Here is a 165,305-nt window from a genome sequence, read left to right as displayed (position 1 = left end):
AATCCCCCGACTAGTTACCTAGTCGGGGGATTTTCTTTGCGTGCGGTTTGGTGACAGATCTACTGATTTCAGTCTAATTTATTCTAGCAAGCGTATTTCAGTATTGATTATAGAAAAACTTGACTGTATTAAAGACAAAGCCATCATTAGACTAATAAGGAAGTATGCGTGTCAATTTGGTTGCTAGTTCTAATATCGTTTTTGCATATTACTATTGGCGGTGCTTTTACCACTGGGTTTCTTTTTTATATTTGTGCAGAAAATAGCCCAAGCTTAACCAAAATTGAGAATAATGTTCTCTTTACCTTGCTGATTGGATATGCAGCTTCGCTTGTAATCAGTGTTGGAATGGCTATTTATTTTTATGTATTTACTACTAGCGATTTATATTATTGGTGCTTTGCCATACCGTGGGGACTACTGATTCTACTATTAGGTTATTGGGCATATATTTTAGCCAAATTTAATGCATTCTGAGGATGCTGTTAGCATGTCTGATCTCGTTAATTACTTCTTAAAACAACTCACCTATCTCAAAGTCTTCCTCAAAATCAAATCCTAGCTGCTCGTTTTTACGCAGCCGCATGAGCTCGATACGCAGCTTACGTCCAGCGATAAGCCTTAGCACCTCACGTTGCTGCTCTGTTGTCATATGATGCCATCGTTGGCGCTCGGCTCGACTGCGCAGGCAACCAAAGCAATAGCCTTTTTTATTGCTTTGACAGACACCGATACAAGGGTTGTCAATGTCGAACAGCTCAAACTGTTGATTCATGGCGACTCCATTGCTATTACCGTCATTCCTTTGACTGGCACAAAACGATTATGACCATATTATTATGTCGCAAATACCGACTAATAGTGTGCCGTTTTATTGTTATTATTTTTGTGTAGCGGGTGCTATGCTTAGCGTCACTGGCCTATATAAGACAATCATAACAAAATTAATAAGTGAGATGATACGTGAACCTGATTTATATCCATGGACTGGACAGTGATGCGAACTCGACCAAAGGTGTGTTGTTAGAAAAATACTGCCAGCATCATCATCCTGATATCACTGTGCTGCGTCCTGATTTGAATAAATCCCCTGCGCAAGTGCGTGAGCAGCTGTTGTCATTGGTAAAAGGGTTAAACAATAGTAAAGACGAGCAGACAGGATCGTCCAACACGGTATTGGTCGGTAGCTCATTGGGTGGGTATTTTTCCACCTTAATTAGTAATCAAATAGGTTGCCCTGCATTGCTGCTAAATCCTAGTATTCAACCTCATGTTACTCTACAGCGCTTTTCTGATAACTCAGTATCAAATCAAGATAGTAGTGATGAGTCATCGGATAATAAAATCTTGCATACGACGGCGGGTGGCTGGCGTATTATGCCCTCAGATTTGCAATGGTTTGCAGATCATCAGATCTCCCAAGTCATTTATCCTAATAAAATTGCTGTACTGCTCAAAGAAGGGGATGAGCTATTAAATTCTGAACTGTCTCAAGCTTTTTATGAAGGGCAGGGCGCAGCGGTAACGGTACAGGCGGGTGGCGATCATCGCTTTAGTGATTTTGGTGAGCAGCTACCAATGGTGATAGAAATGCTACAAGAGTTAGTAAAGTCTTAGATAGACGACATTATATGACGTGAACGATGGACTATTAACGTTAACGTCGCTATTTTTCGTTATAATGGTTTAATAGAATTAAACGCAAGCGAACAGTTAAGGATGCATTTGTGAGTCAATATAATGCGCAATCGTTAGAAGTTTTAGAAGGTCTTGAGCCAGTCCGTCGTCGTCCGGGTATGTATACCGATACCACGCGCCCGAACCATTTGGCGCAAGAGGTTATTGATAACTCAGTAGATGAAGCGTTGGCTGGTTATGCTAAAACCATCAAGGTGCAATTGCATAGTGATGGATCGTTGTCTGTCGAAGATGACGGGCGCGGTATGCCAACTGATATCCATCCTGAGTTTGGTCAATCTGGTATTGAGCTGATATTAACTCGCTTGCATGCAGGTGGAAAGTTTTCGACCTCTAATTATGAAGTGTCAGGTGGTCTACATGGCGTGGGTATCTCTGTCGTCAATGCGCTATCAACTCGCGTTGAGGTTACGGTATGGCGTGACAGTACGCAGTTTGATATGGCATTTGAAAATGGTGCACCAGTTACGCCATTGACTGAAGCAGTCAGCTCAAATAAGCGTAAACGTGGCACTAGGGTGCACTTTTGGGCGGATGGTAGTTTCTTTGATACGCCCAAATTTAATGTAAAACAGCTCAAGCATAATTTAAAAGCAAAGGCTGTTTTGGCCGCTGGACTGACGATTGAGTTCACTGATGATATCAATGACGAAAAGGTCGTTTGGCAGTTTACGGATGGGGTAGTCGAGTATCTAAGCGAACAATTAGATGGTTTGGAAACATTGCCTGAAGCACCGTTTTATTATAATTATGATGCGAAAGCAGGTGAACGAGCGGCTATTACCTTTGCCTTGTCTTGGTTGCCTGATGGTGGCACACCGATTCAAGAAAGCTATGTGAACCTGATTCCCACAGCTCAGGGCGGTACGCACGTCAACGGACTACGCACGGGTATCTTAGAAGCTCTGCGTGAGTTCTGTGATATTCATAATTTGCTACCACGTAGTGTGAAACTAACCGCGGAAGACGTCTGGGATGGGGTGAACTATATCCTGTCTCTGAAGTTTTCTGAGCCGCAGTTTTCTGGACAGACCAAAGAGCGTTTATCTAGCCGTGAAGCGGCGGGCGCTGTACAGACATTGGCAAAAGATGCTTTTAGCCTATGGTTAAACCAGCATGCGGAAATGGGCACGCAAATCGCTGAATTGGCAATTAATAAAGCAGGTCGTCGTCTGAAATCTGCCAAAAAAGTTGCTCGTAAGAAAATTACTCAGGGACCCGCATTGCCTGGTAAATTGGCAGACTGCCGTGGTGATTTACGTGATGGCGCTGAGCTGTTCTTGGTGGAGGGTGATTCTGCGGGTGGTAGTGCTAAGCAAGCAAGAGATCGTCATTATCAGGCGATATTACCTCTGCGTGGCAAAATCTTAAATACGTGGGAAGTATCCTCAGATACGGTGCTATCAAGCCAAGAGATTCATGATATTGCCATTGCTATCGGTGTTGATCCTGCCTCTGATGATTTGTCCGAGCTACGTTACGACAAGATATGTATCTTAGCGGATGCTGACTCTGATGGACTGCATATCGCGACATTGATCTGCGCTTTGTTTGTGAAGCATTTCCCTGCACTAGTGGATGCGGGTCATTTATTTGTGGCCATGCCGCCATTGTACCGAGTAGATGTGGGTAAAGAAGTTCACTACGCGTTAGACGAGCCGGAGCTTGCACATATTTTAGCCAATGTGCCGGGTAATAAAAAAGCTCAGATTACACGTTTTAAAGGACTTGGTGAAATGAGTGCTGAGCAACTACGTGAGACGACGATGAGCCGTGATACACGCCGCTTAGTACAGTTAGATATGGATGACATGGTACTGACCAATAGCGTGATGGATATGCTACTGGCTAAGAAACGTGCCTCTGATCGCAAGTCATGGCTTGAGAGCAAAGGTGATTTGGCCGATATTTCTTAATACTTAGCAATAAGTTTAAAGAAATATGTGTGCAAAATATCGAAAATAGGTCATTACTTATATTTATGGCTAAACGATTTATCACATAATAAAAGCACGCAAAATTTAGCCTAGCCACAAAGGCTTAATGGTATTATGTCAGTACCTTTCATTATATTGTGCTGTCATGATACCGAAGATTTTTAACCGTTCTAAGTCTGTTGTTTCTAAACCTGCGCGCTCCAAAGTACTCCCAAAACTTAGCAAAAAGCATTTGGGAGACAAGGTTCCAAAGCGTGGCAATAAGTTTGCGCCTGTTATTGCATCCGCGCTGTTAAAGGCATCAGGTTGGCGTACGGTAGGCGAGATTCCAAATATCTCACAAGCTGTAGTGCTTGCTCTACCACATACTTCTAATGTGGATGGTATCTATGCGATTCCAAGTCTGTTTGCATTAGATATCAAAATCAGCATTATGGGCAAGCACACGCTATTTAAAGTACCTGTATTTGCGCAATTATTAAATTGGATAGGGGTTATTCCTATCGATCGTGGCAACAAAGGCTCTGTACTTCAAGCCAGTATTGATAAGTTCAAAACTGGTGAACCATTATTTTTGGGATTATCGCCAGAGGGTACACGGCAATATACTGAGTCGTGGAAGACAGGTTTTTATTATTTAGCGGTGGGTGCTGGTGTACCGATTTTGCCAGTAGCGATGGACTACAATACTAAAGAAATACGGTTTATGTCGCTGGTTTATCCTACAGGTGATATCGAAGCAGATTTACCAAAAATATATTCTCAGTATAAAGGGGTGTTGCCAAGACACCTTGCGCGTTTGTCGCAGCCACTACAAGATATGAATAATGCAGCTGAATAAGCTAGATAGTATTAATAATAGTTCAATTAGTTAAGTTAAAATTACTGGTTGTATGACAGGTATGAAAACTTAAAGCTGTCTACAACTAAGTTCCAATAATTCATATTTAAAAAGCCCCTGATATGATGATATCGGGGGCTTTTTTTTGAGTAATATTTAGATACCTATCAGCTTAACAATTTAGAACTGTGGTTGGCCGTTAGAAGCGCTAACACCGCCGTCAACAGGTAGATTAACACCAGTAATCATAGAGGCATCATCGCTTGCTAAAAAGGTAATAGCAGCGGCGATATCCTCTGGAGTTGCCAAACGTCCAAGCGGACAGCGAGCTAAGAACTTATCCGTTTTAGACTCATTGTCTTGGATAGCCGTAGTCATATCAGTTTTGGTGACACTTGGATTAACCGCATTAACACGAACACCATCCGAACCATGATCTAATGCCAATGTGCGGGTTAAATTAGTCACACCCGCTTTAGCAGCATTGTAAGCAGCCATATTCCAGTCACCACCCACACCTGAAAGCGATGAAATATTGACGATATTACCCTTTGATGCAATTAAGTGAGGCATAGCAGCTTGAGAGACATAGAAGGTCCCGTTTAGATTTACATCGATAGCAGAGCGCCAATCATCAGCAGATAGCTCTGTAATTTTACCTTGAGTTGCTTTGCCAGCATTGTTTACCAAGATATCAATTTTGCCGAATTTGTCGATAGCGCGCTCAACCATCTCTTGTACTTGGCTTTGAACGCTAATGTCGCATGTAATAATGAGGTAATTGTCAGTATGAATCCAAGTACGATCTTGCGGCAACTCTTTGGCAGTTTCTTCTAATGTTGCTGCCGTACGTCCTACTAGAACCACGCTAGCGCCTTCCTCGGCAAAGCGAATAGCAGTTGCACGGCCAATACCAGAGCCTGCACCCGTTACAACGACGGTCTTTTCTTTAAAACGCTTCATAATGTTTAATCCCTATTATTATATAATAGTCATTAAAGTTTCGATGATTAAAATTTCAATGACTACGGTTTCGATAAATACAACTAAGTACAGTTTGTCATCCATAAACTTGCACGCAAGCAATACTGCTTTGATATCATCATAACAAGTGATCGCTTTGAAAGCGACTGTCTCTGATAGTGCTTATGTAGCATAATTTTGCATCATTCAGATATTTATAATACGCGATAATGATGTTGTTATTATTACGAGCTGGCATGTGCGATATTCACCATACGATAATAGAAGGTTGGAACTTGTGTCCCATTCGATTACTACCATGCCCGACTGGGGCTACCTGACGACCGAGCTAGTCAGTTATTTACAAACAGATGCTATGGCAGTGACTTTAGCAGGCATGCATACAATTGAGCATGAATACAATGCTCAGTATATCGCTCGTCACTATCAATATCAGTTGCCACTTGGCAAGCTACAGCTGTTGGAGCTAACACTGTATTTACCCTATGATACAGAGTCAGTTGATATTGAGGCTGTACGCATGACTGCGGTAAAGTCAGCACTTACATGGTATAAATCATTATCGTCTCAAAATGAAGAAAATGCCTTAGCTGGTTATGAAGCTATGATTTTTGATATTCAGCTTGTCGGAGGAAGTAGCAGTCTTAATCAAGATGATAACAATGACAGTGCAAACAATTCAAACAGTGCTCTACAGCGACTTAAACACAATTTTGGGGTTCGTTACTTTTTAGAAGACTTAGTTGTCGACATGAGTGAAAGCATGCAGCAGCTGCAAGTCTTTAGTTGGGACGACTGGTACTCGATAGCAGCAGCGGTACGAACCCCATGTGAGTTATGGCGTTTCTTAGCTTATCATCTGGAGCAGCTGCAGCAATCGGCTGTAAATCATATTCCAAGTTTCGAGTCAGAAGACGCTTTGGTTGAGCGCTTCTTGCAAAGCCCAGATTTATTTGCCCCTGCCATTGTAGTCGACAATGCGCTCATCAAAAATGAAGTACAAGACGAACCTAACTCAGCATTGGTAGCCATCACGCTTGCCTACAAGAACCAAAGTTCAACTGCTCAGATGTACCATCAGCATATGATACAAGCAGCCACGATATGGTCTCAGCTAAGTATGCAGATGATAGATACGTATGGTAAAAAGCACGTAGCTAATAACGACGAACAGTTAGCCATACCACTCGCTCACTGGCAACAGCAACTGCTAGATGAGTCTTTATTTTCACGCCACGAGCTTATCCGTACGCTATATAGACATCCTAAACAGAGCGCAACGCTGCAAAAAGATGGCTATGTCGTACATCAACATTCTTATGAAAGTTTGGGACGACATTATGTACTGGTGTTTTATGGTCACGAGTCTAAAGGGCCTAATAGCAAAGCCGCTGTCCAACCAAAGCTAGCGAAGATCGCACAGGACGTTGCCACACGTTTGCCAATTATTGAACTACATCATGTAGTCGTGCTTGGTATCGACTTTATCACTGAGAATAATGAGAATTTTTTCGATATTGATTTATGGATTCAGCCAGTCGATGCGATGACTCAAAGGGAGCGCCAACTTACTAAGCAAATGCAAAAGCTAAAGCAACAGGAGTTAGATAAGCAAAATATGCCACCTGCTAGTAGCGTGGAAGATGGTAAACCTGCGAAGGCGCAAAAAGAAAAATTACCTCAAGTACAGATGAGCTTGACGATTCCAGCGCGAAAAGATAAGTAGTAGATAGACGTAGTTAGCTTTCTACCCGTTTCTTAATAATAAGAACGACAAATTTATTAATATATTTACTGACATAAAAAAAGACAGCCTAGGCTGTCTTTTTCGTATCTAAACTAAACAATCAAAAAATACTTATTTATTGAGGTCGTCATTGAGACCGCTATCAGGAAGTACGTCATCACTGTTGTAGATGTCATTAGTATCAACACGTGGTGTATCAATTACATCGGTACGTAAGTCAGTGGTAGGTGTGCTAGCAGCAGATGGTGTGTTTTCACGAACTGAATCAGCAACTTTTTCTTGAGTTGATGAACTTGGCTGTAGCGCAGATTTTGCTTTCGCTTCAGTGCGTTCATGATCCATCTTATCCTGCATTTTACGTAGGAAGCGAGCTGCAGCTTCTTGACCACCAAGACCAAATGATAGGGCAAAGGCAACGGCTACCGCGCCTAGTGTCAGACCAAATGCTAGATTAACGATCGAATCGGCAATACCCATCGCTTTTAGACCCATTGCTAATACTAGGCCCATAATCAATACGCGTACGATGTTTGCTAGGAATTGTGAACCTTGCTCAGAACGTTCAACCACACCTGCAATGATATTGGCAAGCCAGAATCCGATGAATAGGATAATTGCGCCTAGGATGATGTTTGCACCGAATGCGATAAACATTGTGATAATAGCTGAGATAGGCTCGAAACCTAACAAGTCAGCTGCTGCAATAGCCGCAAATAGCATAGCGAAGAAGATAATTGCATAACCAACTAGGTCAGAGACTCTCTTATCACCCATAGCCTCTTGTAAACCAACCTTCGCAGGAAGTTGATTAATCTGAGTGTTTTCAATTAGGCCCTTGATGATGTTGGCAACCATACGTACAACATAAAAAGTTACTACTAGGATAGCGACTGCCATAAAGATGTTTGGCAATGCTTCCATAATTTTGTTAAGCATATTGGTCGCAGGGCGAGCAATCACTTCGATTTTTAGTGCATTTAGAGCAGCAATAATGGTTGGAATAATAACCACTAAAAATGCTAATGAACCTGCAATATTAGGTAAGCTGTTTTGCTCACTTAAACCTGCTTTTGACGCCAATTCTTGTACATTAAAAGTAGAAACAAGATTGGTTACGATGCCGCGTACGACTTTGGCAATGATATAACCAACGACGAAGACTACACCAGCAATCAAGATATTAGGAATGAAGCTAAAGATTTTGTCGACCATATTAGTTAGTGGAGCGAACAAACCATCAAGCTCTAATTGACCAAGTACCATAGTCAACACAACCAATAAGATGAACCAGTAAACCATATCAGCAATCGTACTGCTCATTGGTTTTACGCCAGCTTGTGCACTTAAACGCTCATCCATAGAGGTTTTTGCGAGTGCAGCGTTGATCGCTGTGCGTGCAACAGTAGCCACGACCCAACCGATCACACCAAGTGCGATAGCGCCGATAAGATTAGGGATAAATGCCAATACTTGATTAACCATATTTGCGAATGGTGCTGAGATAGAGTTTAAGTTTAATTGGCTAAGTGCGCCTGAGATAGCAATGATGAAAATAAACCAGAAAACAATTTTGGAAATGATCCCTTCAAGGTCGTAAGTTTTACCTGTTGAAGAGTTCATACGCTGATTAAGATTAACTTTAGAGAGTACGCCGCGTACCAGTGCTGCGATACCAAGGGCTATTAGCCAACCAATAACGAATATCAAAATAGCACCAATGATGGAACCGATAGGTCCACCGAGATAGCCGTTAAAAGATGTGTACATTGGGTTCATCTTATCCTCCTTGAAGCATCTTATATAACTCGCCAAAAACAATGTTCATACAGCGATTAATGAGCAAGACATACAGATGGTTGTCATAAATAGTATTTTTAGAATCAGTTATATAGAGATATTATCGTTTTTGAGCATAAATTATTATCAGCAGTATCTCTTATTTATATTACAGTGACTTCGCTATCGATATCTGCTTATTTTTGATAAAAATTAACGCTCGGTTACTTATCTCCTTAGTTGATTCAGCTTAGCTGATGTATTGATGGATTTAAAGACAGAAAGCTTTACCTGTTACTATATTTGTGTGATAACTTGTTATTATGATAGAAGATATTAACATAGACTATACATTGACCCGATAATTTCGTGCAAAGCGTGGTTCCCAAAACTAAGATTTGTTATTATAGAGGAATGTGACATCTCGCCACTATTCTTACAATTAGAGAGTACTTTATGAAAAAAATCACTACTTTAGGCGTTAGTGCACTTGCTAGCGCTATGTTGTTAGTAACAGGCTGTAGCACCAACAATGGCAATCAAGAAACAGCCGCTCAAAGCGTTTCCATTACTGAACAAAGCTCAGCTAGTGAAAAAGTAGGTTATAGCTTAGGTTTCATGATGGCAGAAGGTAATAAAGACGCTGTCAAAGATCTAGACCTAAATACTTTTGAAAAAGGCTTCCGTGATGGCTACGAAGGCAATGAATCAGCATTGACCCAAGAGCAGATGCAACAAGTATTGATGGATTATCAAAAAGAGCAAGAAGAGCAGTTTGTTAAAGACATGGAAACCAAAGCGACAGAAAATAAAGCCGCTGGTACTGCGTTCTTAGCAGAAAACGCTAAAAAAGAAGGCGTGAAGCAAACAGAGTCTGGTTTACAGTATAAAGTTATCAAAGCAGGTACTGGTAAATCACCAAAAGCAACTGACGTGGTTGAAGTAAACTACGAAGGTAAATTGCTTGATGGCACGGTATTTGACAGCTCTTATGAGCGCGGTGAGCCAATCGAGTTCCCACTAAACCAAGTAATCGCTGGCTGGACTGAAGGTCTACAGTTGATGAAAGAAGGCGGAAAATACGAGTTCTATATCCCATCAGACATCGCTTATGGCGAAGCGGGTAACGCTGGTATTGAGCCTAACAGCACGCTTATTTTTACTGTTGAGCTATTAAAAGTAAAATAAGTATCTAAAGCAAATATTGTTTAGGTACTTAACCTAAAAAAGCCTTCATATAATTATGAAGGCTTTTTTTGTGATTAAACGTCTTATTTCAGACTGATATCGAGCTTATAAAGCAAATATCAAGTTGGCGATAAACTATAGATTCTTTTGAAAGACTTTAGAGTTACGGCCATTATGGTATTTCTCTAAACGTGCTTCAGGCAAAGCGCTGGCTTCAACTTCAGCAAAGCCTTGCTCAACGAACCAGTGCGCGGTACGAGTAGTCAAAACAAACAGCTTGTACAAACCATGGCTACGCGCTTGCTGCTCTAGAAACGCTAGTAAATCTGCACCGCGGCTACCACTACGATATTCAGGACGTACGGCAACACAGGCGACTTCCGCTGACTCTGAGTCTAGCGTATGCAATGCTGCACAGCCCAAAATCATACCATCACGCTCAATCACACTATAGTTATCAATCTCTTGCTCCAAGCGCTCGCGTGAACGACTGACTAAGATACCTTGCTCTTCTAGAGGTGACAGCAGCTCAATCAGACCAACCACGTCATCGATATTGGCACGGCGAATTTCTTCATAAGGGTCATGGCTAATGAGCGTGCCAGAACCATCACGTGTGAATAGTTCTTCTAGTAATGCGCCGTTTTTAGCGTACGAGATAATATGCGTGCGATGCACACCTTGACGACAGGCTAAGCTTGCACAATTCAAGAAATAATTAATTTCACAATTTAGATCACGGTCACGTAAGAAGCGATCTACTTCATTAGGAATCATTTCACGTAATAAACGATCGTCGTCGTTGATACCCGCTTCTTCGCCTAAGAATATAAGCTTGTCAGCACCCAGTGCTACAGCAGCGCTTAGAGCCACATCTTCCGCTAATAAGTTAAATACTTCGCCAGTCGCAGAGTAGCCCATCGAGCCTAGTACAACGATATGGTCATGAAGTAGATTGTTTTTAATGGCTTCCACATCGATAGAACGCACTTCACCCGTCATCTGGTAATCAATACCCTCACGGATACCGTATGGGCGCGCTGTCACGAAGTTACCCGATATCGCATCGATACGCGAACCATACATCGGAGAGTTGGCCAGTCCCATTGATAGCTGAGCTTCAATCTGTAAACGAATAGCACCAACGGCTTGTAAGATAGATGGCATCGCTGCACGTGGCGTAATACGGATGTCTTGATGTAGCGGCGATTCAATGTTAGCGTCTTTTAAGTTCTTTTCAATCTGCGGTCGTGCCCCGTGTACCAGTACCAGCTTGATACCCAAGCTATGCAACAAGGCAAAATCATGAATAAGTGTGCTGAAGTTCGCATGATTGACCGCTTCACCACCAAACATGATCACGAAAGTTTTGCCGCGATGGGTATTAATGTAGGGTGCAGAGTTACGGAACCAATGGACGTATTCAGGGTTAATCTGGGGCATGGAGCTAGTAGTCATAATGGGAGCAGTAGTCGTTAGAATAAGAAAAGGGGCGCAGCAAAAAAATGCCTAACGCTAAAGATTTACCATAGCAAAAAACGCGGTTATGAGCTATCTTTTATTTCAGCTGTATTAAAGCATTCTGATTGCCAATCGCTGATATACACAACCTCAACACTGGGTTAATGTACGTACAAATGCTTTTTGTTATGCTAAGCGCTATTGCTTTACAGATGCTGAGCGAAGATAATCAGGTTAGATAAATGAGTTCAGGTTTTTGATAGATTGTATGAACTATTTCACAGCGATATCTTATGTACATCGTAATGCTTTTTATCTGTTGAACAAATTATAAAAATAACTTAAGTTGCACCATCTGTGTTTTACCGATATATCAACCAGGGATAATGAAAATCATGAAAAAAAGTAACCAGTTTGCGAGCCCGTTCAGTGCTTGGAGCGGCCACCGCTTATTTCACGTTGTTGCCGGTACGCTCATCGGTGCAATGGTAGTCACACAAGCCTCAGCGATGTTACCAACACCAGAGCAAGCGGTTGATAGCTCAATGGCTATTCAAGCAAATGCCAACAAGAACAGCAACTCAAGTGCTCAAGCCGTTAACAGCAGAATTACAGCGTCGTTGGTCAGCGTTGATGCCAATGGTCAAGAAGTACTCGTCCCTGTAGATACCAATACTCGTTTGCAGTCAGGCAATGTATTGGAATATCAAGGTTACTTTACCAATACTAATGCAGATCGCGTCCGTAAAATGACCGTTACGATGAGCATCCCAGAGCAGGTAGAGCTGCTGAAGACAGTTGCTCCTGAATTTCCGTACGGCAGTGTAGATGGCAATAACTTTGCTCGTATGCCATTACGTACCAAAGTAGATAATCAGCTACAAGATGTCGCGCTTAAATACTATAAAGCGGTACGTTGGGACCTAGAAGGCGTAGGTCTAAATGATACTGTCGCTGTAAAATATCGTGCGCGCGTTAAATAGTTCTGAATTTTTGGATTAGAACTTAGCCAGCATTGATGTAGTTAGCACTGAAAACTATCCATTTAGTATTGAAAGCTATCAATAAAAAAGCACCACAGTTTATAGCTGCGGTGCTTTTTTACTGTATGTCAGGACGTTTGATAATTTTGCTGATAAGTAAGTAAAAATACTGAGCTACAGCGTGGCATATTTGCTATTAGATTTCTCTTGGATAAGTTGTTTAATTACATTGATTTGCGGCGTTGTAGCTTGAGCACCTGCTTGTATCAGACTGCGTCGCTGACTAGTATCTATTGAACTGTTACGACCGACATTGGGAGTAATAACAATATCTGCTCGATCCCGCTCGGTCTGTTTTGACGCGGAGCGATTAGCAGTCAGGTTAGTAGCCATAATATTGGTCTCGAGAAAGCCCCAAAAGTCACTCAATGAGTTCATAGTCGGTATTTGATTATTAGTACTATCACTGCCTTGAGCTCCCGTCACATCTACAGCAATGACAATATCAGCACCTAAGTCATAGGCGCTATCTACTGGTACTAAACTGACCACACCGCCATCGACATATTTTTTACCAACCTTTTCAGGAATGCGTGGGGCAATAAAAATATTGGGTACGCTACAGGATGCTTGTACGGCAAGCCCAGCGTCGCCAGTGGTAAAGACTGTTTTCTTTAGTGTGTGTTTTTCTGCTGCGATTGCCGCAAAAGCAATAGGGAAATCCTCTATAGCACGCGCATTCACTTTGCTATTGATAAAGTTTTTTAACTTAATACCTTCGATAAATCCTTGATTGGACAAGGTAAAGTCTGTGAGCTGGCTATCAGTAGTAGTCAATGCCAATTGCTCAAGCTGGGCAGGCGTGTAACCACTGGCGTACAAGCTGCCAATCAAACTCCCCACACTTGTACCGACCACCAATGTTGGTTTGATACCGTTTTCCTCTAGAGCTTTGATGACGCCCACATGGGCAAACCCTTTTGCACCGCCGCCACCCAACACCAGTGCGACAGTAGGGGCCTTAATAACAGGCTCTGGTGTGGCAGGAGTAGTCGATGGCAACGTGCTACAGGCATTAATATACAAACCGAGAACGGTTATTAAGCCCAACCTCAGTAGTTTTAGATTATGACGAATTAGGTTGTGACGAAACTGATGAGGCAAAATAGAAACAAGCATAGAAAAACACCTTATGAAATTGCCATCATTCAAAAAATCAGACATCAGTTATTGGTATGATGAGAAGAAGCGGTTTATCTATAGTAGATGGACTTTATAGATGCTATTTTACTAAATAGCCTAGCATAAGCAATTGTATTGTCAGCTATAATGAAATGAGTCGATGTTTTTATACGTACTATCGTTATCGCTATTTTATGGCATAAGCCATTATATGCGGTCTATTAAAAATGCTCGATTTAGCATACAAAAATTAAAAATAATATTGTTAGGATCTTTAATGCCAATATCGGAGAGTCATGCCTCAGCCAACTCGTCAGATCACTTTAGATCTGACATACCGTTGTCAGCACTAGATATGCCAGTGTCTGCGCTAGCAGGTGTAGGGGTAAAAGTCGCAGAGCAGTTGGCGCAGTTAAATATCAAGCGGATATTCGATTTGCTATTACATTTGCCTCGTGATTATGAAGATCGTAGTCGACTGGTATCAATCGCCGATGTAGAGCATGGACAATCAGCGCTAATTACTGGTCATATCGTTCATGTCGATACCAAGCGCAGTGGGATGACTGTGACGGTGGACGATGATACGGGTACGATATCGTTACGGTTTTTTAAGGTCTATCGTGGTCTGGTACAGACCATGAATTTGGGAACGCGCTTACAGCTATTTGGTGAGGTCAAAGTCAGCCGCTACGGTAAGCAGATACATCACCCTGAATATCAAGTTATCACTGACAATACCGTCATGACCGATATGGGATTGCAGCCTATTTATCCTACTGTCAAAGGTTTACATCAAAACAAGCTGCGCACTTTAATTAAACTGGCATTGCAAACGGTTCGGAGCCAAGGTCTGCCTATGACATTGTTTACGGCTGAAGATTTTGCAGTTGTATCCGATTTGCCATTAGTGCCTTTTGAGCCATCTAAATCAACAGTATCAGAGGCCGAATATACCGAAGATATTTTCTCGACATTAGCACGCAGCGTGCCTGACAATGTGACTAGCAATGCGATTGGCAATAGCGTATATAAACCCAACCCTTCTACCTATCAGGCAGATAATGATATACATAACGTCGCTGCCAGTATTGCTCAGCACAATGTCTATAACTTAACGATATTTGAAGCATTGGTACTGCTGCATACGCCGCCTACTTATACCAGCGCATCTCAGCAATACAAACTATGCACCCAACTCAGTGCCCGTACGCATGCTGCCTGCCAGCGCTTGATTATTGAAGAGTTGACTGCGCATCAGCTCAGTCTGCTATATCGTCGCCAGCAGCTACATCAGCATAAAGCGCCCAAATGCACTATCAACAGTCCTCTTGCTGATAAGCTGTTTTCTGCATTGCCTTTTGATTTAACGGGTGCGCAAAAAAGAGTGATGAAAGACATCACTGCGGATATGGCGACCTCAATTCCGATGCTACGACTGGTACAGGGTGATGTGGGTGCTGGCAAGACGTTGGTGGCAGCAGGGGCGGCAGGCTATGCGCTCGATAGTGGCTGGCAGGTCGCGGTAATGGCACCGACTGAGATTTTGGCAGAGCAGCATCTACTGAATTTTAAGCAATGGTTTGAGCCATTAGGTATTGGTGTCGGTTGGCTTGCCGGTAAGCAAACGGCCAAACAGCGCCGTGAAGCTTTGGAAGCGGTTGCAGAAAATACCGTGCAAGTGGTGGTCGGTACTCATGCACTGTTTCAGGAGCAAGTTCAGTTCGCTAAATTAGGCTTGGTTATCATTGATGAGCAGCATCGATTCGGTGTTGAGCAGCGTATGGCATTGACCAATAAAGGCGTGGCTAACAGTACCCCACACCAGCTAATCATGACCGCAACACCGATTCCAAGAACCTTAGCGATGAGCGTTTATGGCGATATGGATACCTCAATTATTGATGAATTGCCACCGGGGCGCACGCCAATTACGACGGTAACTATCGATCGCAATCGACGCGACGAGGTTATAGAACGTATTGCGATTAATTGCGAAGCGGGCAGGCAAGCGTACTGGGTATGCTCACTGGTAGAGGCATCTAGCGTATTGGATGCGCAGGCAGCCGAAGCTACTTATGAGGACTTAAATGAACGTCTAGATATTCGTATTGGACTGGTACATGGCAAGATGAAGTCTGCTGATAAGCAAGCCATCATGCAGGAGTTCAAAGCAGGTAATTTAGACTTGTTGATTGCGACAACTGTCATCGAGGTAGGGGTCGATGTGCCCAATGCGTCGCTGATGGTTATCGAAAATGCGGAGCGTTTGGGGTTATCGCAATTGCATCAGCTGCGCGGGCGAGTCGGACGTGGTTCGACCAAAAGCTTCTGTGTACTGTTATATCAAAAGCCGCTATCGGAGACAGGTACTGAGCGACTAAATGTCCTACGCGATAGTACTGATGGATTTGTCATTGCTCAAAAAGACTTAGAGCTACGTGGGCCAGGAGAGCTGTTAGGCAAACGTCAAACGGGTAATGTTGGCTACTATTTGGCTGATCTGATCCGTGATGAGCAATTATTTGCCATTGCTCAACGGTTAGCGAAGCATTTGATAGCAGACCCTGCGCGAAAAGCAGATGTCAGTCAATTGATTCATCGCTGGATGCCTGAGGCAAGTCGCTATACCAATGCCTAGTGTTTAGCGTTCATTGTCTAGTAATAAGTGCTTAGTATCGGTATCGGCAAGTGGGTTCAGTGCGTCATTGAACCTAGCTCTGGATATAATCAAATAGTATGGCCGCAACGTTAACACTCTTGATAGACGTTATCCATCCATAGTCAGTCGTTGAATACATCAAAGATTCAACGACTGACTATACGCGCTCTTATTTCTTTAAATCGGTCGATATGCCTTGAACGTTGCACAGATATTCGGTCTAAGTTTCAATTAAATTTATGAACGCTAGACACTATATATAAAAATAAGATGATGACTAAATATATGCTATTCTCGATAATTTGATGAACTATTATAATAATAAACAGTGCTTTAGAGAACATCGTAATACTCTCTGTAAGTAACGCTCATAGCTATATATCAGGCTGTCCAAACATTGCTTCGATTGCGTGCCACTTTTTATTATTGCTGTGAATGATTGATATTTTTAGTCATTCCATATCGAGTATTTCAATATTGACTGTACCTACAGAGAGTTATCATGAGCGATTTTGAAGAAACCCATTCTAAGCCGGCAGCTGAATCAGAGTTGCCGCCATATCGTCAACCTGACACTGTATCTCAAAGGCCATCTGCAAAACCACCATCATGGTTATGGCCCGTATTAGCAGCCGTGCTAGTGATAGGGGTGCTGCTTGGCAAGTATTGGGGCAATGATAGTAATGCAGCTGCAGATGAGTCAGCAAATTCTAATTCTGTCGCAAACGATCAGGCAACTGGTAGCGATGCCAGTATTGAGCAATCAGTACTCTCAGTAGAAACAGTCAGTCCAAGCCAAGATGATATCGGTAGCACGCTCAGTGCCGATGGAACCATCAATGCTAAGGATACTGCGAATGTCAGTGCAAAAGTCAATGGTGTGGCTATCGAGCGTATTTTGGTTGAAGAAGGTGACCGGGTTAGAGCGGGTCAGGTCTTAGCCGTGTTTGATACGGATGCTATGGAGCAGCAAGTGCTACAGGCGCAAGCAGATGTCGCAGAAGCGGAAGCCACCCTTGCCAATGCTAGCGCTGATGCTGCACGTGTGTTGCCATTGATCGATATTGATGCCATCAGCAAACAAGAAGCCGATCGCTACCGTACCTCGGAAGTACGTGCCAGAGCTTCTTTGCAAGCGTCTAAAGCCCGTTTGAGCAATCAGCGTTTGACGTTAGAGAACGCAAAAGTCGTCGCTCCTGTCAGCGGTATTATCAGTGAAAGAATGGTAGAAGTTGGTCAAGTGGCAGGCGGGGATCCACTATTTACGATTATCAAAGGCGGCGTTTTGGAATGGCGGGCAGATATAGATCCTAAGCTTATCGGGGATATCAACGTTGGTACGCCTGTACAAGTCAGTCTGCCGGGTGGTGATACAGTGATGGGGCAAGTAAACCGCATCGCACCAACCGCAGATAACAACCGTCAGATTACGATTTATGCCAGCCTAGCTGCCAACTCAAAGATACGTGCAGGCATGTATCAAACAGGTGAATTCCTATTAGGAAGTACCAGTACGCAAACGATTCCTAATAGCGCCGTGGTCAGCAATGATGGTTATGATTATGTGATGCTCGTTACCGAATCGACTACTCGAGATGATCGATCCATGGGGCGTATCAAGCAGCAGCGAGTCACGTTAGGTGAGCGATTGGGCGAGAGCGTAGCAGTGCTAGAGCCTTTGCCAAGTGACAGTCGTATCGTAAAACAGGGCGGCAGCTTCTTAAATGATGGTGACCTAGTACGTGTTGTTGATGGCGTATCTCAAACCAGTAAGCCAGTGCAGGCACAGCCATGAGCTTAAACGTCTCCGCTTATTCGATAAAGAACCCGCTCGTCGCTATCTTGCTATTTGTGCTGCTGACGTTGGGCGGCATTTACGGTTTCATGAAAATGAAAGTCCAGCAGTTTCCGGACATAGATTTGCCAGCGGTGGTAGTGACAGTCACGCTACCCGGTGCTGCGCCTTCACAGCTCGAAAACGATATTGCAAAGAAGATTGAAAATAAACTGACCAGTATCGAGGGCGTGAGTCATATTCGCACCACGCTACAGACGGGTGCGGCGACCATTGCCACTGAATTTACCTTAGAAAAAGATATTCAAGAAGCGGTAGACGATGTGCGGTCAGCAGTCGGCGAAGTACGCGGTGATCTACCAGCTGCCGCTAACGATCCTATCATTACCAAAGTATCTACCGCTGGGTTTCCAGTAGTTACGTACTCTGTCGCTGCTGAGAATATGAGTGTGGAGGATCTATCGTGGTTTGTCGATGATACTGTTACTAAGCGACTATCAGACATACCAGGCGTTAGTACCGTGAGCCGTGTTGGCGGGTTGCAGCGTGAAATCACAGTTGCTGCTGACCCGATTGCGTTAAGTGGTCTAAAGTTTTCTATTTCGCAATTATCGCAGCAAATCGCTGGTATCCAGCAAGACAGTTCTGGCGGGGAGGCGGAAGTTGGCAATAATACTACTCAGACCATCCGTGTTCTCGGTGCTGTTGAGCGAGCAAATGAGCTAAACGATTTGCAAGTGGCTGTCCCTACAGGAGGCACACAAGCTTTAGGGCGGATGGCAGAAATCACTGACGGCGCAGCAGATCCAAGCTCGATTGCTAAGCTGGACGGTCAAACCGTGGTGGCATTTAACATCACTCGCTCGCGTGGGGCCAGTGAAGTCGATGTGATGGAGTTGGTTGATGAGGAGCTTGCCAAGCTGACTGCTGATGTCGGTAATATCAGTATTGAAAAAGTCTATGACCGAGCGACACCCATTGCAGAAGACTATGAAGCCTCGTTGAGAATGCTCATTGAAGGTGGGCTGTTGGCTGTAGTGGTAGTTTTCCTGTTTTTGCGCAATATTCGAGCGACTATCGTCGCTGCAGTCGCTTTACCGCTATCAGTCATTCCTACCTTTTTGGGTATGTATCTGTTTGGCTTTAGTCTGAATATCATCTCACTACTGGCATTATCATTAGTCATTGGGGTGCTGGTCGATGATGCAATTGTTGAAGTCGAAAACATCATACGCCATTTACGCATGGGTAAAACACCTTATGAAGCGGCGATGGAAGCCGCTGATGAAATCGGTCTGGCCGTTGTCGCGACTACTTTTACTTTGATTGCAGTGTTTTTACCAACGGCCTTTATGGGCGGTATCGTTGGACAGTTTTTCCGTCAGTTTGGTTGGACGGCTGCCTTATCAATTTTTGCCTCGCTGATGGTGGCGCGCCTGATTACCCCTATGATGGCAGCTTATATCTTACGACCTGAGAAAAAGCACGTCGAAAAACAAAGCGCGATGATGAAGTACTATCTTAAGATTGTGTCTTGGACCCTACATCATCGCTGGATAACCATGGGTGCAACGCTTGTTTTATTTGTGGCATCGCTAGCTCTGGTTAAGCTGTTACCGACGTCATTTATCCCTGATAATGATATCGATCAGACTCGAGTAGCTATTGAGCTGACACCTGACGTGTCGTTGGCAGATACTGAGCGCGTGGCAGCGCTAGCGAGTGCTCGTATTTTGGCCATGCCTGAGGTGACCAATATCTTTACTTCAGTGGGAGAGGCTCAGGCGTCGATGGGTGCGTCGGATGGTGGTGGCGGTAAGGCTGAAAATATCGCAGGTTTGGATATCGTACTTGCTCCGCGTGCAGAACGAGGCACCAAGCAAGAGATAGAGCGCAAAATTAGTAAGCTGATGACAGAAGTGCCAGGAGCACGGTTTACAGTCGGTCTATCGAGTGGTGGTGAGAGCGGTTATAACTTTTCATTAACCAGTACCAATCCGCAATTGCTTGAACAAACTGCACAAAAAATCATGTCTGAGATTCGAGGACTACCAAGTGCAGGCACTGTGACGAGTGATCGCAGCCTACCACGCCAAGAGCTAACGGTAACACCAGATAGATTGGCAATGGCTGATAAAGGGGTGACCACGCAAGATATCGCTACGACTCTACGTGTGGCGACTGTAGGCGACTACGAGCAGCAATTGTCCAAGCTTAATCTTGATACGCGCCAAGTACCAATCGTTGTACGTCTGCCGGATGTGGCTAAGCAAAATGTTAGCCAACTAGAAGGTTTGTACGTGCCGAGTACCATGCCTGCCGGTCAAGGCGTGCGCGTCGGTGAGGTTGCTACGCTAGACTTTGGCACTGGGCCTGCGCAGATTAGTAGATTGGATCGAGAGCGTGCCATTAGTATCACGGTACAACCTGCGAGTGGCGAGCTTGGCGATTTGGTACAAGCAGTCAAAGCAGTGCCGACTATGCAGCAACTGCCGCCTTCGATTACCATCATCGATCAAGGTCAAGCCGAAAACATGGCAGACCTCTTTAGTGGCTTTATCATTGCGATGTCCGTCGGTGTGGTTTGTATTTTAGGCGTACTTATTCTACTATTTGGTCGTTTGTTGCAGCCTTTTACCATTCTAATGGCGCTACCTCTATCGATCGGTGGTGCGTTTGTTGGCTTGGTTATTACCAGTAGCAGCTTATCGATGCCTTCGATGATTGGCTTTATTATGCTCATGGGTATTGCGACCAAAAACTCTATTCTATTGGTCGATTATGCGTTGATTGCCCAGCGCCGAGGGCTGGCGCGCTTTGAGGCCATTATGGATGCCTGTCGTAAGCGTGCGCGGCCTATCATCATGACGACCATTGCGATGGGTGCAGGTATGTTGCCTCTAGTATTTGGTTGGGGCGATGCAGATCCTACTTTTAGGCGACCGATGGCAGCAGCGGTACTGGGTGGTCTGGTAACCTCTACGCTATTGAGCTTGGTTGTTATTCCTGTCGTCTATACCTTAATGGATGATCTATCGGGATGGTTTGCTAAATGGCTGGCTCCACATGGTAAGCCTAGAGACCTCTGATAGTCACTTCTCATAGAGAGCCAAATAGCTAACCAAATAATGAGCTAAGACACGACACAATAATAGCAATGTGGAAAATGCTGAATGATTAACACGCTCTCAATTAGGTCATATACTCGTCAGACTAGAGGGCATTCTCATGACTTTCATCAGATTGTTTTGCCCTTGCGAGGTGCAATAAATATCGAAGTTGGGAGCTATACTGGAAAAGTTATCCCAAGCGAATGTGTTGTGGTTAAGACAAATGAAAAGCACTACTTTAGCGCTGAGGAGAATGCAAAGTTTATCGTTGTGGATACGGATTTATTGCCAGAAAATGTGCTTCATTCATCACAAATTGTCTTTTCTATCAGTTCGCCATTGTTGGCGTTTTTGGAGTTTTCAGAAAGTCAGTTAAGGTATCAAATCAATCCTGAAGTCGAGAGACTGATGTTTGATACCTTTTATAAGCTCCTAGAACAACAAAATCTATTTGTGCAATATGACGCTCGAATTAGAGAAGTCGTCGCGTATATTCACCACAATTTTGCTAAGAACCTTTCTGTCGAAGTGTTGGCGGATATCTCTTGTCTCAGTGCCACACAGTTTAAAAAGAACTTCAAATCGCAAACAAACCAAACCGTCACTGAGTACATCACAAAGATCAGAATGCAAAAGGCACAAGCTTTGTTACTACATACTGATTCACCTATCGCTATCATAGCCGAACTGGTTGGTTATACGGATGTTAGTGCTTTTAGCCGCCGCTTTTCTAAATATTTTGGTATTGCCCCTTCCAAATTAAAACACGTCTAACCAGACATGCAAACCGTCTAATCTGCACAAATAGTAGTCTATAACCCTCTATAATAATGTTATTCATTATAACGTTAGAGGTAGCTACTATGCTGCAGACTAAATCTAGTCTAAGTGCTATTTTATGTGTGATAGCTGCCAGTGTCCTTTGGGGAACGACAGGTACAGCCTCTGCTTTTATACCTGACGTTAGTCCATTAGCCGTTGGTGCGTTTTCGATGGGGATAGGCGGTGTATTGCTAGTACTGAATGCTAAGAATAATTTATTGAGCGATAGACAGAAACTACTTTCTAAACCCAGTCTCTTATTCATTGGTAGCCTATGCGTTGCTATCTATCCTTTGGCTTTTTATTCCTCCATGAGATTGGCAGGTGTCGCTATTGGTACAGTGATCTCAATTGCCAGTGCACCATTTTTCACTGTTATCATGGAGCGTCTGATTAGCAATAAAATAGTCACTAGTCGATGGGTGATAAGTTTTATATTTGGTGTGGTTGGCGTTATTTTGCTGACTTTAGGGAAAACCCAATATTTAGATATAAACACACAAGCAAATAATCGAATACTAGGCGTGTTGTTAGGATTAGTTGCAGGATTGACCTATGCCACATACTCATGGACAGCACGTCAAATGATAGAGAACGGGGTAAACTCGAAATCAGCGATGGCCAGTATGTTTGGTCTGTCGTCGATTTTATTGTTGCCATCATTATTATTAACAGGGGAAAACCTGTTTTTGGATGCAAAACATATAAGCGTTGCCCTATATCTTGCAATTGCGCCAATGTTTTTTGGATATTTACTTTTTGGTCAAGCGTTGAGAGTGATTGAGGCGAGCAAAGCGACACTTATCACATTGTTAGAACCTATCGTGGCCACTATATTGGCTATCATTATAATCGGTGAAACATTCTCTCCTATCGGCTGGCTAGGAATGTCACTAATGGTAATCTGTCTTTTATTGCAGGTATTGAAGACGCCAAAACTGACAGGTTATCGAAGAAGACATGCACTGTATAAGTAATCAAACAACATAAGTAACCAAGCAATATTTCTGACGATAAGCAGTCTTTTGATGAGTTATTGCCTGCTAAGTATGACTCTTTGTATGACGTTAGTCTAAAACTGGTAAGTTGAATGGATTAGTTGGGTCAGTCTTTGCTATAGTCTGTCCAATCAAATTTATTGAAGAAATTGTTTACCTCTTATAGCACTATTTTAATTTTACTAATAGATTGATAGCTGCTAGAGCGATAAACCAATCACTATAAATTAATCTCTAAAAAAACTAGAAAATAAGGAACAACTATGATTAACGCATACGCAGCAAAAGAGAAAGGTGGCAAGTTTGAGCCTTATGAATACGATCCAGGTGCTCTAGGCGATCACGAAGTAGAAATCGAAGTATAGTCAAGTCTATATAAATCCGCTACAGCGTCATCCTCGCTAAGCATACTAATGTATAACTTGCACTCGGTTTCCTTGTATCGAAATTATATTGAACTGACAATACATAGCTGCGGTATCTGCCATAGTGATTTATCGATGTGGCGAAACGAATGGGGTATGACTCAATATCCGTTTGTCGGTGGACATGAAGTTGCAGGTAAAGTTCTCAATAAAGGCAAGCACGTCAAGCATCTAGAGTTGGGCGATAAAGTCGGACTTGGCTGGCATAAAGGGTACTGCAATGTCTGCGATCTATGCATCGATGGAGACCACAACCTATGCCCTGAGCAAGAAGGTACGATAATTGGTAATCATGGCGGCTTTGCAGATAAAGTACGCGCAAAAGATACTAGCGTCATCAAGATACCTGAAGGGCTTGATTTTAACGCGGTAGGACCACTGTTATGTGGCGGTGTCACAGTGTTTAACCCACTTATGCAGTACGACATCAAACCAACTTCTAAAGTGGCTGTAATTGGCATTGGTGGTTTGGGTCATTTGGCATTGCAGTTTGCCAATGCGTGGGGCTGTGAAGTGACGGCATTTACCAGTGAATCAAAAATGGAAGAAGCAAAAGAGATGGGCGCTCATCATTCACTAAACTCAAGAGATGATAGCGAAATTGAAAAAGCCGCAGGTTCTTTCGATCTAATCATCTCAACAGTGAACGTTGATATGAACTGGGATGTCGTGATCAAGACGCTAAGACCAAAAGGTAAGCTGCATTTTGTTGGACTGCTAGAAGCGCCATTAGAGATATCGGCTGCACCAATGATTATGGCTCAGAACAGTCTATCAGGCTCGCCAGTTGGCTCACCAGCGACGCTACGTAAAATGCTAGATTTTGCTGCTCGACATAATATTCAGCCAGTCACTGAAACGTATAAAATGTCTGAGATTAATGAAGCATTTGAGCGACTAGAGAGTGGTAATGCTCGCTATAGAGTGGTGCTAGAGAGAGACTAAACGTCGTTATAGGCAACTAAATGTAGCCACCAAATAAGCACAATAATAGTGATACTCTAATTAATAGATAGAGTGTCACTATTTTTTTGTATCGAAATTCTGCTTTTCACCAGTTTTTAAAATATGAGGATTATTTGGAGCTGGATATAAGTATCTTTATTTAATTTTTGCTCAGGCAATTATTACGACTTTTTTAAACTGCTAGTAGGTCGTTTTAAAATCATAAAAAACCCCTGCTACTGAGTTCACAATAGCAGGGGTAAATACTTGTCTTTTCAGATCTTACGTAGAGTAGTTTTTCTTATTCTACCGTGACTGATTTTGCCAAATTGCGCGGTTGATCGACGTCTGTGCCACGCATTACTGCTACATGGTATGACAACAACTGCACAGGCACGCTGTAGACAATAGGGGCAAGCGTCTCGCAAACATCAGGCACATATACTAAATGTAGTCTATCTTCTGCGACCATTTGACTGGCTTCGCTAGCGAACACAAATAGCTCACCATGACGCGCATGCACTTCTTGCATGTTGGCCTTTAATTTATCAAACATACTGTCTTTAGGGGCGAGTACGACGATGGGCATGTCTTTGTCGACCAATGCCAATGGGCCGTGTTTGAGTTCACCTGCCGCATAACCTTCTGCATGAATGTAAGAGATTTCTTTTAGCTTTAACGCACCTTCTAGCGCAATCGGGAACTGTAGCCCGCGACCTAAAAATAGACAGCTTTTCTTATCTTCAAAGCTTTCACTCATGGTCTTAATAGGACCATCAAGGTTTAAGCTGGCGTAGAGTTGTCCTGGTAATTGATGTAACTCACTTAATAACGTATTTAGGTGTTCGTCAGTCATGCGCTTTTGCGTGACACCAACTTTTAATATCAATAGTATCAAGGCCACAAGCTGAGTGGTAAATGCTTTGGTAGAGGCGACGCCAATCTCAGGCCCTGCTAACGTTGGTAAGAAGATGTCTGTTTCACGTACCAACGATGACGTCGGTACATTACATAGTGCCAAGCTGACTAAGCCTGCTGGTGTTTGCTTCTGGATATCACGTAATGCTGATAAGGTGTCAGCCGTTTCACCAGATTGAGAAATACAGATGACCAAAGTATTATCGACGACGACAGGATTGCGATAGCGGAATTCGCTGGCAACCTCGACGGAACAAGGTATACGGATAAGGTTCTCAAACCAGTATTTTGCGACCATACCGGCATGATAACTGGTACCACAGGCAATCACTTGCACATGACGAATACCTGACAACAGTGTCTCATGACGCTGTAAAAAATCGTCGCGTAGTTTAGTCGTTTCACCATTGTCCAAAGCCATCTCTATCGTACGAGCGACGGCATCTGGCTGCTCGTAAATCTCTTTGAGCATATAATGTTTGAACTCGCCTTTATCGGCATTGTGCTGGGTTGCATCAATTTCATGTATCTGACGTTGGACTTCAACACCATCTGCATAAACCTGAATGCTATTGCGAGTTAATTTGGCGATATCGCCTTCTTCTAGATACATGAAGCGGTTAGTCACCGGCAGCAAAGCCAACTGATCTGATGCGATAAAATTCTCACCGATACCGACACCAATAACCAAAGGTGAGCCTAGACGTACAGTAATGAGCTCATCAGGGCAATCTACGTGGACGATACCCAATGCAAAAGCACCGTGCAGTAGCGGGATAATGGTGCGTACTGCTTCTAACAAGTCAGGTGTCTTTTTGTAGATATCATGGATCAGATGCGCTACAACTTCAGTATCTGTCTGTGAAGTAAACACATAGCCTTTGGCTATTAACTCTTCTTTTAGTTCAGCGTAGTTTTCGACGATACCATTATGAACGACCGCAATCTTACCTGACACGTGTGGATGCGCGTTACGTTGTGCTGGCTCGCCATGGGTTGCCCAGCGCGTATGAGCAATACCAATATGACCATCAAAAAACTCTGGGTTGATAGCAACGGCATTAACCAGTGCCTGTACTTTACCCACTTGGCGCTCACGGTGTAGTTCACCATCACGAATAACCGTCAGGCCAGCTGAGTCATAGCCGCGATATTCTAAACGCTTTAGGCCTTCAAGTAAGATATTAGCGATATTTCGCTCAGCAACGGCGCCTACAATTCCACACATGGCTATTCCTTAGATTCAATTTTTAGTAGTTCAATATATAATGGTGCAAGATCAAAAAATTTGGTTGGTCATTAATGATGAATCATCAAACGACAAATATAGTGAAGCAGTACCACAAAAATTGCCGCACTGCTTAAATTGGTTCAAGAATGACTGTAGCCGACTAAAATACCAATGAGCAATTATTTTTTAATGGGTCTTTGAAAGTCATTTTTTTGTACTTGACGCGCACGACCAAACGCTAAGGCACTACGATCAACGTCTTTGGTAATCACAGAACCAGCGGCAACGGTAGCAGTATCGCCAATCGTCACTGGCGCGACTAAGCTAGCATTAGAGCCGATAAACGCATTGTCTTCAATGATGGTTTGCGATTTATTAGCACCGTCATAGTTACAAGTAATGACACCAGCGCCGATATTAACGCCTGTACCGACAGTCGCATCGCCGACATAGCTTAAGTGATTTACTTTACTGCCTTTGCCGATAGTCGATTTCTTAATTTCGACAAAGTTACCAACTTTGCTATTATCAGATAGTACGGTATCAGGACGCAAGTGCGCAAAAGGCCCGATATCAACACCAGCACCGATATCAGCGCGATCGATCACGCAATACGGTTTGATGTAGCAGGCATTACCAATCTTGGCATTTTTGATGACACAGCCCGCTTCGATATAGACGTTGTCACCCAAGGTACAGTCACCTTCAAATACCACATTAACGTCAATAAATACGTCTTGACCAGCGGTCAACGTACCACGAATATCGACACGAGTAGGGTCGGCGAACTGTACGCCAGTTTCTTGTAAGTCAGCAACTAGCTTACGTTGCCAAGTGCGTTCTAGACTAGCAAGCTGTTGACGATTATTAACCCCTTCAATCTCAAACGTATGCTCAGGCTCAATCGCTGCGATAGTAATACCATCGGCAACTGCCATTTTGACGATATCCGTCAGATAATATTCTTGCTGTGCATTATCGTTAGAGAGCTCAGGTAAATATTTGTGCAGTAGCGCATTGTCGACACAGTAAATACCGCTATTAATTTCTCTAATGCTTTGCTCTTCAGTATCAGCATCTTTTTGTTCAACGATGGCTTCAATATTACCCGCTTGGTCACGCTTAATCCGACCCAATCCAAACGGATTATCGACCGTCAGCGTCAGCATCGACATACCATTAGTATTGGCAGTTTTTAATGCCGTTAGTGTTTGACAGCTGACCAATGGTACATCACCGTAAAGAATAAGACTTTGTCCTGACTTGGGTAAATCAGACAGTGTCACCTTGACCGCATGGCCGGTTCCCAATTGCTCAGTTTGAGCAACCCAAGTAATCGATGCTTGTGTATATTGATTGGTAATTTCTGACTTTACTTGATCACCACCAAAGCCATGAACAATGATGGTTTCATCAACAGTTAGCTGATGGCAAGTATCTAGCACATGACCTAATAAAGACTTCCCAGCCAATGTCTGCAATACCTTTGGCTTTGCCGATTGCATACGTGTGCCTTTACCGGCAGCTAAAATAATTACAGAAAGAGGAGATGTCATAATAGGCTCACAAATGTAACAAAATATAATATTGGATTATAGCGCAAATGTTCATTTATAAAAATGCTGTGATGTGCAGGCTTTGTAATACAACCTGCTAACAGTAGATCAATCATCTATGCAAGAGAGTAGCGTTCAAATTGATAACGTTGCTAGGATTAGCGGTTGTAGAGTAGCCAATTCAGCATCGTAGTAGTTAGGGTAGCTTATAACAGCACACCAAACATAACCACTACCCATACTACTGCTGCCATGATACCGGCGATGATGTCATCAAGCATAATGCCTAACCCACCAGCAACTCTTTTGTCAGCCCATCCAATCGGTGGCGGCTTAACGATATCAAAAAATCGAAATAGGATAAAGGCGGTCGGTAGCCAGCCCCAAAACATAGGCATCGTCATTAACGACAATGTGTTTTCAGGCTTAGGAAATAAATAAGACAAAATGTAAGATAACGGTAATAAGGTAATCCACATGCCTGCCCATTCATCCCACACAATATGTGGATCATCGTGCACCTGCATTAACTCAGAAGTACGCCCACAGATCCAGACACCAACCAAACAAGATAAAATAGTCAGCAGTAAAAAAGGAATAAAACCTAGACTCATGAGGGGCACGCCCACAATCAGCCCACCAACGGTACCCCAAGTGCCAGGTGCACGGCGTGGTAAACCACTACCTAAACCTAGCCCAAGCCAATAGACTGCACGGTCAAGCATACTGGCACCGACCGGTAAGGGTGGGCAGTTATTTGCTTTACGGATGTCAGGCTTAGATAAGTCGTGATCAGTCATGGATTAGCCTGTAAAGTGTTGGTAGCCAGTAAGGTTGGGCCATATTGAAAACGGTGCGGGCTGAGTAGGCGCCACTGGCTGATTTTTATAAAACAGTTCAAGACGTGAGTTATCAGAAGACTTGGTATCTATCGCTATCAGATCTGCTAGTGCAATTACCTCACCGATACAAGTGACAGGTGTGTTGCCAGTAGGCGGTTTGATATGTGCAGGCAAAGTAAATGCCAATTCATAATCATCGCCGCCCGCTAGCTGACCTAACAAGCGATCAGACAAATCGATAGTAGATAATGACTCGCTACTCGGTAGCTTGTCTAAATGGATGCGCATGCCGACAGAGCTTTGTTGACAGATATGGCCAAGATCTTGATAAAGGCCGTCGGAGATGTCTATCATCGCTGTTGCACCGATCTTTGCCAATGCTGCACCTAGCGCAATACGCGGCGTTGGCATATGTAGACGATGTGCCAAATCAATACCTTGTGCGCTGTCAGGATACTTTAAGGCGAAAGCGGCATCACCAAGGGTGCCTGAGACATAAACCTTATCACCCACTTGCGCACCTGAGCGATAAATGGCTGGTGTATCTGCGGCGAGCAACCCTTGCGCGCTGATGCTAAGTACTAAACGCTCACTGCGTGTCGTATCACCACCTATCAGCGTCACGCTAAACAGCTGGCACGCATGAAACAGCCCTTTGGCAAATTCAGTGAGCCATTCGTGATTTGCTAAACGTTCAGGTAGTGCCAACGCTAGCATAATGCTATGCGGTGTCGCACCCATAGCTGCAATGTCTGAGACATTAACAGCCACGGCTTTATAGCCAATCGCAAATGCTAGTTCATCAACTCTTTGCCAATCAGCATAAAAGTGACGACCTTGAACCAGTGTATCAATACAGCTAACCAAGCGTGATCCTGCTGGCAATGCTATCACCGCCGCATCGTCACCGATACCTTTTTCGATACCAGTTGATGGTGCATGCGTGGCCTGCATCTGTGAGAATATACGCTCAATCAGCTCAAACTCGTTCATGGCTAGTCTTAGTCTTTGGTATCGTTAGCGTTTTTCTTACTCGCCTTAAAGTCACTGATATTTGCACTGGCTTTACTGGCACTACTGCGTTTAACGTTAGCTTTGTTAGCACTGATACGCGGCTTATTTGATGCAGTCGGCTCATCGACGATCGTGCTTTCTGTTTCAGTAGCCGCTTCGATATTGTCAGCTACCGTTACTTCAGCCGAACTCGCTTCAGATTGTTTAGCCGCTTTTTGTGATGTACGTAGATTGGCATTGGTGTCTGCTTGTACCTCTAAAGCACGCAGCTCACCAGCCATTTTATCCAGTACCGCATTGATCAGTTTATGAGCGTCAGTCGCGCCAAAGTGATTATTTAGCTTCATTGCTTCGTCAAGCACAACCTTATATGGAATCTCCATACGGTTTTGTAGCTCATACGCGCCAATCAACAAGATAGCGTGCTCAACAGTATCTAGCTTATCAACCTCACGATCGAGATGCTGACTGATAAGCGCATCGAGTGCTTCAATTTGCTCTGGAATGTCGCGCATCATTTCATGATAATAACCGATATGGACGGTATGCATGGCATTGGTTGCACGCGTGCGAGCAGCAATATCGTGCGGAGCATTGGCTTTCCAGCCAAGCTTACCATCTACATCAAAGCGGCGATCAGTGACGAGCCATTCGTATAGGCCTTGCATCGCAAAGCGACGTGCCTTACGGATAGCAGTGTGACTGGTCTTATAAGAAGACTCACTCATATCGAATGTTTGATCACCCGCACTACTGCTCGCTATACGGGTAGCTTCAGCTTGTCCATCATTGGCTTGTGCGGTTTTCGCAGCGCTAATAGCGCGCTTGAGTTGGTCAGTCATAGGGGGTCTGTACCTAAATTTTTGAGATGATACCCAGTCAAAATATAAATTAGCAAAGTAGCTTTTTAACTTTGCTGATTCAAAGCTTTAAAGGATATAGAAATACGGCGAAAATTCAAAAAGTAGCCAATTGTTTTGATAGCTGGCTAGTGCTATGAGGTGCTGTTATTACTAAATAGCAGCACCAGTTAAACTAATAAATTTGAGCTTTAAAGCTTACGCTTCATCGATATCATCAATATCTAGCTGTGACAAAACAGCGATCATTTCTAGTACAACCATCGCAGCTTCAGAGCCTTTGTTGCCCGCTTTAGTACCAGAGCGCTCGATAGCTTGCTCGATGCTATCAGTAGTGATGATACCGTTAGCAACAGGGATATTATAATCCATTGCCACAGCGCTCAAACCTTTGGCCGACTCGCTAGCTACAATATCAAAATGCGGCGTGCTGCCACGGATGATTGCACCCAGTGCCACAATCGCGTCAAAACGATCTGATTCAGCAGCACGTTGGGCCACAAGTGGTAGCTCAAATGCGCCAGGTACACGAATAACAGTAATGTTGCTACCCAATACACCATGACGGAGTAGGGCATCGATTGCACCATCAACCAATGACTCAACGACAAAACCGTTAAAACGACCAACAACGATACCAATGCGAGCATCAGCGTTTTGATGTAGGTTACCATCTATATGAGTCACGTCGTTGCGCTGCTGTTGTAAATTCGACATAAAAAATCCTTTGCTTAATAAGCGTTCAATTGAAATATAGGCGTCAATAAATAGCTAAATAGTCTGATGCGTTCAATCGACTCGGTCGCCTATTGTTTTGGCGTTGCCCCAGTTAATTGAACGAAAATAAATGGTTAGCGCTATGATAGCATTTTTTTAGGTTTTATTTGTATATTACGAGCGTGCTAAAGACGCATCTGTATTCCTTGCGCTGCCATATACTTTTTGGCCTCCAGTACCGTGTACTCACCGAAGTGAAAAATACTGGCGGCAAGTACGGCATCTACGCCGCCTTCTAGTACGCCTTCTGCTAAATGTTGCAGGTTACCGACGCCGCCTGAAGCGATAACTGGTACATTAACGCGGCTCGTAATTTGCTGCATGAGCGCCAAGTCGTAGCCTTTTTTGGTACCGTCACCGTCCATCGAGGTGACCAGTAGTTCACCAGCGCCCAACTCTGCCATTTTGCTCGCCCAAGCAACGGCATCGATACCGGTTGGTTTACGACCACCATGAGTGAAAATCTCCCAACGTGGTACGACGATACCATCGACGTTGATATCAGCGACGCGTTTGGCATCGATAGCAACGACGATACACTGGTTACCAAATTTCTGCGCGGCTTCACCAACGAACTCCGGTGTAAATACGGCTGCTGAGTTAATCGCCACTTTATCCGCGCCAGCATTGAGTAAATTGCGGATATCAGCGATTTTACGCACGCCGCCGCCAACAGTCAGCGGAACGAATACCGTTTCTGCCATGCGTTCAACAGTATGATAAGTGGTATCGCGCTCATCATTAGTCGCAGTAATATCCAAAAAAGTAATCTCATCAGCGCCCTGTTCGTTGTAGCGTTTGGCTACTTCGACAGGATCGCCTGCGTCTTTGATATCGACAAATTGCACGCCTTTGACCACGCGGCCATTGTCAACGTCCAAGCAAGGAATGATACGCTTTGCTAACATAGGGTCTTTCACCTTATAATCAATTCATAGGCGCTAGTCTAGCAAAATCACTGCTATTTCAGGCAGGTTTTCGCAAGATTATTACGCTTTTCACCATAGTTTTATCATGCGCGGTACAATTGCTGTCATTACCGCATAAATTTATCCTATTTAACTTCTTATCCAATTGCTATAAGTGAGATGTCATGTCCGTCTATACCCAGTTAACCGATGATCAGTTTGCCGCCTTTTGCCAAAGCTTTGGTGTGTCGTTTGCCCGTGCGATTCCGATCACTCAAGGTATTAAAAACTCAAACTGGTTTATTCAAACGACTGACGATGTAGATGGCACATACTCTTATGTATTCACTTTATTTGAAGAGCGTCCGCCTGCTGATATCGAAAAAATGGCCGTTATCCTCAATCAATTAAATGGCAAATTACCAGTTGCCGCGCCATTGGCAGTTATTGACGCAAACGACTCTCAGACTGAAAATGATACCAACAATAAGCGCTATGTCATCCATTATGAAGACAAAGCGATTACTTTAGTGCCGTGTTTAGCAGGCTCACATCCTGATCAAACCACGCAAGCGATGTGTCATGACATTGGCGCGGCATTAGCGATGCTGCATGAAACGCTACAAGCACTACAACCAAGTGAGCAATATGGCGTGCCTCTGTACCCATGGGCAGATGTGCGCGACCGTGAAATGCAGTTTATGCCAGGTGACGAAGCCAAGCTGATGAGCGATATCTGGCGCTCTTATTCAGAATTACCATTGGCAACCTTGCCAAAAGGTCTATGCCATTTAGATATGTTCGCTGACAACACCCTATGGAATCTGCAAAAAGGGGAAGAGCGTCTCACTGGTTTATTAGACTTTACCGAAGTCAGTGTTGAGCATTACGTGATGGATATTGCCATTACCATTAATGACTTTTGTACTACGTGGGGCGTTGCCGAACAAGGCGAATCGGTGAATTTTGACCGCAGTAAAATGTCGGCATTCTTACAAGGCTATGAGTCCAAACGTACACTTAACAACGATGAAAAACGCGCACTACCTGTTATGCTGGCAAAAGCGGCAGTGATTTTTTGGTTGTTACGCCTAAACGTGATTCACTACAACCGTACCGAAGGTCGTACGGGTGATAACATCATGGTCAAAAACCCTGACTTGATGAAACGTTTGGCCGCTTATCATTGGGCGCATGTTGAAAAATCGCAAAACACCGTATTTGTGCTTTCTGGTACGGCATCAGACAATCAAATAATCGGTGTGTTTAGCAGCATCACGCAAGCTGAGCAAGCCCGTGAAAAATTGAGCAATAGTAGTGAGTTCGCAATCAAAGAATATACGCTCGATCAATTGTCGTAAGCATTGCTTATTCATTTATTCTGGTACCAAAACTATAAGGCGATCCCATGACCGATCAAGTTGATAACTGGCACAAACTGGCACGCTACGACACCAATATGCAAGGCGAGCTGCATGCCAATCTGCTGAAAAATAACGGCATTACCGTGTCTTTACAGCCGCTAAGTGCTATCCCTGGTATGAACTCTGGTATCGTTCTTTGGGTAGAGGATACGGATTTGGCAGAAGCTCAGCGTATCTTAGCGACCATTCCAACCGATGGCGCGGCCTTGCTGGATGAGATGAGTGATGCTGACTTTGATGCGCTATCTGCCGCTCAAAGCAACTCTACTCAAAGCAACCCGATAATAAATGATGATTCGCTTAACAATAACAATGGCGGTGATGTTTAAATGTGTCAACTCTTAGGAATGAACTGCAACACCCCAACCGATATTGGTTTTAGCTTTGCAGGATTTCGCAAGCGCGGCGGTATGACGGACAGCCATGAAGACGGCTTTGGCATTGCGTTTTTTGAACGCAGCGAATGCGCCAATAATGACAAAATTAATGATGAAACGGCAAATGACTCAACGGGTCTGCGTTTGTTTCATGACAATCGCCCAAGCCATCTGTCACCAGTCGCTGATTTGGTCAATAACTACCCAATCAAAGCCATGAATGTCATTGCGCATATTCGCAAGGCTACTCAAGGGCAAAACTGCTTGGCCAATACGCATCCGTTTGTCCGTGAAGTATGGGGCGAGCAGTGGGTGTTTGCGCACAATGGACAGATGAATAGCGAATTTATCAAACGCTGTCAGCGCTTACAAGACAATGGCAATGCCTCACACTGTCAGCCAGTTGGTTCAACTGATTCTGAGATGGCATTTTGCTATCTGGTCAATCGTCTAAAAAGTAGCTTTAAATCGCGTCCTGACGACAAGACGCTGTTTAATTTTTTGACTACGCAATGTCGTTATCTATCTGCCAATGGGTTATTTAATTGCTTAATATCGAATGGCAGGTGGCAACTGGCTTATGCGGGTAGCTTACTGTTTTATCTCACGCGTAAAGCGCCATTTGGTGAAGCGAAACTCGCTGATGATGATATGGCGATTAACTTTGGTGATGTGACCACAGACACGGATAAAGTTACTATTCTAGTCACCGTGCCACTGACTGAAAATGAGAAATGGCAACAGTTAGCGGTAAATGAATGCTTAATCTTTCAAGATGGTGACGTCATTTATAAAGACAGCCCAAGCCAGCGCAAGTTTTTGACAGTGGACGAAGGCATTGCGATTGCACGAGCCGTTGGGGCGAGTGTTTAGGGTAATTGACTTGTATTTCTAAACTCGCTGTTTCATTATCAAACTAATAGTTTAATAAAAATTAGGTGTAGCCATGTTAGGCAATGACATTCAAATAAAACAGCTAGTAGGTGTCGGTGATGTGCACCTGAGCTTTCAGCCTGAGCAGCGCGTGTATTGTATGATTGGTGAGAATGGCATCGGCAAGACGAAGTGTTTAGAGGCTTTGTTTATTTCATACCTAGTACACAATAATGACTTCTTATCTGGTGATTACGCCGTTTTTCCTGAAAGACATTTCCCATTTACAAGATACATATCTAATTTATCTAGCAAAGCTCTTAAACCAGCTACAGGTAACTACTACGACTTTGAAAAAGTTTTTTTTGGGACAAATTATCATAATCTCCCTATAAACTTTGTAGGCGCACAAAGTAGAGGTTATATAAGAGATGGTTCTGAGTATAATAGTTCGATTTCTCGCGATAATTTTGATGGTATTGGCGTAAAAGAAGAAAGGAAATCTAGCTACTTAGATAGGTTAATAACAGGAGTCGAAAGTACGGGTCTAAAAGATTTAAATATGGATACAGATATTGAAAAATGGATTATTCAACGTGCTCGATCTGCGAATCCGTATCAGTCTGTAGAAGATAATCGAGAAATAGAGATTAAAACTTTATTTGACTTACTTAGTAAAATTGACAAACGCATTGATGCAAGCTTTCTTGAAATCTCAGGCAACAATCGCGTATTCATTAAAGTTGCAGATAAAAAAACTGAATTATCCGAGCTTTCTAGCGGCTTTGCTTCAATACTTAAAATCATGCAATCCATAATCGCAGGTTATAGCTATTTCACTAATGAAACCAACATCGCCCATGTCAAAGGCGTGGTATTTATCGATGAAATTGAAAGCCATCTGCATACCAAGTGGCAAGCGACTATTATTCCAACCTTGAAGCGTCTGTTTCCCAATACAACATTTTATATTACCACGCACTCCGCTATTGTTTTGAGCCAATTGCAACATGGCGAAGCTTATGAGTTATATCGTGATGAAGACGATGGTATCGTCAAAACTGAACTAATAGAACATCCTAATAATGCGGCGTTTGTGGACTTATTAAAAGACGCCTTTGATATTGATATTAACAAGCTTAAGCTGGCGCGTGATAATGCGCCGCAGCAAAAAAACGCCAAAAAAATGTTGTCTGCACTGCTAGAAAAGCGGATTAATGAGCTTAAAGAGGGAACGCAATAATCATGGATACAGAAATTGCGAAGTTACTGGACTCAAATTTTTTGACTTACCTATTAGAAGGTAAAAATATTGATGAAAATGATACCGATCTTATTGAGCGGTTGACGGATTTGTTGGCACTCATCAATGATGATAATATCGAATTAGTCATTACACCGTTACTAAGATATGAGTTTTTAAGAAAATTTGGTCAAAATGAGAGCGAAGATTTTGATAAGTTTAGAGCGGCTGTTGAAGAGTTTACTTGGTTAGATATCAGTAAAGACGTGACGGACTTAGCGACTGATTTATATCGCTTAGACAAGCATGAAGCGGACAGCCAAGGTATCAATAAGAATGTAGACAAGCGCAAATTTGATGTCTTTCACTTTGCAACTGCTAAAATAAACGGTATCGAGTTATTGTCTAACGACAAACATATAGGCCAAATGGAAGATTTGTACGAGCGTTATCAAGCACTTTAGCTTCATAAATATCCCCCACAACACCGCTTAAATTTCTCTCCAGACCCACAAATGCACGGTTGCTTTTGGCTGACAGTCATCGCAACCGTAGGGTCTAAGAAATACCAATGTGCATCTTGATTAGCTTTGTCTTTTACCTTTATGAATGTGGACAGCTCATGATGGGCTTGTACTTTTACTGCTAAACCACCAGTTGTTTTCTCAGGACTTCTAAAATAAGCTTTGAACTCGACTTGTGCATGTCTTTTACCCAGTTTTGGCGTGTGCTCTACAATCTCTAATCCTGCCCAATCTGTCTCTTTAGCCCAACTTTCAATCGCTACAACATCAAGTAATGCTTGCTGCGCAGGTACTGTGGTCTTGACGATATACTCTGGTTTCACCAATGCAAAGGCACTATAGCGCGTACGCATCAACCGTTCGGCTGTCTCCGCTTTTATACCACCTGCTTTGTCAACCTCATCATTATAAAAAGCACCATTATAAAAAGCATCATGATAAGGCTGGCAGCAGTCTTGATAGGATAGTGGAGCGTCTGTCGTCTCTGCTGTTGGATTGATTTGGCAAGGGCAGGTATCTGGGTAAGATTGCATGTTTTACTCTAATTTTTGTTGGGGCTTATTCGTTTAGGCTTAATGGTCTTTTGATAACTTTATTGCAGCATGCTTTTTATTAATTCTGGCAATATGCCGACTTTGAGCTGAGCCCATGCAGAAGGGTCGCTCAATCGTGACCAAAACATCTCAAAAGGTGGGGCGGCGTATACCAGTAGCGCAAGAATAGTATATAAGAGCAAATACCACCATTTGTCTTTTGGCTGATAAAACTTCATCGCCGTGCCCGATGAACGTTTCATTTTCATATTGGACAGATTGACGCTATACAGCTCGTCCAATGATAAGTGCACCATCGCGCCCCCAAATAAAAACAGACCATAAAACCAGCTAGTCGTCAGTGGTAGGTGCAAGCCATAATAACTTAGGCACGTCAGACCCAATCCCAGTATCGCCATATACGGCACAGAGTGGATGACGCCGCGATGCACCGTCATAGTAGTAAAAATATGAAAAACCACGTAGCGCATGAAACCGTAGCCTGCTAGCCACAATACTATCAATGCCAGTAAGCTCAAGTCACTACGCCAATGCATGACCAGACCAAAAGCAAATATGAACGAGGTGATATTAAAACCGAGCTTAATCGGTGTTGAATTATCAGAATCCAAGTCTGGCAGCAATCCACCGATAGTACCAAGCGCTACGCACACCAAAAACCCTGAATCATCAATCAATCCAGCTTTATAAACCGTCAAACTCAGTGTGCCGCTGACCATAAAGGCGACATTTAAGTGGGTATTAAAATTTGCCATAAAACTTATTCATCCGTAGCGCTCAAAAAGTCCTTTCGAGCGGCGTATCTAGCAGTAAAAAAGCGCACCATGATACCATAGACCATCCATACGTCTAATAGAGATAGCCTGTAAGAGAGAGCTTCTATGTCTGCCAGTGATTTACCCGCCACACATAACTCCGTTACTCATACTAAGCAGCTGCCTATAGTAGAAGGTCAGCTTGATAACAGCTTTGCTGCTATTGATTGGCAAGTGCCTTGGTTATCGCATATTACTCAATTGATTTATATCAGCAACACGATTGAGCGGCTTAGTCGCTCGAAATCACAGAGAAATAGCTTGGATAATTTGGGTGATTTGGGTGATTCAGAAAGTTTGGATAATGTGAAAAGCATAGATGAGTACGATATAAATGCTTCTGACATCAATACGCCTGACACGATTGCCAAGGTCTTAAAAACGGCGATAACGCAGCAGGCTGATCACTTGCAACAGCCTTTACCACATACCAAACCTGCTCATGACCACAAATCTCAGACGCTACAATTCGTCTCTCAAGATGCATTGCCTGAAGGGGAAGCCTATGAACAATTTATCGGCACAACTGGCAATATCCCGACGCGTGATAACTTACATGACTTGTTTAATGGCAGTATTTGGCTGACTTTTCCAAAGACTAAAGCTATGCTCAATTACTACCATATGCTAGAAATCGCAAAGCAGGGCATTAGTGAGCGTCGAGGGCGTGTGCGCGACACTATTACTGTCTTTGATGAAAATGGGGCAGTGCTAGTGACTTCTGATGCTAGTATCGGTAAGGCATTGGTTGATTTTGACTGGCAGACAAGTTTGGTGAAGCCGCGTGCTAAATGGGACAACCCAACACAACCAAGTTCTAGCGCTCAAGCCGCAGTTTATATCTTTGGGCATGCCCTGCTTGAGCAGTTGGTACACCCACGCAAACCTCTATGCGCTCACAGCATTGTCATTCACGTTGCACCAGAATTCTTTACCTTATCCTTAGCTGAACGTATGCGCTATTTGGATGACAGAGTTGCCGAATACATGGACACATTATTATCAAATGATGACGTCAAACCGCGCCAGCTTGCGCCGTTACCGATTTTAGGAGTGCCACATTTTTGGGCAGAGAATGCAGATACTGACTTTTATGAAGACAGCTACGTGTTCCGCAGTGGGCGACGTAAAAAAGATAAAAATTGAGTAGGAATAAGTCATTTAACAATAGCTCGCTAAACCGTTGTTACGTTTACGATTGTGCCACGATTCGACAACGTCCAGACGTTAACAAAGCCTTATATGTTTGTTATGGTAAAAGGGAGTTTCTGTTAATCACTACAGATATGATTATCTCTTTTGTTAACAAAAATTTATATCAGACAGTTTTGCGAAACTGCGATATTGATTCAAGACAGATCAATCATTTATTGAGCCACCAGTCATACATAAACTTATAATAATTTATGTCCAGGATTTATAACAACGATAAGGAAGCTATCATGAGTGATATTTTTGATGTAAAAGACACCCTTTCGGTTGCTGGCAAGGAACATGCCTACTACAGCCTGCCAAAGCTGACCGAAACTTATGAGCATATCAAGACACTACCATTTTGCATGAAAGTGGTATTAGAAAACCTATTGCGTAACGAGGACGGCGGCCAGTCAGTTGGTAAAAACCATATCGAAGCGGTTGCCAACTGGGATGCAGGGGCTGAGGCGTCAAAAGAAATCGCCTTTATGCCAGCGCGTGTGGTATTACAGGATTTCACTGGTGTACCTTCAGTAGTCGATTTGGCTGCGATGCGTGATGCAGTGGTCGAGCTTGGCGGTAAGGCTGAGCAGATCAATCCGTTTATCCCTAGTGAGCTGGTCGTCGACCACTCTGTACAGGTTGATGCTTATGGCCGCGAAGATGCGCTAGATTTGAATGAGAAGATTGAATTTAAGCGTAATAATGAGCGCTATGAATTTTTGCATTGGGGCAAGCAAGCCTTTGAAAACTTCGTCGTGGTACCACCAGCGACAGGTATCGTGCATCAGGTTAACCTTGAATATTTAGCCCGTGTGGTGATGGCAGCAGACGTCGATGGTGAGCTGACAGCTTATCCAGATACAGTATTTGGTACAGATAGCCATACCACGATGATTAATGGTATTGGCGTGCTTGGTTGGGGTGTGGGCGGTATCGAAGCTGAAGCTGCGATGCTAGGCCAACCGTCTTCGATGCTGATTCCACAAGTGGTCGGGTTTGAGTTAAAAGGCAAGCTAACCGAAGGCGTCACCGCAACCGATTTGGTATTACGTGTCGTTGAGATGTTGCGTGCACATGGTGTGGTAGGTAAGTTCGTCGAATTCTACGGTCAAGGCCTGCACAGCATGCCGCTAGCGGACCGCGCTACCATTGCCAATATGTCACCAGAGTATGGTGCGACTTGTGGTATTTTCCCAATTGACCAAATGGCGATTGATTACCTGCGTCTATCAGGCCGTGATGAAGAGCAGATTGAGTTGGTTGAAAAGTATGCTAAGGCGCAAGGCTTATGGCACGATGCCGATACACCTGCGGCGACTTATTCAAGCAAATTAGAACTAGATCTGTCGTCAGTACAGCCAGCACTTGCTGGTCCGAACTTGCCACAGCAGCGTATCAATTTGTCTGATATGCATGAGAAGTTTGGCGAAACGCTAGAAAAAATGACCAAAGATCGCAAGTCAGAAGTAGAAGGCAAAGTACGCTTTGATCAAGAAGGCGGCGAGCAAGAGCAAGCTGAACACTTAGCGGCTGAACCGAATATCGAAGTTGATACCAGTGATGACAATGCAGGTTACGCGCCAGCAAATAATGTCTTCTCAAATGTCAGCATCGATGACAAACAACACAAACTACGAGACGGGTCGGTAGTTATTGCTGCCATTACTTCTTGTACCAATACTTCCAATCCAGCGGTAATGATTGGTGCAGGTCTAGTGGCTAAGAAAGCTGCTGCCAAAGGTCTTAAAGCCAAGCCTTGGGTGAAGACATCGCTCGCACCGGGTTCTAAAGTGGTCACCGACTATTTAGAAAAAACCCATCTGATGGATGAGCTAGAAAAAACAGGCTTCTATCTAGTCGGTTATGGGTGTACCACGTGTATCGGTAATTCAGGACCATTATCAGAAGAGATCGAAAAAGGCATTGAGGAAAATGATTTGGTCGCAGCAGCGGTACTGTCTGGTAACCGTAACTTTGAAGGTCGTATTCACTCGCATGTCAAAGCCAGTTATTTAGCATCACCACCGTTAGTCGTTGCCTACGCGTTAGCAGGTACAGTAGATATCGATCTGACCACTCATCCGCTAGGACAGGATCAAGATGGCAATGATGTATTTCTAAAAGATATCTGGCCGACCTCGGAAGAAATTAACGAGTTAATTGCCAACAATATCGATGCCGATATGTTCCGAAAAAACTATGGCGAAGTATTTGACGGCAGTGCAGCATGGAACGCAATTAGTTCAGCGGATAGCCAATTGTATCCATGGGATGAAGGGTCAACGTACATCAAAAACCCACCGTTCTTTGATGGTATGACCATGGAGCCAGAAGGTATCCCTGATATCGAAGGCGCGCGTATCCTAGGTCTGTTCGGTGATTCAATCACCACCGATCATATCTCACCAGCAGGTAATATCGATCCAGACTCACCAGCAGGTAAGTACTTGCAAGAGCGCGGTGTGATGGAAGCAGACTTCAACAGCTATGGCTCACGCCGTGGTAACGATGCAGTCATGACTCGTGGTACCTTTGCCAACATCCGTATCAAAAACACCATGATGGGCGGTAAAGAAGGCGGTTATACCTACTACTTCAAAGATGACAGCGCTACGCTACAAGATGGCGAAGAGATGCCTATCTATAACGCAGCGATGAAGTATAAAGAAGACAAGCGTCCGCTAGTCGTGCTTGGTGGGTCAGAATATGGTTCTGGTTCGAGCCGTGATTGGGCAGCCAAAGGTACCATCCTGCTAGGCGTAAAAGCGGTGTTGACCAGCTCGTTTGAGCGTATTCACCGTTCAAACCTAGTCGGTATGGGTGTGCTGCCATTGACGTTCAAAGACGGTCAAAACGCAGAAACCTACAAACTAGATGGTTCTGAATTGCTCAGCATCACAGGTCTGGACAATGGCGAGAGTAAAACGGCCACGGTTACGGCTACACGTGCTGATGGTTCGGCAGAAACCTTTGAAGTAAATGTCGGTTTACAAACGCCAAAAGAGCGCGAATATGTGCGTCATGGTGGCGTATTGCACTATGTACTACGTCAATTGGCTGCTGAGAGCAAAGAAGCTGGCTAGTAGTTAGTTAAGCTTTATATGACAAAAAGCCCAATCTCCGTCAAAGTAGGGGATTGGGCTTTTTTATGGAAGACGTTTTTTCTTCTTGTTACTTTACTCTTCAAGCCTTCTCAGTCAACAGCTTAATTCCTAGCCCCATAAATACGACACCACTTATTTTATTCATTATGGATTCAATTTTTGGATTCTCTCTTAGTTTTTTGCTGAACTTTGACGCCAACATCGCCAAACTCAAGCACCATATAAAGCCTGTGGTGGCAAAAGTCAGCCCCAACATCAAAAATGACAGCATGCCATAAGCATAACTAGCGTCGATAAACTGAGGGAAGAACGCCAAGAAGAATAAAGCGACTTTTGGATTAAAAGTATTGGTCAACACACCTTGCTTATATATTTGCCAACCATCTACAGCTTTTTGGCTAGTCACGTCCTGATCTTTGGATAAATGGTTCGTTACTGAGTTCGAGTTTTTGCTTAGCAGCATTTTTAGACCCAAATAGCACAAATAGCTGGCCCCAATATATTTAACAATCATAAAAGCGGTAGGGGAATTGGCAAGCAATACCGACAATCCTAGCGCCGCCAATAATGTATGTACCAAAATACCCGAAGTAATGCCAAGAACAGAATAAACCCCTGCTGTTTGCCCCTGTGAGACACTACGGGTGATGATGTACATGCTATCTGTACCTGGCGTTAGGTTTAATAAAATAGCCGCTAAAATAAACCCCAGATAATTCTCGATACCAAACATCGCAATCACTTCCCTTTAATTACGCTAAGCCCATCATTTATAGTATGTGGCTGCACTTTATAAATATGCTTATCAGGTCGATATTAACGAGTATTAGATAGGTTGGCAATAGTGCTATCAACAGTAAGCTAGCAGCGATTAATAATAAGCTAACGACAATAGAATAGAGGATGTTGAGAAATGACAGACATAAAAAAGCCCAGTCACCATATGATGACTGGGCTTTTTTATTGTTCGCTTATTAGTCTAACCTGATGCTAAGCAAAAGTGCTAATAAGTGACGCCGAATAGTGGCGTCCCCAGGGGGATTCGAACCCCCGTTACCGCCGTGAAAGGGCGGTGTCCTAGGCCTCTAGACGATGGGGACGCATAGAGTGTTATAACCAGTGGTTACAACGGTACTTCACAATATCAGATAGCTTAGTAAATAAGCATTGCCTAGGTGCTGATATCGTCCTACTAGCGAGTATTTATTATTACGTTTCAGTAATACTGAGCGTTGCTATAAATAAGTATGGTGGAGCTAAACGGAGTCGAACCGTTGACCCCTTGCATGCCATGCAAGTGCTCTACCAACTGAGCTATAGCCCCTCGCTAAGAGTGTGCGTATTTTATGTAAGAGCGGCAGTCTTGTCAACAACTATTTTAAAAATAATGCATAAATATGCAAAAAAAAGCGATTTCGCCTATTTTAAAGGCTCAATAAGCCCAAATTAGCGTGGATTTTGCTTAAGTGCAATCTCTTTGATGGCTTTATCGGTATAAAACTCTGCTTCGCTGCCATCAGAAAAAATAATCGCACAGCATTCCGTTGGCACATATTGACCGCCTTTCTCTCGGATCGTTCTGATACCTTTGACGCCAATGATGTCATATTCGCCCAATTTATCTAGATTATGTTTGGTATAACCGCAGTAAGTGCTGTATATCCATTTTAAATCTTCAAAATCCTGGCCCTTGGTCAGGGTCAAAGTTGCATTAAACAGCTCCTTTACGATGGCATCATAGTATTTCTGTGCTTCTTTTAGGGTGTTAAAGACATAATCTTTGCTTTCTATTGTGACGGTTTTGGCGGACATGTTTATTTCCAGTTCATAAGAAGGTTTAGCGAGCTATAAAATATATAGTCCAACTATTTTATAGGTTCTTATCTAGAACTTGTGAGTTTTATAAAAATACCATTCGAAATAGACTATTAGATAGCATTACCACCAGCACTATTCCATGCTTTAGTAAAACCTGTTACTGGGAAGCTTATCGTGTCATTATCATACATAATATCGATAGGTAAGATAGCAACTTTAAATAAGTTTATGACATAGTGATCACCACGTTCTGTTGCTGGAGTTAGCTCTAAATAATAACGATCTGTATCTGAGAATTTCTTACACCAACTCAACATCTTAACAGCCTGTCCACTGAATATCATAGTCGTATTTTTAGGTAGGGAGCTTTCATAACTACATGTATTCATATCTTCTACATAATAATTTCGGAAGTAGATCCCCTGCTGTCCAGATCTCGAATGACCTATTTCTGATTCAAAATATTTAGGATCATTATCGTAGTCACTTGTATATATGACTGCAGCGCTTCCGTTTTCACGCTCTGCCCAAGAGAAGGGCATTTGAAAACCTGTTGCATGACTTGATAAGCTGAAAAAAATGCTCACGAATAGTGGTATAAATATCTTTGCAATATTCAAGTCCCTATCTCCAATTTAGTCGAATTAGATTAATAATCATATAGTATACAATAGTTTGTTTTTTAGAGAATTTAACTTCTAAAAAAAAGGCGTGGATTCTGTAATAACAGAGTCCACGCCTTTACATTATTGACACTAGTCTATCTCGATAAACTATTCAGCAGCTAAGAAGTCTGGCAATTCTGCTGCTTGTTTCTCAAGTTTTTTCAATTTCTTTTTACCGAGACCACCCAGTACATCAACGGCGTGACGTAAGCGAGTCAAGGTCATATCAGCACCGATAATCGCCATAGAGTTCATAACGGGCGTCGATGAAGTGCTACCAGCGATAGCGATAAAGAACGGCGCCATAAAGTCACGCATCTTAATATCAAGGTGAGCGGCTAGGCCTTTTAGCGTGGCGTAGATATTTTCTTCTGACCACGTTGGTAGGGTCTCAAGCTGCCAAAGCGCTAATTGCAGCATTTCGATAATTTGCTCAGGGGTGAGCGATTTATGAGTGAAGCTTTCAGCTGTGATATCAGGTAGATTTTGGAAGTAGAAACCACCCCAATTCACCGCATCAGACAATAGCTCGATACGTGGCTGAATCGCCGCTGCAATAGCAGTTAGCTTGTCACTGTTGCTGGCCCATTCAAGGATTTTGTTCTTCAATTCTTCAGGAGTAAGCGCACGTAGCCATTCTGCATTAAGCCAGTTTAGCTTTTCGATATCGAAGATAGGGCCGCCAAGCGACACACGCTGAATATCAAAGCTGGCAATCATCTCTTCTAGTGTGAACTGCTCAGCATCATTAGGCATTGAGTAGCCCATACGACCGAGATAGTTTAGCAATGCTTCAGGTAGCACGCCTGCATCACGATAGTAGGTGATAGAGGTTGGGTTTTTACGCTTAGACAGTTTTGACTTATCAGGGTTACGCAGTAGCGGCATGTGGCAAAGGGTCGGCATTTCCCAACCAAAATAATCATATAGCAGTTGATGCTTAGGCGCAGAGTTCAGCCACTCTTCACCGCGCATCACATGAGTGATTTCCATCAAGTGATCATCAACGACGTTGGCTAAATGATAGGTTGGCATGCCGTCTGTTTTTAGCAGTACTTGCATATCGACTTGAGTCCAAGGGAACTCAACGGTGCCACGTAGCATGTCTTGTACCTGACAAGTGCCTTCGGCCGGTACACGCATACGAATCACGTGCGGCTTGCCCTCGCTTACCAGTTGCTCAGTTTTTTCTGGAGCAAGATGAGCACAGCGACCATCATAACGAGGGGTCTCGCCATTGGCCATTTGCTCAGCACGCATAGCATCTAACTCTTCAGGGGTACAAAAACAGCGGAACGCATGGTCTTTTTCTATGAGTATCTCGGCGTGTTTTTTGTAGATATCGCTGCGCTCGCTCTGACGATAAGGGGCGTGTGGGCCGCCAATATCTGGGCCCTCGCTCCAATCCAGACCAACCCAGCGTAGAGCATCCAAAATCATTTGTTCTGATTGCTCAGTCGAGCGAGTCTGGTCGGTGTCTTCGATACGTAAGATGAATTCGCCGCCGTGAGCTTTGGCAAAAGCCAAGTTAAACAGGGCAATATAGGCAGTACCTACGTGCGGGAAGCCAGTTGGTGATGGGGCGATACGCGTACGTACAGGGCGCGTGCTGTCAGTAGATGTTTGCATGATAAAATTCTCAAAGTTTGCTATCGATATAAGCTATCAGTATAAATAGCGATGAAAGATATGAAGTCGATGTGAAGAAATAGCGTAAAATATAGCGCTAGTATAACAGAGACATGTGATATTTTTAATGAAAAGCCCTTCTAGAGCTTGACTACAGGTGTATCCTTGCGATAATAATGCTAAGCAAGTCATAACTTGTTTATTTTCATCTAATTACTGGCCAGTATGGTCGTCATCTATTGAGTTGTTTGTGTCCCTATCAAAGTCTAAGCCAAAATCGAAAGCCAGTCCTTCTGCCGCCGCTGATCTCTCTGAGTCAGTGCCTAATCCTTCTGTTGTAAAGGATGCGTCTACGCAAGATGTCGATCTGGATGTTACTCACGCCCGTCATGAGGGCGATATCACGTCTGATGTATTAAGTTTTATCCATGATGCGGTACTGTTGCAAGAGACTGTCGCTGCAGTACTCGGCGTAAAATCCTTGCCCAAGCAAACAGGCAATGATACTCAAAGCAATAACGACCAAAATGGCTTAAATATAAGCGGTATCTACGTTGATGCGACCTTTGGTCGTGGCGGTCATAGCAGGTTACTATTAAGTCAGCTTGCCGATGACGCCACACTGATTGTCTTTGACAAAGATCCGACAGCCATTAGCGTGGCGCAAGAGTTGGCAAGTAAAGACAGCCGTGTGCGTGTGGTTCATGACAGCTTTGCAACGTTGACTGATAGTTTAGCTGCTATGGGTATTACGCAAGTGGACGGCTTGATGGCGGATTTGGGTATTTCATCACCGCAGATTGATGATGGTAGCCGCGGTTTTAGCTTTATGCGCGATGGGGCAGTAGACATGCGCATGGATACCAGCCGTGGCCAGTCAGTTGCCGAATGGCTTGAGCAGGTCGATGACGAAACGTTGGCCAATGTGCTTTATGAATTTGGTGAAGAGCGTCACAGTCGCCGTATTGCGCGCGCTATCAAACAAATGGAGAGCTACGAGTCTACACTTGAGCTGGCAGAGGTAATTAAAGAGGCGCATCCCAATTGGCAGCGCGGCAAACATCCAGCCACACAAAGCTTTCAGGCCATGCGTATTTTTATTAATAATGAGCTGGGCGATGTTGACGACTTTTTAGCGCAAAGCATTCCTATCTTAAAGTCAGGTGGACAGCTAGCGGTCATTAGTTTTCACTCATTAGAAGATCGCCGTATCAAGCAGTTCTTGCAGCGACATAGCAAAGGGCAATATCCAGAAGACGAAAACCTGCCAATGCCGCCGAATCGCCCACGCTATTTTAGCAAGCCAAAACGTGTTGGCCCAAGCAAAGCTGAAACCAGTCAGAATCCGCGCGCGCGTAGTGCATGGCTGCGTATGGCAACTCGCACCGACACAGCTTATGAGCAGACAACACAGCTATAGAAGAACATCATGATGCCACAAGTCATAGTCGAATAAGGTTGGTGAGTTGTCAAAGATTGCTAATGTTTGTCTAAATGATGCGCAAATGTCCTAATGGCTACGCCACTGTTAAAAATCTGTAAATATTGTCTGTTAGGCTCAGCAGTTGGTTTTTATCTGCATGATAGTTGAATGGCTTTATATGTAGTACAGCCATGCAACGTGTTTGGTTTTGGTATGACCTATTGATAGCCATGAGTTGTGATGACTTATGGCTCCTGAATATATTAGCTATTGAATGTGTTTTTTACATTCGGTTTTTTGAGTTTAGTTTTTACATTTATAAGTGTCTTTGGTTTTATATTTATCGATGGTATGACCGAATAATGACACGTTCATCTTTCGCAATCCGTTATCTACTCTACCGTTTACGTTCACCTTTTTGAGATCGTCATGGCAATATCTGACAAACCTGCGAATCGCCGCACTGCTACACCTTATAATACCGATGTCGGCGAGCTGTTCGTGCGCCGGTTTAATGTGGTGAGCATTTATGTGGTCGTGCTACTGCTATTGGCAGCCACGATTGTATGGAGTGGTATCAAAACTGCCGAAGAAGTTCAGCAATATCATCAGGACTACAAAACCTTGCAAGACATGAAAAAACAAGAACGTAAGCTACAAGTAGAGCATCAGCGTCTATTAATTGAGCAACAAACCTTTAGCGCCACGCCGCAGATTGCCAGTCGAGCGGTTGCTGAATTGGGTATGTATTCGCCAACATTAAAGGATAAGCTGATTATCCAACCTGGCGTCGCAACTGCATTGGTGCCAGTGGTTACAGAAGACTCAGATGAGGATGCATCTGACGTCATCGGGCCACGTGTCTCTACCGATATTTCTCCTGAAGAACCAGCGACGGAGGCAGGACAATGAGTGAGAAAAAGCCTAAATCCACCGCAAAAAACACCAGCAAAAAACCAGCCAGCGGCAAGGTAACCAAACCTCTCCGCCGAGCCAGTGCGGCTAAATCTGGTCAGACGAGCAGCAAGCCCGATAAAGCTGCAAGCAATCGTAAGGCAAAATTGTTTGGACGCATCAAAAAAAGCGACACCCAAGGCGCTTATACCAGTGTAAAAAACCGCAAAAGCAAAATGGTTTTTTCGAGCAAAGCGTCAGGTGCTTCTGCTCTCGGTGGTTTCGAACAAGACAAGAACCGTTTTCGTATGGTCTGGGGTCTAGCGCTGGTCATATTAGCGCTACTCATTAGCCGCGCTTATTATATTCAGGTTGCTAATGCACAGTTTTATCAAGACAAAGGTAATGAGCTCATTACCAGTGAGCGCACCCAAAAATCTTATCGCGGTATGATTACCGATCGTAATAATCTACCGCTTGCGGTCAGCGCGCCGCTCGCGACGGTTTCGTTTAGTCCGCATGATTATTCGCGTGAATATTACGAGCTAAAGCGCATTATCATCACCAACCCTAGCAGTCCCCAATTACAGGCGCGTATGCAAAAGCGTCTAGATAATATGGATCTGACAAAGCTAGCCGCTGCTGCCAATATCTCGGTCGATGAGTTGAAAAAAGTCACGGCTATTGATGACAGTATCGATGTGACCGATGAGAAAGCGGTAAAAGCTGCTTTGCCATCTGGCGCAGGATCGCACTATTTGCCATTGCTTAACAAAGTCACACCTGAGATTGCCCAAAGCGTCAGCTCACTTGATTTCCCTGGCGTCTATGAAAAGAATTTCTTTCAGCGTTATTATCCACAGCCACAATCTAATGCGCAGTTGCTGGGCTTTATGGGTCAAAATGCCAAAGATCCTGAAGGCGGTTACGAAGGTCGTGCTGGTATTGAGCGTCAATATGAAAAAGATCTGGCGGGTGATGACGGAAAAGTACTGGTTCTAAAAGACGCCAAACAAAACAGCCTAAAAGAAATCAAACAGATCGAGCCAGAAGTACCTGGCAAAGATGTGGCATTAACGATTGATTCGCGCTTGCAGTATTTGCTATATAAAGAGCTAGAAAAGGCTGGGCGTTTGCAAAAAGCACGTTGGTCAACGGGTATGATCGTTGATGTGCAGACTGGTGAAGTGCTGGCACTATCAACATGGCCGTCGTTTAACTCGAACAACCTTAATGAGATGACGGGTGAAAATCAGCGTAACCGCGCACTGTTAGATGTGTTCGAGCCAGGTTCGGTGATGAAACCGTTTACCGTGGCGGCAGCGCTAGACTCGGGCAAATATACGCCAACGACTTTGATTGATACCAATCCTGGTTCGATTCGCGTACGTGGCTATACCATTCGAGATCATAATAATTTAGGTATGATTAACATGGCCACGCTATTACAGAAATCCAGTAACGTGGCCTCCACCAAGATTGCGCTATCACTGCCAGCCGATGCTATTAGTAATATGCAACGACAGTTTGGCTTTGGCTCAAAAACACCTTTGCAGTTCCCAGGTGAGGGCAGCGGTTTGATCGTCACGCCAAAAGAAAAAGAAACCTCGCGCCGTGCGACGGTTAGTTATGGTTATGGTCTACAAGTGACATTAGCACAGGTTGCACAGGCGTACTCAGCCCTAGCAGCAGGTGGGGTCATGCATCCATTAACTTTAATTAAAGATGATAAGTCGCAGCCAAGCAAACGTATTATGGCGCATGAGCAGGCAATGTCGATTGTACAGATGCTTGAGAGCGTGACTGAGCCTGGTGGTACGGCGAAAGCCGCTGCCATTGATGGATATCGCGTGGCAGGTAAGACGGGTACGTCACGACGTATCAATCCAGACGGTGGTTATTATACCGACCAGTATCGTAACGTCTTTGCTGGTATGGCACCTGCATCCAATCCAAAGCTGGTAGGCGTAATGCTTATCGAAGACCCGCGCGGTCAGATTTATGCTGGTCTAACGGTCGCCCCGGTCTTCCATAATGTGATGAAAGAAGCATTGCGATTGTATAATGTGCCTTTGGATAAGCCACTAAAAACGGAAGCGCAGTAAGCGTTCAATTATTTTAAATGTCCAGTTCTACTGAGCTGACACGTTTTAACTGTTTAGGATTTATCTATGACTATATCATCGCTAGATAGCGCTACTGTTACTTTACAACAGCTTATAGATGCCAATAAAAGCCAGCAGCAAAAACTGGCTGAGCAGCTTATAGCGATGATAGCAGCATCGATTCAGAAAGCATCTAATCAGGTAGGTTCAGATCAATCCCAGTCTATTGCCCATATTCCGTTTCAACAGTTTCGCTTGGACAATCGCCAATTGGAAGCGAATGACGTATTTGTCCTGTTAAAAAGTCAAACAGCCAATTCTGAAAAAAGTCGCGACTATTTACTGCAGGCCGCTGAGCAAGCTGCGTTTATTCTCTCAGAAATTGACCCTAGTGTTTTGCTTAGCGAAGCAAATAATCCCTCAAATACCAGTAGTGAACCGCAGATAGATATTATTGCTAATGCACCTCAGCAACTAGCAGCATTACCATGCCCTGTATTGTACGTTCCTAATATTCGCGACTTTTTAGGTAGCTTAATTCAAGCGCGCCTCCAATATCAGCAGCCAGTGACTCTACCGACTGTGGTTGCGGTGACTGGTACAAATGGCAAAACAACCATCAGTCAATTAGTGGCACAGCTTACCCAGTTGATGGGTCAGAGTAGCGCAGTGATGGGTACGGCAGGTAATGGTAGGCTTGGCGCTCTAGTACAAGCCAGTCATACCACGGGCGATGCTTTAGCTGTCCAACAGTTCCTATATCAAATGGGAACAGAGCAAGCAGAAATATTGACATTAGAGGCCAGTTCTCACGGGTTAGACCAGCAACGTCTACAAGGTATGCCAGTCACTGTAGCGATTTATACCAATTTGAGTCGTGACCATTTAGACTATCATGCTGATATGGCAGAATATGCCGCTGCCAAAGCCAAGCTGTTTGATAAAGCCCATTTCCCAAATTTGACCCATGCCATTATCAACATCGATGATGAGCACGCTCAGGTTATGTTAGATATGGCAAATGCCAGCGGTTTGACGGTATGGACATACAGTTTGGATTCATCAAAAGCGGCTACTTTTGTTGCCGCTGATATTACGCCGAGTCTGCAAGGCGTCCAAATCAATCTGCGTATTGAGTTTGGTAATGAGAGAACTGACAACATAGAGATTGTCAGTCCATTATTAGGTCGCTTCAATGTAGCCAATTTGCTCGCAGCGATAGCAACTGTCGTAGCACTTGATACTGACTTGGCCATGAATATTGAGCGTATTGCGCCTGCTGTTGCACAGTTGCAAGGTGCAGTTGGGCGTATGCAGCGTGTACCGTCAAATGATGGCTGCTTTATCGTTGATTATGCGCATACTCCAGACGCTCTAAGCCAAGTGCTGGCAAGCTTAAAAACCCACTGTAAAGGTCAGCTTTGGGCAGTATTTGGTTGCGGCGGAGATCGCGATGCAGGCAAGCGACCGTTGATGGCGCAAGCAGGTCTGGCATGTGCTGATCAAGTTGTTTTGACTGCGGATAATCCACGTACCGAAGATCCCAATATGATTTTGCAAGATATGCAGGCTGGTATGACCGCTGAGCAATATCAACGAACCCATATCGAGCCTGCCCGCCAAACCGCTATTGAATATGCAGTTAGTCACTCAGGTGTAGATGATATCGTTGTCATCGCAGGCAAAGGTCACGAAACCTATCAAGAGATTAATAACGTCCGCTATGATTTCGATGACAGTGTTGTTTTGCAGCAGGCATTGAATCAGACGGGACGTGTGTAATTGGTTGGCTCGCGTTACATGCATTAGTAAAAATTGATCATTAAATATAAAAATTAAGTAATCATCATATAAGGTAATCATTATGACAGCCGACACCGATAATACTGCCCAGTCGCAAGGGCTCTATGTCTGGCAAATGGACAATCTGCTCGCAGCGACCACGTCGCTCGATGGGCAGTGGCAACTACCACAAGGCCATGCAGCAGAGCAGACGGCCTTGTCCAGTAAACGTATAGCCACCGATACCCGCACGATAACGCCAGGTGATATATTTTTGGCGCTAAGCGGCGATAATTTCGATGGTCACGATTATATCGAGACAGCAATATCAAAAGGCGCAGTTGCCGCTGTTGTCTCGCGTCCTACCTCGTTGTCCGGCCCAAATGCTATTCCACAATTGGTAGTCAGCGATACTCGTTTGGCACTAGGTCAATTGGCAGCGTATCGTCGTCAGCAGCATACAGATTTAACCGTGATTGCTATTACGGGTTCTAGCGGCAAGACCACTTGCAAAGAAATGCTAGGCAGTATTTTTGGTAGATTGGCACCGACCTTAATCACTCGTGGTAACCTCAATAACGATTTGGGTGTACCAATGATGCTGCTTGAGCTATCAGATCATCATCGCTATGCTATTTTAGAGTTGGGTGCAAACCATATTGGCGAGATTGCTTATACGACTGAAATCGTTCAGCCTGACGTGGCCTGTATCTTAAACATCGGTACAGCGCATTTGGGTGAATTTGGTAGCCGTGAAGGTATCTGCCAAACCAAGGCTGAGATTTACCATACGTTGACGGACGCGCAGTTTGCGATTGTTCCTGATAAGGATGATTTTACCAATCAGTTGCGTCGTATCGCTGAAAAGCACACCTCACATGTGATTGGCTTTGGTAATACGGATGTAAGCGCAAGCCATCTAGACGTAGAGCCTGAACGTAGCGAATTTAAGCTACATATTGGTAACCAAGTCCATGATATCAATTTGCCATTGGCAGGTGAACACAATGTCAATAATGCCTTGGCCGCTGCTGCCTGTGCGCATGCGCTAAATATTGAGGTAAGCGACATCGTCATCGGGCTCGAAAATGCACGCCCTGCTAAAGGTCGTCTAAATAGCCGGATACTTGGTATGCATCGTCTCATTGATGATACTTATAATGCCAACCCTCATTCGGTACGTGCTGCGGCCAAAGTATTGGCTGCGCAAACAGGTACGCAAGTGATGGTATTGGGCGATATCGGTGAGTTAGGAGAGGCGGCTATCAGTGAGCATCAAAGCTTGGGCCGTACTATCGCAACCACAGGTATCAACGTGCTGCTTTGTGTTGGCGAATATGCCCCTTATACCGTTGCGGGTGCGCAAGAGGTGTCTGATATCAGTGCTCATGCCTTTGTAGACAAAGACAGTTTATTACAATATTTACAGCCGTATTTGCAAGCGCAACAAGCTAAGCCTTGTACTGTGTTGTTCAAAGGCTCTCGTTCCATGGGAATGGAAACACTTATTCATGCGCTAGTAGAGGAGTAGGCGGTGTTAGTTTGGTTGTTCGGCTGGCTTGGCCAGTATTATACGCCGTTTTCTGCGGTTTCTTCGTTAACGCTGCGAGCATTGCTTGCCGTTGTTACGGCCCTTGTATTTAGCATGATGTTTGGTGGCCGCGTCATTCGGCACTTGCGATCGCTCAAATATGGTCAGGCCATTCGTAATGATGGGCCTCAATCGCATTTGGCCAAGACGGGTACGCCAACCATGGGCGGGGTATTGATCCTCAGTGCGATTGGCATATCGACTCTACTGTGGGCACGACTAAACAATCCTTATGTTTGGATTTTGCTCGTGGTTATGGTTATCTTCGGTGCCGTCGGTTGGGCTGATGATTGGCTAAAAATTAAGTACAAAGATCCAAAAGGCTTAATCGCTCGCAAAAAGTATTTTTGGCTATCTATGGGGGCACTGTTTGTCGGTGTGTCTTTGTACTATATCGCCACATTACAACCCGATATCAACACCACGCGTGAGATGCAGGATCTGCTATTGCCAGTATTCAAGGACTGGATGATTCCATTTTCAGCAGTGCCATTTGGTATTGGCTTTATCATCTTTACTTACTTTGTGATTAACGGTGCTTCTAACGCAGTCAATCTAACCGATGGTTTGGATGGTTTGGCGATTTTGCCAGTCGTTCTCGTCGCTGCAGGTTTGGGCGCGATGGCCTATGTATCAGGCGATGTACGCTTTGCTGATTACTTGCATGTGCCTTATATTCCTTATAACTCTGAGGTCATCATCGTTTGTGGCTCAATGGTCGGAGCAGGTCTTGGTTTCCTATGGTTCAACGCACATCCAGCACAAGTATTTATGGGTGATGTTGGCGCACTAGCACTAGGTGCAATGCTAGGTACTATCGCCGTTATGACCCGCCAAGAGATTGCCTTTGCGATTATGGGTGGTTTGTTTGTCGCAGAAGCGCTATCAGTTATGTTGCAGGTTGGCTCGTACAAACTGCGCAAAAAACGCGTCTTTCGTATGGCACCGCTGCATCATCATTTTGAGGAAATTGGCTGGAAAGAAACGCAAGTGGTGGCGAGATTTTGGATTATTGCCATTATCCTTGTCATCCTCGGGTTAATGACGCTAAAGCTACGTTAAGCTATAACCGCCGAATATCTATATAGATATCAATTTGCAAAACTCCAAAAAGCCGTTTCAATCATGATTGAGACGGCTTTTTATCGCTCAAGATAGATGAATTTTGTTAGAATGCGAAGCATATTGCTATCACTTTGAGATGCCCGTGTCGTTATTTATTTGTCCACTTTGTCAGTCACCACTACAGCCTGCCGCCGATACTTGGCGCTGTGATGGCAGTTTGAATTCCAAACAGACTTCACATCCCTTTGATGTAGCGCGTCAAGGCTATGTCAACCTGCTGCCAGTACAACAGAAAAAGTCCAAAGCACCTGGTGATAGCCAAGAATCTATCGATGCACGTAAGCGGTTTTTAAATCATGGTCACTACGCACCACTCCAAAACCTAATTAGTCAAAAAATGACAGAGTTGCTGTCTAACGATGAGTTAATAGATAAGCAAGATAGCAAACCGGTCAATTGGCTTGATATTGGCTGCGGAGAAGGCTACTACACGCAGGCAATGGCACAAATGGGAACGGATGTTATAGACACGTTGATAGCCGCTGACATCAGTAAGCCTGCAGTGGTTGAGTTGGCTAAAGTAAGCAAGGCGATAGGTCGTCTCTGGTATCAGCCGCGCCAAGAAGATACTGCCAAAACGACAGCAGTCTATCCATTAGTGACCAGTGCTGCACATTTACCATTACGCCCGCACAGTATGACGGGCATTAGCAGTATTTTTAGCCCTATTTTGCCCGAGGCGTTTGATAATGTATTGATGGATGGTGGCTATTTAATTATTGCCAAACCTGATATCGGGCATTTGGCAACGATGCGTGATGCGTTATTTGATGATGTGCGTGAGCATGATTCTGATAAATTCTTGCAAGAATTGGCACCGTATTTTACGTTGGTTGAGACCTGCCGTGTCAGTACAGAGCTGACGTTATCCGCAGAGAATTTGGCTGATTTGATGACGATGACACCTTATGCGTACCGTGCCCGCAGCGAAAAAAGGCAAGCACTACTGGCAGCAGTAGAGAAAGAAGCATTTAGCACAGAGGCGAAGTTTGTGGTTTATATTTTGCAGAAAACGTCTGTTTAGCACATTTAGAGCATAGCAGTATGAAGTATTGCTATGCTCGTGTTAAACATTAGCCAACAACTTCACAGTGTCCGTATTTGCATTCGTTATCAACTAGCTAGTCATTCGCGTTTCTATAAATATCCTGTTTACGATGCTTACCGATAAAGCGTAAATGCGCTGTCATTTAACCAAACATTACGCCAATACCTAACATGCCTTTGATTGTGCATGCCCTCGTAACAATCGCAACCTTTCTTCAAGTTTCATAAATCTACTTAATACTAGAATCATTTATCATTCTCTTTGTCGATAGAGTAAAGCTTTATCACGATAGTTCATTTAACACTAAGTGAATTATCTATAACGACTCTAAATATGAATTCAAAGGAATAAAATGATGAAAAAGATACTAGTTAGCTCGATTCTAGCCGTTACTGCTTGTTTGTCGATGGTGGGTCAAGCCAATGCCGCGCCTAATTTTGATAAGCATCATACAGCTCAGGTACAGCATCAAAAACACAGCAGCAATAAAGAGAGTAATAACTATAAGCATGCCAAAGCTAAGGCAGCAAAATCACATTACAAAGCGAATGTAGTGGCTGCTAAACACAAAGCAATAGCCAAAAATGCTCATGCTAAAAACAGCAATGCTAAAAACAGCAATGCTAAAAACAGCAATGCTAAAAACAGCCACGACAGAAACAACCATGATCGTCGCTCATAAAAATACAATCCTAGCATCCAAAAATAGCGCCTTAATGAGGCGCTATTTTTTTGTTCTCATATGACGCAATTGAGCGTTACTAGTTGAGCAAATGCTACTGACTGATAAATGTCATTGATTTGGATGTACCGCTTTTATTAGGCTGAGTGAGTGTGACTTTGCTACTCAAAACATCGCCTTTGGCATTGATTTTATAGCATTCTGAAGACGTACCTGCAGCACCAGAAGTCAAAAGTAGATTGCCTGAGGTTTCTATACAGAGCCACGCCGTGTTATTTGTATCTTGTGTGAGCGACCAGTCCTGCTTATAGGTGGCGGTTTTCTGACGCATACTGCTGTCAGCATATACGTTTTCAGTGATAAGCTGACTTGAGTCGCCCACCGTAGATATCTTAGGTATACTCGTCGTTTGGTTGGCGATTGAATACTCACCCGTACTATCCGTAAAACCGTGGAACACCAATGGATTTAGCGTAAAGTAATTGATAGCGACTGACTGATCCGTGATCTGCTGATTCACTGTGTTGATTGTGCTGACTTCTGCGCCTTGTACCATTTTATTATTAAAACGCATGCTACCTTTAGGGGTGATTTGAATATCTGCGGCTACGCTTTGTCCGCCGACAGTAGCGACCAGTTTTTCACTACGTTGTTTGGTATAGATATTGAGTAAGGCAGTCTCAACTGGATATTGAGTGACTACTTTATCAGAGCTGTTATTTTGATTGGTATTACCTGTTGCCATGCCGCCCATGCCAGTAGCGCAAGCACTCAATCCGAGTCCTGCTACGATACACATTCCTAGTGTTTTCATCGTTGTATCCTTTAGTTTATTTAAATAAATATTACCAATATCTACTATAATCCAATTTTTTGACAATGGCATCTGCCGAGTATCAGTGACCCTACTGTTATTACATTTTTGTACGGAATAGCAATATTGACTAGCATTGATATAAAACTAGATTGAGCGCCACAGAAAAACTCAAAGCCTTTTCGTATAAGGGTCTAGGGATAAAATTAAGCTGATAATAAAACGAATCGTAATAGAATATCGAATCATTTTATGAGTCACTCTCAGTCCATGATACGAGTTTTTTAGCTTGGTCAATCAATGTGCTATTAGATATATATTTATTTATTAGATTCATACAACACACGGAATTAATGCTAAACAGAAATTTTTCAGACAGCAGTAGAGGATGAGTATAGACTGAAAGTCTTACTATTAAACTGTCAAAAAATATTTAGAGAAGGGTAGAACAAGATAGAAAAACTGAGGCTTTGCTTACGCAAAATAAGATTGGCGGTGAAGGAGGGATTCGAACCCTCGATACGCTATGAACGTATACACACTTTCCAGGCGTGCGGTTTCAGCCACTCACCCACTTCACCGTTTTTTGAACGCCTAAGTATAGCGGATACCATTTAAAATGTCACGACTTGCGCGCTATCTTTCTTTATTGGCAAGCGCCTGCTAGGATAGCAAGTATGTAACGGCAAGTATAAATGGTTGAAAGTTGAATGATAAGTTTTAGTAGGCTTAAGTACGGATGTAAGAATAGTGCGCTGATGGCAGTATTACTTGTCGCGACGGGTATTACCCAAGCACACGCTGATGATTTGACCCAGTGTAGCCAGTCTTTTTATGGGGGTGTTTATCCTGAATTTACCAATACCAAGCTAAAAAAAGACACACAAGCGCTATGCATGGATGGCTTTGCGGTCATGTACTCGGGGGTATCGCGTACACCGCTTTGGTCAGCAGAGCATCTCGATCGCACACGTCTACAACAAGCTAAGCAGATCGATCGTGAAGATAGCTTTCACGAAGAGAGTAAACTGCCAAAGTCAGCACGAGCCTCATTATCCGATTATTCAGGCTCTGGCTATGATCGAGGTCATTTGGCACCCAATGCCAATATGGCCAATCGCAGCCAGCAGTATGATAGCTTTAGTTTAGCCAATATTGCTCCGCAGTCACCACGTAACAATCGCTACATTTGGCGTAATATTGAATCTGCCACTCGGTATTTAACGCAGCAATACGGTGAGGTGTATACCATCACGGGTGTGGCATTTACTGATAAAAAAACCAAGCAGCTCGCTAACCGTGTCCTTGTGCCTAGTCACTTCTTCAAAGCTGTATATATCCCAGCAACCAATCAAGCAGGCGTGTATTACGCCCCAAATGATGAGTCAGAACGCATCGACGTAATTAGTATCGATGAGCTGACTACTGAGATTGGTATCGATGTATTACCTATGCTAGATAGTCAGTCCAAATCTCAAGCGTTTGATTTACCATTGAAGGCGGGTGAGAGCTCAGATACCCCTGAGGCGCCTGTGGAGGAGCCTGAGTGGATGCTGTTTGTCTGGGCTATTTTAGAGTGGTTAATTGCACAATTGCAGGCTTAAGCTGAAAGTAAGCCCCTAAAATATCCACATTTCGAAAAATATAAAATGTTACTGATAATAAGGATAATCAAATGATTGAGCCATTCGCCAACGACCATCAAAGCATGCAGATTGGTGATCTTGTCATTGAAAATCAAAAAGACAAGATTATTATATATGGTGATATTGATCTCACTTTTGACGAATTAGGATACGACCAAGCCCAACAGCTACATGAGCTGTCGGGGAAAATCGTACAAGCATTTGCAGATAAAAATCTATATAGTAAGAATGATGCTAAGTCAAAGGAAAATGATGACCAATTAGATAAAGATATCGACAATCCTTTCCTATAAGTCTTTGATATGGTTTTATTTTTACAGAAATAAGAAACTGTAAAAAAATTACTAGGCAAAACCTAAAAATTGCTTATAATGAGTTAAGACATCGCTTGTATCGCTCGAATCTTTAACCAAAAGCTTATAAGTTGTAATGGTAACTATCATTTAAAAAGGTCGAAACCGTAAAGCTCGTAATGAAAGGTTCTAGCAAAGGATAAGCATAGGACAACAGAAACATAACGTTTCGAGTAATCATTGTATGAAGGGAGTCAATCTATGAAATTATTTACAAAGACCACTTTAGCAGTTGCTGGTATTGGTATTGCTAGCATGGCATTCGCCGCTGACCCATTAGCCAACACTACTTGGCAGACATATGATGAAGGCAAGCCAAAAGGTACGGTAAAGATCACTGAGTCAAATGGTGTGTTGACCGGTACTCTTATTGCTACTAACTCAGCTAAAGGCAAAAAGCACGTTGGTACGACCATTATTAAAGGTCTAAAAGCTGACGGTGGTGGTAAATATAGTGGTGGTACGATTACTGACCCTGAAAAAGGCAAAGACTATCGTATGACTGCAAGCTTAAGCGGCAACACATTGAAGCTAAAAGGCTATATCGGACCATTCTCTCGTAGCCAAGAGTGGAAAAAGAAATAAACTAAAAAATTAGTTTTAGCGTAATACATAAAAATCCCGCGTTACCGAAAGGTCTCGCGGGATTTTTTACGTTTTAGATTTAAGCTTATGGCTTCAACAGGGGAGAACTTTAAACACTAAAATTATAAACGCCGATACTACAGTGGGTAGTATCAGCGCATTTAACATCAATCTTTAGCTTACTTGAAAGGAGCTTATCTTATAAATTCTGGGTAAGCTTCCATACCACATTCTGCAATATCAGCACCTTCGTATTCGTCTTCTTCAGAGATACGTAGACCGATAACTAGCTTGATGATAGACCAAACCACTAGGCTGGCAATGAATACCCAAGCAAAGATGGTTGCAGCACCCACAATCTGACCGATAAAGGTAGATGCTGGGTTAGTAATAGGTACGATTAGTAGACCGAATAGACCGACCACACCGTGAACTGAGATTGCACCAACTGGATCATCAATTTTAATTTTGTCTAAGGCTAAGATTGATAACACTACAATGATACCGGCAATAACACCGAAGATAGTAGCTTGTAATGCAGAAGGAGTTGAAGGCTCAGCAGTAATGGCAACTAGACCTGCTAGTACACCGTTTAGAAGCATGGTTAGATCCGCTTTACCAAAGATGATGCGGGCTAAGATTAAGGCACCGACAGCACCGCCAGCAGCAGCAGCATTAGTGTTCAAGAATACCATTGCAACAGCATTAGCACTAGCGATGTCGCCTAATTTAAGCACTGAACCACCGTTGAAACCGAACCAACCCATCCACAAGATTAGTGTACCGAGTGCCGCTAATGGTAGGTTGGCACCAGGAATAGCACGTATCTCGCCATTAGGGCCATATTTACCTTTACGTGAGCCTAAGAGCAATACACCTGCTAGAGCTGCTGCAGCACCGGCCATATGTACAATACCAGAGCCTGCAAAGTCAGAGAAGCCCATGTCGCCTAGGTTGAATAGACCAAAGACATCGTTGCCGCCCCATGTCCAGCTACCTTCTAGTGGGTAGATAACACCAGTCATGACCACAGCGAATAATAAGAATGACCACAGTTTCATGCGCTCAGCAACCGCACCTGATACGATTGACATACAGGTCGCTACAAAGACTACTTGGAAGAAAAAATCTGATGCGGCAGAGTAGACAGAGTCGCCACCGAAGCCGTTTTCAGCAGAGGCTGCTAGGGCGTCTTCTACTAACGTATCACCGCCTGCAATTCCGCTTAAGAATAGATCGCCACCATACATAATCGCATAGCCACATACCATATACATGATACTAGCCGTTGCAAATAGGGCAATGTTTTTGGTTAAGATTTCGACTGTGTTTTTTGATCGGACCAGTCCGGCCTCTAACATAGTGAAGCCTGCTGCCATCCACATGACCAACGCACCACATATCAAAAAGTAAAACGTATCGAGCGCATATTGGAGCTCAAAGATTTGACTTTCCATTTAAATTCCCCCTTGAATTTATAATATAGATATCGGCATTACCGATAGATAAAAATACTGTAAGAGTCTGTACCTATAAGTTTATGCCCGTAGGTAGGTCTTCAAATTTAGATAGCGTCAGGTCCCGTTTCACCCGTACGGATGCGGATAACTTGCTCAAGTGCAGTGACGAAAATCTTGCCATCACCAATCTTACCAGTGCTAGCGATACGAGTGATTGCCTCGATAGCAGGCTCAACCATCTCGTCGATCACAGCGACTTCGACTTTTACTTTAGGTAAAAAGTCCACCACGTATTCTGCGCCGCGATAGAGCTCCGTATGACCTTTTTGACGACCGAAACCTTTGACTTCAGTGACAGTGACACCTTTAACACCGATGTCGGAAAGCGCTTCACGCACGTCGTCGAGCTTAAACGGTTTTAAGATCGCAGTGATTAGCTTCATAAAAAATTCCTTATTTGTGTGATGCCGCAGATTGATAGAAGTACTATGGTGCATCATCATATCTCTGCCTTGCTTACTGTAAGTTATTCAAGAACTGTGCCAACCTACTCAAGGGGGGAGGTAGAATTGGCGTTGTTCATTAAAAAGTAATAACAGTAGTAACATAGAGTATGGGCTACGATGCAACGATTAGAGCCATCGCTACAAGCATAATAAAGGTGAATCAATCTTTAGCGTTTGGTTAACGAAAACTTTATTATAACCAACTTTTTGAGTGCTTGGGGAGGCTATCCCTTTATTTCATGTGACGATTTGCTAACTTGAGTTTGGTCGTTAGCTTGGCCTTTTCATGCAAGCGTATCAAAGATGAATGGCGGGAAGGTAGAGAGAAAATAGAGATAAGCGGCAGAGCCTAACATAGTAGTCAGGCCCCTGAGCCTAGGTAGATAAAGGACTAAGGCGTATTTATATATACGTCGTTATGCTTTAGGAAATAGTAGATAAGGGGTTTTTGTGCTGACCAATAGCTTTTTAGTGTCGCTACCTTGTAGTAATTCGCGTAGACGAGATTGGCCAAAAGCCCCAGTCATAAGTAAACCGATATCATGTTGGTTTTGATAGTAGTTCAAAGCCGCAGCTACATCACGGCAGTCAAGCAATGTCTTTTTGGATTTGATACCCGCCTGTTTGAGCTTGGCGTAGGCTTCACGCAACGCATCACAGTTATCAGAAGTTTCCTTACCAACCATCACAATATGAACCGTTAGTGCACGCACCAGTGGCGTTTTACACAGCCAATTTAGTAGTTTATGGCACGTTGGACTGTTATCAAACGCAAATAAAGCAGTAGTAGGGGGCAAAAATGGTGCATGTGTCACCAAAATGGGGCAATGACTGACTCGAATGAGTTGGCTCAGCGTTGATTTGCAGGTGACGTGATGGCCTATAACGATCAGTTGTGCTTGGTCATCGACGTAATCAATGCTCTGATTGAGGTTCTCATGACGATGTAGTGTATATGTCTTTAACTTATGACGTTGCTGCTCACAATACGAGGTCGCTTGAGATAATAGCAGTCGGCCCTGCGCTTTTAGCTCACAGTTGCTCAGATGCTCTTTGGATGTGAACTGTTCGAGCAAAGCGTTTTCGTCATCAATATTGAGGCAACCAGAATAATTGATAGCGGCTTTTTGCTGCAAGCTTGGCATCGAGTGCAATAAGCCAACAGGCGCGCGCAGGCGAATAGAAGCCCACATACTAGCTTCTAGTACCGCTTGAACATGATCAGGACAGTCCAAGCAAGCAATCACACTATCTGGTTTTAAATTACTCATAAAACGACCACATCATTTTAATAATAAAAATCGGCTATCTCAGTTTATGGTTGGCGTATGCAAAATACATCCAACCCTTTTACTAATATAACTGTCTATTAATATCCGATACATCAGCCATGGACTAATAATACAGCCATATGGCAACCGCGTAGATTCGCTTAACAGTTTCGCTTAGTCTAACAAGCCAATGTCTCGGCGGTCATGAACAGAGAAGCGATCAATCAGTGTTCGACTCGCATTGTTGAGTCCTACCACTTTGACATCAATACCTTCACGTTGCAAGCGCATCACTAGTTTGTCCAAGGTATCAACAGCGCTAACATCCCAAAAATGTGCTTGGCTTACATCAATCTGAATACTATCTACAGCCTCTTTGGTATCAAAACTATGTAAGAACTGGGTAGTAGAGGCAAAGAATACCTGTCCTTGAACATAATAGTAGCGAGTGTTGCTGCTGTCATCATATTCACTAAAGATGGTTAGGAACTGACCAATTTTATTGGCAAATGCCAAAGCAGATAGTAAGACACCTACGCCGACACCGTAAGCTAAGTTGTGAGTAAAGACGGTAGTCAATACAGTCGCTAGCATGACGATATTGAACGACATTGGGTGTGTCTTAAATTCGCGAATAGATTGCCAGTTAAACGTACCAATCGATACCATAATCATGACTGCAACCAAGGCTGCCATTGGAATTTGACTGACCCACTCGCTCAAAAACACGACCATAATCAGAAGGACTACACCGGCCATCAAAGTAGACAAACGCGTACGACCACCCGATTTGACGTTGATCATTGACTGGCCAATCATCGCACAGCCTGCCATACCACCAAAGAAACCCGACACGACATTAGCCATACCTTGACCACGACACTCTTTGTTTTTATCACTTGGGGTATCGGTCAATTCATCGACGATTGTCGCTGTCATCATAGACTCTAAAAGACCAACGATGGCAAGCGCGATAGAGTATGGCGCAATAATCAGCAAGGTATTTAGGTTTAACGGAATGTCAGGTAACAAGAATACTGGCAATGAATCTGGCAAATCACCCATGCTGCCAACATTGCGAATATCGAGATTCATATACATTGCAACAGCGGTCAAACCTACAATACAAATAAGCGGTGAAGGAACGATGCGACCGATTTTAGGGATAAGTGGAAACAGATAAATAATCGCCAAACCAGCTGCCGTCATGATATAAACAGTCATGCCAACACGTTCAGTCATCGGGTTCAATTCTGGTAATTGCGCAGCAAAAATCAATATTGCTAAAGCATTGACGAAACCGATAACCACTGAGCGAGAAACAAAGCGCATCAGATTACCAAGTTTTAGAATGCCCATCACGACCTGAATAGCACCACAAAGCAAAGTTGCGGCAAGCAAATATTGCAGACCGTGGTCAGCAACCAAATCGACCATGACCAATGCCATCGCGCCAGTTGCTGCCGAAATCATACCTGGACGACCACCGACAAAACTGATCACTACCGCGATACAAAATGAGGCATATAAGCCAACCTTTGGATCAACACCAGCGATAATAGAAAAGGCAATGGCTTCTGGAATAAGGGCTAGGGCTACAACCAAACCCGATAAAACGTCACCGCGAACATTGGAAAACCACTCGTCACGCAAGTTATCAATAAAAGATGTCATAAGTAAACTACATAGGGTTAGAGGCAAAAAAAGTAATCATTACTCATTTATAAAATGATCGCGTCGCTAATAATAGCTATTCATTTTTCTTTTACTTCAACATGCACTAGGTCATGTTGCTGTGTTGGATTGTGAGAAATTAATAACCAAAATATCTAACTAATAACCAAAGTATCTAACTAATAACCAAGATATCTACTGATTTTTTTGGTATCAAAAATACGCTCATCAATAATCAATACGATGATAAGGGCAGTAAATTACCTAAAAATATTTTTTAAAAGATTGCTTAAAATAGGCAACTAGATAAATGTACCTACAATAATATATAGAGTCAGCAATCACTTGCTGTAGTAGAAGGTGATATATCACTCGTCAAATTATCAAAATTGTCTGATACACCCTTATTACAACAAGAATCGTTGATGAAGAGGCGTGACAATAGCGCGATAAATGTGACAACATGCTAAACTAAAATGCTTGAGCAATGTGCTCAGCAAAATACTGATAAATATTAGTCAAGCTGACTATTATAGCATTAGCCACTTAATATAAAAACAGGCGAATAATAGCATAAACTCATAAAAAATCAGTACCGAAATCTGAACGATGGCGTTAAGATGCTGCATGTCTTAGCAGCGCCGATTAGAGTCGCTATACAGCAGACTTATTTGATACAACTTTTCTCGTTTATATAGAAGGAATAGATATGACCACTAATACAGCAACAGAAGCCTTACTTCATAAGGGTAGTGGTCTACAAGTCGTGGTCGGTTTGGGGCAGTCTGGATTGTCAGTCGCGCATTATCTGGCCAAGCAAGGCTATCAAGTCGCAGTCACTGATGCTCAAGTTACCCCTAAATTGGCCGAGCAGTTGCCAGCCGAGATAGAGATTCGTCAGTTTGGTGCGATAGATGCCGATTTATTGCAGCAAGCGGCTCGTATTATTATTAGCCCAGGTATTTCTCTCGAAACTGCCGCTGTAGCTGCTGCTCGGCAAGCCAATATTCCTGTAGTTAGCGATATTCAACTGTTCTGTGAAGCGTGTACCGTACCAATCGTAGCGATTACAGGTTCTAATGCTAAAAGTACGGTCACTACGTTAGTCGGCCAAATGGCAGCAGATGCTGGCGTTAACGTAGGTGTCGGCGGCAATATAGGTGTACCAGCTTTAACATTGCTAGCGAATCCTGATATGGAGCTTGCGGTGCTTGAGCTGTCTAGTTTCCAATTAGAAACCGTCACTAACTTGGGCGCAAAAGTAGCAACTGTGCTCAATATGTCGCCTGATCATTTAGATCGTCATGGAGATATGCTTGGCTACCATCAAGCCAAACATCGTATTTTCCAAGGTGCCAAGTCGGTGATGATTAACCGTGAAGATGCACTCACTCGTCCATTGGTCGCAGACAACCTACCGAGAATTAGTACGGGTATTCATGCCCCTGATAAAGGTCAGTATGGTCTGATTACCGACACAGAAGGCCAAACTTATCTTGCTCGTGGTACAGAAAGATTACTGTCGGCAGACAAACTGTTGATTAAAGGTCGTCATAATCTATTGAATGCTCAAGCGGCTCTGGCGCTTGGCGAGCTTGCAGGGTTACCGCTAGAGAGTATGCTGACCACTTTACAGCAGTTTACAGGTCTTGAGCACCGCTGCCAATATGTGGCTAACGCTGCTGGTATTGATTATTTCAACGATTCTAAAGGCACAAATATTGGTTCGACCATGGCCGCTATCGAAGGCTTGGGTGCAGTCTATGCGCCGAAAGACGGTAAGCTACTATTGATCTTAGGCGGGCAAGGCAAAGGGCAACAGTTCGGTGAATTAACGCCTTTTATCAATCAATACGTGAGCCAAGTCTTGTTCATTGGTGAAGATGGTCAGAAGATTGAACAACATCTAAGAGCTGCGAAACTGAGTGATGATGTTGCACTACATCAGTGTCAGACATTAGAGAATGCATTTGCGACTATCCAACAAGTCACTACCAGTAGTTTATCGCAAGTACAGGCTGTATTGCTGTCACCTGCCTGCGCCAGCTTTGACCAATATAGTGGTTATGCGGCTCGCGGTGAACACTTTAGCCAACTGGTCAAGCAATTAGACACCGCACAATTAGAAGCTTGATAGGTAGTCGAATATATTAAGCAGCTATATAGGTTGGCATAGCAGATGTCTATTCTCTAGCAACAGCCAGTATTTTCTGGATAAATGATTGTTTTGCTTATAGATTGCTGCTACTGTCAAGCATATAATCTTGATTACTGAAATAGGTGCTAGCTAAGGCGTTTGCCGAGGGTTAAAGATTTTTTATTACCATCTATTTAGTACGATTTATTTTATGATTTTTTAAACGGTGGCGTTTCATAGACGCCGTGTTTTTTCGTTTGTTAGTGTATATAAAATTATGGCGCTCTCTTCTTTTTTTCGTTCCTCGCCCCAAACCAAGCAAGCCTCTGGCTCAGACGGGGTTCTGTCTATGCCGTCAGCGCGTGCAATTTTATTATCAAGCGTCGGCTGTATGATGGTGCTTAGTCTGCTGATGGTTGCTTCTGCTTCTATCCCTTTTGCGCTCAGCCGCGGTATGACAGAGCTGTATTTTTTCAAAAATCAGCTGTTGTATATGACGATTGGCTTAATTGTTGCGGTCATTCCTTATTATGGCGTGTCTTTACGCACCCTATATAAGACCGAGACCCAGTTTGCTTTGTTAGGCATCACAGGGCTATTACTTGTTGCCACACTGTTTAGCACACCAATTAATGGTTCTAAGCGCTGGCTTACGGTAGGCGGTTTTAACTTTCAGGTAGCTGAGTTAGCCAAATTGGTCATGATTGTGTTTGTATCTGACTTTGTGGTGCGTCGATCTTTTGAGGTTCGTAATGGCCTAGATGGTTTCTTACGAATTATGTTGGTAGTGGCGCTGATCACGATACTGCTATTGTCGCAGCCAGACTTTGGTTCTTTTGTCGTCATTATTGGTACGCTGTTCGCGATTTTTTATATCGCTGGGGCACCTTACAAGCACTTCTTAGCCTTGGGTGCTGCTGCTGTTGGCGGTGCAGTGTTGATGGTGACTACGGCAGAGTACCGATTGGTGCGTGTGATGTCGTTTATGGATCCATTTGATGATGTGCAAGATACTGATTATCAGTTGGCACGTAGTTTGATCGCCTTTGGTCGTGGCCAGTTCACAGGTGTCGGCTATGGCGAAAGTGTACAGAAACTGTCGCATTTGCCTGAGGCGCATACGGATTTTTTATTAGCCATTACGGGTGAAGAGTTAGGGTTCGTCGGTGTCAGCATGGTACTGATACTTGAAGCGTTGATCATCGGTAGTGCGATGCGCATCAGTTACAACGCGCTAAAACGTCGTCAAATGCGTATGAGCTATACCGCTTTCGGAATCGGTGTAGTATTTATTGCCCAGACGATTATTAACGCTGCGATGAATATGGGCGCTATTCCAACCAAAGGTCTCACTATGCCGTTCTTTAGTTATGGCGGATCGTCTATGTTGATTAGCTTGGTTATGGTCGCGCTATTATTGAAGATATATAAAGAAAGCCCTGAAATTGAGAAAAGCCAATGCCGTTATTACTAATAGGCTCTATATATAATAGTCTCTGCATAGCTTCAGATTTTCGGTAATAAATAGTGTTTAGCATTATTGCAATAAAAGCGTCACAAATGGTGGCGCTTTTTATTGTCTATTTATAGCTTTTGAACTCTTATTAATAGGTAAGGTTTAACTGTTGCTTGCCTTGTAGTGGGGTGTTATCCCATTGAGCAATAGCTTGTTTAAGCATATTTTCTGGGGTATCGATATCGACCTTTGGTTGCTGCAGTAGCGATAGAGCTTCAGCAATAAGTTGACTCGAATCTGATGTGTCGATTGGTTGAGCAAGGTTTTGCTTAGAGAGCTTTTGGCCATCAGCATTATTAATCAATGGCAGATGATACCATTGGTCAATAGTGGGTAGGCGCGCGGCTTGCATGATACCGATTTGCGCCGTCGTCATAGGTAGAATATCAAGGCCACGCATGATATGAGTAACCTGCTGTAGACCATCATCGAGACTGGCTGCCAATATGTAATTAATCATACCATCTTGGCGGCGAGCGACCATATCGCCTAACGTCTGCTGCGGGTTATCCCACTGCAATCCCTGAATACCGTCATTGAAGCCAATCCGATAGTCTGGTAGCTGAATACGTAGCTTATGCTGCTGTCTATCAAGGTCAGCTGCCACACAGCGCCGCGGATAGCGCTGCCTATTTGGTTGTACTTGGCCAATTGATGAAACTTGTTCGTCTAACGATGTCTGGTCGGTCAGCGCAGCTAAGCTGGCAAGACTATGGTTTCTACTTATCTCTTCTTGCGCCCAGTACTGTTCTAAGTCTTTACGGGAACATTGGCAGCCATAGGTCAACGGCCCTAGGTATGATGATAGATAATCGTTATAGATATCAATGCGCTCAGACTGATAAATAACATCACCATCCCAATGTAGCTCAAGTGCCTCCAGATCCATCAAAATTTGCTCAGTGAACTGCCGATCACAGCGTTCAGTATCGGTATCTTCCATACGCAGCAGCCATTTACCACCGATTGATTTGATATGGCAAAAGCTAGCAAGCGCAGTGGTTAGAGAGCCAAGATGTAACTCACCCGTTGGTGAAGGCGCAAAGCGACCAATGGGCTGTGATGGTGGCGTTTGAGTCGGCATGGCTGTAGGCATTGTTTTCAAAATAAATGGCTGTCTATAAGAGGTAATAAAGATAGAATAATAAATATAAGTATCAAAAGATATTCATTAAATGAGATTATTTTGTTAGTCATGTCATTATTCAAGCGATTGTGTTTTTCAGAGCAAAATTAGTAATGCAGCAAAATAGTGACAGTCTAAAATACAAAAAGCGACCTATTATAAGGTCGCTTCTGCTTACATTTATATCTGTAATATCTGATCTAAGCGCCTTGGTTTTGACGTTCTTTGATTTCAGATAAGGTTTTGCAGTCGATACATTGAGTTGCGGTTGGACGTGCTTCAAGGCGACGTAATCCAATCTCTACACCACAAGTCTCACAAAATCCATAGTCATCATTTTCGATTTCTAACATAGATTTGTCGATTTTGCGGATAAGTTTGCGCTCACGGTCGCGAGTACGTAATGCCAATGCAAACTCTTCTTCTTGAGTGGCACGGTCATTGATGTCTGGCATGGCGCTTGACTCATCTTGGATGTAGTTTTTGGTACGATCCGCTTCGCCAATCAGTTGGTTTTTCCAATCCAATAAAATAGCCTTAAAGTGCTCCAACTGCGCATCAGACATATACTCTTCGTCTTTGGCCGGCACATAAGGAGTAAATTTAACTTCACTCGGATTCGTGGTCAGGGTGCTCATATGGGTATCCTACTTTTTCAAATTAATTCAATAAAACGACGTATCAAAAGACAAGACGTTATTAATGCTACAAACGCTACAATTTGTCCTTTTATCAAACGTTTCACCACTTGGTAATACAAGTAACACAGCTGATCAAATAATATCGTAGACTTTATATCTTGACAGTTATATACCGATTGTTAGATAGATTGTTATATAAACTTCGGTTTTAATAATACTGTCTAAAGCATGCCGTAGGTCATTGATTGTGAAAACTGAGCTTGTGGTTAATGGGCCATCCTAGCTATCGTGCAGTGGCTTCATATTAGATATTGGGCCACCCTTGCTTTATTTCATAAGTTGTATCATTGTTTGTAATAATAATGAAGTGATTTTTTATATTGAATGCATATTTTATTTGTTCATCACTGTATTTTTTATTAGGAATTATTGACGAAAGCTATAAGTATAAAGGGCTAAGGCTTATACCAGTGCCAATAATTCTGGGCATCAAGTATCTAGTCTTTCAACCCAGCTTTCAACTGTTCCATTGTTGGCTAATTGCAACCAGCGATATCCTGGTAATGCATGCTCATCATAAGAAAAATCATCTTCATAGGGTTTGAACTGATAGCAGGTAGATGGCGTGCTATACACCGTGACGCCTTGGCGCAGTCGAACTTGCTCTTGGTGAGTATGCCCACTGATCACCACTTGTAGCTGTTCAAATGGTGCCATATGCTCCCAAAAGCTCTCAGTGTTTTCTGCCATATGGGTATCAATCCAGTCAGAGTCAACTGGAACAATATGATGGTGTAGGGCGATTAATGCAGGCTTATTACAGGTACTGAGTCTCTCACATAACCAATTAATATCAGTAGGCGTAATCTCGCCTGCGACCTTACCAGAAATGGATGAGTCTAATAACAACAGCTGCCAGAAGTCAGTCTCAATGACATGACGACTTAACAAACGTGAGTCAGCAGGTTGAGCGACAAGCTCTCGCTGAAAAAATGGCAAGTCTTTACCATTCTCGTCCGTCACATCATGATTACCAGCAATACAAGCAAAAGGAATCTGAGTCGCCTGTAATACAGTAAAGATATGATCGTAAATTGAAGACTTTACTCGATTGACCAAGTCACCTGTCACAATAATTAAATCACAGCGAATATCTTCACTAAGCGCCTGCTGAAGCACTGCTTCAAAGCTACGCTGACAAGTCACGTCATCATTATAGGTATTATTCTCATCAACAAAGACAGGCGTCGATAAGTGCAAATCAGTAATCTGTAAGATATTTATCGTTTGGTCAGAGGTGCTTAACTTATTGGCAGGATAGTTTGGCATTGGTTCAGTCCCTTATCGAATCACAACAATAAGTATTGTTAGCGCGAGTATGGATAAATGAGCTACTATTTTTCACTGGGTATTTATAATTATTATTAATCTACTATAAAAGAGCACAGCGTTTGCCTTGAGCTTACTTTAACTCTAATCAACAATATTTATACTATCAACTAGTAATAGCAAATTTAAAGTCTAGAGCCACCTTATAGTATTATTGAGCTAAAGTATTCATTATATTAATAAAATAAAGTCGAACAAAAAGATAGCGAAAAACAGTCGTAATTTATTCATTATAACGTATTTACAGCGACGCTAACTAAAGTTTTATCTTTATTAACTTCGAAAAAATGAGTGCAGTAAAAAATAAAGCAGCTAATATCAAGACGATAGAAAGACCTGTTTGAATATCTAGCCAAATACTGCCCCACACACCAAGTGTCACACCCAGTTGAGCGATTATCAACGCTATAATCACCATTTGTTTTGGCGATGCTGACCATAGACGTGCGGTCAGTGCAGGTAGCACTAATAACCCGCTAATTAATAGACTACCAACCGCTTGTAGTGCAATCGCACAAAACCCTGCCAGTACACCCATAAAAAACAGCCGTTGCCGTGTTGGGTTGATACCTTGAATACGTGCCAATGCTTCATGCGTTGCAAGCTTGATTTGCGCAGGCCAAATATAGATAAGCAGTCCCAAGCCAGCTAATACGCTACCAGCAAGCAAAGGCAAATCTGCCCAATCAAGATCTAATAAGTTGCCGAACAAAAACCCGAGCACATTGGCCTGTTGGTCAGTCAATTGGGTCAAAGCCAGCAATCCTAGGCACAAGAGCGACACTGACACGACTGCCAATACAGCATCCACTGGCAGACGCTCATCATCAATCAAGACCAATCCCAGTACGACCATGACACTGACTAATGCAATGCCGATACCCATTGGTAATTGCCACCACACCGCTAAAGCCACACCTAACAACGTGCCATGGGCTAAGGCATCGGCGAAAAACGCCATACGCCGCCATAATACTAAGCAACCTAACGGCGCTGATAATAACGCTAATATACTGCCAGCGATCCAAGCAGGCGCAATGATGGCTAACCAAGCAGTCATAATGAATGTCCGTAAAAATTTTATAAATAGAGTAAAGCCGTATTATTTATATGTTCAATATTTTTGGCTTTAATGAGCTGGATTTTGGCGATTTTGAGCCTTGATTACTAACGCTATAACTCGCTTGGCGCATGGTGTTCACAGGCATGAGGCTGATGCACGTATGGCTGCTCATAATGATGACCAAATAGCTTTTGAAATTCAGTACTAATGGCCAGCTCGCTTGGTTGTCCTTCACAGCAAATATGCTTATTCAAACAAATGACGCGGCGGCTGCCTTTCATGACCCAGTGCAAATCATGAGACACCACTAGCATGGCGCAACGTAAGAAATCAGGCAGCTCATCAATAAACTGATATAGCCAAACTTCAGTATCGGGATCGAGACCTTGCATCGGCTCATCTAAAATAAGCAAGTTAGGTTTGTCTAGTAGCGCTCTAGCTAGCAACACGCGCTGCGTCTCACCACCTGATAAATGCAACATCTGCCGTGACAGTAGATGGGTTAATGATAAGTTATCAAAGATAAACTGCCGCTGCTCAGGGGTTAAACGTTTCTTATCTGCTTGCCCCAACAAGTCGCAGACACGTAGCGGCAATATCGGTGGCACAGCAAATCGCTGCGGTACGTAGCCAAGCTGTAGCGGATGATGTGCTGTCATAGAGCCATCAGTTGACTCAATCAAACCTAAGATAAGTTTGACTAGCGTTGACTTACCAGCGCCATTGGGACCGATAAGGCTGACCGTTTCATTAACAGCAATGTCGATATCTATGTGAGAGAGCAGGCGTTGAGGCCCGATATGATAACTGATATTGGTTAAGCTCAATAATTTGTCAGCATTACTCACAGTACTGCTATTCGCAACGGTAGTATTTGACTGATTAGAAGGTAGGGTAGAGGTATTCATAATATGACAACGCATAGGTAAATAGACAATCGACGAATCATGCTTAAAACGTTTACACAAACTATAGTAGCTTTAATTTTACTGGCAAGCTTGGCAACGACCGCTAAGCTCAATGACACTACGCTCAACCACAAACCCCACATCTTGCTCGGCGAAGCTCATCATTTCCTGAACGGGCAGGCTGCTGCATTCTTGAACCCGTTGACACTGATCGCAGATCAAAAAGGCGGCTGTATGCTGGGCACGAGGATGACAGCAGGGAACATAAGCATTAATAGAGGTTAACTGATGAATCAACCCTTCACTTAGCAAAAATTCTAAACTGCGATAAACCGTCGGTGGCGCGACATTTTTCGGCGCGCTTTTTTTAGTTGTCTTAGTTTCTACCGAAAGTGTTGGTGAGCTCGCTGCTTCTTGAGTATCACTGTCATCAGGTATAGACAGTCGCATTTGCTGCAACTGCGTGATTAGGTCATAAGCGCCAACGGGCTGATCCGCCTCTAAGACCAATTGGTATATCTGCTGACGCAAAGGCGTAAATCGCGCGCCATTTAGACGGCAATGCTCTTTAGCTGCTGCTAAGCGTTCATGAACATCATGCGGAGTCAGATCTTGCACATCATGCAAATGTTCGCAGATCGATGAAGTAATAGACATGGTACAAGCTCCTAAAAATAGCATGGTAATCGCATGACGTTTTTTATGATAGCGTTTTTTATTGTTATAGTATAACATACTAAAATAAGAAATGAGTTAATTGTCTTATAGTAGTCTTGTATATCTACCCTTTTTACAGGAGTGGGGCAAGACACTATTACTCATACGTTCGTTATCCAACAATGCTATCTAACAATAAAAGAGCTTACTATGAACGCTGTTTTTACTTACTCCGTACGTTCGCTTATCACATTACAGCGCTTGCTAATGACAGGACTGATAGTTCTAGGAACTTTCACACTGAATGCACAAGCTGCAACGGTCAGTGTCAGTAATTATCCGCTATTCTTGTTAAGTGAAGCAGTAACAGAAGGCGCGCCATCAGCCAATCGACTATTGCAAGCGGGGGAGGTGGGTCATCATGGTAGTATCAGCCCAGGTGATATCAAAGCAATCAAAGACAGCAAGTTTGTGGTATGGTTCGGTGAGCCGTTAGAAAACAATCTAGCAGCGAGCCTGAAAACAGCCCCAAATGCCATTGCTTTATTTGAGTTTGATGCATTCAATCGACATCCATTACGTGATGTAAAGGGCGACGCTATCGCGGGTACACTAGATCCACATATTTGGTTAGACCCTGAAAATGCCAAAGCCATTACCCGTGCATTGGCTGTGATTCATGGCCATGCCAATCCACAATATAAGGACTTGTATCAAGCCAATGCGAAAAAATTTGCACAGCAACTAGACAAAGAAGTTACTGCATTTGAGCAAACCTCTATTAAAAGTGCCTCAAAAACACGACCTTATTGGGCTTATCACGATGCTTATCAGTATATCGAAGACAGCTTACACTTAACGCTCGTTGGCAGCCTTAGCGTAGATCATCATCTCTCACCCAAAGCAAGCCAACTCCGTTGGTTAAATGAGCAGCGCCCAGCCAAGCAAATGTGTTTAGTCAGTCCAAGTGAGCCAGCAAAAGGCTTACTTGCGAAGTTACAACCAGTGACGAGTACGGTACAGCCAGAAGATATGAGTAGTAGCGATGACTTTATCAGCGGTTGGCAAAATATGGCCAAACAGATATATCAATGTATCTCGTAATGTAGCCAAAAACAGCAATTTGCTAGGATTGTTTAAGTTGGTTGTATAGCTTCGCTTCAAGCATTTATTACAGACTAAATAATATAATAATCTTAGCAAAATGCGTTAGGTGACTGATAAAAGTCATATTTTACTTGCTTAATAGTTACGCTCTACCTATAATAAGTAGCGTTTTATTTTGGCCGAAAGGTAATGCCTGTAGAGTAAGTCATTCACGGATAAAATTATCATAAGTATGATATATTGTCCCAATGCTGTAAGGGCTATAGGAATACCGATGACCAAGCCTGCCAAACGCACGCAAAAAGACAAGATTGGCATCTATATTAAACGACAAGCATGGATACTATTTATCCTTATTATCATTGCTTGGTTAGTAGATACTATTTGGTTACATAGTGAGCTTACGATAGCAAAAAGCACTGCAATTGGTGCGCTACTAAGTTTTATCACTCAAGCAGTATTTGCGTTTTTTATTTTTTGGTACACCGGATATCGCGCGCGCCAACACATCGTTAGCCAGCTATATCGGGGTCAAATGTCAAAATGGTTATTGACCGTATTTGGTTTTGCACTAATTTTTATTACCGTACAACCCCTATCTGCGCCAGCGCTGTTTATCGGTTTTATGGTAATGCAAATTAGTCACAGTTGGATGTTGTGGCATATACGCTAGCGCTAATAAATGATCGCTAAACAGATGGTTTATTAATAGTACTGGCAAGTCACCCTGCCGTCCAGCTTCTCTATGACTAGTTCGAAAAGTCGAAGCACAACGCTGTCTTAGGATAGCACCAGTGATTATAAAGACCGCACTATGAGTCTCAATGTTAGACGTAGTATGCAGTGAGAGGGTAGGGGTTATTCAACTATCTGTATCGCTGATAATTAGATTACTGATATCTAATTATGGTTAGTGGTTATATTAGCAAGTAAAACTGGTGGCTAACTTATTCATACAGTGGATAAAAAAATCACAATTGACTTTACACGAATACAACGCTGCATTAATATAGGCGGCTAAATATTTTGCTTATAAGCGCTACATTAAGCGCCGATCGTAAAAAACGGTCAGTGGGCAAGCACATATATAATAATTTTGCGTATAAAAATGCAAGGGCTATTACTGAGTTATCATAAGCCCTTTTTTGATAGCTAAAATTTATCTCACGCTATCAAATATTGCATATTAGTAATAGAACTATGGGTTGGATGTTGTTGGTTACATGAGTGATTTAGTACGGTTTATTTATTTGTTTAATAGCAAGATAGATATAAATACTACACCTCATCAGATGACAACCATATTTTTGGTAGTTGATTAAATCGTTGATTAATAAGAAGCTTACATTATGGCATCCGAGCAAACATCATCAGAATATATCTCTCACCACTTAACGAATTGGACGTATGGCTATTTGCCGGGCGAAGGTTGGAAAGTTGCTCATACTGCTGAAGAAGCAGGGGCAATGGGCTTTAATGCTATCCATCTTGATTCTATGCTATGGTCGATTGGTCTAGGTATCTTATTTTGCGCCGTCTTTTGGATGGTTGCCAAAAAAGTCACTTCAGGCGTGCCAGGAAAAACTCAGGCCGCAGTTGAGATGATCGTTGAGTTTGTTGATAACAACGTTCGTGATTCATACAGTGGTACATCAAAACTGATTGCGCCATTGGCGTTGACCATTTTTGTTTGGATCTTTTTGATGAACTTGATGGATTTAATACCTGTTGATTTCATTCCAGGTATTGCTGGACAAATCGGTGCCGCTATGGGCCATGATCCACATCATGTTTTCTTTAAGATTGTTCCAACGACTGATCCTAACATCACGCTTGGCATGTCGTTCTCTGTCTTTGCACTGATTATCTTTTATAGCATTAAAGAAAAAGGTTTGGGCGGCTTTATCGGTGAGTTAACACTACATCCGTTTGGCGCCAAGAACCCAATCGTACAAGCGATTTTGATTCCCATCAACTTCATCCTAGAAGCAGTTACTCTAATAGCCAAACCTGTATCACTTGGTTTGCGTCTGTTCGGCAACATGTATGCTGGGGAATTGATTTTCATACTGATTGCTCTAATGCCGTTTTGGATTCAATGGGCGTTATCGGTACCGTGGGCTATCTTCCACATCTTAGTTATTACACTTCAAGCGTTCGTATTCATGATGCTGACGATAGTTTATATGTCGCTTGCATCATCAACTGAACATTAATTAGACATTCAATAGGTAAATGAGGATACATCAATGGATCCAGTATTAGGTGGTTACACAGTTATCGCAGTAGCACTACTTATCGGTCTTGGCGCACTTGGCACAGGTATTGGTTTTGCTATTCTAGGTGGAAAATTCTTAGAAGGCGTTGCGCGTCAACCAGAGCTTGGCTCACAATTGCAAACTCGTATGTTCATCGTAGCAGGTCTTCTTGATGCTATTCCGATGATCGGTGTTGGTATTGCTATGCTATTGTTGTTCGCTAACCCTCTAGCAGGTTAATCCGAAAGCTCAGTTGTAAATGTTTGGTATTCGGAGAATTTCTATCAAATATAGTCAAGATTTGACTACCAAACATGATCAATGAAACTGATTTTTCATTAACAAAGAGGTGATCACGTGAATATCAATTTTACCCTCGTCGGTCAAGCCATTGCTTTTGCAATATTTGTGATTTTTTGCATGAAATTCGTGTGGCCACCACTTATCGGTGCCATCAATGAGCGTCAGCGTAAAATTGCTGAAGGTCTGAATGCCGCAGAAAAAGCAAAAGCAGATTTGGCGACCGCGGAGCAAAATGTCCAGCAGGAACTTGATCTTGCAAAGACCAAGGCTGCCGCTCTAATCGAGCAAGCGAACAAGAGTGCCAATCAGCTCGTCGAAGATGCAAAATCGCAAGCCCAAGCGGAAGGCGAGCGCATTCGTCAACAAGCGCAAGCATCTATCGATCAAGAAATCAATCAAGCGCGTGAATCATTACGTGCCCAAGTTGCTGAACTGGCTGTACTTGGTGCAGAGAAGATTTTGCAAGACAAAGTCGATGTGCAAAAACATGCCAGTATGTTAGACCAACTGGCGGCGAAGCTGTAATTGTGAGGATATAATGGCTGACTTATCAACCTTAGCACGACCGTACGCTAAAGCCGCGTTTGACTATGCCAACGAAAACGGCGCAGTCAACGAGTGGGAAAACTTCTTACTTGTTGCTAGCACTGTTGTCAATGACAAGTCGTTCAGTACTTGGCTAGACAATCCAGCTGTTTCTGCTGAGCATAAGTCAGCTGCTTTGGTCGATCTTTATGATACGCAAGTAGCTAGCGCTAATGATTCTGCTTTTAAGCAGTTATTAAGCGAAGCTCAAGGGACTAGCCTTGACAGTAACGTAAGCTATCCAAAAGTATCAGTAGCACTTAGTAACTTCGTTAAACAGTTATCAGAACAAGAGCGTCTGGCGCTGCTTCCTGAAGTTTATGAGCATTATCGCCGTCACAAGGCAATAAGCTTAAAGCAGCTTGACGCATATGTGACCTCTGCCTACCCATTGACTGATGAACAGCGTCAAACGCTACAAACGCGTCTTGCTGCCTCGCTAAATGCTAGTGTAGTGATTCACGAATCAGTTGATCCAAGTCTATTGGCAGGCGCTACAATCAAAGTCGGTGACAAAGTCATTGATGATTCGATGCGCGGCAAGTTACAACAGTTAAAAACACAGCTAACTGCCTAATGCCAATCATCAATACAGTCAAATATTGACTGTATGATTATAAGAGCAATTAAGTCAGTGGGCGGGTTATCATAAATTAAAGGAAACAAGGCAATGCAACAATTGAATCCAGCGGAAATCAGTAACCTGATTAAGCAGCGTATTCAAGACCTTGATGCGGGTGCAACTGCAAAGAATGAAGGCACGATTGTCAAAGTATCTGACGGTATCGTGCAGATTCATGGTCTTGAAGATGCCATGTACGGCGAAATGATTGAGTTTGAAGGCGAAATCTACGGAATGGCTCTAAACTTAGAGCGTGATTCTGTTGGCGCGGTAGTACTTGGTGATTACCTAAAGCTGCAAGAAGGTCAAAAAGCCTATTGTACTGGTCGTATTCTTGAAGTACCAGTAGGTCCTGAGCTGTTAGGCCGTGTTGTTGATGCTTTGGGTAATCCTATTGATGGCAAAGGTCCTATCGATGCCAAGATGACTGATAAAGTCGAAAAGATCGCTCCAGGCGTTATCGACCGTCAATCAGTAGATCAACCAGTAATGACTGGTTATAAAGCCGTTGATACCATGATCCCAATCGGTCGTGGTCAGCGTGAGCTTATCATTGGTGACCGTCAGACTGGTAAAACAGCGATGGCTATCGATGCGATCATCGCACAGAAAGCGTCAGGCATTAAATGTGTATACGTGGCTATCGGACAGAAACGTTCGACTATCGCTAACGTAGTACGTAAGCTTGAGCAAACTGGTGCACTAGAATATACCACTGTTGTGGTTGCTTCAGCATCAGAGCCTGCAGCACTTCAGTATATCGCACCGTACTCAGGTTGTACGATGGGTGAATACTTCCGTGACCGCGGCGAAGATGCACTGATTGTATTTGATGACTTATCAAAGCAAGCAGTTGCTTATCGTCAGATTTCACTACTATTACGTCGTCCGCCAGGTCGTGAAGCTTATCCTGGTGACGTATTCTATTTACACTCACGCCTACTTGAGCGTGCATCACGTGTAAATGCTGATTATGTAGAAAAGTTCACTAACGGTGAAGTGAAAGGTAAAACTGGTTCTCTAACCGCACTACCAATCATTGAAACACAAGCTGGTGACGTATCTGCATTCGTACCAACCAACGTTATTTCGATCACTGATGGTCAGATCTTCCTAGAGTCTAGCTTATTCGCCTCAGGTATCCGTCCAGCAGTAAACGCTGGTATCTCGGTATCTCGTGTGGGCGGGGCCGCTCAGACTAAGATCATCAAAAAGCTATCTGGTGGTATTCGTACCGCTCTAGCTCAGTATCGTGAACTAGCAGCATTCGCTCAGTTCGCATCAGATCTTGATGATGCAACTCGCGAGCAGCTTGATCATGGTGAGCGTGTGACTGAATTGATGAAGCAGAAGCAGTATCAGCCGATGTCAATCTCTGAGCAAGCAGCCGTTATCTATGCTTCAAACGAAGGCTTCTTAGCTGACGTACCTGTCGAAAAGATTGGTTCTTTCGAAGAAGCGTACCTACGTTATATGCATGATGAGCAAAGTGAATTGATGCGTGAGATTGATGACACTGCGAACTACAATGATGATATCGCAGGTCGTTTAAAGTCATCTCTAGAGACCTTTAAACAAAATCACAGTTATTAATTTAACGGGTTAAGCCGAATTGGTTATAACTGTAGCTTAGAGCTGATAAAGTGGCGCGTTGTCTGACCAGATATTTGCGCCACTGTTTTAACCATTACCGGTATTAGATCGCGTAATGCCACAAGATATAAAATGTTATTCTGTAGGATTGATGTTGTATATCAAACGATTGTCGCATGCGCCAATGCTTTTTAACCCTCTTATATTGGAATCATTATGGCAAGCTTAAAAGAGATACGTGCCAAAGTCACCAGTATTAAAAGCACCCAGAAAATTACTCGTGCTATGCAAATGGTAGCGGCAAGTAAAATGCGCCGTGCACAAGAGCGCATGGACGTGGGTCGCCCGTATGCTGATAGTATGCGCCGGGTTATTTCACATTTGGTGCATGCCTCATCAGACTACAAACATCCGTATATGGTATCGCGTCCAGTCAATAAGGTTGGCTATATTGTCATTACCTCTGACCGTGGCCTAGCGGGTGGTTTGAATATTAACTTATTCAAAGCCCTAACTAAAAGTATCCAAGATTATCAAGATCAGTCTGTACAAGCTGAGTTTGCAGTCATCGGTGCCAAAGGTGTGAGTTTTTTCAAAAACTTTGGTGGTAAAGTTACATCGGCTGTGACCGATTATGGCGATAAACCAACGTTTGAACAATTGAATGCACCGGTTCAAGCGATGCTTGAAGACTATAGCAACGGCAATATTGACCGTATCTATGTGGTCTACAACCAATTCGTCAATGCGATGACTCAAAAACCAACAGTTAATCAGTTGGTTCCTCTACCAGAGCAGTCATTTGATGATGAAGACAGTGGTCTACAGACAGAACTTAGCTGGGATTATATCTACGAGCCTGACATCAAGACGTTAATTGATGAATTGCTTGGTCGCTATATTGAGTCGATTGTTTATCAAGCGGTAATGGAAAATATTGCCTCTGAGCAGTCTTCACGTATGGTTGCGATGAAAGCGGCAACAGATAATGCTGGTGACCTTATTAACGATTTACAGTTGGTTTATAACAAGCTGCGTCAAGCGGCGATTACCCGAGAAATCTCGGAAATCGTTGGCGGTGCTGCTGCTGTTTCATAATTGACTACACCTATATATAGAAGTTCAAGGAGAACGCAATGAGTAGCGGTCGTATTGTACAGATTATTGGCGCGGTTCTTGACGTTGAGTTCAACCGTAATGAAGTTCCTCAAATTTTTGATGCCTTGCAAGTAGACGGTACCGAAACTACCCTAGAAGTACAGCAACAGCTGGGTGACGGTATTGTACGTACTATTGCAATGGGTTCAACCGAAGGTTTAAAGCGTAACCTACCTGTTACTAATACTGGCGCACCTATCTCTGTGCCTGTAGGTACTGGTACGCTAGGTCGCATCATGGATGTTCTTGGTCGTCCTATCGATGAAGAAGGTCCTGTTGTTGCTGACGAAAAATGGTCTATCCACCGTGAAGCGCCAAGCTACGCGGATCAGTCGAACAGTACTGAGCTACTAGAGACTGGTATTAAAGTTATCGATCTACTTTGCCCGTTTGCTAAAGGTGGTAAAGTTGGTCTGTTTGGTGGTGCTGGTGTTGGTAAAACCGTTAACATGATGGAGCTGATTAACAACATCGCTCTAAAACATGAAGGTTTGTCAGTATTTGCTGGTGTTGGTGAGCGTACTCGTGAAGGTAACGATTTCTATCACGAAATGCAGGAAGCTGGCGTTGTAAACACTGAAGACTTCAGTAAGTCTAAAGTAGCAATGGTGTATGGCCAGATGAATGAGCCACCGGGTAACCGTTTACGTGTTGCACTGTCTGGTTTGACTATGGCTGAGTACTTCCGTGATACCAAAGATCCTGTTACTGGCAAAGGTCGTGACGTCCTATTGTTTGTTGATAACATCTACCGTTATACACTAGCGGGTACAGAAGTATCAGCACTACTTGGTCGTATGCCATCAGCGGTTGGTTATCAGCCAACACTAGCTGAAGAGATGGGTTTACTACAAGAACGTATTACGTCAACTCAGTCAGGCTCTATCACTTCAGTTCAGGCGGTATACGTACCTGCGGATGATTTGACCGATCCATCACCTGCTACAACGTTTGCTCACTTGGATGCAACAGTTGTACTAAGCCGTGATATCGCATCACAAGGTATCTATCCTGCGGTTGATCCATTGGATTCAACATCACGTCAGCTAGATCCACAAGTAATCGGCGAAGATCATTATAATGTTGCTCGTGGTGTTCAGGAAGTTCTACAGCGTTATAAAGAGCTTAAAGACATCATCGCTATCTTGGGTATGGATGAGTTATCAGAAGAAGATAAACTGGTTGTTTATCGTGCTCGTAAGATTCAGCGCTTCTTGTCTCAGCCATTCCACGTAGCCGAAGTCTTCACTGGTGCACCTGGTAAATACGTACCACTACGCGATACCATTGCTAGCTTTAAAGCAATCATCGCTGGTGAATACGATGACCTACCAGAGCAAGCGTTCTACATGGCTGGTAGCATCGATGAAGTAGTCGCTAAAGCTGAAAAAATGAAGTCTAAGTCAGCGTAAGTTGTATGAGCATAAGCTAACGAGTAGATATAATATAAACCTTGTATCTACTCTTCAGTAACGCATCGCAGTTTTACTGTTTTTTGATCGCGCTTTGATGGTAAGGAATTAAGTATGGCAACGTTACAATGTCGCGTCGTAAGTGCTCGTGAAGAGTTGTATTCAGGCGAAATTAGCATGTTAATAGCTACTGGTACCGAAGGCGAGATTGGTGTATTGCCAGGTCACACACCGCTTATTACTTTGCTAAAGCCAGGTGCAATGCGAGTGCAAACACCAAACGGTGAAGAAGAAGTAATTTACGTCTCAGGTGGTGTACTAGAGGTACAGCCTAAGATGGTTACGGTATTAGCTGATACAGCCATGCGTGCACACAATCTTGACGAAAGCAAAATCGTCGAAGCACGTAAAAAAGCTGAGCAAATGCTAGTTAACCAGTCTGATACGCTACAAACCAATGCGGCTTTGGCCTCACTTGCAGAGTCAGTAGGACAATTACAGACTATTCGTAAGTACAAAAACCGAGCGTAATTTATTACTGATAGCTCTAGCTAATCATTTAGAGTTATCGCTAGAAGTAATGATAAAAAGACAGTCCATTATATGGGCTGTTTTTTTATGTCTATTCATTATGAAATTAACGGTTCTGCGGTAAATACACACGGTTATTACTTGGATAGTATTTGTGGCAGTCCAATCTATTTTCAGGAAAAATCTTTTATTATCAATGAATCATCGTCCATTGGAATTTTCTTAAAAAGACACTGGCGACAACGGTAATATATGGTTATATTAGACATAACGTATTATAAGTAACGAGCAGTAACTGTACGCGATAACGTTGGCTCGATGGTTTGGGTAATTAGCAAACGATAGATAATACAAATTGCGATGTACTAACGAAGTAATTGACGTAATTTCTGGACGCAAACTAAAGTTTTGATAGGGGTAGTTTATAGGTTTTGTTACCGACTATCAGCTATAGTATAGGAAGCTGATAATTTAATAGTATACTGTGCTACCAAGTTTGTAACAGCTATACGAACATCAATTGTGCCACTATATGGTGCTATTAATTTTACCGCTCTTACTTTTACTGCTTTTAAATTAGATGTATTAGAGGATATAACAATGACAACGAATGAAGAAGACAACACCCCCCGAATCTTGATTGTTGAAGATGATGAGCGTCTGGCCATGTTGACTCAAGATTACTTGGTCAAAAATGGTTTAGAAGTGGCAATTGAAACTGATGGTAATCGTGCTATTCGCCGTATCGTCAATGAGCAGCCAGATATGGTTGTACTTGATGTTATGCTACCTGGTAGCGATGGTTTGACCGTATGCCGTGAAGTACGCCCGCATTATCAAAATCCAATTTTGATGTTGACTGCACGTACTGAAGACATGGATCAGGTATTGGGTCTTGAGATGGGTGCTGACGACTATGTTGCCAAGCCTGCTCAGCCACGTGTATTGCTTGCCCGTATTCGTGCGCTACTGCGCCGCTCAGAAAATGCACCATCAGAAGATGTGCCACAACGTCTGGAGTTTGGCGAGTTAGTAATTGATAACGGCGGTCGTTCAGTTAACCTAGGTGATGAGTTGGTTGATTTCACCAGTGCTGAATATGATCTACTATGGTTACTTGCTTCTAATGCAGGTCGTATTCTATCTCGTGAGGATATCTTTGAGCGTCTACGCGGTATTGAGTATGATGGTCAAGATCGTTCAATTGACGTACGTATCTCACGTATTCGTCCAAAAATCGGTGATGATCCAGAAAATCCAAAACGTATTAAGACCGTACGTAGTAAAGGCTATCTATTCGTAAAAGAAGGCAACTAATATTGTTGCTTCTATAGGTTGATTAATTATTAATCATTATTCTAAAAAACCAGCAACGATGCTGGTTTTTTTGTGGCTAAATTCTAATTTTTAAACTTAAATGCAGTGTTATGTGGTTTAATTAACTCATTATTATAGACGCTGACTAAATATATGTCATACATATAAGTCTTTGGATGATTGCTGCATATGAATTAAAATGCGGTAATTAAAAGTCTATCTCTATTCGATCATGCTCGATATCATCAAACACATAGCACTATCTATATGTTTGATGATATTAGCAATCTCTATTTATTAAGTTGGTCACGGCACGTATGTCATTAGTCTCTTCTTTAAAACACAGTATTTTTGTTCGTATCTATGCTGGGCTACTTATAGTCTGCTTATGTGTGGCACTGTTTGCGCAGTTATTGATGGATACCATTAATAAGGAGCGTGTGCAGTCCTATCGTGAAAATATGGCAATGGGGGCGTTCCATTTGGTGAGTGAAGGAATCTCTCACCAAAATAGCGAAGAAGAGCGCGAATATTGGTTATCAGATGCGAGTAGTTTGTTTGGTACTACTTTTAAAGTCTTGCCTATTGACGAAGTAGATTTTAGCGCCAGTGAGCTACGCCGTTTTAAAAATGATAATACCGTTGTACGTTATTTCAACCAGCCTGTATATGCAGATGTTTATTACCGCTTGCCGGATAATAAGAGTGTGTTAACAGCAAGAATCTCTCAAGTTACCGAGCAGCAAGTACGGGCAATCGCGGTCTTTTTATTAGATGACTTGTCTTATCACATGACATTATCGGACAAGCGTGCACGTTTGGCTGAATTGGAGAAAAAGTTTTCTTTTCCTTTAGCGTTCAAAGCAGTGAATACGCTTGAGTTAGATTCAGATCAGATGGCTCGTCTGCGTCGTGACGAAGTTGTTATATCGCTGCAAGATACTAACAGTAGTACGAGTAACTCTGCGATTAGGGTAATAGTACCCTCTGAAATCAATGATATGGCAATTTTGATTGGGCCTATACCGTTATTTAATTGGTTCCCGCTGAACTTAATTATTAGTATGATTCTTATCAGCATGTTCCTAATTAGCTTAGGTGTATATGCGCTCATCTTCCCGCTTGAACGTAAGTTACAATTGATTCAGGTAGGTGTGAATGAAGTCAGCCAAGGTAATCTTGATATTCAAGTACAGGTTATTGGTCAAGATGAAATAGCGCGTTTGTCAGCGACTTTTAATGCCATGACCTCGCATATTAAGCGTTTGATTGAGTCACAGCGAGAGCTTACCCGAGCGGTCTCACATGAGCTTCGTACGCCAGTGGCTCGTATTCGATTTGCCGTAGATATGCTTGCTGATACAGATGACGAAGACTCACGTTTTATGCAGCGTGATTATATTGATGAAGATATTGAATCGCTTAATGGTTTGATTGATGAGATCTTGACCTATGCTAAGCTTGAGGAAGGGTCACCAAAGTTAGATTTAGAACCAGTAAACTTAAGAGAGCTGTTAGAGCAGATCGAGCGCGAAACCAATGCGCTAGGTAAACCTATCAAAATAGTAACCAGTTTACCAAATGCAAAAGTAACAGCAGTGGCAGATAGACGCTACTTACACCGTGTGATTCAAAATCTTGCAGGTAATGCGTTACGCTATGCAGAAACAACCATTATCATTAGTGCAGGTGTCAAAAAAGGCAATGCCTTCGTTAGTGTCGAAGATGATGGACATGGTATTCCTGAAGCAGATCGCGAAAAAGTATTTATTCCATTCTCACGCTTAGATGACAGCCGTACACGCGCGTCAGGTGGCTATGGCCTAGGCTTGTCTATTGTATCGCGTATTGCCTTTTGGTTTAATGGTAGTATGAAGGTGGATGAGAGTCGTGAGTTAGGCGGTGCAAGGTTTGTGATGACATGGCCTATTAAACCATTGACGCAAATTCTTGCTGCTGATGAGTTAACGCAAGAGAAAAGCGAGCGCGACTTCGATACTAAGTTGTCAGATTAGACCAAGTTATAGGGCTCAGCTATAAGAGCAAGCTATCAGGCTAAATCATCAGACTAGGCCTTAAATGTTAGTCATAATACTAAAGACAATCAGCGTCATTTTAATGGTATAACAGGATACAGCCTTATAGCTGGGTGACGCGCTCTTCGCTATTTTTTAAGACAGTTGGACAATGTCATAGGAGGCATAGGATGCCATATTTATTTGGTGGCTTGGTAGTGTTGAATGCGATTACGCTAGGCTATTATCTATTCTTAAAACAGCCGTCAACGACCCAAACACTACAAACAGCTCAGGCTGAAATTACCCAGCCACTAGCTTTCACTAACAGTGCTGAGTATATTCCGCCGGCTATTGGTAGCAAAGACTAGCGTTGACCTCTTTACTTATTCGAATTAAAGTCTTATCGCTATTTTGAATTTGGTACTGTTGTGCTGTCTACCTCAGATACTTCGTCTACGTCAGCCGCTAACGTAGTATCTCCAGCGACTTTAGAGAGTAGGGGAATGCGTACGCATACTTGTAGTCCACCTTCAGGGTGGTTGATGGCTTCAACAGTACCATGATGTAATCGTGCAATACGATCAACAATCGCAAGACCTAGTCCGCTACCTTGAGTAGTCCGCGCCGTCTCTCCACGTTCAAATGGTTGCATAATCCGCTCTAATTGATCGTCAGCGACGCCATCACCGCAATCTCGTACACAAATCACTAACTGTTCTTGAGCTTCTTTGTTCACCACATTTTCGCTGACCACATCGGTATCTTCGTCTTCGACAGTTTCTATAAATGTCGGTACAACCGTTGCCGATAAATAAATTGGTGGTTTTCCATAACGATTGGCATTATTGACTAAGTTGATAATCAGACGCTTGATGGATAATGGACGTACGGGAACGACCTTGTCGCATTCTGACTCATATACAAACTTCATTGGCGCAAACTGCACCATGACTTCATTAAATATAGTGTCTAGGTTGGTCAAGCTGACTGGCTCATCAGAACCGTCTTTCATAAATGAGATGAACTGCTCCAAAATAGCATCCATATCCTCAATATCGTAAATCAGCCCTTCACGGAAAAAATCATCTGGTAGCATCTCTGCAGTTAAGCGCATACGTGTCAACGGCGTCCGCAAATCATGTGAGATACCGGCAAGCATTATTGTTCGCTCTTTTTGTGCCTGATTCAAGGTCGTGAACAGTCGGTTAAACGCCATATTAACTTGACGTATTTCTGTGGGGCCTTTCTGAGTTGGCAGTGTGGTTGCATGACCGAGACGAATATAATTAGTAGCTGCCCGCTGTAGGTAGCGTAGCGGGCGATTTAATTGACGGGCTAATAGAATAATCGTTAGTAGCGATAGGATAGGCAGTCCGATCAAAAATAGCACCAGTAACGTCGGGCTATATTGTGAATAGTAAACCACAGGCTCACGCACCCAAAAACTGTCATCACGGCTATCTTGTACCCATAGCTGCGGTGTGGGCTTAAATTTAAAATAAACCTCTACAGGGCGACCAAGCTGCGCACCGATTTCACGTTGTAGTACGTCAGTAAAAAAGCTCACGAATGGCTTGTCAGCGACTTCTGGAAAGTCGCTCGGATTGTTTACCACGACGACATGAGAGTGCTGGTAAATCCATTGGCGTACTTCGGGACGACCTTGCCAGTCTTTATTAACGCTATTAATCAGCTGCAACTCACTCGTTAAATAGCGTGCATGGTTTTTTAACTCTGGCAGATACAGACTGCGCCAAAAGAACAAAATTGACAAGCTCACACTGATAAGCACGATAAAGGCAACCATCAAGGTCGTTAGCCAAGTGTTGGAATAAGAGCGTGGCAGCCAACCTTTACGACGCGGCTTTGGGTTCGGAGAGATCATATGTGTCCAACAGAGTAAAAGAAAAGTTAGCGTGATATAGCGTGTAGCTCTTTAATTGCGATTGCCTTAAAGCTAGTCCGTGCATCAATCTATAGCGGTATATCATAGAATAGCATAATCAATAAATAGTACTGATACAGTATGCAATCGACGAGCGAGCCAAACAGTTATTGGAATAGATATAAAGTTAAGCTTAAGGATAAATGTATTTAGCAATCATCTATTTTTCAGAGAGAGCGACAGTAATCTATAGAATCTAAAGAAAAACTTTAAAAATAAGCCATTATTATCAGTTATATTTTACTTAGGTCGACATTTAAGCTATTGTTAATAAATAATTAAATATGCACAGTTTATGTTTTCAACAAATAAAGACTGTGATATAATTATGCCCTTTTTGGTATACCTGCGAAAGAGAGAATTCACATGGTTGTTATTCGTTTAGCACGGGGCGGTGCCAAGAAACGCCCATTTTATCAAGTAGTTGTTGCTGATCAACGCCGCGCGCGTGACGGTCGCTATATTGAAAACATCGGCTTTTTTAACCCACTCGCTAAAGAGTCTGAAGAAGCAGTACGCCTAAACATGGAAGCGTACAATGCGTGGATCGCAAAAGGTGCACAACCTTCAGATCGCGTTGCTTCATTAGCAAAAGCTTACAACAAGTCTGCAGCTCAAACTGAAGCAACTGCTTAAGTTTTGGTTGTTACTGAGACGTTCATAGCAAAACTATGACATGACTCAGTAGACTTTAGAATACATAGCGTAACTGGTCTGACCAGGGTGCGCCATTAACTGTTTATCGCTTTTGACGCAATTGTTTTTGCAATTGCTGTTTTAATCATTGTTAGGTTAGCTGCTATGTCATCTGTTCCAAACGCTAGTGCCCTTATGAAAATTGGTCAGCTTAAGAAGCCTTACGGCATTAAAGGCTGGCTTTGGGTATTCAGTGATACGGATGACCGTACAGCAATATTCGACATGAAGCCGTGGTGGATGAAAACTGCCACTGGCATGAAACCTTTGACTGTGAAAGCTTGGCGTGAGCAAGGAACAGGAATTGTGGCTCAATTTGAGCAGATTCCTGATCGTAATGTTGCTGAGACTATGAACGGTGTTACCGTTTGGGTCGAACAAAACGTCCTGCCTGAAACAGCTGAAGACGAATATTATTGGTCGGATTTGGTCAGTCTGCGCGTGATGAACGAGCAGGATGAGTATCTAGGTAATATCACTGAAATGTTTGAAACCGGTGCCCATGACATCATGCGTGTAACGGCAAATTCAGACAGTTTAGACAATGAAGAACGCCTGATTCCATGGCATAAGCAAACTGTGATAGAAGTCAATATGACTGAAAAAACAGTGCTTGTGGCATGGCCGAGTGATTACTAATAGCGTTTCTGGCTTTTTAGTCAGACGTTATTATTACTTACACCGATTGTTTTAGCCTTAACGCAAGTAGACATCAGATGTATTTTGCCGTAATTAGTATTTTTCCTGAGATGTTTGCCACGATTCGTGAATTTGGAATCACGGGCCGAGCAGTGACTCAAGAGCAAGTTACGATTGAATGCATTAATCCACGTGATTATACCACCGATAACTATCGCCGTATTGATGAGCGCCCTTATGGGGGTGGTCCTGGGATGGTGATGATGGCTGAGCCATTATCGAAAGCCATTGAGGATGCACGATTGCGTGCCAGTCAACATGGTTGCCGTGTCGATAGTGAGCACTGTCCGGTGATTTATATGTCACCGCAAGGACAGACGCTTAGTGAGAGTAGCGTAGTCAATATGACTGATTACGATGGCATGATTTTATTATGCGGTCGTTATGAAGGTATTGACGAGCGTTTACTATCACAATATGTCGATATGGAAGTATCGTTAGGTGATTACGTGTTGACTGGTGGCGAGTTGCCAGCAATGGTGCTGATGGATAGTGTGATACGTCGTCTGCCCGATATCATGGGTGATGACAAGTCAGCGGAGCAAGACTCTTTTGTCGATGGCTTGCTTGACTGTCCACACTATACTAAGCCGCATGAGTTTGCGGGTATGGCGGTTCCTGAGGTATTACTTTCAGGTCACCATGCCAATATCGCTAAGTGGCGTTTTAGTCAGCAAGTCAGTCGTACGCAAACGCGTCGTCCAGACTTATGGCAAGCGTTTACTCCAACCGTAGAGCAAGCGAAGTGGTTGAAAGCATTGGCCAAAGCAGATAAAAAGTAGATTTTTAAAATCTGACTTTATTGTTACTAGGTTTGATAAACAGTTAAGAAACAGAATTTTGAGCAATAATAAAACGAGTCATCACATAGTGGCCGTTGGTTATAACCCATTTACGTTGTGTCTCACTATAAAGAGATGCGATTAATTATTACAAACAGGTGATATGCGTTAAGCCTCTATTATCTAATGTGAGGAGATAACTCTCATGAGCAACAAGCATCCATTGGTTCAGGTCATCGAAAACGCTCAATTGCTTGAGCGCCCAAACTTTGCACCCGGCGATACCGTTGTGGTACAAGTAAAAGTACGTGAAGGTGAGCGTGAGCGTTTACAGGCTTTTGAAGGCGTTGTAATTGCTAAGCGTAACCGCGGTCTAAACTCAGCGTTTACCGTACGTAAAATCTCAAGCGGCGTTGGTGTTGAGCGTGCATTCCAATTGCATTCACCAATCATCGATAGTATTGAAGTGAAACGCCGCGGTGCTGTTCGCCGTGCGAAACTGTACTACTTACGTGAGCGTTCTGGTAAATCAGCACGTATCCGCGAAAAACTTGCGCCACGTCCAGCTCAGAAAAAAACTGACGCTGGTGTACCTGATGCAGTTGATACTGCACCTGGTATCTAAGCACAAGTTTGCCGTTTTGAATTAGTCCTATAATTTTAGGATTGGCTCAAGACAAGGTAATAGTAGATACAAGCCCTTATTCATAGGTTTATTTATAAATAAGCGGGCCATACCAAAAAAGACGAAACCCCAATCTATGCGAAAGCTAGATTGGGGTTTTTGTATGTATAGCATTAATAATTTGAGTTTTATCAGCTCTGATAGTGCCAGTTATAAGCTAAAGTTTATTGAGCATCAAATGTATCGATGCGGTTGACTTGCTCTTTGGACTTACTGTATTTGCGCAGTCTAATGTATAAAGTCTTGGTAACGGTTGCAATGAGCTTTTGCTGCTCATCAACGATATCGACTTTATATTCACGGAATACCGCTTCGCCTTCTTTTGCTAGATCTTGAATAGTAATAATTTCAGAGCTAGGTATTTTCATGCGTGCAGTGACTTTGCTATTGCCAGGCGCAATGAAATCAATATGTGAGCTTTTGTCCCACACCACGTAATTACTACCCAGTTGATGCATCAGCATAAGCATATAAAAAGGGTCAACCATTGAATATAAGCTACCACCGAACTGAGTACCGACGATATTTTTGTTCAGAGTGTTTAGTCCCATGCTGACTACGCACAAACCCTGATCGAGACTAATATGATCGATTTTGATACCTGCGCCAATGTATGGTGCATAAGTATTAAGGCGTAGCTTTAATAAATGCGGTGTCAGCAATGGCATGATGCTTTGCTTGGCCCGACGTTTCAAAGTCTCAAGGTTGGTAGGTAATACGCTCATAAACTTGTCCTGTCGCCTTTTCTCAATTTTTTGATTGTATCAATAATGCGGTTTTACACAGTATCACTGGGAAATAAATCGATAAAAAGTATTTATCATAATTAAAAAGTACTCAGCCCGCTAGCTCTAAAGCGTAACCGAAATGACATATTTATGCCCACTTACAGGTAACGATCGTTATTTATTATAACTATCTTTGCTATTCATCTATGTGATAAAAATCCACCTAGATGTAAATTATTATCAATAAAACGGTCGTTTATCCTAATTCAAAGTCTATAACAGAGAGATTTTTTCCTCATGGTTTTCTATTAAGGTCAATTTTGTCTTAAATGAAAACTTTAGTTTATATATTATAATGAGATACATAGTATCTTTAAATGGTTTTAGGTTCGCATTTCATCAAGTCTTGGCATACAATAGTTCGCAGTTTGTAATAGGCGCTTTGGTCTATGACATTAGAGCAGAGCGTGTGCAGTCAATCAAAGACGTAATCGACACAAGGAAATGTGATGAGTAACCCTCAGACCCCCTCTTCAGGGTCTAATCCGCCGACCTCGAACGTAAACCACGACAGTCAAGTACAAGGCAGTTATGTAGATTTGCATAAGCCCAGTTCTAGTTTTGACAGTCGTGATGCTTACTTAAACCATGAATTACAAATCATGCAGCCGAAACGCTGGCGTCCTAATTTACCATTCCGTGATTACCGTTTTGAATACGAAGATACTATTCCAGCAATGGCCGCGACCATCGGTAAAGTTGTTATGGTGGGCGCCATTGCAGCAACCTTTGCAGGTCCACTCGGCTTAGGTGATGCGTTTGTTCTAGAAAACGTACGCTACGAGCTATTGATCGTCTCCTTCTTTATTATCTTATTTTCGGGCTTTTTATTGCCGACGGCTAACCTTGCTGGTACTCACGGTCCACTTATTCCTTTGATTCCTATTGTGGTAGCAGCTGGTGGGCACCCGATGGCCTTTGGTTTGCTTATCGGTGCTTTTGGTCTGCTCCTCGCGATTAGTAAAGGGGGGAGTCTACTAGCCAACTTAACCAGTAAAGGTGTGTGCGGTGGCCTATTGATTTACTTGGGCTTTATCGGAACCACATCACAGGTCAAAAATCTCTTTGCTTGGGCAGAAGGGATTGGCATGTCGCACATTGCTTTCTTTATTATTCTAGCGACTATCCTGCTATATGCATTGCTTGAGCATTGGCAAAAACGCTGGCTCGCGGTTCCGCTAAGCTGTGTGTTAGGTGGAGGTCTTGCATTTGCATTGGGCGCACCTTTTGAGTTCAAAACAGCGCCAGGTCTACCAAACATGAATCCAATGTATTGGTGGGGCGAAAACACAGGTTGGATGTTAGGTCTGCCGACGATTGAAAGCTTCATTGTAGTACTGCCGTTTGCTATTTTGGCCGTGGCAATGTGGTCGCCAGATTTCTTGGGCCATCAGGTGTTCCAAAAAATCAGCTATCCTAAGCGTACTGAAAAAGTGCTTATGGATATTGATGACACCATGACCAGTGCTTCATTTCGTCAGGTAGTCGGCTCTGTATTGGGCGGCGCCAACTTTGCGTCATCTTGGGGAACGTATATTGTTCCTGCGGCGATTGCTAAACGTCCAATTCCTGCCGGTGCTTTATTGACGGCATTGTTTTGTATTATCGCAGGGGTTTGGGGCTATCCGATGGATTTGGCCATTTGGCAGCCAGTGATGTGTGTGGCCTTGATCGTTGGGGTGTTTATTCCATTACTAGAAGCTGGTATGGAGATGACGCGTGAAGGTAAAACCACGCAATCTGCTGCTATCGTGGTATTTGCGTCGGCATTAGTTAACCCAGCCTTTGGTTGGTCGCTCACGTTGTTGCTTGATAACTTGGGCTTGATCGGCTCTAAAGAGCGTAGTGCTAATTTGACTAAGATGAGCCGCTGGATTATACCAGGTATTATGTTTGTGGTACTGACAGGCGTCATGGCTATCGTCGGTATGCTGCCAGGTATCCCAGCATTGATGGCTAACTTCCGTCATTAGTAGTATGTGATTGGATAAACGATAATAGAACAAACTAAGCCGGCGAAAGCTGGCTTTTTTATGGGTAGCACTGCGATAATAATTAGCTTGTAAAACAATGACTCCCGCCCCATAACTAGCAGTATTACTAAGATTTTTAAGAGCAATAAATTCTATGGTTAATGTCTCAGAATCGAGTCCTGTCGATGATAAAAAAGCCCGTCTTAAGCATCTGATTAAACGCCTTCCTAACTTGCCAGGAGTGTATAAGATGCTGGGTAAGAACGGCGATATATTATACGTTGGTAAAGCTAAGTCGCTAAAAAGTCGGGTAAATAGCTATTTTGCCAAGACGATTGACCATCCAAAGACACGGGCGCTAGTGGCGCGGATTCATAATATTGAGACTATTATTACGCGTAGTGAGACCGAAGCGCTGTTGCTTGAACAGAATCTAATCAAGGAGCATCGTCCGCCCTATAACGTGCTGCTGCGTGATGATAAATCCTATCTTTATGTGTTTATCTCAGCCGATAAGCCTTATCCACGTTTGGCCTACGGTCGCGGCAAAGGCAATCATCAAAAGGGTCGATTCTTTGGCCCGTTTCCCTCTGCACATGCGGCAAAAGAAACGTTGGTATTGATGCAAAAGATGTTTCAAATGCGTCAATGTACCAACACCTTTTTTAAGCAGCGTCAGCGTCCTTGCCTTGAGTATCAGATTAAACGTTGCCGTGCGCCCTGTGTCGGTTTGGTATCGCCAGAAGAGTATGCAGAAGATGTGAATAATACCATCCGTTTTTTAAAGGGCGACTCTAGCGACATCCATAGTACGCTGATTGAAAAGATGGAAGCGTCAGCTGAAGCGTTAGATTTCGAAAAGGCGGTATTTTATCGCGATCAGTTGTCCATGTTACGCGAAGTACAAGCAAGGCAAGCGGTCTATACCGTACAAGGTGAGGCAGATGTGATTGCCATTGCCAGTCAGGCTGGCATGACCTGCGTGAACGTGCTGACGGTACGTGGCGGCCGTGTATTGGGCGGGAAAAATTATTTCCCAGATGTGGATAGTAGTGAGTCGTTAGCAGACAATTTATCAGCTTTTATTACTTCGTTTTACTTTCAAGTGACCGATGATTTACCAGCTGAAATCATATTGAGCCATCAGATACCAGATCAGGTAGCAGTGAGTGAAGCATTGGCAATGCACTTTGGCAATAAAGTAGTCATCAAGACCAATGTACGCGAGCATCGATCAGAGTGGCTAGACTTAGCAACACTAAATACCAGTAATGCATTAAAAACTAAGCTTGGCGATTATTTAGAGTTGCACGCACGATTTGGCGCACTAAAAGACGTATTGGCGACTGTCACTGATCGGACGATTGATCGTATTGAATGTTTTGATATTTCACATACGATGGGTGAGGCGACCATTGGTAGCTGCGTGGTGTTTGACCAAGGTGGCTCGCGCCGTCGAGACTACCGTCAGTATGCTATCCATGATATCCAAGGTGGCGATGACTATGCAGCGATGAAACAAGTGCTGACTCGGCGTTACAAGAAACAACCATTGCCGGACTTACTATTGGTTGATGGTGGTAAAGGTCAGCTTGGCATTGCCAAAGAAGTATTGACTGAATTGGGTATCCTTGGCGACACCTTGCTCATCAGTGTGGCAAAAGGGGAAGGGCGCAAGGCTGGGCTTGAGGTATTGCACTTTATCGATCACGAACCGTTAGACCTACCGATGGATAGCAAAGCATTGCACTTGCTGATGCATATTCGTGATGAGGCGCATCGTTTTGCGATTACTGCTCACCGTAAAAAACGCGATAAGCGTCGCTCATCATCAGTGCTAGAGGTAATACCGGGACTGGGTGAGAAACGTCGTCGTGACTTGCTCAATCACTTTGGTGGTATGCAGCAGCTGTTAGGCGCTTCACAGCAGGAGTTGGCAGGCGTACAAGGTATCGGACCAGTACTCGCAAAGACGGTTTATAAAGTATTGCACGAGTAATGGATTAGATGTTATCAAGCATCAGTTTTTATTAGTTGTCTATAAATACGACTGTGTGGAGATTAAAAAAAAAGGGGCAGTCTTGGATAATTTGACTTATCCAAGACTGCCCCTTTTTTTTAATAGGCTTTTACTACTTATCAGTTTCTACTTTATAAGTGGTAAATTTAAAGCTTAAATCGCTCTTTTCATCATGCATCTGCTCAGATTCGTCTGCTACTTTAAAGCGTTCTGGCAACTCAGGGTAAAAGGCATCGCCGTCAGCAATGTCAGTATCTACATGAGTCAGCTCAATACGGTCCGTATACATCAGAGCGTCACTAAATACTCGCTCGCCGCCAATCACCCAAATCGTATCGAGATGCGCGCCATGTGCTAGGCTAGCTGCTTGTGTCAGAGCATCGTCTAGATTGTGTACCACATAAGCATTGTTGCTATCTGCGAGACCTTTTATCTCAGCATAATCCATCTGTGTCGTGACAATGAAGCTCACACGCTTAGGTAATGGTTTACTACCCATTGACTCAAATGTCTTACGACCCATGATCACGATACCTTGAATCTTGCTATCGTTTTCTTTGGTCGTCATGCTTTTGAAATGTTGCAAATCTGCTGAGATATGCCACGGTAGCTCATTGTTTTTGCCGATACAGCGATTGCTACTAATAGCAGCGATTTGGGCAACTTCGGTATGGGCATAGCTCATAATATATCCTTTTTATTATATTCTTAAGTTTTGCTTTTATTTAGCGTAGTTAATCAAACTAACTTTATACGGCAACTTTGGCTTTGATAGCAGGGTGCGACTCATAGTCATTGACGCTAATGTCTTCGTACTCAAACGCAAATATGTCTTTCACTTTAGGGTTCAAAGACAATGTCGGCAGTTTATATAGCGAGCGAGTCAACTGTAGCTCAGCCTGTTCACGGTGGTTTTGATAGATGTGACAATCACCACCTGTCCAAACAAACTCTCCAACTTCTAGACCACACACCTGCGCGATCATATGAGTCAATAGCGCATAGCTCGCAATGTTAAAAGGCACGCCTAAAAATAAGTCAGCCGAACGCTGATACAGCTGGCATGACAGCTTATTGTCTGCGACAAAGAACTGAAATAACGTATGACATGGTGGTAGGGCTACTTGCTCTGCCTCACCTGGATTCCAGCCTGACACAATCAAGCGGCGCGAGTTGGGGTTTGTTTTGATTTGCTCAACGACCTGTGCGATTTGATCGACGCCATCAGCGTTATAACTGGCATCTTCATTTTTGGTCGCGCCGTAGTTACGCCATTGATGACCATAGATAGGACCCAAATCACCAGCAGGTCTGTTGAAGCGTGCTGTCTGTTCTGCTGTCGCCCACTCATTCCAGATACGAACGTTATTCTGTTGTAGATAGTCAACATGAGTGCTGCCACTCAAAAACCATAATAGCTCATAAGCGATAGATTTAAAGTGAACCTTTTTGGTCGTTAGCAGTGGAAAGCCTTCTGCTAAGTCAAAGCGTAGCTGCGCGCCAAAATGGCTAAGCGTACCCGTACCAGTACGATCACCTTTTTCGGTGCCATTGTCGAGAACGTGGCGTAGCAAATCTAAATAGCCTTGCTCGTTATTACTTTGGATGCCATTGATCATAAAATGCTCTTTAGTTACTGCTGACAGCACATACAGGCTAGATGGGTAGTCGATATATACACTGTCATTGTTGAAAGTATTACTAGAGTAGGTGTTTTGACAGCTTACCCTATTTTAAGTCCTCAACCTTTATCACGAAAGGGTAGGCTTAATAAGCAGCTTGCTTACCCCAGTCGTAGATGCCGCGTTTGTAAGCGTAACCGATCAAGAACAGACCGATAATTATCATTGGGGCGCTTAGTATCTGACCTTTGGTCATCCAACCTAGCAAGATGAATCCTTGGTCGATGTCTGGCTGGCGGAAGAACTCAATGATGAAACGGCTAAAGCCATAACCAAGCATAAAGACACCGGTCACTGCCATACGAGGACGGGGCTTTGATGAGTACCACCACAAGAATAGAAACAACAGTAGACCTTCTGCAAGGGCTTCATACAGTTGCGACGGGTGACGAGGCAACAGGTACTGACCATTGACTTCAGTCATCAGGTCTTGTAGCGCAGGATTGGCTTGTAGCTGCTGCATATCAACGCTAGCGGCCTGCGGGAAGTAGGTCAACCAGTTATAGCCACCATCAGAGACGCGGCCCCATAGCTCGGCATTGATATAGTTACCAATACGTCCGAACAATAGACCAGTTGGCACACAGGGAACGACAAAATCGAGCACTTGGAAAGGTGTCTTTTTATATTTGCGGGCAAAATACAGCATACCCAACATGACACCAATCAGGCCACCATGGAATGACATACCGCCTTCCCAGACTTTAAACAGATAGGCAGGGTTTTGAAGCAGCTCGCCGAACTGATAAAACAATACATAGCCGACACGGCCACCTAATATCACACCAAGTGCGCCAAAGAACACCAAGTCTGAAACCATATCTGTCGTCCAGCCTTCACGTTTGGTACTGCGATACCACGCCAGTCCGTAGGCGGCGGCAAATGCCAACAAATACATCAGCCCATACCAATGGACTTCGACAGGTCCAACTGCTAATGCTACAGGATCGTACTGAGGATGAATCATCATAAAGGCATCATAATATTGATAATAAAATGCTGACTATAATAGCAAATTTCGTTCGCTGGGCATACATAATTGCTCTAGTGCCAATCAGAGTGTATGAGTAATTTGATTCTTTGAGATGATACAGAATGTATAGGCTAAGCGTCAAAAAAGATAAGAAGTGAGGTGAAAAAAATGACTTTAATTAAGGAGTGTTTTCGTGATGATATGTAATCTTGGTAGCTATTAGCTTGAGATGAAAGTGCTATTTTTAGCATTATCGAGCGTTCACTACCAATTTGTATTATTACATCTATTATTAAAAGAAATTAGATGGCGACCAGATCTTGTACTTTGTTTTCGACCATCGTATCGCCTGCGCCTTGTGAGACTACCTTGCCGCGTGATAGTACCGTGTAATTGTCAGCAAGCTCTTCGGCAAACTCATAGAATTGCTCAACCAGTACAATGGCCATGTCACCTTTATCCGCTAGGTCACGCAGGACTCGGCCAATGTCTTTAATGATAGAGGGCTGAATACCTTCAGTTGGCTCGTCCAAAATTAACACAGTCGGTTCGGAGGCTAAGGCGCGTGCAATGGCAAGTTGCTGCTGCTGACCACCAGACAAATCACCACCGCGCCGATGCTTCATCTCATCGAGTACGGGGAAAATATCGTATAAATGCTTGGGTACATGTTTGGCCTTACTGCGTGAAAACTTTGCCATACCAATTAATATGTTCTCTTCTACCGTCAGTGTCGAAAAAATATCGCGTCCTTGTGGTACATAAGCTAAACCTGCTCGTACCCGTTGCTCTGGAGACATCTTGCTGATGTCTTTATCATTAAGCAAAATCTCTCCTGATTTAATCGGTAGTATCCCCATCAGGCACTTAAGTAGCGTAGTTTTGCCCACGCCATTACGTCCAAGTACCACGCTGCAAGCGCCTACAGGCGCTGTAAACGAGACGTCTCGTAAAATATGACTGCCGCCGTAATACTGGTTGATATCGTTCACTTGTAACATGGCTGTCTCCTAAACTCTAAAACTTTTCTAATATTTCAAAGGGAATATTCGTTTGGCTCGTCCAGACAATTTGTTCAGCTATCGACCTAAGTAGGACTCAATCACTGCTTCATTGGCTTGCACTTCAGCTAACGTACCTTCGGCCAAAATAGCCCCTTGTGCCAATACCGTGACTTTTTCACTGATGGCATCGATAAAGGTCATGTCATGTTCGACCACTACTAAGGTATGGTTCTTTTTAAGGCGTAGACACAGCTCGGCGGTATGTTCTGTTTCAGCATCGGTCATACCTGCTACAGGCTCATCAAGCAAAATTAGCTTGGGGCTTTGCATCAACAGCATGCCAATCTCTAACCACTGTTTTTGCCCATGTGAGAGCAAACCAGCAGGTTTGTTGATTTTGTCAGTCAGGCGAATTTGCTGTAGGGTCCCGTCGAGGGTATCGCGAGTATCGGCATTGAGTTTGTTAAATAAGCTTTTAACCACACGTTTGTCTTTTGGCGCAGCAAGTAACAGATTATCCATGACGGTAAAATTTTCAAAGACAGTAGGTTTTTGAAACTTACGGCCGATACCCGCTTCAGCGATTTGTTCGGTAGATAAGCTGGCAAGGTTATGAGTCTGACCAAAAAACACGCTGCCTTCCGTAGGACGGGTTTTACCTGTAATGACATCCATTAGTGTGGTTTTGCCAGCGCCGTTGGGGCCGATGATACAGCGTAGCTCACCTTCTTCGATATATAGAGACAGGTTGTTGAGTGCGCGAAACGAATCGAACCAGACACTCACATCTTCTAAGTACAGAGCAATACCATGGCTAAAGTCGACGCCTGATGTTTTGGGATGACTGAGGCCGTCACGTCCATCAGTATGATCATATTCAGAAAGCGCTTTGGTCGATTGCTCAGTCGTTGACGGTTTATCATTTAGCATTATTTTTTCTCCTTTTTGAAGCGATCGAACAAGCCCATAATGCCATTGGGTAAAAACAACGTCACGACGACGAATAGTCCGCCTAATATCAATAGCCAAAACTCAGGGTAGGCTACCGTAAAGTAGGTTTTTACAGCGTTCACCACACCAGTACCTAAAATCGCGCCAATTAAGCTTCCTCTACCACCAGTCGCTACCCAGACGGCTATCTCAATTGAGTTCACTGGGTTCATCTCACTCGGATTGATAATACCTACTTGTGGCACGTATAGCGCACCTGCGACACCAGCGATGACAGCGGATAATACCCAAGCGGATAGCTTGTACCATAGCGTACGGTAGCCCAAATACTGCAGGCGGTTTTCGCTATCACGAATCGCACCAAGTACTCGCCCATAAGGTTGGTTCATTAAATGACGCAGACCCATATAAGAGACTAACAATGCTAAGGCCGTGACAAAACACAGCATTGAACGAGTAGAGGCAGCGGTAATGTCGTAGCCGAGTAAGGTGGTAAAACCAGTAAAGCCATTGTTACCGCCGAAGCCTGTCTCATTACGGAAGAACAGCAAGGCTGCTGCATAGACCATGGCTTGAGTAATGATAGAAAAATAAACGCCTTTAATTTTTGAGCGAAAGGCAAAGAAACCAAAGAGAAAAGCAACCAAACCAGGCGCTAATACAACCAGTACGACTGCCCACCAAAAATGCTGCGTGCCAGCCCAATACCATGGCATCTCAGTCCAGCTCAAAAATCGCATAAAATCAGGAAGCGCGTCGCCAGCAGTCTCACGTGTTAGGTACATGCCAAACGCATAACCACCCAAAGCAAAGTACAGGCCATGTCCCAAGCTCAAAATGCCGGCATAGCCCCAGACGAGATCTAGTGCCAAAGCCACCATGGCTAAAGCCATAACTTTGCCAATCAGGGTAATCCAGTAGGCTGAAAGGTGAAAGGCTGAGGTCTCTGGCATCAGATGTAGCCAAGGAAGTATGAGTAGTACGGCAAAACATACCCCAATTAAAACAGCACTACGCGGCGTATCAGACAGTAATTTGGTCAGTATCATAGAAGTCTCCTTATTCGACAAAGCGGCCTTTGAGTGCAAATAAACCTTGTGGCCGTTTCTGAATAAACAGAATCACAAGAACCAACAACAAAATCTTTGCCAATACCGCACCGATACCAATCTCAAGTACCGTGCCACTCACACCAAGTCCTAAGGCGGCCAATACTGCGCCCCATACTTGTCCGACACCGCCAACGACGACGACCAAAAACGTATCAATGATATAGGTTTGACCCAGATCAGGACCCACGTTGCCGACTTGGGCAAGGGCGCAGCCAGCCATACCAGCTAGCCCAGAGCCCAAACCAAATGCCATCATATCGATACGTGCAGAAGGAATACCGACAGCACGTGCCATTTGGCGATTTTGGGTAACGGCTCGTATAAACAAACCAAAGCGGGTTTTGTTAAGTAAGTAAACCAAGAGTGCCACGACGATGACGGTAAAACCAATAATGGCAATACGGTTGTAAGGCAGTACCAAACTTGATGACACCTGATATGCGCCGCTGAGCCACGCCACGTTACTGACTTCAACGTTTTGCGCACCAAAAATCATCCGTACTAATTGCATCAAAATCAGACTGACGCCAAAGGTTGCCAGTAAGGTCTCTAGCTCGCGACCATATAATGGGCGAATCACGATACGTTCAATAATCATACCGATGATAGCACTGACTAAAAACGCAGCTGGAATAGCAGCAAGCAAATACCAACCTGCCATATCTGGCATATAAGCCTGAAAGAAGTTTTGCACCATATAAGTGGTATAAGCGCCAATCATGATTAGCTCACCGTGCGCCATATTAATAACGCCAAGCAGACCAAAGGTAATCGCGAGACCAAGTGCGGCGAGCAGTAAAATACTGGCGGTACTCATACCAGTGAAGATATGACCCGTCCATGTGCTGATTTCAATACGACGTGACACGCTAGATTCAGCATCGATAAGTGCAGCTTTGAGCGAGGCATCTAAGCCATCAGCCGCGAGGGCAGACTCGATATCGACCAAAACTTGTGGGTTATCACTATCTGCAAGTAGATTGACCGCTGCAATCTGAGTGGGCAGGTCACCGTTTTTGAAATCAATACGAGCTTGTAGTGCCGTTAGTGCTTTTTTAACTTTAGCATTGTCTTCGTTTGCTGCTGCGGTCGTGATAATGGCTGGATCTACTTGGTCAATATTGTCGGCCAAAATATCAACTGCTTGTAGTCGCTGTGCAGGTTTTTCAGATGCTAGCTTGACCTTAGCTTGTCCAAAAATGAGCGCCGAGCGCAGCGCATTGGTCAAGGTGATTTGTGATAAATCACTTGGCCAATCGTCAGTCTCTTTTTTATCAGGATAAGTAAACAGCTGATCTTCTTTATTCAATAAATACGTTTGCCCACCGTTGCCTTGATATAGCTCATCATTGGCAATAAATTCAACCAAACTATCTAAACTCTCAACGGATCCTGGCCAATCACTTAGCATAGCTTGACGCTTACTAAAATCACCTGCCACGAATTGTTGAATGGCATCACCTGAGCTTGTAGTTGCTGTTGAAATATTTGAGGTGCTGGCTTGAGTAGAAGTGGCTACGTTGACAGGTGTGAGCAAAGATTGCTCACTATGAGCGGTATCCGTATCGTGGTCATGTATCTGACCATTATGATCCGCATACGCTGTGGTGGTGAAAGTTGTTATGCATAATGCCATCAATGTAAGTAATCGCAGAGGCGCATAAATTGAAAAACGAGCCGCATGCTGCATGACTTCACTGGCTGATGCTTGTGGGTTATTTCCATTTTTGGACGATGTTTGCCCTACAAACGGGCGTAAAGTATGGTGCTGCATGTGCGGCTCCCTGTTTTTCACAGACAACAAACCCTTAGCCACTACTGCTTAGCGTACTAAGCGATAGAAGTATTGATAAGGTTTGGCGTTATTTAAAAGTTAAGAATAAGTGTTGAAAACAACTGTGAAAAATAGGCGTTAGGAATATTGTTGGTGTCGTTTATCCATCCGCCTACTATTCAATTACTATCCACGTGCTTTTCAGTACCGCTTTATTTGTAGAACGAGTTATTTAGGAATGTACTCGCTCCATGGCTGGGCTTGGATAACTTCTGGCGTTTTGAAAATCGTATCAAACTGTCCGTCGGCACGAATTTGACCAATCATGACAGGCTTCCATAGGTGATGGTTTTCTTCATCCATTTTTAGCGTGTAGCCAGAAGGTGCGTCGAACGTTTGTCCCGCCATGCTAATACGTACTTTATCGACATCAGTCGTACCGGCTTTTTCGACAGCTTGCTTCCACATGTTGATACCGACATAAGTCGCTTCCATTGGATCATTGGTCACGACTTTTTCAGCATTCGGTAGTTTTTGGTCCAATGCATACTGCTTATAGCGTTTGGTGAAGGCACTGTTGGTTGGGTTTTTGATCGACATAAAGTAGTTCCACGCCGCCAAATGCCCTTGTAGCAGACTGGTATCGATACCGCGTAGCTCTTCTTCACCGACAGAGAATGCCATGACTGGAATGTCTGACGCTTTGATACCTTGGTTCGCTAGTTCACGATAGAACGGAACGTTTGAATCGCCATTGATGGTCGAGATAACCGCGGTCTTTTTGCCCGTTGAGAACTTTTTAACGTTAGATACGATGGTTTGGTAGTTGCTAAAACCAAATGGCGTGTACTCTTCCATGATGTCTGCATCAGCCACGCCTTTTGATTTCAAAAATGCCTTTAAAATCTGGTTGGTGGTGCGTGGATAAACGTAATCAGTACCTAACAACACAAAGCGCTCTGCACCGCCGCCTTCTTCACTCATCAAGTACTCTACTGCCGGAATAGCTTGCTGATTTGGTGCCGCACCAGTATAAAAGATGTTTTCTGACTGCTCTTGTCCTTCGTACTGTACTGGATAGAACATCAACCCGTTCAACTCTTCAACCACTGGCAACACGGATTTGCGTGATACCGATGTCCAACCACCAAAGATGACATCTACTTTGTCTTGAGTGAGCAGCTGACGGGCTTTTTCGGCAAACAATGGCCAATCAGAAGCAGGGTCGACGACTACTGGTTCTAGTTGCTTACCGAGTACACCGCCATTGGCATTGATCTCATCAATGGTCATGAGTGCCGTGTCTTTTAGAGAAGTTTCAGAGATGGCCATGGTGCCAGATAGCGAATGTAAGATGCCCACTTTGATCGTGTCGCCATCAGCGGCAGGGGTAGTCGTTGTCTCTGTATTTGTTTCGGCTGTTGTCTCTGTGGCTGTCGCGGTTTCGGCAGGCTTTTGACAGCCAGCGAGACTCAAGCTACCAACGACAGCAATCGCTAATAATGAGAAGCGTGATTTGATTTTGCCGTGCATATGAGTCTCAACAAATTGAGGATTGGCTAAAGTTGGTAACGAAAACATGGACATCTCCTAAATAAACACAAAAGATAAAATATGGCTCCTGAACACTTATTAAGAGTTCAAGTTCCGTGCCAAGTTAAAAAAGCCAATAATCGAGTAATAATTGAGCAATAATTAGGTTCTGATTAATATATTCATTAATTTAGTGCAGGATGGCTAATAAACTGCACCATAAAGGGGAGATGAACAAAAAAATGGTGCAATACAGAAAACCAAATTTTTAAAATTGAAGAGCTACCATATTAAGAGATTTATCGATAAGGCGATTTTTACTAAAAATGCTGTCTGCCAAAAGCATTTATTGCTAAAGACCTGTAAAACGGCTACGGTAATATCTCTAAGATAGTTGCTATTTTGCGCGTTGAGCCAATGCGTGACTGCCATGAGGGATTTTACTGCTAAGGAATGATGTATGAACGCACAATTAACAGAGTCATCTGTCTCAACAGGCCATGGCAGCGTATTGCCGCCGCTTAATCAAATGACTAGATTTGCTATCCTGCCATTTGTACTTAGTAGTAGTGCCATTTTGGGATTGTCTTCGGCACAAGCGGCCACCAGTAGTGTTGAGCAAGTGACTATTTATCAAGGGCTTGCCAGCGTGACACGGGCGTTGCCGATTACAGGTAGCGGTGAGCAAACCGTTGTATTTTCGTGCTTGTCACCACAAATGGACAAAGAAAGCCTGAGCGTACAGGCGACAGGTAGTGTCAACGTTGGGGAAGTCAGTATCGAAGAGCTGACAGGTGAGCAGGCAGTCCAGTGCCAATATCAAGGTGATGCCAAGGTACAGACGCAGCAAAATACCCTAGCCAATATCAATGCTGAATTAGAGGCGGCACGGTTAGCAAAAGCTTATTTGCAGAATTTGACCAAAGCCACGCAAGTCAATACGGATAGTACGATTGCCAATAATGCGCGTGATATAGAGTCTCAAGCGACCAGTATTAACCAAAGAATTTTAGAGATTCAACAGCGGCAAGCGCGTGCGCAAGACGCACTGAATCAACTGATGGCAGGCAGCGCGACATCGACCTTTAACAAGGTGACACAGGTGAGTGTACGTACGGCAAGCCGCTCGCCAAGTAGCGTTAAGTTGCATTATCAAGTGCAAGGTGCAGGTTGGGAACCTGCGTATCAAGCTCGCCTAAACACAAACAGTGAGCAGTTAAGTATCACAGCTTCTGCGATTATTGCTCAGCAAACTGGCGAGAACTGGACAAACGTACCACTGACACTCAGCACCGTGAACCCCAATCAAAGTACGACAGGGCAACTGCCATATGTACAGCGTCTGTCATTGTATGAAGAGAGCGAAGATGCTCGAGTAAGACGTGAGCTACCTATGATGGATACTTCTCCTGTTATGATGGAAGAGCCTGCTTATAACAAAGGAGCAGGGGCAGCTATGGCACCGTTACCTAATTTCACGGTCAGTAGCCAAAATAAAAATGGCATTATCGAGTATCGTTTACCGCAGTTGGTCAGTATTCCAAGTGACGGGAGACGGGTACGCACAGTGATTGGGGAGCAGGCAGGTAATAGTAAGCTCTGGATTCGCAGTACGCCAAGTGTTAAGACTGCTGCCTACTGGTATGCGTCAGCGCCGTTTTTGACGCCGGACTGGGTTGATGGTTCGCTACAGTTGTACCGTGATGACAACTATGTAGGTCAGTCACGTTATAATTATCAAATGCTAAAAGAGCAGGGGATTGGATTTGGTCGTGATTCAAATATGTTCGTAAAAGAGCTGACCAATGAAGATAAGCAAGGTGAAAAAGGTGTGCTAAACCGTACGCAAACACTGACGACCACCAAGGCCTATCAATTTACCAATCAGCACAATCGCAACGTACGCTTGCAAGTACTGGGCAGTGAACCTATCAGTCGTGACGATAGTTTAAAAGTTGCGGTGACGCATACGCCGCCTGTAACTGAGCGAGATTGGAATGACAATCAAGGCATGGTAGCGTGGGAATTTAACTTACCAAGTAAGCAATCACAAGTAATACGTTCAACCTCCCAGATTAGTTATCCTGCCAATAAATTACTGACTGGCAATTAATAATTACTATCTATAAAAGCTACCTTATCAATAGGTAAAGTCTGAAATAATATCTTTGCCTCTATTAAGAATTACCCGCATAACGAAAATTATTATAAAAGGAAAGCTATGTGTATTGTCGCTATTGCTTGGCAATTATTTGATGAGTTACCACTGGTACTACTGTCTAATCGTGATGAGTTTTTGCAGCGCCCAACTGAGCCGCTCCACCAGTGGTCTGACCAACCTATCTATGCTGGACGCGATAAACAAAGCGGTGGTACGTGGTTAGGCATTCATCAGCAAGTGTCACCAGCGCAGAGTCCAGAGTATTATGAACAAAATGGGCGTTGGGCTGCGGTATTGAACTTTCGTGACGGTGTACAGGCAAGCAGTGATGAGCGCTCACGTGGCGCGCTGGTCACTGAATTCTTGACAGGGACTCTAAGTCCGATGGATTTTGCACGGCAGATTGATTTGCAAGATTATGCGGGCTTTAACCTGATCATTGGTGACGCTGCGCAAGCTGTGATCGTTAATAATCGTGGCCATGCACCCACGCCATTATACTCAGGTCTGTATGTTATCTCTAATGGACAACCAGAGGACAGCTGGTTTAAGACAGAGTGGTTGCGCGGGCGACTACGTCAAGAAGTGCTGCCATTGATTGCAGAGGATAGCTCACCTGCGTACTGGCAAGAGGCGGCTTTCAATGTCTTGTCAGATAGTACCAAAGCACCAGAAGACAAACTGCCTGTTACTGGCGTGGCATTTGAAGTAGAGCAGATGTTATCGTCTGTTTATATTGAACCCGTCGCTTTTGGCGATACTGAAACTAGCAAACCTACTTATGGTACCCGCACTCAAAGCCTCTTAACGTTGCGCAAAGAAAGAGATACGGGTGCAAACTACACGGCTAATATTATTAGCCGAGAGTTTGATAGTCATTCAAAGTGACCGTTAATAGATAATAAAAAAAACACCCACGGTAATTGCTAACATTCTAGCTATTATCGTGGGTGTTTTGCATTGTACTATTGAGTGACTCATTACATAAGCAGATGATTATTTTGCTCAGGAATGATCAGCTCTTGCTTCAGAGGGAGTTCGCGTACCAATTCTTGCAAGGCACGACGATAAACGCCTCGTTTAAAGTGGATTACTTGTCCGAGTGGATACCAGTAGCTGACCCATTGCCAATGGTCAAATTCAGGTTTCCCTTCATCAAAGCGGATATGTTGAGTATTTGGCTCATCTAAGCGTAGCAAAAACCATTTTTGTTTTTGCCCAATACATAAGGGATGCTGACCATGACGTACATAACGTTTTGGCAAACGATAGCGCAACCAGTCTTGCGTGACTGCCAATAAGTCTACGTGACGCGGATGTAAGCCGACCTCTTCCCAGAGCTCGCGATACATTGCATCCATCGGCGTCTCCCCGCGGTCGATACCACCCTGCGGAAATTGCCAAGCGTTGTGACCAATACGTTTTGCCCACAGAACCTGCCCTTGTGTATTTGCCAAGATGATGCCGACGTTGGCGCGAAAGCCGTCTGCATCTATCATGACTAAACCTTTTAATTTGTTTAAAAATAGCTTGTTTTGACTTGAAACCGTGACAGCAATCGTAATTATTATAAGGTGATTGTTATCGATATTCGCTCAAAACAAGATTCATTACCGTTATTAAACCAAGAAACAAGCAAAATGTGTAACAGTATTTTGCTATAAAATGTTTCACGAGTTTTACCTTTTAAAATCAACTATTTATAAGCAAACTTTTGTAGGTTTTTATACAGTATTTTTAGGCAAGTGTCGAAGAGTAGTAATAGGCGGATGGACATACGATTATTCAGTAAACTATCGAACTCCACTATTCCGATATGTATAAAGTGATAAAAGTACAGATTTCACTGGTGAGTTAGCAGCAAAACAATGAGCCTATAAAATCTTGCTTTGGCTTATGCTACACTAGCTGGGCAATATATTATTCACACAATAATAATAGGCAATACGCCATTTAAAATAAGGAACATCTACAATGTCAGAATCAAAAGCAAGCGTCATATGGCAAGAGAAAAAAGCTTTTATGGGTGTGTCACCATCAGGACATAATGTACAAATCGATGCTGATAAAGAGAAAGGCTCAAGCCCAATGGAGCTGATTTTGCTAGGACTAGGTGGTTGCGCCAGTTATGATGTCGTAGAGATTTTACAAAAATCACGCCAAGCAGTGACGGATGTACGTTGTGAGCTAACCGCCCAGCGCGCTGAAACCGTACCAGCGGTCTATACCGATATTCATATGCATTTCGTTGTCACTGGTCAAGATGTCAAAGAAAAACAAGTCGAAAAAGCTATCCAGTTATCAGCAGAAAAATACTGTTCTGCCAGCCGTATGCTAGTAGCAGGTGGGGTCAATATCACCCATGATTTCGAAGTGGTTGCAGGCTAGGGACTTATATAATGATAAGTGCATTCTTTGAGTTGGTAACTGATAAAGTGGCGTCTGCCATTTTGGCCATGGTGGTAGCAAGCCTACTACCATGGGCGGTGTCAATCGTTGCAAAAGTATCTGGTGGCTTTAGAATCAGAAATAATGCACATCCTCGCGAATTTTTTCAAAATGCGACAGGCATGGCAGCACGTGCTAATGCAGCACAACAAAACAGTTATGAAACCTTGCCAGTGTTTTTGGCGGCGGTGATAGTTGCTATGCTGTTCTTTGTACCGCAGTCGATTATCAACGTATTGGCTTGGCTGTATGTGATGATACGAATTGGTTTTTGTGTGGCATATATTACTAACTTGGCAATGTTCCGCTCTATCCTCTGGGTATTATCAATAGCCTGCTGTCTGATGCTATTTTATTTAGCGATACGAGTCAGCGTCTAGGGCATGCCCTCAATTCAAATGACAGTTATTTAAACGGATTAAAAATGGCTAAATTTTGCCAAACAGCGTCAAATCGCTTGCTAGTATCTCGATATTATCTACGCTATTTTTCTCGTTTAACGGCAATTTATCTCATTTTTATCTCCATTTTTGAAATGAGGACACACCCTAGTAAAAATACCCGTAACTGCCAAAACGCTCAAATACAAGCAGGTGATTAATCTCGTACACTTGCTTGTAGGGCGCTAATAATCACCGCTTTATTTTTTTCTCGTTTGATACTTTCCCATACTGTTTGCGCCTCAGCATAGCCTTTGGTGAGCATCCCTAACCACTGTTTATAACGCCCAACCAATACCACATCGTTCTTTGCCTCACCTTCCAAAAACTTAATTTGATGGGCGATCAAATCTTGCCATAACAATGTAGCCGTATTCTCTACGCTATCAGTACTGTTTTTAGTATCATTATCAACCTGTGCCACTAAATCAGGACGCGTTACTGCGCCGCGACCTAACATCAAATGCGGTGTACCTGCTTGTGTCATACAGTTCTGCGCATGTTCAATGTTCCAAATTTCTCCATTGGCAATGACTGGAATATCGAGCGCATTAAAACTCTGAATTTTATCCCAATAGGCAGGCGGCTTATAGCCTTGGGTTTTAGTGCGTGCATGGATGGTGAGCCAATCAGCGCCACTGTCGTTAATCGCTCCACGAATATCATCCATTCGACTGGTGTCGGTATAGCCCAGACGAATCTTAGCTGATACTGGTATATGGGCGGGAACGGCTTGGCGTACGGCACTGATAATCTGATACATGGTTTCAGGTTCATCTAACAATACAGAACCACCGCGATGGCTATTGACCGTTTTTGCAGGACAGCCAAAGTTGATATCGATAGCAGGCGCACCAAGCTCACAAGCGTACGCGGCGTTTTCGGCCATAAGCTGTGCTTCGCTACCCAAAATCTGTACATGAATGGGCGTACCAGAGGCTGTTTTGGCATCATGATGTAGCTCAGGCACATATTTATAAAACACATGTGCAGGCAAGACGTGCTGAGTGATACGGATAAATTCGCTAACCGACCAATCATAAGGACGATCCAAGTCAGACGCAATTTGGGTTAAGATTTGGCGCATTAATGGATCGGTCAAGCCTTCCATAGGCGCGAGCAAACGCACGGGAGTCGCAAATAACTGATTAATGGTATTTTGACGCGTTTGAAGTTGTTGGTTATTATTCATGCTGGTGATTCACTGCTAAAGGGTCACTATGAGAGATTGAATAAAACTTGAGGCTGACAAAGGTGGAGGGTAATTAAGTATTACCAAAAATCACTTTTTTGCCCGTCTGTAATCCTGATATCAAGTCTTTAATATTGTGAATATCCAAATTGCTTTGCGCACGCGTGCAAGCAACATAAAGCAAACGCAGCTCTTCTGGACTGATCTTGACTGCATTGGTTGTCACATCGTAGTAAAAATCATCATCTAGTTGTACTTTTCCCCATTCAAGCCCTTTGGCTTTATGAGCAGTAGAGATGACATAGTCAGCGTTTTCAATGCTAGTCAGACTATTGACCGCTTGGCTTAGTACATTAGTACCATGGTCATCGACCAGTTTGACCAGTGTTTTGAGGTCGCTACCCTCATTGGTTTCGGCGTACTCTTGCACATCACCCCAATTATAAAAATAAGCCAGCTCAGGTACACCGTAAGCCGATTTACCATTTTTTAAGTTTTCGGCTGCCTGACAGAATTTGAGCATACGGTCGGTATCCGCTTGTAGCGCCACGCGATGCCCGTGTTTTAATCCTGTCAACAGTTGCGACATGGCAGCAGCATTGGTACGGCACAAAATAGCATCTTTCTTACTGTGTACCATGCCCTTATCGGTAGAGGATTGCTTGTTTGGATTACCCTTTAGCGGTACGTCTTCTTGTAGCGCTTTTAATAAGGTATTGGCCACTTCTGCAATCGGCTCGCCAAAGCGAAAAGACTGTGTCAATAATGTCTGCGGTAGCGGCAGTTTTTTCATCGCATTGACCGCACCGCGCCATTCATAAATCTGCTGGTGTGCATCGCCCACATAGATGACTTGTCTCGACTGCTGAGTCAAGATACCCATCATCAAGGGATCGGCATCTTGGGCTTCATCAAATAAGATAAAGTCCGCTGGAATACTGGGCTTAGACAACGCCCAAAGCTTGAGATAAATATCATGGCCAATACCAGCAGGGTGACGCGCATCAATCGACTGTAACCAGCGCTGCTCAACAGCGGGGTAGAGCATCTCGCGCAGCTGCTCTGCATCTGAGTCATCGAGCCAACTTGGGAAGAGTATGTGCCTTGGCGCAGGGTAGCTGGCATGCGTGCTGCAAAAATTACTTACCGCATCGCTGACGAACCGAGACAATCGTGCGGGTGTCAGCGTAATGTATTTATTAACCCCATCCATTTGTCGACGTACTTGTACAGGCTGTAGTCCTAAATCATCACCGAGACGCTTAGGTGAAAATCGTGGCAAAGATAGCTTGGCGGTAATATCACGAGCAACATGACGATAAGCTAATGAGTGAAAAGTACGACACTCTACATGCGGCGGAAACTTTGAACGAGCATCATTGGCAATCGCTTTGTTAAAAGCCAGATATAGTCCGCGTCCACGTAAGCGCTCACCGATTAGCTTGAGCGTCGTTGTCTTACCGGCGCCCGCATAAGCGACCACTTTAAACGACTTGTGATCCATCGCCATATTCAGCGCGCTCAGCTGCTCGTCAGTGGGATCGCTCATATAAGCTGGCATAGATGCGGACATAATAAAGCTACCTAAATACAAAAATTGATTAAAAACAAAAGGGGCAAAAAAAGCCACTGGGTAAACAATGGCTTATAGATGATGGTGATGCTAAAACGTGATAATAAGCAATCAGCTTACTAATGAGGCAAGAATAAAACGGTGTAATGGTAGTTTAACGCATAGCTATATGTAATCAATAACTTTATTTTAGTCCAGATTAGACTGATAAGTGTTTTATTCTTTGTCTGTCGATACGAGAGTAGGACTGGGCTCTTCTTTGATTAGAATCTTCGCCAAAAACAAACCAAGCTCAAACAATAACCACATCGGAATCGCCAACATGAGCATCGATACGCCATCTGGCGGCGTGACAACGGCAGCCACAGCAAAACAGCCCACAATGATATAACGACGTTTTTCTTCTAAGCTCTGAATGGAGACAATACCTGCCAATATCAATAGCAAAGTAACGACTGGAATCTCAAACGTTAAGCCAAATACCATAAATAGTTTTAAGGCAAAACTGAGATAGCTATCGATATCCGTCATGGGTAGTACGTTTTGCGGGGCAAACATAATGAAGAACTTTAAGACCCCTTTGAGCACAATAAAGTAAGAAAAAGCCACGCCAGCATAAAACAAAAATATAGAGGATAGCAGCACTGGAATAGCGATTTTCTTTTCTTTTTTATACAGACCGGGCGCTACAAATGACCAAATTTGATAAAGAATGTAGGGCATCGCCAAAAACGCGGCTACGAATACGGTCAGACGTATCGGTGCCATAAAGTTTGACGTGATATCGGTGGCAATCATGGTCGAATTGGCAGGTAACTGTGCAACTAATGGGTCAGACAATAAGTTATATAGCTCGCGCGAATAACCGACCAAACCTAAAAATATTATCAGTACTGCCACACATATTTTGATCAAATGCCGACGCAGCTCAATCAAATGCTCGGTAATAGGCATATCAGCCAAAGGGCTTAACACATCATCTGATTTTTTATCTTGAGTGGTACTGGTTTTTGTTCCAGTATCTTTATTAAAGGCATCTTGATCGATGACATTTGGGTCAGTAACGGCAGAAACAGCGATTTTCTCTTGACGACTTTTTTTGCGCTTGAATAATGACATCAATCAGTCTCCTGCTTATGGTCAGAAGTCTGCATGTTGGCAGGACTGTTGAGTAGAGCGTCCGCTTTATAGTTTGGCACATATGGCGGCATTGGGAGCCGACGTGCTTTGTCATAAGCACCAAGTCGAAACCACATGTTTTCCCATGGACGGGTAGTGATGGTCTGAACAACTGGCGCTGCCTTGGCGTTGTCACCTATATTTGCATCACCTACATTTGCATCATCCACATCGTCACCGCTGTGACCGCGCTTCGATAAGTGACCATTTTCTAATGTATCTGGCTGCTCTTCAGTGGCATAAGCATAGTCGAATGCTTTTGGCGTGGCTGGTTGCTGCTTTTGTGTGCGGTTATTTTTATGAGCTTCGTCACCCTTACTATTTTCAGCATTCGTAGATGCTTCAGAAGCTATCGAAGCAGGACTATGTGAGCTTTCAAAAGCTTTCATATTGCCGCGCATTTCAGCCATTTCACGCCTCATTTCGGCTTCAGTCTGGCGAATTTTGGCGAGCTCTTTCTGCATTTGCTGACGTGTCTCAGCCAAGTCAAGCTCAGCCTCTATTTCAGACTGCAATGTTGAGACTGTACGGCGAATTTTGGCATACCATTGCCCAGCCGTGCGTGCTGCCTGTGGCAGTTTTTCTGGGCCCAGTACGATTAGGGCGATAACGCCAAAGAGGAGTAGTTCAGAAAACCCGATATCAAACATAATGGTCCGATGTCACTGTTTAGATGCTATACGTTATGCTTATCATCAACCTTGGTGGTTGAGCGCTCTTCAGTGTGTGCCGTTGCATCGTGGTCAAGAACCGCGTGTTTTTTGGCATGCTCTGTATTTTCATCTTTAACAGCTTCTTTAAAGCCTTTGACAGCACCGCCCAAATCTTTACCAGCATTTCTGAGTTTTGAGGTGCCAAACACGACAACGACAACGACCAATAGTATCAGCCAATGTGTAATAGAAAAACTACCCATAATGGTATCCTTGTGACTTGGTTTTGTGACCTGATTTTGTGACTTGGTTTTCAGTCTTTATACGCCTGCTTTTAGTTTGCAAAAGGGTCTATCTAGCAAACAAAAAGCATCGACATATAATGCGAGATAAAACAGAGCTATATTATAACCTGCACTTATTACAAATAGGTGAAAGCAACAATAATCCAATAAAATAGACGTTTATTTTTTATTTAGGCTTATCTAGCGGCTTTTTCATCGATACCTGATAACCCAAAACGTCTGCCTAGCTCATTTAACACGGCATCCGACTCTATATCAAACCATGCCAGTCCAACCAAGGTATGGAACCAGACATCGGCGACTTCATAGATCAGCTCATGACGCGCTTCATCGTAGCTTGCTTTGTCTGTACTCTCATCGCAGTTAGCAAAATCTTTGGCAGCGATGATACTCTCTGTGCTCTCTTCACCGACTTTTTCTAATATCTTATTTAATCCTTTAGCATACAGACTGGCCACATAAGAGCTGTCGGCATCGGCTTGTTTGCGCTCTGCTAATACGCTATCAAGCTGCTGCAATACAGAGGCTTTATCGACTTGCGCTTGAGCAATATCAGATTGTGATTGAGACATATCAGTAGAGTCAGTATTCGCGCCCGTGTTTTCCGTTTCATAAGTGTCGTTAGTAGATTTATGAGAATGATAAATATCTGCAGGGTCTTTTAGCACTTTATCGACGGTCTGCCATTCAGGCGTTTGACCTGATAAATCCAACCGTTGATAAAAGCAAGACTCACGTCCTGTATGGCAAGCAATGCCGCCAGCCTGAGTGACACTAAGCACAATCACATCTGCATCACAGTCTAGACGAATATCATGTACGGTTTGCGTATGGCCTGATGACTCACCTTTATGCCACAGCTTGGCTCGCGAGCGCGAAAAATAAACCGCTGTCTGTGTTTGTGCAGTGAGCTGTAATGCTTCTGCATTCATCCACGCCATCATCAAAATACGACCTGTTTGATGATCTTGAGCAATTGCAGGAATCAAACCATCATCATTAAAAGTTACGGCAGTCAGCCAAGCAGGTAAAGTCATAATGTATTTGTCGTCTTATAGGTAGAAAGTGAAAAAGAGTGATAAGCAATTATACTACTTATGATTAAAGCGGGGAGATTATCTGAAATGCTCTGCAATATGCTGACAGCTAGCAACATCATGTCAACTAAATGCGCCATAGAGTGCAATTATGCTAAATGAACAGCATACTATTTATAACAAGCGATTCTACAGTCTAAATAAATGCGGATATAGCGCTTCTTTGATTGAGTTATCAAGCTTAGTCACTTTGTTGAGGTTAAAGTCGTAACCTAGAAAATGCTGGCGCGCTTTTGCTACTATCTCGCCCGTGTGCATCCGCGCGACTTTTAGGATTATATTACCGCCATTATCATATATAGGCTCGACACCCACTTCAAATAATAGCTCTTCTCGTACGCGGATACGGCTCACAATATCTAGCTGCAATTTATCAATAATCAAGCCTTGATGGTCTGCGTTGATTTCTTTGATACCTCTAGCGTATAGAAATCTTAGCCGTGCTTCGGACAATAGCGCTGTCAGAGATTCTACCGTCATATGCTGTCCTGCGTCGGCTTCCGTATGACGTACACGCATCACTGTCTCAAAAACAAACAAGTCGTCGTCGAATACTAACTCTTGTTTTGACACACTATCTCCTAGAGTGATGGCCAAAGATTGTTCTATTTATCATGCCGTAGGTTATCAGCACTGTTATTGTTATCGTCGTTATGACTGTGCATTCTAGCTTAAATATTCATGGTAAATAAGGTGGTTTTAATAGTGTTGATATGAAGATATAGCTCAGTCTCTACTTAAGCACAGCTTAGGCTGACATTCAATCTATTTGGATAAAAATCAGCCATTTTATTGGTGCTTTTAGGAGAGCTGCTATCGCTTATCTGATGCTGATTACTTGTCTATATTGTCTACTAAAACCTCGCCAAAACTTTACTTGGCAAAACAAGGCACTATCTGCTAAAATAGCGCCTCCCACCTCGAGGCAAATAGAGGTTTAGTGGTTATTTATATAACGATTATTCAGTGTGACTATTTGACGACCAGGTTCTAAAACAGAAAAAGAGGCAAATCATCATGAAAGTTAAGATGAAAACCAGAAGCGGCGCAGCTAAACGCTTCAAAAAAACAGCGAATGGCTTCAAGCGTAAGCAAGCATTCAAAAGCCATATTTTGACCAAGAAATCAGCTAAGCGTATTCGCCAATTGCGTGGTCTTAAGTTGGTGCACAAGTCTGACGAAGCAGCAGTTCGTCGTATGTGCCCATACATTTAATAGCCTACCGTCATCTATCTTTGATTGAAAATATTTGACTTTGCAATCTGACAATGATGTTTGTTATTTGACAGCATCATCACTCGCTTAACAGTGATTAAAAAATCTTGGAGTAAATTATGGCCCGTGTAAAACGTGGTGTACAGGCAAATCGCCGTCACAAAAAAATCTTAAAGCGCGCAAAAGGCTACTACGGTGCCCGTTCACGTGTTTACCGCGTAGCGGTACAGGCAGTGACCAAAGCTGGTCAATATGCTTATCGTGACCGTCGCAACAAGAAACGTACTTTCCGTCGTCTTTGGATCGCACGTATCAATGCTGGTGCACGCTTAAACGGCTTAAGCTATAGCCGCTTCATCAATGGCATGAAAAAAGCAAACATCGCAATCGATCGTCGCGTTCTAGCAGACATCGCTATGCATGATGCAGCGACTTTCACAGCATTGGTCGAAAAAGCAAAAGCGGAATTGGCCTAAATATTAACCGTCCTTTAGGTATGATGCTTTTAAATAATTATTTATAAGCAATTGTCTAAATGGATAGGACTAATATTGATTAATAGTATGATATTAATAAAAGCTACCGCTGGTCGGTGGCTTTTTTTATATTAAATTATTTTAAGCGTGCTCTATATTGAACTTTGTAGAGTAAAAATACGCTTATCATCGTCTAAATATTCAAGCCATTCTTATAACCAGCCTTTATATTAATCTTTTATATAAACATAGCTGGATAAATGGTTTGCAATATCTGGTCAAATCCCTACAATTAATAGTCCGTTCAAATCAGGAATAATGCGTCTTATGACTAACCCTGCTGCCACCAACGACTTGTCGGCGCTACCGACCTTGTCTTCAGAGCTCAATGAGCTTAACGAAGCTCAGCTTACCGAATTTGCGAGTGCTGCTGAAGCTCTAATCCTACAAGTAACTGATGCGCGTACACTGCAAGATTTACGTGTGCAATTGACTGGTAAAAAGAGTCCGTTAACGGGCTGGTCAAAGCAAATGGGCAAGCTCGATGCTGATGATAAAAAAACTTATGGCGGCTGGTTGCATCAAGTGCGTAGTCGCATTCAGCAAGCATTAACCGATCAACAGCAACAACTAGAAGTCGCAGCGCTCAATGCCAAGTTGGAGGCCGAGAGTATTGATATTACTTTGCCTGCTCGCGGTGGTCAAAAAGGTCATCTGCATCCAGTAACTATGATTACTCAGCGTATGCAGCAGTACTTTATTCAAGCGGGTTTCAATGTCGCAACCGGTCCTGAAGTCGAGAGCGACTACTATAATTTTGAAGCGTTGAATATCCCGTCGCACCATCCTGCGCGCGCGATGCACGATACCTTTTATTTTGATGCGCATTATCTACTGCGTACGCATACCAGTCCTGTCCAGATTCGTACCATGGAAAAGAACGAACCGCCGATTCGCATCATTTGCCCAGGCCGTGTTTATCGTAATGATTCAGACCAAACTCATTCGCCGATGTTCCATCAGCTAGAAGGCCTTATGGTCACCGAGTCGAGCACTTTTGCTGAGCTAAAAGGTTTAATCAGTGAGTTTCTAGAAGCGTTCTTTGCCAAAGAGCTGACCGTACGTTTCCGTCCTTCGTTTTTCCCATTTACTGAGCCTTCTGCGGAAGTGGATATCTTAGACGATAACGGCAAATGGCTTGAAGTGATGGGCTGCGGCATGGTGCATCCACAAGTATTGACCAATTGCGGTATCGATAGCGACAAATACACAGGCTTTGCTTTTGGTATGGGTATCGAGCGCTTTGCAATGTTGTATTACGGTATTGATGACTTGCGCTTATTTTTCCAAAATGACGTGCGCTTCTTAAAGCAATTTGGCTAGAGTTTTCCTTATACCTATATAGTCAGTTTAAGTTATTTTAGATGCAAGGAAGGCGAGTGAAAGTGCTACAAATCGTAGACTGAGCGAGCCTGACGCTGTATCTAATTTATATAAGATTGACTATAGCAAGTGAATTCGCCAAGCTTCACTCCAACATCTTTATTATAAAATTCTGATCCGAGATATTTATGAAAATTAGCGAACAGTGGCTACGTCAGTGGGTAAACCCTACAAATACTAGCGAACAGTTAGCCGAACAGTTGACTATGGCAGGTCTTGAGATTGATGATCGCTATGCGGTTGCCCGTGCTTTTAGCGGTGTGGTTGTCGGTGAAGTCATCAGCGTTGAGCAGCATCCTGATGCAGATAAATTGCGTGTTACTCAGGTAAATATCGGTGACGCTGAGCCATTACAAATTGTCTGCGGCGCGCCTAATGTGACCGTCGGTATGAAAGCACCGGTAGCTACCGTTGGTGCGGTATTGCCAAGCGATGATAAGAAAGGGTTTAAAATCAAAAAGAGTAAGCTACGCGGTGTGGCCTCAAATGGCATGCTATGTGGCGCTTCTGAAATTGATTTAGTCGATGATATAGATGGTTTGCTTGAGCTGCCTGAAGATGCACCAGTTGGTACAGATATTCGTGAATATCTAGGTTTAGATAATCAAATATTGGATATCTCAATCACCCCAAACCGTGGTGATTGCTTTAGCGTACGTGGTATCGCTCGTGAAATATCTGTCATCAACGACTTACCTGTACAAACGCCAGAAATCTCGGCCAATACCGCTGGCACTGCCGCAACACCAGCTGTGACAGTCGATGCAAAGGAAGCGTGCCCTCGCTATCTGTTGCAGTCGATTCGCAATATTGATCGTAGCATCGATACTCCGAAATGGATGCAAGATGCGCTGGTACAATCAGGACTACGTTCACATAACTTCTTGGTCGATGTGACCAACTATGTATTGATGGAATTGGGTCAACCGTTACATGCGTTTGACGCAGACACGATCGAAGGTGATATCGTTGTACGTTTGGCACAGCCTGATGAAACCATCACTTTGTTAAATGAGCAAACCGTTACCTTGACCGGTGATGAACTTGTGATTGCTGATGACAAAGGTGTCTTGGCACTGGCTGGTATTATGGGTGGTCAGCGTAGCAGTGTCACTGATAGCACTACCAATATCGTTGTAGAAAGTGCTTTCTTTAATCAGCTAGCCATTGCTGCACGCGCACGTCGTTTTGGGTTACATACGGACGCATCACAGCGTTTTGAGCGTGGCGTCGACTTTGAATTGCCAGCATTGGCGTTGGCACGAGCTTGTGATTTAATCACCAGTATCACTGGCGGGGAAGCAGGTCAAATAGTCACGGCCGAAAACCTTGAGCATTTGCCAGCACGCGCACCGATTACATTGCCAATCGCGAAAGTTCGTGATGTCATTGGGATTGATATTGAACCAACTGAGATGGTACGTATCTTGACCCAATTGGGTTTTGACGTAGAGCAGCAGAGCGATTCACTGATTTGCAAGCCGCCATCTTATCGTTTTGATATGAGTATCCGCGAGGATTTAATCGAAGAGATTGCTCGTATCTATGGCTATGACAATATTCCAAGCGTCCTGCCACATTTGCAAGTCAGCATGGATTATGATGATACTGCAGATTTGACCCATGAGATGAAGCTCGCATTGGTCGACAACGGCTATATGGAAGCGATTAGCTTTAGCTTTAGTGATGCAAAACTAGAAGCATTGCTTGACGACGAAGCGCTAGGAGAGGTGTTGGCACTGGCAAACCCTATCTCTAGTGATTTAGCCGTTATGCGTCGTACCTTGCTATCGAGCCTATTGCCTTGCGTGCAATATAACTTGAATCGTCAGCAGCCACGTGTACGCTTCTTTGAGACAGGTCTTAGCTTTGTTGGACAAAGCATTAGTGACTTAGTACAAACGCCAAGTATCGCTTTAGTCGCAGTTGGTGATATATGGAGCGAGCAAGCTTATCAAAACCGCGCTTTAGATTTTTATGACCTAAAGCATGATATTGAGCAGCTATTACCAGCTCAAACAGATAGCGCACGTATCCGCTACGAGCGTAGTACGCTGAGCTTCCTGCATCCAGGACAAAGCGCTGAGTTATATATCGATGATATATATGTTGGTTGGTTGGGTCAGTTGCACCCAAATACTGCTAAGCAATTAGATCTGCCTACTACATGGGTCGCTCAATTGTCACTGGCACCGCTATTGACGACTGCACGTGAGCAGCATGCTATCACGACACCAAGCAAGTTCCCACAAGTACGCCGTGATATTGCTATCTTGGTAGACAGTGACATCAGTTTGCAGACACTAGAGACAACGGTGAGAACTGCGGCAGGCAATATGCTGACTGACCTTTGGTTATTTGATGTTTATCAAGGTGACAAAGTACCAGAAGGTCAGCGCTCACTAGCGTTTGCACTAATATGGCAAGATAGTACGCAAACGTTGTCTGACGAGGCCGTCAAGACTGCCACAGATAAAGTGGTACAAGCGCTAACTGACCAGCATTCTGTACAGCTGCGCGACAGCTAACATTTAGTAAGTATTATACCCAATGCTCTGTAGTCTTTTTACCACGAGGCTACGGAGCATTGCTATTCATAGAATAAGTTAAGTGGTTATTAATAAAGGATTTTAATGAAGACTTTGTTAAAAAACGGTCAAAAAACCTTTATAATAGCTAGCCTTAACCCTCATACCGCTAAACCATGATATTCGACATCACGACATAGCATAGGAGTCGTACTGTGAGCACCTTAACCAAATCTGACATGATTGAGCATTTGATGAGTCACCTAAACCTAACACGCCAAGAAGGTCGCTGTCTGGTGGAGAACTTTTTTGATGAGCTGTCAGAGAGTTTGATTGATGGCAAAGAGGTCAAGCTTTCAGGCTTTGGCAACTTTGAGCTTAAAGATAAAAACAGCCGTCCAGGCCGTAACCCGAAAACAGGGGAGCCTGTTGCAGTATCCGCGCGCCGTGTGGTTACTTTTAAGACAGGGCAGAAATTTCGTCAGAAGGTTGACGAGCGTTTGTTTGATAGCTAATACCTAGTTTGGCACTGCGCTGAACGATAGTGTGTCTGTTTTATCGTGAGTTTATAAGAATGCTAGTGCGTATTTGCACTTAGTTATTTTTGCGTACATCTATATATTTCGATATTGCAGCACGCGTCGTATATTAGAGTTATCTATAAAGTAGAAACCTACTAAAATCATAAATGATAGACATAAAAAAAGAGAGCATAGGCTCTCTTTTTTTTACTACAGTTTATCTATTGTATGAACAATAAATTACTGAGCTTCTTCAACTACTACTTCGTCAGAAGCTTCAACAGCAGCAGTATCAGTTTCGCTAGCTACGTCTACGCTAGTGGTGTCGCCGTCTACAGGAACTTCAGCGTCCATTTCGTCAGTAGCAGTTGCAGCTTGTGCATCAGCGATGTCAGCTTCAGCGCCAGCAACAGCAGCGTCAGCATCAGCAGTCATTTCGCCTTCAGCAGCAGCTTCGTTTAGCTCTTCAGAAGCGTCTTGCACTTCTTCTTGCGCGTCAGATAAATCTTCAGCAGCGTTTTCTTTGCTGCTATCACAGGCAGTAAGGCCCATAGTTGCAGTCATGATACCAGCTAGAGCAAGTAATTTAAGTTTCATATGGTTTTCTCCGGAAAAATGAAATGAGCAGTAGCAGCAACAAAGGTCGAAATCCGAGATTTCTCAGAATTCAACTAGTCTTAGTCACAGCTACTCAGCTTCCACGCATTCTATAGGTTTTCCAAGTAAATAGAAATAGCCTGTACAATTAAGTAACAATAAAGTTTAAAATAATATTTTACTTTGTCTGTTCGATATACTTTTTAATACAAGAATCTAGATTAATCGACGTATAATCAATGACATCAGAGGGATTGAGCGCTTTTCTGCTCTTGTCTTTTAACTCGAATTGTCGATATTAATCCCGTTTTTATGGATAAGAATTGAATTAAATAGTCCGATTATCGTCCTATATTACATAATTCCTAGTTAATTTAGCAATTTTATAGGTTTCTACTTGCTTTTAGGATAGTAGACTAGGTTATAGCGTAAATTAACTGGCCAAATAATATATAACATAAGTAATGATTAATGATTAATAGAAGTAGTGGTTAATAGAAATAATGAATCAATCTATATTTGAGGAATAGAATTATGAAATGGCAAGGTAGACGAGGCAGCTCGAATGTGCGTTCTAGCACAGGTGGCGGTAAGATGATCGGCGGTGGTATTGGCGGTATTATCATCGCAGGTATTTTATGGTTGGTATTTGGGGTAAACCCAATGACCGCATTACAGACAGGACAAGCGGTCACAGGCGGTGGTAGTGAGTCATCTACCGAGCTTGCAACCAGCACAGACCGAGACACGCAGTTTGTGAAAGTTGTACTAGCAGATACAGAAGAAGTCTGGCATCAAATCTTTAATGAAGCTGGTAGTACTTATCAAGAGCCGTCATTGATTTTGTTTAATGGTCAGGTTAGCTCGGCATGTGGTAGTGCTAGCTCTGCAACTGGTCCATTTTATTGTCCAGGGGATCAGACTGTTTATTTGGATACGTCATTCTTCGTAGAGATGCGTCAGAATCTTGGTATTTCAGGCGATCAGCAAGGCTCTGGTGGTGAAGAGAACCAAGGTAAGGCTGGCGATTTCGCACAGGCCTACGTGATAGCACATGAGGTAGGTCATCATGTTCAGACGTTATTGGGCATCAGCCAACAAGTCAATGAAGCTCGTCAGCAAGTGACCCAAGCACAGTCCAATAAGCTATCAGTATTGCAAGAGTTGCAAGCGGATTGTTTTGCTGGTGTATGGGCCCAGCGCAATCAAGAGCGCGTACAGTTTTTAGAAGCTGGTGACCTTGATGAAGCGGTGAATGCAGCTAGTCAAATCGGTGATGATCGTCTAGCAAAAGCGAGTGGTGGTGCAGTAGTGCCTGACAACTTTACTCATGGTACCAGTCAACAACGTGTCGAATGGTTCACCCGTGGTCTAGAAAGCGGTAATGTACAATCTTGCGATACGTTCAGTGGTGCACTTTAATGGCCATATATATTAATAGTCACGTATTTGACTAACGATGTATTTCTAATACTGATGTTTTTGATTATGAGTCTAGCGAATGGACTTATAATCAAAATTAAAACATAAAAAATCCTGCAACGAATTGCAGGATTTTTATTATCTTTTATCTGATATTACTCAATCAATTGTCAAATAATATCAGCGTAGAAAGATTTAGTTGTTGTCAAGAACATAACCACCAGCACCGCCAATCGCTGCACCAGCCAATGCGCCACGAGCGATATCTTTGCTGTCGCCTTTGCTTCTAATAAGAGCACCAGCTGCTGCGCCAGCGGTAGCACCTTTAGCTGTGTTGCTCATACCGCTATAAGAGTTACAACCAGTCATGATTAGGGCTGAGCTAGTAATTGCAGTCATTGCGATCGTTTTAGCAAATTTCATATTATCACCTATTAAGTCATCAAGTTTAAAATACAATACCTTTAAAATACTGTGTCCATGATATTTTCAAGTATATTCCTACTGTCTGTCATAATAGTCGGTTACTAATAATATAGTCGTAGTAAAAACGCTAAACTTTGCAAACGAGATGTAAGCGATGTTGCCGTACTGTATCATCACCAATAGCTGTAAACGACAGAAGAAATTACGTTTTAATGGGTTTAACTATTAATATTTTGATGCTGTCATAAAAAAGACTACCTATAGGTAGTCTTAATTTCAAATCAAAGCTGAATATGTTTAACAAGTTAACTAAGAATTAGTTTTGTGATTTACGCTTCATTTGCTCAAAGAATTCATCATTGGTTTTCGCTTCTTTTAGGCGATCCAATAAGAACTCAGTGGCTTGTACGCCATCCATCGGTTGAAGTAGTTTACGTAAGATCCATACTTTACGCAGTTTGTCTTCGTCCAATAGACGCTCTTCGCGGCGTGTGCCCGATTTTTTGATATTAATCGCAGGGAATACACGTTTTTCAGCCAAGTCACGCTCAAGCGTAATCTCTTGGTTACCCGTTCCCTTAAATTCTTCAAAAATAACGCTATCCATCTTACTACCAGTATCAATCAATGCACTGGCAATAATAGTCAAACTACCACCTTCTTCCACGTTACGCGCAGCACCAAAGAAACGTTTTGGACGCTCAAGCGCATTGGCATCCAGACCACCCGTCAATACTTTGCCTGATGATGGGATGACTGTATTGTAAGCACGTGCTAGACGCGTAATTGAATCAAGTAAAATCACCACGTCTTGCTTGTGTTCAACCAAACGTTTAGCCTTTTCGATGACCATTTCAGCGACTTGTACGTGACGCTGTGGCGGCTCATCAAAAGTAGAAGCAACCACTTCACCGCGTACTGTACGCACCATCTCGGTGACTTCTTCTGGACGCTCATCAATCAATAGTACGATCAAATAGCATTCAGGATTATTACGAGTGATTGATTGTGCGATGGTCTGTAGCAACATCGTTTTACCCGCTTTTGGCGGTGCAACGATGATAGAACGCTGACCTTTACCAATCGGAGCGATTAGATCGATGATACGACCAGTCAAATCTTCAGTGGTTCCGTTACCAAGCTCAAGTTTTAAATGCTCAGTTGGGAATAGGGGTGTCAGGTTCTCAAAGATAAGCTTATGACGTGAGCGATCTGGCGTATCAAAGTTAATCTCGCCGACTTTCAATAATGCAAAATAACGCTCAGAATCTTTTGGTGGACGAATCGTACCAGCGATACTGTCACCAGTTTTTAGACTGAAACGGCGAATTTGGCTAGGGCTGACATAAATATCATCAGGACCGGCTAAATATGAGCCTTCTGATGAGCGCAAAAATCCAAAACCATCAGGAAGAACCTCAAGTACGCCGTCACCATAAATGGCTTCACCGTTACGCGCATGGGTTTTTAGAATAGCAAAGATAATGTCCTGTTTACGGCTACGAGCCATATTATCAAGACCCATTTCTTTGGCGATAGCCAATAGCTCAGCGATTGATTTTTTCTTTAATTCAGTAAGATTCATAGATAGGTCATTAGCAATTGATCAGATGAGAGATGCCATTAGCAGCACAAGTCACGACAGTGATTAAAATAACGGTAATATGATGATATGGGTGTGTGCACAGCGCTGTAGTTTATGTAGTTTTGGTTTTATATGTCTGCTTATGTACGCATTGCCATCATTGGAGGCAAGGTAATAAGAAATAAGGATAAAAAAGGCTACATAAGAGTCTGCGTCAAAAACTCAATATCAGTAATTGCGTTTAGTCATTTTGTTCAGCAATGGTGTTTATAATGACGATTGTGTTTTTGTTGATAAACACGAGGAGAATAGCGACAAGATACTTAGGAAAACAGTTGGTTTTCTCTTGTCAGCAGACTATACGGTCTTCACAATAGCGTTGTCAATAAATTTTGCCAAAAAAGTCATATTATCGAGTTTTTTGCACAAAAAACAAGCAAAAAAGCCACTATCTTGGTCAGATAATGGCTTTCTCGGTTATTCTATTTTACCCGCTCAAGGTAACCTAGAGCTGGCAAATGTAACTTATAAATGCTTGTCTAGTACTTTAGCCAATTCAGCTTTTGGTTGTAGGCCCATTACTGAGTCAACTTTTTCGCCGTCTTTGAACACAAATAGCGTTGGGATGTTACGAATACCAAAACGGCTGGCCGCTTGTGGGTTGTTGTCTACGTCTACTTTCACGATTTTAACTTTACCTTGGTACTCAGTCGCTAGATCTTCTAAAATAGGAGCGATGGCTTTACAAGGACCACACCATGGCGCCCAGAAGTCTACTAATACAGGTACGTCTGATTGTAGTACGTCTTGATCAAAGTCTGTGTCGGTAGTATGTACAATAAGGTCTGACATAATTTTATCTCTCTTGTTTTATTACTTCTATCACCACTCATCAACCTATATATTGGTTTAATAATAAATCAGTTGGTGGTCAAAGAATTGTTTAGAAGGGGTGAAAATGTGCCATTATATTAACATGTTTGCCCTAATTTGACAGATACAGGCTGGTTAAATTGTTTAACAACTAGTATTAGCACAATAAATCGAAACGGTGCAGCACAAGAGTGTCTAATCTGTTATTTAATACGATTATCCTTATCAAAGTATATATCTCAGTGCGATATAAGTCGTACTTTATACCTCGTTTGCGTAGTAGCTAGTGATTAGCAGCTAGCGATATTAATAACGTTAAAAATCAGCCAAATTTTTGCCCTTTTATCCAAATAACCATTGTTCTTAAAATGGCTATCGGGCCAAATATAGCTATCATGTCCAAAAGATTAGCCACCAAAAATCCTTATCTTAAAACCAATTTATATAAGTAGTTAAATTTATGCCTTTTACCGATGAAGAAGTTAATGCCCTCAATGCCCAAGAAAGCGCTTATCCACTTGAGTTCTTTAAAAATTTTGCACAAGAGATTACGGTTTATGAAGACGATGACATTTGGGTGGTTGATAAACCTGCAGGCCTATTAAGCGTCGATGGTAAAACACTCAAAGTCAGTCTTCTTGCTCGTCTTGAGCGTGCCAATCCAGCCGTCAAATTGATTCACCGCTTAGATATGGACACGTCGGGACTGCTTATTTTTGCAAAAAATGCGGCAGCGCAAACCAATATCAGTAAGCAATTTATCGAACGTCTACCGCAAAAGAAGTACCAAGCGCGTGTCTTTGGTGAGTGGGAGCAAGTCGGCGCAACTGGTGAGATATCAGTACCAGTGCGCTATGAGCCAAGTACCAAACCGCGCCATATCGTCGATCACGACTGGTCAAAGCATGCGTTGACGTTATACGAAGTTGTGGCTCATGAAACTTGTAATGGTGAGGCAGTCACTCGGGTCATGCTAAAGCCAGTCACTGGTCGCAGCCATCAGCTACGCGTACATATGGTGCATGTCGATCATGTGATGATTGGCGATCCGATTTATGCTGAAGGTGCCGCACTAGAGATAGCCCCGAGGTTGAACTTACATGCACAGCAATTGCGTTTAAAGCATCCGGTACTGGGTGCTTGGATGGACTGGGAAAGTCCCTGCCCATTTTAAGAAGTAGATTTTGCCGCTTGCGGTTAATAGATGCGATAAAAGGCTCTAAAGCCAGCTATAAGATGCCAGTCATGCAAATACAAGGATGAAAGTATGCTTGATATCACCACGACCAAACAGGCCATCAAAAACCGCTTTAAAGGTAAAAAGTCAAAGACGGATAAGGTAGCCGACTATGAGGTATTGATTATCGGTGCGGGTATCGCAGGTATTGGTATGGCTTGCCGTTTACAGCAACAGCAGCATAAAGGCCTATTCGGTCATAAAGCTCCCCAAAAGCAAAAGCAGGCAAAACCGACTAATAAGCAAAAACCTCCACAGCGCTTTGCTATCTTAGAAAAGCGTACCGATTTAGGTGGTACATGGGATTTATTTACCTATCCGGGGATTCGCTCTGACTCTGACGCCTTGACCTTTGGCTATAATTTTAGGCCGTGGCTGGATTATAGAATGCTTGCAGCAGGCGATGATATCAAGCGCTATATCGCCGATACGGCACGCGAGTTTGGGGTGACCGAACATATCCACTATCAGCATGAAGTTCAGGAGATATCATGGTCTAGTGAGGATCAACAGTGGTCAGCGACCATCAAAAACCATGCAAGCGGTGAGATGTTTGTTAAGACTGCCAAGTTTATCGTAGGTGCCACTGGTTATTATGATTATGAGCAAGGCTATCGCCCTCATTTTGAAGGAGAAGAGAATTTTCACGGTCAAATCGTCCATCCACAGCATTGGAATAATCTAGACTATGATGATAAAAAAGTCGTCGTTATTGGTAGCGGTGCCACAGCGATGACGTTGTTACCTGCGCTAGTAGATAAAGACAGTGCTCAGTGTGCGCGTCATGTCACGATGCTGCAGCGTACGCCGACCTATGTGGCAAGCGTGCCGGGTGATGACCATGCTATTGACTGGCTATCTGGCAAGTTTTCACCATTATCAAAAGAGCAGGCTTATACGCTACTACGCGCGCGCAACGTGTTACGGCAACAAGGCCTGTACAAAGTTGCGACTCATGCACCCAAGGTGATGAAGGCAGTCTTAAGAAGTGGGGTGAAAAAAGAGTTAAAAGGTAGCGGCGTTGATAGCAAGCATTTTGTGCCTGACTATAATCCATGGGATCAACGAGTATGTGCGGTGCCTGATGGTGATTTATTCAAAGCCCTGCAGGACAAACGCGCAACAGTAGTGACCGATCAAATCAGCCACTTTACTGAAACAGGAGTTATGCTGCAATCTGGCCAGCATCTCGACGCTGATATCATCGTTACTGCGACTGGCTTAAAGCTACAGATGTTGGGCGGGGCTGCGGTATATATCGATGGTCAAGCTGTCGATATTGGCACGCGTATGACCTACAAAGCAGTCATGATAGAAGACATACCTAATCTGGCAGCACTGTTTGGCTATACCAATGCTTCGTGGACACTAAAAATCGATTTGGCTTGTCAATATGTAGTGAGGCTGCTGGGATATATGCATAAAAACCGCTACCAAGTCGCATTACCACAAGCACAGACTGCAGATATGACAGCCTGTGCCCAAGTAGATACTGTAATGGGTTCGCTATCGTCTGGTTATGTCAGACGCGGCAAAAACGAGCTACCTAAGCAAGGCGATCGCTATCCTTGGTTTGTGACCAACAACTATCTAAGCGATCGAATCATGCTTAAGTATCGCAAGATAAAAGACGACTGGTTACGATTTAGTCGTTAGCATCTTGGTAATTATTAATGATGGTTGTCGATGAAATCGGCCACTTGCTTGCTTAACATCTGCCATAAGGTCTCTTGGGCGCTTTTGCTGCCCCATGCATTATGCGGACTAAAGATAACACGCGGATGGTCGCTGATACTGAGCAAAGGGTCATTATCGGCGATCGGTTCTTGTTCAAACACATCACTAGCATAGCCGATGATTTGCTCATTATTAATCGCGTCAGTTAATGCTTGGCTATCAATGATGCCGCCACGTGCGACGTTGACGATGAGCGGTCGTTTAACCATTTTAGCCAGAGTGTCTTTATTAATAAGATGCTCAGTTTGTTCATTTAATGGACAGTGCAGACTGATCACATCCGCACGCGCTAATACTTCATCAAACGCGGTATAGTCGTCGCTGCGTGGTTCACGTCCTTGGTGCTCTGCCCACAGTACGGTCATACCAAAGGCACGAGCGATTTCGGTTACGCGATTGCCGATGGTGCCAATACCAATGATACCTAGCGTCTTATCCTCCAAATCAATCAGCGGTATGTCCAGCAGGCAAAAATTGCCGTTTGCCAGCCACGTGCCATCAGCGACTTTCTGGTGATAATGAATACCAGCACGCATCGCTGTCAGCATGAGCATAAATGTGTGTTCGGGAACGCTTTTGACCGCATAACCAGCGACATTAAAAAGCGCGACACCGTGCTTATCGCAAGCGGCTTGATCGACGTTATTCATGCCAGTGGCAGTCAGTTGGATCAGCTTAAGTTTCGGCAATTGCTCTATCACCTCTGCACCAATCTGGACTTTATTGGTAATAATAATGTCAGCATCTTTGCAACGTTCAATGATGACAGCCGTGTCTTTTGGCGTGTCGTTATAAGTGATGTAGTCGCTCACACCCCTTGGTGCAGGCAGGTCAATACCTTCAGAAAAAGTACCTTTGTCTAAAAAAACGGCTTGCATGGCTAGTCCTTACTTATTGTTGTCTTATAGATAATCAGCGAATAAATGGTTATCGCATGAATCCTTATCGGCTTAATGTAGCACGTTGGTATTTTTAGTCAAAAACGAATCAACCAAATATCGATTGAACAGATATAAGCTGCTGATAAAATAGGATAATCTGTATTATTTAACAATCGTGTATTTGTCTGACATAGTATCGATTAAATAGCTGATAAAATCATAGCTATCGCAAGCTGCCTCTTGAAAAGTCAACTTAACGCACTCATCTACCCGCTAACGTTATATAATGGTTGGGCTTAACGATTGGCTTGATTGGTGTTGTGGCACTTCTTCTATGTCTTTTTGACATTTTATGGTGTGAACAACCTTATTTAGCTATTGTTAGCCGCCATTGCTGTTTTCTAAGCTATCTATCTAAATTTCATTATCTGAGTACAAAAGACATCGCCTTATGACTATCTCTATTGCTTCATTGCACAGTACTGAATTCGCCGTTGGTCAACGTTATTTATCTGATACGGAGTCTGAGCTTGGCTTAGGTGTGGTCATCGATGTTGACGACCGATGTGTGCATATTTTATTTCCGCAAAGTGAAGAGACACGCGTCTACGCAAAAAACTCTGCGCCATTATCGCGCGTGGTGTTTAAAGTGGGCGATAGCATCTACGACCAAGATGGCAAAAGCTATACGGTCAATGCCGTTGATGAAGTGATGGGTGTACTTAAATATGGCGTCGATGAGCACGAGCGCGGCATCATGGAAACCCGCCTTGCTGCCAATATCACATTGGCCAAGCCGCTTGAGCGTTTGCTTGCTGGCCGTATTGAGCGCGGTGACTGGTATGAGCTGCGCCAAGACATTTTGCGCATGCAGTCAGCGCTGGCAGGTCATCCACTAAAAGGCCTAATGGGTGCACGTGTCGATATCATCGAGCATCAGCTGTATATCGCACATGAAGTCGGTAAGCGTATTGCACCGCGTGTACTACTGGCTGATGAAGTTGGCCTTGGTAAGACTATCGAAGCGGGCATGATTATTCATCAGCAGTTGCTAACGGGCAAAGCTGAGCGTGTATTGATTTTAGTGCCCGATAGTTTGCAGTATCAATGGATGATTGAGCTGCGTCGCCGCTTTAACCTAAACTTTGCCTTGTTTGATCTAGTGCGTACTGCGGCTATTAAAGAACACGATCCTGAACAAAACGTCTTTGCTACTGAGCAATGTATCATTGGTGGCATGGATCTATTACTCGATCACCCAGACTTATATGATCAAGCTATGGATGCAGGGTTTGATTTATTGGTTGTTGATGAAGCGCATCATCTGCATTGGGATGAAGCACAGGGCGGCAATGATAAGTATGACCTAATTGCGGATTTCGCCGAAGAAACGCCGGGCGTGATGCTATTGACAGCGACGCCAGAGCAGCTTGGTGCGCAAAGTCACTTTGCCCGTTTGCGTCTGCTTGATCCAGATCGCTTTGACGATTTGGATGAATTTATCGATGGGCAAGAAGCCTTTGCAGAGACAGCAGCAGTTGCTGGTGTCTTGATAGAAGAAAAGCCATTGAATGAAGGCCAAATCGCTGCTTTAAGTAGCTTATTAGACATTAGTATTGAAGAGCTATCCTCAATCAATGAAGATGAAAAACTGCGTACACATGCATTAAATGAGCTATTAGATCGTCATGGTACAGGTCGTATTTTGTTCCGTAATACACGTGAGAGTGTCAAAGGTTTCTATGGCCGCAGTAGCCAGCCATATCCATTGCCACTTCCTGAGGCATGGAAAGACAGCTATCAAACCAATGGTAAGTTGCGTGAGCAGCTATGGGGCGAAGAAAACCAACCAGATGGTGGCTGGCTAGAAGATGATCCACGTGTTTCTTGGTTGATTGATATTTTGCGCGGTGAGCTTAAGCATCAAAAAGTGCTATTAATTGCTCGTAGTGGCGCGACGGTAGAGAGTTTAGAAGCGGTACTGCGTCTGCATGCGGGCATTAGGACAGCTATCTTTACTGAGCAAATGACTTTGCTTGAGCGTGACCAAGCGGCCGCATTCTTTGCAGATAGTGAAGGCGCGCAGATACTACTGTGTTCAGAGATTGGTTCAGAAGGTCGTAACTTCCAGTTTGCAAGCCAGTTAATACTATGGGATCTACCTGCTAACCCAGATACGTTAGAGCAGCGTATTGGCCGTCTAGATCGTATCGGTCAGACGCAGCAAATTATGCTACATGTGCCTTACGTACAAGGTACAGCGCAAGAGCGTCTGTATCAGTGGTATAACGATGCGCTGAACATGTTCAATCAGATATCGCCTACGGCACAAAGCGTGCAAGAGCAATATATCCAAGAGCTAAAACCAATGCTTGAAGGTGCTGATACACCTGAAAATAATGTCATCTTGCAAGACATCATTGATGAGGCACTACAGACACGTTTGGGACTAGAAGCACAGCTACAAGCTGGTCGTGACCGTCTGTTAGAGTATAACTCATGCCGTCCGCGTGTCGCAGGTCGGATCGCCGACGCTATGCGTGACTTTGATGGTAATAATTTGCTGCCGCACTTTATTGAGCGTTTCTTTGCATCTGCCAATATCGATCACAATATCCAGCGTGATGGCTCGTGGGTGATCGCACCGATCGATAGCACCGAGATCAGTGACTATATTGATGGTTTACCACTTGGTGATGAAGACGGTATGACCCTGACCTTTGAGCGTGAGCAAGCGCTTCAGCGTGAAGACATCGAATTCATCACTCACGAGCATCCATTGATGCGGGCGATTTATGAGCTAGCGAGTACCAGCACGTTTGGTAATACGACAGTTGCTATGCTAAAAAGTGCCGCTGTTCCGCAAGGTATGGTACTGCTAGAGGTGAACTTCCGTGTTGAAGCAATCGCGCCAAAAGTGCTCAATCTGCCAGCGACTTTGTCCACGCAAAATATCCGTGTCTTTATCAGTGAGCAGGGCAGTGATTTATCGGCTCGTATCAGTGCTGAGATGATTATGCCGCACGTTGAGCGTTTGGATAAAAACCGTGCTCGCCAAGTTATTAAAGTACGCGGCGATGTGATTGAGCAGCGTTATTACGAAGCCGAAGACATTGCTCGTCAGCAGATTTCTGAGATTGGGGAGCAAGCAAGTAGCCGCTTCAGCCAGCAGTGGTCACGCGAAATCAAACGTCTAAAACATCTACAGACGATCAATCCAAACGTGCGTCCTGAAGAGATTGAGCGTTTAGAGCAGCTTAAAGCTCAAGGTGAGCAAGCACTTGGTAACTTATCGCTAGTGCCGGATTCTATTCGTGTACTCGTAGCAGTTAAGCCATAAACATCGACGTATTTGTCAAAAACGAGGTGTTATTATACATCTCGTTTTTTTATGGTTGAGATTGCTTGCTTTGCTCTTTAGTTGCGATTTGTCTGGCAAAAACTGACAAGCAATACTTATGAGTAAGCTGACAGCAACTAGTCAAAGCCACCAATATTGGGTAAGATGTTTACCTTTTCTATAGAAAATAAATATTCGGTGATAACATCGCTAACGATGTTTGTATGTTTATTTTAAGGTCTCCTTCGACAGATCTTAACAAGTGATCTCGCATTATTTTACATTCAAATATGATGGCTATATGGCATCAATATCATCAGATGCTGAGCGTTTTTGATAAAAATAAGGAAACATATCGTCATGTCCGATAATCTACAACTGATTGATGAGCTGCTGGCTACTATCGCGCTTATTGAAGTTACCCCTGATGTGTTTGAGGGTAAAAGCCATGACTATGTGGGCAGTCGTATATTTGGTGGGCAAGTGCTCGCTCAAGCGATTATGGCAGCGGCGCATACATTAGATAAAGACAAACCTTGTCACTCACTGCATGGATATTTTTTGCGTGGTGGCGATATCAACCAACCAGTGATATACCAAGTCCGCCGATTGCGTGATGGTCGTAGCCTGTCTGCACGTGAAGTCACCGCTATTCAGTACAAAGAAGTACGTGGTAAGCCGCCTGTTGAGCAAGTGATATTTTCAATGATTGCCTCGTTTTCGCCGATGGAAGATGGGCTTGAGTATCAAGAAGACATGCCTGTCTATCCACCGCCAGAAGACTTGCTAACAGAGCAAGATTTAAAAGAAGAGAATGTCGGAAAAGTGCCAGAAGCACTAAAGGCAAGATTTATGCGCCGCCGTCATGTCGAGATTAAGCCAGTGAAGCCGCGTAATCCGATTAGCCCAGAACCTATGAAGCCTAAGCAAGCAAACTGGCTACGCATTCGTGAATTGGGCAATCAGCCAGTGGCTATTCAGCAAGCGTTATTGGCATTTTCGTCAGACTTTTATTTGGTTGGCACAGGGCTGATGTCTCATGGTGTTAGCTTTATGACCAGTGGTCTGCAAGCTGCCAGTATCGATCACTCGATGCATTTCCATCGCGATTTTGATTTGAATAAATGGATGCTGTATGACATGTGGAGCGATACCACGTCTAATGCGAAAGGGTTAAACCATGGCCAGTTTTGGCAAGATGGCAAACTGGTCGCTACCGTGCAACAAGAAGGTCTGATGCGCTTGCGTGTGCCAAAGTCTTAGAGTGCTGTAGGCTCAGCTGCCTTTAGATTGTCATTATAAAAAAGCGACTCGTTATTAATAATGAGTCGCTTTTTTTTATTCCAACTTTTTACTCTAAGATCTTAACCATCGCGCGAGGTAGCCCTAGGCTGTCCTGCGCTTTTTGTTCGGTTAGCCATTTAAAGTCAATTTCAGCCGCTGCTAACTTCTGATTTAACTCAGTTACCTGCGTCGCATTAATTGTTAATTTACGCGGGGTCAGATACCAGTGAAAATGCGTCAGTGAATGCTTGATAGGGGCGTCATCGAGTAAAGTATTGCTGACTGATTTTGCCACCAGTTCATTTTTTATGAGCCACTCATTAATGATTTGCTCAGCAGTGGTAAACTCTGCTTCGTATACTTCTTCATTACTACGGACATCGTTTACTGTGTTTGATGGCTTATCATCGCTAGCTAGCGTCTTTTTAACAGTAGCCTTAGTGTTCGCTTTACCATCAACCTTTTCTACGAACTGTAATGGCAAACTCCATAATCCACCCCAGATACCATTGTCAGGGCGTTGTAGCCATAGTATGTCACCATCTACACTTTCGATTAGCAGTGCATCGCTAAACTTACTTGGCTTTGGCTGCTTTTTTGCTTTGACGGGATAATCAGTCTCGCGCCCTTGCGCATGGGCTAGGCAGTCTTCTTTCAATGGACATAATAGACACGCAGGCTTGCTACGGGTACATAATGTCGCGCCCATATCCATCATGGCTTGCGCAAACAATCCTGAGTTTTCTGTCGGTGTCAGTCGCTCTGCCAATGCCCATAAATCTTTGGTGGTAGCAGATTTGGTGATATCGCCGTCAATTGCAGCCCAACGTGTCAGCACTCGTTTGACATTACCATCGCAGATGACGCCATAATGATGTAATCCCATCGCCATAATCGCGCCAGCAGTAGATGGCCCAACGCCCGAAATCGCCTCCCATCCTGCTAGTGTCTGCGGAAAGTCCCCCGTTTCATCGATGACCTCAACCAACTGCTTAGCACCTTTATGTAAATTACGTGCGCGTGCATAGTAGCCAAGCCCTGCCCAATGCTCTGCTACGGTATCCCATTCTGCTGCGGCCAAGTCCTGCACGGTTGGAAACGACGCCATAAAGCGTGCAAAGTAGGGCAGTACGGTAGTCACTTGAGTTTGCTGAAGCATCACTTCTGATAGCCAGACGATATAAGGGTTGGGCGTATCGGTTTGGTGCTGTTGCCAAGGTAAGTCATGGCGACCGTTTTCGGCAAACCAATCTAGTAGGCGCGGGGCGAAGGAGTTTAGAGCAGTAGGTGATTGAGAGAATTGAGTAGGCAAAAGCATTCCTTGTAAGTTGAACAGGGATATATAGAGTTTGGAGTTGGCAAGCGAGAAGGTAAATAGATAAAACTATTTAACAATATATGAGGCTTAATTGTTTATAAATAAAGGGGATAGATAGTATCACTATAGAGAAGTAAGAGTTTATCGATAGACACTGTCTAAAGTCTCACCCAATTCATTTTTCCACTCAATCCATCCGTTGGTCGAACGTCCTGATACTAGTGCGCTAGCTCCACTGGGTGTTTTAAGTAAATGGTTTTCAGTGAGTTTATAGCTTTTAGCATTTACGGTGACGAGTTTGCCGCTACTGAGTAGACTCTCTTTCAATTTAGCTACGAATGGTGGAGCTGATGATGTTTGTGTCTGTCGTATGAGAGAACCTGCTAATATTACAAAGCCATCGTCGTCATAGTATCCTTTAGCATCACCGTCTTTTGCCTTATAGTAAAACAGGGATGGAACAGGTTTTGTTGGAGCTTCATCGATTATTTGAGCGACTTTAACAATGGTGGAATCAGTCGATTTGTTTTTATAAGGCTTGTGGCTATAAGAGCTATCATGAATAGCAAAGGACTCGAAAATAGGCTGTCCTAAGGTGGATAGTAAAACGTCAAGGGTGTGGAACAATTCCTCGCAATCAGCTTTTAATGGGTCAGGTGTATGTGGTTTATTACCATTATTTCCATTTTTTAGTTCGTAACGACCCACCTCAATGGCAGTTGCGATAGCTTTATGTTCCATATATAGCGCATGGGTTTGTGTCATAGAGTTATTGGTTGAGAGCATGACAAAAGCCCGTGTCCAGAAATCTTTGTCATCATGTTGATTAAGACGTCTTTTAAGATCGCCAGTTTGTCCAACATAAAGTAACGGCTTCTCTATACTATCGGTATCACCAATCAAAAAATACAAACCAACTTGATTGGCATCGGGCATCGCAAAAAAGTCGTCAATGTGGATACGTGGGATTTCAATCAATCTTACTGTGCGAGTAGTCATCTCTGCCAAACGCAACCCACGAGGGTTACCTTTTGGCAGATAAATTTGGATGGTTTTAGCTGATGGTATTAAAGGATTCATAGTAGCTTATATTATTGGATGTCTACTTCCGATTCTTCCGCGTTTTCAAACGACGTAAGCGCTTTTCTTCCTCTTTCGCCTTTTTCTTCTCTTCAGCAGCGAGTCGTTGTTCAGCGACGACGATTTCTTCCGCTTCAGTCATCGCTGGTGTTTCTAGCGTGATGCGACCAATCTTTGCGCTACGCAGCTCGTTAATCAGAATCTCAGACATACGGTACGTATCGACTTGATTGCCAGCGCGTACACAGCCGCGATTACGTCCAGCGACTTCAAAGAACTCCCAATCAGTCTTTGGCAGCTCTTCAATTTTATAGCGAGTTTTTAGCAGCTCAGGATAGGCTTGCATCAAGTACTCAGCGGTATAGCTGGCTACATCAGCGAAATCAAAAGCAGTATCACGGATACCGCCAGTCGCTGCGAGACGATAGCCAGAGTTTTCGTTTTCAACTTTTGGCCATAGCATGCCAGGCGTGTCATAGAGCATGATGTCATCGTCCAGCTTAATCAGCTGCTGCGATTTGGTCACGGCAGGTTCATCACCGGTTCTGGCCACAGCGCGCCCTGCTAAGGTGTTAATCAACGTTGATTTGCCAACGTTTGGAATACCCATAATCATGGCTTTGATTTGACGACCCGTACCGACTTTATTAGGTACGAGATGCTTACAGATGGCGATGATGCGTTTTACATCATTGGCTTTTTCAGTATCGCAAGCGATGGCTTTGACCCCATCTTGCTGCTCGAGATAATCCATCCATGCTTGAGTCAACTCAGGATCGGCAAGGTCAGCTTTGTTCAGGATTTTGATAACAGGTTTTTCGCCGCGCAGTGCTGCGACCATTGGGTTTTCACTACTATATGGAATACGCGCATCGATGACCTCGATGACCAAATCCATCTGCGGCATGACTTCTTTGATTTCGTTACGGGCTTTGTTCATATGCCCAGGGAACCACTGAATACTTGCTCTCTTATCCATCTGCTTTCATAACCTTTTATAAAAAATGCTAAAAGTAAAACAATCAACGTTTACTTTCTAATGATGTCCAGTTTACTACAGAACCACCTTACTCACGGCACAATTTCACCCAACCTGATTTGTCATTATGCTTGATTTTGGTTTTCTGTTTCCTCGTGCGCTGGTGGTAATGGGGCGAGATAGCCAATTAATAGTATTAAACTGCCTGCGCCAAGGAAGGATATCACTCGCCAAATTGCCTCAGTCTGTGACAAATCTACCAAGACCAGCTTGAGTACGACGATACCTAACAACCCAATACCCATAAACCAAAGCGCACGCTGCCAATAGCGACTCGCCATGATGGTGGCGACCAAGGCTAAAAGCGTCCATAAAATCGTCAGTCCAGTTTGTACCTGCTCGCTTTGCCATGCGCCGCCTTGATAGTCATTCCAAAGTGGTGTGCCAATAAAGGCATGTAGCGTTCTGACCAACATGCTGGAAATCAACCAAAAGCTGATCAGTCCCAATATAATTAGCAAATTCTCAGCGGTAAATACGCGCTTAGATTTGGCAGCTGTACTCGACTCGATAACGGTATCATTGTGGCGACGTTGGCTGATGTAATACAGACTAAAGCCAACTGATAGCGTCAGCCAAGATGTGATGTCATATAGGTTGAACAATGGAAAATAAGACAGTCCCCAAATCACACCGTCATAAGACCAATTCGTAAAGACAACCCACAGTAAAGCAATGGGAGCAAAGATGGTAGCGCATCCTAATAGTGCCTGTTGCCAATCAAACCAGTACAGTAGACCTTGTTCTGAAGCTTTATTGGTCGATGTATTTTCTGCATTTTGACTGAAATACCGAAGATTGAACCACAACCCAAATAATATGAGTACTGCTGAAAACAAGAAAGCCATTACGCCATCAGAGTCTGGTAGACCATAATGCGCCGCGGCAGCAACAATTAATATGCCTGTACCTAGCCAGCTTGCAGTAGTATAACGTGAGATATTGTTGTTATCAGACCATGTATCAGACCATGTTTTTAGCCATAGCTGACCCATGACTAACCAGCCGATTATTAAGCCTATGAATACCAACCATTCCGCTGTTGCCCATGTTAAATTTCGCTCAAATTTTTGTGGCAGTTGCAGTACTAGCATGAAGTAGAACAGGGCCAATAATCCATGACTAAGCTGTCTAATTTCTGCCCACGGACGATAGCGATTGATGACCCAATAAGTGATCAAGCTGATGAGTGCTGCCAGTGCAATTACCATCGTGCTTGATTGCCAGATATCAAACCAATGATGTAAATCAAGCATTAGTACTTGTAGCATCCAAGCCATCGCGGTCAATGTCAAAAATTTGATGAATCTAGGGCTGTGCCAAACGAATTTGAATACGCGGCTCTGACTATTGACAGAAGTTAGCCATTGCTGCGCGGCTTGCGTACTGACACCCAGCGCACGCGCATAGCCAGTCAATACATCTGATGTGCCGTCCAATGTTTGTGATTGTAGGACTGAGGATTGAGATTGGATGACCGAGGATTTTGTAGGAGCTTTATTGTTAAGGCTATTAAGTTTGTTACTACTATCTAAGCTATTAAGCAGCACAGCAGGGGAGTTGCTAGCGCGTAAGATAAAGACGGTCGCCAGATAGCTGAGGGCTGAAATACTAAAGGCTAAAACGGGATAGTCTTCGATAGAGAATATCGCTGTCGTTACTAGTATAACAATACTGACGAGCTGCAATAGTAAGCCGAATAACACCGACCAAGACCGCAGCGAACGCCTGCCAAACCATACTAGCGCCAATCCTTGTACAGACCAACCAAAAGCAATCCATTCAGCATCTAGCGCCAGCGGAATAACGAGCGCAAAAAATCCTAACCCTAACGCCAGCATGCCTTCGGTGATTAAAGCATAGCGTCTACTGCGCTGGATGAACAACCAGCCTAAGCCAAGATAAACCGTAGCCAAAATGGCACTGGTAATCGTGAGGGCGTTAGAGATGTCGTTTAGTAAGGCAGAAAATAAACCAAAGGCCAGTAGCGGTACTGAAAACAGTAAACCCGTATCAATGGGGAATACATAGGAGCTGCCTACATGGGCTTTGTCCAAGTGTTTTGTATTATCTGTATTGTCAGCATGACTGAGGTCTTTTTTGTTTAGCGCATTATAGGTGATGATTTGCTGCGCATAACGAATGACGACAAACAAGTAAAGCAGCCAGTGTAAGGTTACTAATGCTACCAATGACCAGCGCTGCGTTTCAATGACGGCGCTCAGGTTTTCGCTGATACCACAATAGTATGCCAAGCCAAATGTCACAGTCACACCGAATAGATTTAATATTTTCCACGGTCGATAATGAGCAATGACGGCAATGGTGACGTTTAGCAGTAGATAATAGCTAAATAAGGTGACCAAGCTGCCAGTATCGTCACTGGTCAAAATCGGTGCAAAAAATCCACCTGATAATGCCAGTAATGCTAACGGGAAAGCGTTTTGACGTACGGCGAGAGCAATGGTAATGGCAGACAATGACCCAAGCCCGATAAAGCTTGGGATACTAGGAATGATTTCATAAACACTGTAAGCAAAAAAGGTACTTAGATAGGCAATTGCTAAGCCTGCGCCTTGTAGCGTAATCCCATATGAGAAGCGTTTTTCCGTCAGCTTTAACCCAAGCGCTGCCAATGCTAACCCTGTAACGCCAACTGCTAGCAACTTTGTGGCAATCGAAATTTCGATATATTCGCTTAATAAGCGAAGCAGGAGCACCACACCTACCAATAGCACCAATACGCCGACTCGCACGACCAAGTTGCCACCGAAAAACCAGTTTTTGATTGAATGAATCAGTGAGGTCACAATAGGCAATGAGCGTTCATCTGGCTCAATCGGTGCGGTAGACGCCGTGTTTTTAGTATTTATCGAGGCGTTATCGTCTATATATTTATCGTCATAGATGTTTGATGCTGCAGGTGTGGTCGAGTTTGAAGCAACGGTAGGAAGCGGTGGTGGTGATACAGGCAGCCGATTATCTGCAGAAGAATGTTGTGAGTCAAAAGTTATTTCTTTAGCATCATGGTCTTTAGCGTCACTGTCTTTAGGAACATTGTCTTTAAGATCATTATCGTCAGTAGTAGTATTGCGTGCGTAATTGCTTCCATCGACGAAAGGTGCAGACGGAGGCGTCATACTACGATGTCTTTGCTGCTCCAGCTTAGCTTGCAGCGTCGTCACATCGCGGCGTAGATGCTCGATTTTTCGAGCTATCCTAGTATATAACGCGACCACCACGATCAATAGAATCGTAAAAGCCAGCCAGCCCAACTGGGTCACCATTAGATACAACATCTTCGTCACTCAATCCAGTTTATAGTAAAGTGATAATGACGTGATTTAATAAGAAGCACAAGACTACTCTGATTACTGGGCTAAAAGACAGGTGCTAAAACGACACTCAAGATAAAAGGGTAGCTTAATAATTAAGCTACCCTTTTTAATAGTCTTTATACCAAATCGTTTCTTATGCTAAATTGGCTTTCATAAACTCAAGCATGTTTTCCCAGCTTTGTTTAGCAGCGGCTTCATTGTAGCCAAGATCTACTTCATTTTTGGCTGCGCGCTCATCGGCGTGCGGATTGGTAAAGCCATGTTTGGCATTGTCATAGACGTCGATAGTGTAGTCAACATCGGCTGCGTCTAGCTCAGATTTTAGACCTTCGATAGCATCCATTGATACCATTGAGTCATCACGGCCATGAGCGACCAACACTTTTGCTGCAAAGTTTTTGTCTGCTGGCTGTTTTGGGGTTGGGTTACCATGGAACGTGGCAACGGCTTTTAGCGGCATGCCTTCGCGAGCCATATCTAGTACAACTTTACCACCGAAGCAATAACCGATTGCGCCTAGGTTGTCACCATCGACTGATAACTGATCGCTAAAATCATTGAGAATTAAGCGGCAGCGTGCCATTAGCATGTCTTGATCGGCCAGTACTTGCTCCATCCACATGTTTGCCATTGCTGCATCAGTGGTTAGTTTGCCTTCACCGTAAACGTCCATAGCGACTGCTGCATAACCTGCCTCTGCCAAGCGCTCAACCACTGATTTTGGATGATCAACCACGCCCCACCATTCTGGTGCAACCAAGATACCTGCTGCTGGATTTTCATCTGAAGCGTTCTCTGGTAGTGCTACATAACTGATAAGTTCTACACCATTCTCGGTAGTACTGATTAATTCAAACGTCTTAATTGACATATTATTGTCCTTTTTTATGTTGTGAGTTTTAATTATTCGTCATTGTGATGGTTCGTTTTTCTAACTCGTACTACCTTAACGCCCATGTCTAGCAAAAACAGCTATAATACTGTAACGCTCTTTATCAAAATGCTACTGCGACTTTATGACTATAAATTTGTTAAACAAAAATAATGACCAATCTGACTTGAACCCAGGTCTCGATGCAGCGGCCACGCCTGCGCAACCGGTCACTTTGTTCCCTGATAGTACCGATGTCGATTCTAATGCTAGTTCTAAGTCTGAGCCACTACGTCCGCAGTTCTGGTCGCGATTTTCATTAACAGAACTAAACCATAGCGAGTGGGAAGCACTGTGTGATGGTTGCGGCAGTTGTTGCTTGATTAAGTACATCGACGAAGATGAAAGTGGCAATGTGGATGAGGAGATGGTCGAATATACCGATGTCACCTGCCAGCTGATGGACTGCGCGACAGGATATTGCAGTCACTATGCAACGCGTCAGGAGCACGTGCCAGACTGTATTCAGCTGACTATGGACAACTTGCCCAAGATGATGTGGCTACCATCGCACTGCGCCTACAAACGTCTGTATAAAGGGCAGGACTTACCAAGTTGGCATTTATTATTGACTGGGGATGCTGTGTTGACACAACAACAGATGCGAGCGGCCAACGTGGGCGTCGCTGGTCGCTGTGTCACGGAAATCGGTATGTCTGATGAAGAAATGGAGACACGGGTGGTTAACTGGGTTAATCCTTAGTCTACAGTTAGTTAGATGCCTGAGCAGTAGACTTGGCCTTTGCTTCAGCACTTGCTTGCGAGTCAGCCAATGGCGGGATAGGAATATCCTGACGAATCTGCTTGGAGAACTCGTGGCTATTGACTACGCTGCTGCCTGCTAAATTATCAAAACCACGCACTTTTGGATTGATATGAGTGCGCTCGTACCAAGTATCCATCGACCAATTCTGCGCGCCGCTGTTGGGCTTGGCGTCGAGCATACCGACATCGTATAGATAGTTTGGCAGCCACCCAGAGACCCAAATCCGATAATCCCATGGCAAACGCTCGCCACTGACGATACGCGCCATATAAAAAATAATATTGGTACAGTTGCTGATTAATGTATTGTACCAAGCAGGTTTAGCGTTCAAATCATCAGCCGCCGTTAGATAAGATTCAAATAGCGACCTCACTTCATGCTGTTGCAAATTGCTAATAGGAAACAGATAAACCTGCTCGCCGCGCGCATTGCTGCGCGTATAGATAATATCACGCTCCTCGCTAGCAATCAGGCTAAGCTCATAACGCCGAAAAAACCCAGCCAGCGCCGAAAAAGACTCGCCGTCTTCTTTACGTATCTCAAATGAGAAGGCAAGTGGTCTATCATCTTCGAATCGAAAGCTAACCAAGGTATGAGCAATCAGCGGACCCATCCAATAAGAATTGGTCACGTCAACGCCAGAGAGTTTAGACAAATCAATCGTACGGGTATCCCAATGCTCGGTAGCGTCTTCTTCAGTTCGCCAATCAAAGTTACGGACATTGGTTAAGGTAATCAAGTCAGGGTTAGTCGCATCACGCTTATAGGAGACTCGCTGGTCGACCTCAGCCATCCATTCTCGATCTTGTTTCGGTTCGATAGAAAAAAACCAACCTAGACCCACGAGCCAAACAGCGCCATATATACCGATAAGCAGCTTAGTTGCTGTGCCTTTGCTAATTGATTTTTTATTAGATAGTGAGTCACTGTGCAATACTCTTGTGACGACATCCCAATAACGTGTACTTAGCAGCGCAGCTAATATGCCTACAATTGCTATTGTCGCAAGCCAAGTTAATACTGAGCTGACGCCGTATTGATACCAAATCGCGAGTAATAACCATAGCGCTGATAACAATAACGTAACGGCAATTAAAAAAGTCACAAGACGCTGGCGCCATGTAGGCTTTGGCTGTTTACGTTCTAATGTTTTGCGTTTTAAGTCCAGACTCTCCAAACCATGACTGTCTAAGCCACGACTGTCTGACAGTCGACTACGCGTATGCGACGAGAGTAAGCGAGAAAAAACGGAACGTAGCGACATAGGGTTTGCTTTGATAAATAAAGGCTTTGACCATAGCAAAGTTTATAACACGCTGACAATACAATTTGAGTGAATTTGTCGTTGAATGTCGGTGAGCCTTGCGATAAAGTGAAGCTAATTTGTACTAGCAAATTTGTTATTCATGCATTAATTAATAACAAACCAGCCGTTTTATTTGCTACTTTTATCCCCATCTAGGCTCTACTTGTTTTTTTTATTGAGTATTGTTCGTTTTTCCATTGAATACTATTCTAATTTTTATTAACTAAAGAGGTTAAATCACACCACCATGTCTGACGACACTCCCAGCCCGAGTAGTTGGTCGATGCGCGGCTTAAAACGCTGGCTATCGACCGCCCCCGAAACCCGTGATGAATTGATTCGTCTGGTACAAGACTCGCGCCAGTTTTTAGAGCCTGATACTGTCGATATGTTAGAAGGCGTGCTAGATTTGCCTGCGACACAAGTCCGCGAAATCATGACACCGCGTCCGCAAGTGATTGGTCTGCACGAGAGCACCAGTCTTGCTGAAGTGATGGACATCATTCTTGAGACCACCCATTCGCGCTATCCTGTTTTTGACAGTCAAGACGATGATGCCGTCATCGGTATCTTATTGGCAAAAGACTTGATTCCGATTCTGGTACATATGGTTCGTAACCAAGAAGACAAAATTGACAGTAAGCGTCTCAGAGACTTGGTGCGCCAGCCGTTATATATCAGTGAGACGGCTCGTTCTGATACCTTGCTACGCTCATTGCAGCGCACCCAAGTACATATGGCGATTGTCGTTGATGAGTTTGGTAACTTTGGTGGTGTGGTCACCATGGAAGACTTGTTGGAAGAAATCGTTGGCGACATCGTCGATGAGCATGATGACTTTGATGAAGACAGCGATATCAATAACATCGTCCCTGATCCAGAAAAACCAAATACATGGCGTGTCCAAGCGTCTACGGTGATTGAAGACTGTAATGATGAGCTGGGTAGCCGTTTTGACGACACCGATGTCGATACGATGGGCGGTCTGGTCATGCAAGCACTTGGTTTCGTTGGTGATCTAGAAGGCGAGAGCGTCGTGATAGATGATTGGAAAATTACTATTACTGACGTAGAAGGGCGATTTATCCAAAATCTAGAGCTGACCAAAACCAATGCTGAGCAACAGATATTGATAGGCAGCCACTAGCTTGCTTATAGTGTCACGATAGTTGGTCAATGAATAAAACTTGTTAGCAAATTCAATAAAAAACACGATGAAAAATCGTGTTTTTTGCTTTCTGCCTTTTGGTCTTTAGAATGAGGTTTTAGCTACGCAAATTTACCCACTTGTAGGTTTTGACTGGTATCATGGGTGGGTTTTATTTGTGGCCCTGCATAAAGCATTGTGCAGTCAGGTTTTGCGTGAGTGTTATCTCATCGCTTAGCTGAGAAATTTTAGAAAATATGGTTTTGGATAACTGCTATGCGTCTGTCTACTGTTGATTTACAAAAACGTCTGAATCCCGATAAGCCAAAAGGTTTACACATGGGGCTGACGGTACTAATAGCTTGGCTGGCAGGGGCCGCTTTTATACTCGCGCTCGCGCCTTATGGTATTTGGCCCGTTGCCTTGGTATCACCTGCCATCTTATATGCGTTATTGGTACCAGCGATGACAGGTCGCCGCGCCTTTCTAATTGGTCAAGCGTACGGTACAGGGCTATGGTGTGTTGGCGCGTTTTGGCTATACACATCGATACACGTTTATGGCGATACACCCGCATGGCTTGCTTTGATTATGATTGCGCTCATGGGTCTAGGCATGGGCTTGTTCCATGGATTTTTGGCGCTCATCTTTAATCGTGTGGTCGGCAAGCAGCCGTTATCTTTTGCCGCCCTGTGGATACTCCAAGAGTGGATGAAAACGTGGCTGTTTACTGGTTTTCCTTGGCTATTCGTTGGTTATGCGTTTACTGAGCAGTACTGGTTGTCGTCGCTCGCGCCTGTGGCTGGTGTCTTTGCAGTTTCTTTCGTAGCGGTATTATTGGCTGCCAGTATCGTTGAGCTATTGCGTCGCCGCGGTGGCTATATGATTCCATCGATAGCATTGCTTATCATTAGTAGCGCGCTATGGTTGATTAATCCGCAATGGACCAAGCCAAAAGGAACCCCTGATTTATCGGTATCTTTGATTCAGGGTAATATCCCACAAGACCTAAAATGGCTCACCGAGTATCAGGTTGAGACGCTAAAAATCTATGCAACGTTGACTCGTGACGAGTGGGGGCGTGACATCGTGCTGTGGCCTGAATCGTCGATTCCTATGTTTCAGACAGAAGCTGTTGGTTTTATCAGTGAAATGGTCGCGATAGCCAAAGAGACTGACACGACATGGGTGACAGGTATTCCTTATAAGGATGAAGCAGCGTTTGATGCCAGTACAGATAAATATCCGCCGTTCTACAATAGCGTGGTAGCGCTAGGGGCACAGGCAGAAGGGCTTTATAAAAAGCAACGTCTAGTGCCATTTGGGGAATATATTCCATTCCAAGGCGTGCTCGATATTCTGCCAAACCTAGCAGGTAGCCAAGACATTATGAGCTATAGTCGCGGCAGTGATCAGCAGTCACCGTTGCGTGTGCGAGGGCACAATCTAGGTGCAGCCATCTGTTACGAAGTGGCCTATCCAGATACCACGCGCAAAAACGCGATTGGTACGGATTTCTTGTTAACCATCTCAAACGATGCTTGGTTTGGTACGTCGGCAGGCCCACTACAGCATCTACAGATGGTACAGATGCGCGCGCTCGAAAACGGTCGCTGGTTTATGCGAGCGACCAACACAGGTGTGACAGCTATCATTGACCACAAAGGTCGTATCGTAGAACGTGCACCGCAGTTTGAACGTACTGTATTGCGCGGTGATATTCAGGCACGAGTTGGCAATACGCCATTCATGCGCTTTGGTCAATATCCTATTTTGTTTATCATGACACTGTTACTAATACTCAGCTATTTGGGTAAACGTACGAAGGCTCCAGTACGTTTGGTTAAGTAGTATTGTTAAGTAAGATGTGTTGATAGCGAATAATAGATAACTGATTAAGTAGTTAGCTGTCACAAGTGCCAAAAAAGAATAGTTAAATTGTGGATAATAAACCCTTTAAATACTTAAGGGTTTTCACAAATCAGTATAAATTGCGATATAATAGGTCAATATTTCAAATATTTTGTGCAAGGTGGATAAGGTATGTCAGAAGGTATCGTTAATAACAATCCAAAAAAAGAGCTGTTATTCGCTTTAGGTGGCATTGCCATGTTCTTAGGTATTGTCTTACTTATTGGTGTTTCTGCATTTTTGCGTCCAGCAGGCGAGCATATCACTGCTGAGACAACTGAAGCATCAGCTGCGGCAGATGAAGCAGAAGCTACTGCTACTGAAGAAGAAGCGGCTCCAGCCGATGCAGAAGCTGCAACAACAGAAGAAGCGTCAGATGCTACAGCGCCTGATACTGCAGCAGATGCAACCGTAACACCAGCGGCAGATGCGGATAGTGCAGTTGTCACCGCAGAAGCTGGTACAGCAACGGCATCTGGTACTGTAAGCCAAGCCGCTGTTGCCGATGCTGATTTGACAGCTGAGCAAGCGGATGGTGACTTAGAGGCTGGTGAAGCTACTGAAGAGACCGCAGCACAGTAAGCTGTAGTATGACTGTGTAAATGATCTAAAATAGTGCTACTTAATTATAAAATGAGTCTTATTATGAAGTCTCTATCAACAGTGCTATAAGCATAATGATACAGTTCTAAATAGTCATAAAAAGAGCCCGTTCTCAACCATTGAGAGCGGGCTTTTTTTTATGAGTATTTGTGTAATTTTTGACCAACTTTTTCTTTACTTGATTATAACCAAGTGAAACAATGTTCCGCCTATATGACCGTCCATCTGGATAATCAGGGGTTTGGTCATTACAAATATGATCTTTAAAGGAATAAAGTTATGGGCACAGAAACAAATTCGGGGGCTAGTGCAGCAGAGTTAGAAGCTCTAGACAATGGCTTTATGGGACATCCTGCGCCCTTACGCTCATTGTTTTTTACCGAAATGTGGGAGCGGTTCTCCTATTATAGTATTCGTCCACTATTGGTTTTATTTATGGTGGCAACAGTGAGCAGTGGCGGTTTTGGCTTTAGTGAAGTCACCGCTTCTGCTATTTATGGTATTTTTGCGGGTTCGTTATACTTAGCAGCAGTACCAGGTGGTTGGCTAGCAGATAACTGGCTAGGTCAAGAGCGTGCGCTGTGGTGGGGTAGTATCATTATTGCCCTTGGTCACTTGTGTATCGCGCTTTCAGCGATGTTTGGTATGACGCTTTTCTTCGTTGGTTTAATCTGTATTGTCTTGGGCTCAGGGTTATTTAAGACCTGTATCTCAGTGATGGTTGGCGCCTTATACCCCAAAGGCGACTCTCGCCGTGATGGCGGTTTTACCTTGTTTTATATGGGCATTAACATCGGTGCGTTATTAGCAGCACTTATCGTTGGCGTATTCAAAGAAAAAGGCATGTGGCATGTCGGCTTTGGCGTTGGTGGTTTGGGTATGCTGGTCTCATTACTGATTTATCGTTTTGTCGCGCAAAAGAACTTAACACGTTATGCACGCGCCAAAGGTATCTCAGCCGAGTGGGAAAAATCTAACGACCATTACAAAAACATCGGTCGCTGGGTTGGTGGTTTCGTTGCGTTGCTAGTAGCCGCAGTGCTACTAGTGTCTACTGGCATGATATCGTTTAATCCTGAGATGGTTGCAGAGTATATGACGTACATCATTGCTGCGGTGGTTATCTTATATTTCGCTATTATGTTTATTTCACCGCGATTGGATAAGACTGATAAGTTACGCTTGTTAATTTGCTTTGTTTTAATCATTGGCTCGACGCTATTTTGGTCAAGTTTTGAGCAGCAGCCAACATCTTTTAACTTATTTGCTGATCGTTATACCGATCTGAATGTTTTAGGATTTGAGATACCGAGTATCTGGTTCCAGTCATTGAACCCACTATTTATTTTAATATTGGCACCTATCGTTAGTATTATCTGGGTTAAGCTTGGTAACCGAGGTCTTGAGCCTAGCAGTATGGCTAAGTTTGCACTCGGTATGCTACTGGCAGCCGCAGGTTTCGCCTTGATGATTTTTGCTTCAAAAAGCATTTTAGCGCCTGGTGCTGGCTTGGCATCGCCGCTATGGTTGGTAGGTAGTTTATTATTATTGACGCTAGGTGAGTTAGCATTAAGCCCAGTTGGGTTATCTGCCATGACTAAGCTGGCGCCAGAGGGTATGCAAGGCCAAATGATGGGCCTGTTTTTTGCTTCTATCGCTATGGGTAACTTGGTTGCTGCTTTCTTTGGTGGGCATGTATCTGCTGATAAAATCGAAGGCTTACCAGGTCTATTTACTACCATGACCATCTTCTTGGTAGTTACCGCTGTACTACTATTGATACTAGCAAAACCTATTAATAAGATGCTTAAAGAAAGCGAGCATGAGAAACAATTGGCCAAGCAATAAGATAATCTGATGTACATTTGTGATTAACAACAGCACAAGTGACACATGATGAGACGTGTTACCATTACTGGTAGCACGTTTTATTGTTTTAGTTGGTGGGATATTTAGCACAAAGCTATTGAAAGCTTATTATCCGCCCAAACATCTAATGATAGGGCACCGTAAACCCCGGTGACGCAATATTAATTTCAATTTTCTACTCTCAATAAGCGGATGCAGTTATCAACGAAAACACAGTTAGATAGCTAAATAAGTAGACTGTTTGCTTGAATAATTGCTATCAATGGTAAATATCTTATTACAGCTAAAGCAGTATCAACAACTCAAATAAGACGACTATTAGAACAAGACGATTCTAAATGATCGCTCCATCATCATATTTTTATAATTTCTATAAGGACACATTCAATGAATAAACAAGCCATTCACGAACGTATTGCTAACTTACGTAGCACCTTAGCCGCGCAAGATCTCACCGCAATCATCGTACCGTCTGCTGATCCACACTTATCTGAATATCTACCAGAGTACTGGCAAGCACGCTTATGGTTGTCAGGGTTTACCGGTTCTGTCGGTACGCTGGTCGTGACTGCTGATTTTGCAGGTCTATGGACGGATAGCCGTTATTGGGTACATGCTGCTGACCAGCTAGAAGGCACAGGTATTACTTTAGAAAAGCTTGCGCCGGGTCAGCCAAATCATATCGATTTGCTAGCCGAGCATTTGCAAGAAGGGGATAGCGTAGCAGTAGACGGTAATGTGTTATCTATCGCTGAGCAAGATCGCCTGTTAAATGCTTTTGATGCCAATGATATTACTTTGATCACTGAGCGTGATGTGCTGACAGAGATTTGGACAGATCGTCCAGCACTACCAGCGGCCAAATTATATACTCATGATGAGCAGTTCCTTGCTCAGTCTGCCACCTCAAAGCTTGCAGCAGTGCGCGAAGGCATGGCAGAAGCAGGTGCAACCCATCATTTACTCTCAAGTCTAGACGATATCGCTTGGTTGACGAACTTGCGCGGCGCTGATGTTGATTATAATCCGGTGTTTTTGTCGCACATGTTGATTGACGCAGACAAAGCAACGTTGTTTGTTGATACTGATAAAGTAAGCGAAGATATTGCACAGAGTCTAAAAGACAGCGGTATCACATTGGCTGACTATTCTGCTGTGCAAGATGCATTGAGTGCATTAACGCCAGACGATTTACTACTGTTAGATCCGAGCAAAGTTGCAGTAGGCACGCTCTCAAAAATGGCAGATGATGTGGGTTTTATTGAGCAAATGGCGCCTAGTACGCTACTCAAATCAGTGAAGGCTGACTCAGATATCGAACATGTGCGTGAAGCGATGCGTCAAGATGGCGCCGCTTTGGCTGAGTTTTTTGCCACGTTTGAGCAGCGTCTAGCAAACGGTGAGCGTCTAAGTGAGCTGGATGTTGATAGTATGCTGATTGATGTGCGTAGTCGTCAGCCGCATTATGTCTCGCCAAGTTTCCCGACCATCGCAGGCTTTAATGAAAACGGTGCGTTGCCACATTACCGCGCCACGCCAGAAAAATTCAGCTACCTTGATGTGGCCGAGGGCGCAGGCGGATTGCTACTGATTGACTCAGGTGCTCAGTACCAAAATGGCACAACGGATATCACACGCGTGGTTGGCATCGGACAAATAACCGCTGAGCACAAGCGCGACTTTACCACCGTACTCAAAGCACACATTGCGCTAGCTCGTGCTCATTTCCCTGATGGCATTGCCTCACCATTGATTGACGCAATTTGCCGTGCGCCATTATGGCAAGCGCAAATGGATTATGGTCATGGTACAGGTCACGGCGTTGGTTATTTCTTGAATGTACATGAAGGCCCGCAAGTCATCGCTTATAGCGCGAGCACGCCAAAAGAGCGTGCGATGAAAGAAGGTATGATTTCTAGTAATGAGCCAGGTCTATACCGCGAAGGCAAATGGGGTATTCGTATCGAGAACTTGGTAGTAAATACGCCAGTTGCTAAGCCTACTGAGACAGAGTTTGGTGATTTCCTAAACTTTGAGACCATCACTTACTGCCCAATCGATACGCGTCTGATTGAGCCATCGTTGTTGGATCAAACCGAGATAGATTGGCTAAATAACTATCATAGCCAAGTCTTTGCAGAGCTAAAAGATCGTGTTGAAGGTGCAGCGCTTGAATGGTTGACTGAACGTACCAAAGCCATTTAATACCAAGCTCAAAACATTAACTAAAAGTACTAAAAAGCCCCGTAAATTATTTACGGGGCTTTTTAGTGTTTGTTATCTAATACTTACTACTGAGTGACTGTTTCTAACTGTAGGTTTAATACTGAAAAAGGCGCACTGTTAGTGAATACTTTTCTTAGCAGCTTCATTATTAGTAGTTGAGTCACTCTGCTCGCTAAAGTGTTGAGTGACCTCAGCACGTAGCCAAGACTTTAGGTTTTCAGACATCAGCATCATTTGCTCGCTTAAATAGTCATCGACCTGTGTTTCTAGCTCGCGGATTAGCTGTTGGTGTGTTGCATCTAGCTTCGCATCTTTTAAGGCCAAATTAATCGCTGCACTGGCTTTATTATTAATATCTTTAATGTGGTTATCGCTAAGCGCATGTGCCTGTTCGCCAATGGTTTTGTTATCAGCACTTTTATTATCGCTAGCATTGCCTTCAGTATTTACGACTTCTGATGCATCTTTTTCTGTCTTTGCACTAGAGTTATCAGTAACAAAATCGTCAGTAACAGCGCTATCTGCCACGACTTTATCTGTGTTTACTTTAGCTACGTCGGTAGCAGCCAGTTCTTTGTCGTTGTCTGTCTCTAACGCTGACTGCGTATTTTTTTCTTGTTCTTTTTGAGTCGTTTCTGCCTTACGTGTGGCTTCTTCTGCTTCTTTTTTCTTCTGCTCGTCTTCTAGCTTTTGTTTTGCAGCTGCTGCGTCTTCTTGCTCTTGTTTGTCCGTAATTGCTTTCGCAATGGCTTGCTCTGCATTGTAGTTGTCATATAGCTCGTCTACATGCGCATCTAAATCATGAGTATTAAAAGTGAAGTCTTCAAATGAGGTGTCAGATTGCAGCAGGGTAGTGATGTCTTTTAGCTCTTGGGTAATCGCTGCGCGTACTGGCTCAGGTGCACACGTCCAGCGTTGATAAAACTGATGGGAAAATGAGTAGCTTGACATGGTATCGTCCATAAATGTTCCAAAAATTACCCCTTATCATACGCAAGTACGATAAGGGGCTGCAAGTGGACAAACGTAGCAAATCTGACACCAACGTTACAACGCTTTCATTACCATGCGCTGCGAGGTAGTTGGGTGGCTGTTATTGACTGATAGGCCAGCGGGCAAATACCAATGAGCCATTGGTACCACCAAAGCCAAAGCTGTTAGACACTGCATACTGCAAGTTATCAACTTTGCGCGATTGATTAGCCACATAATCAAGGTTACAGTTGTCTTCGACATCATCTAAATTGATCGTAGGCGGTACATGCTGATGCTGTAGCGCTAATACTGTAAAGATAGCTTCTACTCCGCCAGCAGCACCAAGTAAGTGACCGGTCATCGATTTGGTTGAGCTGACTAAGATGCTATCTTTTACAGGAGAGAACACAGTTTCGATAGCAATAGACTCAGCAACATCACCAGCAGGGGTGCTAGTACCATGAGCGTTGACATAACCGACGCTTGATGACTTAATACCAGCATCGTTTAGTGCATTTTGCATCGCTCTTGCCGCACCGCTACCGTCTTCTGGTGGTGCAGTAATATGACTGGCATCATCGCTCATACCAAAACCAACTAACTCTGCCAATATCGTTGCACCGCGTGCTTTGGCATGAGCAAGGCTTTCTAATACCACCACGCCAGCACCATCACCAAGGACAAACCCGTCACGACCTTTATCAAACGGACGTGAGGCTTTGGTTGGCTCGTCGTTGCGCGTAGAGAGTGCATGCATAGCACTAAAGCCAGCTATACCAAGTGGGCTAGAGCCTTTTTCACTACCGCCTGCCAGCATAACGTCGGCATCACTGTAAGCAATCAAACGAGCAGCAAGACCCATAGCATGAGTCGCCGTGGTACAAGCCGTCGATGTCGCAAGGTTTGGGCCTTTTAACTTATGCTTAATCGCTACTAGTCCAGCGGCCATATTGACGATAGAGCCTGGAATGATAAAAGGTGAGACTTTGCCTGCGCCTTTTTCGTGTAGGGTATCACGGCTGTTTTCAATCGTTTGGATACCGCCAATACCTGAACCTAAAATAATACCAAAGCGATCTTGGTCAACGCCTTGCACAGGCGCATCAGCAGCACTGACTTCCTCGATAAAACCAGCGTGTTTTAGTGCCATGGCAGAAGCGGCAACCCCATAATGCATGAACTCATCATAACGACGCGCATCTTTGGCATTCATATATTGCTTGGCATCAAAATCTTTGATCACGCCTGCGATTTGCGCACGGTAGCCAGTGGCATCGAAATGCGTAATCGGTGAGATACCACTCTCGCCATTGAGCAATTTGGTCCATGAGCTATCGACGTCTAGACCGAGCGGCGTAATGGCGCCCATACCTGTGACTACCACACGCGTATCATCAGAACGCTCGTAGTGAGGTGGTTTTTGACGCGATTTATGTACAGGTGCTGCAGTCATATTATTTGTGTCATCAGTGGTGGCTTGGTCGATAGGTGAACTACTATTCTGGCTCATGCGATATATCCTATACTTACAGGTCCTAAGAGGATGGCGTTTCAAAAGTCATTATAAAACACATAGGTGCACGTATGTAAACTAAAATTTAACTGGTCAGGCAAAACATACTTGACCCAATACCACGCCTTTATTTGCACCGGTTACCGCTGGTAAATTACCAGTTTCACCCATCAATGTTTGTCTGGCTAACCATGCAAAAGCAACGGCCTCTACCCATGTTGGCGCAAGTCCTAAATGTTCAGTGGTTTTTACTGTGCAATGGGGTAGATGAGCTTGCAAGCGTGTCATTAAATAGTCGTTCAATGCGCCGCCACCGCAAACATAAACCGAGCTGTTTTTTGAATGACTGATAAACGTATTGATTTGCATACTGGAACTGATAGCCGTGAGTTCAGTTAAGGTTGCTTGCACATCGGCAGCTGAATAACTGATGTTAGCATTGGCTTGCTCAAAAGCCTGTAGCTCGTCCTGCAACCAAGTTAAGTTAAAGTCCTCACGGCCTGTGCTTTTTGGATGAGACTGAGCAAAAAATGGATGTGCCAAAAGTTGCTGTAATAATGGCTCAATGAGTGTTCCAGACTGCGCCCAAGCACCGCTCGCATCATAGCTATTATCAGTATGCAACGAGGTCCATGCATCCAATAACAAGTTGGCAGGTCCCGTATCATAGCCAACAACTTGAATTTCTTCACTGGCTGGCAAGACGGTTATATTAGCAATACCGCCTAAGTTTAATAGCACACGGGTACTATCAGGATTGGCAAATAATGCCTGATGAAACGCAGGTACTAAGGGCGCGCCTTGACCACCAACCGCCATGTCACGACGACGGAAATCACTGACCACGCTGATGCCTGTGCGCTCAGCGATAATATTGGCATCGACCAGTTGCAACGTGAATCCCATCTGCGGGCGATGGCGTACGGTTTGTCCATGACAGCCAATCGCCAGTACTGACTCAGGATCGGTATTTGATTGCTGCAATAAAGTATTGACTACTTCACTCGCAAATTCAGCATATGCACGACTTGCCCAGCCGAACCAATCCAACTCACTGTTTGGTTCATCGGTCTCTGGTACCAGTTGATTCACACCATTCGGCTGACATAATGCCAGTAAAACTTCACGCAGACGGGGCGGAAAATCTTGGCTATAGGTCGCCAGTAGTCGCATCGGTGGTTGGGTACTATCTTCGGTGCTCATCTCAGGATTAAACTGACAAAGGACAGCATCCATACCGTCCAAACTGGTGCCAGACATCATGCCGATATATAAGCCATCATCGAAGCTTTCAAACACCGTTTGCTCAAGGGCATCGGTCAACGTGGCATAGTTCGAATTATCAGAGGTCAAATCATCAATATCGTCGGAGCTGTTATCCAAACCACTATTCATAAGCAAGTCTGCGAGGGCATTATGGTCAGTATCAGCAATCGATGCGGGGTTGGTCATGGCAATTTACCTTAAAAAACGCTAGTATATCCGTCAAATTCTAGCATTTTTTCTGACCTTTTGAGGTTCTAAACTTCCTAAGGTGTTGAGCCAGTAACCGTCATTCATAAAAATCCCAATTAAAGTGATATATAGAGAGCATCATGACCAATCAAACTTACACCCTAGAAGAACAACTGGCCCTTATTCAGCGCGGTACGCAAGAGATATTATCTGAAGATGACTTAGTGGCTAAGCTAAAGCTCAATCGTCCGCTACGTATCAAGGCAGGATTTGATCCTACCGCACCAGATCTGCATTTAGGTCACACAGTATTGATCAATAAGCTTAAGCATTTTCAGGACTTGGGTCATGAGATTTATTTTCTAATCGGCGACTATACCGCCAAGATTGGGGACCCTTCTGGCAAAAACAGCACGCGTCCACCGTTGACCGATGAGCAAATCAAAGCCAACGCCACCACTTATGCTGAGCAAGTATTTAAAATCTTGGACAAAGAAAAGACTCGCGTGGTCTTTAACTCTGAGTGGTTCAATGACATGAGCGCCGCTGACATGATTCAGCTTGCCAGTCAGCAAACCGTCTCGCGTATGCTAGAGCGTGATGACTTCTCTAAACGCTATGCATCACAAACGCCCATCTCAATCCATGAGTTTCTTTATCCTTTAGTACAAGGCTACGATTCTATCGCCCTAAAAGCCGACGTTGAGCTTGGCGGTACCGATCAGACCTTTAACTTGCTAATGGGTCGCACGCTGCAAGGACGCTATGGCCAAGAGCCGCAAGTTTGTATCACTGTGCCAATCTTAGAAGGGCTAGATGGTGTCAATAAAATGTCCAAATCACTGGGCAACTATGTCGCTATCTATGATACACCAGGCACCATGTACCAAAAAATCCTTTCTATGCCAGATACCTTGATCCATCGTTACTTTGAGTTCTTAAGCTTTAAGCCAATGGAAGAAGTCGAAAGCTTGATGGCAGACATGGAAGGTGGCCGTAACCCACAAGAAATCAAACGTATCTTAGCCGAAGAATTAATCGAGCGTTTTCATGATGCCGCTGCCGCTGCCAACGCGCACAAATCTGCCGGTAACGTCTTAGCAGATGGCGAGCTACCAGTTGACTTGCCGGAAATCATGTTAGATCTGGAAGAGCAAGACGCGTTATTTATCACCCAGATATTGAACCAAGCTAAGCTCGCTAAAAACAACTCAGCAGCCAAAGACATGGTAAAACGTGGCGCGGTAAAAGTAGATGGCGAAGTCGTTGATGGTGGCTTTAGTCTCACCTCAGGTCAGACGGTCGTGATTCAAGCAGGTAAAAAGGCTTATGCAAAAGTGACGGTTGGTTAGATAATCTACAAAAATAATTAAGAGTGAGGTCGGCAGTAATTGTCGACCTTTTTTATGAAGCGATAATTAGCAGCCATTTTTATTTTAATAGTAGGAGTTTGCTATGACTAAAACCATCCCCCAAGGCATTTACCGCCACTATAAAGGCAGCTTGTATCAAGTATTGCATACAGCGCAGCATTCAGAAACCGAAGAATCGCTAGTGGTATATCGTTGTCTGTATGGTGAATATGGCGTGTGGGCACGTCCGCTGGCGATGTTTGCTGAAACGGTTACGGTCGATGGTAAGGAAATTCTGCGATTCGAATTGATTAAGCCATTAAATGATTAATACTTAGCCACTAATTTAGATTGAATTTAGCGCATAAAAAACGACCCGTTGAGGTCGTTTTTTTGTGCATTATCGCAAACTCACAATTAAGCGTTCAGAAACTCTTTCAATACTTTATAAAAACTAACTGGCGCATCCATCGGTACAGCATGGCCCGATGTTGGCAAAATAATACTGTGCGCATTGGGCAGCAGAGTGGTCAAACGCTGTTGCCACTCTGCATTATATAACTGCGAGCACGCACCAATCAGTAAGGTAGTCGGAATATTGACAGTGGGCAAAACGTCTCGATAATCGTAGGGCAGTGCAACATAAGCAGATAGGCAACGCAGTTTATGTTGCCAAGTCGCGTGTTCCATTAGTGAGATTTTCTGCGGTGCCCGATAACTGAGGGCTTTTATTAATAATTGCGAAGGTTTTCGACTGACAGAGAGCAGAGAAAAAGAGCGTTCCATGTCTAATAGATTTACTTTTAATCGATAGGGCAGGTGACGGAAGTCAACCACTTGTTCGGCTTGTAGATAAGGGGCAGTGTCAGTGATCAACCGTGTAAATTGCGCAAACAATTCGGTTTGTCGTGTACCGAATACACCGCCACCTTGCCAGTCTGGCTGATTATGAATAATCGGTGCTTGATCAATATTCAGATAGTGACTCACGCGCTGAGTACCAAAGCGCTGAAAATATGCCCACATGACTAATGCACCCATCGATATCGCGGCAACAGGAAAAGCCTCAAAGCCAGTTTCTTTGCTCACGTATTCAAATACATTTTGGGTATCTTGTGCATATTGCTCAATAAAATCAAACGTTGGCAGAGTTAGGTTACTGGCCAAACCAAAACCTCTAAAATGCGGCAAGTAAAAGCAGTAGTGCTGAATTAACGGTAAAATAAATGGCAAAAATTGCCTCGCATCCATACCGAAAGCGTGCATTAATAGGACAGGCTTACCTTCGCCAATGACAGAGACGGGCAGCAGCGTTCCATCAGCTGTTTGGACAGTAATGGTCTTTAGCTGATAGGGAGTAGGAAAGGGTATGAGGTCTTTTTTCATAGAGTGATATCTCTTTGATTTTTCAAGCTGTTTCGGTCAATTTAGCTAAGAGAGTATTGCGGTAGAGTACACAGCTACAAAATAGTTATACCGCGAATAAAAGACTGCTATATTGAAGCTGTTACCAGACCATAGCATAGAATTTGGCTAAGGGTAGAAGTCAACAGTGAGACGATACCAACGCTATTTAGGGACTGAAAATGATCGTTGAGGATATAAGCGCATGAGCAGATCAACATTACCATTACTCGATAGTAGCCTATATCCACAAGTATGGCAGCAGCAGATATTTACCAGTCCGAAGGCGCTTTTGCTGTCGATGTTGTCTGCTACTTTGAGTAGGAAGGTAACAATTGATGCCAGTGCTTTCACCAAACAGTTATTGGCAGATGATGTTTATCAAGAATGGATTAATACCACAGTATTTGGGCGTTATTTGCATCGTAACTTCACCGCATTTTATCAGCAGACAGAAGACAGTTTTAATACAGATATGCCCGCATTGTTCCGACAAGAATTAGTACGCCATGCGCAGTATTTACCATTAGGTCAAGTATTGTTTTTTGCAGGAGATATGTCCAAAAGTGTACGACAGACTAAGATGTTAACCACGACGGTGAATCCGGCAACGACAATAATAAATACTCAGAAAATGTCTCAGAATCTGTCCAAAAAGCTGACCGTGAATAATTCAAAGTTAATTATTAATCAGATAACCATCACGGGTAAGCAAGTATTAGGGTTTGCGATACGTCATAATAAACGTACTAGCGAACGTCTGCGTAACGAAGTGCTGATTTTGGACTTTCAGGATTTGCGTTTGGTCAATGAGCAAGCTATTGAAGATATAAAAAAAAGCAATATAGATGACTCTATATTGCTTCGATCTTATGAGATGCGCTAACAGGTTCGGTGTTGATAAGTGATATATTAATAATCGACATTAATACTAAAACTAGCCGACCAGTTAATATTAATCTTGCTTGGCAATCGTTAGCCCATTATAGGTCTGGGCGACTGGCATTACTTCTAGGCGGTTGACGTTAATATGAGCAGGCGACTCAATCAACCATAACAAAATATCACCAATATCTTCACCTGTCATAGTTTTAAAGCCATCATACACCTTGGCAGCTTTGTCATCGTCACCATGATAGCGCACGTTTGAAAACTCAGTGCCAGCAACGTTGCCAGGTTCAAGATTGGTCACACGCACTTGGGTACCAATCAGATCTGCTCGCAAGTTTAAGCTGAACTGTTTTACAAACGCTTTAGTTGCGCCGTAAACATTGCCACCAAAGTAAGGCCAGCTACCAGCTATCGAACCGACATTGATAATATAACCATTATCGCGAGCGACCATCGCTGGTAAGATCGCATGGGTCAACGCCATCAAGCCTTTAATATTGGTATCAGTCATACGCATCCAGTCATCAAGACTGGCCTTGTGCGCAGGCTCTGTACCCAGTGCCAATCCTGCATTATTGACCAAGACATCGATTTGTTTAAAGTCATCAGGCAAGTCAGCAATGATTTGCGGGATAGCAGCTGTATCACTCACATCCATAACCACGGGTAAAAAAGCCTCACCTAAAGTCTCTGCCAAAGCATTCAGTTTATCAAGGCGTCTGGCGCAACCAATCACGCGATGGCCGTTAGCAACCAAACGTTCTGCCAACGCTTTACCAAAACCCGCGCTCGCTCCTGTAATCAATACGTTCATGATCTGTCCTTATTATTGATGTTGTTTGCTGTTGCCATAATTTTGATGACGGCTTTATTTACCCTAATGAGACTTATCTATTCGATAACTGCTTACCAAAAATCTTATCACCAGCATCGCCTAGACCTGGGATGATGTAACCGTGCTCATCTAAATGGCTGTCTAATGCGGCAGTGTAGATAGTCACGTCAGGATGCGCTTCATTTACCAAGCGTACGCCTTCAGGTGCAGCCACCAATACCAATGCTTTAATATTAGTACAGCCGTTTTTCTTGAGCATCTCGATGGTCGCAACCATTGAGCCGCCTGTGGCTAGCATTGGATCAATGATAAGTGCAGGACGTTTGTCCATGTGGCTCACGAATTTTTCAAAGAAAGGGACTGGCTGCAACGTTTCTTCATCACGTTGTAGACCGACCACAGAAATCTTAGCAGTAGGGATCAAATCGAGCACCCCATCAAGCATGCCAATACCTGCGCGTAAAATCGGTACGATCGTCGCCGTCTTACCGATGATTTGCTCACCAGTGATTTCGCCACACCATCCTTCCATTGGGAAAGTTTCGATTTCAAAGTCACGGCTTGCTTCATAAGCCATCAAGCGCGCAAGCTCTTTGGTCAATGTACGAAATTTATAAGTACTACAGTCTTTTTCGCGCATAAGGCTGAGTTTATGACGGACTAGTGGATGATCGATTACCGTAATTTTTAAATCGCTGTTTAAGTCACTCATAAGTACTCTCTTGGTTTCTTGTCTGATGCTTGCGCAGTTACTGCGGTTGCTATTAATATAAAAAGATACAAACACTTACCCCACTTTAACTCTGTTTGGTCTCATTGATAGTAAAATAAAAACCTCAATGACCATGCAAATCAAATAAACGTGCTACTTGTATAAGAGTGTAATGTCACCAAAAGTGCTCAGTTAGACACTCACAATTAGCAGCCAAGCCTAAACCGCTCAGGCTAAGCGACTATATATTGTCGCACTATTTGAATCGACTAAGTTTGACTGTATAAAATTATCATAAGTGCAGTAGTGTTTAGGCTTGCTATGATACCAAAAAAACTGCTTTTCTGATGAAGAATATCATGACTATAAAACCATTAAACACCCAAGAAGACGCTAACAACAAGGCTAATAACGAGATAGTAGCAACCGAGAGTTCATCAGGAGAAATTGAAAATCATCCTTTTGCGCCTGTTTTACCACCAAATGCGACTATCATGATGATGGGTACTTTTCCACCGACTGCTGATAAATGGGCAATGAGCTTTCATTATCCCAATTTTTATAATGATATGTGGCGTATCTATGGCCGGGTATTTTTTGATGATGTTGACTATTTTAGAGTCGGCGATGAGAAGCGCTTTGATCCTGAGCGCATACGCAATTTTATGTTCGAGCGTGGTATAGCGTCTTGCCCGACAGTCAAGCAGGCTATTCGAGAGACTGGCAATGCTTCGGATAAAAACCTAACCGTGGTGACGCCAGTTGATTTGGATAGTATCTTGCCGCAAGTGCCAAAGGTTGAGACTTTATTCACAACAGGAGGCAAAGCAACCGAAGTACTGCTCGGATTACTAGATGAACCAATTACCAAATCAAAACATCCAAAAACCAATCAAAGTATGGATTACCCTTATCAATGGCAGAATGCGAATAATAAAAAAACGGATGTTAATGACTTAACCTTATATAGATTACCGTCAACCTCACGTGCCTATCCATTATCGTTGGATAAGAAAGTCGCGGCTTATAAGGCGTTTTTTGAAAAGATGGGTAAGTTATAAAGTTCAAATAGAGAAATGGTTGCACTAATAGAAGATAAAGCTCAGAGATAGTAAAAAGTATTTATCTAGTAAATCTAAACGTTTTTGATGTTATAAATTATAGTAAATAGCACATCTATAGTCAGTCTTTAAACTTATCGAAATGAATTGAATCATAACT

Annotated in this window: 139 protein-coding genes, 3 tRNA genes and 1 pseudogene; 76 read left to right on the top strand and 67 right to left on the bottom strand. The window is 43.6% G+C overall.

Annotation, left to right across the window (positions count from 1 at the left end):
- Positions 1-168 precede the first annotated feature (168 nt).
- Positions 169-477: a hypothetical protein gene (locus CXF60_RS12205; RefSeq protein ID WP_102092140.1), complete on the top strand. Its 309-nt coding sequence runs from the start codon at positions 169-171 to the stop codon at positions 475-477.
- A gap of 37 nt (positions 478-514) precedes the next feature.
- On the opposite strand, the gene CXF60_RS12200 is transcribed toward CXF60_RS12205, so the two are convergent.
- A complete protein-coding gene (locus tag CXF60_RS12200) occupies positions 515-775 on the bottom strand; it encodes a DUF1289 domain-containing protein (protein ID WP_102092139.1) in 261 nt (86 codons plus the stop codon).
- 188 nt (positions 776-963) lie between these two features.
- Between CXF60_RS12200 and CXF60_RS12195 the strand changes: the two genes are divergently transcribed.
- The 3 genes from CXF60_RS12195 to CXF60_RS12185 all read left to right on the top strand — a co-directional run bounded on the left by CXF60_RS12195 (position 964) and on the right by CXF60_RS12185 (position 4,476).
- Positions 964-1,617, top strand: coding sequence for a YqiA/YcfP family alpha/beta fold hydrolase (locus CXF60_RS12195; protein ID WP_102092138.1), 654 nt, complete (start codon positions 964-966; stop codon positions 1,615-1,617).
- Between the two features lie 110 nt (positions 1,618-1,727).
- A complete protein-coding gene (parE, locus tag CXF60_RS12190; RefSeq protein ID WP_102092137.1) occupies positions 1,728-3,614 on the top strand; it encodes a DNA topoisomerase IV subunit B in 1,887 nt (628 codons plus the stop codon).
- Positions 3,615-3,780: 166 nt separating this feature from the next.
- Entirely contained in the window at positions 3,781-4,476 is a 696-nt protein-coding gene (locus tag CXF60_RS12185; RefSeq protein ID WP_228707123.1) for a lysophospholipid acyltransferase family protein, read from the top strand.
- 180 nt (positions 4,477-4,656) lie between these two features.
- Here CXF60_RS12185 and CXF60_RS12180 read toward each other — a convergent pair whose 3' ends face one another.
- The gene (locus CXF60_RS12180; RefSeq protein ID WP_057762139.1) at positions 4,657-5,439 is read right to left on the bottom strand and encodes a meso-2,3-butanediol dehydrogenase; all 783 of its coding nucleotides are present in this window, start codon (positions 5,437-5,439) and stop codon (positions 4,657-4,659) included.
- A gap of 298 nt (positions 5,440-5,737) precedes the next feature.
- On the opposite strand from CXF60_RS12180, the gene CXF60_RS12175 reads away from it, so the two are divergent.
- The gene (locus CXF60_RS12175; protein WP_145990214.1) at positions 5,738-7,186 is read left to right on the top strand and encodes a hypothetical protein; all 1,449 of its coding nucleotides are present in this window, start codon (positions 5,738-5,740) and stop codon (positions 7,184-7,186) included.
- Between the two features lie 132 nt (positions 7,187-7,318).
- Here the strand turns inward: CXF60_RS12175 and CXF60_RS12170 are convergent, their stop codons facing one another.
- Positions 7,319-8,983, bottom strand: coding sequence for a mechanosensitive ion channel (locus tag CXF60_RS12170; RefSeq protein ID WP_102092134.1), 1,665 nt, complete (start codon positions 8,981-8,983; stop codon positions 7,319-7,321).
- 456 nt (positions 8,984-9,439) lie between these two features.
- On the opposite strand from CXF60_RS12170, the gene CXF60_RS12165 reads away from it, so the two are divergent.
- Positions 9,440-10,171 (top strand): BamJ family beta-barrel-assembly machinery protein, encoded by a 732-nt coding sequence (locus CXF60_RS12165; protein WP_057762133.1) that lies wholly within the window; start codon positions 9,440-9,442, stop codon positions 10,169-10,171.
- A gap of 135 nt (positions 10,172-10,306) precedes the next feature.
- On the opposite strand, the gene argA is transcribed toward CXF60_RS12165, so the two are convergent.
- Complete coding sequence (argA, locus tag CXF60_RS12160) at positions 10,307-11,629, bottom strand: amino-acid N-acetyltransferase (protein WP_057762129.1); 1,323 nt, start codon at positions 11,627-11,629, stop codon at positions 10,307-10,309.
- 398 nt (positions 11,630-12,027) lie between these two features.
- On the opposite strand from argA, the gene CXF60_RS12155 reads away from it, so the two are divergent.
- A complete protein-coding gene (locus tag CXF60_RS12155) occupies positions 12,028-12,615 on the top strand; it encodes a hypothetical protein (protein WP_102092133.1) in 588 nt (195 codons plus the stop codon).
- 174 nt (positions 12,616-12,789) lie between these two features.
- Here CXF60_RS12155 and CXF60_RS12150 read toward each other — a convergent pair whose 3' ends face one another.
- A complete protein-coding gene (locus tag CXF60_RS12150) occupies positions 12,790-13,794 on the bottom strand; it encodes a patatin-like phospholipase family protein (RefSeq protein WP_102092132.1) in 1,005 nt (334 codons plus the stop codon).
- Between the two features lie 280 nt (positions 13,795-14,074).
- On the opposite strand from CXF60_RS12150, the gene recG reads away from it, so the two are divergent.
- The 6 genes from recG (at position 14,075) to CXF60_RS12120 (ending at position 24,554) form a co-directional block, all read left to right on the top strand.
- The gene (gene recG / locus CXF60_RS12145) at positions 14,075-16,438 is read left to right on the top strand and encodes an ATP-dependent DNA helicase RecG (protein WP_102092131.1); all 2,364 of its coding nucleotides are present in this window, start codon (positions 14,075-14,077) and stop codon (positions 16,436-16,438) included.
- 523 nt (positions 16,439-16,961) lie between these two features.
- On the top strand, positions 16,962-18,254 hold the full coding sequence (locus tag CXF60_RS12140) for an efflux RND transporter periplasmic adaptor subunit (protein ID WP_102092130.1): 1,293 nt from the start codon (positions 16,962-16,964) through the stop codon (positions 18,252-18,254).
- On the top strand, positions 18,251-21,343 hold the full coding sequence (locus CXF60_RS12135) for an efflux RND transporter permease subunit (protein ID WP_102092129.1): 3,093 nt from the start codon (positions 18,251-18,253) through the stop codon (positions 21,341-21,343). Before CXF60_RS12140 ends, CXF60_RS12135 begins: the two co-directional genes overlap by 4 nt.
- 84 nt (positions 21,344-21,427) lie before the next feature.
- On the top strand, positions 21,428-22,138 hold the full coding sequence (locus CXF60_RS12130; RefSeq protein WP_102092128.1) for an AraC family transcriptional regulator: 711 nt from the start codon (positions 21,428-21,430) through the stop codon (positions 22,136-22,138).
- A gap of 89 nt (positions 22,139-22,227) precedes the next feature.
- Positions 22,228-23,163, top strand: coding sequence for a DMT family transporter (locus tag CXF60_RS12125; protein ID WP_102092127.1), 936 nt, complete (start codon positions 22,228-22,230; stop codon positions 23,161-23,163).
- 434 nt (positions 23,164-23,597) lie between these two features.
- Positions 23,598-24,554 carry an NAD(P)-dependent alcohol dehydrogenase gene (locus CXF60_RS12120; protein WP_228707122.1) on the top strand — a complete coding sequence of 319 codons (957 nt, stop codon included), beginning with the start codon at positions 23,598-23,600 and terminating at the stop codon, positions 24,552-24,554.
- Positions 24,555-24,855: 301 nt separating this feature from the next.
- Here the strand turns inward: CXF60_RS12120 and glmS are convergent, their stop codons facing one another.
- The 7 genes from glmS to hisF form a co-directional block, all read right to left on the bottom strand.
- Positions 24,856-26,700, bottom strand: a complete 1,845-nt coding sequence (gene glmS, locus CXF60_RS12115; RefSeq protein WP_102092126.1) for a glutamine--fructose-6-phosphate transaminase (isomerizing) — start codon at positions 26,698-26,700, stop codon at positions 24,856-24,858.
- Between the two features lie 182 nt (positions 26,701-26,882).
- Complete coding sequence (gene glmU / locus CXF60_RS12110; protein ID WP_102092125.1) at positions 26,883-28,259, bottom strand: bifunctional UDP-N-acetylglucosamine diphosphorylase/glucosamine-1-phosphate N-acetyltransferase GlmU; 1,377 nt, start codon at positions 28,257-28,259, stop codon at positions 26,883-26,885.
- A 206-nt stretch (positions 28,260-28,465) separates the two neighbouring features.
- A complete protein-coding gene (locus CXF60_RS12105) occupies positions 28,466-29,059 on the bottom strand; it encodes a phosphatidylglycerophosphatase A family protein (protein ID WP_102092124.1) in 594 nt (197 codons plus the stop codon).
- Positions 29,060-29,062: 3 nt separating this feature from the next.
- Positions 29,063-30,094 carry a thiamine-phosphate kinase gene (gene thiL, locus CXF60_RS12100; protein WP_102092123.1) on the bottom strand — a complete coding sequence of 344 codons (1,032 nt, stop codon included), beginning with the start codon at positions 30,092-30,094 and terminating at the stop codon, positions 29,063-29,065.
- 8 nt (positions 30,095-30,102) lie between these two features.
- On the bottom strand, positions 30,103-30,957 hold the full coding sequence (nusB, locus tag CXF60_RS12095; protein ID WP_102092122.1) for a transcription antitermination factor NusB: 855 nt from the start codon (positions 30,955-30,957) through the stop codon (positions 30,103-30,105).
- A gap of 216 nt (positions 30,958-31,173) precedes the next feature.
- On the bottom strand, positions 31,174-31,692 hold the full coding sequence (gene ribE / locus CXF60_RS12090; RefSeq protein WP_057762077.1) for a 6,7-dimethyl-8-ribityllumazine synthase: 519 nt from the start codon (positions 31,690-31,692) through the stop codon (positions 31,174-31,176).
- A 185-nt stretch (positions 31,693-31,877) separates the two neighbouring features.
- Positions 31,878-32,660 (bottom strand): imidazole glycerol phosphate synthase subunit HisF, encoded by a 783-nt coding sequence (gene hisF, locus CXF60_RS12085; RefSeq protein ID WP_102092121.1) that lies wholly within the window; start codon positions 32,658-32,660, stop codon positions 31,878-31,880.
- Between the two features lie 185 nt (positions 32,661-32,845).
- Here hisF and CXF60_RS12080 point away from each other — a divergent pair, with 185 nt between their 5' ends.
- The 5 genes from CXF60_RS12080 to CXF60_RS12060 all read left to right on the top strand — a co-directional run bounded on the left by CXF60_RS12080 (position 32,846) and on the right by CXF60_RS12060 (position 37,041).
- Positions 32,846-34,021 carry a homoserine kinase gene (locus CXF60_RS12080; protein ID WP_102092120.1) on the top strand — a complete coding sequence of 392 codons (1,176 nt, stop codon included), beginning with the start codon at positions 32,846-32,848 and terminating at the stop codon, positions 34,019-34,021.
- 47 nt (positions 34,022-34,068) lie between these two features.
- Positions 34,069-34,413, top strand: a complete 345-nt coding sequence (locus CXF60_RS14570; protein WP_145990213.1) for a putative signal transducing protein — start codon at positions 34,069-34,071, stop codon at positions 34,411-34,413.
- The gene (locus tag CXF60_RS12070) at positions 34,414-35,334 is read left to right on the top strand and encodes a class II glutamine amidotransferase (protein ID WP_102092119.1); all 921 of its coding nucleotides are present in this window, start codon (positions 34,414-34,416) and stop codon (positions 35,332-35,334) included.
- 73 nt (positions 35,335-35,407) lie between these two features.
- On the top strand, positions 35,408-36,577 hold the full coding sequence (locus tag CXF60_RS12065) for an AAA family ATPase (protein WP_102092118.1): 1,170 nt from the start codon (positions 35,408-35,410) through the stop codon (positions 36,575-36,577).
- Between the two features lie 2 nt (positions 36,578-36,579).
- Positions 36,580-37,041 (top strand): type II toxin-antitoxin system VapC family toxin, encoded by a 462-nt coding sequence (locus CXF60_RS12060; protein ID WP_102092117.1) that lies wholly within the window; start codon positions 36,580-36,582, stop codon positions 37,039-37,041.
- A gap of 2 nt (positions 37,042-37,043) precedes the next feature.
- Here the strand turns inward: CXF60_RS12060 and CXF60_RS12055 are convergent, their stop codons facing one another.
- Complete coding sequence (locus CXF60_RS12055; RefSeq protein WP_102092116.1) at positions 37,044-37,634, bottom strand: YchJ family protein; 591 nt, start codon at positions 37,632-37,634, stop codon at positions 37,044-37,046.
- Positions 37,635-37,693: 59 nt separating this feature from the next.
- Positions 37,694-38,410, bottom strand: coding sequence for a metal-dependent hydrolase (locus tag CXF60_RS12050; RefSeq protein ID WP_101205981.1), 717 nt, complete (start codon positions 38,408-38,410; stop codon positions 37,694-37,696).
- Between the two features lie 126 nt (positions 38,411-38,536).
- Here CXF60_RS12050 and CXF60_RS12045 point away from each other — a divergent pair, with 126 nt between their 5' ends.
- Entirely contained in the window at positions 38,537-39,616 is a 1,080-nt protein-coding gene (locus CXF60_RS12045; protein ID WP_102092115.1) for a DUF3025 domain-containing protein, read from the top strand.
- A gap of 296 nt (positions 39,617-39,912) precedes the next feature.
- Positions 39,913-42,750, top strand: a complete 2,838-nt coding sequence (acnA, locus tag CXF60_RS12040) for an aconitate hydratase AcnA (protein WP_102092114.1) — start codon at positions 39,913-39,915, stop codon at positions 42,748-42,750.
- Between the two features lie 100 nt (positions 42,751-42,850).
- Here acnA and CXF60_RS12035 read toward each other — a convergent pair whose 3' ends face one another.
- From CXF60_RS12035 to gltX, 6 genes are all read right to left on the bottom strand, one after another.
- On the bottom strand, positions 42,851-43,504 hold the full coding sequence (locus CXF60_RS12035) for a LysE family translocator (RefSeq protein WP_102092113.1): 654 nt from the start codon (positions 43,502-43,504) through the stop codon (positions 42,851-42,853).
- Between the two features lie 291 nt (positions 43,505-43,795).
- Positions 43,796-43,871 (bottom strand) — tRNA-Glu (locus CXF60_RS12030).
- A gap of 148 nt (positions 43,872-44,019) precedes the next feature.
- A tRNA-Ala gene (locus CXF60_RS12025) sits at positions 44,020-44,095 on the bottom strand.
- Between the two features lie 122 nt (positions 44,096-44,217).
- Positions 44,218-44,583, bottom strand: coding sequence for a hypothetical protein (locus CXF60_RS12020; RefSeq protein WP_102092112.1), 366 nt, complete (start codon positions 44,581-44,583; stop codon positions 44,218-44,220).
- Between the two features lie 116 nt (positions 44,584-44,699).
- Positions 44,700-45,209 (bottom strand): hypothetical protein, encoded by a 510-nt coding sequence (locus tag CXF60_RS12015; RefSeq protein ID WP_102092111.1) that lies wholly within the window; start codon positions 45,207-45,209, stop codon positions 44,700-44,702.
- A gap of 153 nt (positions 45,210-45,362) precedes the next feature.
- Positions 45,363-46,886, bottom strand: a complete 1,524-nt coding sequence (gltX, locus tag CXF60_RS12010) for a glutamate--tRNA ligase (RefSeq protein WP_102092110.1) — start codon at positions 46,884-46,886, stop codon at positions 45,363-45,365.
- Between the two features lie 364 nt (positions 46,887-47,250).
- Here gltX and rsmH point away from each other — a divergent pair, with 364 nt between their 5' ends.
- The 8 genes from rsmH (at position 47,251) to CXF60_RS11970 (ending at position 57,533) form a co-directional block, all read left to right on the top strand.
- Positions 47,251-48,303 (top strand): 16S rRNA (cytosine(1402)-N(4))-methyltransferase RsmH, encoded by a 1,053-nt coding sequence (rsmH, locus tag CXF60_RS12005; protein WP_416376886.1) that lies wholly within the window; start codon positions 47,251-47,253, stop codon positions 48,301-48,303.
- A 432-nt stretch (positions 48,304-48,735) separates the two neighbouring features.
- A complete protein-coding gene (locus CXF60_RS12000) occupies positions 48,736-49,218 on the top strand; it encodes a cell division protein FtsL (protein ID WP_102092109.1) in 483 nt (160 codons plus the stop codon).
- Complete coding sequence (locus tag CXF60_RS11995) at positions 49,215-51,305, top strand: peptidoglycan D,D-transpeptidase FtsI family protein (protein WP_057762051.1); 2,091 nt, start codon at positions 49,215-49,217, stop codon at positions 51,303-51,305. Before CXF60_RS12000 ends, CXF60_RS11995 begins: the two co-directional genes overlap by 4 nt.
- A 66-nt stretch (positions 51,306-51,371) precedes the next feature.
- Positions 51,372-53,087: a UDP-N-acetylmuramoyl-L-alanyl-D-glutamate--2,6-diaminopimelate ligase gene (locus CXF60_RS11990; protein ID WP_102092108.1), complete on the top strand. Its 1,716-nt coding sequence runs from the start codon at positions 51,372-51,374 to the stop codon at positions 53,085-53,087.
- Positions 53,088-53,169: 82 nt separating this feature from the next.
- Positions 53,170-54,618 carry a UDP-N-acetylmuramoyl-tripeptide--D-alanyl-D-alanine ligase gene (locus CXF60_RS11985; protein WP_102092107.1) on the top strand — a complete coding sequence of 483 codons (1,449 nt, stop codon included), beginning with the start codon at positions 53,170-53,172 and terminating at the stop codon, positions 54,616-54,618.
- Between the two features lie 3 nt (positions 54,619-54,621).
- The gene (gene mraY / locus CXF60_RS11980) at positions 54,622-55,740 is read left to right on the top strand and encodes a phospho-N-acetylmuramoyl-pentapeptide-transferase (protein WP_101205970.1); all 1,119 of its coding nucleotides are present in this window, start codon (positions 54,622-54,624) and stop codon (positions 55,738-55,740) included.
- A gap of 139 nt (positions 55,741-55,879) precedes the next feature.
- The gene (locus CXF60_RS11975) at positions 55,880-56,827 is read left to right on the top strand and encodes a putative RNA methyltransferase (RefSeq protein ID WP_102092106.1); all 948 of its coding nucleotides are present in this window, start codon (positions 55,880-55,882) and stop codon (positions 56,825-56,827) included.
- Between the two features lie 379 nt (positions 56,828-57,206).
- Positions 57,207-57,533 carry a hypothetical protein gene (locus tag CXF60_RS11970; RefSeq protein WP_102092105.1) on the top strand — a complete coding sequence of 109 codons (327 nt, stop codon included), beginning with the start codon at positions 57,207-57,209 and terminating at the stop codon, positions 57,531-57,533.
- A 94-nt stretch (positions 57,534-57,627) separates the two neighbouring features.
- Here the strand turns inward: CXF60_RS11970 and CXF60_RS11965 are convergent, their stop codons facing one another.
- Together CXF60_RS11965 and CXF60_RS11960 are read right to left on the bottom strand one after the other, a co-directional pair.
- The gene (locus CXF60_RS11965; protein WP_102092104.1) at positions 57,628-58,347 is read right to left on the bottom strand and encodes a hypothetical protein; all 720 of its coding nucleotides are present in this window, start codon (positions 58,345-58,347) and stop codon (positions 57,628-57,630) included.
- Positions 58,348-58,837: 490 nt separating this feature from the next.
- Positions 58,838-58,928: transfer RNA gene (locus CXF60_RS11960), tRNA-Ser, on the bottom strand.
- A 177-nt stretch (positions 58,929-59,105) separates the two neighbouring features.
- Between CXF60_RS11960 and CXF60_RS11955 the strand changes: the two genes are divergently transcribed.
- The 3 genes from CXF60_RS11955 (at position 59,106) to CXF60_RS11945 (ending at position 60,931) form a co-directional block, all read left to right on the top strand.
- Positions 59,106-59,951 carry a DNA/RNA non-specific endonuclease gene (locus CXF60_RS11955; RefSeq protein ID WP_201548412.1) on the top strand — a complete coding sequence of 282 codons (846 nt, stop codon included), beginning with the start codon at positions 59,106-59,108 and terminating at the stop codon, positions 59,949-59,951.
- A 71-nt stretch (positions 59,952-60,022) separates the two neighbouring features.
- Positions 60,023-60,286: a hypothetical protein gene (locus CXF60_RS11950; protein WP_102092103.1), complete on the top strand. Its 264-nt coding sequence runs from the start codon at positions 60,023-60,025 to the stop codon at positions 60,284-60,286.
- Between the two features lie 261 nt (positions 60,287-60,547).
- The gene (locus CXF60_RS11945; RefSeq protein ID WP_101205965.1) at positions 60,548-60,931 is read left to right on the top strand and encodes a DUF2147 domain-containing protein; all 384 of its coding nucleotides are present in this window, start codon (positions 60,548-60,550) and stop codon (positions 60,929-60,931) included.
- 194 nt (positions 60,932-61,125) lie between these two features.
- On the opposite strand, the gene CXF60_RS11940 is transcribed toward CXF60_RS11945, so the two are convergent.
- The 4 genes from CXF60_RS11940 to CXF60_RS11925 all read right to left on the bottom strand — a co-directional run bounded on the left by CXF60_RS11940 (position 61,126) and on the right by CXF60_RS11925 (position 65,842).
- Complete coding sequence (locus tag CXF60_RS11940) at positions 61,126-62,388, bottom strand: ammonium transporter (protein ID WP_102078333.1); 1,263 nt, start codon at positions 62,386-62,388, stop codon at positions 61,126-61,128.
- A 107-nt stretch (positions 62,389-62,495) separates the two neighbouring features.
- Positions 62,496-62,834: a P-II family nitrogen regulator gene (locus tag CXF60_RS11935; RefSeq protein ID WP_010197981.1), complete on the bottom strand. Its 339-nt coding sequence runs from the start codon at positions 62,832-62,834 to the stop codon at positions 62,496-62,498.
- 479 nt (positions 62,835-63,313) lie between these two features.
- Complete coding sequence (locus CXF60_RS11930; protein WP_102092102.1) at positions 63,314-64,168, bottom strand: universal stress protein; 855 nt, start codon at positions 64,166-64,168, stop codon at positions 63,314-63,316.
- Between the two features lie 174 nt (positions 64,169-64,342).
- Positions 64,343-65,842: a SulP family inorganic anion transporter gene (locus CXF60_RS11925; RefSeq protein ID WP_057762027.1), complete on the bottom strand. Its 1,500-nt coding sequence runs from the start codon at positions 65,840-65,842 to the stop codon at positions 64,343-64,345.
- Positions 65,843-66,551: 709 nt separating this feature from the next.
- On the opposite strand from CXF60_RS11925, the gene murD reads away from it, so the two are divergent.
- Positions 66,552-67,976 carry a UDP-N-acetylmuramoyl-L-alanine--D-glutamate ligase gene (gene murD / locus CXF60_RS11920; protein ID WP_102092101.1) on the top strand — a complete coding sequence of 475 codons (1,425 nt, stop codon included), beginning with the start codon at positions 66,552-66,554 and terminating at the stop codon, positions 67,974-67,976.
- Between the two features lie 280 nt (positions 67,977-68,256).
- Complete coding sequence (locus tag CXF60_RS11915; protein ID WP_180958148.1) at positions 68,257-69,453, top strand: FtsW/RodA/SpoVE family cell cycle protein; 1,197 nt, start codon at positions 68,257-68,259, stop codon at positions 69,451-69,453.
- A gap of 130 nt (positions 69,454-69,583) precedes the next feature.
- Here CXF60_RS11915 and gluQRS read toward each other — a convergent pair whose 3' ends face one another.
- The 6 genes from gluQRS to CXF60_RS11885 form a co-directional block, all read right to left on the bottom strand.
- The gene (gene gluQRS / locus CXF60_RS11910; protein ID WP_102092147.1) at positions 69,584-70,579 is read right to left on the bottom strand and encodes a tRNA glutamyl-Q(34) synthetase GluQRS; all 996 of its coding nucleotides are present in this window, start codon (positions 70,577-70,579) and stop codon (positions 69,584-69,586) included.
- 242 nt (positions 70,580-70,821) lie between these two features.
- On the bottom strand, positions 70,822-71,259 hold the full coding sequence (dksA, locus tag CXF60_RS11905; RefSeq protein WP_057762021.1) for an RNA polymerase-binding protein DksA: 438 nt from the start codon (positions 71,257-71,259) through the stop codon (positions 70,822-70,824).
- Positions 71,260-71,751: 492 nt separating this feature from the next.
- The gene (locus CXF60_RS11900) at positions 71,752-72,591 is read right to left on the bottom strand and encodes a metallophosphoesterase (protein WP_102092100.1); all 840 of its coding nucleotides are present in this window, start codon (positions 72,589-72,591) and stop codon (positions 71,752-71,754) included.
- 316 nt (positions 72,592-72,907) lie between these two features.
- Positions 72,908-73,711, bottom strand: coding sequence for a metal ABC transporter permease (locus tag CXF60_RS11895; protein WP_101205961.1), 804 nt, complete (start codon positions 73,709-73,711; stop codon positions 72,908-72,910).
- 113 nt (positions 73,712-73,824) lie between these two features.
- Positions 73,825-74,622, bottom strand: coding sequence for a metal ABC transporter ATP-binding protein (locus tag CXF60_RS11890; RefSeq protein WP_102092099.1), 798 nt, complete (start codon positions 74,620-74,622; stop codon positions 73,825-73,827).
- Positions 74,623-74,700: 78 nt separating this feature from the next.
- Entirely contained in the window at positions 74,701-75,279 is a 579-nt protein-coding gene (locus CXF60_RS11885; protein WP_102092146.1) for a Fur family transcriptional regulator, read from the bottom strand.
- Between the two features lie 210 nt (positions 75,280-75,489).
- Between CXF60_RS11885 and CXF60_RS11880 the strand changes: the two genes are divergently transcribed.
- From CXF60_RS11880 to CXF60_RS11820, 13 genes are all read left to right on the top strand, one after another.
- Positions 75,490-76,383, top strand: a complete 894-nt coding sequence (locus CXF60_RS11880; RefSeq protein ID WP_102092098.1) for a metal ABC transporter solute-binding protein, Zn/Mn family — start codon at positions 75,490-75,492, stop codon at positions 76,381-76,383.
- A gap of 277 nt (positions 76,384-76,660) precedes the next feature.
- Positions 76,661-77,059 carry an ATP synthase subunit I gene (locus CXF60_RS11875; protein ID WP_102092097.1) on the top strand — a complete coding sequence of 133 codons (399 nt, stop codon included), beginning with the start codon at positions 76,661-76,663 and terminating at the stop codon, positions 77,057-77,059.
- A gap of 676 nt (positions 77,060-77,735) precedes the next feature.
- Entirely contained in the window at positions 77,736-78,602 is an 867-nt protein-coding gene (gene atpB, locus CXF60_RS11870; RefSeq protein WP_101205957.1) for a F0F1 ATP synthase subunit A, read from the top strand.
- 33 nt (positions 78,603-78,635) lie between these two features.
- Positions 78,636-78,884 carry a F0F1 ATP synthase subunit C gene (atpE, locus tag CXF60_RS11865; RefSeq protein ID WP_010197960.1) on the top strand — a complete coding sequence of 83 codons (249 nt, stop codon included), beginning with the start codon at positions 78,636-78,638 and terminating at the stop codon, positions 78,882-78,884.
- A 117-nt stretch (positions 78,885-79,001) separates the two neighbouring features.
- Entirely contained in the window at positions 79,002-79,472 is a 471-nt protein-coding gene (locus tag CXF60_RS11860; RefSeq protein WP_101205956.1) for a F0F1 ATP synthase subunit B, read from the top strand.
- A gap of 13 nt (positions 79,473-79,485) precedes the next feature.
- Positions 79,486-80,109 carry a F0F1 ATP synthase subunit delta gene (locus tag CXF60_RS11855; protein ID WP_057762004.1) on the top strand — a complete coding sequence of 208 codons (624 nt, stop codon included), beginning with the start codon at positions 79,486-79,488 and terminating at the stop codon, positions 80,107-80,109.
- Between the two features lie 93 nt (positions 80,110-80,202).
- Positions 80,203-81,747, top strand: a complete 1,545-nt coding sequence (atpA, locus tag CXF60_RS11850; protein WP_057762002.1) for a F0F1 ATP synthase subunit alpha — start codon at positions 80,203-80,205, stop codon at positions 81,745-81,747.
- Positions 81,748-81,963: 216 nt separating this feature from the next.
- A complete protein-coding gene (gene atpG / locus CXF60_RS11845; RefSeq protein WP_102092096.1) occupies positions 81,964-82,845 on the top strand; it encodes a F0F1 ATP synthase subunit gamma in 882 nt (293 codons plus the stop codon).
- Between the two features lie 38 nt (positions 82,846-82,883).
- Positions 82,884-84,317 (top strand): F0F1 ATP synthase subunit beta, encoded by a 1,434-nt coding sequence (atpD, locus tag CXF60_RS11840; RefSeq protein WP_057761998.1) that lies wholly within the window; start codon positions 82,884-82,886, stop codon positions 84,315-84,317.
- 114 nt (positions 84,318-84,431) lie between these two features.
- On the top strand, positions 84,432-84,848 hold the full coding sequence (locus tag CXF60_RS11835) for a F0F1 ATP synthase subunit epsilon (protein WP_057761996.1): 417 nt from the start codon (positions 84,432-84,434) through the stop codon (positions 84,846-84,848).
- Positions 84,849-85,448: 600 nt separating this feature from the next.
- Positions 85,449-86,165 (top strand): response regulator, encoded by a 717-nt coding sequence (locus tag CXF60_RS11830; protein ID WP_057761994.1) that lies wholly within the window; start codon positions 85,449-85,451, stop codon positions 86,163-86,165.
- Positions 86,166-86,482: 317 nt separating this feature from the next.
- Positions 86,483-88,180: an ATP-binding protein gene (locus CXF60_RS11825; protein ID WP_102092095.1), complete on the top strand. Its 1,698-nt coding sequence runs from the start codon at positions 86,483-86,485 to the stop codon at positions 88,178-88,180.
- Positions 88,181-88,371: 191 nt separating this feature from the next.
- Complete coding sequence (locus CXF60_RS11820; RefSeq protein ID WP_057761990.1) at positions 88,372-88,551, top strand: hypothetical protein; 180 nt, start codon at positions 88,372-88,374, stop codon at positions 88,549-88,551.
- A 38-nt stretch (positions 88,552-88,589) separates the two neighbouring features.
- Here CXF60_RS11820 and CXF60_RS11815 read toward each other — a convergent pair whose 3' ends face one another.
- The gene (locus CXF60_RS11815; protein WP_102092094.1) at positions 88,590-90,068 is read right to left on the bottom strand and encodes an ATP-binding protein; all 1,479 of its coding nucleotides are present in this window, start codon (positions 90,066-90,068) and stop codon (positions 88,590-88,592) included.
- Between the two features lie 426 nt (positions 90,069-90,494).
- On the opposite strand from CXF60_RS11815, the gene rpsP reads away from it, so the two are divergent.
- From rpsP to rplS, 4 genes are all read left to right on the top strand, one after another.
- Positions 90,495-90,764, top strand: coding sequence for a 30S ribosomal protein S16 (rpsP, locus tag CXF60_RS11810; protein ID WP_021812802.1), 270 nt, complete (start codon positions 90,495-90,497; stop codon positions 90,762-90,764).
- 165 nt (positions 90,765-90,929) lie between these two features.
- Positions 90,930-91,463 (top strand): ribosome maturation factor RimM, encoded by a 534-nt coding sequence (gene rimM, locus CXF60_RS11805; protein ID WP_101205950.1) that lies wholly within the window; start codon positions 90,930-90,932, stop codon positions 91,461-91,463.
- 77 nt (positions 91,464-91,540) lie between these two features.
- Positions 91,541-92,305, top strand: a complete 765-nt coding sequence (gene trmD, locus CXF60_RS11800) for a tRNA (guanosine(37)-N1)-methyltransferase TrmD (RefSeq protein ID WP_102092093.1) — start codon at positions 91,541-91,543, stop codon at positions 92,303-92,305.
- Positions 92,306-92,510: 205 nt separating this feature from the next.
- On the top strand, positions 92,511-92,930 hold the full coding sequence (gene rplS, locus CXF60_RS11795; protein ID WP_101205948.1) for a 50S ribosomal protein L19: 420 nt from the start codon (positions 92,511-92,513) through the stop codon (positions 92,928-92,930).
- A gap of 224 nt (positions 92,931-93,154) precedes the next feature.
- Here the strand turns inward: rplS and CXF60_RS11790 are convergent, their stop codons facing one another.
- Positions 93,155-93,715: a DUF4442 domain-containing protein gene (locus CXF60_RS11790; protein WP_102092092.1), complete on the bottom strand. Its 561-nt coding sequence runs from the start codon at positions 93,713-93,715 to the stop codon at positions 93,155-93,157.
- Between the two features lie 512 nt (positions 93,716-94,227).
- Between CXF60_RS11790 and CXF60_RS11785 the strand changes: the two genes are divergently transcribed.
- Both CXF60_RS11785 and uvrC read left to right on the top strand, forming a co-directional pair.
- On the top strand, positions 94,228-95,751 hold the full coding sequence (locus tag CXF60_RS11785) for a DUF3360 family protein (RefSeq protein ID WP_102092091.1): 1,524 nt from the start codon (positions 94,228-94,230) through the stop codon (positions 95,749-95,751).
- 154 nt (positions 95,752-95,905) lie between these two features.
- Positions 95,906-97,750 carry an excinuclease ABC subunit UvrC gene (uvrC, locus tag CXF60_RS11780; protein WP_102092090.1) on the top strand — a complete coding sequence of 615 codons (1,845 nt, stop codon included), beginning with the start codon at positions 95,906-95,908 and terminating at the stop codon, positions 97,748-97,750.
- Positions 97,751-97,883: 133 nt separating this feature from the next.
- On the opposite strand, the gene CXF60_RS11775 is transcribed toward uvrC, so the two are convergent.
- From CXF60_RS11775 to urtA, 8 genes and pseudogenes are all read right to left on the bottom strand, one after another.
- A complete protein-coding gene (locus tag CXF60_RS11775) occupies positions 97,884-98,456 on the bottom strand; it encodes a dihydrofolate reductase (protein WP_102092089.1) in 573 nt (190 codons plus the stop codon).
- A gap of 64 nt (positions 98,457-98,520) precedes the next feature.
- The gene (locus CXF60_RS11770; protein WP_102092088.1) at positions 98,521-99,390 is read right to left on the bottom strand and encodes a thymidylate synthase; all 870 of its coding nucleotides are present in this window, start codon (positions 99,388-99,390) and stop codon (positions 98,521-98,523) included.
- A 148-nt stretch (positions 99,391-99,538) separates the two neighbouring features.
- Positions 99,539-100,423: a prolipoprotein diacylglyceryl transferase gene (gene lgt, locus CXF60_RS11765; protein ID WP_057761969.1), complete on the bottom strand. Its 885-nt coding sequence runs from the start codon at positions 100,421-100,423 to the stop codon at positions 99,539-99,541.
- Positions 100,424-100,728: 305 nt separating this feature from the next.
- Positions 100,729-101,427: an urea ABC transporter ATP-binding subunit UrtE gene (urtE, locus tag CXF60_RS11760; RefSeq protein WP_057761967.1), complete on the bottom strand. Its 699-nt coding sequence runs from the start codon at positions 101,425-101,427 to the stop codon at positions 100,729-100,731.
- A 78-nt stretch (positions 101,428-101,505) separates the two neighbouring features.
- A pseudogene (gene urtD, locus CXF60_RS11755) lies at positions 101,506-102,261 on the bottom strand (urea ABC transporter ATP-binding protein UrtD); the annotation flags it as partial.
- A gap of 98 nt (positions 102,262-102,359) precedes the next feature.
- Positions 102,360-103,430, bottom strand: a complete 1,071-nt coding sequence (urtC, locus tag CXF60_RS11750) for an urea ABC transporter permease subunit UrtC (RefSeq protein ID WP_102092086.1) — start codon at positions 103,428-103,430, stop codon at positions 102,360-102,362.
- A gap of 10 nt (positions 103,431-103,440) precedes the next feature.
- A complete protein-coding gene (gene urtB, locus CXF60_RS11745; protein WP_416376884.1) occupies positions 103,441-105,267 on the bottom strand; it encodes an urea ABC transporter permease subunit UrtB in 1,827 nt (608 codons plus the stop codon).
- Between the two features lie 228 nt (positions 105,268-105,495).
- A complete protein-coding gene (urtA, locus tag CXF60_RS11740) occupies positions 105,496-106,800 on the bottom strand; it encodes an urea ABC transporter substrate-binding protein (protein WP_102092144.1) in 1,305 nt (434 codons plus the stop codon).
- A 460-nt stretch (positions 106,801-107,260) separates the two neighbouring features.
- Between urtA and CXF60_RS11735 the strand changes: the two genes are divergently transcribed.
- Complete coding sequence (locus tag CXF60_RS11735; RefSeq protein WP_102092085.1) at positions 107,261-108,913, top strand: DUF4139 domain-containing protein; 1,653 nt, start codon at positions 107,261-107,263, stop codon at positions 108,911-108,913.
- Positions 108,914-109,021: 108 nt separating this feature from the next.
- Positions 109,022-109,849, top strand: coding sequence for an NRDE family protein (locus CXF60_RS11730; RefSeq protein WP_102092084.1), 828 nt, complete (start codon positions 109,022-109,024; stop codon positions 109,847-109,849).
- 92 nt (positions 109,850-109,941) lie between these two features.
- On the opposite strand, the gene CXF60_RS11725 is transcribed toward CXF60_RS11730, so the two are convergent.
- A complete protein-coding gene (locus CXF60_RS11725) occupies positions 109,942-110,460 on the bottom strand; it encodes an RNA pyrophosphohydrolase (protein WP_057761956.1) in 519 nt (172 codons plus the stop codon).
- A gap of 475 nt (positions 110,461-110,935) precedes the next feature.
- On the opposite strand from CXF60_RS11725, the gene CXF60_RS11720 reads away from it, so the two are divergent.
- Positions 110,936-111,349 (top strand): OsmC family protein, encoded by a 414-nt coding sequence (locus tag CXF60_RS11720; protein WP_102092083.1) that lies wholly within the window; start codon positions 110,936-110,938, stop codon positions 111,347-111,349.
- Between the two features lie 11 nt (positions 111,350-111,360).
- Positions 111,361-111,789, top strand: a complete 429-nt coding sequence (locus tag CXF60_RS11715; RefSeq protein WP_416376883.1) for an MAPEG family protein — start codon at positions 111,361-111,363, stop codon at positions 111,787-111,789.
- 217 nt (positions 111,790-112,006) lie between these two features.
- Here the strand turns inward: CXF60_RS11715 and CXF60_RS11710 are convergent, their stop codons facing one another.
- The 7 genes from CXF60_RS11710 to CXF60_RS11680 all read right to left on the bottom strand — a co-directional run bounded on the left by CXF60_RS11710 (position 112,007) and on the right by CXF60_RS11680 (position 118,421).
- Positions 112,007-113,041, bottom strand: coding sequence for a tRNA dihydrouridine synthase (locus CXF60_RS11710; protein WP_102092082.1), 1,035 nt, complete (start codon positions 113,039-113,041; stop codon positions 112,007-112,009).
- 73 nt (positions 113,042-113,114) lie between these two features.
- Complete coding sequence (locus tag CXF60_RS11705) at positions 113,115-114,614, bottom strand: UvrD-helicase domain-containing protein (protein WP_057761950.1); 1,500 nt, start codon at positions 114,612-114,614, stop codon at positions 113,115-113,117.
- Positions 114,615-114,830: 216 nt separating this feature from the next.
- A complete protein-coding gene (tatC, locus tag CXF60_RS11700; protein WP_102092081.1) occupies positions 114,831-115,733 on the bottom strand; it encodes a twin-arginine translocase subunit TatC in 903 nt (300 codons plus the stop codon).
- Entirely contained in the window at positions 115,733-116,443 is a 711-nt protein-coding gene (gene tatB / locus CXF60_RS11695; RefSeq protein ID WP_102092080.1) for a Sec-independent protein translocase protein TatB, read from the bottom strand. The genes tatC and tatB overlap by 1 nt, the downstream gene beginning before the upstream one ends.
- Before the next feature lie 26 nt (positions 116,444-116,469).
- On the bottom strand, positions 116,470-116,709 hold the full coding sequence (gene tatA, locus CXF60_RS11690; protein WP_057761945.1) for a Sec-independent protein translocase subunit TatA: 240 nt from the start codon (positions 116,707-116,709) through the stop codon (positions 116,470-116,472).
- A gap of 218 nt (positions 116,710-116,927) precedes the next feature.
- Positions 116,928-117,788, bottom strand: coding sequence for a bifunctional phosphoribosyl-AMP cyclohydrolase/phosphoribosyl-ATP diphosphatase HisIE (gene hisIE, locus CXF60_RS11685; RefSeq protein WP_102092079.1), 861 nt, complete (start codon positions 117,786-117,788; stop codon positions 116,928-116,930).
- 189 nt (positions 117,789-117,977) lie between these two features.
- Positions 117,978-118,421, bottom strand: a complete 444-nt coding sequence (locus CXF60_RS11680) for an acyl-CoA thioesterase (protein ID WP_102092078.1) — start codon at positions 118,419-118,421, stop codon at positions 117,978-117,980.
- Between the two features lie 444 nt (positions 118,422-118,865).
- Between CXF60_RS11680 and rpmI the strand changes: the two genes are divergently transcribed.
- The 5 genes from rpmI (at position 118,866) to CXF60_RS11655 (ending at position 124,025) form a co-directional block, all read left to right on the top strand.
- Complete coding sequence (rpmI, locus tag CXF60_RS11675; protein ID WP_057761939.1) at positions 118,866-119,063, top strand: 50S ribosomal protein L35; 198 nt, start codon at positions 118,866-118,868, stop codon at positions 119,061-119,063.
- Positions 119,064-119,182: 119 nt separating this feature from the next.
- Entirely contained in the window at positions 119,183-119,539 is a 357-nt protein-coding gene (rplT, locus tag CXF60_RS11670; RefSeq protein ID WP_011281252.1) for a 50S ribosomal protein L20, read from the top strand.
- 327 nt (positions 119,540-119,866) lie between these two features.
- Positions 119,867-120,922 (top strand): phenylalanine--tRNA ligase subunit alpha, encoded by a 1,056-nt coding sequence (pheS, locus tag CXF60_RS11665; RefSeq protein ID WP_101204929.1) that lies wholly within the window; start codon positions 119,867-119,869, stop codon positions 120,920-120,922.
- Positions 120,923-121,110: 188 nt separating this feature from the next.
- On the top strand, positions 121,111-123,510 hold the full coding sequence (pheT, locus tag CXF60_RS11660; protein ID WP_102092077.1) for a phenylalanine--tRNA ligase subunit beta: 2,400 nt from the start codon (positions 121,111-121,113) through the stop codon (positions 123,508-123,510).
- A gap of 215 nt (positions 123,511-123,725) precedes the next feature.
- Positions 123,726-124,025 carry an integration host factor subunit alpha gene (locus tag CXF60_RS11655; protein WP_057761935.1) on the top strand — a complete coding sequence of 100 codons (300 nt, stop codon included), beginning with the start codon at positions 123,726-123,728 and terminating at the stop codon, positions 124,023-124,025.
- A gap of 246 nt (positions 124,026-124,271) precedes the next feature.
- Here the strand turns inward: CXF60_RS11655 and CXF60_RS11650 are convergent, their stop codons facing one another.
- A complete protein-coding gene (locus tag CXF60_RS11650; RefSeq protein ID WP_057761933.1) occupies positions 124,272-124,628 on the bottom strand; it encodes a hypothetical protein in 357 nt (118 codons plus the stop codon).
- A gap of 534 nt (positions 124,629-125,162) precedes the next feature.
- Between CXF60_RS11650 and CXF60_RS11645 the strand changes: the two genes are divergently transcribed.
- Positions 125,163-126,050: a KPN_02809 family neutral zinc metallopeptidase gene (locus CXF60_RS11645; RefSeq protein WP_102092076.1), complete on the top strand. Its 888-nt coding sequence runs from the start codon at positions 125,163-125,165 to the stop codon at positions 126,048-126,050.
- A gap of 195 nt (positions 126,051-126,245) precedes the next feature.
- Here CXF60_RS11645 and CXF60_RS11640 read toward each other — a convergent pair whose 3' ends face one another.
- The 3 genes from CXF60_RS11640 to trxA form a co-directional block, all read right to left on the bottom strand.
- Positions 126,246-126,473: a hypothetical protein gene (locus tag CXF60_RS11640; RefSeq protein WP_101204904.1), complete on the bottom strand. Its 228-nt coding sequence runs from the start codon at positions 126,471-126,473 to the stop codon at positions 126,246-126,248.
- 319 nt (positions 126,474-126,792) lie between these two features.
- Positions 126,793-128,061, bottom strand: a complete 1,269-nt coding sequence (rho, locus tag CXF60_RS11635; RefSeq protein ID WP_055125334.1) for a transcription termination factor Rho — start codon at positions 128,059-128,061, stop codon at positions 126,793-126,795.
- A gap of 525 nt (positions 128,062-128,586) precedes the next feature.
- Positions 128,587-128,913 carry a thioredoxin gene (gene trxA / locus CXF60_RS11630; protein ID WP_057761928.1) on the bottom strand — a complete coding sequence of 109 codons (327 nt, stop codon included), beginning with the start codon at positions 128,911-128,913 and terminating at the stop codon, positions 128,587-128,589.
- 481 nt (positions 128,914-129,394) lie between these two features.
- Here trxA and CXF60_RS11625 point away from each other — a divergent pair, with 481 nt between their 5' ends.
- Both CXF60_RS11625 and CXF60_RS11620 read left to right on the top strand, forming a co-directional pair.
- Positions 129,395-130,108 (top strand): RluA family pseudouridine synthase, encoded by a 714-nt coding sequence (locus CXF60_RS11625; protein WP_057761926.1) that lies wholly within the window; start codon positions 129,395-129,397, stop codon positions 130,106-130,108.
- Between the two features lie 216 nt (positions 130,109-130,324).
- Positions 130,325-131,827, top strand: a complete 1,503-nt coding sequence (locus tag CXF60_RS11620) for a flavin-containing monooxygenase (protein WP_416376885.1) — start codon at positions 130,325-130,327, stop codon at positions 131,825-131,827.
- A gap of 14 nt (positions 131,828-131,841) precedes the next feature.
- Here the strand turns inward: CXF60_RS11620 and CXF60_RS11615 are convergent, their stop codons facing one another.
- Entirely contained in the window at positions 131,842-132,786 is a 945-nt protein-coding gene (locus CXF60_RS11615) for an NAD(P)-dependent oxidoreductase (protein ID WP_102092074.1), read from the bottom strand.
- Between the two features lie 454 nt (positions 132,787-133,240).
- Between CXF60_RS11615 and rapA the strand changes: the two genes are divergently transcribed.
- Positions 133,241-136,129, top strand: coding sequence for an RNA polymerase-associated protein RapA (gene rapA / locus CXF60_RS11610; RefSeq protein ID WP_180958147.1), 2,889 nt, complete (start codon positions 133,241-133,243; stop codon positions 136,127-136,129).
- A gap of 360 nt (positions 136,130-136,489) precedes the next feature.
- Entirely contained in the window at positions 136,490-137,392 is a 903-nt protein-coding gene (locus CXF60_RS11605) for an acyl-CoA thioesterase (protein WP_057761915.1), read from the top strand.
- Between the two features lie 88 nt (positions 137,393-137,480).
- Here CXF60_RS11605 and mutY read toward each other — a convergent pair whose 3' ends face one another.
- From mutY to CXF60_RS11580, 5 genes are all read right to left on the bottom strand, one after another.
- Entirely contained in the window at positions 137,481-138,731 is a 1,251-nt protein-coding gene (gene mutY, locus CXF60_RS11600; protein ID WP_102092073.1) for an A/G-specific adenine glycosylase, read from the bottom strand.
- A 141-nt stretch (positions 138,732-138,872) separates the two neighbouring features.
- Positions 138,873-139,811 carry a GIY-YIG nuclease family protein gene (locus tag CXF60_RS11595; protein WP_102092072.1) on the bottom strand — a complete coding sequence of 313 codons (939 nt, stop codon included), beginning with the start codon at positions 139,809-139,811 and terminating at the stop codon, positions 138,873-138,875.
- Between the two features lie 22 nt (positions 139,812-139,833).
- Complete coding sequence (ylqF, locus tag CXF60_RS11590; RefSeq protein ID WP_102092071.1) at positions 139,834-140,790, bottom strand: ribosome biogenesis GTPase YlqF; 957 nt, start codon at positions 140,788-140,790, stop codon at positions 139,834-139,836.
- A 125-nt stretch (positions 140,791-140,915) separates the two neighbouring features.
- On the bottom strand, positions 140,916-144,149 hold the full coding sequence (locus CXF60_RS11585) for a DUF2339 domain-containing protein (protein WP_102092070.1): 3,234 nt from the start codon (positions 144,147-144,149) through the stop codon (positions 140,916-140,918).
- A gap of 172 nt (positions 144,150-144,321) precedes the next feature.
- Positions 144,322-145,059, bottom strand: a complete 738-nt coding sequence (locus CXF60_RS11580) for a dienelactone hydrolase family protein (RefSeq protein ID WP_102092069.1) — start codon at positions 145,057-145,059, stop codon at positions 144,322-144,324.
- A gap of 235 nt (positions 145,060-145,294) precedes the next feature.
- Here CXF60_RS11580 and CXF60_RS11575 point away from each other — a divergent pair, with 235 nt between their 5' ends.
- Entirely contained in the window at positions 145,295-145,822 is a 528-nt protein-coding gene (locus tag CXF60_RS11575; protein ID WP_228707124.1) for a YcgN family cysteine cluster protein, read from the top strand.
- A gap of 7 nt (positions 145,823-145,829) precedes the next feature.
- On the opposite strand, the gene CXF60_RS11570 is transcribed toward CXF60_RS11575, so the two are convergent.
- On the bottom strand, positions 145,830-147,149 hold the full coding sequence (locus tag CXF60_RS11570; protein ID WP_102092067.1) for an Lnb N-terminal periplasmic domain-containing protein: 1,320 nt from the start codon (positions 147,147-147,149) through the stop codon (positions 145,830-145,832).
- Positions 147,150-147,438: 289 nt separating this feature from the next.
- On the opposite strand from CXF60_RS11570, the gene CXF60_RS11565 reads away from it, so the two are divergent.
- The 5 genes from CXF60_RS11565 to CXF60_RS11545 all read left to right on the top strand — a co-directional run bounded on the left by CXF60_RS11565 (position 147,439) and on the right by CXF60_RS11545 (position 154,926).
- Positions 147,439-148,338, top strand: a complete 900-nt coding sequence (locus tag CXF60_RS11565) for a CBS domain-containing protein (RefSeq protein ID WP_057761902.1) — start codon at positions 147,439-147,441, stop codon at positions 148,336-148,338.
- Between the two features lie 276 nt (positions 148,339-148,614).
- Entirely contained in the window at positions 148,615-150,189 is a 1,575-nt protein-coding gene (gene lnt / locus CXF60_RS11560; protein ID WP_102092066.1) for an apolipoprotein N-acyltransferase, read from the top strand.
- Between the two features lie 192 nt (positions 150,190-150,381).
- On the top strand, positions 150,382-150,831 hold the full coding sequence (locus CXF60_RS11555) for a hypothetical protein (RefSeq protein WP_102092065.1): 450 nt from the start codon (positions 150,382-150,384) through the stop codon (positions 150,829-150,831).
- A gap of 300 nt (positions 150,832-151,131) precedes the next feature.
- Positions 151,132-152,700, top strand: a complete 1,569-nt coding sequence (locus CXF60_RS11550) for a peptide MFS transporter (RefSeq protein ID WP_102092064.1) — start codon at positions 151,132-151,134, stop codon at positions 152,698-152,700.
- 408 nt (positions 152,701-153,108) lie between these two features.
- Positions 153,109-154,926 (top strand): aminopeptidase P family protein, encoded by a 1,818-nt coding sequence (locus tag CXF60_RS11545; protein ID WP_102092063.1) that lies wholly within the window; start codon positions 153,109-153,111, stop codon positions 154,924-154,926.
- Between the two features lie 138 nt (positions 154,927-155,064).
- On the opposite strand, the gene CXF60_RS11540 is transcribed toward CXF60_RS11545, so the two are convergent.
- The 3 genes from CXF60_RS11540 to CXF60_RS11530 form a co-directional block, all read right to left on the bottom strand.
- The gene (locus CXF60_RS11540) at positions 155,065-155,910 is read right to left on the bottom strand and encodes a hypothetical protein (RefSeq protein ID WP_102092062.1); all 846 of its coding nucleotides are present in this window, start codon (positions 155,908-155,910) and stop codon (positions 155,065-155,067) included.
- Positions 155,911-156,040: 130 nt separating this feature from the next.
- Complete coding sequence (gene fabF, locus CXF60_RS11535; RefSeq protein ID WP_102092141.1) at positions 156,041-157,375, bottom strand: beta-ketoacyl-ACP synthase II; 1,335 nt, start codon at positions 157,373-157,375, stop codon at positions 156,041-156,043.
- A 153-nt stretch (positions 157,376-157,528) separates the two neighbouring features.
- Positions 157,529-158,887: an anhydro-N-acetylmuramic acid kinase gene (locus CXF60_RS11530; protein WP_102092061.1), complete on the bottom strand. Its 1,359-nt coding sequence runs from the start codon at positions 158,885-158,887 to the stop codon at positions 157,529-157,531.
- A gap of 143 nt (positions 158,888-159,030) precedes the next feature.
- On the opposite strand from CXF60_RS11530, the gene tyrS reads away from it, so the two are divergent.
- Positions 159,031-160,242, top strand: coding sequence for a tyrosine--tRNA ligase (gene tyrS, locus CXF60_RS11525; RefSeq protein WP_102092060.1), 1,212 nt, complete (start codon positions 159,031-159,033; stop codon positions 160,240-160,242).
- Between the two features lie 103 nt (positions 160,243-160,345).
- On the top strand, positions 160,346-160,573 hold the full coding sequence (locus CXF60_RS11520; RefSeq protein WP_101204922.1) for a DUF1653 domain-containing protein: 228 nt from the start codon (positions 160,346-160,348) through the stop codon (positions 160,571-160,573).
- Positions 160,574-160,659: 86 nt separating this feature from the next.
- On the opposite strand, the gene CXF60_RS11515 is transcribed toward CXF60_RS11520, so the two are convergent.
- Complete coding sequence (locus tag CXF60_RS11515; RefSeq protein ID WP_102092059.1) at positions 160,660-161,628, bottom strand: alpha/beta fold hydrolase; 969 nt, start codon at positions 161,626-161,628, stop codon at positions 160,660-160,662.
- A 223-nt stretch (positions 161,629-161,851) separates the two neighbouring features.
- Between CXF60_RS11515 and CXF60_RS11510 the strand changes: the two genes are divergently transcribed.
- On the top strand, positions 161,852-162,532 hold the full coding sequence (locus tag CXF60_RS11510) for a hypothetical protein (protein ID WP_102092058.1): 681 nt from the start codon (positions 161,852-161,854) through the stop codon (positions 162,530-162,532).
- Positions 162,533-162,601: 69 nt separating this feature from the next.
- Here the strand turns inward: CXF60_RS11510 and CXF60_RS11505 are convergent, their stop codons facing one another.
- Together CXF60_RS11505 and upp are read right to left on the bottom strand one after the other, a co-directional pair.
- Entirely contained in the window at positions 162,602-163,351 is a 750-nt protein-coding gene (locus tag CXF60_RS11505) for an SDR family NAD(P)-dependent oxidoreductase (RefSeq protein WP_102092057.1), read from the bottom strand.
- Positions 163,352-163,424: 73 nt separating this feature from the next.
- Positions 163,425-164,084 carry a uracil phosphoribosyltransferase gene (gene upp / locus CXF60_RS11500; protein ID WP_057761878.1) on the bottom strand — a complete coding sequence of 220 codons (660 nt, stop codon included), beginning with the start codon at positions 164,082-164,084 and terminating at the stop codon, positions 163,425-163,427.
- A 359-nt stretch (positions 164,085-164,443) separates the two neighbouring features.
- On the opposite strand from upp, the gene CXF60_RS11495 reads away from it, so the two are divergent.
- The gene (locus CXF60_RS11495; RefSeq protein WP_228707121.1) at positions 164,444-165,145 is read left to right on the top strand and encodes a DNA glycosylase; all 702 of its coding nucleotides are present in this window, start codon (positions 164,444-164,446) and stop codon (positions 165,143-165,145) included.
- Positions 165,146-165,305 lie beyond the last annotated feature (160 nt).

Source organism: Psychrobacter sp. 4Bb (assembly GCF_002836735.1).
Classification (GTDB): domain Bacteria; phylum Pseudomonadota; class Gammaproteobacteria; order Pseudomonadales; family Moraxellaceae; genus Psychrobacter.
The sequence above is the reverse complement of the archived record's forward strand: the minus strand, read 5'-3'. Positions and strand labels throughout refer to the sequence as shown.

Bases quoted from the DNA above. Each gene is read 5' to 3' on its own strand.
- CXF60_RS12200 (WP_102092139.1), bottom strand. From the start codon at position 775: ATGAATCAACAGTTTGAGCTGTTCGACATTGACAACCCTTGTATCGGT.
- CXF60_RS12185 (WP_228707123.1), top strand. From the start codon at position 3,781: ATGATACCGAAGATTTTTAACCGTTCTAAGTCTGTTGTTTCTAAACCT.
- CXF60_RS12180 (WP_057762139.1), bottom strand. From the start codon at position 5,439: ATGAAGCGTTTTAAAGAAAAGACCGTCGTTGTAACGGGTGCAGGCTCT.
- CXF60_RS12170 (WP_102092134.1), bottom strand. From the start codon at position 8,983: ATGAACCCAATGTACACATCTTTTAACGGCTATCTCGGTGGACCTATC.
- CXF60_RS12165 (WP_057762133.1), top strand. From the start codon at position 9,440: ATGAAAAAAATCACTACTTTAGGCGTTAGTGCACTTGCTAGCGCTATG.
- argA (WP_057762129.1), bottom strand. From the start codon at position 11,629: ATGACTACTAGCTCCATGCCCCAGATTAACCCTGAATACGTCCATTGG.
- CXF60_RS12155 (WP_102092133.1), top strand. From the start codon at position 12,028: ATGAAAAAAAGTAACCAGTTTGCGAGCCCGTTCAGTGCTTGGAGCGGC.
- CXF60_RS12150 (WP_102092132.1), bottom strand. From the start codon at position 13,794: ATGCTTGTTTCTATTTTGCCTCATCAGTTTCGTCACAACCTAATTCGT.
- recG (WP_102092131.1), top strand. From the start codon at position 14,075: ATGCCAATATCGGAGAGTCATGCCTCAGCCAACTCGTCAGATCACTTT.
- CXF60_RS12140 (WP_102092130.1), top strand. From the start codon at position 16,962: ATGAGCGATTTTGAAGAAACCCATTCTAAGCCGGCAGCTGAATCAGAG.
- CXF60_RS12135 (WP_102092129.1), top strand. From the start codon at position 18,251: ATGAGCTTAAACGTCTCCGCTTATTCGATAAAGAACCCGCTCGTCGCT.
- CXF60_RS12130 (WP_102092128.1), top strand. From the start codon at position 21,428: ATGATTAACACGCTCTCAATTAGGTCATATACTCGTCAGACTAGAGGG.
- CXF60_RS12125 (WP_102092127.1), top strand. From the start codon at position 22,228: ATGCTGCAGACTAAATCTAGTCTAAGTGCTATTTTATGTGTGATAGCT.
- CXF60_RS12120 (WP_228707122.1), top strand. From the start codon at position 23,598: ATGTATAACTTGCACTCGGTTTCCTTGTATCGAAATTATATTGAACTG.
- glmS (WP_102092126.1), bottom strand. From the start codon at position 26,700: ATGTGTGGAATTGTAGGCGCCGTTGCTGAGCGAAATATCGCTAATATC.
- glmU (WP_102092125.1), bottom strand. From the start codon at position 28,259: ATGACATCTCCTCTTTCTGTAATTATTTTAGCTGCCGGTAAAGGCACA.
- CXF60_RS12105 (WP_102092124.1), bottom strand. From the start codon at position 29,059: ATGACTGATCACGACTTATCTAAGCCTGACATCCGTAAAGCAAATAAC.
- thiL (WP_102092123.1), bottom strand. From the start codon at position 30,094: ATGAACGAGTTTGAGCTGATTGAGCGTATATTCTCACAGATGCAGGCC.
- nusB (WP_102092122.1), bottom strand. From the start codon at position 30,957: ATGACTGACCAACTCAAGCGCGCTATTAGCGCTGCGAAAACCGCACAA.
- ribE (WP_057762077.1), bottom strand. From the start codon at position 31,692: ATGTCGAATTTACAACAGCAGCGCAACGACGTGACTCATATAGATGGT.
- hisF (WP_102092121.1), bottom strand. From the start codon at position 32,660: ATGTTAGCAAAGCGTATCATTCCTTGCTTGGACGTTGACAATGGCCGC.
- CXF60_RS12080 (WP_102092120.1), top strand. From the start codon at position 32,846: ATGTCCGTCTATACCCAGTTAACCGATGATCAGTTTGCCGCCTTTTGC.
- CXF60_RS14570 (WP_145990213.1), top strand. From the start codon at position 34,069: ATGACCGATCAAGTTGATAACTGGCACAAACTGGCACGCTACGACACC.
- CXF60_RS12070 (WP_102092119.1), top strand. From the start codon at position 34,414: ATGTGTCAACTCTTAGGAATGAACTGCAACACCCCAACCGATATTGGT.
- CXF60_RS12065 (WP_102092118.1), top strand. From the start codon at position 35,408: ATGTTAGGCAATGACATTCAAATAAAACAGCTAGTAGGTGTCGGTGAT.
- CXF60_RS12060 (WP_102092117.1), top strand. From the start codon at position 36,580: ATGGATACAGAAATTGCGAAGTTACTGGACTCAAATTTTTTGACTTAC.
- CXF60_RS12055 (WP_102092116.1), bottom strand. From the start codon at position 37,634: ATGCAATCTTACCCAGATACCTGCCCTTGCCAAATCAATCCAACAGCA.
- CXF60_RS12050 (WP_101205981.1), bottom strand. From the start codon at position 38,410: ATGGCAAATTTTAATACCCACTTAAATGTCGCCTTTATGGTCAGCGGC.
- CXF60_RS12045 (WP_102092115.1), top strand. From the start codon at position 38,537: ATGTCTGCCAGTGATTTACCCGCCACACATAACTCCGTTACTCATACT.
- acnA (WP_102092114.1), top strand. From the start codon at position 39,913: ATGAGTGATATTTTTGATGTAAAAGACACCCTTTCGGTTGCTGGCAAG.
- CXF60_RS12035 (WP_102092113.1), bottom strand. From the start codon at position 43,504: ATGTTTGGTATCGAGAATTATCTGGGGTTTATTTTAGCGGCTATTTTA.
- CXF60_RS12020 (WP_102092112.1), bottom strand. From the start codon at position 44,583: ATGTCCGCCAAAACCGTCACAATAGAAAGCAAAGATTATGTCTTTAAC.
- CXF60_RS12000 (WP_102092109.1), top strand. From the start codon at position 48,736: ATGGCAATATCTGACAAACCTGCGAATCGCCGCACTGCTACACCTTAT.
- CXF60_RS11995 (WP_057762051.1), top strand. From the start codon at position 49,215: ATGAGTGAGAAAAAGCCTAAATCCACCGCAAAAAACACCAGCAAAAAA.
- CXF60_RS11990 (WP_102092108.1), top strand. From the start codon at position 51,372: ATGACTATATCATCGCTAGATAGCGCTACTGTTACTTTACAACAGCTT.
- CXF60_RS11985 (WP_102092107.1), top strand. From the start codon at position 53,170: ATGACAGCCGACACCGATAATACTGCCCAGTCGCAAGGGCTCTATGTC.
- CXF60_RS11975 (WP_102092106.1), top strand. From the start codon at position 55,880: ATGCCCGTGTCGTTATTTATTTGTCCACTTTGTCAGTCACCACTACAG.
- CXF60_RS11970 (WP_102092105.1), top strand. From the start codon at position 57,207: ATGAAAAAGATACTAGTTAGCTCGATTCTAGCCGTTACTGCTTGTTTG.
- CXF60_RS11965 (WP_102092104.1), bottom strand. From the start codon at position 58,347: ATGAAAACACTAGGAATGTGTATCGTAGCAGGACTCGGATTGAGTGCT.
- CXF60_RS11955 (WP_201548412.1), top strand. From the start codon at position 59,106: ATGGCAGTATTACTTGTCGCGACGGGTATTACCCAAGCACACGCTGAT.
- CXF60_RS11950 (WP_102092103.1), top strand. From the start codon at position 60,023: ATGATTGAGCCATTCGCCAACGACCATCAAAGCATGCAGATTGGTGAT.
- CXF60_RS11945 (WP_101205965.1), top strand. From the start codon at position 60,548: ATGAAATTATTTACAAAGACCACTTTAGCAGTTGCTGGTATTGGTATT.
- CXF60_RS11940 (WP_102078333.1), bottom strand. From the start codon at position 62,388: ATGGAAAGTCAAATCTTTGAGCTCCAATATGCGCTCGATACGTTTTAC.
- CXF60_RS11935 (WP_010197981.1), bottom strand. From the start codon at position 62,834: ATGAAGCTAATCACTGCGATCTTAAAACCGTTTAAGCTCGACGACGTG.
- CXF60_RS11930 (WP_102092102.1), bottom strand. From the start codon at position 64,168: ATGAGTAATTTAAAACCAGATAGTGTGATTGCTTGCTTGGACTGTCCT.
- CXF60_RS11925 (WP_057762027.1), bottom strand. From the start codon at position 65,842: ATGACATCTTTTATTGATAACTTGCGTGACGAGTGGTTTTCCAATGTT.
- murD (WP_102092101.1), top strand. From the start codon at position 66,552: ATGACCACTAATACAGCAACAGAAGCCTTACTTCATAAGGGTAGTGGT.
- CXF60_RS11915 (WP_180958148.1), top strand. From the start codon at position 68,257: ATGGCGCTCTCTTCTTTTTTTCGTTCCTCGCCCCAAACCAAGCAAGCC.
- gluQRS (WP_102092147.1), bottom strand. From the start codon at position 70,579: ATGCCGACTCAAACGCCACCATCACAGCCCATTGGTCGCTTTGCGCCT.
- dksA (WP_057762021.1), bottom strand. From the start codon at position 71,259: ATGAGCACCCTGACCACGAATCCGAGTGAAGTTAAATTTACTCCTTAT.
- CXF60_RS11900 (WP_102092100.1), bottom strand. From the start codon at position 72,591: ATGCCAAACTATCCTGCCAATAAGTTAAGCACCTCTGACCAAACGATA.
- CXF60_RS11895 (WP_101205961.1), bottom strand. From the start codon at position 73,711: ATGACTGCTTGGTTAGCCATCATTGCGCCTGCTTGGATCGCTGGCAGT.
- CXF60_RS11890 (WP_102092099.1), bottom strand. From the start codon at position 74,622: ATGAATACCTCTACCCTACCTTCTAATCAGTCAAATACTACCGTTGCG.
- CXF60_RS11885 (WP_102092146.1), bottom strand. From the start codon at position 75,279: ATGTCTATTACTTCATCGATCTGCGAACATTTGCATGATGTGCAAGAT.
- CXF60_RS11880 (WP_102092098.1), top strand. From the start codon at position 75,490: ATGAACGCTGTTTTTACTTACTCCGTACGTTCGCTTATCACATTACAG.
- CXF60_RS11875 (WP_102092097.1), top strand. From the start codon at position 76,661: ATGACCAAGCCTGCCAAACGCACGCAAAAAGACAAGATTGGCATCTAT.
- atpB (WP_101205957.1), top strand. From the start codon at position 77,736: ATGGCATCCGAGCAAACATCATCAGAATATATCTCTCACCACTTAACG.
- atpE (WP_010197960.1), top strand. From the start codon at position 78,636: ATGGATCCAGTATTAGGTGGTTACACAGTTATCGCAGTAGCACTACTT.
- CXF60_RS11855 (WP_057762004.1), top strand. From the start codon at position 79,486: ATGGCTGACTTATCAACCTTAGCACGACCGTACGCTAAAGCCGCGTTT.
- atpA (WP_057762002.1), top strand. From the start codon at position 80,203: ATGCAACAATTGAATCCAGCGGAAATCAGTAACCTGATTAAGCAGCGT.
- atpG (WP_102092096.1), top strand. From the start codon at position 81,964: ATGGCAAGCTTAAAAGAGATACGTGCCAAAGTCACCAGTATTAAAAGC.
- atpD (WP_057761998.1), top strand. From the start codon at position 82,884: ATGAGTAGCGGTCGTATTGTACAGATTATTGGCGCGGTTCTTGACGTT.
- CXF60_RS11835 (WP_057761996.1), top strand. From the start codon at position 84,432: ATGGCAACGTTACAATGTCGCGTCGTAAGTGCTCGTGAAGAGTTGTAT.
- CXF60_RS11830 (WP_057761994.1), top strand. From the start codon at position 85,449: ATGACAACGAATGAAGAAGACAACACCCCCCGAATCTTGATTGTTGAA.
- CXF60_RS11825 (WP_102092095.1), top strand. From the start codon at position 86,483: ATGTCATTAGTCTCTTCTTTAAAACACAGTATTTTTGTTCGTATCTAT.
- CXF60_RS11820 (WP_057761990.1), top strand. From the start codon at position 88,372: ATGCCATATTTATTTGGTGGCTTGGTAGTGTTGAATGCGATTACGCTA.
- CXF60_RS11815 (WP_102092094.1), bottom strand. From the start codon at position 90,068: ATGATCTCTCCGAACCCAAAGCCGCGTCGTAAAGGTTGGCTGCCACGC.
- rpsP (WP_021812802.1), top strand. From the start codon at position 90,495: ATGGTTGTTATTCGTTTAGCACGGGGCGGTGCCAAGAAACGCCCATTT.
- rimM (WP_101205950.1), top strand. From the start codon at position 90,930: ATGTCATCTGTTCCAAACGCTAGTGCCCTTATGAAAATTGGTCAGCTT.
- trmD (WP_102092093.1), top strand. From the start codon at position 91,541: ATGTATTTTGCCGTAATTAGTATTTTTCCTGAGATGTTTGCCACGATT.
- rplS (WP_101205948.1), top strand. From the start codon at position 92,511: ATGAGCAACAAGCATCCATTGGTTCAGGTCATCGAAAACGCTCAATTG.
- CXF60_RS11790 (WP_102092092.1), bottom strand. From the start codon at position 93,715: ATGAGCGTATTACCTACCAACCTTGAGACTTTGAAACGTCGGGCCAAG.
- CXF60_RS11785 (WP_102092091.1), top strand. From the start codon at position 94,228: ATGAGTAACCCTCAGACCCCCTCTTCAGGGTCTAATCCGCCGACCTCG.
- uvrC (WP_102092090.1), top strand. From the start codon at position 95,906: ATGGTTAATGTCTCAGAATCGAGTCCTGTCGATGATAAAAAAGCCCGT.
- CXF60_RS11775 (WP_102092089.1), bottom strand. From the start codon at position 98,456: ATGAGCTATGCCCATACCGAAGTTGCCCAAATCGCTGCTATTAGTAGC.
- CXF60_RS11770 (WP_102092088.1), bottom strand. From the start codon at position 99,390: ATGATCAATGGCATCCAAAGTAATAACGAGCAAGGCTATTTAGATTTG.
- lgt (WP_057761969.1), bottom strand. From the start codon at position 100,423: ATGATGATTCATCCTCAGTACGATCCTGTAGCATTAGCAGTTGGACCT.
- urtE (WP_057761967.1), bottom strand. From the start codon at position 101,427: ATGTTACAAGTGAACGATATCAACCAGTATTACGGCGGCAGTCATATT.
- urtC (WP_102092086.1), bottom strand. From the start codon at position 103,430: ATGATACTGACCAAATTACTGTCTGATACGCCGCGTAGTGCTGTTTTA.
- urtB (WP_416376884.1), bottom strand. From the start codon at position 105,267: ATGCAGCACCATACTTTACGCCCGTTTGTAGGGCAAACATCGTCCAAA.
- urtA (WP_102092144.1), bottom strand. From the start codon at position 106,800: ATGCACGGCAAAATCAAATCACGCTTCTCATTATTAGCGATTGCTGTC.
- CXF60_RS11735 (WP_102092085.1), top strand. From the start codon at position 107,261: ATGAACGCACAATTAACAGAGTCATCTGTCTCAACAGGCCATGGCAGC.
- CXF60_RS11730 (WP_102092084.1), top strand. From the start codon at position 109,022: ATGTGTATTGTCGCTATTGCTTGGCAATTATTTGATGAGTTACCACTG.
- CXF60_RS11725 (WP_057761956.1), bottom strand. From the start codon at position 110,460: ATGATAGATGCAGACGGCTTTCGCGCCAACGTCGGCATCATCTTGGCA.
- CXF60_RS11720 (WP_102092083.1), top strand. From the start codon at position 110,936: ATGTCAGAATCAAAAGCAAGCGTCATATGGCAAGAGAAAAAAGCTTTT.
- CXF60_RS11715 (WP_416376883.1), top strand. From the start codon at position 111,361: ATGATAAGTGCATTCTTTGAGTTGGTAACTGATAAAGTGGCGTCTGCC.
- CXF60_RS11710 (WP_102092082.1), bottom strand. From the start codon at position 113,041: ATGAATAATAACCAACAACTTCAAACGCGTCAAAATACCATTAATCAG.
- CXF60_RS11705 (WP_057761950.1), bottom strand. From the start codon at position 114,614: ATGTCCGCATCTATGCCAGCTTATATGAGCGATCCCACTGACGAGCAG.
- tatC (WP_102092081.1), bottom strand. From the start codon at position 115,733: ATGTCATTATTCAAGCGCAAAAAAAGTCGTCAAGAGAAAATCGCTGTT.
- tatB (WP_102092080.1), bottom strand. From the start codon at position 116,443: ATGTTTGATATCGGGTTTTCTGAACTACTCCTCTTTGGCGTTATCGCC.
- tatA (WP_057761945.1), bottom strand. From the start codon at position 116,709: ATGGGTAGTTTTTCTATTACACATTGGCTGATACTATTGGTCGTTGTC.
- hisIE (WP_102092079.1), bottom strand. From the start codon at position 117,788: ATGACTTTACCTGCTTGGCTGACTGCCGTAACTTTTAATGATGATGGT.
- rpmI (WP_057761939.1), top strand. From the start codon at position 118,866: ATGAAAGTTAAGATGAAAACCAGAAGCGGCGCAGCTAAACGCTTCAAA.
- rplT (WP_011281252.1), top strand. From the start codon at position 119,183: ATGGCCCGTGTAAAACGTGGTGTACAGGCAAATCGCCGTCACAAAAAA.
- pheS (WP_101204929.1), top strand. From the start codon at position 119,867: ATGACTAACCCTGCTGCCACCAACGACTTGTCGGCGCTACCGACCTTG.
- pheT (WP_102092077.1), top strand. From the start codon at position 121,111: ATGAAAATTAGCGAACAGTGGCTACGTCAGTGGGTAAACCCTACAAAT.
- CXF60_RS11650 (WP_057761933.1), bottom strand. From the start codon at position 124,628: ATGAAACTTAAATTACTTGCTCTAGCTGGTATCATGACTGCAACTATG.
- CXF60_RS11645 (WP_102092076.1), top strand. From the start codon at position 125,163: ATGAAATGGCAAGGTAGACGAGGCAGCTCGAATGTGCGTTCTAGCACA.
- CXF60_RS11640 (WP_101204904.1), bottom strand. From the start codon at position 126,473: ATGAAATTTGCTAAAACGATCGCAATGACTGCAATTACTAGCTCAGCC.
- rho (WP_055125334.1), bottom strand. From the start codon at position 128,061: ATGAATCTTACTGAATTAAAGAAAAAATCAATCGCTGAGCTATTGGCT.
- trxA (WP_057761928.1), bottom strand. From the start codon at position 128,913: ATGTCAGACCTTATTGTACATACTACCGACACAGACTTTGATCAAGAC.
- CXF60_RS11625 (WP_057761926.1), top strand. From the start codon at position 129,395: ATGCCTTTTACCGATGAAGAAGTTAATGCCCTCAATGCCCAAGAAAGC.
- CXF60_RS11620 (WP_416376885.1), top strand. From the start codon at position 130,325: ATGGCTTGCCGTTTACAGCAACAGCAGCATAAAGGCCTATTCGGTCAT.
- CXF60_RS11615 (WP_102092074.1), bottom strand. From the start codon at position 132,786: ATGCAAGCCGTTTTTTTAGACAAAGGTACTTTTTCTGAAGGTATTGAC.
- rapA (WP_180958147.1), top strand. From the start codon at position 133,241: ATGACTATCTCTATTGCTTCATTGCACAGTACTGAATTCGCCGTTGGT.
- CXF60_RS11605 (WP_057761915.1), top strand. From the start codon at position 136,490: ATGTCCGATAATCTACAACTGATTGATGAGCTGCTGGCTACTATCGCG.
- mutY (WP_102092073.1), bottom strand. From the start codon at position 138,731: ATGCTTTTGCCTACTCAATTCTCTCAATCACCTACTGCTCTAAACTCC.
- CXF60_RS11595 (WP_102092072.1), bottom strand. From the start codon at position 139,811: ATGAATCCTTTAATACCATCAGCTAAAACCATCCAAATTTATCTGCCA.
- ylqF (WP_102092071.1), bottom strand. From the start codon at position 140,790: ATGGATAAGAGAGCAAGTATTCAGTGGTTCCCTGGGCATATGAACAAA.
- CXF60_RS11585 (WP_102092070.1), bottom strand. From the start codon at position 144,149: ATGTTGTATCTAATGGTGACCCAGTTGGGCTGGCTGGCTTTTACGATT.
- CXF60_RS11580 (WP_102092069.1), bottom strand. From the start codon at position 145,059: ATGTCAATTAAGACGTTTGAATTAATCAGTACTACCGAGAATGGTGTA.
- CXF60_RS11570 (WP_102092067.1), bottom strand. From the start codon at position 147,149: ATGTCGCTACGTTCCGTTTTTTCTCGCTTACTCTCGTCGCATACGCGT.
- CXF60_RS11565 (WP_057761902.1), top strand. From the start codon at position 147,439: ATGTCTGACGACACTCCCAGCCCGAGTAGTTGGTCGATGCGCGGCTTA.
- lnt (WP_102092066.1), top strand. From the start codon at position 148,615: ATGCGTCTGTCTACTGTTGATTTACAAAAACGTCTGAATCCCGATAAG.
- CXF60_RS11555 (WP_102092065.1), top strand. From the start codon at position 150,382: ATGTCAGAAGGTATCGTTAATAACAATCCAAAAAAAGAGCTGTTATTC.
- CXF60_RS11550 (WP_102092064.1), top strand. From the start codon at position 151,132: ATGGGCACAGAAACAAATTCGGGGGCTAGTGCAGCAGAGTTAGAAGCT.
- CXF60_RS11545 (WP_102092063.1), top strand. From the start codon at position 153,109: ATGAATAAACAAGCCATTCACGAACGTATTGCTAACTTACGTAGCACC.
- CXF60_RS11540 (WP_102092062.1), bottom strand. From the start codon at position 155,910: ATGGACGATACCATGTCAAGCTACTCATTTTCCCATCAGTTTTATCAA.
- fabF (WP_102092141.1), bottom strand. From the start codon at position 157,375: ATGACTGCAGCACCTGTACATAAATCGCGTCAAAAACCACCTCACTAC.
- CXF60_RS11530 (WP_102092061.1), bottom strand. From the start codon at position 158,887: ATGACCAACCCCGCATCGATTGCTGATACTGACCATAATGCCCTCGCA.
- tyrS (WP_102092060.1), top strand. From the start codon at position 159,031: ATGACCAATCAAACTTACACCCTAGAAGAACAACTGGCCCTTATTCAG.
- CXF60_RS11520 (WP_101204922.1), top strand. From the start codon at position 160,346: ATGACTAAAACCATCCCCCAAGGCATTTACCGCCACTATAAAGGCAGC.
- CXF60_RS11515 (WP_102092059.1), bottom strand. From the start codon at position 161,628: ATGAAAAAAGACCTCATACCCTTTCCTACTCCCTATCAGCTAAAGACC.
- CXF60_RS11510 (WP_102092058.1), top strand. From the start codon at position 161,852: ATGAGCAGATCAACATTACCATTACTCGATAGTAGCCTATATCCACAA.
- CXF60_RS11505 (WP_102092057.1), bottom strand. From the start codon at position 163,351: ATGAACGTATTGATTACAGGAGCGAGCGCGGGTTTTGGTAAAGCGTTG.
- upp (WP_057761878.1), bottom strand. From the start codon at position 164,084: ATGAGTGACTTAAACAGCGATTTAAAAATTACGGTAATCGATCATCCA.
- CXF60_RS11495 (WP_228707121.1), top strand. From the start codon at position 164,444: ATGACTATAAAACCATTAAACACCCAAGAAGACGCTAACAACAAGGCT.